Annotated in this window: 203 protein-coding genes, 10 tRNA genes, 2 rRNA genes and 5 pseudogenes (2 of these 220 cut by a window edge); 87 read left to right on the top strand and 133 right to left on the bottom strand. The window is 65.8% G+C overall.

Going from position 1 to position 228,940, the window contains the following annotated elements:
* The 5 genes from QY917_RS03205 to QY917_RS03185 form a co-directional block, all read left to right on the top strand.
* Positions 1–960 carry the 3' portion of a TRAP transporter substrate-binding protein gene (locus QY917_RS03205; RefSeq protein ID WP_015912994.1) on the top strand. Its footprint begins 18 nt before the window's first position, so 960 of the gene's 978 nt are visible here — the last part of the coding sequence; the start codon falls outside the window, past its left edge; the stop codon is at positions 958–960.
* Positions 961–997: 37 nt separating this feature from the next.
* Positions 998–1,507, top strand: a complete 510-nt coding sequence (locus QY917_RS03200) for a TRAP transporter small permease (RefSeq protein WP_123676479.1) — start codon at positions 998–1,000, stop codon at positions 1,505–1,507.
* A gap of 15 nt (positions 1,508–1,522) precedes the next feature.
* Positions 1,523–2,827, top strand: coding sequence for a TRAP transporter large permease (locus QY917_RS03195; protein WP_088887032.1), 1,305 nt, complete (start codon positions 1,523–1,525; stop codon positions 2,825–2,827).
* Between the two features lie 42 nt (positions 2,828–2,869).
* Positions 2,870–3,265, top strand: coding sequence for a fluoride efflux transporter CrcB (gene crcB / locus QY917_RS03190; protein WP_011805686.1), 396 nt, complete (start codon positions 2,870–2,872; stop codon positions 3,263–3,265).
* Positions 3,266–3,396: 131 nt separating this feature from the next.
* The gene (locus tag QY917_RS03185; protein WP_011805687.1) at positions 3,397–4,260 is read left to right on the top strand and encodes a TIGR00730 family Rossman fold protein; all 864 of its coding nucleotides are present in this window, start codon (positions 3,397–3,399) and stop codon (positions 4,258–4,260) included.
* A 54-nt stretch (positions 4,261–4,314) separates the two neighbouring features.
* On the opposite strand, the gene QY917_RS03180 is transcribed toward QY917_RS03185, so the two are convergent.
* From QY917_RS03180 to QY917_RS03155, 6 genes are all read right to left on the bottom strand, one after another.
* The gene (locus QY917_RS03180; protein WP_123676480.1) at positions 4,315–5,502 is read right to left on the bottom strand and encodes an MFS transporter; all 1,188 of its coding nucleotides are present in this window, start codon (positions 5,500–5,502) and stop codon (positions 4,315–4,317) included.
* Position 5,503: 1 nt separating this feature from the next.
* A complete protein-coding gene (gene rmuC, locus QY917_RS03175; protein ID WP_123676481.1) occupies positions 5,504–7,204 on the bottom strand; it encodes a DNA recombination protein RmuC in 1,701 nt (566 codons plus the stop codon).
* A 63-nt stretch (positions 7,205–7,267) separates the two neighbouring features.
* A complete protein-coding gene (locus tag QY917_RS03170) occupies positions 7,268–8,248 on the bottom strand; it encodes a D-glycerate dehydrogenase (protein WP_123676482.1) in 981 nt (326 codons plus the stop codon).
* Positions 8,249–8,327: 79 nt separating this feature from the next.
* Positions 8,328–9,743, bottom strand: coding sequence for a sodium:proton antiporter (locus tag QY917_RS03165; protein ID WP_123676483.1), 1,416 nt, complete (start codon positions 9,741–9,743; stop codon positions 8,328–8,330).
* A 64-nt stretch (positions 9,744–9,807) separates the two neighbouring features.
* Complete coding sequence (gene pncB, locus QY917_RS03160) at positions 9,808–11,004, bottom strand: nicotinate phosphoribosyltransferase (RefSeq protein WP_011805692.1); 1,197 nt, start codon at positions 11,002–11,004, stop codon at positions 9,808–9,810.
* 179 nt (positions 11,005–11,183) lie between these two features.
* Positions 11,184–11,678, bottom strand: a complete 495-nt coding sequence (locus QY917_RS03155) for a thioesterase family protein (RefSeq protein ID WP_123676484.1) — start codon at positions 11,676–11,678, stop codon at positions 11,184–11,186.
* Positions 11,679–11,943: 265 nt separating this feature from the next.
* On the opposite strand from QY917_RS03155, the gene QY917_RS03150 reads away from it, so the two are divergent.
* Positions 11,944–12,507 carry a phasin family protein gene (locus tag QY917_RS03150; protein WP_123676485.1) on the top strand — a complete coding sequence of 188 codons (564 nt, stop codon included), beginning with the start codon at positions 11,944–11,946 and terminating at the stop codon, positions 12,505–12,507.
* 234 nt (positions 12,508–12,741) lie between these two features.
* Here QY917_RS03150 and QY917_RS03145 read toward each other — a convergent pair whose 3' ends face one another.
* On the bottom strand, positions 12,742–14,145 hold the full coding sequence (locus QY917_RS03145) for an aspartate ammonia-lyase (RefSeq protein ID WP_088887038.1): 1,404 nt from the start codon (positions 14,143–14,145) through the stop codon (positions 12,742–12,744).
* A gap of 407 nt (positions 14,146–14,552) precedes the next feature.
* Between QY917_RS03145 and QY917_RS03140 the strand changes: the two genes are divergently transcribed.
* The 3 genes from QY917_RS03140 to QY917_RS03130 all read left to right on the top strand — a co-directional run bounded on the left by QY917_RS03140 (position 14,553) and on the right by QY917_RS03130 (position 17,134).
* Positions 14,553–15,344: a M23 family metallopeptidase gene (locus QY917_RS03140; protein WP_312035146.1), complete on the top strand. Its 792-nt coding sequence runs from the start codon at positions 14,553–14,555 to the stop codon at positions 15,342–15,344.
* The gene (locus tag QY917_RS03135) at positions 15,341–15,991 is read left to right on the top strand and encodes a pseudouridine synthase (protein ID WP_123676486.1); all 651 of its coding nucleotides are present in this window, start codon (positions 15,341–15,343) and stop codon (positions 15,989–15,991) included. The genes QY917_RS03140 and QY917_RS03135 overlap by 4 nt, the downstream gene beginning before the upstream one ends.
* A gap of 102 nt (positions 15,992–16,093) precedes the next feature.
* A complete protein-coding gene (locus QY917_RS03130; RefSeq protein ID WP_123676487.1) occupies positions 16,094–17,134 on the top strand; it encodes a tetratricopeptide repeat protein in 1,041 nt (346 codons plus the stop codon).
* Positions 17,135–17,195: 61 nt separating this feature from the next.
* On the opposite strand, the gene QY917_RS03125 is transcribed toward QY917_RS03130, so the two are convergent.
* Together QY917_RS03125 and rarD are read right to left on the bottom strand one after the other, a co-directional pair.
* Positions 17,196–17,870 (bottom strand): hypothetical protein, encoded by a 675-nt coding sequence (locus tag QY917_RS03125; protein ID WP_123676488.1) that lies wholly within the window; start codon positions 17,868–17,870, stop codon positions 17,196–17,198.
* 88 nt (positions 17,871–17,958) lie between these two features.
* Positions 17,959–18,861, bottom strand: coding sequence for an EamA family transporter RarD (gene rarD / locus QY917_RS03120; RefSeq protein ID WP_123676489.1), 903 nt, complete (start codon positions 18,859–18,861; stop codon positions 17,959–17,961).
* A 471-nt stretch (positions 18,862–19,332) separates the two neighbouring features.
* Between rarD and QY917_RS03115 the strand changes: the two genes are divergently transcribed.
* Positions 19,333–19,764 carry a thermonuclease family protein gene (locus QY917_RS03115; RefSeq protein ID WP_123676583.1) on the top strand — a complete coding sequence of 144 codons (432 nt, stop codon included), beginning with the start codon at positions 19,333–19,335 and terminating at the stop codon, positions 19,762–19,764.
* 59 nt (positions 19,765–19,823) lie between these two features.
* On the opposite strand, the gene QY917_RS03110 is transcribed toward QY917_RS03115, so the two are convergent.
* Entirely contained in the window at positions 19,824–20,771 is a 948-nt protein-coding gene (locus tag QY917_RS03110; RefSeq protein ID WP_047351103.1) for a DHH family phosphoesterase, read from the bottom strand.
* 144 nt (positions 20,772–20,915) lie between these two features.
* Here QY917_RS03110 and QY917_RS03105 point away from each other — a divergent pair, with 144 nt between their 5' ends.
* The 7 genes from QY917_RS03105 to QY917_RS03075 all read left to right on the top strand — a co-directional run bounded on the left by QY917_RS03105 (position 20,916) and on the right by QY917_RS03075 (position 26,148).
* Entirely contained in the window at positions 20,916–21,179 is a 264-nt protein-coding gene (locus QY917_RS03105; protein ID WP_231403416.1) for a hypothetical protein, read from the top strand.
* A gap of 111 nt (positions 21,180–21,290) precedes the next feature.
* Positions 21,291–21,578, top strand: coding sequence for a hypothetical protein (locus tag QY917_RS03100; RefSeq protein WP_011805703.1), 288 nt, complete (start codon positions 21,291–21,293; stop codon positions 21,576–21,578).
* Positions 21,579–21,622: 44 nt separating this feature from the next.
* A complete protein-coding gene (locus QY917_RS03095; protein WP_302078559.1) occupies positions 21,623–22,381 on the top strand; it encodes a pseudouridine synthase in 759 nt (252 codons plus the stop codon).
* A 224-nt stretch (positions 22,382–22,605) separates the two neighbouring features.
* Positions 22,606–23,175 carry an MgtC/SapB family protein gene (locus QY917_RS03090; protein WP_123676490.1) on the top strand — a complete coding sequence of 190 codons (570 nt, stop codon included), beginning with the start codon at positions 22,606–22,608 and terminating at the stop codon, positions 23,173–23,175.
* A 54-nt stretch (positions 23,176–23,229) separates the two neighbouring features.
* Complete coding sequence (locus QY917_RS03085; protein WP_011805706.1) at positions 23,230–23,439, top strand: hypothetical protein; 210 nt, start codon at positions 23,230–23,232, stop codon at positions 23,437–23,439.
* 158 nt (positions 23,440–23,597) lie between these two features.
* Positions 23,598–25,589: a hypothetical protein gene (locus tag QY917_RS03080; RefSeq protein ID WP_302078553.1), complete on the top strand. Its 1,992-nt coding sequence runs from the start codon at positions 23,598–23,600 to the stop codon at positions 25,587–25,589.
* Between the two features lie 85 nt (positions 25,590–25,674).
* The gene (locus tag QY917_RS03075; protein WP_123676491.1) at positions 25,675–26,148 is read left to right on the top strand and encodes an OsmC family protein; all 474 of its coding nucleotides are present in this window, start codon (positions 25,675–25,677) and stop codon (positions 26,146–26,148) included.
* A 43-nt stretch (positions 26,149–26,191) separates the two neighbouring features.
* On the opposite strand, the gene ylqF is transcribed toward QY917_RS03075, so the two are convergent.
* Positions 26,192–27,151 (bottom strand): ribosome biogenesis GTPase YlqF, encoded by a 960-nt coding sequence (ylqF, locus tag QY917_RS03070; protein ID WP_103737530.1) that lies wholly within the window; start codon positions 27,149–27,151, stop codon positions 26,192–26,194.
* Positions 27,152–27,206: 55 nt separating this feature from the next.
* On the opposite strand from ylqF, the gene QY917_RS03065 reads away from it, so the two are divergent.
* Together QY917_RS03065 and QY917_RS03060 are read left to right on the top strand one after the other, a co-directional pair.
* Positions 27,207–27,428 carry a hypothetical protein gene (locus QY917_RS03065; RefSeq protein ID WP_123676492.1) on the top strand — a complete coding sequence of 74 codons (222 nt, stop codon included), beginning with the start codon at positions 27,207–27,209 and terminating at the stop codon, positions 27,426–27,428.
* A 15-nt stretch (positions 27,429–27,443) separates the two neighbouring features.
* Entirely contained in the window at positions 27,444–27,653 is a 210-nt protein-coding gene (locus QY917_RS03060; protein ID WP_123676493.1) for an oxidoreductase-like domain-containing protein, read from the top strand.
* 72 nt (positions 27,654–27,725) lie between these two features.
* Here the strand turns inward: QY917_RS03060 and arsA are convergent, their stop codons facing one another.
* The gene (gene arsA, locus QY917_RS03055) at positions 27,726–29,486 is read right to left on the bottom strand and encodes an arsenical pump-driving ATPase (protein WP_123676494.1); all 1,761 of its coding nucleotides are present in this window, start codon (positions 29,484–29,486) and stop codon (positions 27,726–27,728) included.
* 113 nt (positions 29,487–29,599) lie between these two features.
* Between arsA and QY917_RS03050 the strand changes: the two genes are divergently transcribed.
* From QY917_RS03050 to QY917_RS03030, 5 genes are read left to right on the top strand one after another with little or no spacing between them, the layout of a single operon-like run.
* The gene (locus QY917_RS03050; RefSeq protein WP_015912969.1) at positions 29,600–29,923 is read left to right on the top strand and encodes a helix-turn-helix transcriptional regulator; all 324 of its coding nucleotides are present in this window, start codon (positions 29,600–29,602) and stop codon (positions 29,921–29,923) included.
* 22 nt (positions 29,924–29,945) lie between these two features.
* A complete protein-coding gene (locus QY917_RS03045; protein ID WP_123676495.1) occupies positions 29,946–30,431 on the top strand; it encodes an ArsI/CadI family heavy metal resistance metalloenzyme in 486 nt (161 codons plus the stop codon).
* A gap of 17 nt (positions 30,432–30,448) precedes the next feature.
* A complete protein-coding gene (locus QY917_RS03040) occupies positions 30,449–30,946 on the top strand; it encodes an arsenate reductase ArsC (RefSeq protein ID WP_015912967.1) in 498 nt (165 codons plus the stop codon).
* A gap of 1 nt (position 30,947) precedes the next feature.
* Positions 30,948–32,030 (top strand): ACR3 family arsenite efflux transporter, encoded by a 1,083-nt coding sequence (gene arsB / locus QY917_RS03035; protein WP_123676496.1) that lies wholly within the window; start codon positions 30,948–30,950, stop codon positions 32,028–32,030.
* A gap of 16 nt (positions 32,031–32,046) precedes the next feature.
* Entirely contained in the window at positions 32,047–33,213 is a 1,167-nt protein-coding gene (locus QY917_RS03030; RefSeq protein ID WP_123676586.1) for an MFS transporter, read from the top strand.
* 46 nt (positions 33,214–33,259) lie between these two features.
* Here the strand turns inward: QY917_RS03030 and QY917_RS03025 are convergent, their stop codons facing one another.
* Positions 33,260–34,177, bottom strand: coding sequence for a LysR family transcriptional regulator (locus tag QY917_RS03025; protein WP_123676497.1), 918 nt, complete (start codon positions 34,175–34,177; stop codon positions 33,260–33,262).
* A 213-nt stretch (positions 34,178–34,390) separates the two neighbouring features.
* Between QY917_RS03025 and QY917_RS03020 the strand changes: the two genes are divergently transcribed.
* Entirely contained in the window at positions 34,391–36,088 is a 1,698-nt protein-coding gene (locus QY917_RS03020; RefSeq protein ID WP_123676498.1) for a thiamine pyrophosphate-binding protein, read from the top strand.
* A 170-nt stretch (positions 36,089–36,258) separates the two neighbouring features.
* On the opposite strand, the gene gshA is transcribed toward QY917_RS03020, so the two are convergent.
* The 5 genes and pseudogenes from gshA to QY917_RS02995 all read right to left on the bottom strand — a co-directional run.
* A complete protein-coding gene (gene gshA / locus QY917_RS03015; RefSeq protein ID WP_123676499.1) occupies positions 36,259–37,791 on the bottom strand; it encodes a glutamate--cysteine ligase in 1,533 nt (510 codons plus the stop codon).
* Between the two features lie 172 nt (positions 37,792–37,963).
* Positions 37,964–38,875 (bottom strand): SDR family NAD(P)-dependent oxidoreductase, encoded by a 912-nt coding sequence (locus QY917_RS03010; protein ID WP_123676500.1) that lies wholly within the window; start codon positions 38,873–38,875, stop codon positions 37,964–37,966.
* A 205-nt stretch (positions 38,876–39,080) separates the two neighbouring features.
* Positions 39,081–41,597, bottom strand: coding sequence for a DNA ligase D (gene ligD / locus QY917_RS03005; RefSeq protein WP_123676501.1), 2,517 nt, complete (start codon positions 41,595–41,597; stop codon positions 39,081–39,083).
* Between the two features lie 24 nt (positions 41,598–41,621).
* On the bottom strand, positions 41,622–42,665 hold the full coding sequence (locus tag QY917_RS03000; protein WP_123676502.1) for a Ku protein: 1,044 nt from the start codon (positions 42,663–42,665) through the stop codon (positions 41,622–41,624).
* 706 nt (positions 42,666–43,371) lie between these two features.
* A pseudogene (locus QY917_RS02995) lies at positions 43,372–43,849 on the bottom strand (HipA domain-containing protein); the annotation flags it as partial.
* 553 nt (positions 43,850–44,402) lie between these two features.
* Between QY917_RS02995 and QY917_RS02990 the strand changes: the two are divergent.
* From QY917_RS02990 to QY917_RS02960, 7 genes and pseudogenes are all read left to right on the top strand, one after another.
* Positions 44,403–52,943, top strand: a complete 8,541-nt coding sequence (locus QY917_RS02990) for a glucoamylase family protein (protein WP_123676503.1) — start codon at positions 44,403–44,405, stop codon at positions 52,941–52,943.
* A 61-nt stretch (positions 52,944–53,004) separates the two neighbouring features.
* Positions 53,005–54,135, top strand: coding sequence for a sensor histidine kinase KdpD (locus QY917_RS02985; RefSeq protein ID WP_302079263.1), 1,131 nt, complete (start codon positions 53,005–53,007; stop codon positions 54,133–54,135).
* Positions 54,136–54,338: 203 nt separating this feature from the next.
* Positions 54,339–54,647 (top strand): annotated as a pseudogene (locus QY917_RS02980) (CopG family transcriptional regulator).
* Positions 54,648–54,847: 200 nt separating this feature from the next.
* Positions 54,848–55,123 (top strand): hypothetical protein, encoded by a 276-nt coding sequence (locus QY917_RS02975; protein ID WP_148061012.1) that lies wholly within the window; start codon positions 54,848–54,850, stop codon positions 55,121–55,123.
* A 155-nt stretch (positions 55,124–55,278) separates the two neighbouring features.
* The gene (nhaA, locus tag QY917_RS02970; RefSeq protein WP_123676504.1) at positions 55,279–56,631 is read left to right on the top strand and encodes a Na+/H+ antiporter NhaA; all 1,353 of its coding nucleotides are present in this window, start codon (positions 55,279–55,281) and stop codon (positions 56,629–56,631) included.
* Between the two features lie 191 nt (positions 56,632–56,822).
* Entirely contained in the window at positions 56,823–57,035 is a 213-nt protein-coding gene (locus QY917_RS02965) for a cold-shock protein (RefSeq protein WP_091571041.1), read from the top strand.
* A gap of 93 nt (positions 57,036–57,128) precedes the next feature.
* Positions 57,129–58,145 carry a serine protease gene (locus tag QY917_RS02960; RefSeq protein ID WP_091571039.1) on the top strand — a complete coding sequence of 339 codons (1,017 nt, stop codon included), beginning with the start codon at positions 57,129–57,131 and terminating at the stop codon, positions 58,143–58,145.
* A gap of 208 nt (positions 58,146–58,353) precedes the next feature.
* Here the strand turns inward: QY917_RS02960 and QY917_RS02955 are convergent.
* From QY917_RS02955 to QY917_RS02840, 24 genes and pseudogenes are all read right to left on the bottom strand, one after another.
* Positions 58,354–58,677 (bottom strand): annotated as a pseudogene (locus QY917_RS02955) (Arm DNA-binding domain-containing protein); the annotation flags it as partial.
* Between the two features lie 457 nt (positions 58,678–59,134).
* Positions 59,135–60,055 (bottom strand): nucleotidyl transferase AbiEii/AbiGii toxin family protein, encoded by a 921-nt coding sequence (locus QY917_RS02950; protein ID WP_054666124.1) that lies wholly within the window; start codon positions 60,053–60,055, stop codon positions 59,135–59,137.
* Positions 60,052–60,789, bottom strand: coding sequence for a type IV toxin-antitoxin system AbiEi family antitoxin (locus tag QY917_RS02945; RefSeq protein ID WP_054666126.1), 738 nt, complete (start codon positions 60,787–60,789; stop codon positions 60,052–60,054). The genes QY917_RS02950 and QY917_RS02945 overlap by 4 nt, the downstream gene beginning before the upstream one ends.
* Positions 60,790–60,916: 127 nt before the next feature.
* Positions 60,917–61,144, bottom strand: a complete 228-nt coding sequence (locus QY917_RS02940; protein WP_054666128.1) for a DUF2274 domain-containing protein — start codon at positions 61,142–61,144, stop codon at positions 60,917–60,919.
* Complete coding sequence (locus QY917_RS02935) at positions 61,141–62,406, bottom strand: TrbI/VirB10 family protein (RefSeq protein ID WP_054666130.1); 1,266 nt, start codon at positions 62,404–62,406, stop codon at positions 61,141–61,143. The genes QY917_RS02940 and QY917_RS02935 overlap by 4 nt, the downstream gene beginning before the upstream one ends.
* Before the next feature lie 2 nt (positions 62,407–62,408).
* Positions 62,409–63,413, bottom strand: coding sequence for a P-type conjugative transfer protein TrbG (gene trbG / locus QY917_RS02930; RefSeq protein WP_054666133.1), 1,005 nt, complete (start codon positions 63,411–63,413; stop codon positions 62,409–62,411).
* The gene (gene trbF, locus QY917_RS02925; RefSeq protein WP_054666135.1) at positions 63,410–64,114 is read right to left on the bottom strand and encodes a conjugal transfer protein TrbF; all 705 of its coding nucleotides are present in this window, start codon (positions 64,112–64,114) and stop codon (positions 63,410–63,412) included. Before trbF ends, trbG begins: the two co-directional genes overlap by 4 nt.
* Positions 64,115–64,131: 17 nt before the next feature.
* Positions 64,132–65,484 carry a P-type conjugative transfer protein TrbL gene (gene trbL / locus QY917_RS02920; RefSeq protein ID WP_054666138.1) on the bottom strand — a complete coding sequence of 451 codons (1,353 nt, stop codon included), beginning with the start codon at positions 65,482–65,484 and terminating at the stop codon, positions 64,132–64,134.
* Entirely contained in the window at positions 65,481–65,807 is a 327-nt protein-coding gene (locus QY917_RS02915; protein ID WP_054666141.1) for a hypothetical protein, read from the bottom strand. The genes trbL and QY917_RS02915 overlap by 4 nt, the downstream gene beginning before the upstream one ends.
* A gap of 11 nt (positions 65,808–65,818) precedes the next feature.
* Positions 65,819–66,574, bottom strand: a complete 756-nt coding sequence (trbJ, locus tag QY917_RS02910; protein ID WP_054666143.1) for a P-type conjugative transfer protein TrbJ — start codon at positions 66,572–66,574, stop codon at positions 65,819–65,821.
* Positions 66,571–69,036 (bottom strand): conjugal transfer protein TrbE, encoded by a 2,466-nt coding sequence (gene trbE, locus QY917_RS02905; protein ID WP_054666146.1) that lies wholly within the window; start codon positions 69,034–69,036, stop codon positions 66,571–66,573. The genes trbJ and trbE overlap by 4 nt, the downstream gene beginning before the upstream one ends.
* A gap of 15 nt (positions 69,037–69,051) precedes the next feature.
* Positions 69,052–69,324, bottom strand: a complete 273-nt coding sequence (locus tag QY917_RS02900) for a VirB3 family type IV secretion system protein (RefSeq protein ID WP_054666156.1) — start codon at positions 69,322–69,324, stop codon at positions 69,052–69,054.
* Entirely contained in the window at positions 69,321–69,713 is a 393-nt protein-coding gene (locus QY917_RS02895) for a TrbC/VirB2 family protein (RefSeq protein ID WP_054666159.1), read from the bottom strand. The genes QY917_RS02900 and QY917_RS02895 overlap by 4 nt, the downstream gene beginning before the upstream one ends.
* Positions 69,710–70,765: a P-type conjugative transfer ATPase TrbB gene (trbB, locus tag QY917_RS02890; protein WP_054666162.1), complete on the bottom strand. Its 1,056-nt coding sequence runs from the start codon at positions 70,763–70,765 to the stop codon at positions 69,710–69,712. The genes QY917_RS02895 and trbB overlap by 4 nt, the downstream gene beginning before the upstream one ends.
* Positions 70,762–71,226 carry a ribbon-helix-helix protein, CopG family gene (locus QY917_RS02885; protein ID WP_123676506.1) on the bottom strand — a complete coding sequence of 155 codons (465 nt, stop codon included), beginning with the start codon at positions 71,224–71,226 and terminating at the stop codon, positions 70,762–70,764. The genes trbB and QY917_RS02885 overlap by 4 nt, the downstream gene beginning before the upstream one ends.
* Complete coding sequence (locus QY917_RS02880) at positions 71,223–73,232, bottom strand: conjugal transfer protein TraG (protein WP_054666165.1); 2,010 nt, start codon at positions 73,230–73,232, stop codon at positions 71,223–71,225. Before QY917_RS02880 ends, QY917_RS02885 begins: the two co-directional genes overlap by 4 nt.
* Positions 73,233–73,474: 242 nt before the next feature.
* The gene (locus QY917_RS02875; RefSeq protein WP_054666167.1) at positions 73,475–73,702 is read right to left on the bottom strand and encodes an EexN family lipoprotein; all 228 of its coding nucleotides are present in this window, start codon (positions 73,700–73,702) and stop codon (positions 73,475–73,477) included.
* A gap of 13 nt (positions 73,703–73,715) precedes the next feature.
* Entirely contained in the window at positions 73,716–74,642 is a 927-nt protein-coding gene (locus QY917_RS02870) for a LysR substrate-binding domain-containing protein (RefSeq protein ID WP_054666170.1), read from the bottom strand.
* Positions 74,643–74,833: 191 nt separating this feature from the next.
* Complete coding sequence (locus QY917_RS02865) at positions 74,834–76,861, bottom strand: triacylglycerol lipase (protein ID WP_123676507.1); 2,028 nt, start codon at positions 76,859–76,861, stop codon at positions 74,834–74,836.
* Positions 76,862–76,934: 73 nt separating this feature from the next.
* Positions 76,935–77,864: pseudogene (locus tag QY917_RS02860) on the bottom strand (bifunctional enoyl-CoA hydratase/phosphate acetyltransferase); the annotation flags it as partial.
* 37 nt (positions 77,865–77,901) lie between these two features.
* A complete protein-coding gene (locus QY917_RS02855; RefSeq protein WP_082394023.1) occupies positions 77,902–78,465 on the bottom strand; it encodes a universal stress protein in 564 nt (187 codons plus the stop codon).
* 68 nt (positions 78,466–78,533) lie between these two features.
* Positions 78,534–79,280, bottom strand: coding sequence for an acetoacetyl-CoA reductase (gene phbB, locus QY917_RS02850; RefSeq protein ID WP_054666176.1), 747 nt, complete (start codon positions 79,278–79,280; stop codon positions 78,534–78,536).
* Between the two features lie 10 nt (positions 79,281–79,290).
* Complete coding sequence (locus QY917_RS02845) at positions 79,291–79,734, bottom strand: phasin family protein (RefSeq protein WP_054666179.1); 444 nt, start codon at positions 79,732–79,734, stop codon at positions 79,291–79,293.
* A gap of 108 nt (positions 79,735–79,842) precedes the next feature.
* Positions 79,843–81,600, bottom strand: a complete 1,758-nt coding sequence (locus QY917_RS02840; RefSeq protein WP_123676508.1) for an alpha/beta hydrolase — start codon at positions 81,598–81,600, stop codon at positions 79,843–79,845.
* A gap of 322 nt (positions 81,601–81,922) precedes the next feature.
* Between QY917_RS02840 and QY917_RS02835 the strand changes: the two genes are divergently transcribed.
* The 14 genes from QY917_RS02835 to QY917_RS02770 all read left to right on the top strand — a co-directional run bounded on the left by QY917_RS02835 (position 81,923) and on the right by QY917_RS02770 (position 97,643).
* The gene (locus QY917_RS02835) at positions 81,923–82,531 is read left to right on the top strand and encodes a TetR/AcrR family transcriptional regulator (protein ID WP_054666182.1); all 609 of its coding nucleotides are present in this window, start codon (positions 81,923–81,925) and stop codon (positions 82,529–82,531) included.
* A 68-nt stretch (positions 82,532–82,599) separates the two neighbouring features.
* The gene (locus tag QY917_RS02830) at positions 82,600–83,019 is read left to right on the top strand and encodes a hypothetical protein (RefSeq protein WP_054668692.1); all 420 of its coding nucleotides are present in this window, start codon (positions 82,600–82,602) and stop codon (positions 83,017–83,019) included.
* Between the two features lie 69 nt (positions 83,020–83,088).
* Positions 83,089–84,087 carry a secretion protein HlyD gene (gene hlyD, locus QY917_RS02825; protein WP_302078501.1) on the top strand — a complete coding sequence of 333 codons (999 nt, stop codon included), beginning with the start codon at positions 83,089–83,091 and terminating at the stop codon, positions 84,085–84,087.
* 1 nt (position 84,088) lies between these two features.
* Positions 84,089–85,864 carry an ATP-binding cassette domain-containing protein gene (locus QY917_RS02820; RefSeq protein ID WP_123676510.1) on the top strand — a complete coding sequence of 592 codons (1,776 nt, stop codon included), beginning with the start codon at positions 84,089–84,091 and terminating at the stop codon, positions 85,862–85,864.
* Positions 85,861–87,030 carry an ABC transporter permease gene (locus tag QY917_RS02815; RefSeq protein WP_123676511.1) on the top strand — a complete coding sequence of 390 codons (1,170 nt, stop codon included), beginning with the start codon at positions 85,861–85,863 and terminating at the stop codon, positions 87,028–87,030. The genes QY917_RS02820 and QY917_RS02815 overlap by 4 nt, the downstream gene beginning before the upstream one ends.
* A gap of 4 nt (positions 87,031–87,034) precedes the next feature.
* Positions 87,035–88,153 carry an ABC transporter permease gene (locus QY917_RS02810; protein ID WP_054666191.1) on the top strand — a complete coding sequence of 373 codons (1,119 nt, stop codon included), beginning with the start codon at positions 87,035–87,037 and terminating at the stop codon, positions 88,151–88,153.
* A complete protein-coding gene (locus QY917_RS02805; RefSeq protein ID WP_054666194.1) occupies positions 88,150–89,694 on the top strand; it encodes an efflux transporter outer membrane subunit in 1,545 nt (514 codons plus the stop codon). Before QY917_RS02810 ends, QY917_RS02805 begins: the two co-directional genes overlap by 4 nt.
* Before the next feature lie 20 nt (positions 89,695–89,714).
* Positions 89,715–89,915: a DUF2892 domain-containing protein gene (locus QY917_RS02800; RefSeq protein WP_015912930.1), complete on the top strand. Its 201-nt coding sequence runs from the start codon at positions 89,715–89,717 to the stop codon at positions 89,913–89,915.
* A 16-nt stretch (positions 89,916–89,931) separates the two neighbouring features.
* The gene (locus tag QY917_RS02795; RefSeq protein WP_123676512.1) at positions 89,932–91,344 is read left to right on the top strand and encodes an MBL fold metallo-hydrolase RNA specificity domain-containing protein; all 1,413 of its coding nucleotides are present in this window, start codon (positions 89,932–89,934) and stop codon (positions 91,342–91,344) included.
* Positions 91,341–92,207, top strand: a complete 867-nt coding sequence (locus QY917_RS02790; protein WP_015912928.1) for a TIGR00730 family Rossman fold protein — start codon at positions 91,341–91,343, stop codon at positions 92,205–92,207. Before QY917_RS02795 ends, QY917_RS02790 begins: the two co-directional genes overlap by 4 nt.
* Complete coding sequence (locus QY917_RS02785; protein WP_123676513.1) at positions 92,204–93,403, top strand: lipid A deacylase LpxR family protein; 1,200 nt, start codon at positions 92,204–92,206, stop codon at positions 93,401–93,403. Before QY917_RS02790 ends, QY917_RS02785 begins: the two co-directional genes overlap by 4 nt.
* A gap of 48 nt (positions 93,404–93,451) precedes the next feature.
* Complete coding sequence (locus tag QY917_RS02780; RefSeq protein WP_123676514.1) at positions 93,452–93,925, top strand: cytochrome c; 474 nt, start codon at positions 93,452–93,454, stop codon at positions 93,923–93,925.
* A 54-nt stretch (positions 93,926–93,979) separates the two neighbouring features.
* Complete coding sequence (locus tag QY917_RS02775) at positions 93,980–95,188, top strand: acetate/propionate family kinase (protein ID WP_123676515.1); 1,209 nt, start codon at positions 93,980–93,982, stop codon at positions 95,186–95,188.
* Between the two features lie 82 nt (positions 95,189–95,270).
* Positions 95,271–97,643, top strand: a complete 2,373-nt coding sequence (locus tag QY917_RS02770; RefSeq protein WP_123676516.1) for a xylulose 5-phosphate 3-epimerase — start codon at positions 95,271–95,273, stop codon at positions 97,641–97,643.
* 100 nt (positions 97,644–97,743) lie between these two features.
* On the opposite strand, the gene QY917_RS02765 is transcribed toward QY917_RS02770, so the two are convergent.
* The 9 genes from QY917_RS02765 to QY917_RS02725 all read right to left on the bottom strand — a co-directional run bounded on the left by QY917_RS02765 (position 97,744) and on the right by QY917_RS02725 (position 105,157).
* Positions 97,744–99,726: a relaxase/mobilization nuclease and DUF3363 domain-containing protein gene (locus tag QY917_RS02765; protein WP_054666206.1), complete on the bottom strand. Its 1,983-nt coding sequence runs from the start codon at positions 99,724–99,726 to the stop codon at positions 97,744–97,746.
* Positions 99,727–100,174: 448 nt separating this feature from the next.
* The gene (locus QY917_RS02760; RefSeq protein WP_054666207.1) at positions 100,175–100,771 is read right to left on the bottom strand and encodes a S26 family signal peptidase; all 597 of its coding nucleotides are present in this window, start codon (positions 100,769–100,771) and stop codon (positions 100,175–100,177) included.
* Positions 100,768–101,301: a DUF2840 domain-containing protein gene (locus QY917_RS02755; RefSeq protein ID WP_054666208.1), complete on the bottom strand. Its 534-nt coding sequence runs from the start codon at positions 101,299–101,301 to the stop codon at positions 100,768–100,770. Before QY917_RS02755 ends, QY917_RS02760 begins: the two co-directional genes overlap by 4 nt.
* On the bottom strand, positions 101,298–101,570 hold the full coding sequence (locus tag QY917_RS02750; protein ID WP_054668693.1) for a hypothetical protein: 273 nt from the start codon (positions 101,568–101,570) through the stop codon (positions 101,298–101,300). The genes QY917_RS02755 and QY917_RS02750 overlap by 4 nt, the downstream gene beginning before the upstream one ends.
* Positions 101,567–102,205, bottom strand: coding sequence for a ParA family partition ATPase (gene parA / locus QY917_RS02745; RefSeq protein ID WP_054666209.1), 639 nt, complete (start codon positions 102,203–102,205; stop codon positions 101,567–101,569). The genes QY917_RS02750 and parA overlap by 4 nt, the downstream gene beginning before the upstream one ends.
* Before the next feature lie 253 nt (positions 102,206–102,458).
* Positions 102,459–103,316, bottom strand: coding sequence for a replication initiator protein A (locus QY917_RS02740; RefSeq protein WP_123676518.1), 858 nt, complete (start codon positions 103,314–103,316; stop codon positions 102,459–102,461).
* A 26-nt stretch (positions 103,317–103,342) separates the two neighbouring features.
* On the bottom strand, positions 103,343–103,624 hold the full coding sequence (locus QY917_RS02735) for an AlpA family transcriptional regulator (protein ID WP_033953243.1): 282 nt from the start codon (positions 103,622–103,624) through the stop codon (positions 103,343–103,345).
* Positions 103,625–103,707: 83 nt separating this feature from the next.
* Positions 103,708–104,469 carry a DUF2285 domain-containing protein gene (locus QY917_RS02730; protein WP_123676519.1) on the bottom strand — a complete coding sequence of 254 codons (762 nt, stop codon included), beginning with the start codon at positions 104,467–104,469 and terminating at the stop codon, positions 103,708–103,710.
* A 361-nt stretch (positions 104,470–104,830) separates the two neighbouring features.
* A complete protein-coding gene (locus tag QY917_RS02725) occupies positions 104,831–105,157 on the bottom strand; it encodes a DUF2958 domain-containing protein (RefSeq protein WP_123676588.1) in 327 nt (108 codons plus the stop codon).
* A 254-nt stretch (positions 105,158–105,411) separates the two neighbouring features.
* Here QY917_RS02725 and QY917_RS02720 point away from each other — a divergent pair, with 254 nt between their 5' ends.
* Positions 105,412–105,702: a helix-turn-helix domain-containing protein gene (locus QY917_RS02720; protein ID WP_123676589.1), complete on the top strand. Its 291-nt coding sequence runs from the start codon at positions 105,412–105,414 to the stop codon at positions 105,700–105,702.
* Positions 105,703–105,748: 46 nt separating this feature from the next.
* Here QY917_RS02720 and QY917_RS02715 read toward each other — a convergent pair whose 3' ends face one another.
* Positions 105,749–106,063 carry a DUF736 domain-containing protein gene (locus tag QY917_RS02715; protein ID WP_054666217.1) on the bottom strand — a complete coding sequence of 105 codons (315 nt, stop codon included), beginning with the start codon at positions 106,061–106,063 and terminating at the stop codon, positions 105,749–105,751.
* An 822-nt stretch (positions 106,064–106,885) separates the two neighbouring features.
* Between QY917_RS02715 and QY917_RS02710 the strand changes: the two genes are divergently transcribed.
* Positions 106,886–107,320, top strand: coding sequence for a hypothetical protein (locus QY917_RS02710; protein ID WP_054666219.1), 435 nt, complete (start codon positions 106,886–106,888; stop codon positions 107,318–107,320).
* Positions 107,321–107,453: 133 nt separating this feature from the next.
* On the opposite strand, the pseudogene QY917_RS02705 reads toward QY917_RS02710, so the two are convergent.
* From QY917_RS02705 to QY917_RS02690, 4 genes and pseudogenes are all read right to left on the bottom strand, one after another.
* Positions 107,454–107,640: pseudogene (locus QY917_RS02705) on the bottom strand (hypothetical protein).
* Positions 107,641–107,702: 62 nt separating this feature from the next.
* Positions 107,703–109,769, bottom strand: coding sequence for a ParB/RepB/Spo0J family partition protein (locus QY917_RS02700; protein WP_054666222.1), 2,067 nt, complete (start codon positions 109,767–109,769; stop codon positions 107,703–107,705).
* 79 nt (positions 109,770–109,848) lie between these two features.
* Entirely contained in the window at positions 109,849–110,676 is an 828-nt protein-coding gene (locus QY917_RS02695) for a DUF932 domain-containing protein (RefSeq protein ID WP_054666224.1), read from the bottom strand.
* Positions 110,677–111,447: 771 nt separating this feature from the next.
* On the bottom strand, positions 111,448–111,840 hold the full coding sequence (locus QY917_RS02690; RefSeq protein WP_123676521.1) for an ATPase: 393 nt from the start codon (positions 111,838–111,840) through the stop codon (positions 111,448–111,450).
* A 262-nt stretch (positions 111,841–112,102) separates the two neighbouring features.
* Between QY917_RS02690 and QY917_RS02685 the strand changes: the two genes are divergently transcribed.
* A complete protein-coding gene (locus tag QY917_RS02685; protein WP_302078476.1) occupies positions 112,103–112,867 on the top strand; it encodes an abortive infection family protein in 765 nt (254 codons plus the stop codon).
* A 41-nt stretch (positions 112,868–112,908) separates the two neighbouring features.
* On the opposite strand, the gene radC is transcribed toward QY917_RS02685, so the two are convergent.
* Positions 112,909–113,418, bottom strand: a complete 510-nt coding sequence (gene radC / locus QY917_RS02680) for a DNA repair protein RadC (RefSeq protein WP_054666238.1) — start codon at positions 113,416–113,418, stop codon at positions 112,909–112,911.
* Positions 113,419–113,863: 445 nt separating this feature from the next.
* Between radC and QY917_RS02675 the strand changes: the two genes are divergently transcribed.
* A complete protein-coding gene (locus QY917_RS02675; RefSeq protein WP_082394032.1) occupies positions 113,864–114,241 on the top strand; it encodes an AlpA family transcriptional regulator in 378 nt (125 codons plus the stop codon).
* Between the two features lie 16 nt (positions 114,242–114,257).
* Here the strand turns inward: QY917_RS02675 and QY917_RS02670 are convergent, their stop codons facing one another.
* The 5 genes from QY917_RS02670 to guaB form a co-directional block, all read right to left on the bottom strand.
* Positions 114,258–114,782 carry an AlpA family transcriptional regulator gene (locus QY917_RS02670; RefSeq protein ID WP_054666242.1) on the bottom strand — a complete coding sequence of 175 codons (525 nt, stop codon included), beginning with the start codon at positions 114,780–114,782 and terminating at the stop codon, positions 114,258–114,260.
* 4 nt (positions 114,783–114,786) lie between these two features.
* A complete protein-coding gene (locus QY917_RS02665) occupies positions 114,787–115,062 on the bottom strand; it encodes a hypothetical protein (RefSeq protein WP_082394034.1) in 276 nt (91 codons plus the stop codon).
* 60 nt (positions 115,063–115,122) lie between these two features.
* Entirely contained in the window at positions 115,123–116,379 is a 1,257-nt protein-coding gene (locus QY917_RS02660; protein WP_054668696.1) for a tyrosine-type recombinase/integrase, read from the bottom strand.
* Between the two features lie 310 nt (positions 116,380–116,689).
* The gene (guaA, locus tag QY917_RS02655) at positions 116,690–118,306 is read right to left on the bottom strand and encodes a glutamine-hydrolyzing GMP synthase (protein WP_123676522.1); all 1,617 of its coding nucleotides are present in this window, start codon (positions 118,304–118,306) and stop codon (positions 116,690–116,692) included.
* Positions 118,307–118,383: 77 nt separating this feature from the next.
* The gene (gene guaB / locus QY917_RS02650) at positions 118,384–119,859 is read right to left on the bottom strand and encodes an IMP dehydrogenase (protein WP_123676523.1); all 1,476 of its coding nucleotides are present in this window, start codon (positions 119,857–119,859) and stop codon (positions 118,384–118,386) included.
* 105 nt (positions 119,860–119,964) lie between these two features.
* On the opposite strand from guaB, the gene QY917_RS02645 reads away from it, so the two are divergent.
* The gene (locus QY917_RS02645) at positions 119,965–120,462 is read left to right on the top strand and encodes a DUF4124 domain-containing protein (RefSeq protein ID WP_103738371.1); all 498 of its coding nucleotides are present in this window, start codon (positions 119,965–119,967) and stop codon (positions 120,460–120,462) included.
* An 84-nt stretch (positions 120,463–120,546) separates the two neighbouring features.
* On the opposite strand, the gene QY917_RS02640 is transcribed toward QY917_RS02645, so the two are convergent.
* The gene (locus QY917_RS02640) at positions 120,547–120,891 is read right to left on the bottom strand and encodes an RnfH family protein (RefSeq protein WP_123676524.1); all 345 of its coding nucleotides are present in this window, start codon (positions 120,889–120,891) and stop codon (positions 120,547–120,549) included.
* Positions 120,884–121,324, bottom strand: coding sequence for a type II toxin-antitoxin system RatA family toxin (locus QY917_RS02635; protein ID WP_011805746.1), 441 nt, complete (start codon positions 121,322–121,324; stop codon positions 120,884–120,886). The genes QY917_RS02640 and QY917_RS02635 overlap by 8 nt, the downstream gene beginning before the upstream one ends.
* Before the next feature lie 114 nt (positions 121,325–121,438).
* Between QY917_RS02635 and smpB the strand changes: the two genes are divergently transcribed.
* The 4 genes from smpB to QY917_RS02615 all read left to right on the top strand — a co-directional run bounded on the left by smpB (position 121,439) and on the right by QY917_RS02615 (position 123,778).
* A complete protein-coding gene (gene smpB / locus QY917_RS02630) occupies positions 121,439–121,912 on the top strand; it encodes an SsrA-binding protein SmpB (RefSeq protein ID WP_011805747.1) in 474 nt (157 codons plus the stop codon).
* A gap of 98 nt (positions 121,913–122,010) precedes the next feature.
* On the top strand, positions 122,011–122,376 hold the full coding sequence (locus QY917_RS02625) for a hypothetical protein (RefSeq protein ID WP_015912890.1): 366 nt from the start codon (positions 122,011–122,013) through the stop codon (positions 122,374–122,376).
* 16 nt (positions 122,377–122,392) lie between these two features.
* Positions 122,393–122,908 carry an RNA polymerase sigma factor gene (locus QY917_RS02620; protein ID WP_123676525.1) on the top strand — a complete coding sequence of 172 codons (516 nt, stop codon included), beginning with the start codon at positions 122,393–122,395 and terminating at the stop codon, positions 122,906–122,908.
* 30 nt (positions 122,909–122,938) lie between these two features.
* Positions 122,939–123,778 (top strand): anti-sigma factor, encoded by an 840-nt coding sequence (locus tag QY917_RS02615; RefSeq protein ID WP_123676526.1) that lies wholly within the window; start codon positions 122,939–122,941, stop codon positions 123,776–123,778.
* Here the strand turns inward: QY917_RS02615 and QY917_RS02610 are convergent.
* The 13 genes from QY917_RS02610 to rnr form a co-directional block, all read right to left on the bottom strand.
* Positions 123,729–124,820 carry an enoyl-CoA hydratase/isomerase family protein gene (locus QY917_RS02610; RefSeq protein WP_123676527.1) on the bottom strand — a complete coding sequence of 364 codons (1,092 nt, stop codon included), beginning with the start codon at positions 124,818–124,820 and terminating at the stop codon, positions 123,729–123,731. The two genes, QY917_RS02615 and QY917_RS02610, sit on opposite strands and share 50 nt — an antisense overlap.
* Complete coding sequence (locus QY917_RS02605; protein ID WP_088887079.1) at positions 124,817–125,701, bottom strand: DMT family transporter; 885 nt, start codon at positions 125,699–125,701, stop codon at positions 124,817–124,819. The genes QY917_RS02610 and QY917_RS02605 overlap by 4 nt, the downstream gene beginning before the upstream one ends.
* A gap of 208 nt (positions 125,702–125,909) precedes the next feature.
* Positions 125,910–127,739, bottom strand: a complete 1,830-nt coding sequence (gene typA / locus QY917_RS02600) for a translational GTPase TypA (protein ID WP_015912885.1) — start codon at positions 127,737–127,739, stop codon at positions 125,910–125,912.
* Entirely contained in the window at positions 127,736–128,737 is a 1,002-nt protein-coding gene (truB, locus tag QY917_RS02595; protein ID WP_123676528.1) for a tRNA pseudouridine(55) synthase TruB, read from the bottom strand. Before truB ends, typA begins: the two co-directional genes overlap by 4 nt.
* The gene (gene rbfA, locus QY917_RS02590) at positions 128,734–129,111 is read right to left on the bottom strand and encodes a 30S ribosome-binding factor RbfA (RefSeq protein ID WP_011805755.1); all 378 of its coding nucleotides are present in this window, start codon (positions 129,109–129,111) and stop codon (positions 128,734–128,736) included. Before rbfA ends, truB begins: the two co-directional genes overlap by 4 nt.
* Positions 129,112–129,123: 12 nt before the next feature.
* Positions 129,124–131,955, bottom strand: coding sequence for a translation initiation factor IF-2 (gene infB / locus QY917_RS02585; protein ID WP_123676529.1), 2,832 nt, complete (start codon positions 131,953–131,955; stop codon positions 129,124–129,126).
* Positions 131,956–131,979: 24 nt separating this feature from the next.
* The gene (gene nusA, locus QY917_RS02580) at positions 131,980–133,464 is read right to left on the bottom strand and encodes a transcription termination factor NusA (protein ID WP_015912881.1); all 1,485 of its coding nucleotides are present in this window, start codon (positions 133,462–133,464) and stop codon (positions 131,980–131,982) included.
* A 69-nt stretch (positions 133,465–133,533) separates the two neighbouring features.
* Positions 133,534–134,127, bottom strand: coding sequence for a ribosome maturation factor RimP (gene rimP, locus QY917_RS02575; RefSeq protein WP_123676530.1), 594 nt, complete (start codon positions 134,125–134,127; stop codon positions 133,534–133,536).
* Positions 134,128–134,316: 189 nt separating this feature from the next.
* Positions 134,317–134,706 carry a thioredoxin domain-containing protein gene (locus QY917_RS02570; protein ID WP_123676591.1) on the bottom strand — a complete coding sequence of 130 codons (390 nt, stop codon included), beginning with the start codon at positions 134,704–134,706 and terminating at the stop codon, positions 134,317–134,319.
* 10 nt (positions 134,707–134,716) lie between these two features.
* Positions 134,717–135,991 carry a cytochrome c gene (locus QY917_RS02565; RefSeq protein ID WP_123676531.1) on the bottom strand — a complete coding sequence of 425 codons (1,275 nt, stop codon included), beginning with the start codon at positions 135,989–135,991 and terminating at the stop codon, positions 134,717–134,719.
* On the bottom strand, positions 135,988–136,674 hold the full coding sequence (locus QY917_RS02560) for a cytochrome c4 (RefSeq protein WP_302078454.1): 687 nt from the start codon (positions 136,672–136,674) through the stop codon (positions 135,988–135,990). The genes QY917_RS02565 and QY917_RS02560 overlap by 4 nt, the downstream gene beginning before the upstream one ends.
* 43 nt (positions 136,675–136,717) lie before the next feature.
* Positions 136,718–137,473 (bottom strand): SDR family oxidoreductase, encoded by a 756-nt coding sequence (locus QY917_RS02555; RefSeq protein WP_123676532.1) that lies wholly within the window; start codon positions 137,471–137,473, stop codon positions 136,718–136,720.
* Between the two features lie 41 nt (positions 137,474–137,514).
* Positions 137,515–139,809, bottom strand: coding sequence for a ribonuclease R (gene rnr / locus QY917_RS02550; RefSeq protein ID WP_123676533.1), 2,295 nt, complete (start codon positions 139,807–139,809; stop codon positions 137,515–137,517).
* 19 nt (positions 139,810–139,828) lie between these two features.
* Here rnr and QY917_RS02545 point away from each other — a divergent pair.
* The 3 genes from QY917_RS02545 to QY917_RS02535 all read left to right on the top strand — a co-directional run bounded on the left by QY917_RS02545 (position 139,829) and on the right by QY917_RS02535 (position 140,668).
* A tRNA-Leu gene (locus QY917_RS02545) sits at positions 139,829–139,913 on the top strand.
* A 179-nt stretch (positions 139,914–140,092) separates the two neighbouring features.
* Positions 140,093–140,177 (top strand) — tRNA-Leu (locus tag QY917_RS02540).
* Between the two features lie 116 nt (positions 140,178–140,293).
* Complete coding sequence (locus QY917_RS02535) at positions 140,294–140,668, top strand: hypothetical protein (RefSeq protein ID WP_011805764.1); 375 nt, start codon at positions 140,294–140,296, stop codon at positions 140,666–140,668.
* A gap of 57 nt (positions 140,669–140,725) precedes the next feature.
* Here QY917_RS02535 and QY917_RS02530 read toward each other — a convergent pair whose 3' ends face one another.
* The 16 genes from QY917_RS02530 to rpsB form a co-directional block, all read right to left on the bottom strand.
* On the bottom strand, positions 140,726–141,508 hold the full coding sequence (locus QY917_RS02530) for an RNA methyltransferase (protein WP_123676534.1): 783 nt from the start codon (positions 141,506–141,508) through the stop codon (positions 140,726–140,728).
* A gap of 30 nt (positions 141,509–141,538) precedes the next feature.
* Positions 141,539–142,168 (bottom strand): ribonuclease HII, encoded by a 630-nt coding sequence (gene rnhB / locus QY917_RS02525; RefSeq protein WP_123676535.1) that lies wholly within the window; start codon positions 142,166–142,168, stop codon positions 141,539–141,541.
* The gene (gene lpxB / locus QY917_RS02520; RefSeq protein ID WP_123676536.1) at positions 142,143–143,300 is read right to left on the bottom strand and encodes a lipid-A-disaccharide synthase; all 1,158 of its coding nucleotides are present in this window, start codon (positions 143,298–143,300) and stop codon (positions 142,143–142,145) included. Before lpxB ends, rnhB begins: the two co-directional genes overlap by 26 nt.
* Before the next feature lie 15 nt (positions 143,301–143,315).
* Positions 143,316–144,107 carry an acyl-ACP--UDP-N-acetylglucosamine O-acyltransferase gene (gene lpxA / locus QY917_RS02515; RefSeq protein WP_011805768.1) on the bottom strand — a complete coding sequence of 264 codons (792 nt, stop codon included), beginning with the start codon at positions 144,105–144,107 and terminating at the stop codon, positions 143,316–143,318.
* A gap of 17 nt (positions 144,108–144,124) precedes the next feature.
* Positions 144,125–144,565 (bottom strand): 3-hydroxyacyl-ACP dehydratase FabZ, encoded by a 441-nt coding sequence (fabZ, locus tag QY917_RS02510; protein WP_011805769.1) that lies wholly within the window; start codon positions 144,563–144,565, stop codon positions 144,125–144,127.
* 15 nt (positions 144,566–144,580) lie between these two features.
* Complete coding sequence (gene lpxD, locus QY917_RS02505; RefSeq protein ID WP_123676537.1) at positions 144,581–145,561, bottom strand: UDP-3-O-(3-hydroxymyristoyl)glucosamine N-acyltransferase; 981 nt, start codon at positions 145,559–145,561, stop codon at positions 144,581–144,583.
* A 24-nt stretch (positions 145,562–145,585) separates the two neighbouring features.
* Entirely contained in the window at positions 145,586–146,107 is a 522-nt protein-coding gene (locus tag QY917_RS02500) for an OmpH family outer membrane protein (RefSeq protein WP_015912870.1), read from the bottom strand.
* Positions 146,107–148,404: an outer membrane protein assembly factor BamA gene (gene bamA, locus QY917_RS02495; protein WP_015912869.1), complete on the bottom strand. Its 2,298-nt coding sequence runs from the start codon at positions 148,402–148,404 to the stop codon at positions 146,107–146,109. The genes QY917_RS02500 and bamA overlap by 1 nt, the downstream gene beginning before the upstream one ends.
* A gap of 45 nt (positions 148,405–148,449) precedes the next feature.
* Complete coding sequence (gene rseP / locus QY917_RS02490) at positions 148,450–149,814, bottom strand: RIP metalloprotease RseP (protein ID WP_123676538.1); 1,365 nt, start codon at positions 149,812–149,814, stop codon at positions 148,450–148,452.
* A gap of 120 nt (positions 149,815–149,934) precedes the next feature.
* Positions 149,935–151,107: a 1-deoxy-D-xylulose-5-phosphate reductoisomerase gene (gene ispC, locus QY917_RS02485; RefSeq protein ID WP_015912867.1), complete on the bottom strand. Its 1,173-nt coding sequence runs from the start codon at positions 151,105–151,107 to the stop codon at positions 149,935–149,937.
* The gene (locus tag QY917_RS02480) at positions 151,104–151,958 is read right to left on the bottom strand and encodes a phosphatidate cytidylyltransferase (RefSeq protein WP_103738359.1); all 855 of its coding nucleotides are present in this window, start codon (positions 151,956–151,958) and stop codon (positions 151,104–151,106) included. Before QY917_RS02480 ends, ispC begins: the two co-directional genes overlap by 4 nt.
* A gap of 34 nt (positions 151,959–151,992) precedes the next feature.
* On the bottom strand, positions 151,993–152,727 hold the full coding sequence (gene uppS / locus QY917_RS02475; protein ID WP_015912865.1) for a polyprenyl diphosphate synthase: 735 nt from the start codon (positions 152,725–152,727) through the stop codon (positions 151,993–151,995).
* A gap of 28 nt (positions 152,728–152,755) precedes the next feature.
* Complete coding sequence (frr, locus tag QY917_RS02470; protein WP_011805777.1) at positions 152,756–153,316, bottom strand: ribosome recycling factor; 561 nt, start codon at positions 153,314–153,316, stop codon at positions 152,756–152,758.
* A gap of 48 nt (positions 153,317–153,364) precedes the next feature.
* A complete protein-coding gene (gene pyrH / locus QY917_RS02465; RefSeq protein WP_011805778.1) occupies positions 153,365–154,087 on the bottom strand; it encodes a UMP kinase in 723 nt (240 codons plus the stop codon).
* A 57-nt stretch (positions 154,088–154,144) separates the two neighbouring features.
* Positions 154,145–155,041: a translation elongation factor Ts gene (gene tsf, locus QY917_RS02460; protein ID WP_123676539.1), complete on the bottom strand. Its 897-nt coding sequence runs from the start codon at positions 155,039–155,041 to the stop codon at positions 154,145–154,147.
* 108 nt (positions 155,042–155,149) lie between these two features.
* Complete coding sequence (rpsB, locus tag QY917_RS02455) at positions 155,150–155,902, bottom strand: 30S ribosomal protein S2 (protein ID WP_015912864.1); 753 nt, start codon at positions 155,900–155,902, stop codon at positions 155,150–155,152.
* A gap of 200 nt (positions 155,903–156,102) precedes the next feature.
* On the opposite strand from rpsB, the gene QY917_RS02450 reads away from it, so the two are divergent.
* From QY917_RS02450 to QY917_RS02435, 4 genes are all read left to right on the top strand, one after another.
* Positions 156,103–157,446: an amidase gene (locus QY917_RS02450; protein ID WP_123676540.1), complete on the top strand. Its 1,344-nt coding sequence runs from the start codon at positions 156,103–156,105 to the stop codon at positions 157,444–157,446.
* Positions 157,447–157,500: 54 nt separating this feature from the next.
* A complete protein-coding gene (locus QY917_RS02445) occupies positions 157,501–158,748 on the top strand; it encodes an FAD-dependent oxidoreductase (protein ID WP_123676541.1) in 1,248 nt (415 codons plus the stop codon).
* A gap of 41 nt (positions 158,749–158,789) precedes the next feature.
* Positions 158,790–160,307, top strand: coding sequence for an NAD(P)H-hydrate dehydratase (locus QY917_RS02440; RefSeq protein ID WP_123676593.1), 1,518 nt, complete (start codon positions 158,790–158,792; stop codon positions 160,305–160,307).
* A 177-nt stretch (positions 160,308–160,484) separates the two neighbouring features.
* Positions 160,485–160,658: a hypothetical protein gene (locus QY917_RS02435; RefSeq protein WP_011805784.1), complete on the top strand. Its 174-nt coding sequence runs from the start codon at positions 160,485–160,487 to the stop codon at positions 160,656–160,658.
* A 67-nt stretch (positions 160,659–160,725) separates the two neighbouring features.
* Here the strand turns inward: QY917_RS02435 and QY917_RS02430 are convergent, their stop codons facing one another.
* The 4 genes from QY917_RS02430 to QY917_RS02415 form a co-directional block, all read right to left on the bottom strand.
* Positions 160,726–161,406 carry a hypothetical protein gene (locus QY917_RS02430; RefSeq protein WP_123676542.1) on the bottom strand — a complete coding sequence of 227 codons (681 nt, stop codon included), beginning with the start codon at positions 161,404–161,406 and terminating at the stop codon, positions 160,726–160,728.
* Positions 161,403–162,413 (bottom strand): MlaD family protein, encoded by a 1,011-nt coding sequence (locus QY917_RS02425; protein WP_123676543.1) that lies wholly within the window; start codon positions 162,411–162,413, stop codon positions 161,403–161,405. Before QY917_RS02425 ends, QY917_RS02430 begins: the two co-directional genes overlap by 4 nt.
* A 15-nt stretch (positions 162,414–162,428) precedes the next feature.
* The gene (locus tag QY917_RS02420) at positions 162,429–163,238 is read right to left on the bottom strand and encodes an ABC transporter permease (protein ID WP_123676544.1); all 810 of its coding nucleotides are present in this window, start codon (positions 163,236–163,238) and stop codon (positions 162,429–162,431) included.
* 109 nt (positions 163,239–163,347) lie between these two features.
* Positions 163,348–163,806, bottom strand: a complete 459-nt coding sequence (locus QY917_RS02415) for a MerR family transcriptional regulator (RefSeq protein WP_088887098.1) — start codon at positions 163,804–163,806, stop codon at positions 163,348–163,350.
* A gap of 40 nt (positions 163,807–163,846) precedes the next feature.
* Between QY917_RS02415 and QY917_RS02410 the strand changes: the two genes are divergently transcribed.
* From QY917_RS02410 to QY917_RS02350, 13 genes are all read left to right on the top strand, one after another.
* On the top strand, positions 163,847–165,868 hold the full coding sequence (locus tag QY917_RS02410; RefSeq protein WP_123676545.1) for a cation-translocating P-type ATPase: 2,022 nt from the start codon (positions 163,847–163,849) through the stop codon (positions 165,866–165,868).
* Positions 165,865–166,284, top strand: coding sequence for a DUF3703 domain-containing protein (locus tag QY917_RS02405; RefSeq protein ID WP_123676546.1), 420 nt, complete (start codon positions 165,865–165,867; stop codon positions 166,282–166,284). Before QY917_RS02410 ends, QY917_RS02405 begins: the two co-directional genes overlap by 4 nt.
* Before the next feature lie 147 nt (positions 166,285–166,431).
* The gene (locus QY917_RS02400; RefSeq protein ID WP_123676547.1) at positions 166,432–167,058 is read left to right on the top strand and encodes a YitT family protein; all 627 of its coding nucleotides are present in this window, start codon (positions 166,432–166,434) and stop codon (positions 167,056–167,058) included.
* A gap of 75 nt (positions 167,059–167,133) precedes the next feature.
* Positions 167,134–167,535 carry a hypothetical protein gene (locus tag QY917_RS02395; protein ID WP_123676548.1) on the top strand — a complete coding sequence of 134 codons (402 nt, stop codon included), beginning with the start codon at positions 167,134–167,136 and terminating at the stop codon, positions 167,533–167,535.
* A 103-nt stretch (positions 167,536–167,638) separates the two neighbouring features.
* Positions 167,639–167,986 (top strand): hypothetical protein, encoded by a 348-nt coding sequence (locus tag QY917_RS02390; protein WP_123676549.1) that lies wholly within the window; start codon positions 167,639–167,641, stop codon positions 167,984–167,986.
* On the top strand, positions 167,983–169,416 hold the full coding sequence (locus QY917_RS02385; protein ID WP_123676550.1) for a TolC family protein: 1,434 nt from the start codon (positions 167,983–167,985) through the stop codon (positions 169,414–169,416). The genes QY917_RS02390 and QY917_RS02385 overlap by 4 nt, the downstream gene beginning before the upstream one ends.
* Before the next feature lies 1 nt (position 169,417).
* Positions 169,418–170,806: a multicopper oxidase family protein gene (locus QY917_RS02380; protein ID WP_123676551.1), complete on the top strand. Its 1,389-nt coding sequence runs from the start codon at positions 169,418–169,420 to the stop codon at positions 170,804–170,806.
* A gap of 16 nt (positions 170,807–170,822) precedes the next feature.
* A complete protein-coding gene (locus QY917_RS02375) occupies positions 170,823–171,305 on the top strand; it encodes a plastocyanin/azurin family copper-binding protein (protein ID WP_123676552.1) in 483 nt (160 codons plus the stop codon).
* A 34-nt stretch (positions 171,306–171,339) separates the two neighbouring features.
* Entirely contained in the window at positions 171,340–171,834 is a 495-nt protein-coding gene (locus QY917_RS02370; RefSeq protein WP_123676553.1) for a DUF411 domain-containing protein, read from the top strand.
* A 23-nt stretch (positions 171,835–171,857) separates the two neighbouring features.
* Positions 171,858–172,241: a copper-binding protein gene (locus QY917_RS02365; RefSeq protein ID WP_041836328.1), complete on the top strand. Its 384-nt coding sequence runs from the start codon at positions 171,858–171,860 to the stop codon at positions 172,239–172,241.
* Between the two features lie 55 nt (positions 172,242–172,296).
* The gene (locus QY917_RS02360) at positions 172,297–174,507 is read left to right on the top strand and encodes a copper-translocating P-type ATPase (RefSeq protein WP_123676554.1); all 2,211 of its coding nucleotides are present in this window, start codon (positions 172,297–172,299) and stop codon (positions 174,505–174,507) included.
* Between the two features lie 55 nt (positions 174,508–174,562).
* Positions 174,563–175,576, top strand: a complete 1,014-nt coding sequence (locus QY917_RS02355) for a P1 family peptidase (RefSeq protein WP_123676555.1) — start codon at positions 174,563–174,565, stop codon at positions 175,574–175,576.
* 2 nt (positions 175,577–175,578) lie between these two features.
* Complete coding sequence (locus QY917_RS02350; protein WP_123676556.1) at positions 175,579–176,916, top strand: TAXI family TRAP transporter solute-binding subunit; 1,338 nt, start codon at positions 175,579–175,581, stop codon at positions 176,914–176,916.
* Positions 176,917–176,945: 29 nt separating this feature from the next.
* On the opposite strand, the gene QY917_RS02345 is transcribed toward QY917_RS02350, so the two are convergent.
* A complete protein-coding gene (locus tag QY917_RS02345; RefSeq protein ID WP_123676557.1) occupies positions 176,946–179,174 on the bottom strand; it encodes a DUF1631 family protein in 2,229 nt (742 codons plus the stop codon).
* Positions 179,175–179,231: 57 nt separating this feature from the next.
* A complete protein-coding gene (gene ettA, locus QY917_RS02340) occupies positions 179,232–180,893 on the bottom strand; it encodes an energy-dependent translational throttle protein EttA (RefSeq protein ID WP_015912846.1) in 1,662 nt (553 codons plus the stop codon).
* Positions 180,894–181,149: 256 nt separating this feature from the next.
* Between ettA and QY917_RS02335 the strand changes: the two genes are divergently transcribed.
* From QY917_RS02335 to QY917_RS02320, 4 genes are all read left to right on the top strand, one after another.
* Positions 181,150–182,883, top strand: coding sequence for a DEAD/DEAH box helicase (locus QY917_RS02335; RefSeq protein ID WP_123676558.1), 1,734 nt, complete (start codon positions 181,150–181,152; stop codon positions 182,881–182,883).
* A gap of 136 nt (positions 182,884–183,019) precedes the next feature.
* Positions 183,020–184,840 (top strand): M14 family zinc carboxypeptidase, encoded by a 1,821-nt coding sequence (locus QY917_RS02330; RefSeq protein WP_123676559.1) that lies wholly within the window; start codon positions 183,020–183,022, stop codon positions 184,838–184,840.
* A gap of 210 nt (positions 184,841–185,050) precedes the next feature.
* A tRNA-Arg gene (locus QY917_RS02325) sits at positions 185,051–185,127 on the top strand.
* Positions 185,128–185,274: 147 nt separating this feature from the next.
* The gene (locus QY917_RS02320; protein WP_084002075.1) at positions 185,275–185,577 is read left to right on the top strand and encodes a hypothetical protein; all 303 of its coding nucleotides are present in this window, start codon (positions 185,275–185,277) and stop codon (positions 185,575–185,577) included.
* Positions 185,578–186,139: 562 nt separating this feature from the next.
* Here QY917_RS02320 and QY917_RS02315 read toward each other — a convergent pair.
* The 18 genes from QY917_RS02315 to QY917_RS02230 all read right to left on the bottom strand — a co-directional run bounded on the left by QY917_RS02315 (position 186,140) and on the right by QY917_RS02230 (position 203,686).
* Positions 186,140–186,215 (bottom strand) — tRNA-His (locus tag QY917_RS02315).
* 49 nt (positions 186,216–186,264) lie between these two features.
* Positions 186,265–188,187: a SurA N-terminal domain-containing protein gene (locus QY917_RS02310; protein ID WP_123676560.1), complete on the bottom strand. Its 1,923-nt coding sequence runs from the start codon at positions 188,185–188,187 to the stop codon at positions 186,265–186,267.
* A 59-nt stretch (positions 188,188–188,246) separates the two neighbouring features.
* Positions 188,247–188,322: transfer RNA gene (locus tag QY917_RS02305), tRNA-Val, on the bottom strand.
* 14 nt (positions 188,323–188,336) lie between these two features.
* A complete protein-coding gene (locus QY917_RS02300) occupies positions 188,337–188,609 on the bottom strand; it encodes an HU family DNA-binding protein (protein WP_011805814.1) in 273 nt (90 codons plus the stop codon).
* 406 nt (positions 188,610–189,015) lie between these two features.
* A complete protein-coding gene (gene pgsA / locus QY917_RS02295) occupies positions 189,016–189,582 on the bottom strand; it encodes a CDP-diacylglycerol--glycerol-3-phosphate 3-phosphatidyltransferase (protein ID WP_015912838.1) in 567 nt (188 codons plus the stop codon).
* 48 nt (positions 189,583–189,630) lie between these two features.
* Entirely contained in the window at positions 189,631–191,604 is a 1,974-nt protein-coding gene (gene uvrC, locus QY917_RS02290; RefSeq protein ID WP_123676561.1) for an excinuclease ABC subunit UvrC, read from the bottom strand.
* 100 nt (positions 191,605–191,704) lie between these two features.
* Positions 191,705–192,325 (bottom strand): DUF6806 family protein, encoded by a 621-nt coding sequence (locus QY917_RS02285; protein ID WP_123676562.1) that lies wholly within the window; start codon positions 192,323–192,325, stop codon positions 191,705–191,707.
* A gap of 12 nt (positions 192,326–192,337) precedes the next feature.
* Positions 192,338–192,429, bottom strand: a tRNA-Leu gene (locus tag QY917_RS02280).
* A 133-nt stretch (positions 192,430–192,562) separates the two neighbouring features.
* Positions 192,563–192,638 (bottom strand) — tRNA-Gly (locus tag QY917_RS02275).
* Between the two features lie 114 nt (positions 192,639–192,752).
* Positions 192,753–192,826 (bottom strand) — tRNA-Cys (locus tag QY917_RS02270).
* A 53-nt stretch (positions 192,827–192,879) separates the two neighbouring features.
* Positions 192,880–192,955, bottom strand: a tRNA-Gly gene (locus QY917_RS02265).
* Positions 192,956–193,052: 97 nt separating this feature from the next.
* Entirely contained in the window at positions 193,053–195,473 is a 2,421-nt protein-coding gene (gene lon / locus QY917_RS02260; protein WP_123676563.1) for an endopeptidase La, read from the bottom strand.
* A gap of 139 nt (positions 195,474–195,612) precedes the next feature.
* Complete coding sequence (gene clpX, locus QY917_RS02255) at positions 195,613–196,878, bottom strand: ATP-dependent Clp protease ATP-binding subunit ClpX (protein WP_011804642.1); 1,266 nt, start codon at positions 196,876–196,878, stop codon at positions 195,613–195,615.
* 97 nt (positions 196,879–196,975) lie between these two features.
* Positions 196,976–197,584: an ATP-dependent Clp endopeptidase proteolytic subunit ClpP gene (gene clpP / locus QY917_RS02250; RefSeq protein ID WP_015912823.1), complete on the bottom strand. Its 609-nt coding sequence runs from the start codon at positions 197,582–197,584 to the stop codon at positions 196,976–196,978.
* Between the two features lie 122 nt (positions 197,585–197,706).
* Positions 197,707–199,017 carry a trigger factor gene (tig, locus tag QY917_RS02245; RefSeq protein ID WP_011804640.1) on the bottom strand — a complete coding sequence of 437 codons (1,311 nt, stop codon included), beginning with the start codon at positions 199,015–199,017 and terminating at the stop codon, positions 197,707–197,709.
* Between the two features lie 78 nt (positions 199,018–199,095).
* Positions 199,096–199,182: transfer RNA gene (locus QY917_RS02240), tRNA-Leu, on the bottom strand.
* 89 nt (positions 199,183–199,271) lie between these two features.
* Positions 199,272–202,421 carry an efflux RND transporter permease subunit gene (locus tag QY917_RS02235; protein WP_123676564.1) on the bottom strand — a complete coding sequence of 1,050 codons (3,150 nt, stop codon included), beginning with the start codon at positions 202,419–202,421 and terminating at the stop codon, positions 199,272–199,274.
* A gap of 11 nt (positions 202,422–202,432) precedes the next feature.
* Entirely contained in the window at positions 202,433–203,686 is a 1,254-nt protein-coding gene (locus tag QY917_RS02230) for an efflux RND transporter periplasmic adaptor subunit (RefSeq protein WP_123676565.1), read from the bottom strand.
* Positions 203,687–203,773: 87 nt separating this feature from the next.
* On the opposite strand from QY917_RS02230, the gene hpnC reads away from it, so the two are divergent.
* Positions 203,774–204,664 (top strand): squalene synthase HpnC, encoded by an 891-nt coding sequence (hpnC, locus tag QY917_RS02225; RefSeq protein WP_123676566.1) that lies wholly within the window; start codon positions 203,774–203,776, stop codon positions 204,662–204,664.
* A gap of 84 nt (positions 204,665–204,748) precedes the next feature.
* Here hpnC and QY917_RS02220 read toward each other — a convergent pair whose 3' ends face one another.
* A complete protein-coding gene (locus QY917_RS02220) occupies positions 204,749–205,915 on the bottom strand; it encodes a glycosyltransferase (RefSeq protein WP_123676567.1) in 1,167 nt (388 codons plus the stop codon).
* Between the two features lie 5 nt (positions 205,916–205,920).
* Positions 205,921–206,811 carry a UDP-2,3-diacylglucosamine diphosphatase gene (locus tag QY917_RS02215; RefSeq protein ID WP_011804635.1) on the bottom strand — a complete coding sequence of 297 codons (891 nt, stop codon included), beginning with the start codon at positions 206,809–206,811 and terminating at the stop codon, positions 205,921–205,923.
* Between the two features lie 147 nt (positions 206,812–206,958).
* Here QY917_RS02215 and hpnD point away from each other — a divergent pair, with 147 nt between their 5' ends.
* Together hpnD and hpnE are read left to right on the top strand one after the other, a co-directional pair.
* Positions 206,959–207,798, top strand: coding sequence for a presqualene diphosphate synthase HpnD (gene hpnD, locus QY917_RS02210; RefSeq protein ID WP_011804634.1), 840 nt, complete (start codon positions 206,959–206,961; stop codon positions 207,796–207,798).
* Complete coding sequence (hpnE, locus tag QY917_RS02205; protein ID WP_123676568.1) at positions 207,795–209,099, top strand: hydroxysqualene dehydroxylase HpnE; 1,305 nt, start codon at positions 207,795–207,797, stop codon at positions 209,097–209,099. Before hpnD ends, hpnE begins: the two co-directional genes overlap by 4 nt.
* 24 nt (positions 209,100–209,123) lie before the next feature.
* Here the strand turns inward: hpnE and QY917_RS02200 are convergent, their stop codons facing one another.
* Positions 209,124–210,413 carry a YihY family inner membrane protein gene (locus tag QY917_RS02200; protein ID WP_123676569.1) on the bottom strand — a complete coding sequence of 430 codons (1,290 nt, stop codon included), beginning with the start codon at positions 210,411–210,413 and terminating at the stop codon, positions 209,124–209,126.
* Between the two features lie 21 nt (positions 210,414–210,434).
* Between QY917_RS02200 and QY917_RS02195 the strand changes: the two genes are divergently transcribed.
* From QY917_RS02195 to xth, 5 genes are all read left to right on the top strand, one after another.
* Positions 210,435–210,851, top strand: a complete 417-nt coding sequence (locus QY917_RS02195; RefSeq protein ID WP_123676570.1) for a DUF2069 domain-containing protein — start codon at positions 210,435–210,437, stop codon at positions 210,849–210,851.
* 41 nt (positions 210,852–210,892) lie between these two features.
* A complete protein-coding gene (locus QY917_RS02190) occupies positions 210,893–212,317 on the top strand; it encodes an FAD-binding oxidoreductase (RefSeq protein ID WP_123676571.1) in 1,425 nt (474 codons plus the stop codon).
* A 52-nt stretch (positions 212,318–212,369) separates the two neighbouring features.
* On the top strand, positions 212,370–213,203 hold the full coding sequence (locus tag QY917_RS02185) for a thymidylate synthase (RefSeq protein ID WP_047351250.1): 834 nt from the start codon (positions 212,370–212,372) through the stop codon (positions 213,201–213,203).
* Positions 213,204–213,219: 16 nt separating this feature from the next.
* Positions 213,220–213,714: a dihydrofolate reductase gene (locus QY917_RS02180; protein ID WP_123676572.1), complete on the top strand. Its 495-nt coding sequence runs from the start codon at positions 213,220–213,222 to the stop codon at positions 213,712–213,714.
* Positions 213,715–213,785: 71 nt separating this feature from the next.
* Positions 213,786–214,562, top strand: a complete 777-nt coding sequence (gene xth / locus QY917_RS02175; protein WP_015912811.1) for an exodeoxyribonuclease III — start codon at positions 213,786–213,788, stop codon at positions 214,560–214,562.
* Positions 214,563–214,602: 40 nt separating this feature from the next.
* Here the strand turns inward: xth and QY917_RS02170 are convergent, their stop codons facing one another.
* The 13 genes from QY917_RS02170 to QY917_RS02110 all read right to left on the bottom strand — a co-directional run.
* A complete protein-coding gene (locus QY917_RS02170) occupies positions 214,603–215,556 on the bottom strand; it encodes a PA2169 family four-helix-bundle protein (protein WP_123676573.1) in 954 nt (317 codons plus the stop codon).
* Between the two features lie 181 nt (positions 215,557–215,737).
* Positions 215,738–217,273 carry a nitrogen regulation protein NR(I) gene (ntrC, locus tag QY917_RS02165; protein ID WP_123676574.1) on the bottom strand — a complete coding sequence of 512 codons (1,536 nt, stop codon included), beginning with the start codon at positions 217,271–217,273 and terminating at the stop codon, positions 215,738–215,740.
* Positions 217,274–217,324: 51 nt separating this feature from the next.
* A complete protein-coding gene (gene glnL / locus QY917_RS02160; protein WP_123676594.1) occupies positions 217,325–218,395 on the bottom strand; it encodes a nitrogen regulation protein NR(II) in 1,071 nt (356 codons plus the stop codon).
* 34 nt (positions 218,396–218,429) lie between these two features.
* A complete protein-coding gene (locus QY917_RS02155) occupies positions 218,430–218,933 on the bottom strand; it encodes a hypothetical protein (protein WP_015912808.1) in 504 nt (167 codons plus the stop codon).
* A 209-nt stretch (positions 218,934–219,142) separates the two neighbouring features.
* The gene (gene glnA, locus QY917_RS02150; protein ID WP_047351607.1) at positions 219,143–220,558 is read right to left on the bottom strand and encodes a type I glutamate--ammonia ligase; all 1,416 of its coding nucleotides are present in this window, start codon (positions 220,556–220,558) and stop codon (positions 219,143–219,145) included.
* A gap of 156 nt (positions 220,559–220,714) precedes the next feature.
* The gene (locus tag QY917_RS02145; protein ID WP_123676575.1) at positions 220,715–221,536 is read right to left on the bottom strand and encodes a molybdopterin-binding protein; all 822 of its coding nucleotides are present in this window, start codon (positions 221,534–221,536) and stop codon (positions 220,715–220,717) included.
* Positions 221,533–222,435, bottom strand: coding sequence for an EI24 domain-containing protein (locus QY917_RS02140; protein WP_123676576.1), 903 nt, complete (start codon positions 222,433–222,435; stop codon positions 221,533–221,535). Before QY917_RS02140 ends, QY917_RS02145 begins: the two co-directional genes overlap by 4 nt.
* Before the next feature lie 15 nt (positions 222,436–222,450).
* Positions 222,451–223,449, bottom strand: coding sequence for a sterol desaturase family protein (locus tag QY917_RS02135; protein ID WP_123676577.1), 999 nt, complete (start codon positions 223,447–223,449; stop codon positions 222,451–222,453).
* 50 nt (positions 223,450–223,499) lie between these two features.
* Positions 223,500–224,336, bottom strand: a complete 837-nt coding sequence (locus tag QY917_RS02130) for a polysaccharide deacetylase family protein (RefSeq protein WP_123676578.1) — start codon at positions 224,334–224,336, stop codon at positions 223,500–223,502.
* Positions 224,323–225,294, bottom strand: a complete 972-nt coding sequence (locus QY917_RS02125; RefSeq protein WP_287924549.1) for a beta-propeller fold lactonase family protein — start codon at positions 225,292–225,294, stop codon at positions 224,323–224,325. The genes QY917_RS02130 and QY917_RS02125 overlap by 14 nt, the downstream gene beginning before the upstream one ends.
* Positions 225,295–225,456: 162 nt before the next feature.
* Positions 225,457–226,194 (bottom strand): 16S rRNA pseudouridine(516) synthase, encoded by a 738-nt coding sequence (locus QY917_RS02120; protein WP_123676579.1) that lies wholly within the window; start codon positions 226,192–226,194, stop codon positions 225,457–225,459.
* A 74-nt stretch (positions 226,195–226,268) separates the two neighbouring features.
* Positions 226,269–226,381 (bottom strand): 5S ribosomal RNA (gene rrf, locus QY917_RS02115).
* Positions 226,382–226,501: 120 nt separating this feature from the next.
* A 23S ribosomal RNA gene (locus QY917_RS02110) occupies positions 226,502–228,940 on the bottom strand (it continues 437 nt past the right edge of the window).

Below are 228,940 nucleotides of genomic sequence, written 5' to 3'. Positions count from 1 at the left end.
GCCGCCGTTGCACTGGCTGCCCTCACCGGCCTGTGCGCCCCCGCCCTGCATGCCCAGACCAAGTGGGACCTGGCCGCCGCCTACCCGGCCACCAATTTCCACACGGAGAACCTGGCGCAGTTCATCAGCGACGTGGACAAGGGGTCAGGAGGCAAGCTCAAGATCACGCTGCATGCCAACGCCGCACTGTTCAAGGCGCCCGAGATCAAGCGCGCCGTGCAGGGCGCGCAGGCGCAGCTCGGCGAGATCCTGCTCGCCAACTTCCAGAACGAATGGCAGATCTTCGGCGTGGACGGCCTGCCCTTCCTGGCCGACAGCTACGACGCGTCGATGAAGCTGTACAAGGCGCAAAAGCCCTTCCTGGAGAAGAAGCTGGCCGAGCAAGGCATGGTGCTACTGTACGCCGTGGCCTGGCCGCCACAGGGCATCTACACCAAGAAGCCCGTGAACAACGCCGCCGACCTGAAGGGCATCAAGTGGCGCGCCTACAGCCCCGCCACCGCGCGCATCGCCGAGCTGGTGGGCGCGCAGCCGGTGACGGTGCAGGCCGCCGAGTTCTCGCAAGCGCTCGCCACCGGCGTGGTGGAGTCCACCATGACCTCGGGCGCGACGGGCGTGGACAGCAAGCTCTACGAGCACCTCAAGTATTACTACGACACCCAGGCCTGGCTGCCCAAGAACGCGCTCATCATGAACAAGAAGGCGTTCGATGCGCTGGACAAGCCCGTGCAGGAAGCCGTGCTCAAGGCCGCCGCCGACGCGGAGACCCGCGGCTGGGCCGCCAGCCGCCGCGTGAACGAGGACACGTTGGCCAAGCTCAAGGCCGAGGGCATGCAGGTAGTGCCGCCCAGCAGCCAGCTGAAGGCAGACATGGCCAAGGTGGGCGACACCATGCTCAAGGAATGGCTGGACAAGGCCGGACCCGACGGCAAGGCGCTGATCGACGCCTACCGCAAGTAACACCTCCCCGCCCAGAGCCTCCACGCGCCAGACCACGATGCGACGCCTGTTGAACTTCCTCTATGACGGCGCCGCCGCGCTGGCGGCGCTGTGCATGGTGGCGCTTCTGTGCGCCGTGCTGCTGTCCATCGTGAGCCGGCAGCTCAGCTTCCATGTACCGGGCATCGACGCCTATGCGGGCTATCTCATGGCGGCTGCGGGTTTTCTGGCGCTGGCGCATACCCTCAAGCGCGGCGAGCACATCCGCGTGACGCTGGTGCTGAGCGCCCTCAAGGGGCGCACGCACCAGGCGCTGGAGCTGTTCGCGCTGGCCCTGGGCACGCTGCTGGCCGTGCTGTTCGCGTACTACAGCGTGCGGCTGGCCTGGCAGTCGCATGCGTTCAACGACATCTCCACCAGCAGCGACGCCACGCCGCTGTGGCTGCCGCAGCTGTCCATGGGCGTAGGCGCGATGGTGATGGCGATAGCCTTCGTGGACGAGCTGGTGCTGCAGCTCCTGGGCCGGCGCGCGGGTGCCACGCCGGGCGAAGCCCTGCGCAACGAATGACCGGAAGACGCCTTCATGAGTGACCTTGCCATCACCGGCCTGTTGATCCTGTCGCTGTTCCTGATCCTGGGCAGCGGCGTGTGGATCGGGCTCACGCTCTCGGGCGTGGCCTGGATCGGCATGCAATTGTTTTCCTCGCGCCCCGCGGGCGACGCCATGGCGGTGACCATCTGGGGCTCCTCGTCGAGCTGGACGCTCACCGCCCTGCCCCTCTTCATCTGGATGGGCGAGATCCTGTTTCGCACGCGGCTGTCGCAAGACATGTTCAAGGGCCTGGCCCCGTGGGTGCAGGGCCTGCCCGGGCGGCTGCTGCACACCAACGTGGTGGGCTGCACCATCTTTGCCGCCGTGTCGGGGTCCAGCGCCGCCACCTGCGCCACCATCGGCAAGATGACGCTGCCCGAGCTCACGCGCCGCGGCTACCCCGAGAAGATGGTCATCGGCACGCTGGCCGGCGCCAGCACGCTGGGCCTGCTGATCCCGCCCTCGATCATTATGATCGTCTACGGCGTGACGGCCGAGGTATCGATCTCCAAGCTGTTCATTGCCGGCGTGCTGCCCGGGGTGCTGCTGGCCGCGCTGTTCTCGGGCTACATCATGTTCTGGGCATTGCGCCACCCCGACCAGGTCCCAGCGGCCGATCGGCAGATGGGCCTGCTGGACAAGCTGCGCGAATCGCGCGCGCTGATTCCCGTGGTGCTGCTCATCGCCGCGGTGCTGGGCTCCATCTACACGGGCATCGCCACCGCCACCGAAGCCGCGGCCGTGGGCGTGGTGGGCTCGCTGGTGCTGTCCGCGGCGCAGGGGTCGCTGAACTGGGCGAGCTTTCGCGACGCGCTCATGGGCGCCACGCGGCTGTACTGCATGATCGCGCTGATCCTCGCGGGCGCGGCCTTCCTCACGCTGGCCATGGGCTACATCGGCCTGCCACGGCACCTGGCGGAATGGATCTCTTCGCTGGGGCTGAGCCAGGCGCAACTGGTGGTGGCGCTGGCCGTGTTCTACATCGTGCTGGGCTGCTTCCTGGACGGCATCTCCATGGTGGTGCTCACCATGGGCGTGCTGATGCCCACGGTGAACGCAGCGGGCATCGACCCCATCTGGTTCGGCATCTTCGTCGTGCTGGTGGTGGAGATGGCGCAGATCACCCCACCCGTGGGCTTCAACCTGTTCGTGCTGCAGGGCATGACGGGCAAGCAGCTACCGTGGATCGCCCGCGTGGCCGCTCCCATGTTCCTGCTGATGTGCGCGGCCGTCACGCTGATCTATGTGTTTCCGGGCATCGTGACCTGGCTCCCGCAGCAAATGACGGCGCGCTGACGAGGCCGCCGCCGCTCGGCAGCGCCTCCCTACAATGCGCCGATGTTCCACGTTCTTGCCATCTGCGCCGGTGCCTGCGCCGGCGCGCTTGCGCGCTGGCGGCTGGGCCTGTGGCTCAACACGCAGGGCGCGCTGCTGCCCTGGGGCACGCTCGCGGCCAACCTCATCGGCGGCTACCTCATCGGCCTGTGCCTGGCGCTGTTCCAGGCACTGCCGCAGTTGGACCCGGTCTGGCGCGCGCTGCTCATCACGGGCTTTTTGGGGGCGCTGACCACCTTCTCCACCTTCTCGGCCGAAGTGGTCGGGCTGCTGCAGCAGCAGCGCCTGGCGCAGGCCCTGGGCCTGTGTGCGCTGCATGTGGCCGGCTCGCTGTGCATGACCTGGGCCGGGCTGCACAGCCTGCCCTGGCTGTGGGCGGGCGCGCGGCAAGGCGTTTGATCACTATTAATTTAATAGCTGTTAGCGCTTGATACATAAGCGCTACAGGCCATTTTCATTAAAATCCCCTCGCTACACTGCGCACCCCGGCGACTGCCCCACAGACAGCCGCCTCCACTGAAAAATCATCCATGCAAGCCAATACCGATCTTCAAGACAGCCGCCTGGCGCATGCCTGGGCCGAGCTGCACAACTACGCCGTTGCCGGCAATCCACTGCACGCCGACGCCTACCGCCTCGCCTTCGCCGACCCCGAGTTCATGCTGCGCCGCGAGACGCGCGGCATCCGTTTTCAACTGGAACTGCTGAAGCCCGACCTGGGCCAGACGGCGCAGGGCATCGAGCACACCGTCGTGGTGTACGGCAGCGCACGCTTCATCTCGCCCGAAGCGGCCGAGCAGCAACTGGCCGATGCACGCGCCAGCGGCGATACCGAGCGCATTGCGCGCGCCGAGCGTGCGGTGAAGAACGCCTATTACTACGACCAGGCCCGCCAGTTCGCGCGCCTGGTGGCCGAGTACAGCGAGAGCCGCCCGCCCGCCGAGCGCCTGTACATCTGCACCGGCGGCGGCCCGGGCATCATGGAGGCGGCCAACCGCGGCGCGCACGACGCAGGGGCGCTCAACGTGGGCCTCAACATCTCGTTGCCGCACGAGCAAAGCGGCAACCGCTTCATCTCGCCCTCGCTGTCGTTCAAGTTCCACTATTTCGCGCTGCGCAAAATGCATTTCATGATGCGCGCCAAGGCCCTGGTGCTGTTCCCTGGCGGCTTCGGCACGCTGGACGAACTGTTCGAGGTGCTCACGCTGGTGCAGACCGGCAAGGCCAAGCCCGTGCCCATCGTGCTGTTCGGCGTGGCCTTCTGGAAGAAGCTGATCAACTTCGAGGCGCTCGTGGAGCAAGGCACGATCTCGCCCGAGGACCTCCAGCTGTTCCACTACACCGACGACCCAGCCGAGGCCTGGAGCATCATCCGCACGTTCTACGAACTCTGACCGCGCACCAGCGGCGCGGCGCCCCGTGCGGACCGCCTTGACAGTCCAGGCCTGTCAGGGATGCGGCGGAGGGGCCGGCGCCTCGCCGCGCAACCGCCAGGCCACGCGCGCACCCAGCCCCACAGTGGCGCCCACGGCCCAGAACAGGCCACTCAGCCCTACCAGCGCGCTCGCGGTGCCAAACAGCAGCGGCATCACCACGCTGGAGCCGTTGATCGCCATCAGCCGCAGACCCAGCGCCTCGCCATGGCGGTGCGCGGGCGTGAGTTGGTGCAGCATGCTCATGATCATGGGCTGCACCGAGCCCAGCGCGAACCCCAGCAGCACCGAGCACGCTCCCAGCGTCACGGCCGTCGGCAGCAGCGGATAGACCGCGAACAGCAGTGCCGTCGCCACCATGGCGCCGGTGACCACGGTGGATTCGCGCAGCCGGTCGGCCACCAGCGGCATGAGCACGCGGATCACCGCGGCGGCAATCGCAAACGCGCCGAGGATGGAGCCGATCACCGAGGCCGACAGCCCCCGCTCATGCCCCAGCAGCGGCACCACGAAGGTGTGCACGTCCCAGCACGACGACAGCAGCCAGTTCACGATGAGCAGCCGCCGAAAGCCGGGCTCGGCCAGCAGGTCCCAGGCCCGCGCGCGCGTGCCGTCCTCCGCGGCCACCACTGGCGGCATCTCCTGCGTGCCGCGCACCCAGAACCAGGTGGCCAACGGCAATACCGCCATGAGCGCGAAGGCCGCGCGAAAGCCCGTGGTCGCGCCCGCCTGCGCACCCGCGTGATCGATCAGCAGCCCCGCGCAGAACGGGCCCAGGAAGTTGGACACCGCCGGCCCGATGGCCAGCCAGCTGAAGACCTGGCGCAGTTGCGTGCCGCCGTGCGCGGCGCGGCCCACGTGGCGTTGCAAGGCGATCGTGGCAGCCCCCGTGGCGCCACCGGTGAGCAGTGCCGCAGCGCACAGCACCGCAAACGTCGGCCACACCAGCGCCGCGCCGGCACCCAGGACGGCCGCGACGACCGCGTGGCGCACCGGGCGCTTGAGCCCATGGCGGTCGGCATAGCGCCCCGCGGGCAGCGCCAGGAACACCTGCGTGAGCGCGAACAGCGCCAGCAGCACGCCCACGGCCGCCGCGCTGTAACCCTCGCGCAGCGCCAGCAGCGGCGCGGCCATGCGCATGCCCGCCATGCTGGCGTGGATGCAGATCTGGCCGGCGATCAGCCGCGCGAGCGCCAGGTTCAAGTCACTCGCCTTCGTCTTCGATCAGCAGGTCCGGCAAGGGTGCACCCTCTGCATCGCCCTGCTCCGCCGCCGGCTCCGGCGCGGGCAGCTCCTGCACGCCGCGCAGCTTGCGCTGGATGGCACGTGTGCGCACATCCACCTGCTCGAACTTCTTGGCCGCCGCGTCGATGGACTTGCGCGTAGCCTCCACCACGTCGCCGAACTTGGCGAACTCAGTCTTCACCTGGCCCAGCACGCTCCACACCTCGGACGAGCGCTTCTCGATGGCCAGCGTCTTGAAGCCCATCTGCAAGCTGCTGAGCATGGCCGCCAGATTGGCAGGCCCGGTGATCATCACGCGGCAGTCGTTCTGCACCGCCTCGACCAGCCCGGGGCGGCGCATGACTTCGGCAAACAGCCCTTCGGTGGGCAGGTAGAGCACCGCGAAGTCGGTGGTGTACGGAGGCGCCACGTATTTGCTGAAGATCTTCTTGGCTTCCAGGCGGATGGAGGATTCGAAGGCGTTGCCCGCCGCTGCGATGGCCCCCTTGTCCGCCGTGTCCTGCGCGTCCAGCAGGCGCTGGTAGTGCTCCACGGGGTACTTGGAGTCGATGGGCAGCCACACGGGCTGCTCGTCGCTCTTGCCCGGCAGGCGGATGGCAAATTCCACGAGGTCGTCGCTGCCCGGCATGGTCTTGACGTTGCGGGCGAACTGCTCGGGCGTGAGCACGTTGTCGATGATCGCGCCCAGCTGCATTTCGCCCCAGGTGCCGCGCGTCTTCACGTTGGTCATCACGCGCTTCAGGTCTCCCACGCTGCCGGCCAGCGTCTGCATCTCGCCCAGGCCCTTGTGCACCTGCTCCAGCCGGTCGCTCACCAGCTTGAAGGACTCGCCCAGGCGCTGCTCCAGCGTGGCGTGCAGCTTTTCGTCCACGGTGCGGCGCATCTCCTCCAGCTTGGCGGCGTTATCGCCCTGGATGGCGGCCAGGCGCTCGTTGAGCGCGCCCCGCAGCGCCTCGGCATTGTTCTGGCTGCTGGCGACCAGGCCGGACAGTTGTTGCCCCATGGACTCCTGCAGGGCCGAGAACTGGCTGCGCAGCTGCTGCGTGGTGCCTTCCAGCTGGTCGCGCAGCGCGCCCGACATGGTGCCCAACTGGCCCTGGATGTCGCCCTTGAGCGAGTCCAGCGTGCCGCGCGTGGTGCCGCTCAGCGCCTCGAAGCGCTCCTGGATGCGCTGGCCGAAGAGCTGCGTGCTCTCGGCCATGGCGTCGCGCGACTTCAAGCTGTCGGCCGCCAGCGCCTGCGCCGTCTGGCTCAGCTCGGCACGAAAGGCGGCCAGCGCATCCGCCTGCTCCTTGCGGGCCACGGCGGCATCGGCGCGCGCCTGCGCCAGGTGCTGCTCCAGACGCGACTGCAGCGCGGCAAAGGACGCCTGCAGCTCGCCGCGGCTGGTGCGCGACTCCTGCGCCGCCAGCGCCAGCCGCTCGTCCAGCAGGGCCTGCGTGGTCTGGGTGAACCCGCGCAGTTGCTGGGCCATGGCATCCAGCGCTCCGTCATTCTTGGCCACGGCCAGCTGCGTGGCCTGCACCGCAGATTCCAGCGACTGCAGGCGCGCCAGCCATTCGGGCGGCAGGTCCACGCGCGGGCGGCGCAGTAGCAGCACCGCCAGCAACACCACGGTGAGCACCAGCAACGCCAGTGCGGCGGTCATTTCGAATGTCATTCTTGAACTATCAAAACAATAGCTGTTAGCGCTTGTCCATCAAGCGCCAGAGGCCAATTTCATTCACACCTTGGCGGGCGTGTTCACGGGAGTGAGGGCACCGCGCCCGTCGAAGAACGCCACCAGGTTGTCCGCCGCCAGTTGCGCCATGGCGAGCCGCGTGGGCACGGTGGCGCTGGCGATGTGCGGGGTGAGCACCACGTTGGGCACCTCCAGCAACGCGGGGTGCACCGCGGGCTCGCCTTCGAACACGTCCAGCCCCGCGGCAGCGATGCGGCGCTCCTTGAGCGCCTGGGCCAGCGCCGCGTCATCCACGATGCCGCCGCGCGCGATGTTGATCAGCGTGGCCATGGGCTTCATGCGCGCGATCTCGGCCGCGCCGATGGCATGGTGCGACTCGGGCGTGTAGGGCAGCACCAGCACGAGGTGGTCGGCCTGGGCCAGCAGCTCGTCCTTGCCCACGTAACGCGCCTTGCATTCGGCCTCCAGCGCGGGCGACAGGCGCGAGCGGTTGTGGTAGATCACGTTCATGCCAAAGCCATGCGCCCCACGCTTGGCAATGCCCTGCCCGATGCGGCCCATGCCCAGGATGCCCAGCGTGCTGCCATGCACCTCGCAGCCGGCGAACATGTCGTAGCTCCAGCGCGTCCACTGGCCGGCGCGCAGGTAATGCTCGCTCTCCGTGATGCGCCGCGCCGTGGCCATGAGCAGCGCAAAGCCGAAATCGGCCGTGGTCTCGGTCAACACGTCGGGCGTGTTGGTGCCCTGCACGCCGGCGGAGGTCATCGCGGGGATGTCGAAGTTGTTGTAGCCCACCGTCATGTTGGCCGCGATGCGCAGCTGCGGGCAGGCGGCCAGCAGCTCGGCGTTCACGGGCTGGGTGCCGGTGAGCAACGCGCCGTCCTTGCCCTGCAGCCGCTCGATGAGCTCGGCCTGCGTCCACAGGTTGTCGTCCTGGTTGGCATACACCTCGAAATGCTGCGTCAGGCGCTCAATGACCTCGGGGAAGATCTTGCGCGCGACGAGGATGTGGGGCTTGGACATGGGAAGTGCTCCTTTCGGTCAGGTGTCGGCAGCCTGAACGCGGGGCCGTGCCGAGGCACCCCGCGGTTCAGGCCCGGGCTCATTGCAACCAGATGAAGGTCATCACGACGAACAGCGGCACCAGGATGCCGCACGACCACAGCATGTAGCCGAAGAAGCTGGGCATCTTCACGCCGCGGTCCTCCGCAATCGCCTTGACCATGAGGTTGGGCGCGTTGCCGATGTAGGTGTTGGCGCCCATGAACACGGCCCCCGCCGAGATGGCGGCCAGCGTGGCGGCATGCGTGGTCATCAGCGTGGCCGCATCGCCGCCGGCCGTGTTGAAGAACACCAGGTAGGTGGGCGCGTTGTCCAGGAACGAGCTGAGCAGGCCGGTGGCCCAGAAATACATCGCCGGATCGGGCGAGCCGTCGGGCCGCGTGACGGCGGAGACGATGGCGCCGAAAGGCCCGTTCACGCCGGCCTTGAGCATGGCAATGACGGGAATGATGGTCAGGAAGATGCCCGCGAACAGCTTGGCCACCTCTTGCATCGGGCCCCAGCCGAACTGGTTGTCCGCATGCACTTGCCGCGGCGTCAGCGCCAGCGACGCCACGGTCACCGCGATCAGCCCCGCATCGCGCACCAGGCCGGGCAGGCCCAGCGGCGTGCCGGCTATCACCCATTCCACGGGCGACTTCCAAATGCCGCTGAGCAGCACCAGCCCCACCACGGCCAGCAGCAGCACGAAATTGATCTTGCCGTCAAAACCCAGCGCGGCCGGTGCCGAATCGGGGGTGGGATCGGTGCGGCTGACTTCACCCGCCTGGCGGTAGTACCAGCTGTCCATTACATAGAACAGCACCAGCAGCACGCCAATCAGGAACAGCGTTTCCGGAAACACGTGCCGCGCCGTCCAGAAGAAATCCACGCCCTTGAGGAAGCCCAGGAACAGCGGCGGATCGCCCAGCGGCGTGAGCGAGCCGCCGGCGTTGGAGACGATGAAGACGAAGAACACCACCACGTGCGCCACATGCTTGCGGTTGTCGTTGGCGCGGATCAGCGGACGGATCAGCAGCATGGACGCGCCCGTGGTGCCCATGAAGCTGGCCAGCACCGCGCCCACGGCGAGGAAGCCGGCATTCAGGGCCGGGCTGCCGTGCAGGTTGCCACGGATATAGATCCCCCCGGCCACGGTGAACAGCGCCGTGAGAAGGATCACGAAGGGCAGGTATTCCGCGACCAGCGCATGCGCGAAGCCCGCCGCCGCCACGCCGGGGCCAAAGACCACGGCAAACGGCACCAGAAACGCCAGCGCCCACGCGGCGGTGACCTTGCCGAAGTGGTGGTGCCAGAACAGCGGCGCCAGCAACGGCAGCAGCGCAATGCTCAACAGCACGCCGGCAAACGGGACACCCCACAGCACCGACAGCTGGCTGCCGTCGATCTCCGCCGCCCCCGCCAGCGCGGGTGCCAGGCACAGCAGCCCAAGGGCCAGGGTGCGGATGGGGTTCATGGACAGGTCTCCTCGGGTCGTTCTTGGGAAAGTTGAAATGCCGCCGGCGGCGCCAGGCGCGCGCTCACTGCGGCGAGGGAATCTCGAACACCTGGCGCAGGTAAGCCAGGTATTTCTCGTCGTTGCACATGTTCTTGCCGGGTGCGTCCGACAGCTTGGCCACGGGCTGGCCGTTGCAGCGCGTCATCTTGATCACGATCTGCAATGGCTCGTAGCCCAGATCGTTGGTCAGGTTGGTGCCGATGCCGAACGCCAACTGGCAGCGGCCGTTGAAGCGCTGGTACAGCTCGATGATGCGCGGCACGGTCAGCGCGTCGCTGAAGATCAGCGTCTTGGTCAATGGGTCCACGCGGTTGTCGCGGTAGTGCTGCAGCAGCCGCTCGCCCCATGCGAAGGGATCGCCGCTGTCGTGGCGCGCGCCATCGAAAAGCTTGCAGAAGTACAGGTCGAAGTCGCGCAGGAAGGCGCTCATGCCGTACACGTCGGACAGCGCGATCCCCAGGTCGCCGCGGTATTCCTTGGCCCACATCTCGAAGCCGAACACCTGGCTGTCGCGCAGCCGCGGGCCGAGGGACTGGCAGGCCTGCAGGTATTCGTGCGCCATGGTGCCCAGCGGCGTCACGCCCAGCTTCATTGCGTACAACACGTTGCTCGTGCCCGCAAACTGCCCCGGCGCGCCGCGCCGGTCGTCAGAGCCCAGGCGCACGCACAGCACGCGCAGCACCTCCTCGTGCCAGGCGCGTGAAAAGCGCCGGCGCGTGCCGTAGTCGGCAATCTTGAGGCTGTCCAGTCCCGGCTGCTGCAGCTGGCCGATCTTGGCTTCGAGCCGGCGGCGCCCCTCGGGAAAGTCGGGCACCTTCTGCGTGTTGCGGAAGTACACCTCGTTCACGATCGCCAGCACCGGGATCTCGAACAGGATGGTGTGCAGCCAGGGCCCGGTGATGGTGATGTCGATCTCGCCCGAGGGCAGCGCGCTCACGCGGATGTACTTCTCGTTGAGGCGAAACAGCCCCAGGAAGTCGACGAAATCGCTCTTGATGAAGCGCAGCGAGCGCAGGTAGGCCAGCTCCGCGTCCTGGAACTGCAGGCTGCACAACGCGCGGATCTCGTCGCGGATCTCGCTGACGAAGGGCGCCAGCTCCACACCCGGGTTGCGGCACTTGAAGCGGTACTCCACCTGCGCGCCCGGAAACTGGTGCAGCACCACCTGCATCATGGTGAACTTGTACAGGTCGGTGTCGAGCAGGCTGGTGATGATCATGGATGCGCGCGGGGCAGACTGTCCCGCTACTGGACATGGCGATGGGGATCCGCCGCGCCGCCACACACGCGTGGCCGGGCCGGCGAGGCCCTGATTCTGGCATCAACCCACCCGGGCCGCCGCGAACCGGCGCGCAGCCCCGGCAGCCCTCAGGGAAAGCCGGCGCGCCGCGCCCGCGATCAACGCGCCACGCACAAGGGCTGCAGTGCCTGGCGCAGCCGATCGGGCAGCGCACGCGGACGGCGGTCGTCCCGTCCCACGTACACATGCACGAAGTGGCCGCAAGCCGCACTCATGGCCTCGCCCTGGGCGAACAGGCCGACCTCGTAGCGCACGCTCGTGTCACCCAGCCGCGCCACACGGATGCCGGCGTCGATGGTTTGCGGGAACGCCAGCGACGCGAAATAGTTGCACTGCGTCTCGATGACCAGCCCGATGGTGTCGCCGTGATGGATGTCCAGCGCGCCCTGCTCGATCAGGTAGGCGTTCACCGCGGTGTCGAACCAGCTGTAGTACACGACGTTGTTCACATGGCCATAGACGTCGTTGTCCATCCAGCGTGTACCGATGGAGCGAAACACCGCGTAGGCCTCGCGCGGCTGCGGCTGCGGCCGGGGCTGCGGGGCCGTGCCCGCAGCGGCTGCCGCACCTGAGGGAGAGAGGGACGTGTTCATGAGGCGCTGATTCTGCCAGCGGCCAGCGGCGGCCTCCCCTTGTCCCCTGTCTTCGTAATAGGCAGCGCGCAGTCCACCGCCGGTCCAGATGTAACCAACAGAACTTTGGGAGTTGCCCCTAAAAATGCTGCATTGCAACAAAAACGCTTGCGCCTAACGACAGGATCCCTAAAATTCGGTTCATGCTGCACTGCAACATGACGCACAGGTCAGTCAGGGCAGATGTCTCAACCCGCCCATCCCGGGCATTCAATGGAGATATGACATGTCGCTGACCCCTGAGCAAATCCTCGCTTCCCACAAGGCCAACCTGGAGACCCTGTTCGGCCTGACGAACAAGGCCTTTGAAGGCGTGGAGAAGCTCGTCGAGTTGAACGTGACCGCCTCGCGCGCTGCCCTGGCCGAAGCCGCCAGCCACACCCAGGCCGTGCTGTCCGCCAAGGACGCACAAGAGCTGCTCGCACTGCAAGCCAGCCTGTTCCAGCCCCTGGCGGAAAAGGCCGTGGCTTACAGCCGCCATCTGTACGACATCGCTTCCGGCACGGGCGCCGAGTTCGGCAAGACCTTCGAAGCCCAGGCCGTAGAAGTGCAGCGCAACTTCACCAACCTGGTGGACAGCGCCGCCAAGAACGCCCCCGCTGGTTCCGAGACCACCGTCGCCGTCTTCAAGAGCGCTGTGTCTGCCGCCAACAACGCCTTCGAGTCGGTGCAAAAGGCCGTGAAGCAGGCCAGCGATGTGGCCGAAGCCAACTTCAACGCCGTGGCCAGCTCTGCCGCCACCGCTGCCAAGACGGCGACCGCCGCAACCGCGGCTCCCCGCAAGCGTTGAGTGAATCGCTGCCACGTCGCTGGCAAATTTCAGGGTTTACCCCTATAATTCACCCACTGGCCCGGCGATGGGAATGAACGTCGCAGGGCCCTCCAGTTGTCTCCTTGGATCCTCTCGAAACTCTGGTTTCTTGGATCCCTTCAAGCCCAGTCCCTGACTGGGCTTTTTTTTGGGCGGATGGCCGCCGCGGCCTACCGGCGCCTTCGGCGGCAGCCGAGGCCCCGGCAGCGCCCGTCAATCAGCGGCCTGGATGGCGCCCGCCTGCGTGAGGCGCTCGGCCACCAGCAGCTTGTGCATCTCGGCCTGGGTCATGATGCCCAGGTCCTCGGCCACCACGGCAATCGGCTTGCCCGTGGCAATGGCCGACTTGGCGATGGCGGCCGCCTTCTCGTAGCCGATCAGCGGGTTGAGCGCGGTCACCAGCGTCACCGACGCGGCGATGCGTTCCGTCAGCAGCCCCTGGTTGGCCACGATGCCCTCCACGCAGTTCACCTGCAGGGTGTGGCAGGCCCTGGCCAGGTGGTGCAGGCTCTTGTGCAGCGCCCAGCCCATCAGCGGCTCGAAGGCGTTGAGCTGCAGTTGGCCCGCTTCGGCGGCCATGGTGATGGCGGCGTCGTTGCCGATCACTTCGAAGCACACCTGGTTCATCACCTCGGGGATCACGGGGTTGACCTTGCCGGGCATGATGGACGAGCCCGCCTGGCGCGCGGGCAGCTGGATATCGCCCACGCCGGCTTGCGGGCCCGAGGACAGCAGGCGCAGGTCGTTGCTGATCTTGGAGAGCTTGGCGGCGATGCGCTTGAGCACGCCCGAGATGTCAACGAAGGCCCCCGTGTCCGACGTGGCGGCGATCAGGTTGGCCGCGGCCTTGACCGGCACGCCCGACAGCCGCGCCAGCTCAGGGATGACCACGTCCACGTAGCCGACGGGCGCGTTGATGCCGGTGCCGATGGCGGTGCCGCCCATGTTCACCTCGGTCATCAGGTAGGCGGACTCGCGCAGGCGGCGCTCATCGTCGGCAATCATGGCGGCGAAGGCGGCAAACTCCTGGCCCAGCGTCATGGGCACGGCATCTTGCAACTGGGTGCGGCCGATCTTCAGGATGCCCTTGAATTCCTCGGCCTTGGCCTCGAACGCGCCGCGCAGGGCCGACAGGGCCTTGAGCAGCGTCTCGATACCGAAATAGGTGGCGATCTTCAGCGCCGTGGGGTAGGCATCGTTGGTGCTTTGCGATGCGTTGACGTGATCGTTCGGGTGGATCGTGTCATAGCGGCCCTTGGGCAATCCCAGGTGCTCCAGGGCACGGTTGGCGATCACCTCATTGGCGTTCATGTTCGTGGAGGTGCCGGCACCGCCCTGGATCACGTCCACGACGAACTGGTCGTGCAACTGTCCGGCGATCAGGTCGTCGCAGGCTTGGGCAATGGCGTGGGCTTGGGTTGCGTTGATCGCGCCGAGCTGCAGATTGGCGTGGGCGGCGGCCTTCTTGACGAAGGCAAAGGCCCGGATCAACTCGGGCATGTGGGCCACGGTGTGGCCGGTGATGGGAAAGTTTTCTACGGCACGAGCGGTGTGGACGCCCCAATACGCGTCCGGGGGAATGGTCTTGATACCGATGAAGTCATGTTCTTGACGCATGGTCGATCTGCTTTCTAGCGAAATGGAGTAAATAAAAGGGGAACAAAGCCAGGCCCCAAGTGAAAACACCGCCTGAGGTGCAGGCGGTGCTTGGTGGGTGCAGCCGTGGAGCGCCCTGGAGCCGGGCGCGCACCTTGTGGGCGCAAGTGCCGGGCCAGACGTGGCAATGCCCCGGGCACCATGGCGCCCAGGGCATTGGGTGCGGATTATGGACCACTACCACGCGCGCGCATGAGAACCTTAGCTTTGCGCATAACCATGCCCACGCGGCGGGCAGGCGGCGGCCAGGAGCGCTCTACACTGCGGCCGTGCCATTTCCTTGCGACCCCACTTTTCCGCCCCTTTCCCCCTCAGGCGCACGGCGCCGCACGCTGCTGCAGGCGCTGGGCCTCGCCCTGGCGCCCGGCATGCCCGCGCTGGTCCGGGCGGGCACCGCCCAGCAATGGCCGCAGGCCCTGGCCGTGCCCGGGGGCGTGGCCCGGCTGTCGCTGGGCCCCGCGGCCGAGCGGCCGGTGGTGCACGCGGGCGACGTCCCGGTGCTGGTGCTGGGCGATGCGATCGAGTGGACGGCCATCGTCGGCATCCCGCTGGCCGCGCCTACGGGCGAGGCCGAGGTGACGGTACAGGCCACGCCGACCGCACCGGCGCGGCGCGTGGCTTACCGCGTGGCAGCCAAGCAGTACCGCGAGCAGCGCCTGACCGTGGCACCGCGCACGGTGGACCTGGCACCCGAAGACCTGGCCCGCCACGAGCGTGAGCGCGCGCACCAGCAGCACGTCATGGCTACCTTTTCAACGCCCTTGCCAGAGGAGCTGCAGATGCGCCAGCCCGTGCCGGGACGGCGCTCCAGCAGCTTCGGTCTGCGGCGCGTGTTCAACGGCCAGGCGCGCAATCCGCACAGCGGCATGGACATTGCCGCCGCCACGGGCACCCCTGTCGCCGCGCCGCTGGCGGGCCGGGTGATCGATGTGGGCGACTATTTCTTCAACGGCGGCACCGTGTGGCTGGACCATGGCGGCGGCCTGCTCAGCATGTACTGCCACCTCAGCCGCATGGACTGCCAGGTGGGTGACGTACTGCGCACGGGCGATGCGTTCTGCAGGGTAGGGGCCACCGGCCGCGTGACCGGCCCGCACCTGCACTGGGGCGTGATGCTCAACCGCACCATGGTAGACCCGGCCCTGTTCCTGCCCGCATGAGCACGCCCCCTGCCCCACGCCCGCGCCTGGCGCTGCGCCGCCCCGCGGCCGCGCCAGCACCCGTCCCCCAGCGCGCGGCGCGGCTGCTGCGCTTCAACAAGCCCTATGGCGTGCTGAGCCAATTCACGCCCGAGGGGCGCTGGCGCGGGCTCCAGGACTTCATCGACGTGCCCGGCGTCTATGTGGCGGGGCGGCTCGATGCCGACAGCGAGGGACTGCTGCTGCTCACCGACGACGGGGCGCTGCAGGCACGCATCAGCGATCCGCGCCACAAGATGGAGAAGACCTACTGGGTGCAGGTGGAGGGCATTCCTGACGAGGCCGCGCTGCAGGCCCTGCGCCAGGGCGTGCAGCTCGGCGACGGCCCCACCCTGCCCGCACGCGTGCGCCGGCTGGAGCCGCCGCCCGCCCTCTGGGAGCGCGATCCGCCCATCCGCGTGCGCCAGAACATTCCCGACTGCTGGATCGAACTCATCATCCGCGAAGGCCGCAACCGCCAGGTGCGCCGCATGACCGCCGCCGTGGGCCACCCCACGCTGCGGTTGGTGCGCGCGGCCATCGGCCCCTACGCCCTGGACGGGCTGGAGCCGGGCTGCTGGCAGCCCGCCAGCCCGCCCTCGCCAGTGCCGCACCACCGCAAAAAGTAGAGCTGCTGGCGCTTTCCTGCATTGGCTTTGCGCCGGATTTTTCACTTACGCTCAGCACCCTCCACCCAGCAGCGACAATCGCGGCGGGAGGAACTGAACACCATGACCACAAACCCTGGCGACGGCCTGTCCCTCGCCCCGCTCGACCCCGCGCCCACGCAACCCGCGCCTGCTGCGGCCTCATCGCACGTCGCACGCACCTGCCCACGCTGCCACTACACGCGCCAGGCCAGCGACACCGCCCCCGCCTGGCAATGCCCGCGCTGCGCGGTGGTCTACGACAAGGCCACGCCGCGCCCACGCGCACGCGCGGGCCACGATGAAGAGGACGATACCCAGCCCGTCCCGCTGGACCCGCGCCGCGCCCGGGCCAGCGCGGGTCTGCCCTGGGCCTGGATCGCCCTGGGCAGCGCCGTGCTGGCCGGGGCCGCGCTGCTGGGCTGGAAGTGGAACGGCGAGCGCCAGCGCAGCGCCCAGCAGGAGCAACGCGCCGCCAGCGACAGCCGCGCCGCCGATGTCAGCCAGGCCCGCGCCGTGCAGGACGGGCGGGCGCGCATCGATGCACTGGAGCACCAGTGGCGCATGGGCGAAGGCGCCCAGGCGCTGCCTGCCGTGCGCGCGCTGGCCGACGAGGGCGAGCCGCGGGCCATGGTGCTGCTGGGCTCCATGCTGCTGGGTGGCAGCAGCTACCGCAACGCCATCGGCCAGCCGCTGGACCCGGCCGAGGCGCTGCAATGGCTGGAGCGCGCCGCCCGCGCGGGCGATGCCACCGCCGCCGTGCGCCTGGGGGGTCTGTATGAGCGCGGTGAACATGTGCCGCGCCAGCCCTCACTGGCCGAGAACTGGTACCTGCGTGCCGCGCGCCAGGGCGACGGCGCGGGCCTGTACAGCCTGGGCATGCTCTACGCGCGGGGCGCCGATCCCGTAAGCCAACGCCCCGTCCCCGCGTGGATGCTGCTCACGCTGGCCGAACGCGCCTCGCGCGGCGCACCGGTGCGCGACGCGCTGCTGACCGAGCAGCACTACCCGTCCAGCGCCCGTGCAGGCCTGGTCCGCCTCAAGGACAAGCTGCACCCCAGCGACATTGCCGAGGCCGAGCGCCTGGCCGACGCCTGGAAGCCCGGCCAGCCGCTGGGCTTCTAGCGCGGCACGCGCCCGCCAGCGCCACGGGCGGCCTGCACGGTGTGCAGTGCGCCGCGCGGCGCTAGCGCTTGCGCCACCAGACGACCAGGGCGAGGAACACCACACCCGTGAGCAGCGGCACGGCGGACATGAGTAGCTCGACAAACGAGCTGCGCCGCATGCCGGACCACACCTCCACGCGCACGCCGTCCAGCCGCAGGTTGCTCGCGCCTGCGAACTCCAGCGCCGGCGCCACCTTGCGGTCCTCCTTGAAGCTCACCGGCCCGGCCGTGCCCGCCAGCTGCAGCACCTGGCCCGCGCGCGTGCCCGTCCCGAACGAAGCGCCCTGCACCATCGACAGGCGCGTGCCGTTGTCCGTGTCCCAGCCGGCCATCCAGCGCGTGAGGCCCTCGCCGTCGGACTGGGCCACGCCGGCCACGTGCACCACCAGCGTGTAGGGGTTGCCGCTGGCGGGCAGGTCCAGCGCGCGCGGCGCCTTCCAGGCCACCGTTTCGGAGAAAAAGCCCGCGGGCTTGCTGCCGGCCGTCTTGTCCTGGTGGCGCGCCAGTCGCGCCAGGTCTTCGGGCGTCAATTCGAACGACTCCACCAGGCGCTTGCCCCAGGCGGTGGACGCGTCGCGCGCGCCCGCGGGCGTGGCGGGCAGTGCCAGCAGGCCAGCGGTGGCCAGGGCGAAGCACACGCCCGCCGCAGAAAAGACGCGCAAACGCTGGCGCGGACAGGACACGGTGGCGTGCATGTGGGGGCTCCCTCGGGTGGCTGTGCGGTGCTGCGAATGGCACCGTTTGCATCGATTTTAATAGCTGCCAGCGCTTGATGGACGGGCGCTAGAGCGGTTTTTTGTCTTGAACCTGCACGGCTGGACGGCGCAGGCGCAGTGCGCCGTCCAGCACCAGCAGAGCCACGGCGGCGAAAATGGGGCCGTAGGTGGGCCACTGCGCCGCGCCGATGCTCTCGCCCAGCGCCAGCGCCACCAGCGCCAGCAGTACCGGCTCCACATAGCTCAAGAGACCAAACAACCCCAGCGGCAGCAGGCGGCTGGCGGCCATGTACAGCGCCAGCGCCACGGCGCTGAGCACGCCCAGGACGGGCACCATCGCCCACAGGTGCGCATGCTCCAGCACCAGCGGCAGGGACGACGGCACGCGCACCACGAACCACAGCGCCGCGGGCACCAGCAGCAGCATGTCCAGCCAATGGCCGCCCAGGTGGTCGGTGCCCAGGCGCCGGCGCATCACGAAATACGCGGTGTAGCCCAGTGCGACCAGCCAGGTCTCCCACGACATGCCGCCGGCGCGCAACACCTCGTGCAGCACTCCCGCGCCCGCCAGTGCCGTGGCCAGCCACTGCAGGTGCGACAGCCGCTCGCGGTACAGCACCCGCCCGGCCAGCACCATCACCAACGGCAGCAGGAAGTAGCCCAGCGACACCGGCAGCGCCCGCCCGTGCAGCGGCGCCCATAAAAACAGCCACAGCTGCACGCCCAGCATGGCGGCGCTGGCCAGCAGCCCCAGCGCCAGCAGCGGCTGCCGCCACGCGCGCGCAGCCAGCAGGCGCACACCCGGCCACTGCCCGCGCGCCAGCAGCAGCGCCGTGGTGAACGGCAGCGTGCACAGCACGCGCCAGCCGAAGATCTGCTCGCCATCCAGCGGCGCCAGCGCCGGTGCCAGGTAATACATGGCGCCGAACAGAACGGACGCGACGATGGACGCAACAAGACCTTGGATCACAACGGCAGCAGGTGGACAAGAAACGATGCGGGAAACCCGGCGACAACACGGCGTCGCCGCCGCGGGCAAGACACGACAGGCACGCATCCGGACGAGGACAGCAGGCAGGCGCCCGAACGAGGAAAGGGCAGGCCTTTGCCCGCGTGCGACCCGCGATTGTCGGCCATTGGCGCGCGCCCCGCCGCCGCACCACTTATGCCCACCGCCTGTGGGCGGCCCTGTGGACAACCGCCGGGACAACCCCGCGCAGGCCGCGCCGGCATTGGGCTGCAGCGCATCGCCCATTTTTTAGGCAATCGGCATGGGCAAGGCCGCGATGCCGCGCGGACCTGCAAGCGCGCATCCGACACGGTTATAGTGCGCGCCTTTGCGGCGTCACCGTGCGACAGCGGCGCGGCAGCAGTGGCCGCATGCCGACGCGCCACCGCCACCGCGCCGCGCTTTTATCCGCTCTTCACCACTGCCCCACCCGTGTCCGCTGCCGCCCTCCTCTGCCTTGTGATTGCCATCAGCGATGGCGACACGCTCACCGTGCGTTGCGGCACGCCGGGGGCCTGGCGCCCGCAGCGCGTGCGCGTGGTGGCGATCGACGCGCCCGAGAGCCGCCAGGCCTTCGGCCAGCGCGCGCGCCAGAACCTGGCGCGCCTGTGCTTTCGCCAGCAGGCCGCCCTGCGCACGCTGGGCCGCGACGACTACGGCCGCACGCTGGCGCATGTACGCTGCCAGGGGCAGGACGTGGGCACGGCCCAGGTGCGCGCCGGCCTGGCCTGGGTTTATGCATCGCAGGCCAAGCGCTACCCCCACCTGGTGGCGCTGCAGCGCCAGGCACGCGCCAGCCAGACTGGGCTGTGGTCGCAGCCACGCCCGCAGGCCCCCTGGGACTACCGGCGCCGGCACCGGTAGGCGACTATCATTTCAATAGCTGTTCGCGCTTTTCCATCAAGCGCTACGGGCCATTTTGGCTAGGAACTCGCACCCGTTTCGTCGGCCTGAAACACGCCGGACAGCAACTGCGCCAGCCGCTCGCCAGGCAGGCGAAAGCCGCAGGCCTGGGCATGGCCGCCGCCGCCCATGCTCACGGCCAGGGGCGAGCAGTCGTAGCCGCGCTGCGAGCGCAGGCCCACCTTGACCTGCCCGTCCTTGCCCACCACCCACATCAGCGCGAAGGTGCCGCTCTGGCGCGACAGCAACTCGCCCACCAGGCTGTGGAAGGCGCCGGGCGCATTCACCATCAGCCCGGCCTCGCCGTTGAACACCAGCGGCTGCGCACCGCCCGCCACGTCCTGCGCCAAATGGCGGAACTTCTCGTCCATGGCCTGCCCGCGCGCGACGAAGGCCGCCGTCTCGGCGGGCGTGAAGTCGGCGATCTGCTGCCAACGGGCGAAGTCGAACGGCTCCATGTCCAGCGCCGCCACGTAGCCCGCGGTGTCGGGGTACTGCCAGGCCCACAGGTCGCGGTCTTCCACGTGGCGCACCAAGGCGGGCAGTGGTGCGTCACGGTGGAAAAACTCCCACGCCAGGCGCGCGCCAGACTTGCCCATGTCGAAGTGCAGGCCCCCGCAGCGGCAGGCAAAGCCCTCCAACTGCTCGGCCGCGCTCTTGTGGTGGTCCAGCAGTACCAGCCGGGCGGCACGCGCGTCGATGGCGGCGAGCAGGTCGGGCGCAAACGCAAAGTCCAGCACGTACACGGCCCGCCCCTGCAGCGGCGGCAGGTCGTCCACGGTGGCCACCTGCCCGTGGGTCAGCCCCAGGCATTCGACCTGACCGCCATAAAAGCGCCAGGCGGCCAGCGCGGCGGCAAAACCGTCGGCGCAGCGGCCGTGGTACAGCACCAGCGGGTGCGGGTCGTCCCGCTGCGGCGCGGCCAGCAGCGACAGGGGCAGGAAGGTGGAGCGCGAAGACACAGTCATGGCGGGATTGTCGGTCAGCGCACGGCACCGAACTGCCTACTTGAGAACGGGGCCTTTGTTGTACCGGCCTCGCCCCAGGGGCCACAATAACCCCGTCCGCCGCACCGTTTGCGCGGCGCAGCACCGGGAGCCAGTCACATGCCCATGGAACTTCTCCGTCAACTTGCGCAGCGGGACCAGTTTCCCGCCCCCGTCGTCGGTGAGGCAGAGGTGGACAAGCTGCGTGTCCTGCGCGCCGCGGGCATGGTGCAGGCTGAACTGCCCGGCGAAGGCGAATCCGTACGCTCCGCACGCGTCATCACCATCACCGGGCTGGGCCGGGCCACCCTGCGCGCCCAGGCGGCCCGCGAATTCATCGCCCGGCGCGACCGACTCCCCGGCACGCCCCTCTCCACCGCCAAGGCGTAGCGCGCTCGCGTCGCCTGCGGGAGCTCCTGGCCGCTGCAGCCCCCGCCACTGTTATCATGGCTGTACAAACATCCAGTTAACACCCTATCACCACGCAACGGCCACATCACCATGGGACTTGACCAGATCGCCATCGCCCTGCTGGGTGCCACCGCCGCCTGGCTGTCGCAGGCGCGCAGAACGGCGCTGCGCCGCTGGGCCTGCATCTTCGGGCTGCTGGGGCAGCCGTTCTGGTTCTACGCCTCGTGGAAGGCCGAGCAGTGGGGCATCTTTGCCGTGTCCATCATCTACATGGGCGCGTGGCTGCGCGGCCTGTGGGTGTACTGGCTCACCTCGCAGCAGGACCCGCCCCATTCGGGCCTGAGCACCATCCAGCTCACCCCGGGGCGCAACCCCTGACGCCCGCGCACCCTCCGCTGCGCCTGCTGTGGCAGGACGCGCACATGGTGGCCGTTTTCAAGCCGGCGGGCTGGCTGGTGCACCGCACAGGTCTGGACGCAGGCGAAACGCGCTTCGTGATGCAGGCGCTGCGCGACCAGATCGGCCAGCACGTCTACCCCGTGCACCGGCTGGACAAGGGCACCTGCGGCGTGCTCGTCATGGCCCTGCTCCCCGCCGCCGCGCGGGCCCTGGCCGACGCCTTCGCCCGGCATGCCGTGCGCAAGCAGTACTTGGCGCTGGTACGCGGCTGGGCACCGGCGCAGGCCGAAGTGGACCACCCGCTGCGCCCCGACGACGCGCCGCCCGACGCCCCCACCCAGCCTGCCCACACGCGCCTCATGCGCCTGGCGCGGCTGGAGCTGCCCGAGTCCAGCGACCCCCGCTTTGCCACGACGCGCGCATCGCTGGTGCTGGCCGAGCCGACCACGGGGCGCCGCCACCAGATCCGCCGCCACCTCAAGCATCTGGCCCACCCCATCCTGGGTGACGCCACCCACGGCAAGGGGCCGCTCAACCGTTGGTGGGAACAGCGCCTCGGCCTGCACCGCCTGTGGCTGCATGCGTGGCAGCTCAGCCTGCCCCACCCCGCAGACGGCCGCCTGGTCACGCTGCACAGTGGATTGCAGTGGCCCGCTGCCAGAACATCCACCACCGCCACCGCACCCCCGCAGCCAAACGCGGACGCAGCGCCCGATTGGCAGCAACACATCTGGACCCTGCCCTGGCAGCAGGACATCGAAGACGCGCTACCAAAAGAGTAGCTTTTCGCGCTTACCTAGCAAGCGCTACCGGCCAATTTTTATCTAACGCCCTGCTGCTTTTCGGAGCATCCCGCCACCCGGCCGTGTCCTACCCACAGGAGCGGCGGCCGCCGCTGCCCACCCCTGTCTGCGCGCTTCACACTGGCGGCCATGCACCGTGCAGCGCCCCACGCTTTCCTCCCCGCTTTGCCCCTTTCTCGCCTGGTCTTCAGGCGTGGCACGCCATGACCGGCTGGTGGGCTGACGCCCTGGCCGTGGCCGCCCACGAGTTCTCGGACATTGGCGACCCCCAGCAAACCACGCGGGTGGTCTTGCGCATGGGTGTAGCCGCGCTGCTGGGCGGCCTGCTGGGGTGGGAGCGCGAGCAGGCCGGCAAGGCCGCAGGCATGCGCACCCACATGCTGGTGGCCATGGGCGCCGCGTTGTTCGTGCTCGTCGCGCAGCAGGCGGGCATTGCCCCGGCGGACAACAGCCGTGTGCTGCAAGGGGTGATCGCCGGTATCGGCTTCCTGGGCGCGGGCACCATCCTGAAGGGCGACGCGGAAAGTCAGGTCAAGGGCCTGACCACCGCGGCCGGCATCTGGCTCACGGCCGCCATCGGCGTGGCCGCGGGCCTGGGGCGTGAGAGCACGGCCATCCTGGCCACGCTGCTGGCAGTGGTGGTGCTGTGGGTGATTCCGCTGGTACAGCGCGCCGCCCCGACGGACCCAGGCCAGCCTCCGGCTCGACGCAAACGCCTGCGGCGCAAAACGCGCGCTGGTCTGACAACCGACACCCCGCAGGATGGCCTGTAATGCGGTAGGGGGCACCCGTCCCCCTTTTGACCGCAACGACCCAGGAGCACGCACATGCCCCAGCAAGCCACCATCCAAGGCCACGTCACCTACCGGGAAGGAGACGGCATGCCCATTGCCATTCCGGAAGGACCGGTGGAACTCACCTTTGCCACCGACAGCGTCACGCTGAGCTGGCGCGACGACAACAACACCGCAGGCCTCACCGCCCTGCCGCGTGACCAGTACGAGCTGTATGTCGCCGACGGCAAGATCGTGCTGTAGTCCCTCCCGCGTGCGGGCCCCGGTCGGCAAGGCCCCGCGCTGCCCGCCACAGTGGCAGAACCCAGGCCCAGCCATGGCCCGTGGGGGCCCACGGGCCGCACATTGATGGCGCAACGGTGTCGGCGCTACCATGCGCCACACAACCGTGCGCCTTTGCCATGTCCAGCCCCTCTTCATTCGTGCCTCCGCCTGCCAGCGCGGTCAAGCCGGCTTTGTCCGAAGAGCCCGGGCTGCCGGTGGACGACGGACTGTGCGCAGGCGATGCAATGGACGCCGCGCAACTGCGGCGGCTGCTCCAGGCCGCCCTGCCCGACAAGAGCCAGCACAAGGCAGCCGGCTGGTTCGGGCAGATGGACTTTCTGCTCACGCGCAGCCACGTGGATGAAGACCAGGACGCCTACCACGACGCCCTGTTCATCACTCTCTGGAAGCGCTGGGACTTCTGGCTCGCCCTGCCCCCGGCCGAGAGCGCACCTACCCACGCGCTGGCGCAGGCCTGGGCGCGGTTGCGCTCTGGCGTCCCGCCTCCACCCCCCGGCGCGGACGGCCTGGTGCGCCAATACCGCGCCTACGACAGCGCCGGCCAGCCCGGCGCATGGCAGCCGCTCCCCGCACAGGCAGGGGCGGGCGACGCGGCAGCCGGCGCGCTGGCCGCCTGCGGAGAGGGCTGGCGCGAGGTGCTGGCCTACTGGCGCCTGGCCGAGGGCCAGCGCCGCGCCGGCCGGCCGCTGCGCGAGCGGCTGCATGCCACGCTCACCCCCGCACGCATCGAGGCGCTGACGCTGCTGCCCGTATTCACCACCCGCTACAACACATGGAGCGACCCCGAGCGCAACGGCTGGTGGGAGGGCGACGTGTGGATCGGCGCGCGCCAGCCCGGCCAGCAGGGGGGCCATTCATGGGGCCGGGCGCTCAAGTTCAGCTGGCGCAACGGCAGCGAGCGCGCTGGCGACCCCGAGGACGACGCACATGCCTGCTACCAGATCGACCTGACGCCCAGCGATGCCCTGCCGGAGGGCACGGCCCACCCGAACGGCCTGCGCATCAGCTACAGCCAGCGCCAGAGCGATCCGCGCACGCCGCTGCCCAACCACGCCGTGCAGCACATGCAGCACCTGCTGGAGCTGTTCACCACGCTGGAGCAGCGCCTGCACGCCGCCCATGCACAAGAGCAACAGGCACTGCACTCCAGCGGCTTGTCCGGCGATGCCCCGCCCCTGCCCCGCCTGCCGCCCTTCGCGCCGCACGAGGCCGACGCCGAGGTGTTCGGGCCCGTCCTCATGGCGCTGTCGCACGACTGGCAGGCCCACGGCCGGGCCCACGCCGCCCGCGTGCGGGAGCACTGGCTGAAGCAGGCCGACGCCGCTGAGGCCGCGGCGGCCCTGGAGCACGGCACAGAACCCGCGGCGTCATCCGCTGCGGCGGCGGCCGCTGCGGCGACGGCCGCTGCGGTAGGCGATGCCGTACCCGCCCATGGTGTGGCGCTCGGCGCCGCGGCAGCCGGCACGGCCCCGGTGACCGTACCGCCCGCCCCTGTGCATTTCATGCCTGTGCAGCCCACCGACCCGCGCGGCCCCCAGGCTGGCGCTGTGCTGCAACTGGCACGCGCTGTACACGCGCTGGCCGACGGCGACCTGTCCGCACGCTTTCACCGGCGCTTTGCCTTCGCGCCCCATGTCTATGCCCACCACGCCGCACGCACCGGCCACGCCGTGGACGCCCTGCAGTGGCTGGAAGATGGCCGTCTGCTGGCCCGCACGGAGCCCGTGCATCCCACGCAAGCACCCGCGTGGTGGCGGGTCAGCGCCGATGCGTGGGCGCTGAGCCCCACGGTCGCTCCGCCAAACCTGCCTGCATCGTGCCCCGCCGCCACCGCCCATGGCCTGCGTGTGGAGGGCGACGCACAGGGCGATCTGCACGGCCTGGCCGAGGACGGCACGGCCCTCTGGCGCCACCACATCGGCGGCGCCATCCTGGCGATCGCTGCAGCGCCCGACGGCCACACCCTGGCCGTGGGCAGCGCCAGCGGTTACCTGGTACTGCTGCGCAAGGGCAGCGGCACCGACCCGGCCCTGCTCAGCACGTCGCGCTATGCGGAGCTGCGGCGCTTCATCTTCTGGGCGGATGCATCCAACCCGCTGGCCTGGTAGGGGCAGCGCGTGCATTGCTTCAATATCCATAGCTGCTCGCGCTTGACAGGTGGGCGCTAGAGGCATTTTTCATTCAAACACCACCATGGCCACTTACCACGCCGAAATCACCTGGACGCGCGACGCCACGCCGCAGGACTTCCTCAAGAACCGCTACAGCCGCCGCCACCTGCTGCGCTTTGACGGTGGCGCGCAGTTGGCCGGCTCCTCGTCGCCCCACGTCGTGCCGCTGCCCTGGTCCGACGCGGCCGCCGTGGACCCGGAGGAAGCCTTCGTCGCCGCACTGTCGAGCTGCCACATGCTGTGGTTCCTCTCCATCGCCGCGCGGCAGGGTTTTTGCGTGGACGACTACCGCGATGCAGCCGAGGGCGTGATGGCCCGCAACGCCCAGGGCCGCATGGCCATGACCGTGGTCACGCTGCGCCCGGCGGTGCGCTTTGGCGGCGACCCGCAGCCCACGCACGAACAGCTGCACGCCCTGCACCATGAGGCGCATGAACAGTGCTTCATCGCCAACTCGGTCACCACCGAGGTGCGCTGCGAGCCGCTGCTGGCCTAGGGCCTGTGAACTGCGCAGATCCTGCGAGCGGACCTGGCCCTGATCAGTCCTCGTCCCGCGGGGCGTTGCGCGTGCGGCGCTCGTTGCGGCGCAGCTGCTCGGCCTTGCGCGCGGCGCGTTCCTTTTCCTGCACCTCGGCGGCGGCCAGCCAGGCCTCGAACTCGGCCGGCGTCTCCAGCGTCACACGGCCCAGCGCTGCGCTGCGCAGGTCGGTGAGCACGATCTCGGCGGCCTTTTGCAGGTTGAGGCGCCCGCCGCTCATCACCGCGCCGCGCTTCCTGGCAATCAGCTCCAGCAGCTCATCATCGTGCTTGGCGGCGATGGCCGCCGCGTCCAGCCCCAGCTTGTAGCGCGCATCCAGCAGCGGTGCGTAGTGCTGCTTGAGGTAGGCCAACAGTTCCAGCGCCACTTCTTCCTCGTCGTACGCATTGCGGCCCACGGCGCCGCTGGCGGCGAGCTTGTAGCCGCTTTCGGGCACGGTGATGCGCGGCCACAGCATGCCGGGCGTGTCCCACAGGTAAAAGTCATCGTCCAGCACGATGCGCTGCTCCTGCTTGGTCACGCCGGCCTCGTCGCCCGTCTTGGCTTCGCGCTTGGCGGACAGGGTGTTGATCAGCGTGGACTTGCCCACGTTGGGAATGCCGCAGATCAGTACCCGCATCGGCTTGGAGAGGCCGCGCCGGTTGGGCGCAAGCTGCCGGCACGCGTCGATGAGCCGGCGCGCGGGCGCGGCGTCGGACGCATCCAGCGCAATCGCGCTCGTGCCGGGCCGCGCGTTGTACCAGGCCAGCCACGCCGGCGTGCGCGCCGGGTCGGCCACGTCCTGCTTGTTGAGCACCTTCAGCGCGGGCTTATGGCCCGTCAGCTCGGCCAGCAGCGGATTGCTGCTGGAGCCCGGCAAGCGCGCGTCCAGCAGCTCGATCACCACATCGATGTCCTTGATGCGCTCGCCGATCGCCTTGCGCGTCAGGTGCATGTGACCGGGAAACCACTGGATGGCCATGGACTGTGTACTTTCACGAATGGGGCTTGCGAAGCCGCCAAGGATAATCGCCGCCATGCCCTCTTTCTCCCAGCGCAAACAAGATTCCGAGCTGCTGCTCAAGGGCGCGGTGTGCGCGCTCATTGGCGTGATCATCCTGCTGGCCCCCTACATTGCCCGCTCGCCCGACGTGCGCGAGATGATGACCCAGGGCCACGTCGTGGGGTGGTTCGCGCTGGTGCTGGGCTGCGCCTTCCTGGCGCGCTACGGCCTGATCCGTTGGCGCGGGCGCCGGTAAGGCCCCGTCACCTTGATGCTGCAAGCCACCCGCCAGCGCTTCGCCGCCCTGCAGGCGCAGGCCGCCCACGCCGGCGTAGCGCTGCGCCCACCGCCGCCTGAGCCCACCACCTGCTGCGGCCGCGGGTGCAACGGGTGCGTGTGGGAGGGCTTTTATGCGGCGGCGCAGTGGTGGTGCGAAGATGCGCAGGGCGCGCTGGCGCAGCCCGGCGGGGGCTCCTCCTGACGCTGCACCGGGGCTGAATGTGTGCAGCGGCCCGCGAGGCTCTTGCATGCCAGGAAGGGCCGCCTCTTCAGGTCAAGGCTCCAGCAGATCCCCCAGCGCCTTTGCGCCCACGGGCGGGGTCGCCGCCCAGGGAATCAGATAGAACCGGCCTTGTGCCAATGCTTGAACCCGCTCCATCTGCCGCCTCTCGCTGTTCAACCGGGCCTGAAGAAGGGGATCGCGGGTGTTGCTGGCCAACAGTGACTTGTTGACCACCCAGGCGAAGGTGCCGATCCGGGCCCGCTGCAGGTCCTCCTTCAGCGCGGCGGCCTGCGACACCGGGGTGGCCTCGGGCAACGTCACCAGAATGATCTTGGTGTAGTCAGGGTCCTGCAGTCGCATCAGGGGCGTGGTGATGCGCCCCGACGCCTTGCCTTCAAACTCCCGCACCATCTGGCGGTGGTAGGCACCCGTGGCATCCATGAGCAGCAGCGAGTGGCCCGTGGGCGCGGTGTCGAGCACCACGAACGCACTGCGGGCCTGAGACACCACATGCGAGAACGCATGGAAGACCGCCACTTCCTCCGTGCACGGAGAACGCAGATCTTCCATCAACAGGTCCTTCTCCGCCGGGGTCATGCCGGCCGACTTGGCGGCAACGACCTTGTCCACGTATTTCTGGGTCTCTGCTTTGGGGTCAATGCGCCCGACGGTCAGGCCCGGGATCTCGCCGTCGAGCGTCACCGCCAGGTGGGCGGCGGGGTCCGTGGTGCTCAGGTGCACGGACTTGCCGAGCTTGACCAGTCCCAGGGCGATCGCCGCGGCAATGGTAGTCTTGCCGACGCCACCCTTGCCCATCACCATGATCAATCCACGCTCGCCCCGCGCCAGCTCCGCCACCAGCGCAGACAGTTTCTGGTGCGCGAAGTCGGGTGCTTCCAGGGCGGCCACAGGCACCTCGGTCGGTGATGGCGACAGCAGCGCCCGCAGCGCCTGCAGCCCCACGGAATCGACGGGCCGCATGGGAATCACGTCGGCCGCCAGACGTTTCAGCGCCTGCGGCATCTCCCGCATGGCCTCCTGTCCCAGAGCCTCGATGGCCAGGGCGACGGCATCGCGAGGGTCTTGCGCCTTGAAAACCGCGTTGATCACCAGGCGCTGGTGGGAAAGGCCCAACTCACGCAGTTCGTCTGAAGACCTGGCGGCCTCGTTGAGCGCTCCCGCCTCAGGCCGCGCCACCAGAACAATGGTGGTGAGCGAAGCGTCGTTCAGGGATGCCAGCGCCCGGTTGAAAAGCTGCTCCTGCATCTTCAACCCCGAATGCGGCCCCAGGCAGGATGCTCCGCGGTCATTGCCCTTGAGGAACCCGCTCCATGCCTTGGGCAGGCTGAGAAGCCTCAAGGTATGGCCCGTGGGGGCGGTATCGAATACGACATGGTCGAAATCCCGCCCTCCTTCCGACAGAAGTTGAGAGAACTCATCGAAGGTGGCGATCTCGGTGGTGCAGGCACCCGAGAGTTGCTCGCGCACGAGGTCCACCTCCTCAGCCGTAGCCTGCGTGCCCATTTGTTCAATGACACGGGCACGGTAGTTCTGCGACGCGGCTTCCGGATCGATGTTCAGGACCATCAGGCCCGGAACCCCTGGCACAGGAACCGGATGGTTGCGCAGCGCAATGCCGAGCATTTCATCAAGGTTCGACGCCGCGTCGGTACTGACCAATAGAACCTTCTTGCCCGCGTCTGCCAAGGCGATGGAAACCGCTGTGGATACCGAGGTCTTGCCGACACCACCCTTGCCGGTGAAGAACAGGTACCTGGTGGGCGCGTCCAGAAGGGAGAAGTGAGATGGCATAAGCGTTCGTGGTCAATGCACCGAATGGGCGGGGATAAGGGATTGCCTCAGGCATGCGCAATGTTGCACCGAAGAAATTTACAATAATTCCAATATCGTTGTATAGTTGTTTTATGCAAGAAATCGATGTCATCCGCTCCCTCGCAGCGTTGGCCCAAGAAGTACGCCTGAGGGTGTTTCGCGCACTGGTCGTGGCTGGCGCAGAGGGACTCACGCCAGGCTCGTTGTGCGAGCAACTGGCGGTAGCACCCAACACCTTGTCCTTTCACCTCAAGGAGCTCGTGCACTCCGGCCTCGTCAGCCAGGAGCGTCAGGGGCGCAACCTGATCTACCGGGCCTCCTTCGACACGATGGACGATCTGCTCGGCTACCTCACGGAAAACTGCTGCCAGGGCGCGTCCTGCCTGGCGGAGACGGCAAAGAGCTGCGACTGCTGACCCACTTTTGAAGGAGAACCCCATGAAGCGATTCCATGTCCACCTGCATGTGGAAGACCTGGCCCAGAGCATCCGTTTTTACTCCCAGCTCTTCGCGGCTGAGCCCGCTCGCGTGGAGGCCGATTACGCGAAGTGGATGCTCGACGATCCGCGGGTCAACTTCGCGATCTCCAAGCGGGGCACCTCCCCAGGCCTGGATCACCTGGGCTTTCAGGTGGACGACGCGGCCGAACTGTCAGAACTGAAGGCCAGGGCCGCATCGGCCGACATGGCCCTGCTCGACGAAGGCGCCACCACCTGCTGCTATGCGCGCAGCGAGAAGCACTGGATTACCGACCCGCAGGGCATCGCGTGGGAGCACTTTCACACGCTCGGCGACATTCCCGTGTTCAACGAGTCCAGCCCAACGGCTGCCGCCGGCGCGTGCTGCGCGCCAAAGGCGCCTGCGGCCACGGCATCCAAGGCGCCCTGCTGCGGGCCCGCCACTTCCTCATCCACCTGCTGCTGATGCGCTGAAGGTCCTTCATGACGACGCCCTTGAACGTTCTTTTTCTCTGCACGCACAACTCCGCGCGCAGCATCCTGGCCGAGGCCTTGCTCAATGCCATGGCAGGCGGGCGCTTCAAGGCCTGGTCTGCCGGCAGCAGCCCGCGCGACAACCAGCAGCCGCATCCCCTGGGTCTGCAGGTCCTGCAAAAAGCAGGCGTCTCCACCGAGGGGTTGCGCAGCAAGAGCTGGGATGAGTTTGCCGCCCCAGGCGCGCCCACGATGGACCTGATCATCACCGTGTGCGACAACGCCGCGGGAGAGGTCTGCCCGATCTGGCCGGGGCACCCCGCAACGGCGCACTGGGGCTTCGCCGATCCTTCCGAAGGCGACGCGCCTGACTCAGAAAAGCTGGAAGCCTTCCGCCAGACGCTGCACCTGATCAAGCGCCGCCTGGACCTGCTGATCAACCTGCCCGCCGACAAGCTGGAGAAAGCGGTATTGCAGACCAGCGCCCGCGAACTCGCAGGGAAATGACATGAGTGCCCAGTGCGAAACCACCGCCCAACGCGCGGCAGGCGCTCCCATGAGCGTGTTCGAGCGCTATCTCACCGTGTGGGTGCTGCTGTGCATCGTGGTGGGCATCGGGCTGGGCCAGGCGTTTCCCGGTGCAGCGCGGACCATTGGGTCGTGGGAAGTGGCCCGCGTGAACCTGCCGGTGGGGCTGCTCATCTGGGTGATGATCATCCCGATGCTGCTCAAGGTGGACTTCTCCGCCATGGGCGAGGTGCGGCACCACGTGCGCGGCATCGGGGTCACGCTGTTCGTGAACTGGCTGGTCAAGCCATTCTCCATGGCCTTCCTGGGGTGGCTGTTCATCCGCCAGTGGTTTGCCCCCTACCTGCCTGCGGACCAACTGGACAGCTACATCGCCGGCCTGATCCTGCTGGCCGCCGCCCCCTGCACGGCCATGGTGTTCGTATGGAGCCGCCTGACCGGCGGCGATCCCCTGTTCACGCTGTCCCAGGTCGCGTTGAACGACAGCATCATGATCGTGGCGTTCGCGCCGCTGGTGGCCTTCCTGCTCGGCCTGTCGGCCATCACGGTGCCATGGGACACCCTGCTCACCTCGGTGGTGCTGTACATCGTCATTCCGGTGGTGCTGGCCCAGTGGTGGCGGCGCGCCTTGCTGGCACGGGGGCAGGCCGCGTTCGATGCGGCACTCCAGCGCATGGGGCCATGGTCCATTGCGGCGCTGCTGCTCACGCTGGTGCTGCTGTTCGCCTTCCAGGGCGAGGCCATCCTGCGCCAGCCCCTGGTCATCGCACTGCTGGCCGTGCCCATCCTGATCCAGGTGTTCTTCAACTCGGCGCTGGCCTACTGGCTCAACCGCGCGGCGGGTGAAAAGCACGCGGTCGCCTGCCCGTCCGCCCTGATTGGCGCATCCAACTTCTTTGAGCTGGCCGTGGCCACCGCCATCAGCCTGTTTGGCTTCGAGTCGGGCGCGGCACTGGCCACGGTGGTGGGCGTGCTCATCGAAGTGCCGGTGATGCTGCTGGTCGTCAAAGTCGTGAATTCATCCAAGGGCTGGTACGACGCGGGTGCAAAGCGTGCAGCGTAGAACCACCACCACGCTGATGCTGGGCGTAGCCCAGACACTGGCGTGGGCGTCGTCGTACTACCTGCCGGCCGTGGTGGCCGCGCCGATGGGGCGAGACGTCGGCATGTCCTCGTCGGCGGTGTTTGGGGCGTTCTCGATGGCGCTGCTGTTTGCCGCAGCAACCGGCCCCTGGGCGGGGCGCGCCATTGACCGGGCTGGTGGGCGGCCGGTACTGGTCGTCAGCAACCTGGTGTTTGCCGCAGGGCTCGCGGCGCTCAGCCTGGCCTCACAGCCCGCCCATGTCTTTGCTGCCTGGGCCCTGATGGGCTTGGCCATGGGCAGCGGCCTCTACGAAGCCGCGTTCGCCACCGTGGTCCGCCTGCATGGCCAGGACGCCCGGCGGGCGATCACCGGCATCACCTTGCTGGCAGGCTTTGCAAGCACGATCGGCTGGCCATTGACGGCCTCCCTGGAGTCGGCGTTCGGCTGGCGGCAGGCCTGCCTGACATGGGCGGCGCTGCATCTGCTCATCGGCCTGCCGCTGAACGCGATGCTGCCCACGGCCGCGCCGGCCGCTTCGGCCGATGCGCAGGCCGCTGCGGCAGGGAGTCCTCATCCACAGGCAGCGGCAAGCCTGGCACCGGCCCGGCGGCGTGCGGCCGTGCTCATGGCCTGCGTGTTTGCCATTGCGTGGTTCAACAGCACCGCGATGGCGGCGCATCTGCCGCAGGTCCTGCAGGCTTCGGGCGTGGCCTTGGCTGGCGCGATCGGCATTGCGGCGCTGGTGGGGCCAGCCCAGGTCGCGGGGCGATTGGTCGAATTCACCGTGCTCAAGCGGTCGCATCCGCTGTTGTCAGCGCGGCTGGCCACGCTGGCGCATCCGCTGGGCGTCGTACTGCTGATGCTGCTGGGCAGCCACGCGGCGCCCGCGTTCGCCGTACTGCACGGGCTCGGCAACGGCATCCTGACCATTGCCATCGGCACCCTGCCGCTGCTGATCTTCGGCGCACAAGGCTATGGGCAGCGGCAGGGGTTCCTGATGGTGCCCGCGCGCATCGTGCAGGCCGGGGCGCCATTCCTGTTCGGGTTGGCCGTGGAGCGCTGGGGCGGCGCGGCGCTCTGGCTCTCCGCCACACTGGCGGTCCTGGCGTTTTTGGCACTGGCCGCCCTGGCCGCAGGCATGAAACGGTCCGGCGACGCTTGACCGCTATTGCCAGGGAAGGTGTCCGCCCGCAATGCGCACCATGCGCTCATCCACCAACGCGGCCCGGCTCCCGCTGGCCCGCCACCTCCTGCAGCCACGCCCTGAAGGCCTTCACCCCCGCCGACTCTGCCCGCGCCAGCGGCACCACGAGGTAGTACGCATCGCTGCTGGTCAGCACGCCACCGGGCAGCTCCACCAGCGCGCCGCTCGCCAATTCCTCCTCCATCAGAAACCGCGGCAGCAGGGCCACGCCCAGGCCGGAGATGGCGGCCTGGGCGATCATGGCGAACTGCTCGAAGCGCGGGCCGCGCAGGGCCTGGGGCGCGGGCACGCCCTCCTGCTCGAACCAGTCGGCCCACAGCATGGGGCGCGTGGTCTGGTGCAGCAGGGTCAGGCCGGCCACGTCGGCAGGGGTCTCGATGCGGTGGCGGGTGCGCAGCGCGGGGCTGCACACCGGCACCACTTCTTCGTGCATCAGGTAGTCGCACACGGCGCCGGCCCAGTGGGGCGCACCGTAGTGGATAGCGGCATCGAACGGCTCCTGTGCGAAGTCAAAAGGCTCGCCACGGGCAGAAAGATTCACTGTCAGCTCCGGGTGCAGCGCGGCGAACGCAGGCAGGCGCGGCACCAGCCAGCGCGCGCCCAACGTGGGCAGCACCGCCAGGTGCAGGAGTCCGCCGCCATCGGCCAGGGCCATGGCCTTCTGCGTGGCGGCACCGAGCTGCTGCAGCACGGCGCGTACGTCGGCGGCGTACAGGCGCCCCGCATCCGTCAACACCACGCGCTGGCGCACCCGGGTGAACAGGGCCTGACCGAGCTGTGCCTCCAGTTGGCGCACCTGGCGCGAGACGGCGCTTTGCGTGAGGTGCAGCTCCTCCGCCGCACGTGAGATGCTGGCGTGGCGCGCGGCGGCCTCGAAGGCGAGCAGGTCGGCCACGGGCGGCAGGAAAAGTTTGCGAAACATGGCGTTAATTCATGCAGCCAAAGAATGAACCCGACCAAGGCTTGTGGTAACGCATAAGGCGCCAGCGCTTGATCCATAAGCGCTGGCGGCAGGCAGGGCTGGGACGGGATATTGCCACTTGATGCGATTCAAGCAACAAGTCGTTCCGCTTTTTTGCTATGCAAGCGCGCATGGCTGGGCGATATTTGCAGCTTCGCCTTCTCTTGGACCTCCATGCCGCACACCGCTACCTCCACCGCCGCATCCCGCACGGGCGGGCAGATCCTCGTCCAGCAGCTCATCGTGCACGGCGTGCAGCAGCTCTTTTGCGTGCCGGGCGAGAGCTACCTGGCCGTACTGGACGCCCTGCACGACGCCAACATCGCCGTCACCGTGTGCCGCCAGGAGGGCGGCGCGGCCATGATGGCCGAGGCGCAGGGCAAGCTGACCGGCCGCCCGGGCATCTGTTTTGTGACGCGCGGGCCGGGGGTCACCAACGCATCGGCGGGCATCCACATCGCGCACCAGGATTCGACGCCGTTGATCGTCTTCGTAGGCCAGGTGGCGCGCGGTGCGCTGGGGCGCGAGGCGTTCCAGGAGCTGGACTACGGCGCCGTGTTCGGCACCATGGCCAAGTGGGTGGTGCAGATCGACGATGCGCGGCGCGTGCCGGAGCTGGTCTCGCGCGCATTCCACGTCGCCACCTCGGGCCGCCCCGGCCCCGTGGTGGTGGCCCTGCCCGAGGACATGCTGACCGATGCCGTGCAGGTGGCCGATGCCCTGCCCTACACCGTGCCCGAGACCTACCCCGGCGCGCCCGCACTGCAGGCACTGGCGGCGCGGCTGCAGGCGGCCGAGCGGCCGGTGGTCATCGTGGGTGGCAGCCGCTGGTCCGACCAGGCGGTGCGCGACATGCAGGCCTTTGCCAGCGCCTGGCGGCTGCCGGTGTATTGCTCGTTCCGCCGGCAGATGCTATTCCCGGCCAACCACGCCAGCTACGCGGGCGACCTGGGCCTGGGCGTCAACCCCCAGCTGCTGGCGCGCATCCGCGCGAGCGACCTGGTGCTGGTGCTGGGCGGGCGGCTGTCGGAGATCCCCTCGCAGGGCTACGAGCTGTTCGACATTCCCGTGCCGGCGCAGCCGCTGGTGCATGTGCATGCCGACGCCGACGAACTTGGCAAACTCTACCGCCCGGTGCAGGCCATCCACGCCACGCCGCAGGCCATGGCCGCCGCACTGGCCAGCCTGCGCCCCGCGGCCGAGCCGCGCTGGACCGCGCACACCGAGGCTGCGCGCGCCGAGTATCTTGCCTGGAGCGACCCGGCGCCCATCCGCATCCCCGGCAAGCTGCAGATGGGCGAGGTGATGCAGCACCTGCGCGAAGCGCTGCCCGCCGACACCATCTTCTGCAACGGTGCGGGCAACTTCGCCACCTGGGTGCACCGCTTCTGGCCGTTCACCACCTATGCGAGCCAACTGGCCCCCACCAGCGGCTCGATGGGCTACGGCCTGCCGGCCGGCGTGGGCGCCAAGCGCCTGTGGCGCGAGCGCGAGGTGGTGGTGTTTGCGGGCGACGGCGACTTTCTGATGCATGGCCAGGAGTTCGCCACCGCCGTGCAGTACGGCCTGCCGCTGATAGTGGTGCTGTTGGACAACGCCATGTACGGCACCATCCGCATGCACCAGGAGCGCGAGTACCCCGGGCGCATCAGCGCCACACAGCTCAAGAACCCCGATTTCAAGGCCTATGCCCAGGCCTTCGGCGGGCACGGCGAGCGCGTGGAGCGCACCGAAGACTTCGCCCCGGCACTGGCACGCGCACGGGCGAGCGGGCTGCCGAGCGTGCTGCACTGCCTGATCGATCCGCAGGCGATCACACCCACGGGAACGCTGGATGGCATCCGGTCGGCGGCGATGGCGCGCAAGGGGTGATCTGAAGGGCTAAATGGGGCTTTGCGCTTGTGGGGCAAGCGCGGACAGCTATCGTTTTTGAGTTTTTGCTGCCGAATGCTTGGGTGCCGACCGGGTTATGCGCCCCCGCGCAGCAACATCAAAAAAGAATTGCTGGCGGCCCTTACACCATAAGCGCCACCCTCAAAAAACTACCCCAACTGCTCGACCGCCATGAACCGCTCGCGCCACGCCTCGAACGGCAGGTCATCTGCCACTTCAATGGCCCGCTGCTCCTCCAGCGACCGCTCGGCCAGCGCCTGGTAGCGCGCCTGCTGCGACTCGCTCCAGGGCTGCCCCATCAGGATGTCCCGCGCCGACTGGGAATGCGCAAGTGCGAAGGCGGTGAAGTCGTTGTCATGCTGCTGTTGCAGCTCGGCCAGCACACGCGCGGACGGTGTGGAGTGCGGGGCCGCCAGTGTCTCCTGGGCCGCCATCAGCGCGTGCGCATAAGCCTCGCCGCCGTGGGCGGCATCCAGCGTGGCGGCGATGGGCGCGCATTCGGCCAGCACCTCGGCGGCCCAATCGGTCAGCAGCACACGCTGGCCGCGGCGCATGAGCTGCAGGCCGGCCTCGCGCCCGCGCTCGGCCGCCAGGTGCTGGTTGTTCTTGAGTTCGGCGATCTCGGCCGGCGTGTCGGGCGGGCTGTCCGACAGCAGGCAGTGCAGCAGGAATACGTCCAGCAGGCGCATGGTGTCGGCGGTGATGCCCACGGGCACGAACGGGTCCAGGTCCATCAGGCGCACCTCGACATACTCCACGCCGCGCTCGCGCAGCGCGTGCAGCGGGCGCTCGCCGCTGTGGACGGTGCGCTTGGGCCGGATGGTGCCGTAGAACTCGTTCTCGATCTGCAGCAGGCTGGTGCCCATCTGGTTGTAGTCGCCGCCGGGGTTGCGCACGCCAATCGCCTCGTAGGCCGGATAAGGCCGCGTGAGCGCCTCGTGCAGCGAATCGGCATAGCCCTGCAAGCCGTTGTAGCTGACGGCCAGCGTAGCCTGGGCGTCGCTCTGGTAGCCCAGGCGCCCCATGCGCAGCGAAGTGGCATGCGGCAGGTACAGCGCGCGCTTGCCGTCGCCCAGCGGCTGCAGGCTGTGTTGTCGCCCTTCGACGAAGCACGGGCACAGCGCAGGCGATGCGCCAAACAGGTACAGAAGCACGAACGCGTGCCGGCGGAAGTTGCGGATCAGCGCAAAGTACTCGTCGCTGCCCACGCCGGGCAGCGACCAGTTGTAATGAATGCCCGAGATGGTCTGCATGCGCCGGCCGTAGCGGTGGCCCAGGCCCATGCGGTACACGCTCTTGGCACGCCCCGGGTTGGACGAGCCGTAGCGCGCCAACGGAATGGTCTCGTCCGTAGGCAACATGCAGGGCATGCTGGACACCCAGAGCATCTCGCCGCCCGGCTGCTGCTGCAGCACGCGGTGCACGAACTGGTGGATCTCGGTCAGTTCATCCTGGCATTCCTGCACCGTGCGGTGGGCACCGGTGATGAGCTCGATCTGCGATTCGCTGTAGTCCGTGGTGATGCAGGGGTGCGTGAGGGCCGAGCCCAGCGCCACCGGATGGGGTGTGAGCGCCAGGGCGCCCGTGGGCAGCACGCGCAGCCCCTCCTTCTCGATGCCGCGGCGCATGCCTGCCAACCGGTCGGCGGACAGGGCTGCGATTCGCTGTGGGAGTGTGCTCATGGTGGTGGTTGTTCCATCTTTTTTGAGGTGGGGCCGGAACTTAGCACGCCGCGCTGCGGCCTGCCCGCGCCCACGTCAAGCGCCGGCCTGACACCGGGGAACTGCCGCCGGCCTCTGCACGGTCGCTCTTGGTACGGTAGCAGCGGGGCAGCACCGCCCCGGACAGGCCGTGTCAGCGGTGCGCAGCCAGGGCCTGCGCCACCTCGTTCGTCCCCTGTGCGGCGCCGCTTTGCGGTACCTGCTCACCCGCTCCGCGGGCCGTCACCTCGGCCAGGCGCGCGGCCAATTGCTCCGGCACATCGGCACCTTGTCCCAGGTGGATGCCCTGGGTGAGCGTAATGTGCGCGGCCTCGAATGTGCCCGCGCCTGCACACAGAATGGTGCGCGTGGGCGCGCTCTCATGCGCCAACACCAGCATGGCGGGTACCACCGCCTCGGGCTGGAGGGCAGCCAGCACGTCCTCGGGCATCAAGCCCTCGGTCATGCGGGTGGCGGCCGTGGGTGCCAAGGCGTTCACATGGATACCGTACTTGGCCCCTTCGATCGCCAGCGTCTGCATCAACCCCACCTGCGCCAGCTTGGCCGCGCCGTAGTTGGCCTGGCCGAAGTTGCCGTACAGGCCCGTGGAGGACGTCGTCATCACGATGCGCCCATAGTTCTGCGCCTGCATGTGCGGCCACACCGCCTTGCAGCAATGGGCCGCGCCCATGAGGTGGACCTGGACCACGAGGGCAAAGTCCGCCATGTCCATCTTGGCAAACGACTTGTCGCGCAGGATGCCGGCGTTGTTCACCAGGATGTCCACGCGACCCCATGCGTCCATGGCCTGCTGCACCATGGCCTGCACGGCCGCGAAATCGGTCACCGACGCACCGTTGGCCAGCGCCTCGCCGCCTGCGGCGCGGATCTCGTCCACCACGGCCTGCGCGGCGGACACCGAGCCGCCGCTGCCGTCCACGGCACCGCCCAGATCATTGACCAGCACCTTGGCGCCACGCGCTGCCAGCGCCAAAGCATGCTGACGGCCCAGGCCGCCACCCGCACCCGTCACGATGGCCACACGGCCGTGGAAATCAAGGAACATGTTGAAGTCTTTGAACGAAGGATTGCCACCAGACACGCAGGCCCGCGGCCATCGGTGGCCGGACACACGCGCAGCGAAAAGAAATCGCCCCGGCCGATGACCGGGGCGATTCAAAGGATACAGGAAGCAACCAGGTTCAATCAGCGGCCGCCTAGACCGCTTGTATGCCTTCGCCCCACCATGATTGCATGCAGGGCCACCAGGGCTATAGGTGGCGTTTTTCCCCAAGCGCCTTGATCGCCGGCCCGATGGACACGGCAGCCTCGTCATAGCCCGACCAGGGGCCATTGCCCGTCTTCAAGCGCCGGCCCACGGTCTGCACCGTCCAGTGGGCGCCACCCGTGAGCGCGTCCAGTTCCTGCCAGGCGACGGGCACGGACACGCCCATGCCCGGCCGCGCGCGCGCCGTCCACGCACAGGCCGTGGTGGCGCCAAAGCCATTGCGCAGGTAGTCCACAAAGATCTTTCCCACGCGGTTGCGGGGCCCGCTCTTGGCCACGAAACGCTGCGGCAGGGTGCGCGCCAGATGCTGCACCACGGCTTGGCTGAAGTCTTTCACGGCATCCCAGCCGTGCAGTCGCTTGATGGGCACCACCACATGCAGCCCCTTGCCGCCGCTGGTCTTAAGGAACGATGGCAGGCCCAGCTCGGTGAGCATCAAGCGCACGAGCGCTGCGCCCTCTTGCACGTGCGCCCACCGCACACCCTCGCCCGGATCCAAGTCGAAGGTGATGCGGTTGGGCCGCTCGATCCGGTCCTTGCGAGCATTCCAGGTGTGAAACTCCACGGTGTTCATTTGCGCGGCCGACAGCAGGCCCTGCGCCGTGGCCACTTCCAGCAGCGGCGGGTGGCCAGGATCCAGGTCGGGTGACAGCGCACTCACCCCGTCCAATGCCCCCGTGTCCAGGTGCTTTTGAAAGAAGAGCTCGCCCTCCAGACCTTGCGGCGCCCGCAGCAGGGACACCGGCCGCCCCTGCAGGTGGGGCAACATGAGGGGCGCTACCGTGGCGTAGTACCGCACCAGATCAAGCTTGGTGAACCCGGTGGAGGGATCCACCACGCGCGCCGGGCTTGTCACCTGCAGCCCCCCCACGCGCGCGGCGCGGCTGGGCGCAGCCCCCTGCAGGTGCGCAGGCTCCTCGTGGACGATGGCGGCGGCGGGCTTGTCGTCGCGCAACCCGCGGAACACGGCGTGGCGCACCTTGCCCTCTTTCGTCCATTCGGCGAAGGAAACCTCCGCCACCAGCGTGGGCCTCACCCAATGCACCTTGCGGGGGATGGAGCGCGGCTGGGCAAACGGGCTGTCCTGGGTGCGCAAAGCGCCCAGCCGCCGGGCCAGGTCCGCGAGGACGCGCTCGCTGAAACCCGTACCCACGTTGCCGGCATAGCGCAGGGCACCGCCCTCGTCATGCACGCCCAGCAGCAGTGAACCGATCCCTGTGCGTGAGCCCTGCGGGTCCGTGTATCCGCCGATGACGAACTCTTGCCGATGGCTGCACTTGAGCTTGATCCAGTCCGTGCTGCGGCGCGAGGCATACACGCTGTCCTTGCGCTTGCCGATCACCCCTTCAAATCCCAGCCGGCAGGCCGAGGCCACCAGGTCCGCCGGCCGTGCTTCGAAATCTTCGCTGAACCGAACACGGTCTGAGGAGGCTGGCTGCAGCACGCTGCGCAGCAGCGCACGCCGTTCAGCGAGGGGCAGTTGCCTCAGATCGCGCCCGTGCGCAAAAGGCAAGTCGAAGGCGTAAAAGACCAGCGCGTCGGTCGATCGCCCGTCAAACGCGTTCTGCAGCGCCTGGAAGTCGGGGACACCCTGGGCGTCCAGCACCAGCACCTCGCCGTCGATCCATGCAGAGGACAGCGGCAAGGCGGCCAGCGCTTGCGCCAGGGCGGGCATCCTCGAGGTCCAGTCGTTGCCGTTACGGGTGTACAGCCGTGCCTTGCCGCGCTGAACCCGCGCCAGCATGCGATAGCCGTCGAACTTGAGCTCCCACAGCCACTGCGAAAGGTCGGCCGGCGGTCCGTCCACCAGCGTGGCGAGTTGCGGGGATAGCTGGTCAGGCAGCGGTGCCGTGGGCGCGGATGTCCACGGCACCGCCGCTGCCGTGGGAGGCTGAATCTGCGCGGGCCCGGCCCTCTGAGCGAATGCGCGCGCTGGTGGCGCAACCGGCGGCTGGTCTGCCACGCTGTCGGGCATTTCGTCCACCACGTTGAACTCCTCGGCCGCACGCTCCAGCCCGTCGCGCTCCTTGATCAGCAGCCAGGGGGGCTGCTTATCGTCGTCCCGGCCATGCATACGCACCAGGGTCCAGTGACCATGCAATTTGTGACCGTGGATCTCGAACTTGAGCTTCCCCTTGCGGTAGTCTTCGCGCGGATTGCCCTGCGGCACCCAATAGCCGCGGTCCCAGATGATGACCCGCCCCGCGCCGTATTGGCGCGGCGGGATCTGCCCTTCGAATTGGTTGTAGGAAATCGGGTGGTCTTCCACCTGCACGGCCATGCGTTTGTCCGCCGGGTCGTAACTGGGGCCCTTGGGTACGGCCCAGCTCTTCATGGTGCCGTCCAGCTCCAGGCGCAGGTCGTAGTGCAGGCGGCTGGCCCAGTGCTTCTGGATCACGTACTGCAGCGCCTGCGACTGCGCTCCGCCGTCCGCGGGCTCTGGCGTCACGGCAAAGTTGCGCTTTTGCTTGTACGCCGCCAGCGGGTCTTTGCGGGGCATGGTCCGTCGCCTTGTCCGGCACCGCTATCCGTGTGCGCGGCGAGGTTTCTTGGCCGCAGCGGGCTTGGCAGGCGCCGCCTTGGCCGCAGTCTTGCGGGCCGGTGACTTTTTGGCGGCGGTCGATTTGGCCGCTGCCTTACCCGACGGTGCAAGGCGGGTCACGGAGGCGGGTTTGTCCTTGCGCGGCGGGGTGGCCGAGGCGCCCTCCAGGCTGCGCTTGAGCAACGCGGTGAGGTCCAGCACCTCCGCCCCCGCAGCCACCGCCGGTCCTTCATCCGGCTGAGCGACATGGGCAATCTCTCCGGCTGAGGCCTTGGCCTCGACCAGCCTGTGTATCTCCTCAGAGAAAGAATTGCGGAAGCGGTCCGCGTTCCAGTCCTGTGTCATGTCCTCAATGAGCTGCATGGCCATGGCCAACTCCGCGTCCTTGATACCCGCGGCTTTCGCATCCAGCGGCGGCAGGGCCAGTTGCTCGAACGAGCGGATCTCCCCCCCCCAGCGTAGCAGGTTGAGGATCAGCGCTCGGCCGCACGGAATGAGCACGGCCAGGTGCTGCTTGGACTGGATCACCACTTTGGCCACGCCCACGCGGTTGCTCTGGCGCAGGGCCTCGCGCAGCAGTGCGTACACCTTTTCGCCACGCTTGAGGGGTGCCGTGTAATAGGGACGCTCCAGGTAGACAAAGGGGATCTCGTCGGCGTCAAGAAACGCCTCGATCTCGATCGTCTGCGTGACCTTGGGAAAGGCGGCCGCGATTTCCTCGGGCGTCAGAATGACGTAGCGGCCTTCTTCATACTCCACACCCTTGACGATATCGGCCGTGGCGATTTCCTTGCCCGTGATTTTGTTCACACGCTTGTACCCCACTGGCTCCATCGACCGGCGGTCCAGCCAGTCAAAGTCGATGCCCGAGCTGACGGTCGCCGAGTACAAGCCCACGGGAATATGGACGAGGCCAAAGCTGATCGCCCCCTTCCAGAGGGTGCGTGTCGAGGTGGGGGCCTTGCCCTGCCCCTGCTTCGCGCCAGATGGGAGGGCGTCGCTCGCGGTGGGTTGCTTAGATCGCATGTGCAAACGCTATCCATGGCGCAGGGGCGCAGATGTAGGACAGCGGTTGCTTCTATCGTGATGGAATCTCCAGTCATCCTGGGGCCTCGGACTATGTGCGGAGCCTTCTTGCCGTCGGCCTGATGTGCGGACGCTGCCGCCCCCTCGCCGCGCCCCCGGTGCATCGCCCTGCACCGACAACTGCGCTGCCCGCACGCGGACCAGCGGCTCGCGCTGCTTGTTCAGGCAGCCTGGCAGGCACCAGCACGCACTAAGCCACACGTTCATAGGCAGCCCCGTGTGCGCCCCGTTCGGCGCAATCCACGCCCCTCTTCCCCAATGCAATCCATATTCACACAAAAAGGCTGCAACCCATACCTAGCAAGCGCCAGCAGCTCCTATCTTTATAGCAAAAAAACGCCCGGCGTTCAGACCAGACGTTGTGCGGAAGTTGACGGGGGTTACAGGAGCAGCACCTACTGCCTCCTAGACGCCCGTAAGCGTCACTCCCACTCCGTCATCAACAGGTCTCGTAAGGCCGCGTGGTTAAAGGGATTTGCGATGATCGTCGTAAGTTTTACCGTCGGCATTTACCGTCAAAAAAGCTCGTTTAATGGCGCGGGTTACGGAGCGATTTGCGCGGCGTCGACACTTCCGGCCTTATCGTCGATCGGGTTGCGTCTTCGCCCGCTCGAACTCGCCCTGAAACACCCGGCTCTTCGCTTCCTTACGGCGGCATCTCACCGAGTGTTCTGGCCGCCCGCTCAAGCCCGTCCAGGGATGGCATCACGGACACGCGGTGAGACGTCCTGTGGCTATTCGGCTTGCACTTCGGCGATTGCCGATAGCGTACGAGCCAGAAGTTCTTCAATGATCGGCTCAGCGGTCGATGCATAGTCAACTTTCTGCGCCGTGCTGTTGAAGTGCCTGCGCTGGACACCTTGCATCTCGTAGTGCCGGCTCTTGCCGATCAAGGCCATTGCCAGCTTGATTTCATACGGTGACCACTGGCTGCGACCTTTATCCAACACTGGGTAGACCGACATCACGTCATACAGCGGGGTCAACTGGAAACGACCGCGTGGCAGGAGCTGAATGCTGAAGTTCTTGGCATGGCCGTGGGGCGCTCGCAGTAACCAGAGCAGCACTTGCGCCGCCATCAGCGTTTTCATGTCGGCCTCGGCGTTCACCGATTGCCGCAGCGTGCCAGCGTGCCGCCTACCGATCAGGCTGAGTGGGATCTTGAACGACCTCTCCCGCCCTGAGGCAATCTACGCAACTCCCGCCGAGGAGGACGGCAAGCTTGGTTCAAGCGAGGAAAGGGCCTTGAAATGTAGTCGCATGCCACCATCTGTAGTTGTTACCGAATGGGCGGCCCCTTCGCTTCCCGCTGATTGACGCCAGCGTCCTGCAGAACCCTTCCCTTCCTGACGCACACGCCAGCCATTACATCCAGTGGTTGAGCATTTCGCCCGCAATAGCGGGCTGACATTCAAGAGCAGGAGCACTCCATGGCAGGAAAAGAGCGAAAGCGCGGCAACCGGGAACTAAAAAAACCTAAAAAGAAACCGGCGCCGGCAGCCCCGGCCTCCCCGGTACTGGCCAGGGCCGCAGCGACACCTGTGCAGACTTCCAAGAAGTCTTGACAGGCGCACTGGTTCACATCGCCCAGCCGCTTCCACAAGGGCCATCTTGCCCATCTTCTGCTCGGCGGGGTGATCGGGGCCTCCCGTGCCCGTGGCGCCCTGAAAGGCGCCCATGCATCCAGTTATTCATTTAGCGTTCCGGCGCGCTATCCCAGGTCCTTGGGCCGATACCGCACCTCTGCGTGAGGAACTATTCGGCATCGAGCGCCTGGAACAGCACGCGCGCAGCCTCGCCGCGGCCCAGCGGGTCAGCGCCAGCCCGCCCCGGGTGCCTTCGCTGCACAGCCGGCTGCGCTGCAACGCCGCCGAGCTGCTGCTGGCCTACCGTGCGGGTGCTGCGGAAGTGGCTGCGGGCCGCCGCGTGGTTCCGGCCGCCGAGTGGCTGCTGGACAACTACCACGTGGTCGAGGCGCAAGTGCGCGAGATCCGCACCGACCTGCCACCGGGCTACTACCACCAGTTGCCCAAGCTGGCAGACGGTCCGCTGGCGGGCTATCCACGCGTCTTCGGACTCGCCTGGGCCTTCGTCGCCCATACCGACAGCCACTTCGACCCCGCCATCCTACGCCGCTTCATCGCGGCCTATCAGGAAGTCCAGCCGCTGGACATCAGCGAACTCTGGGCCGTAGCGATCACTCTGCGCATCGTACTGATAGAGAACCTGCGCCGGCTGGCCGACCAGATCACGGCTGGACGCGCCGCGCGCGCCGACGCGCAACGCCTCGCCGACCGTCTGCTCGAGCCAGGCGGCGCGTATGCAGCGCTGGACCGGGACATTGCAACGCGGGCGAGCGGCCCGATATCCGAACTGTTCGCCGCGCAGCTCGCCAAGCGCTTGCGCGACCAGGATCCGCGCACCACGCCGGCTCTGCAATGGCTGGACGAGCGGCTGCGCAACCAGGGTACGGATGCGGACCAGGCCATCCTGCATGCACAACAGCGCCAGGGCGCCTCCAACGTCTCGGTACGCAACGTCATCACCAGCATGCGCCTGATGTCGGACATCGACTGGGCTGATCTGTTCGAGAGCAACAGTCTCGTTGATGCGCGCCTGCGGGCCGTCAGCGCCTTCGCAGAGATGGATTTTCCGACACGCAACCGCTACCGCGCTGCGATCGAGCAACTGGCACGAGGTTCACCCCTGTCCGAACTCGCGATTGCTGAGCGGGCGTTGGCACTGGCGGCTTCGCAAATGACGTCCGAGCTTCGCGTCCATGACGCCAGCATGACAGATCCCGGCCATTACCTGATCGCCGAGGGGCGCGGCGAATTGGAGCAGGCCATTGGATTCAGGCCGCCGCTGGCCATGCGCATCGACCGCTTCAACATCCGCCTCGGGCTTGGCGGCTACGTAGCCGCCATCCTCGCGTTGGCAGCGATGCTGCTGGGCCTGGCGTTCTGGGCCGTCTTCGCCACAGGTGCCTCGGCGGCAGCTCCCGCCGGGCTGCTGGCGGCGCTTGCGCTGGCCGCATTCCTGCCCGCCACCGAGGTGGCTACAGCCTTCGTCCAGCGAGCAATCGCCGCGCGCGCTGGCCCCGTGGGACTCCCTGCCCTGGCGTTGGTCGACGGGGTTCCTGCGAACCTGCGCACACTGGTCGTCGTGCCCACGCTGCTGTCCAGCGAGGCGGAGCTGCGCAGCCACATCGAGAGCCTTGAGGTCCACCATCTGGCCGGCGCAAGTGGCGACCTGTCTTTTGCCCTGCTGTCGGACGGCCTCGATGCGGACACGGAGGTGCAGGACGGAGACGCCCACCTGATCGGCATCGCGCAGAAGGCCATCGCCATCTTGAACCAACGGCACGGCCCGGCCCCGGGCGGCAAACGCTTCTACCTGTTGCACCGACGGCGCCAGTTCAACGCCAGCGAGAGCTGCTGGATGGGCTGGGAGCGCAAGCGCGGCAAGCTACACGAACTCAACCGGCTGCTGCGCGGCGCCACCGACACCAGCTTCATGCCACTCGATGGCGGCGCGCAGCCCGACATCCTGGCCGGCGTGCGCTATGTCATCACGCTGGATGCCGACACCCGGCTGCCGCGCGACGCGGCGCTGCGCCTGATAGGCAAGATGGCCCACCCCTTGAACCGCGTCCGTTGGAACGATGCCGAACAGCGCGTGGTGGGCGGCCACGCCATCCTGCAGCCACGCGTAACGCCGGCGCTGCCGTTGGGCCGCGATGGCTCGCTCTACCAGCGGCTGTCGTCCGGCGCGGGCGGCATGGACCCCTACGCATCCGCAGTGTCCGACGTCTACCAGGACCTGTTCGGCGAAGGCTCCTACACCGGCAAGGGCATCTACGACGTCGATGCCTTCGAGGCCGCGCTAGCCGGGCGCATTCCCGAGAACACAATGCTCAGTCACGACCTGTTCGAGGGCGTGTTCGCGCGCGCGGGCCTCGCGTCGGACGTCGAGGTGGTCGAGGAATTCCCGGCCCGTTACGACGTCGCCGCACGACGCCAACACCGCTGGACGCGCGGCGACTGGCAGCTCCTGCCCTGGGTTCTCGGGCGGCGCCACGCGGGCGCGGCCGTGCCGCCGGTGGGCCGCTGGAAGATGATCGACAACCTGCGGCGGTCCTTGCTGGCGCCCACGAGCCTGCTGGCCTTCGCGCTGTGCGCCTGGCTGCCCTGGCCTCAATCACTGCAGGCCATGGGGCTGCTGGTGCTGGCGCTGGCCGTGCCAGCCTTCCTGCCCAGCCTGGCGGGGCTGGGGCCGCCGCGCGCAGGCATCGGGCTGGGCAGCCACCTGCGCCTGCTGGCCAGCGATCTTCGGATGGCCGCGCTGCAGGCGGCCTGGACGCTGACCCTGCTGCCTGACCAGGCCTGGCGCGCTCTGGACGCCATCACGCGCACGCTGATCAGGCTGTACGCGACCCATCGACACCTGCTGGAATGGACCACCGCCGCCCAGTCCGCCGGTCGCCCGCGGCCCGGCGTAGCGGGCTTCTATGGGCAAATGGCCGGCGGCGTGCTGCTGGCCGTGGCATTGGCCGTGGGCGTTGGCGTGTTCTCGTCCGCTGCATGGCCCATGGCATTGGGTCTGCTGGTGCTCTGGCTCGCGGCGCCGGCCCTGGCTTGGCGCGCCAGCCGCCGCCCGCCGCTCGTGCCATCCGGCGCGCCCCAACTCGCCGATGCCCTGGCCCTGCGGCGCACGGCACGGCGCACCTGGCGCTTCTTCGAGACCTTCGTGACGCCGGCCGAGCACATGCTGCCGCCGGACAACTTCCAGGAAGACCCGAAGCCGGTGGTCGCGCACCGCACCTCCCCCACCAACGTCGGCCTGTACCTGCTGTCGGCGGTGGCGGCCCGTGACTTCGGATGGGCTGGAGCACTGCAGACCTGCGAGCGCCTGGAAGCGACTTTCGCCACCCTGCAGACGCTGGAGCGGTTCCGAGGCCATTTCTACAACTGGTACGACACGCGCACGACCCGGGTGCTGGCACCGGCCTATGTGTCGTCGGTGGACAGCGGCAACCTGGCGGGCCACCTGATCGCGCTGGCCAACGCCTGCGAGGAATGGATGGGTGCGCCGCTACCGGCCGACTGGACGGAGGGCGCCAGCGATGCACTCGCGCTGGCCCGCGAGTCGGCGTCTGCCAAACCCGCGGCCCAGGGGCCGCAGGGCCAGCGGCTGCGGGCCATCCTCGATGACATCGACGCCGGGCTACAGAGTCCTGCCGGCCTGTTGCTGCCGGTACTCCAGCGTTTGGCCAACAAGGCAGCAGAAGAAGCGCGTGGGCTGGTTTCGGCAGTGCATGCGGAGGGCGACGACCTTCTATTCTGGATCGATACGCTGCGCGGGCGGATCAAGCAGCAGGCGCGCGACGCCGCGTCACTCGCCGCCGCGGCGCATAGCCTCGATGCCCGCTGGCAAGCCCTGGCGCAACAGGCCCGCACGCTGGCGCTCGACATGGACTTCGCCTTCCTGCTGGACCCCGAGCGCAAGCTGCTGTCCATCGGTTATGCCGCGGTGGAGAACGTACTCGACGCCAACTGCTACGACCTGCTGGCGTCCGAAGCGCGGCTGGCAAGCCTGTTCGCGATCGCCAAGGGCGAGGTGCCCACGCGCCACTGGTTTCGCCTGGGCCGTAGCGCCATCCCCGTGGGCCACGGATCGGCCCTGGTGTCCTGGTCCGGGTCGATGTTCGAGTACCTGATGCCCTCGCTGGTGATGCGTGCGCCGGCCGGCAGCCTGCTGGAGCAGACCAACCGCCTGATCGTGCAGCGCCAGGTGGCCTACGGCCGGCAGATTGGCGTGCCATGGGGCATCTCCGAATCGGCCTACAACGCCCGCGACCTGGAATTCACCTACCAGTACTCCAACTTCGGCGTGCCGGGCCTGGGCCTCAAGCGCGGCCTGGCCGAGGACCTGGTGATCGCGCCCTACGCCACAGGTCTAGCCAGCATGGTCGATGCACCGCTCGCGCAGCGAAACTTCGAGCGCCTGCAGGCGCTGGGCGCGCTTGGGCGCCATGGCTTCTACGAGGCACTGGACTTCACGCGCGCCCGGCTGCCCAGCGGATCACAGGTCGCCATCGTGCGCAACTTCATGGCGCACCACCAGGGCATGACGCTGGTCGCCATCGCCAACACGCTGCAGGGCGCGCGCATGCGAGAACGCTTCCATCGTGAGCCGATGATCCAGGCCTGCGAACTGCTGCTGCAGGAGCGCATGCCGCGCCTCGTCGCCGTGGCGCACGCGCGCGCCGAGGAAGTGCCATCCGGCGCGTCCGAGCCGCATGGCGACCTGAACGCGGTGCGGCGCATAAGCATGTCGACCATGGCCGCACCCGCCACGCACCTGCTGTCCAACGGGCGCTACGCCGTCATGCTGACCGCGGCGGGCACGGGCTACAGCCGCTGGCGCGACCTGGCCGTGACCCGCTGGCGCGAAGACGCGACCCGCGACGACTGGGGCGCCTACGTCTACCTGCGAGACACGGACAGCGGCCGGGTCTGGTCCGCCGCGGCACAGCCCCTGGGCGTGGCGACCGACAGCCATGAAGTGGTCTTCGCCGAGGATCACGCCGCCTTCACGCGGCACGACGGCAGCCTGACGACCACGATGGAGGTGGTGGTGTCGGCCGAAGCCGACGGCGAAGTGCGCCGTGTCACGGTCGTCAACACCGGCCGCAAGGCGCGTGAGGTCGAACTCACCTCCTACGCCGAGGTGGTGCTGGCGCCGCCCGCGGCCGACGATGCCCATCCGGCCTTCGCCAAGATGTTCGTGCAGACCGAATACCTGCCCGAGTTCGGCGCCCTGATCGCCACGCGCCGCCCGCGCACGCCGGACGAGCCACCGGTTTGGGCCGCGCATTTCGCGGTCGTCGAAGGCATCGCCACAGGCCCAGCGCAGTACGAATCCGACCGGGCGTGCTTCCTGGGTCGGGGCCGCACGGCCGCCACGGCGCAGGCCATGGGAGACGGCGCCGCGCTGTCCGGCACGGCCGGCACGGTGCTGGACCCAGTCTTCTCGGTGCGCCACCGCGTGCGCATCGCCCCGGGCCAGATGGCGCGGCTGGCCTTCTGGACGCTGGTGGCTCCCACGCGCGAGGCGCTGCTCGACCTGGTCGACCAGCATCACGACCGCAGTGCCTTCGAGCGCGCACGCACGCTGGCCTGGACCCAGGCCCAGGTGCAGTTGCGGCACATCGGCATCGAGGCCGACGAAGCCGCGGATTTTCAGCGGCTGGCCGCGCCCATCCTATATGCCGACGCACGCTTTCGCGCGCCGGCCGAAGCGATCACACGAGGCGCCGGCCCGCAGTCTGGCCTGTGGCGGCACGCGGTCTCGGGCGACTTGCCGATCGTGCTGCTGCGCATCGACGAAATCGAGGACATCGCCCAGGTGCGCCAACTGCTGCGCGCGCACGAGTACTGGCGTATGAAGGGACTGAGCGTCGACCTGGTGATCGTCAACGAGCGCGCCTCGTCCTATGTGCAGGACCTGCAGACAGCCATCGAGACCGCCGTGCGCCGCAGCCAGTCACGCCCCCGCCTCGACGGTGAGGCGATGGCCCGGGGTGTGGTCCATACGCTGCGCGCAGACTTGATGGACGCGTCGGCCCGCGGCCTGCTACAGTCAGCAGCCCGCGTGGTGCTGCTGGCGCGTCGGGGCGACATCGCCCGGCAAATTGCGCGACTGCCCGAGGCGACGCTCACCGCGAGCTCTGCGCTCAAATCGGCCGCGCAGCTGCCATCCTCCGCCCTGCCTAGGCAGGCGCAGGGCCCGAACACAGCGCGGCTGGAGTTCTTCAACGGACTCGGCGGCTTCGACCTCGACGGCCGCGAATACGTGACCGTCCTCGCCGATGGCCAGACCACACCCGCACCCTGGATCAACGTCATCGCCAACCCGGGCTTCGGCTTCCAGGTCTCGGCCGACGGCAGCGCCAGCACCTGGGCCGGCAACAGCCGGGAGAACCAACTCACCCCATGGTCCAACGATCCGGTGACCGATCCCACCGGCGAGGCCTTCTTCGTGCGCGACGAGGCGAGCGGCCAGCTCTGGAGCCCTACGGCGCAGCCGATCCGCGACGGCGGCATCTATGTTGCGCGCCACGGCCATGGCTACAGTCGCTTCACGCACGAGGCGCATGGTATCGCGCTGGAACTACTGCAATTCGTACCGCTGGAAGACCCTGTCAAGGTGTCGCGCCTCACCTTGCGCAACCGCGGCGCACAGACGCGGCGCCTGTCAGTCACGGCCTATGCAGAATGGGTGCTGGGCGCCTCGCGGGCCGCCTGCGCGCCTTTCATCCTGACCGAGGCCGATGCGGCCAGTGGCGTGCTGCTGGCGCGCAACCCCTGGAGCACAGCCTTCCCGGGCCGCGTTGCCTTTGCCGACCTCGCGGGCCGGCAGAGCGCCTGGACCGCCGACCGCACGGAATTCCTGGGCTGTTACGGCAGCCTGGCGGCACCGGCGGCATTGCGGAGCCTGGCAACCCTGTCCGGCGCGGTGGGCCCAGGCCTGGACCCCTGCGCTGCGCTGCAGTGCAGCCTGGTGCTGCGTCCCGGCGAATCAGTGGACGTGATCGCCCTGCTCGGGCAATGCGGCAACGCGCAGGAGAGCGTGGCGCTGGCGGCGCGCTGGCGAGAGGCCAACCTGGACGCCGAACTGCGGCGGGTGCGAGACCATTGGGATGCCCTGCTGGGCGCCGTGCAGGTGCGCACGCCCGACCGCGCGATGGACATCCTGCTCAATGGCTGGCTGCTCTACCAGACACTGGTCTGCCGCATCTGGGCCCGCTCGGCCTTCTACCAGGCCAGCGGCGCCTACGGCTTTCGCGATCAGCTCCAAGACGGTATGGCGCTGGCCTTCGCGCGGCCCGAAGAGACGCGCCGACACCTGCTGCGCGCCGCGGGCCGCCAGTTCGTGGAGGGCGACGTGCAGCACTGGTGGCTGCCGCATTCGGGCCAAGGCGTGCGCACACGCATTTCGGACGATCGCGTCTGGCTAGCCTTCGCCGCGGCCAGCTACGTCGCCGTCTCGGGCGATGCGGCAGTGCTGGACGAATCCATCGCCTTCCTGGAAGGCCCCGTGCTGCAGGACGGCGAGCATGACGCCTTCTTCCAGCCCATGCAGGCCTGCGCCTCGGCGACGCTGTTTGAGCACTGCGCGCGCGCATTGGACCAGAGCATCGCGCTCACTGGCAAATTGGGTCTGCCGCTGATAGGGACCGGCGATTGGAACGACGGCATGAACCGCGTAGGCCAGGATGGCCGGGGGCAGAGCGTGTGGCTGGGTTGGCTGCTGGTGCGCACGCTGGCCCTCTTCAACCCGCTGGTGGAGGCGCGCGACCCCGCCCGTGCTGCACGCTGGCGCGCCCATGCCCAGGCTGTGACTGCCGCGCTGGAGCGCGAGGCCTGGGACGGTGCCTGGTACCGGCGCGCCACCTTCGACGACGGCACTTGGCTGGGCACCCGCGACAACGAGGAATGCCGCATCGATTCAATCGCCCAATCCTGGGCCGTACTGTCTGGTGCGGCCGATCCGGACCGCGCCCAGGCCGCGATGGAATCACTGCGCGCACACCTGCTGGTGCCGGATCCTGGGCTGGCGCTGCTCTTCACCCCGCCCTTCGACCGCCCTCCCCGCGACCCCGGCTACATCGTGGGCTACCCACCAGGCCTGCGCGAAAACGGCGGCCAGTACAGCCACGCGGCCATGTGGGCCATTCTGGCGCTCACGCAATTGCGCGCCGACCCGCAGGCGGGCACGCACGCCCACGCGCTGTTCAAGCTGGTCAACCCCATCAACCATGCACGCACACCGCAAGATGCGGCGCGCTACCGCGTGGAGCCGTACGTGGTGGCGGCCGACGTGTATTCGGTGCCGCCGCACGAAGGCCGGGGCGGCTGGACCTGGTACACCGGCGCCGCCGGCTGGATGCACCGAGCTGGCATGGAAGGGATCCTGGGCATTCGCCGCGAAGGTGAAGTACTCGTCATTGATCCATGCATCCCAGCCGAATGGCCCGGTTTCGAGGCCGAGGTCGTCCTCGGCGCGACGCGCTACACCATCCAGGTCGAATCGCCGGGGATGCACTGCGCTGGTATCTCGTCGGCGGTCCTGGACGGTGTGGCGCTGGCCTTCGGCGGCGCCGTACACGTACCGGTCACCCCAGGCGACCATCTATTGGTGATCACACTGTGAAGAACGCCTTTCCGATCCAGCCGTTGGGCCATTTGTCCCCTGCAAGGAGTATTGTGTGCAGATGATGCATGAGTTCCTATCTGCGAACCGTGGCACGCTGATCGCGCGCTGCCGGGACAAGGTCGCCCTGCGATCGCCTGGGGTGGTCAAAGAAGAGCTCGCGCATGGGGTTACCGTGTTCCTGGATCAGTTGATCCAGACCCTGATGGCGGAGCGCACCGACGATCCGCAGCGCAGCCTCCAAGTCTCCGGGGTCGCAGGAGGCGTCAGCGCTGTCTCGGAAATCGGCGATTCCGCCACCCGCCACGGGCGGGAACTTATGGGACACGGCTTCACGGTCGAGGAAGTGGTACACGACTACGGCGACCTATGCCAAGCCATCTCCGACATGGCGTTCGAGACCGGAACGCCGATCGGCGTGGACGAATTCAGGACCCTGAACCGCTGCCTGGACAATGCCATCGCCAGCGCCGTCACCGAATACACCCATCAGCGCGAGATCGAGGCGACCGACCGGCACACCCAGGCGCTCAACGAGCGTCTGGGCATTTTCGCGCACGAATTACGCAACATGCTGTTTGCCGCCAAGCTGGCGCAACGGGCGATCAAGGCAGGAGACGTGGGAGCCAATGGCGCAACAGCTGGCGTGCTCGACCGCGCGCTGGCAGGAATGAGCAAGCTGATCGATCGGTCGCTGGCTGAGGTGCGCATTACCGCCGGCATGCCCGCGCAGCGGCAACGGTTTTCCCTGGCCGAGTTCATCGCGGAAATCAAGCTCTCCGCCACGATGGAGGCGCAGAGCCGGGGTTGCCTGTTCAGCGCCCCGGCCGTGGACCCGTCGCTGGCTCTGGACGCCGACCGGGACCTGATGCTCGCAGCCGTGGGCAACCTGTTGCAGAACGCGTTCAAGTTTTCGCGCGCTGACGGCGGCGTGGCCAGCCTGCAGGCCAGCGCCAAGGACGAGCACATCCTAATCGACGTGCAGGACAACGGCCCCGGCCTGTCGGATGCGGCGATGCAGGCGCTGTTCCAGCCGTTCACCCAGGCGGGAGACGACCGCAGCGGCATGGGCCTGGGCCTGACTATTTCTCGCCGAAGTGTGGAACTGAACGGCGGCACCCTCAATGTGCGACGCGCACCTGATGGCGGTTGCGTGTTCACCATCGCCATGCCCGGTCACACCTTGCGCTGAACATCGGACTCCGACCATCCATTGCGCAACCGGCCTCATCGAAAGGTCGACAGACCGCGGATCGGCCTGCGGTGGCGCGAATCCGTCCGTCGCGATAGTCAACCAGAGAACGCCATTTATGCTTCAAAAGGATTTCAAATGGATGCTATGAACGAGAGTTCCCACGCTCTGAACTGAAACAGTAAGGTGGCGAGACCGAAAAGATGACCGGAAAGTGGGCATGGTAGATATTGGTCACGTCGACCTGTTGGTGCAGGAAGGCTTCTACACAAACCGCTCGGATCTTGTCCGCACGGCCGTGCGCAATCAGTTGGCCCTGCACGCCAATGTCGTGAAGCAGGCGGTGGCGCAGCGCACTCTCACCGTGGGCTTGTAGCACGTAGGACGAGAGGATCTTGAACGCGCGGTGGCTACCGGTCAGCGCCTGCAGGTTCAGGTGGTCGGGCTCGCGCGCATCGCGGACAACGTCACTCCGGAGTTGGCATGCGCTGCCATCGGTGATCGTGCTGTGAGCCTTCCAGGCCGGTCCCGCCGTGCGGCGTGCCCTGGCCGAACGCATTCGCTGATCTCTGTCGACAAAATCTTTTCACTTTGAGAGAGTACCCATGAAGAACCCCTTCCATGCACGTGCTCCCACTATGACGCCGCCGCGATCACAGCCATCATCGTTTTTCATGGCGACCGGGACCATACGGTCCAGCACAGCAACGGAGTGCAGATCGTCGAACATGCGCGCCAGGCGCACGGAACGCCGGCCAGCAGCACACAAACCGGCGAAGCGGGGGGCGGGCGGAAATACAGCCGCACGGTCCATACCTGCGGTCAAGGCTATGCATGCATCGAGTCATGGACGCTCCATGGGGCAGGACACGCATGGTCCGGGGGCGATGCGAGCGGCACCTACACCGATGCCACAGGCCCCGATGCCTCGGCGGAAATGGTGCGGTTCTTCCTCGACCTGCCGGCCACGGCGACGAGGCCGTACTGAGGCTGCTGCACCGGGACCGCACTCTACCCAAGGCCCGCGATGGAGCGCTCCCGACACCGACCGCGCGAGTCAATAGCTCCGATAAAAGCCCGTGCGCGCATGGATGGATGACATGAGGCCATCACGCACACGACCCCATGCCACCAGGGAAACCCATGAATGACCCACGGCCCCACTCCACCGCACCCGTCCAGCTCCCCCGGGCATTGATCGACCGGATCGCTCCACCCTTTATCCGATTCCTGCACATCGAGGCGGCCGGTGGTGCCGTCCTGCTGACGTTCACCATCGCCGCCCTCCTCCTGTCCAACTCTCCATGGGCAGATGCTTTCTTTGGCATCTGGGAAACACGCATCGAACTGCGGCTCGGAGAGTTCGAATTCGGTCGTTCGCTGAAAAGCTGGATCAACGACGGGCTGATGACGTTGTTCTTCTTCCTGGTGGCACTCGAACTCAAGCGCGAAGCCGTCCTGGGCGAGATGCGCAACCCGCGCATGGCAGCCTTGTCCATCGCTGCGGCATTGGGCGGCATGGTCGCGCCCGCATCCGTCTATCTGGCACTGCAGTGGGCGCAACCCGGCCAGCATGGCTGGGGCATTGTGATGGCCACCGACACCGCGTTCGTCATTGCCTGTCTGGCATTGCTCGGCAAGCGCATTCCGCACAGTCTGCGGGTGTTCATGTTGTTCCTGGCGATCGTCGATGACATCGGCGCCATCCTGGTGGTCGCTGTCGGATACAGCCAACACATGGACTGGCGCATGCTCGCCCTGGCCGGGTTGTGCATCGGCATCCTGCGCGGTTTGGCCGCCGCCGGCATTCGAAGCATCCCGATCTATGTCATCGCGGGCTGCGCCACTTGGCTGGCCATCGATGCGTCGGGACTTCACGCCACGGTCACCGGTGTAATCCTTGGGCTGATGACGCCTGCGAGGCGCTGGGTAAGCGACAGCCGGCTCTACGCGATCCTGGGGCAGGTCATCGCCCATCCAACGGGCAACCAAGGCAGCGCCCACACAAGTGATCGGGGAACCCTGCAGGTGGCGGAGATTGCCGCGCGCGAGTCGCTCTCGCCGGTCGAGCGCCTGGAGATGGCACTGCACCCGTGGGTCAGCTTTTGCATCATGCCGATCTTCGCTCTCGCCAATGCAGGATTGGCACTCTCGTGGACGAGCGCGGCCCAGCCTGTCGCCGCGGCGGTGTTCCTGGGCTTTGCTATCGGCAAGCCAACAGGCATTCTTCTTTTCAGTTGGCTGGCTCTGCGTTCCGGCCTGGCGATTCGTCCTCCGGATCTGAACTGGGGCAGCATGGCGGGTGGCAGCTTTCTGGCAGGCATCGGCTTCACGATGGCGCTGTTCATTGCCAATCTTGCCCTGGTCGGCCCGTTGATGGACAGCGCGAAGATCGGCATCTTCCTGGCCTCGCTGTTCTCAGCGGTCGTTGGCCTGGCGCTGTTAGTGTGGTTGCCACGGCCACAGACTCTCGACGCCAAGGAAAATATAGGTTAGAGAAACCGGCACGCAAGGCGCAATGCGCGTACTATGGGTTCGTTGATATGTGCAAGGCATTCATTGCATCGGTCTTTTTCCGCTTCTCCCGGGTTCCTCCCGCGGCTGTGTCGAATCTCCTTTGATGATTTTCTTGGCGTCTCTTCGCCGGATGCGTTTTTGCGACCCGGCAACCTCGAAAGGAAATCGATATGACGACACAAACCGGAACTGTGAAATGGTTCAACGAAGGCAAGGGCTTCGGCTTCATCGCCCCCGACAGCGGGGGCAAGGATCTCTTTGCCCACTTCCGTGAAATCCAAGCCGGCGGCTTCAAGACCCTGACTGAGAACCAGCACGTGCAGTTCGAAGTCACCGAGGGAGCCAAGGGCCCCCAAGCCTCCAACATTCGTGCCGTGAGTTGAAGGCATTGGGCCTGATGGTCCAATCACTTCTCCACACCTACCTGCGAAGCGCGGTTCATCCGCGCTTTCTCATTTCTGAAAGGCATCATTGCCATGAAAAATCTGCAGGAGGCCACCGAGCGCATCTGCGAACTCAAGGGCAGCCTGATCGCATTGGACGCATTGCTTCCTTCTCTGCTGGAAGCATTACCGCCCGCTACCCATAACACTCTGGTGCGTTCGTTCGAAGCACATGCCGAAGCAGCTCGAACGGTCATTCTGAACACCCCCATTTCAGACCATGTGCTGGCCGCCTTTGAACGGGACATTGCCAGAACGCGCGCGGTGCTCGCCGGGATCGTGCAGCCACAGGGAAACGCCAATCCACGCCAGGCCGTCGAGGCCATTCTGCTGACCACGACCCATATCCACACTTACGCTGGAACGCGATTGTTGACCGGTGCAAGCGGCTTCTTCTTCCGCCGCGATGATCGATTGTTCCTTGTGACGAATCGGCATGTCTTTTGCGACGAGCCAAGCGAGCATTTTCCCGACCGCGTCGAGATCGAATTGCATACCGATGCGAGCAACCTGACCCAGTACGCGACCTTCTCGATACCCCTCTATGGAAACGGCCTCGCGCTGTGGCGACAGGCCGCCGACACGGGCGGCCCGGTGGACATCGCCACCATCGAGATCCAGACCAGCCGCCTGCCCGAGCACGCGGTGCTGCATGCCTTCGACCAGTCGCACCTTGACCCTAAAAATGAGGACGTGGCGATTGGAGACAATTTGATGATCGTTGGTTTTCCGCTGGGGTTCCACGACACGATCCATCACCTCGCCGTAGCGCGCAGCGCATCGATCGCCTCGGCGTACGGCGTGCGCTTCCAGCAACAGGGCTACTTCCTGACCGATGCCCGCACACACCGTGGGAGCAGCGGTGCGCCTGTCGTTCGACGCAGGAGCAAAGACCAAGAACGCAGGTCCTCTCTGCCGACTTGGCAGTTGCTCGGCGTGCATTCCACGCGCATGGACATGCGCACCCGCGACCTGATCAAAGATGAGTGGCTTGGACTCAATTGCGCTTGGTACGCAGATGTTCTGATGGTGCTGACCCAAAACAAATAGCGATCAGTCACCTTAACTGAAAGCGCGGGCCATAACGCACGCGCACTGTGCGTTCAGCTTCTGCCGAACAGCAGTTGGGCCTATACGCGAGCGAACTCGATTGCTTAGCTAAACCACGACAAAGCTCGCCCTGCTACTCTGTAGCCCTCCGGGCCCACTCGATCATCAACAAGCCGCCCAAACCCGCGTGGTTAAAGGGATTGGCATCCGCCATCCAACTGAGGGCCACGTCGCCAAAATTCTTAGCTGCAGTCAGCCGGCGCTTCTCGCGCTGCTTCTCCAGCGCAGGAGAGCGGCCTGCCATGACGGCCTTCTTGGCGTCGAGCAGCTTTTCACGGGCCAGCGCCAGCGAAATGCCCAGAGCGCAATACCGGCCGATGGTCAGGGTCTCGCGGCGCCCGTGGAGACAGTAATCGTAGCGGAAGGTGATGGTGCCAGCCGGCGATACCGTCACGTACATCCCGTCCCGGTTAGAAATCTTATAAGTCAAGGACTTAGGCTTCAAATTGCGCAGTGCTGTGTCGGTCAACATCGAGGTTTTTACACCTGTGAGTGACGGCTTTTACCGTCAGGGGCCAGGAGACCCGTCGACGCCCGGAAAACCGCATGAAACAAGCTTTCCAGAGGGGTGTTTTACCGTCAAAGACCGATTTGGTCTCGATAGTAAACGGGAGGGTCTTAATCGAACCTTCGATTCTTACCGCCAGTTCTACCGACAACCGTTTTTGCTGGCCGGCGATAGCTTCCGATAGCTGGCGCAACGTATTTTCTTTAAAATCAACACGTTACAGCAGTTTTTCGATAACTGGCGATAGTCCTCGAAGGACTCGATTTCACTCCCACTCGATCATCAACAGCTCACGCAAGTCCGCGTGGTTAAAGGGATTTGCTTTGATCGACATAGGCCGTTACCGTCGCTTTTACCGTCAGAAAAACAGGTCCTTTGCTGGCGCGGGTTTACGCGGCATCGGCTCATCATCAATCAGCGCTTAGGATACCGCAGCCAGTCGCGTAGCGAGCAAGTCGGCCTGCTCGGCAAACTTCTTCGCATCGGTCTTCTGCAACTGCGCCAGGTTGCGCAGCTTCCAGCGGATGCCAGGCAGATGTTCGAGGTGTGCGATGCCCAGCAGCGACCACTCCGGCGTGCCAGCGGCCAGCGACAGCAGGAAGCGCCGCTCGTCGTCGTCCAAGCCCTGCTGGATTTCGCGCACCATGCGCTCGCGGGCAGCAAGCAGCGCATCGAGCGGCACGGGCTCGGCCGTCATGCCTTGGAAGTTGTGCTCATAGTCATGCCGGATGTCCCGCAGGGGCGTGAATAGCACTTCATGGATCGGCCGATTGCTGCTGGCCAGGTAGACCACGAAGGCACGCCGGATGCCGGGCGTGATGCCCTCATGCGCAAAGAGCTGCATCACGTCGAACAGGTCACGTGGGTGCTGCCGATCCAGTGCCGCCACCAGCTTGCCGCCGTACACGTCCTCCAGCGACGCCACCGGGATCTCCAGATCAGCCAGCAAAGTGTCGCGGGCAATCGGCGTCAGCGAAGCGCGGCGCACCGGTTGCACCGTGCCGCGCATGACGAAGTTGACTTCGACCTTGACCTGAATCGAGCCGCGACGCACCAGCAACTTCGTCTCCCCTGCTGCTGCCGCTGGTGCGTGCGTCTGGAATCCCCGCTTCTTTAACCGCTCGGCGGCCTGCCGAACGGCCTCGTTGATACGCGCCAACGCCTCGTCACGCGGCAGCGTGTGATCGGGAAAGACCAGATCGAGATCGACCGACAGACGCGGCATGTCGCGCACAAACAGATTGATCGCCGTGCCGCCCTTCAGCGCAAAGGTGTCATCCGCGAACACCAGCGGCGCTACCTGCGTCAGCAGGCGCGCGGTATCGAGATAGGTCTGGTTCATGGCTTGAGCACCAGCAGGCCGTCGGACGACCGGGACACCCAGGGCCGGTCGCTACCCGTCGGAAGCGTGGCCGGATCGAGCTTGGCCGCCCAAGGCAGTGACGCCTCGCGGCCGAGTTGCAGGCACAGCCGCACGGTCTTGACGCTTGTGCAGTGCTGCAACAGTTCGCGCAGCACATCGGCGCGTAGGCCGTAGGCGCTCTCGACGAGTTCGCGGGCTTCCTGCAAGGGCTGGCGCACGCCAACCTCGCTCAACAGTTCCAGCAATGCGCGCTCCGGCGCCGACACCTGCGGCGCCCCGCTGCGCTTCTCGAACGGGCCGACGTGCAGCAAGGCGTCCGGCTGCTCATCGAACAGCCGCTTGCGGTGGTACTCGGCCGGGAAGCGTTCGGTGAACCATTGCGGCAAGCGCGCTGCCTTCCAGCCATACAGGTGCAGCACCGGCTGCTGCGACACGTACTGCCGCACACCGTACCAGTCCAGCGCCGACTTGCCGCCGACGTGCAACCCCTCGAATTGGCGCTGCAACAGCAGCAGGCTGGGATGGAGCGCCGGGACGTCGTTCGGACGGCAGAACACTCCCCGCGCCAGGCGCGTGAGCCACCCTGCCCGGACGTAGTGAACGGCCAGGTCGGCAGAGATGCCCAACGCCGCCAAGTCCTCAGAGGTCAGCGGCGTTCCCGGTGCCAGCCGGGTGTAGAGCGCGTTTAGCTTGCTTGAATTAGTCGTAGCCATGCTACGGTTTTTACAACTTTTCCAAGCGATAGTCAATTTAATATGGCGTACCCAGTCGTAGTTTGAATACGATGATGGCAACATATCCAAAATCTCATCCATTCGGCGCAGCGGCGCGGAAAGACGGTTACTTGTCGTCTCCCCTGCCCCGCTTGAATCCCCGATCCGCCGCCATGAACGCCTCCAGCATGTGCGGGATCAGCGTCATGGCATCGACCGTCTCACCATACGCCTGCGCGTGCAGCGCAGCGTAGCGGTCAAGGTCGGCCTTCAGGCTGGCCGGGCAGGCGAAGGTCAGCTTGATGCTCTCGGTCTTGGGCAGCGGCCCGAGCCGCAGCTTCTTGGTCATGCTCATTGCATCGCCCCCCGCTGGAAGAACATCGGCTGGTAAGGCCGCAACACCAAATCGCGGTTGACGATGATCCGCACCGGCAGGCCCGGCCGCTCGGTCAGCGTCGGCTGGATGTTCATGTTGCGCCGGGTCATCTCCTGGCCGACTTGATTGATGCTGTCCTGCGTGCTGTCGCGCCCAGCGATCACGATGCGGTTGCCATCCTGCCGGTTCTCCGGCGCGGCCAGCTCGGCACCCACGCCCAGCAGCGTGGTCAGCGCCGCACCCGCAAAGATGCGCCCCCAATGCCAATCGACGCCATCCTCCAGGCCGGAATAGCCGGCCGGATCGGTGCCAGCCAGGTTGTCGAGCTTCAGCGAAGACGTGTCCGGCAGGATGACCCGGTTCCACACCACCTGCACGCGGCTCTGCCCATAACTGACCTGGCTGTTGTAGCGCCCAAGGATGCGCGATCCCTGCGGGATCAGCAGGAACTTGCCCGTGGCCGTGTCATAGACCGGCTCCGTCACCGTGGCGATCACGTCGCCCGGAAGATCGGACTTGATGCCCGTCACCAGCGCCCCGGCGATCACCGTTCCGGCCATCACCTGGTACGGCGAGGACGGCATTTGCAGATTGCCGGAATTGCGGGTTTCCGTAGAACCGTCCTTCAGGAAGGCCTCTTTCTGGTCTTGCCGGTTCTGCACAGCGGTGGGGTCGGCGGGCTGGGCCGCCGTCGAGGCCGGGCCAGCCGCCAGCGGATCGAATCCCGCCAAGCCCGATGTCGGGCCGGTCGCAGCGACTTGCGCCGTGGCTGGCGCAGCGGCCTTGCCCTGGTTGCCGGAGCGAAAGAACACCGACGAAGCCGCCGCCGCATCGGCCTCCTTGCGCAGCGCGTCGGCCGGGTCGTGGCCCGGTGGCGCATAGGTGGGCGTCACCGGTTGCTGCGAATGCACGATGGCCGGCCCCAGGTCGCCCGGCAGCGGCGGCCCCAACTCGGGCACCTTCGGCGGCAGCTTCGAGTAGTCGGCCGGCAGGCCATCCAGCCCTTCGGACTTCGAGACGCGATCCACGTTGTACAGCTCGGTCTGCTCGCTTGCGCGCCGGTGCGGCTGCAACGACCAGATCGTGGCCCCGAGCACGGCGACCGACAGGCCGCCCGTGAGGATGGCCAAGGTGCGCCGATTCAGGCGCGTGACCGGGCGCGGTTGTGCGCGCAGCACCACCGCCTCGGGCGCGACCTTGCCCGCCTGCGGTGCAAGATCAGGGGAATCGTCCTGGCTCATGGTCAGTTCCTCCGCGTGCCACCCGAGACACCATCTGTGCGCTCGATCCGCACCACGTCGCCCTTGTCACCGCCCAGGCGCAGCTCGGCCGCGCCGAACAGGCGATCCACGATGTAGTACGGCGGGCGAAAGCGGTAGTTCACCAACTGCCCGTCACCCTGGGCACCGATCACGAACAGCGGCGGCAGCTCGCCCTGGGCGATGCCCGGCGGAAACTGGATGTAGACCTTCTCGCCATCGTCGAAAGCGCGCAGCGGCTTCCACGGCGGGTTGCTGCCACTGACCGCATAGCGGAAGCGGATCTTCTCCAGCGATAGCCCGGCATCGACCGGTGCGGCGGCGCTGGCCGCCTGTGCCTGGCGCTGCAAAGCCAGCATCTTGTCCTTGGGATATTCCCAGGAGGCCGACGCCATCCACGTCTTCTCGGTCGATGTCAGCTCCAGCAGGTAGGTACGCCGACTCGTGGTGATGACTAAATTGGTCTTGAGGCCCGAACGGATGGGCTTGACCATCACATTGACGCGCAGCGCATCACCGCTGCCGCTCGATGTATCCCCGACGATCCAGCGCACGGTGTCGCCGGCGGCCACCGTCACCAGTTCCTCGCTCGGCTGGAGAGCGATCACGGTCACGCGGCCCACGGCCGCATAGACCTGGTACAGCGCACCATCGGTGAAAGGCCACACCTGAATCGCGTTGACGTAGCCTTCGCGCGTGGGCGCAATGCGCGCTTCGGCATTGGCGCGGGACACGCGCACGGTTTCATCGGCAGGTTCCGCGGCGGGCTTGGCATCCGGGATGGGTTTCATCTGCGTCGGCATCGGCAGCACCTGCGGCACGGCCACCACTTCCACCGGCTTCGGCGCCTCGGGCAGCGGCTGGGCTTGCACCGGCTCATCAAGCGAGATGGACGGCGGCGGCTTGCCCTGCGTGGCGCAGCCCGAGAACAGTACGGTCGAAGCCAACAGCATCACCAGCAAGGCGGATTTACGGAAAAGTGCATTCATGGCTTGGCTCCTTCGTTCGCTTCCAGTTCGCGGCTCCACGACAGGCCGTTGACGTAGATACCCAAGGGGTTCTTGCGCAGGCGCTGCTCGGTGCGCGGAGCTTGCAGCACCGTGGAAATCACCGCGTTCCAGCGTTCGGTGCGATCCAATGCGCCGTTGACGAAGCGCGTCTCCGTCCAGCGCACGTTGAACGACGTGTCGCTGGCGCGAGTCACGCTGCTGATCTGCACCGTCACCGATTCCTTGCCGATGCGCGCGAACGGATCGTTCACACGGGCGTACTCGTTGAGCACCACGGCGCCTTTGTCGGTCGTGTAGTCGTAGGCATCGAGCCAGTTCTGTCGCACCACGATGGGGTCAATGGACAGCGAGCGCACCAGGCCGATGAAGCGGCCGAGGTGATAGGCAATCTGCGCATCGCTGGGCCGGTACGGCGTGGCGGCTTCGCCGACGGCGCGCACTTGGCCCGCGTTGTCCACCTCGATGACGTAGGGCGTGACGATGGACTGCGCCGAGCGCCACACCAGGCCGCCCGCCATCAGCACCGCCAGCGTGAGACAGCCGAAGGCCATGAAACGCCAGTTCTTCGCCTGCACGCGGGCCGAGCCGATGCGCTCGTCCCAGACCTGCGCGGCGGATTGGTATGGGGTGGCAGGTTGCGGCGTGTCGGCGTAGCGCACCTGTGGTCGTTTGAATCGCATGGGGTTCTCCTTGAAGATCAGGAATCGGAATCGCGCAGGCTCGGGCCTTGGCTAGAGCTGCCGCCGTCGCCACCGCGCAGCGTGTGGGCGGCGGTCGTCGCTGCATGGGTGAGCTGCTGCCTGCGATGCAGGCGCTTGGCCCAGGCGGGTTGCGCGGTGGATGGGGTTGGCTCGTTCGCAGTCTGTGCGGCACTGGCTCCCGACGCCGATCCGGCGTCGCCCGGCCGGAAGGCGGCGGCGACACGCTCCTTCATCGAGCGCGCCCCATCGGCCACCTTCTGCCCGGCCGCCTGCGCGCCGGTCTTGGCGACATTGCCCACGCCGGCGGCAGCGCCCTTGAGGCCTCCGCCGGCGGATGCAGAGCCAGCCTGGAACGCCGACCGTGCGCTACTGGCCGTCGAAGCGGCGGCACGCGCTCCGCTGCCGGCCAGCTTGGCGGCTGCGGGCGCCATACGCGCACCGGCAGCGACTGCGCCGCCGACACCCGTGGCCGCAGCGCCCACCGCAACGGCCGCGCCGGCTGCACCCAGCGCGGCACCGGCCATCGCGCCCGCGCCGAGCTGCGGCCCACCGGACACCAGCCCGGTTGCAATGCCCGGCCCGAAGATGCCCAAGGCCAGCAGCGTCAGCGAGGCCAGCATCACGACCACGGAGTGGTCGATGGATGGCTCGGCCGGCTGTACCTGAAACTCGGCGAACAGTCCCGAGCCGATGCCCACGATCACCGCCAGCACCAGCACCTTGATGCCCGAAGACACCACGTTACCCAGCACCTTCTCCGCGAGGAATGCGGTCTTGTTCCAGAGTGCGAACGGCACCAGCACGAAGCCCGCGAGCGTGGTCAGCTTGAACTCGATCAGCGTGATGAAAAGCTGGATCGCCAGCACGAAGAAGCACAGGAGGACGATCAGCCACGCCAGGAACATCACGACGATGGGCGTGATGTTCACGAACACCTCGGGAAAGCCCGCCATGTCGCCGATCTGCTTCAGGATCGGTGCCCCGGCGTCGATGCCGACCTTCGCCAGTCGGCCCGGTTGCAGGAAGCTCTCCATGCTCAGGGTCGAGCCGCTGGCCGTCAGGCCGAGGCCCGCGAATGAGCGGAACACGATGCCGGCCAGCCAGTTGAAGTTGCCGATGATGTAGGCGAAGGCACCGACGTACAGCACCTTGCGTATCAGCTTGGCGATCACGTCCTCGCCTTGGCCGGTGGCATGGCCCATCGCCCAGAACAGCCCGGCAAGCGTCATGTCGATGACGATCAGCGTGGCGGTCAGAAACGCCACCTCGCCGTGCAGCAGGCCGAAGCCCGAGTCGATGTAGCGCGAGAAGGTATCGAGGAAGCGGTCGATGACCGTCACGTCGTTCATGGCGAGCCCTCCTGCTCAGGCAGAGCGATTGCCCCACTGCCATCGGCGGGTTCATCGAAGCTGGGCGGGATCGGCGGCAGGTCGGCCAGCGTCTGGTACTCGCCCGGCCCAGCGTGGCCGGAGAGAAAGCGCCGCAGGTCGGCCTGCGCCACCTGCGTGCAAAACGCGCCGTCGTGCTCGCCCACGCGGCACTGCGCGCGCAACGCACGCAGCCGGGACGCATCGGCGGCCAGCGCATCCACCGACAGCCGCTGCGGCTGGTCACAGCCGGCCAGCACAAGCGCATGAACGGCGAAAGCAAACACGACGGGCGTGCGTTGCATGGCAGCCTCCGTCAGCGGTTGTAGAAGTTCACGGATTGCGGCGTGTATGGCGTGCCTTCGCCCAGGAAGCGGCGCGTCACCTCGCGCCCGCGCTCCGTGGCCGCCGCCTGCCGCGCCAGCTCCAGCGAGGCCGCGCGGTCTTGCGTGATCTGCAGCCGTTGCGTCTGGATCGACTGCTTGGCCTGCAAAGCCAACAACTGGTTCATGGCCTGCATCGCTTGCAGCGCACCCTCGGCCGACTGGCTCTTGCCCACGAGATCGGCCAGCACGCTTTCGTCATCGCTCAGGTTCTGCGACGCCTGGGCCTGCATCTGCATGGTGGTTTGCAGTCCGTTGAGCGTGTTCTTCCAACGCTCCTGCGCGTCGAGATACATCTGGTTGCCACTCACTGTAGCGGCGTACTTCTCGGGATACAGACGTGCGAACTCGCGGTCGATGCTCGTCACGTCATAGGCCAGGCCCTTGGCCTGTGCGATGAGGCGCTGGGTGGTTGCCAGGTTCGCGCGCAACTGGCCCACCACGCTGGACGGCAGGCTGGCCAGGTTGCGTGCCTGATTGATGAGCATCTGCGCTTCGTTCTGGAGCTGGCGGATCTGGTTGTTGATCTGCTCCAGCGTGCGAACCGCCGTGAGCGTGTTCTGCACCAGATTGGTCGGGTCGAGCACGATGTCGCCGACGCCGAACAGCGCGTGCGCAGGCTGCGCGACGCCGAAGGCGAGCACGCAGGCGGCGGTCAGCGCGGCGAGCTTGGGGACATAGGTTTTCATGGCTGGTTCTCCTGTGGATGGCTGGGGATGAGGGCGGCACACGGCGCAGGGCCGGGGAAATCGCGCAGCAGATCGGCCGCCCAATCAAGGCTGCGGTGGCGCAGCCATGCGGCTGCGAACGGAGTGGATGCGGATGAAGCGGCAGCGAGCACCGCGTCGATGTCGCGCTGGTCTTGCGGCGTGGAGGCACCCGCGAAGGCCAGCGTCGCGGCGCCCAGGTCGAGGTCGAACAGGCGGTTGCCGAGGCGGGATTGGTAGTAGTAGTCGCGCTTCGGCTGCGCGGTGGCGACGATCTCGATCTGCCGCCTGCTGAGGCCGAAACCCTCGTAGATCGTGCGAATCTGCGGCTCGGTGGCCTGCGGGTTCGGCAGGAAGATGCGGCTTGCGCAACTCTCGATGATCGCGGGCGCGATGCTCGAATCCTTGATGTCGGCGAGGCTCTGCGTGGCGAAGATCACCGAGACGTTCTTCTTGCGCAACGTCTTGAGCCACTGGCGGATGCGCGCGGCAAACACCGGGTCATCGAGGAACAGCCACGCTTCATCGAGGATCAGCAGCGTGGGCGCCCCGTCGAAGCGTTCATCGAAACGCGCAAAGAGGTAATGCAGCACGGCCATGACGGCGGCCTTGCTGTGCATCAGCTCCTCCATCTCGAAGCACCGCACGTCGGCCATGCCCAGCCGGTCATGATCGGCGTCCAGCAGCTTGCCGTGGGCACCGCCGAGCACATACGGCGACAGCGCCTGCCGCAGCGCGTTCGATTGCAGCAGCACGGAAAGCCCTGTCATCGTGCGCTGCTCCAACGGCGCACCGGCGAGGCTTCCCAGCGCCGACCAGATGGCCGCCTTTTCGTCGGGGCCGACCGCCACGCCCTCATGCAGCAAGCGGCCTTCGATCCATTCTGCCGCCCAGGTGCGGTAGCCTTCGCGGTCGATGCGTGCCAAGGGCTGGAAGGCGATTTCGCCATCCGTCCCGAGGTCGTAGTGCTCGCCACCCAGGCCCAGGATGGTGGCGCGCATGGAACGGCCCATGTCGAATGCGACGATGCGCGAACCGCGATAGCGGCGGAACTGCATTGCCAGCGTGGCGAGCAATACCGACTTGCCCATGCCGGTCGGCCCCGCGACCAGCGTGTGGCCCACGTCGCCGATGTGCGTCACAAGCCGGAACGGCGTGGCGCCGTCGGTGCGTGTCACGATCAGCGGGGGGCCGTCGAGGTGTTCGTTCTTCTCCGGTCCGGCCCATACCGCCGATACCGGCATCATGTGCGCCAGGTTCAGCGTTGAAACGATGGGCTGGCGCACGTTGGCGTAGGCGTTGCCCGGAATGGACGACAGCCACGCATCCACGGCGTTGAGCGTTTCCGGGATGGTGACGAAACCCCGACCCTGGATGACGCGCTCCACCATGCGCAGCTTCTCGTCGGCCACCGCAGGATCGGCGTCGAGCACCGCTACCGTGGCGGTGAGGTAGCCAAAGGCGACTTGATCGCTGCCCAGCTCCTGCAAGGCGGCATCGGCATCGGCGGCCTTGTTGCTGGCGTCGGTATCGACCAGCGGCGATTCCTGCTGGAAGATGGTTTCGCGCAGCAGCGCGATAACGTTCTTGCGCTTGGCGAACCACTGGCGGCGCAGGCGGGCGAGTTCTCTTTCCGCCTCGGCTTTGTCCAGGCACAGAAAGCGCGTACTCCAGCGATAGGCAAAGCCCAGGCGGTTGAGGTCGTCCAAAATCCCCGGCCAGGTTGAGGTCGGAAAGCCCCGCACCGACACCACGCGCAGGTGTTGCTCGCCCAGCATGGGCGCCAGGCCACCGACCAGTGCGGAGTCGGTCAGCAGCGCGTCGATGTGGAACGGCACTTCGGGCACGCCCACGCGATAGCGCCGCGTTGAGATGGTCGCGTGCAGGTAGGTCAGCGTCTGCCCGTCGTCGAGCCAGTCAATTTCCGGCATCACGCCGTCGAGCAGGTCAAAGACGCGATCCGTTTCCGCGACGAACGCTTGCAGCCGCTCGCGCCAGTCCACGCCATTCGTCGGCGTGTTCTCGTAGAGCATCTTGGCTGCACGGGCGCGGGATTCTTCCGGCGGCAGGTAAAGCAGCGTCAGGTGATAGCCGCTCTCAAAGTGATTGCCAGATTCCTCGAAGGTCGCGCGGCGTTCCTCGTCCACCAGCCAGGACAGCGGCTCGGGAAACTCCGAGTGTGGATAGTCGGCAGCGGGACGGCGCTCGGCTTCAATGAACAGCGCCCAGCCCGAACCCATGCGGCGCAGCGCGTTGTTCAAGCGTGCCGACGTAGCGATCAACTCACCCTGCGTCGCGCTGTCGAGGTCAGGCCCGCGAAACCGGGCCGTGCGCTGGAAACTGCCATCCTTGTTCAAGACGACGCCCAGTGCGACCAGCCCGGCCCAGGGCAGCCAGTCGGCAAGCAAGGCTGGGCGCTGGCGATATTCGGCGAGGTTCAGCATCGCGGCGTCCTCCCCTCACACGTCCAGCAGCGGGCGGTACTTGATGTGCCGGGCAAAGACCTGCATGAACTGCGGATCAACGCGCGCACCCCACACCGCCAGCGAATGGCCGACGATCCAGAGCACAACACCCGGAATCCACAGTTGCAGGCCCAGGCCGACGGCAGCGGCCAGCGTGCCGTTGGCAATCGCCACGGTGCGCGGCGCACCGCCCAGCAGGATCGGCTCGGTCAGCGAGCGATGCAGCGGCACCTCGAAGCCGTCCGCGAAGGTGTCCAGGGCACTCATACGACCGCCCCGCCGGAGAAGCTGAAGAACGACAGGAAGAAGCTCGACGCGGCGAACGCGATGGACAGGCCGAACACGATCTGGATCAGCTTGCGAAAGCCGCCCGAGGTATCGCCGAAGGCCAGCGCCAGGCCCGTGGCGATGATGATGATGACCGCGACGATGCGCGCCACCGGACCCTGGATGGATTCGAGGATGGATTGCAGCGGGCCTTCCCACGGCATCGAGGAACCGGCGGCCTGCGCCGTTCCGGCCAGGAACAGCAGCAGCGCGGCCAGCAGCAGCCCTTGCCCCGCAGGGCGTGCCAGGCTGCGCAGCCGTGCCAGGCCGGTCAGATGAGAAAGCGGATTTACGGAAATACGGAAAGCAGGAACGTGCATCTGCGTCATGGCAGTTCTCCAAGGTGGTTGAGGGACGGGGAAGAAAAGTCGGACTGCGATGGCAGCTCGGGAAACGGCATATCCATCGCGTCCGCCAGTTGGTAGCCCACGCCGTCAAAGCCGACGACGCGGGCAATGCTTTCGACGTGGCGATTGCGGCCACGGCCAGCGATGTGGATCACCACATTGACCGCCTCGGCGATCAGCGCACGGGGCGGATTCACCGCCACTTCGAGAATCAGTTGCTCCAGGCGCAGCAGCGCACCCAGCGCGGAGCCGGCATGGATCGTGGCGATGCCGCCGGGATGACCTGTGCCCCACACCTTGATGAGATCCAACGCCTCGGCGCCGCGCACTTCGCCAACGACGACGCGATCCGGGCGCAGGCGCATCGAGGAACGCACCAGCTCGGTCATCGACACCACGCCTGCGCGGGTGCGCAGCGGAACGTGGTCGCGCGCCGCGCATTGCAGCTCCACCGTGTCTTCGAGCACCAGCACGCGGTCGCCCGTGGCGGCGATCTCGGCCAGCAGCGCATTGGCGAGCGTGGTCTTGCCGCTGCTGGTGGCCCCGGCGATCAGGATGTTCTGGCGCTCGCGCACGGCGCGAACGAGAAAGCCCGCCTGGGCGCTGGTCATCATCCCGTCGATGACGTACCGCTCCAGCGGGATCACGCCGATGGCGCGCTTGCGCAACGCGAAGGCAGGCCCCGGCGCGGCGGGCGGCAAGATGCCCTCGAAGCGCTCGCCGGTTTCGGGCAGCTCGGCCGACAGCAGCGGCTGGCCGCGATGCACTTCCGCGCCGACGTGGGCTGCCACCAGCCGGATGATGCGTTCACCGTCCGCTTCGGACATCTCCACGCCCATCGGCGCACGGCCTGATGAAAGCCGATCCACCCATAGCGTCCGGTCGGGATTCAGCATGACTTCAACCACGTCCGGGTCTTCGAGCGCGGCGGCGATCAGCGGCCCCATCGCCGTGCGCAGCATCTGGATACGGCGATCCATCGAAGTCGCAGCGGACGAACGTGGTTCGGGCGGGATTTTCGGCACCGCGCTCATGACGCGCGCTCCTGCGCTTGCGTGGCCGCCGCCGCGTCCTCCATTCGCATCGGGTCGGGATGCAGTTCCTCCACCACGTCGCGCACCAGGCTGCGGCCCCGCAGCAGGTGGCGGCCAAGCTGCTCGGTGAACTGCTCGAAGCGCGCTTTGCCCTGCGCGCGTGCCGCGTCTTGGTGCGCCTCGGGAACCGGCGTGCTCACGGTCAGGTAGTAGCGGATGAACAGAGCCAGCGTCTCGATGGCGATGTTCTGGTCGCGCTCCATGCGCTCGGCCTGGCGCGACAGACGATCCAGCCGCTTGGCAATCGCCGCTTCGCGCTGGTCGGCCGCATCGGGCGACAGCCACGATGCGAGCGCCGCCGCGACGATGGACGACTTGGACACGCCTTTCTTGGCGGCCAGCTCGTCCAGGCGCTTGGCGTGCTCGTTCTGGATGAACAGATTGAGGCGGTATTGGCTCATAGGTCGATTCCGTCGTTGGGGTTCAGCGATGCCAGCCGGGCCGTGCGCTGCATGGCCGGATCGAGCTGGCGAGGAAGTGGAAGCGGAAGGTCGTCGTCGTCATCGAGCAGCCCAAGGTCGGCCACGGGCGCGGCCAGCCCGGGGTCGTAGGCGACGGCCTCAGTTAGCTCGGGCTGACGGCGTGGGCCGCCGTCGTCGGCCGAACCCAAGTTCTCCAGGCCATCGGCAGATGCCGTGGCAGACGCTGCGGGCACCGACGGAATCGCCAGCCCGCTCCAGTCGTCGGGCCGAGACGGCGGCGTGTCTGCGTACAGCCCGTCCGCCAGCGTGGGCGGGGGCAGCACGCGCCGCTTGAAATTGGCGTCCGCGTAATAGCGCAGCTTTTTGGCCTTGATCGGCGCCACACTGGAGACCATCACCACCGCTTCATCGGGTGGCAGTTGCATGACTTCGCCCGGCGTCAGCAGCGGACGGGCCGTTTCCTGGCGCGACACCATGAGGTGCCCCAGCCACGGCGCCAGCCGGTGGCCGGCGTAGTTGCGCTGCGCGCGCAGTTCGGTCGCGGTGCCCAGCGTCTCGGAAATCCGTTTGGCGGTACGTTCGTCGTTCGTGGCGAACGTCACGCGCACATGGCAGTTGTCGAGGATCGAATGGTTCTGCCCATACGCCTTGTCGATCTGGTTGAGCGACTGCGCGATGAGGAAACTGCGGATGCCGTAGCCGGCCATGAAGGCCAGCGCCGTCTCGAAGAAATCGAGCCGCCCGAGTGCCGGAAACTCGTCGAGCATCAGCAACAGCTTGTGGCGACGCTCGATGCCGTCGGAGCCATCGAGTGATTCCGTGAGCCGCCGCCCGATCTGGTTGAGGATCAGGCGAATGAGCGGCTTCGTCCGCGAAATGTCCGAAGGCGGAACCACCAGATACAACGACACCGGATGCTCGGCGGCGATCAGGTCGGCGATGCGCCAGTCACAGCGCGATGTGACTTCGGCCACCGTGGGATCGCGGTACAGGCCGAGGAACGACATGGCGGTGCTCAACACGCCGGAACGCTCGTTCTCCGACTTGTTGAGCACTTCGCGCGCAGCCGAGGCCACGACCGGATGCGTCCCATCGCCGAGATGCGGCGTGGTCATCATCCGATGCAAGGTCAGCTCGAATGGGCTGGCTGGATCGGAGAGGAAGTTGGCGACGCCGCGCAGCGTCTTGTCCTCGCCCGCGTAGAGCACATGCAGGATGGCGCCGACCAGCAGCGCGTGCGAGGTTTTTTCCCAATGGTTGCGCTTCTCCAGCGCGCCTTCGGGATCGACCAGGATGTCCGCGATGTTCTGCACGTCGCGCACTTCGTGCGCGCCGCGCCGCACCTCCAGCAGCGGGTTGTAGGCCGCCGACTGCGCATCGGTCGGGTTGAACAGCAGGCAATGCGAGAAGCGCGAGCGCCAGCCTGCGGTGATGCTCCAGTTCTCGCCCTTGATGTCGTGGATGACGGCCGATGCTAGCCAGCTCAACAAAGTGGGCACCACCAGGCCCACGCCCTTGCCCGAGCGCGTAGGCGCGAAGGTCAGGACGTGTTCCGGACCTTCATGCCGCAGGTACTGGCGGTCGTGCTGGCCGAGGAACACGCCGGCCGGCTGCGTGAGGCCCGCCTTGCGAATGTCCTGCGCGTTAGCCCAGCGCGCAGAGCCGTAGGTGGTGACGAGGCGCGCTTGGCGCGAACGCCAGACCGACATGGCGATGGCAACGCCCACGGCGGCCATACCGCTGGCGCCCGCAATGGTGCCGCCAGTGTCGAAGACCTCCGGCGCATAGGCGCCGAAGAAGAACCACCACTCAAACAGCTTCCACGGGTGGTAGATCGACGTGCCAAGGAAGTCGAACCAGGGCGAGCCAAGGCGTACTTGATAGCCAAGGGCCGCTGCTGTCCATTGTGTGGCGCCCCACACGCCGGCGATCACGGTGCCGAATACGACGGCGATCTGACCGAACAGCACGTTCGTCCCTTGCATGACCTGGCCTCCGATTTCTCCTGCGCTGATTCCTTATGGAAATCGCGGCACAGGAACGTGCCGCAGGCGTCAGGATCGGTGCCGGGTCAGTGCCGGTCAAAGGCCGTTATGGCGGGGATTGAGGCTGAAAGAGCCAGATTTCGCGCGGAAGCGAAAGCAATAGAAACACCACAGACGCGAGCGCGTTACGGCGTGGTGAGGTATCAGCGAGAACTTCGTGCTGTGAAACGGCGGCAAGGAAGTTACTTGGATTTTTTCTCAGGCCGATCACCGAAGAAACGCCGGTTGGCGGCTTCCGCCGCACGCAAGCAGAGTTCGTCGCCGACCTTCGAGCGATCTTCCTTGCATTGGCGCTGAATCTCCTTGATGCGGTCGGGATTGGCGACGAGCGTGTCCACGGATTCCGAAGGTTGAGAGGGGCCACATGCAGTCAAGGTGGCGGCCAGCATCAGCAACATCACGTTGTTCACGGTTCCAATCCTTTCATCGGGTGGATCGGGGATTCCCGATACTGCTCAGAGGTTCTGCTGAATCAATGGAGGCTACCCGGTCGATGAATCGGGCCAACATCTCTGGAGCCTCCGTATCCCGACACAGTAGATAGGTCGTCAGCATTGGCGGTTTACCCGCCAACGGCCGAGCCACTACACCAAGCTCACGGCTGGACGCAACGTGTGCCGCTCCGGCCAAGCCCAAGGCCAGCCCGGCGGAAACCAAGGTCATCATGAGGTCAAAAGAGGCAACGTGCTGAACTATGAGCGGCTCCCGTTCGTACTTGCGCAAGATTCGATCGACCTGACGTGCATGCCCTTCGCAAATCGACGGGTCGCCCAGCACCAGCGGGTAGTGCAGAACCTCCTCCAGCGGAATCTGCTTGAAGGCCAGAACGGGATGGCGAGCTGGCACCGCCACCATCAACTCATCCTCCCAAGCAGGTGTGACCACGATGCCATCACCTACGTCTTCGGCCATCGAAAATCCTGCGTCGTATAGCTCATCGTGCAGACCCTTGATTTGCTGGGCCATCGAAACTTCAAATAACCGAACCTCGACCTCGGGGTCTTCTTCGCGGCACTGCGCAAGTAGCGCCGGCAAGCGGGATGGCGTGATGCCATCGGACAAGGCAATGCGCAATTGCCCGTGATAGCCATTGGAGGCAGACCTGACGCTATCGCGTGCTTGCTCCAGCGCAGCGAAGATGCGCGGTACGTGCTCCAACAGTAATCGACCCGCACGGGTCAATTGCGTGCTGCGGGTAGTACGAACGAACAGGCGCGCACCAAGGTCTTCCTCCAGCTCCTTGATGGTGCGAGATAGCGGCGATTGGTCGATGTGTAACCGTTCAGCAGCCCGAGCAAAATGAAGCTCTTCCGCGACTGCGGTAAAGCATCGAAGGTGGCGTAACTCCACTTCTGCCCTTCCTAGCGTTTCAGATCGTCCACGTCCCGTGGGATGCAGCCGGATGCTCCACGCATGTGAGAACACCAAGAACGCTGTCCTTCCAAACCGAAAATGCCCAAGGTGCGATGCAAGTGATTCAGCCAAGACTGCATAGTAAGTGATATATTACTTACTATGCTTCGGAAAATCAATGACTAAATTCACCGTTGGACTGGGCAGCTCCCTCCCCGGACGGAAGACGAATCAGCGGCTGTCAACCGATGCTTGGAAATATCTTCGCGCAGGATTCGCCGGATTTCGACGATGGATGCGGCGGTTTCCTGCACGCTGTGTCCGGACACGATGATTTTTTCCGACTCGGCGCCATCCAGATGCGCGCTTCGATAGGGAACCAAACCATCGTCCGATTCAGCGAGAGGACCGTTAGCCTGCCGCCTCGCAACGATCGAGTGATAAGCCACCTGATCCGAGATTGGAAGCTCGCTCGTAGCTTTGACGAAGGGGTCGTTTTCGTCGAGTTGGTCAATGCTGTTGGGGATGTTCTGCAAGATCGTGGCGTGTGCCGTGGTCTCCGCGCGCGCCGGGAAGGCGTCGCCGAGGGTTGACAGCAGCGTCAATGGCAAGCGGATCAATCCGGCAACCCAACGCCCAAGTCCTTGTCCGGCAACCACGGTTCCACGGTGCGGTGTGGCAACGAATACCACGCGATCAACACCTGGAAATGGCCGAAAGCGCAAAAGAGGGTCAAGTTGAGAGCGGGTGCTCCCAAGACGATCCAGATCGATCCTGGGGTCCGATGCGGCCCACTTCCACAGTTGCTGGTCAGCCGTGGAGACCATCAGCCGCGCCAGCATTCCTCCCATGCTGTGACCAATCAACACCAGCCCGTGGGAAGCCAAGGTTTCCTCATCAGGGTCGAAGTGATGCAAAGCGGCCGCCAGAACTTGGCGGATTGCTGCATGACTGGCTGGTACAGGCATATTCGTGGGGTAATAGACCTCCCACACTTGGAATTCGCATCGCAGCTCTTCATCGGCCAGAAGCTCATTGGCAACGTTGACCCATGCTTCGGGGCTGCTCGCCAATCCATGCATCATCACGATGATGCGCCGCCGCGGGTCGAACGGCTGCATCAGATACAGATGCGGGTGATCGATGCCACGCTCACGCCCAAACAACCCTCGCACGGATTGCTGGTTGAACCCCGAACGCGCCAACCACAAGCCGTAGCCAGCCGTAAAGTTACCAGCCAGCGGAACGCGTTGGCCGTGGAGTTGCAAATAGTCCTGGACCAGGGGGTCATACACACCGACGATGAGTTCATGCGAGGCAAGCAGCTCATCGACGGTGAGTGCATCAAAGCGAAGCACTACCGTCACGTTGGGCGTTGGCATTTCGCTCCAGGCGGGAAATGTCCTCGGGCGCTCGTTGCCGGCGGGAGACCCGTCTGAGTCGTTCAGTGATATTGGCTCTGCATCCGTTACGGCCACCAATTCGGCACCCAAGCCATCCCTGCGATAGATGCCGCGCAGGCCTTGGAATGCCAGAACGTTCGCAGGCAGCAACTCGCGTGGCGTGGTCGCATCATTGGGCAGCCGGGCGTTCAAGTCGACTCGCAAAACCCAGTCACCCAAGCGGAATACCGCTTTGGCTCCGCCAGCATGCGCACGAAGTGCTTGGTGCTGTAGGCCAAACAATTGCGTGACCGTTTTTTGCACCGCGTAGTTGTACCAATCGCGCACCTGCGTCTGCCGCTCCTCAAACGCGCGCTCGCCGGGCGAGCGCCCAGTGAAAAAGAGATACGCGTAAGCGTGCCGAGCTGTCTCGATCCAAGCGGAAGTAGAAGCGGTGCGACTGTTTGGGACTGTTGTCGAGATCGACATGGCATGCTGCAGCCATAGTTCAGCCAGTGCCGACAACCTGGTTTCTCCATCCAAGTCCTTCATCATGGTCAACGCCTCGATACAAGTGAGCGAGGCGTTCGCTGCGCAGGCCCGTTCATCGAGCCCGGTAACGCGAATCGTCTGCACGGTCAGGGCGCTGAGTTTGCCTTTGCCGAGGAGATCGCCGCGTCGTAGGGCGACGTATTCATCCGGCGTCATCGCGCGTACAGCGACAGAAGGTTTGAATTCACTGACAACCGCGCAACCACCGAGCGCAAACGCGGCAGCGATCACGATCAACCATCGCCAGAAAAATGCAAGGATCACGTGGATTACGTGGATCATGACCGGGAGCTGCGTACCAGCATCGCAGAATCAACACCTGAAGCGAGCGCGACATTACCCGTGAAATTGCATTTCATACGCGGTTCTCTTTGCCCTGAACAAGAGCACGCTGACGATGCGCCAAGATCAGCGCAATGGCGCATGAGGCTATTCGCGTGCGGCGCGAGTCCGCGCGACTGGTGAGCACAATCGGCACACGCGCGCCCATCACGATCCCCGCACTGTCGGCTTGGCCCATGTATTCCAGTTGCTTGGTCAGCATGTTGCCGCTTTCCAGGTCGGGAACGACCAAGATGTCAGCTTGCCCGGCCACGTTCGACTTGATGCCCTTGACGCGCGCGGCATCGGGAGAGACGGCGTTATCAAAGGCCAGCGGCCCGTCGAGCACACCTCCGGCAATCTGGCCGCGATCGGCCATCTTGCACAGTGCCGCTGCGTCCAGGGTCGAAAGCATGCGCGGGTTGACGGTCTCGACCGCCGCCAGGATCGCTACCTTGGGCTCGGCAATGCCGATGGCGTGCGCCAAGTCGATGGCGTTGCGCACGATGTCGGCCTTGATTTCGAGCGTTGGAGCGATGTTGATGGCGGCGTCGGTGATGATGAAGGGCCGTGGGTAGCTGGCCGTCTGCATGATGTAGCAGTGCGTCAATCGGCGCTCGGTGCGCAGGCAGGCTTCGGGCGCCAGGATGGCACCCAGGTACTCGTCGCTGTGCAAGCTGCCTTTCATCAGTGCCTGCACCTCGCCCTTGCCAGCCAGCCGGGCGGCGATGGCCGCTGCAGCGTGGCTGTGCGGCACATCGACGACCTCGCTGTCTCCCAGTTCCAACCCCGTGTCGGCCGCAACGGCACGCAGCTTGCCGAGCGGCGCCACCAATACTGGCGTGATGACGCCGGCATCGCGCGCGTCCAAGGCACCGCCCAAGCTGAGCGCGTCACAAGGGTGCACCACCGCAGTGCGAACCGGGGCCAAGGTTTTGACATGGGCGATAAGACGCTCGACACCACTTGGAGGATCGGCGCGAACGCCCTCAGGGGCTTGTTCATTCATGTGGTTTTTTTAGCTTGTTTGCGCGAGTTGGATGCCGGCGTTGCGTACCGGCGTTGTCGCTGGCCTCGACTGGCGTCCGTGCGGCTGAGCGTGTCTGGTCACCATCTCGGCTCGACTGGCGCACCAGCATTACCGGAACTGGTGCGATGCGCGCCACTTGCTCTGCATCGCTGCCCAGCAGCAGCCGGTTCATGCCGCGACGCCCATGGGTGCCCAGGATGACCAAGTCGCAATCGCTCACCTCGGCCTGCTGTGCGATCTGTTCCGACACGCGTGCGGTGCCGCTTTCAAGCAGCACCGTCTCTGTGGCAATTCCGTTCCGACGAAGCCGACTCGCAGCTTCATCCAGCAACGCCTGGCCGGCTTCGAGGAAGCGTGGGCGGACATCCTTGATGTAGACCTCGGGACGCTCGAAGCCCGTACTATGCCGGGTTGGTTCGACGACATGCAGCAAGATCACGGTGGCGCCGCTCAGGCGTGCCAGTTCTGCCGCATGATCGAGGGCCAGGAAGGATGTGGAACTACCGTCCAGCGGCACCAGAAATCGGGAATACATGGAACTCCTCCAGGAGTTGGTGACTGCCGCGTCGGAAACCGCCCGCGAGGGCCGCGGGTTCTCCCAACTCATGACATGTGCTGGCCACCGTTCATCGCCACGTTGCTGCCCGTCATGAAGGCGGCAGCCTCACTGGCGATGAAGGCCACCAGCGCCGCGATCTCGTCCGGATGACCGAGGCGGCCGACTGGAATCGCATCGATGATCTTCTGGCGCACATCCTCACGCACCGCCATCACCATCTCGGTGGCCAGGTAGCCCGGCGAGACGGTGTTGACCGTCACGCCCTTGCGCGCCACCTCCTGCGCCAGCGCCTTGGTGAAGCCGTGCACGCCGGCCTTGGCCGCCGAGTAATTGGTCTGGCCGAACTGGCCCTTGCTGCCGTTGATCGACGAGATATTGATGATGCGTCCCCAGCCAAGCTCCACCATCGGGTCGATGAACGGCTTGGTGACGTTGAACATGGAGTCCAGGTTGGTGCGCAGCACGGCGTCCCAGCCGGATTTGTCCATCTTGCGCAAGGTCGCGTCACGGGTGATGCCGGCGTTGTTCACCAGGATGTCAACGTGGTAGCCGTCCGCCTGAATCTGACGCGCCAAAGCCTGGGTCGATTCCCAGTCGCCGACATCGACGCCGTAGGCCACGAACCGGTAGCCTTTGGTGTCCTGCGCGTCGAGCCAGGCAGCGACCTTATCGTTGCCGGGCGTGTGCGTGATGATGACGCGGTGGCCCGCGTCGTCCAGGGCGCGGGCAATGGCCGCGCCAAGACCGCGATTGCCGCCAGTGACCAGGGCGGTTCGTCCGGAACTGCTCATGTGCACCTCCTTACTTTTTGGCCTTGCCCTGAGGCGCGGCGCCTGGCGCGCTCCAGGGCTGCGTCCATTGCTGACAAAACTGCGCGAAAGAGGCTGTGCCACCGCTGGCGCCGAATACTTCGGAGACGGATGCCTGCCAGGTCGTCAGCGCCTCGCGCAGGCCATCAGCGAATGCCGCCTGGCTCTTGGCAGCAGCCTGGCCGACCGCCTGTGTATCGCCCATACGGCCCTGACACAATCGCCAGAACACCTCGGATGGCAAGGTGGCAAGCGCCTGCCAGTCCGCCGCCTGTTGGAGGTTCTGGATGCGCGAGGTGGTCTCCAGCACGCCGCCAGCACTGAGCTGTTGCATGGCTTCGAACCAGTGGTGGCCGCTTTCTTGCAGCAAGCGAGTGATCTGAAGCTGCAACTCGGCATTGGCCTTGTAGAGTTGGATGGGCAGTTCGTTGTTCATTTCAATTCTCCACGGTGGTGATGTGCCCCTCTGGGGCGGGTGTGGGCCATGCCTGCGCAACGACCCGATGAAAGTTGAGTGATGTGTTCGTGGACGCGTTTTGCCATGTCATCGCATGGCCACATAGGTTCCCGGCGCATCGCCAAGCGGTGGTTGCGTCCCGCCCATGGCAGGCGGAGCGACGCGCCCGGCCGAGCGCCCGGCCAACCATTGCTGCCATGCCGGCCACCAGGAGCCTTCGTTCAGCGGGGTCTCGGCACGCCACAATTGCGGATCGATATAGCGATCGCCAGCGGCACGGGTCGCAATCTGGAAGCTGCGCCGGGGGTGCCCTGGCTCGCTGACGACGCCGGCGTTGTGCCCGCCGCTGGTCAGCACGAAGGTCAGCTCCGCATCACTGAGCAGATGCATCTTGTACACGGATGGCCAGGGAGCGACGTGATCGCGCACCGTGCCGACGATGAACATGGGCACCTCGATGTCGGCCAGCGCCACGGGTCTCCCGCCGACGCGGTAGCGCCCCTCGGCCAGGTCGTTGTCCAGATACAAGCGCCGCAGGTACTCGCTGTGCATGCGGTACGGCATGCGGGTCACGTCGGCATTCCAGGCCATCAGGTCATTGAAGGTCTGGCGCTCACCCAACAGGTATTCACGCACCCGTCGCGACCAGATCAGGTCGCGCGAGTTGAGCATCTGGAACGCGCCGGCCATCTGCCTGCCGTCGAGATAGCCCTTGTCCCACATACCGGCTTCAAGCCAGGCCAGTTGACTGTCGTCGATGAAGAGCGCGATCTCGCCCGATTCGCGGAAATCGATCTCCGACGCCAACAGCGTCAGGCTTTGCAGCCGCTCGTCGCCATCGCGCGCCATCGCGGCGGCGGCGATCGTGAGCAAGGTGCCGCCCAGGCAATAGCCCACTGCTTGCACTTTGCGCTCGGGCACGATGGCCGTGACCGCATCCAACGCGTCCATGACCCCCAGCCAGCGGTAATCCTCCAGACCGAGGTCGCGATCGGCCGCCGTCGGGTTCTTCCATGAAAGGATGAACACCGTGTGCCCCTGATCGACCAGGTACTTCACCATCGAGTTGTGCGGCGACAGGTCGAGGATGTAGTACTTCATGATCCAGGACGGCACGATCAGTACCGGCTCCGCATGCACATCCGGCGTCGTGGGTGAGTACTGAATCAACTCGATCAGGTGGTTTCGAAACACCACCTTGCCTGGAGTGATCGCCACGTCCTTGCCCACCTCGAACCCTTCGACCCCTGCTGGCGCATCGTCGAGCGCGAGGCGTCGCGCATCGTCAAGGAAGTTCACGGCGCCGCGCCACAGGTTTGCGCCACCGCTTTGCGTGATGGCGTGCAGCACCTCGGGGTTGGTCCAGATGAAATTCGAAGGCGACCACATGTCCAGCCACTGCCGCCCAGCGAACGTGACCATGTTCTCGTGATGGCGCGACACGCCACGCACGCCCGTGGTGGCGTTGTGCCACCACTGCTGCTGGAGCAAAAAACCCTGGTGAATCACGTTGAAGGGCCACTGCTGCCAAGCCGGGGCGGCAAAGCGCCGATCCTGCTCCAGGGGCTCGATGCAGGTCGGGCAATCGTGCGCGCTGGCAACACGCAAGGCATAGCGCGCAAGGCGTTGCTGTTTGTGCAAGCCCTTTTCGATCAAGCTGCGTTGCTTGCCTGGCGAAAGGCTCAGGTGCAGCGCCCAGTCGTACCAAGCCAGCAGGCCGGCCGCCGGTGACAACCCCCCCGTGCTGCGCGCCCGCCAAGCATTCGCAAGCGTATCCAGGGCGTCAGGGCGACAGGCTTCGGGCTGCGTCAGATCGGCCCTGCCATGTATTGCGACGTTGCTCATTTCCAGCCTTTCATTTAGCGAGTAACATATTACTATCTTATCGCTCGCAGGAAAAGTTGCAAGCCTTCCGCAGGGGCGCAAAGTTTTTTCAGCCTTCACAAACGCAATCACTGCCGCAGCTGAAGCTCCAGGCCCAACGATCACGCATCTTCCGATCTGCCTGATATGGGATCCAGCTTCTTGAGTTGCATCAAGTTGACCGATCCGCTCTCCGTATGAAAGGCCCGCAGTTCTGTCTCATCCGACAAGTTTCCGATCTTGCGTCATGGTCATTTTACGTGTTACGATAGTAATAGATCACTTACTACATGGAGTCTGAATCGTGAGCCAACGCCCCCAGTACCTGTCCGCCGAAGATCGGCGCGCGGCCACAGTGCAAGCCGTGGTTGATCTGGCAGCCGAGCAAAACCCGGCCGAGATCACGACCACGGCGATTGCCGACCGAATGGGCTTGACGCAGGGCGCGTTGTTTCGTCACTTCCCCAACAAGGAAGCCATCGTGGAAGCCACGATGTCCTGGGTCGGCGAACGCCTTCTGGTCAGCGTGGACAAGGCGGCCGAAGGCGCCGCATCTCCTGGCGCGGCGCTCGAAGCCATGTTCATGACGCACATCGACTTCGTGTCCAAGCACCCGGGCGTGCCACGCATGCTGTTCGGAGAGTTGCAGCGCTCTGGCGAGACGCTCGCCAAGCGCATGGTGCAAACCCTGATCCGCCAGTACGAGCAGCGCCTGCGCCGCCTGATGGAAGCGGGCAAGGCGCAGGGCGAGCTGGATGCGGATCTGGACGTGGATGCCGCCGCCGTGCTGTTCATCGGCACGATCCAGGGGCTGGTCATGCAGTCCCTGCTGGCCGGCAAGGTCAGTCGGATTCGTCGCGATGCGCCCGCCGTGTTCGCCATCTATCGCCGTGGCATCGAAAGCGGCACATGAAGCACCCGTCCAGTCCTCAAACGGCACGACGATCCAGCAAACCCTCCGAAGAACCGGGAGCAATGAACATGACAGCACACAACGGGCGCGGCATCTGGATGCGTGTGATCGCCCTGATTGCCATCGGTTTTGGCCTGATGACCATCCGGGAAGGCGGCGCCGTCCTGTTTTATGACGGTGCAGGGCGTGACGCGGCCGGAAGCTATGTGCCCTTCGTGCTTTGGTTCAACTTTCTGGCCGGGTTCGCCTACGTCATCGCTGGCGTCGGGTTGTGGATGCGTCGGCGCTGGGCCACATGGCTGGCCATGGCCATCGCAGTTGCGACGGCACTCGTATTCCTGGCCTTCGGAGTGCATGTGGCGCTCGGCGGCGCCTGGGAGCGGCGCACGGTCATTGCCATGACGCTGCGCACGCTGGTGTGGGTCGGCATCGCGGCCATTGCTTGGCGTCGATCAACGGCGAATGCACCGGCCACGCGCGAGCAGTGAGCATCTTTTTTTAGTGGAAACCCATCCATGACAACTCCGAACCTCTCTACAAAAAAAACCCGTTGGGTCGTGATCATTGTTGCCCTGCTCGTTCTTGGCGGTGCACTGGCGTTCTGGTTCACGCGCGGCCATGACAATCAAGATGCATTGCGCCTCTACGGCAACGTCGACATCCGCGAGGTTCAATTGGCTTTCCGCCAGCCCGGGCGCGTCACGCAGATGGCTTTTGACGAGGGTGATTCCGTCACTGCCGGCGCGCGCCTGGCCACGCTCGACGCGCAGCCATATCAAGACGCCCTTGCAGCCGCACAAGCCCAGGTACAGGTGGCGCAGGCGGAGCTGACCAAGCTGCGCCGCGGCCTGCGACCTCAGGAAATCACCCAGGCACGCGAGGCGCTTAAGAAAGCGCAGGCGCTCGCCCTCGATGCCGAGCGCAACTTTCAGCGCCAGAGCAGCCTGTTGGCGTCGGGTGCAAGCAGCCAGCGCACGGTCGATGCTGCCCGCACCGCAAGAGATCAGTCGGTTGCGGGCGTCGAATCAGCCAAGGCCGCCCTGTCGCAAGCATCCGAAGGCTTTCGCAAGGAAGACATTGCCGCAGCAGAGGCTCGCCTTGCAGCGGCGCAGGCAGCCGCAGCGCAAGCCACTACATCTCTGGCGGACACTGAACTCATGGCACCCAGCGATGGAACCATCATCGCGCGGGTGCGTGAACCCGGCAGCATGGTGGCCAGCCAGAGTGCGGTCTACAGCCTGAGCCTGGACAAGCCCGTGTACGTGCGCGCCTACGTGGGCGAGCGGGATCTGGGCCGCATCGCACCGGGCACGGCGGTGCACGTCAAGAGCGATTCCGGGGAAAAGATCTATCGCGGCCAGATCGGTTTCATCTCGCCGCGCGCCGAATTCACGCCCAAGACAGTGGAGACGACGGACTTGCGCACGGATCTGGTGTATCGCCTGCGCATCGTCATTGACGAGGCCGACAGCGACGCCGCCTTGCGTCAGGGTATGCCGGTGACGATCGCGGTCGATGCCAAACCAGCCTCCAGCACGCGCGTGGGAGAACGTTGAGATGCAGGCAAACGCAGCCATGACTGCCACGCCGACGAGCGCGAGCGCCGATGTCGCCGCCGTCGTTATCGAAGGCGTGGACAAGCATTTCGGCAAGGTGCAGGCCCTGCGGAACTTGAGCGCGCACATCCACTATGGGCGGCTGACGGGTCTGGTCGGCCCGGACGGAGCCGGCAAGACGACGCTGATGCGGATTCTGACCGGCCTGCTGGTGCCCAATGCCGGCCGCGTCACCCTGGCCGGCTATGACGTGGTCAAGGACAACGACGCCATTCACGTGGCCAGCGGCTACATGCCACAGCGCTTCGGCCTGTACGAAGACCTGTCGGTGATGGAGAACATGCGCCTGTATGCGCAGCTGCGCGGCATGGATGCGGATCGCAATGCCGATCTATTTGCCGAGTTGCTGGACTTCACGCGGCTGGGACCTTTTACGAAGCGCTTGGCCGGCAAGCTCTCCGGCGGCATGAAGCAGAAGCTTGGCCTGGCCTGTGCGCTCATGGCGCGGCCCAAGGTGCTGCTGCTGGACGAGCCCGGCGTGGGCGTTGACCCGGTCAGCCGCCAGGATTTGTGGCGCATGGTGCAGGCACTGACCGATGAGGGCATGGCCGTGGTCTGGTCTACCGCCTATCTGGACGAGGCCGAGCGCTGCGAGAGCGTGCTGTTGCTGAACCAGGGGCAGCTCTTGTTCGATGGCCCGCCGCAAGCACTGACCGCGCAGCTCGAAGGCCGCAGCTTCCGCCTGGAAAACGTCGGCGCCGAGCGCCGGGCGGTTCTGACCGAGGCACTCGATCTGGAGAGCGTGAGCGATGGCGTGATCCAGGGCGCCGGCGTGCGCGTGGTACTGCGCGAGGGTGCGCAGGCAAGCCAAATCCAGTCGCTGGCTGATCGTGCCCAAGTGCAGCTGGCCCGGGTGCCCGCGCGCTTCGAAGACGCCTTCATCGATCTCCTCGGTGGCGGCCCCGGCGGCACTTCGACACTGGCCGAACGCCTGTCACCGGTCGAACTGGGCTCGGACATTGCCGTCTCCTGCCGCAATCTCACCAAGCGCTTCGGCGAGTTCACCGCCACCGACCAGGTCAGCTTCGAGGTGCGCAAAGGCGAAATCTTCGGTCTGCTCGGCCCCAATGGCGCCGGCAAGTCCACCACCTTCAAGATGCTGTGCGGCCTGTTGAAACCCACTGCGGGCGAGGCGCACGTGGTGGGGCACGATCTGCGCCGCGCCACCGGCGCGGCCAAGAGCCGGCTCGGCTACATGGCGCAGAAATTCTCGCTCTACGGCCTGCTGTCGGTGCAGCAGAACCTGGAGTTCTCGGCCGGCGTCTACGGGTTGGAGGGCAACACCCGGCGCGAGCGCATCGGGGAAATGATCGAAACCTTCGATCTGGGCGACTGGTTGTCCGCCACGCCAGATTCCCTGCCGCTGGGGCACAAACAGCGCCTGGCGCTGGCCTGCTCGCTCATGCATCGGCCTCCCGTGTTGTTCCTGGATGAGCCTACTTCGGGCGTGGATCCGATCACCCGGCGCGAATTCTGGACCCACATCAACGGCCTGGCGCGCAAGGGCGTGACCATCATGGTCACCACCCACTTCATGGACGAGGCCGAATACTGCGACCGCGTCGCCATGCTCTCTCGCGCGCGCCTGATCGCGCTCGACACGCCCGATGCGCTCAAGCGTGCCGCCGCGAATGCCGAACATCCCGACCCGACCATGGAGGACGCCTTCATTCACCTGGTGGAGTCTGCCGACCGTGAGATGGAGGTTGCCGCATGAACGTCGTTGAGAAACACAAGGACGGCGCTGGCCCGATGCAGGGCGACTTGCGCCGTTTTGACCTGCGGCGCCTGGTGGCCTTGGTCACCAAGGAAAGTTATCAGGCGTTGCGTGACCCATCCACTTTGTTGATCGCCTTCGTGCTGCCGGTGGTGTTGCTGCTGCTGTTTGCCTATGCAGTGTCGCTGGATGCGAAGGATGTTCGTGTCGGTGTCGTGCTGGAGTCGCCCGGTGCGGCAGCGCAGGAACTGGCGGCGGCGTTTTCCGGGACGCGCTTCCTCGATGTGCACTTCGCCCATGATCGCCGCGAAGTGGCCGAGCAGCTCGTCTCCGGTGCGCTGCGCGGCTACGTCGTCATTCCGCAGGATTTCGAACAACGCTTGGCCCAGCGCGGCAGCGAGCCGCTGGTGCAGATCGTCACCGATGGCTCCTACCCCAACACCGCCAACTATGTCGAAAACTACGCTCGCGGCGTGGTGCAGACGTGGCGCGCCGGGCTGGATGTCGCAGCACCCGCGCAGTCCGTCGTGCTGGAGCCGCGCTACTGGTTCAACCCCGAGCTGGAAAGCCGGCGCGCGCTGATTCCGGGCGCGATTGCCATCGTCATGACCATCATCGGCACCATGTTGACCGCGCTGGTGGTGGCGCGCGAATGGGAGCGCGGCACCATGGAGGCGGTGCTCTCCACGCCGGCCTCGGTGGCGGAGATATTGATCGGCAAGCTGCTGCCGTACTTCGTGCTCGGCATGCTGTCCACACTGGGCGCGGCCGCACTGGCCGTGTTCGTGTTCGGCGTCCCGATGCGTGGCTCGCTGGCGGCGTTGCTGCTTTTGTCCGCCGTGTTCATGGTGCCGGCGCTGGGCCAGGGTCTGCTGATCTCGTCCCTGGCGCGTAACCAGTTCCTGGCGGCGCAGATTGCGCTGTTCACGGGCTTTCTGCCGGCTTTCATGCTGTCGGGCTTTTTGTACGAGATCGATGCCATGCCGGCGCCGATCCGCGCCATCACCCGAGCGGTTCCGGCGCGCTACTTCGTCGACTCGCTCAAAACCGTGTTTCTCGCCGGCGACATCTGGGCCGTATTCCTGCCCAATCTGGCAGCCATGGCGGCGATCGGGGCTGTGTTCTTCATCATCGCCAAGCGCGCCACGCGCAAGAACCTGGAGTGAAGCCATGTTGACCTCCGCCTTCTCGTTCACCCGCCTGCGCGCCCAATTCATCAAGGAAGTGCTGAGCGTGCTGCGCGACCCGCGCAGCCGCATGGTGGTGTTCGTGCCGCCCATCCTGCAATTGCTGGTATTCGCCTTTGCCGCGACGCTGGAAGTGCGCAACGTCGACATCGCCGTCTACAACCAGGACGCCGGACGCTGGTCGCACGAACTGGTGCAGCGCCTGGACAGCGCCCGCTTCGTCACCCACGTCCGGCATGTGGACAGCCAGCGGCAGTTGCACGAGATGATCGACCGGGGCGAGGTCATCGCCGCACTCGCCATTCCGGTGGACTTCTCGCGCACCATCGCCGCCGGTGGCAGTGGCAAGGCACAGGTGGTGGTCGATGGCCGCCGCAGCAACTCGGGCCAGATCACCGTGGCCTACCTGTCCACCATTGCCGCCGACGTCGGCGCCGAGGTTGTGCCCGACGCGCAGGCACCGACGCCGGTGGTCGTGCGCCACTGGTTCAACCCGAACCTGGTCTACCGCTGGTTCATCGTGCCCGGCTTGACCGGCATCCTGGCACTGTTCAGCGCGCTGCTCATCACCTCGCTGTCGATCGCGCGCGAGCGCGAGCTTGGAACCTTCGACCAGCTGCTGGTGTCGCCCACCTCCACGCCGGAAATCATTATTTCCAAGTCGTTGCCGGCACTGGCGATCGGCACGCTACTCGGCCTGTTCATGATCAGCGCAGGCGTGTTCCTGTTCGGCATTCCGTTCACCGGCTCGTTCGCACTGCTGCTCGCCAGCCTGGTGCTGTTCATCCTGTCGGTGGTCGGCATCGGCCTGATGATTTCCGCAGTCAGCATGACGCAGCAGCAGGCCATCCTGGGTGCGTTCGCCATCGGCGTGCCGGCGGTGCTGATGTCAGGCTTTGCGACGCCGGTGGAAAACATGCCCCTCGTCCTGCAATGGATGGCCCAGGCCATTCCACTGACCCACTTCCTCATCATCGTCGAAGGCAGCTTCCTCAAGGCCATGCCGCCCGGCGACATTCTCGCCAGCCTCTGGCCGTTGGCGGTCATCGCCCTCGCCACGCTGACGATGGCCACCGTATTCGTCCGAGGACGCCTGCAATGAAAACCAAAACCCGCCACCTCTCCTCGCGCACGCCAGCCGCACAGCCGACGTCCAGGCGCTTGCGCCCGCTCGCGCTGGCCCTGTCCTGCGCGCTGCTGACCGCCTGTGCGACCGTGGGCCCCGACTACCGCGAGCCGCCTCCGGTGGACATCGGCAACGGCTGGACCTTGCCTCTGGCGAGCGAATCGCAGTCCGCAGACCTGGCCCGTTGGTGGTCTGCACTCGACGATCCCATCCTTGACCGTCTGATGGGCGCGGCGCTGGCACAGAACCTGGATCTGCGCCAAGCCGCGGCACGCATCGACGAGGCGCGCGCCCTACGCGACCGTGTGGCGGGAGATCGGCTTCCCACCGTTAGCGCAGGAGCCAGCGTCAATCGGCGTCGTCAAAGCGAAAACGGCCCCTTGCCCGTGGGCTCGATTCCCGGCCTTGACGCCACCCAGACCATTTACGACGCAGGTTTCGATGCGGCCTGGGAGGCCGATCTATTCGGCGCCAAGCGCCGCGCCCTGGAAGGCGCCAGCGCCCGCCTGCAAGCCACCGAAGTCGAAGCACAGGGTGTGCGCATGCGCGTCGCGGCCGAGGTTGCGCGCACCTGGTTCACTGCCGTTGGCGCTGGATACGAGCTGCATGCGCAACAAGCCACGCTGGACACGCTGCAGCAGACCTTGGAGTTGGTGCGCCTGCGGCATGCATTGGGCGACGCATCCGCCGCCGATGTAGAGGCGGCCTACGCGCAGTGGACCGCCGTCAACGCGCTGCTGCCGGACATCCAGGCACGCCAGCGCGCCGCGGTGCTTGGCCTGGGTGTGCTGCTAGGCTCCCCGCCCGAGCGTGAACTGGCATTGCTCGACGGCCCATTGGCACCGTGCACGCTGCGTGCCTTGCCGGTGGGCGAGCGTGCCGACCTGCTGCGCCGACGCCCTGACGTGCTGGCTGCGGAACGGCGACTGGCAGCAAGTTCCGCTGACATCGGCGTGGCCACGGCCGAGCTCTTCCCCAAGCTCTCCATCGGTGTTGGAGGCGGGTTTCAGGCGCTCAGCACGGGCGATTGGTTCGATGCATCCAGCTCACGTTTTTCCATCCTGCCGCTGATTTCCTGGCGCCTGTTCGACGGCGGCCGCGTGCGCGCTGAAATCCGGGCACGTGAGGCAGCCGAGCAGCAGGCTGCGCTGGCCTATGAGCAGGCGGTGCTGGCGGCGCTGGGCGACGCCGAGCGTGCGCTTGGCGACTATCACGGCGGGCTGGACACATTGGAGCGCCGCGCCATGGCCTTGGACGCGGCACGAACCAGCTACGGCTACGCCAAGGCCCGCTACGCCGCGGGCGATGTTGCACTGGTGGAACTGCTGGCCGCCCAGCGCAGCTTGCACGACGCCGAGACCGCGGCCGCCCGCGCGCATACCAGCGCCGCGGTGCAGTTGGTGGCGCTGTACAAGGCGCTTGGTGGTGGCTGGGATGCACCTGCAATGACATCGCAAACCACGAATCCAGCCCTGAAGCCGATCGCAACTGTGCTCGCAGCACCCTCAGTTCCTTGATTCAACGAAAGGAGATCACCATGCAAATCAACGTAGGAAATCTCGACCGCATCGCGCGCGTCGTCATCGGCCTGATCCTGCTCAGCTTGCCGTTGTGGCTGGATTCACCGTGGCGCTGGCTGGGGCTCATTGGAATCATGCCGTTGATCACCGGCCTGGCGGGTCGCTGCCTAGGTTACCGCCTGCTCGGCGTGAGCACCTGCCCGATGCAAAAGAAATAACCCGAGTGAGCATCCTATGAAACTGAACTTTCTGGGCGCTGCGCGTGAAGTCACCGGATCGTGCTTCCTGGTGGAGGCGCTCAACCTGCGCTTCCTGGTGGATTGCGGCATGGTTCAGGGCGGGCGCACGGCGGCGGCGCGCAATCGCGAGCCGTTCACGTTCGATCCGGCGTTGATCGACTTCGTGCTCCTGACCCATGCCCATATCGACCATAGCGGACTGTTGCCCAAACTCACGCGCGCTGGGTTCAAAGGAGCCATCTACGCCACTCCCGCTACGGTTGATCTGCTGGGCGTGATGCTGCCCGATAGCGCACACATCCAGGAGAGCGATGCAAAACGCAGTGCCAAAAGATCCCGTGGAGAGGATGCGCTGCCGCCGCTGTACACGCTGCAGGATGCGCGCGAATGCCTGCAACAAGTACGAGGCATCGAATACGACCGGGAGTTCGCGCCCCGTGTCGGGGTGCGCGCACGCTTTCGCGATGCCGGACACATCCTCGGATCGGCCATTATCGAAGTCTGGGTCACCGAGTATGGCTACCCGACGAAACTGGTATTCAGTGGCGACCTTGGCCAGCCGGGACGCCCGATATTGCGCGACCCGACACCCATCGAGGACGCCGACATCCTCGTCATCGAGTCCACCTATGGCAACCGCCAGCACAAGGACCTCTCGGCCACCGAAGAGGAGATGATCGGCATCGTCGAGAAAACCCTGTTCGAGCGCGGTGGCAACGTCATCGTGCCGGCCTTCGCGGTCGGTCGAACCCAGGAAGTCCTCTACCACCTGCACCGTCTCACCAGCGAGGGGCGACTGCGGCAACCGAAGGTATTCGTTGATTCGCCTATGGCCACGGAAGCCACGCGCATCACACGCGAGCACCTTGAGCTGTTCGATGAGCAGGCAAAGCGCCTGGCAGGATGGCACGCGCGCGGCGAAAACCTGCCGTATCTGCATTTCACGGAAAGTGCCGAAGAGTCCATGGCGCTGAACCAGATTCGTTCGGGCGCCATCATCATTTCCGCCAGCGGCATGTGCGATGCGGGGCGCATCCGGCACCACCTGCGCCACAATTTGCCGCGCAAGGAATGCAGTGTCCTGTTCTCCGGCTTCCAGGCGCAGGGAACACTTGGCCGTCAACTGGTCGATGGCGCTCAACGCGTGCGCATCTTCGGCGACGACATTCCGGTGCGCGCGGCGATCCACAGTGTCGATGGGCTCTCGGCGCACGCCGACCAACCGGCCCTGATGGCCTGGGCCCGCGGCTTCAAGCAAGCCCCGGAGCAAACCTTCGTGGTGCATGGGGAGCCGTCCGCTGCGCAGAATTTTGCGGAACTCCTGCAACAGCAGCTTGGCTGGCAGGTCTCGGTGCCTGAACATGGCCAGGTGGTGCCCTGGCCGGATTTTCTGGCGATCGAGCGATGACCCCATCCGCTGATCCTGACGAGCGCCTGCGCGCCATCCTCGATTCACCCACGTACCGTCTTGCGTACGAAGACATCGATTTGCTTGGCCAGGAAGAGCTTCGGCCATTGCGCCTGCAGCTTGAGCTGCTCAAGCCCGAGCGCATCCTGCACGAACAAGGCGTCCATTCGACGGTGGTGGTCTTCGGCAGTGCACGCGTCAGCGACGCCGAGACGGCCACCGCCCGCCTTGACGCGCTGGAGCAGCAGGCGCGCACCACGCCGCAGAATTCCAAGCTGACACAAGAGCTCTCCCGAGCCCGCCGCCGCGTGGAACAGGCGCGCTACTACGAAGAGGCACAGCGCTTCGCCCACCTGATTTCCAAGCGCTTCCAGCAACAGGAGCGGTGCGATTTCGTCGTCATCACCGGTGGCGGGCCAGGCATCATGGAGGCAGCCAATCGCGGTGCTTTCGATGCCGGGGCTCGCTCGATCGGGCTCAACATCACGTTGCCGCACGAACAAACCCCGAACTCCTACATGTGTCCGGAGCTGGCGTTCCGGTTCCACTATTTCGCGCTGCGCAAGATGCATTTCCTGATGCATGCGCGTGGTCTGGTGACCTTTCCGGGCGGCTTCGGCACGCTCGATGAATTATTCGAAGTGTTGACTTTGATCCAAACCGGCAAGATGCAGCGGATTCCGGTGGTTCTGGTCGGTCGCACCTTCTGGCATCGGGCCGTTGATTTCGACCTTCTGCTCGACGAAGGCTACGTATCACCATCCGATCTCGACTTGTTTACCTGCGTGGACAAAGCCGAAGAAATCATTGGCGCCCTGGAACGCTTTTACATCGATAGGGCAACAGACGGCACGCCATCATGATGCGCATCGGCAGCCGTCACGCGTGCCTGCCCAAGGCCAATGCGCGGCGGCCGGTGCGCAGTGTCACGCTGATGGTTGCCTGCGCGGTGCTCGGTCCGGTTGCCGCCCATGGCACGGAACTCACACCCTCAGCTGATTCTTCCCGCTGCCTGCCAGAGCAGTCCCTGCACTGGAGAGGAGGCACCCTGCGCCTGGAGAACGATTTGTTCACCGGTACCGACCGCAACTACACCAATGGCGTGGCGTTGAGCGTGGTTTCGCGCGATCTGCAAGGCGCGCTCCGCCCGGAATGTCTGCCCCAACCGATTGCCTGGTATACCCGCTTCATCGGCTGGGCTGATCCCGAGTTCTGGCGGGACTCTGGAGCCCGGTCGGCATCGCAAAACATCGTCGTGCGCTTCGGCCAGTCCATGTACACGCCCGAGGACAAGACGCGCACCGATCTGATTTCCGACGATCGCCCGTACGCCGGCCTGCTGTACCTGGGCTTGGCATGGAATCGCCGCGTCCAACCACAGGCCGCCAGCTACGAAATGCTTGACGTGCGCGAACTGACCCTGGGCGTGATTGGCCCTTGGTCGTTGGCGGAGCAATCACAGGATCTGGTGCATCGGGTGCGGGGCATCGATCGCTTTCGCGGCTGGGACAACCAGTTGCGCAACGAACCCGCGTTCCAGATGGCCATGGAGCGCAAGTTCAAGTCGTACACGGAGGGTGCCGTCCGGCCGGGATGGAGCGGCGACGTGATCGGCAGCTATGCCCTGCGGATCGGAAACATTGAAACCGCAGCCAGTACCGGCGTGGAATTGCGTGCGGGCTGGAACATTCCGAACGATTTCGGCAGCTATCCGATTCGACCCGGCGCTGAGAACCGCCCGCCCTCGGGCGTTTCCGACCTGCGCAGGACCGAGCCGCAATCGGCGCGCGCGCCCAAACCCGGAGCGCATGCATTCCTGAACCTGGAGGCCAAAGCCGTTGCCTGGGACTTCTCGCTCGACGGGAATCTGTTTCGGCACAGCCACCACGTCAGTCGACGACCCTGGGTCGCTCAGGCAGCCATTGGCATCAGCAGCCAATGGATTGTTGCCGGGCATGGCGTGCGGCTTGCCGTGATGCGCGTCTGGAGAACCCGCGAGTTCGACCAGCAGATCGGCCATCACGCCTTCGGATCGATTGCGCTGAGCATGGAATTTTGAAAGCCCGAAGTCATGCGCTCGTCTGCGAAGCATTCACCAACAACCTCAATGGAGAACCTCGTGAGTCACCTCTTGAACCATCGACAGCTTTTGACGATCGCCTTATCAGTAGCCTTGGCTACCGCCGCCACGGGGCTTGGTGCGCAGTCCGCCGAGGCCGCAAAGCCGATGGCGCTTCGCAGCGTCATGGAGAAGCTTGGCCGTGACATGCAAGCCGTCACCGGCGCGATTTCCAAGGAGGAATGGACGTTGGTCGCCGAGTTGGCGCCAAAAATTGCCAAGCATGCCGAACCGCCCCTGGGCGAAAAGATGCGCATTCTTGGCTGGCTTGGCACGGATGCCGGGAAGTTTCGGGGTTTCGATGGACAGGTCCATGACGCTGCGAGCTCCATGGGGGATGCCGCCAAACGCGGTGACGGCCCGGCCGTGATCGCGGCATTCTCCAAGACGCAACAAAGCTGCCTCGCTTGCCACCAAAGCTTCCGACAATCGTTCATGAAGCAATTTTATGAGAGTCGCTGACACGCATTTGTCCCAGACCGGTTTGTATGGGACATCACGATTGGGAGCGTCACGATGAGCAACTCACAGCCGAGCCTCATCCTGGTACTCAATTGCGGCTCCTCAAGCATCAAGTTCGCCTTGTTCGATGCACAGGCGCGCCCGTTGCCGCGCAAGCCGTTCTGGCACGGCAAGGTGCAAGGGATTACTGGGCTTGTGCCTGAATACAGCGACAGTGGCACTGCACAGCAGCGCATCCATCTGGATCACGAACACCCTCACACCGCCGCTCTGGCGTTGATTCAAGCGCGCATCGTGGCCCGACTCGATGGCCGCCGCATTGTGGCCATCGCGCATCGTGTCGTTCATGGCGGCAGCAGGTACTTCGAGCCAACCCTGGTGACCGCTGGCACCATCGCGGAGCTGCGGGCCTTGATTCCTTTGGCGCCGCTGCACCAACCCTTTCCTCTGAAGGCCATGAGTTTGCTGTTCGAGCAGTGGCCCGGAATTGTTCAGGTAGCGTGCTTCGATACAGCCTTTCACCGCACGGTGCCAAAGGTGGAGCAGATCCTGCCGCTGCCGTACTCGGCCTGGGAACGCGGTCTGCGCCGTTACGGCTTCCACGGCCTTTCGTACGACTACATGAGCCACGTTCTCCCCGAGCGCCACGGCGATCTGGCACGCGGCCGCACCCTCGTCGCGCATCTCGGCAGCGGGGCCAGCCTGTGCGCGATGCAGAACCTGCAAAGCGTCGCCACCACGATGGGCTTTTCCGCACTCGACGGCCTGATGATGGGCACCCGCACAGGTTCGCTCGATCCGGGCGCCTTACTCTACCTGATGGAAATCGAAGAGCTCTCGCTGGAAGAAGTGGGCCGCACGCTTTACAACCAGTCCGGCCTGCTCGGTGTTTCCGGAATTTCGGCCGAACCGCGCGTCGTGGTGATGCACGAGGCTGATCCTGGCGAAGCCGGCGAACGAGCCCGCATCGCGTTAGCGCTCTACGTGCGCCGCATCGTGCGCGAGATTGGCGCGCTGGTCGCAGTCCTTGGCGGCCTGGATCTGTTCGTGTTCACTGCCGGCGTCGGTGAGCACAACGCCTTCGTGCGCGAGCGCGTCTGCCGCGACCTGGCCTTTCTCGACATCAAACTGGATACGGATGCCAACGCCATTGATGCCCCAGTCATCTCCACCACCGACAGCCGGGTACTGGTCACGGTGGAGCCTACCAACGAGGAATGGGTCGCAGCACGCTATACGCAGGAATTGATGAGCGCCGCGTGATGTCCCAGCCAGGCAAAGCTCGCTCGGCTCAACGAGCTCTGTAGCCACATTGGGTTCGTCGGCACCAAAGAAGGAAAATCACATGACCACCGCTTCCACCCTCCGCCAGCGCTGGCTGACCGGCCACGGCCCCATCGTCCATCGCGACGAGACCGCCGCACGTGTCGAGGCGCTGGTGGCTCGCTTGATCGCTGACGGCCGCGTTGCAGACGAAGCAACGGCCTACAGCCTGCTTGCCGCCGCCGACCGCCTGGGCTGCGTGGCCATGAACGTGGTCGCGCACATGACCTATGCGCGCCGCATCGATCTTTCCGGCGCGGTGCTGTCAGCCGAGGACTTCAAGCCAACGCCCGAAGGCCACACTGGCGGCTCACTGAACATGGTGCAGGCCTTCGTCGGCTACCTGCTCGCCAACGCACTCACCGGCAGCACGCGCGGCTGGATCATGGGCCAGGGCCACTGCGTCGCTGCCATAGAAGCCGTCAATGCGCTGACCGGCGACGTCTCGCCCGCGCAGCGGGGACGCTACGACCACAGCGCGGAAGGCCTGTCGCGCCTGTGTGCCGATTTCTATTCGTATGCCATCGATGCGCAGGGCCTCCCGGCTGTGCCGCTGGGCAGCCATGCCGGCCCCAACACCGTCGGCGCCGTGTCCGAAGGCGGCTATCTCGGCTTTGCCGAACTGCAGTACATCCACATGCCGCTGCCTGGCGAATCGCTGGTCGCCTTCCTCAGCGATGGCGCCTTCGAGGAGCAGCGCGGCCCGGACTGGGCGCCGCGCTGGTGGCGCGCGCAGGACAGCGGCTTCGCTGTGCCGGTGATGATCCTCAACGGCCGGCGCATCGAGCAGCGCACCCAGATCATGCAGGAAGGCGGTGCGCAATGGCTGGCCGAAGACGTGCGCCACAATGGTTTTGACCCGGTGATCGTCGATGGCCACGACCCGGCCGCGATCGCCTGGGCGATCATCGAAGCCGAGGATACGCTGCGCGTCCTCGCCGCCGATCCGGATCGCCGCTATCCGGCGCCTTTGCCCTACGTGATCGCCGAGACCGAGAAGGGCTTCGGCTTTCCGGGCGCAGGCAGCAACGCCGCGCACAATCTGCCACTGGGCGGCAATCCTCATATCGATGTCGCCATGCGTGAGCTGTTCAACGAAAGCGCGGCTGCGCTGTTCGTTGCACCGGCCGAACTCGCCGCCGCGCTCGCCGCCTTCGCGACCCACGCTGCCCAGCAACGTCCGCTGGAAAGCGCGCATCCGATGGCGCACCGCCACCCCGCTGCGCCCAGGCTGCCCGAACCGCGCTGGGAGATGCCAGGCAGCGAAGGCAGTGCGATGACGGCGCTAGACCAGTGGTTCGTTGAATTCGCCAAAGCCAATCCCGAGCTGCGCATGCGCATCGGCAACCCTGACGAATTAGCCAGTAACAAGATGGGCGGCACGCTGGCGCTGCTGAAGCATCGCGTCAACGAGCCCGAACCCGGCGTGCCCGAGGACCTGCACGGCGCCATCATCACCGCGCTCAACGAAGAAGCCGTGGCCGCCGCCGCGCTCGGCAACAAGGGTGGACTGAACCTGATCGTCAGCTACGAAGCTTTCGCGGTGAAGATGCTCGGCCTGATGCGGCAGGAAATCATCTTCTCCCGCCACCAGCGTCAGGTCGGCCAGACAGCGGGCTGGCTGTCAGTGCCGCTCATCGTCACCTCGCACACCTGGGAAAACGCCAAGAACGAACAGTCGCATCAAGACCCGACCATCGGCGAAGCCCTGCTGGGCGAGATGTCGGACACCTCGCGCGTACTGTTCCCGGTGGATGGCAACACCGCCGCCGCTGCGCTGCGCGACGTCTATGCCGGACGCGGCCAACTGGCCTGCCTGATCGTCTCCAAGCGCGACGTGGAAAACCGCTTCGACGCCGAATCGGCGCAACGCCTGATCCGTGACGGTGCCGCCCATCTGATCGGCGACCCTGCCAAGGCTGAGGTGCAGCTCATCGCGCTGGGCGCCTACCAGCTCGACGAGGCCATCAAGGCGCAGCAGCACCTTGCCGAGCTAGACAGGTGCGCCTGCGTCACCGTCATCCTGGAACCCGGCCGCCTGCGCATCCCGCGCGACGCCATGGAAGCCGAATTCGTCGATGACGACGCCACTGTCAACGCACTGTTCCCGCCGGGCCTGCCGCGCGTGATCCTCACTCACACCCGCCCCGAACCCATGCTCGGCATCCTGCGCCGCATCGACAGCGGCCCCGCCAGGACGCACGCCCTCGGCTACATCAGCCGCGGCGGTACCTTCGATGTTGCCGGCATGCTGTTCGCCAACCGCTGCACCTGGGCGCATGCGGTGGATGCCGCAGCGACCGTGGCCGGCTGGAATCGTGAAGCACTGCTCGACCATGCGCAGCGCGCAGCTCTTGATGGCACCGGCAAACCAGGTGATTTACTGAGCCCGTGAGTCAGGCGCGCGAGCCCTGTGCCGACCACGAAGTGTGCCGACAGCACTGCCTGACGATATGCCACGGAGACGTCGTGATGAACTTTCTCTTGAGGTGGTTTCAGCCGATCGACATCCCACGTCCCCGCACCACATCCCACGACACAACGCCGCCGCGCATAGTCGCCGCGATCTGCTGCCCCAGTCGCTGCTCTATCACCGGCTTCCACGGCACCAGGCTGAACCCCAGGCCGTCATCAAGCATGGCGTAGCGCCCACTGGCGAGCATCACGCTGCGCCGATAGATGCCGGCCACGCGCTGCGCATCGGCTACCGGGCGATGCTCCAGACCAGTTTCGACGGCAATGTCCTTGGCGGCCTGCGCCAGTTCCCGGTTGCGTAACGTGCCCAGCAGGTTGCGCGCCAAGATCACGCGCTGCCCGCGCCGCTCGGCCAAACCCTGTTCGGCCAGGAAATCGGCGCGCTGCTGCATCGCCTGCTTGGCTTCGCCGCCAAAGCCCAGATCGCCCAGGCCCGAACCACCACCGATCAACTGCTGGTCGAGCCAGGTGGCCCCGATCACGCGCGCCTGTCGCTCGATGGGCAGGTGCGATTTCAGCTCCACTGCCACGCCGCCCAGGCGCTGCGCGTCGTACTGGCGACCACGCTCGGGCAGGTCGTCCGGCACCTTCCATAGCCCTTCGGCCACGCGCTCCACGACGCCGGCGCGGCGCAGGGCTTCCAGCCGTCGAACGTGGGCGGCTACAACCTCTTGCGGATCGCGGCCAGGAACGGCCTGACCTTGCACCACGGCAAGGTGATGATCGGTGCGGTACAGGCCACCGCTTGCCAGCGCAGCGATGTTGCGGTCGGCCGCGCGCACGTCGGCCGATCCCTTCACCTCCACCACGGCGCCGGCCGGATAGTTCGCCAGTTCGTCGCGGGCGTTGAGCGCGACATAGTGGGCCTTGCCGTCCACCCCGTCGATGACCAGATAGCCCCGGTCGCGCAGCTCGTCGGCCAGGCCCTTGGCGGCCACGCGCCCGAGGATGGCTCGGCCATCGTCCCCAGGCTCGAACACCTCCAACTCGCGCGTCTCGCCGCGCATGGCCCGCTGCATGGTGCGGATGATGTCGCCGCGCTCGCCCAGGGCGCGCAGGGTCTTTTCCGCGTCGGCATGGACGGCCCAGGTGCCGGGCTGCATCTCGTCGGCCAGGCCCAGGCGCTGCAAGCGTTGCAGGCGGCCGATCAGCAGCAGGCGCTGGCGTTGCAGCCGGGGTTCGTTGAACCGTTCGATCTGCACCCGACCATCCTCGCCGGCCTCGCGCTGCAACGTGCGGTCGAGGCTAGTCCACCGCTCTTGCTCCACCTCGCGCTGCAAGGTCTGCTGGATCTCCAGTTCGGTGCGCGGCCCCAGCCATTCGGTTGCCAGTTCGGCGGCGCGATGGCGGAAGCCATCGGCGATGTAGTCGCCAGCGATGATGAGGTCTTTGCCGGTGTCGTCGCGTCCGCGCACGACGATGTGCGTATGCGGGTTGTCGGTGTTCCAGTGGTTGACGGCCACCCAATCGAGGCGCGTGCCTAGGTCGGCTTCCATCCGGCCCATGAGGTGCCGCGTATAGGTACGCAGGTCTTCCAGCTCGGCGCCATCCTCGGGCGAGAGGATGAAGCGGAAATGGTGCCGGTCGTCAGCGCAGCGTTCCCTGAAGGCGTCGAGGTCGGCGGCATCGGTCTGCGGCCCGTAGGCTTGGCCCGGCTCGCCATCGCGGCCCACGCCGTCGCGCTCGATGTAGCGCAGGTGCTTGGCGAGCGACTGCGGACTGGCCCGCTGCTGGTTGACCAGCAGCGTCTTGATGGTCACGCGCCGCGACATGGGCGTGAGCTTCGCGCCCGCGAAGCGCGCCGCCGTGTGGCCGCGCCCCAGGCGCGAGCCGGGCCGCTGGCCGGTGCCGGCGCCCTTGCCACTGCCACCAGGACGGCGCACCGTGGACTTGCCGCCGCTGGCCTTGCCCGCCTGCTTGAGCACCTCGGAGACGAAGCCCTGGCCCCGGTTCTTCGGTGCACTGGGGCGGACGCGGAAATCATCGTCGCGGCGTTTGGTCATGGCTGCGCTCCCTGCAAGCTATGGCGTGTCCGGGCGTGCGAAGCACGCGGACATGCTTGCATCGGCGCGGGCCTCGCGCCCCAAGCGGCACGGCGGCGAAACCGCTCCGTGCCGCGCCACCCCCACGTGCAGACTGGCTTTGCGGGCCGACAGGTGCCGCCCCCTTTTGTCTTGCCTTCCGCCTTTGCCCTTCGCTGTCGTTCCGGGTGTCGGCGGCCCGGCGGCGCTGTGCTGCTTGCAGCCAGCCCGTCGGCGAACGCGCCAATGGCCGCAGGCCGGGCGTGTTCAAGGCAAGACGCCTGCACGTTGGACGGCTGCGCCGGATGTTGCGCGAAGCGCGGCGCGGATGCGCTCGCGCTGCACGCGCGACGACACGGCGGCAGCAACCGGGACGACATGCCTGATGGCACGATGAGAGGCACGGCAACGTGCAGCAAATCGGCGGCCATCATGGGCGTGTCTCCAGCCAAACCGGATGCGCGACGCCGATCACGGCGGATGCGCTGACCGGCCCGAAATAGCGGCTGTCGAACGACGCCGGATTGGTGACACTCAACAGGAACAGTTCGCCCTCGGCCAGTGGCCGGCAATGCGGCCAGGATGGCAGCGGTCGGCCCAGCCGATCGGCAGGCAGCGCGGCGGCCGCAGGCACGCCGTCGATGCGTACCTGACCGGCGACGATGCAGACGTGTTGCGGCGCGACCGCGCCCACACGTTTGAGCAGCGGGATGTGCGATGGCAGGTAGCCGCGCTGCGCGGCGAGCGCGGCAGCGTCGGCAGGCAATCTGGTCAGGACGATGCTGCCCACGGACAAGGAACGTGGCAGCAAGGCGGCCCGATGGTCAAGCGGCTGCACGCGATACCAGCCGACCGGCACGCTGTCGGACGGGTTGTAGATCAGGCGCGGCAGCGGCTGCACGAACGCCGCCCAGGCCAGCGCAGCAAGGCCGACGGCGGCGAAGCCCGCCAGCACGATGCGAGCGCGCCAACGTGCGCGGGGCGAGCGAGGACGCGATGCGGTGCCGTCAGTGGAAACGGCGGTCATGGCAGTTCTTTCCCGATCAGCCATGCGGCGTGCCGCTCGGCGGTGTATTCGGGCAGCGGCAGGCGCGCAGCGAGTCGGTTGGCAAGCGTGCGCCAGTACGCGGGCGAGACGGCGACGGGCGCGATGCCCAGCGCCTCGATGGCGTCGATGCGTGCCAACACGCCGCGCACATGGTTTTCGCCCTCGGCGTGCAGCAGCAGGCGCGCGCCCGGCTGCACGCCAGGGATGCGCTGCGCCGCATCCAGCGGCGTGCAAGCCTGCATGACCATGAGCTGCCAGCGCACGGTGCCGTAGTCGTTGGCCTGCCAGCGGATACGGCACAACATGGCGCCCGGCAGGAACACCGCGCAGCGCCGCCAGCGGTCGAGCTGGTGCGTGCGCGCGGGTTCACCGAAGCGCAGGTAGATCTTGAAGCGCAGTTCGATGTAGGCCAGTGCCACGCGCGTCAGCGGCGCGCTGGCAGGCCGGCCGGAAGGTGCTGCGAGCGCAGCCGTGGCCGCGCCAGCGGCAGGCGAAGCGGATGCGGTCATGGGGTGTTCTCCCTGCGGTGTTCTGGAAACTCCCGCTCCAGCAGGCCGCGCAGCAGGTCGGCCACGGTCACGCCTTGCGTGAAAGCCGAAACCTTGATGTGCGCCCGCATCGCGGGCGTGATGTCGAGGGTCAGGCGGGCCGTGTAGAGGTCGCCTTTGTTCAGCGCATCGGCGTCGCCTTGGCGAATCCACGCCTCGGCCTGTGGATTCGCGGGCGGACGCGCGCCAATACCGACGCGCTTGGTGCGTGGTGCTGGCTTCGCTGTCATGCCGGCCACCGCAGCAGTTCGTCCACCAGCGCGGTGATTTCGCGCGCGGCAGCGCTATCCGGCGCCGTCTCGCGGGCGAGCCGGCCGGCGGCCACGCTGTCGGCGAATACGATGCGCTGACGAACCTCGGCGCGCAGCGCAGGCAGCGGCTGCTCGGCGAGCGCGCCGCGTGCCTCGCGTCCGATCACGGTGGTGCTGACGCGCCGATTGATGACGAAGGCTGCGGCGAGCAGCGGCCGAAACACCTGCGCCTCGCGGATCAGTGCCACCATCTCGGCGCTAGCCCACAGGTCGTAGGGGCTGGGCTGCACGGGAATCAGCACGCGCTCTGCCGCCAGCAGTGCGGAGCGCGCCAGCGCCGCGATGCGCGGCGGGCCGTCGATGACGACGTGATCGGCCCGCCTGGCGAGTTCTGGTGCTTCCTGATGCAGCGTTTCGCGTGCCAGTCCCACGGCGCTGAACAGCCGTGGCAAGCCTTGCTGGCTTCTGCGCTGCGTCCAGTCCAGCGATGAGCCTTGCGGGTCAGCATCCAGCAGAACGACGTGCTGGCCGCGCATCGCCAGCTCGCCAGCGATGTGGGTGGCGAGCGTGGTCTTGCCGACGCCGCCTTTCTGGTTGAGCAGAGCGACAATCATGGCGCGGCCCTCCGTGTTGGAAAGCCGGGCTTTTGCTGCTGCGCTTGTGGCCGCGTGGTGGTTATCCACCGCAGCGGCGTTTCCCTACTAAAAGTTAGAGAAATTAAGTTAGGGAAGTTAGAGGGCGCGCAAACCCAATGCTGGCGCGGGTTTTCGGCCGATCGGCACGCCTGATAGCACGATAGTCCCACGCCTGATAGCACGATACCCGGCACGCCTGATAGCACGACACCATTCACAGGCTCTCCCGGAGTTATCCCCGTGCCGTCTGCGGCACGGGCCGGAAGGTCAGCAATTCCGTTCCGTCGTCCGGCATCCGCTCGATTCCCAACACGTAGCCGGGCAGCGACTGCCGCGCGACGAGCGCGCGCAGGTCGCAGGCGAAGTCGTAAGGCTTCGCGGTGCTGCCCGATTTCTGGTGTAGGTAGCGAAAGTCGAACTGCCAGCCGTATGCCTGCTTGCCGCCGTGCTTGCGCACCAGCCGGTATAGCCACCGCTCGATGCCGCCGGTCAGCCGAAAGTACAGAGGGTCGATCGTCAGCACCAGGGCGGCGTCGAGCACGCCGGCATAGAACCAGTCCGGCAGGATCAGCTCGATACCCAACGGCGTGCCGCTTTGATCGGCCAGCTCCTTCCATTCGTTGATCCACGAGAAGCGGTGTAGGCGTCGCCCGGTCGTCTCGCGGATGGACGTGGCCACGGTGGTCGATTGCAGGCGATCCAGCGCGGCCTTCAGGCGCTGGTAGTCGCGCAGCGACTTGCCGCGCCCGATGAAGCGCAGGATCTCGTAGGGCGTGGCGCGCATCAGCCGCGACGGGCGCAGGCCTGCGTCCTTCGCTTCCACGATCTGCGAGGCCGCCCATATCAGCACGTCTGCATCCCAAATCGTGGCGATGCCGTGCTCCTGCGTGCCCTCTACGCGGATCGTCACGTTGCCCGCACGGAAGTCGATGGGCTTGACCCGCTTCGACTTGCCGAGCGAGAAGAACGGATAGGCCATCAAGTCCTGGCTGTCGCGCGGCGCCATGTCGCCGGGCAAGGCGCGGAACAGGTCGAGCTGTTCGCGCTCCTGCAACGGCCGCTGCCGCATGGGTAGCGCGGTGCTGGACATGGCGATGGTCTGCCGCGCGCCGCCGATCAGTGCGCACGGCTATCGGCCGAATGGTGCTCGGCGTATTCGGGATCGGAAGTCGTCTCGAAACTGCGGTCGGCGGCCCAGGCATCGAGGTCGGCCACCGCGTACATGACGCGGCGGCCGAACTTGCGAAAGCGTGGGCCGCCGCCGATCACGCGCTGCTTTTCCAGCGTGCGCGGCGACAGCCGCAGGTACTCCGCGGCTTCGTCGTTGGTGAGATAGCGTTGCGGCTGCGCGGCAGCGGTCGAGACAGCGGCGGCAGGCCGCAAGGGAGCAGGACGCATGATGTGAACCTCCATCGGTTGAAAACGCCCGGCCACACAGCGCAACCGGATGGAGGCAGTCTCAGAAAACGCGGCCCTTTTGCTCAGGGTCGTTTTACATCGTCATCAAAACGACCCTTCTCAAGCGGCGGGAGTTGTGCTAGGCGGCGATAGCCGCCGCGCATCAACGCATCGCCACGCCGCGTCAGGCGGCGCACCTTCGAGCGCAGGCCGCCGTCGCTGTACCAGTCAGCCACGGCGTCGGCACCGAACAGACCTTCACCCACCTCGCGCAAGGACGCACCCGCGAGGATCGCGTCGAGCGCCTGCAGGGTGTGCAACTCCAACAGCGCGGTAGGTGTTGGCCGAGGCTTGGCATTGGTGAAACCCGCGTCAAGTGCATGACCATGCGCAGGCGCGGCAACGCCGCCGCGATGGGCATGGGCGACAGCCATGCCATCTTCAAGGCCGGGTGCCAGCGCGAAGCGCAAGCAACGGCCCGGACTGCGTGCGATCAGTGCCAGCCCCTTGCCGTCATGCAGCAGTTGCTTGTGACCGGGAATGCGCCAGAACGCGAATGTCGCCGCATCGGGCGGTGGGTCAGCATCGGGGTAGAGCTGCACGACGGCTGCGTGGCCGGGCAACCAGGCCGGATGCGCGTCGCGCGCATCCAGGCCGGGGTCTTCCAGCAGGCGCAAGCCCCAGCGACGCGCCATGTCTGGCCGACGACGACGGTGCAGCCAGTCGAGCCGATAGTCAGGGTGGCGGCGCAGGTACTCCCAAGCTAGCGCGAGCGCATCCAGGCCCAGGACGTAGAGGTAGGCGGCAGTGGGATACCAATGCGCGGCGTGATGAGGATCGACCATGACGCGGGCTCCCGTTCAACGGCAGGAACATCGCTACGGGCGTTCAACACGTGGCTATCGCAGGCGGTCAGTTGCCATCAGAATCAAGGCGAGCTGTAACATTGGGTGTCAAGACCGATAGGCTCCGGTGCATTGCGAGATCCGTCCGAATGCGACGGCCACGCAAGCTCACAACGCCACGCGGCAGAGATCACCGTGCCGCAAGCCGCATGAAAGATCGTGACTGTTTCAGTCACAGATATTCTGGTTTGATCCAGAGTTTGGATTCAGACCTGACAGGTCTTGAGCGAGACCGAAATAGTCTCAATGCGCCCGGCTTGATCGTGGCGCGATCGGTTCAATCGACGATGGAACCGTTCTCCTACGCCAACCGCAGATATTCCGACAGCGGGCGCGCCGCCTGGAAATATCGATCCCGCATCACGGGCAGTTTGTTCGGCCCGACGATGGAAGCGAGGACGGAGAGTTTCACCGTCCCCAGCTCGGGCATGCTGATTCCCAAGTCGATCAGACCGTAGGCCGTATCGCCGTCTGCGGGATCGAGCGAGGTCAACAGCCAGGTGGCGTGCGCGTCAAGAGTGAACAGCCGCACGACCGGCAACGGGTCGTGCGCTTCGCCGGCGGCAGCAAGCCGCCCATTCACCAGCAGCGCGGCGCGCTGCTCATCGGTGACGAGGAGAGCCTTCATTGCGGTGCTCCTGTTCCAACGCGGTATGTCGGTTTTGCGCTTCCCCGCGAAGCCGTGGATGTGTATTCCATCCAAACTGTGGAAGCACGAAAACGCAAAAACGGCATTGTAGAAATCTGCAAAGACACGGTGGCGGCTTTCCGGTTCTGGCGGAATCCGCCAAAGCGGATTTCCGTAAAAGCACGAATCCAAGTCAGCGGCATGAGTTAAAGATAACGTGGTTTTAATTGTGCTGCGACTTGACGCTTCTGTCCATGCAGAAGCGATCCATCCAGCGCGGCCGTCCGGCGGGCGCCACCACGTTCGATGCCGAGTTGGCGCAAGCCTTCGGCGCGGCGGTGCACGCACTGCGGACGGAGCGTGGGATCGCGCAGGAATCGCTGGCGCATCTGGCGGGCGTCGAGCGTTCGCACATGGGCAAGGTCGAGCGCGGCGAGCACATGCCCACGCTGGCGATCATCTTCAAGATCGCCAGCGCGCTCGAATGCAGTACGGCGGTGCTAATGACCGCGACGGAAGGCCAGCTCGCAGCCTCCGGGTCGTAGAACCGCGAGGGTGCGCCCCGCCGCAATGGGTGGGGCGCTGCGGCGGTCACGCCGCCTGGGGCTTGCTGCGCGACCAGATCAGGTCGTGCGTGCCGTCCTCGCCTTCGATCAGGCGGGCATAGACCGTTGCCGGGAACGAAGGATCGTCGAGGGTCACGGACAGGTACTCCCGGCCGGCCTCGCTGGTCTTCTTCCACGCCGCGCCGATGTCGTGGCTGGCGGCCTGAACGCGGAAGTCCGGGGCTTTCTCGCTGTCCCCCTTGTCGTTGGGAACCAGCTTGACCTTGACGTTGAGCGTCAGGGTGCGCAGCGTGCCGGTGAAGCCGTCTTTGTCTGCGGTGAAGGTGCCGATGTTGGCCATGATGTTTTCTCCTTTCGGTTGAACAAGGTTCGCGCCCATCGCGTCCTTGTTGTGATCCGGCCGGCGGGGGACGGGCGGGCTGCACCGCTTGCGGTCGAAACGCAGTGGAGAACCGGAAGGCGAAAAGAATTTGGCCCGCGAGGAATGCGCGCAGCGCAGGGAAAATTGTTTTCGCCGCACGGTTGCAGCCATGAAGCCCGAGGCACAGCCGTGCCACCGCCAGGATTCACAACGAGACAAGGACGCCTTGGGCCGAACCGCTCCGAAAGGAGATGTGGCCGGCTCGGCATCCCCGTATGAAGGTTTCTCCGGCTCGCCCGCTGACGCGGGCCAGGTCAACCACCCGACGACAGGCGAGAACGCCTCCGCCACACCTTGCGGTGCCGGTCTTGAGGCGTGGCGTGGAAGCTCCATAGCGATGCCGGGCGGGTTGTCCGTGAACCGTCCTTCGTGACGTGATGGGCGAGAACCGCCAGCGTTGAGGACGGCACGCATCTGCACAACCTGCCGCAGCAGGCTCCAGCGTGTTCGCCATCGCCCCGTCCATTGCGGCGGGGCGCTGGCCGGGCCGATCCGGCGCAGCCGGTTCGGCAGTGCCGAGGGGCGCCAAGCTGCGCGCGGCGGGGATAGCCCGCAGGGTTTTCCCCTGGAGGCAAGCGAAGCGCGCAGCGCCGCAGGCGCGAAGGCGTGAGGGATTGAAGCCGAATGGCCGTGACAGCGAAGTCGGCACGGGGTGCAGCCCGAAAGCCCGGCGGCGCCGTGCGCCGACACGCCCTACCATGACGAGTACGAACAGCGAAGTCCATACCCAAGGAAGCACCGATGAAAGAAAAGCGCATCCATGAGTTCTTCAAGCGATACCAGGACTTCTTCCGCCAAGGATTGAAGAACGAAGCGGACATGGAGCAAGTCGCCTCGTCCTACGCCACTGCCTTCATCGCGGCCTCACCGGCCGGGGTCATGACGGGCCAGAACGACGGGCAACTGAAACAGGTCATGCGCCAAGGATTCGAGCGTTACCGCCAGCTCGGCACGAAGGACATGACGCTGCGCGGCGTTCGCATCAACCCCATCGACGAACATCACTGCGTCGCGCACGTCGCCTGGACGGCGACCTATGACCGGGGCGAGGCCCCGGGCGTGTCCATCGACTTCGACGTCCACTACCTCGTGTTGCAGCTTGACGACGAACCCAAGATATTCGGCTGGGTGTCAGGTGATGAACAGGCGCTGCTGAGGCAGCACGGCATCGTCTGATGCCGCCGCCGGGAAGGCGGCGGCGTTCTGATTCGGCTGTTGGCCTTGAACACCGGGCGCGGCCACTGCCGCGCCCGGATTTGCGTTTTACCGCGCCCAGGACGGAACGGCCTGGGCGCGGTGCTGATCACGGTTATTCCTTCGTCTCGATGAACCACCACACGGCACGCAGCAAGGCGCGGCCCGTGATGGGATGAATGTCGGTGAGATTGGCGCGGGCCGACCAGCCCGAGGGCGGGCGGTAGCCGCGCACGTCGCCTTCGCCGTGCCAGCGGCGGGCGCGTACCGTGCCGGGGGCGGCTGGTGGTGGTGCGGGTCATGGGGGCTTTTCCTTCCAGCAAAGCGCCCCGATCGAGGCCGGGGCGCTTGCCTTCGGCACGGGTCAAGCGGCCAGCGCCTCGGCGGGTTCATCCGTCATTGCCACGGTATCTTCCGGGGCGTCCTGCTCCGGGTCTGCCTCCTGCGCGGCATCCTGCAGGCCTGCGGCCTTGAAGATGGCGGGCATCCAGCCCGTACCATCGGCCAGCCACTCGGCTTCGCTGGCAATGTCGGCCTTCTTCAGCTTCGCCAGCCGGGTGACGGATTCCGGTGCAAACGCGCCCACGGCATCCAGAATCACGGCCTTGGAAACATGCTTGAAGTAGCCTTCTGCGGTCGGCTTCCACCATGCGGCCATGTCGAGGCCCACGGCCTGCGCCAGTTCCGCGCCAGGCTGGTGCAGCGTGGCGCGAGGCGTCACCACGTTCACCGTGGAAGCCACGCACACGGCCAGCAGCCGCACCAGCTCGTCTTGCGACTTCGCCAGCAGCGCGGCGAACAGTTCGGCGCTGTCCTCCGGCAAGGCAACACCTGCCACCTGTTGCAGTTCGCGCAGCGCCACGGCGGCGGGCGATTCCGGCCAGTCCGGGGCCAAGCCTTCCAGCCGATCTTGCACTTTCAGGCTCACGCCCAGCGGCAAGTCGTGGCCGTAGTGGCTTTCCTGCAAGACGGTCTGCACCATGCCATGCACCAGCGCGGCCAGCGCAACATGCGGATGCCGGGCGACTTCGATTTGCAGCGCCGCCGTGCGGTGGGCGCTCAAGCGCTGCGCCAGCCGGTCGGACAGACTCGCGGCCTTGGGCGCGTCGTCGGCGTCCTCGCCTTCGTCGTTGGTGGCTTCGCCTTCCACGCTGCCGAAACCGCGCCGCAGCTTGTCCAGCGTGCGCAGTGCCTTGGCCTCGGCTTCGCGCAGCAGGCCGCGGTGAATGACGGCCTCGCCGCTGCGGTCGATGGTGACGATGGCACCGGCCACGTCGCGCACTTCGGGCGCGTAGCCCTGCAAGGCATCCTCCGCGTCTTGCAGTTCCCCGGCCACCTGCTCGCGCCGCTGTTCCAGCTTCTCGGCCTCGGCCTCGTCCTCGCTGCTTTCACCTTGGCAAGCTTCTTCCAGTTCGGCGTCGATCTTTTCGAGGCGGGTTTCCAGCGAGGCGATGCGGCGGGCCTCGCGGGTGGTCGGCTCGCGGCGGTGGCGCGGGGCGTTTTGGAACGCCTGCCGTTCCTCGTAGGCCAGATGCGGCACGGCCTCCACCCATGCCCAGCCTTCGGCGCGCACGTCCTCAGCCAGTGTTGCCAGCTTGTCGCGCACCAGCGTTTCCAGCACTGCGGTATCGGTGAGGTAGGTTCCGGCATCGCCTTCCGCGAACAGGTCGCGGCGGATGCCGCCGCCTGCCTGCTGGTAGGTGTCCAGCCCGACGAAGCGCACCAGCGCGTGCGTGGCGTCGATTTCGCGCTCGGTCAGGCGCTCGCGCAAGTGCGAGGGATGGCGCTGCCACTGCGGTGCATCGTAGAACGCGGCTTCCTGCGCCGCGTGGTCGTCGGTGATGGCAAGGGCCATCAACTGGTCAAGGCTCACGGCATCGGCGCGATAGTCGGCCATCAGGCGCGGGGAGACATTCGCCAGCTTCAAGCGGCGCTGCACCACCAGCGGCGTGACACTGAAATCCGCTGCAATGTCCTCGATGGGACGGCCTTCGGCCACCAGTGCCGCAAAGGCTTCAAACTGGTCTGCGGGGTGCATGGCTTCGCGCTGTACGTTCTCGGTGAGGCTGGCCGTCCGGGCCGTGCCATCGGCCACCTGCAGGCAAGGCACCTCCCATTCCTTGCTGATGCGGTGCTTCTTCGCCAGCAGCTTGAGCGCTGCAAGGCGGCGGCCACCGGCGACCACCTCGTAATGCTCGCCATCGGCGGATGCAATCACGATCAGGTTTTGCAGCAGGCCCACGCGCTGGATGCTCGCGGCCAGTTCGGGGATGGACATGCGCGGGGTCTTGCGCACGTTGCGGCCGGTGGGGCGCAGCACCAGCCGCGACAGCGGAACCAGAATCAGGTTCTTGGTCGGGTCGGCGGCTTCCAGCGGGACAGCGGCGGTGGTATTGACGGCGCGGGCTTCGGTTTGGGTCATGGCGTTCATGGTGATAACTCCTATCGGTTCAGGGATGCAGCAGCGAGAAAGACGGCAAGGGCTGCTGCCTGCCCCTGCCGTGGGGGAATCAGGCTTTCAACTGGCGCAGGCCATCGGCCAGCAGCCACAGGGCGCGGTTCAGGCGTACATCGGAATCAATGCCCTGCACGGGGCGGGTGCGCTGGCGGCGTCCGTTGGCGCTGCGGCCATGCAATCCGCCCTTGGTCAAGTTCTCCTGTGCGCGGTTGAACACGCTCCACAGGTCGGGGCGGCGGTCGTCAAACCGGCGCGGCATCAGGATTTGCGACTCGGTGACGGGCGCGGACTTATTCGGGTCGTCGTACTTGAGGGCCAATGCGGCACGGGCGAATACTTCGGCCTCGCCATCGTCGAGCGTGACGGCCCGCATTGCTTCGCGGTTTTCCTTCACGCGCTCGAAGCCGCTCAGCACTTGATAAGCGCCTTCGATGACGTGCCCGGCCACATCGCCTTTGTGGGGTACGCGCACGTCCGCCACGGTGTCGCCGCAGACAAGGCCATTGCTGCACACGAAGCGGAACATGCCGGCCAGCATCTGATAGCTGCTCGTGCCATCGTGCGAGTTCAGCAGCACGATTTCATTGGCTTCCGCGCCGTTGATCTGGCTGGCATGGCGCAGGCGCAGCATGTGTTTCGTATGCTCGCGCTTGCCTTCATCGCGCACGCGGGTCTGCGTCGCCATGAAGGGTTGAAACCCCTCCTTGCGAAGCTCGGTCAGCACGGCGGCGGTGGGGATGTAGCTGTACCGCTCGGAACGGCTTTCGTGCGGTGCGTCCGCGAAGATGGACGGAGCCACCCTGCGAATCTGGTCATCGGACAGCGGGTAGTCGCTGCGCAGTGCCGGGGAGTGGGAAGCGAAACGGGATGCGAGTTGCATGGTCTTTCTCCTGACGAAAAGGGTTTGCTGTTCAAACCGCACACCGGATTCCTAGATTCGGAGCCCAGCCTTTCGGCTGTTCGGTGCGGTCGGCACGAGGAACCCGGTTGGCCCTGTTGCCACCGTCTTTCCTGAGTTCATCGCCCGCGACGGTCAGGAGCGCGCGGACGAGGACCGTCAAGGAGGCAAGCGCAGGGTTGGTGCGGCCCGCAGGCGCAGCCGAGGACACGGCCCTGCGCGCCTTGACGGCACACGGCCGCGGGCTACAGTCGCGGACAAGGTGATGAAGTCAGGGGAGACGGCTGGACAAGGCAACGGCCGCCTCTATGTGCCGACCGCACGGCAAGCGAAGCGCGCAGGCCCGGATCTGGAAGCCGGGCCGGAGGCGTCAGCCGAGCAGCGCGAGGGAACGATGGAAGCCCGAATGGGGCGAGACGCCGCAGGCGGCTCGATGCGCAGCACGACAGCGCGACCGGCCATGTTTCTAGGCCAGGGACGCCCGGACTTCAAGGCTCGATGCACAAGCTCATGCGCCAGTCATCGGGAAACAGGTTCGACAGCGACTGCCGTGGTCTGGCCGAGCCGGCGCAGCCGGTTCGGCAGTCCTTGAGGGGCGCCAAGCATTGCGCGGCGGGGATAGCCCGCAGGGCTTTCCCCTGGAGGCAAGCGAAGCGCGCAGCGCACTAGGCGCGAAAGCATCGGTACCGGGCGCAGCAGAAAAAAAGTGCGCCGCTCCCGCAGAGACGACGCACCCGAGGCAGCGCGGCGCGATCAGTTCGCCGCCGGCGCAGTCATCAACTGCAACTGGTCGATCACGCCAGGCTCAACAAACACGCAAGCCTGCTCGGCCGCGATCGGCACGTTGAACACCTGCGCAAACACCGTGCGCCGCAGATGAGCCAATCGGCCCGTCCGGTACGCCTGCTCGGGCTTCATGTGCCCACCGGCCTGCAAGTCGCTGCGCTGTGGATCGCATTCGACCAGCGCGACAAAACCATCGTCGGCCAGCTTCTGATGATCGGGGCACAGGCCCCAGCCGGTCGCCGTGTGGCGCTCCATGCTCGCGCGCAGGCGCTTGTCCAGCAGGATGGCGCCGGTATCGAACGCCGTGCCGCAAACAAGGCAAACATGCTGTTCGAGGGAAACGTGTGATTTGTCGTTCATGACTGTTCTCCAGTTGCGCGGGCGGAATTGCCCGGAACCGTCGCAGTCACGGCGCAGCGCAGCAGTCAGGGGTCGGAGACGGCCACGGGCCGCAAGCGTGCTGGCACGCGCCGCCCTTGAAGGCGAGAACGCCGTGATACGGTGAAGGGACACAGCAAGACCGCCTCCCCTCACACCATCCACGCACTGGCTTTTCGGCAAGCGGAGCGCGTAGGCCAGAAGCTGCTAGCAGTAAACTGAGCAGCACTCGGACAGGAGCCGAATGGAGGGTGATCTAAAGATGGCTAATGAGCTTTCGATACAGGCGGAAGCCTTGCAAAATCTATTGATCTCTCAAGCCACTGGCGGGAGCGAAGATGATGCGGAGTTCGTTCGCCTGAGGCAGGCTCTGCTTTCCAATACAGCCTTGGATTCACTGGTTCCCCAGTTTCTCCGAACCTGCCGCAGCCTTGCCCAGTTTTGGCAGTTCATCAAGTACAAGTACAAGACTTACGCCGAACGCCGAAACTATCTGTGGAGCGAATTTCGTCCGATATTGGATGCCCTGGAGCGTGGCGGACTGGCACCTTCTGATTCCTCAGTAACCACGGCCTTGGAGAAGTTCGATGCCGCCCACGTGCAAGCAGCATGGTCGAAGGCATTGGATCGACGATCATCCGACCCAGAAGGTGCAATCACCTCGGCGCGGACACTGATCGAATCAGTATGCAAACACATCTTGGACGAGGCCAAGGTCAGCTATGACGATACGGCCGACCTTCCCAAGCTATACAAGCAGACAGCAGAAATACTCAAGCTGGCACCTTCTCAGCATACAGAGCAAATCTTCAAACAGATCCTCGGTGGCTGCACGTCGGTGGTTGAAGGTCTTGGCTCTCTTCGCAACAGGTTGAGCGATGCTCATGGCAAAGGGCGGATCGGCATCAAGCCTGCACCCCGTCATGCTGAATTGGCCGTCAATCTTTCCGGCACACTGGCGAATTACCTCTTGGCGACGTGGGAAGCACGCAACGAGGCTGCGACCTAATATCCTCGGACGCAGCAAAAAGGGGGCCGAAGCCCCCTCGGTCAAACCAGGCCGCGTTCGGCAAATGACGTGATGCTGCTGCCCGCCACGATGATGTGATCCAACGTGCGAACATCCACCAGCGCCAACGCCTCCTTGAGCCGCTGGGTCAGTACCTCGTCGGCTCTGCTCGGCTCTGGATTGCCGCTCGGATGGTTGTGCGAAACGATGACCGCCGCCGCATTGAGCCGCAGCGCCTGCTTGACCAGCTCGCGCGGATACACCGATGCGCTGTCGATGGTGCCGTGGAACATCTCGGCGTATTCGATCAGGCGATGCTGTGTATCGAGGAAAAGCACGGCGAACACCTCATGCTCGAAGCCAGCCAGCTTGGCGCGCAGGTACTCCTTGACCGCCGCCGGCGAACTGAACGACGCACCGCGCTGCATCTTGTGCTCGATGGCCTGGCGCGCGGCCTCCAGAATCTGGTCGGCCGTCGCCAGCAGGTAGCGGCCTTGTGCATCGCGCACCATCAGCGAGGCATTGAACGAGGAAAAGGACAGTTGCGACATGATCGTGCTCCGGTTGCTCGGGCGGAATTGCCCGGAACCGTGGCCAGCACGGCGCAGCGCAAGCAGTCAGGGGGCGCAGACGGCCGCCAGGACGCAAGCGCGCAAAAGCGCGTGCCGCCCTTGACGGCGAGAACGCCGTGATACGGTGAAGGGAACAGCAAGACCGCCCACACCCGCCCACTGCACACAGTCGGCTTTTGGGGCAAGCGGAGCGCGCAGGCCCGGATCAACAAGCCGGGCCGGAGGCGTCAGCCGAGCGAAGCGAGGGAACGATGGAAGCCCGAAGGGGCGAGACGCCGCAGGCGACTTGATGCGCAAGCACGACAGCGCGACGGCGGCACGCCGGGACGCAACATCGAAATACCACATCGAACCCGCTCCACTACGCCACAGCAAGTTGTCCCGATAGGTATTGAACTTCACCATGTCTCCATGCAGCAGAACCATGGAGTCCGAGGTGGAACAGCTATCGCAAGCCCCCAATACCGCCGGCACCGATGTCGGCCTCCCCTTGCCAGGCACGGATGCCTACGAGGCTTTGCCGCAATTTCCAAAGCGCAGTGTCCTTCCCTTCCGTCGCACCATTCGCCGGCAGGAACTGCGGCAGATCGTTCCCCTCGCCGAAACGACGATCTACGAAATGGAGCGTCGCGGTGAGTTCCCACGTCGCTTCAACCTGACGCCACGCTGCGTCGTATGGGACTTGGCAGAAGTGGAAGCCTGGGTCGAAGAACGAAAGCAGGCTCCGCGCGCCGGCGTGTCGAAACCGGATGTCCACCTACGAAAAACCCGCCCTGTCCGGGCGGGTTCGAGCAAGGCATAAGGCCAAGCAGCGGCACTCATCCAATCAAAGCCTCCAGTGCCTTCGATGCCGAGCGCGGCAATCGCCGCCCCTCCTTCGCCACGTTGACCTGCAAGGCCACCCGCGCCACCTCAAACACGTCCTTGGCCAGCGAGTAGCTGCCTTTGGCCTGCAACCACGCCAATACGTCTGCCAAATGCCAGATCGACGCGCTGCCCTCATGCACCGGCGCCGGAAAGCTGCCCGGATGCGCCAGCATCAGCTTGCGCATGTTCTGCCGCGACACGCCCACAATGTCGGCCACGTCAGTCAGACCCACCAGATCCGGCGCTACTTCGATCAATCGCGCGGTCGGCGCGGCGCAGCGCACATCGGCCAGCGCGCTACGCACGGCCTCGTCCGCATCCGCAGCCTCGCGGGTGAACTCCAGCGCCAATCGACCCGGCTGCCCGATGCCGACCAAGGCATCGTCGCAGCCGGCTTCGCCCAGGCGCTCCACCAGTGCATCGGCGTCGCGGTCATCGTCCGTGAGCTGGTATTTCAGAGTGAAGGTGTATTCCATCGCGCTACTCCTTGGCACCATCATCAGCGTCGCGCTGCGACCGGTGCGTGGTGCAGTTGTCCACGACGCGCCGCAAGGCGCGCGCGTGGTTGCCGGGATTTTTCGGCGTGCTCCATACGCTGGTGATGCAGAACTCGCCGCAGCGACATTCTTCATCGTTGTAAGGGCAATACATCCGCCCCCAAGCGTGGCTGCCGCCGACTTCGACGCGCCAGCCCTGCCCTTCGGCGTGCCTGAGAGCTTCCTCAACATCTTTCTTCGGATGAGGGGAACGAGCCATCAATAATCTTCAGTATGGGGATGAATGGCTTAGTTGTCAAGTGACAACCAAGCCACTGTTTCAGGCTATCGCGCTCAACGCCGGCACCACTACGTTCGCCGGTAACAGCTTCGGCACGTAGGTCTGCCCACCGCCCCAGGCATCGACTAGGTTGGCCCACTCTTGCAGCATGTGGCGCCGCTGCTCGGCGTACTCGGCCTTGTTGTAAACCGAGCGCGAGGAACGCCCGTCCTCGTGCGCCAGGCACTTCTCGATCCAGTCGCGGTTGAAGCCGATTTCGTTCAACAGCGTCGAGCCGGTGCGGCGCAGGTCATGGACGGTGAAGGGTTGCAGCGGCAGCCCCTTGGTCTTTGCCGCCTCCACCACGAGCCCCGTGACGCGATTCAAAGTGGCGTTGGACATGCACCGCTCTGCGTCATAGCGAGACGGAAAAACGAACCTTGATCCCGCCGCGCAGGCGTGCAACGTCACGAAGATGTCGAGCGTCTGGCGCGATAGATAGACCACGTGCGGGTTGCGCCCCTTCATCCGCTGCTTAGGAATCGTCCAGGTCTTGCTCTCGAAATCGACCTCATCCCAGGTGGCGTGGATCAGTTCGCTCTTGCGTACCAACGTCAGCAGGATCAAGCGCAGCGCCAGCTTGATGGTCGGATAGGTCGCCACCGATTCCATCTGCTGCATGAACAACCGAATCTCCAGCGGCGACAAGGCGCGATCTTTCGGCACAAAGGTGGCGATCGAGGCCGCGCCCACGCTGTCGGCGGGGTTGTCCACCTTCTCACCGTGGGCGATGGCGTAGATGTAGACCTGCTTCACGATGTCCCGAATCTGTACCGCCGTGGCCGGCGCCCCACGCTCCTTGACCTTGTTGCACAAGGCCCGCAGGTCTTCGGCCTGGATTTCGGTCAGCAGGCGATTCTGGAAGACCGGCAGGATGTCCCGGTCGATGATGTGCTTGCGCATGGCGCGGGTGCTGTCAGCCAGCCTTGCGTTGGCCAGCCACGTCTCCATCGCCGCGCCGAAGGTCTTGATGGCGACCATCCGGCGTTTCTCACGCTGCTTTTCCAGCGCGGGCGAGACACCCTTGAGAACGGCTTTGCGCGCGTCCAGCAGCAGTTCGCGCGCCATTGCCAGCGAGATGCCACCAGGGCCATAGCGTCCGAGGGTCAGCGTCTCGCGGCGGCCGTGGAGCCGGTAGTCGTAGCGGAACGTGATCGTTCCGCCAGGCGATACCGTCACATACATCCCGTCTCGGTCAGAAGCCTTATAAATCTTGGACTTAGGTTTGAAATTGCGTAGTGCAGCGTCGGTCAGCATCGAGGTTTCCTCCGGCATGTGACGGATTTACCGTCAGGTTTTACCGTCAGGGACCTGGAGACCTGCTGATGCCCGGAAAGCCCCATGAAACAAGCTTTCCCGAGAAGGCTTTTACCGTCAAAGACGGTAAAAGTCTGAATAGTGAACGAGAGTGTCTTAATCCAGCCTCGATTTTTACCGTCAGCTCTACCGTCAACTTTTTCTGCTGGCCGGCGATAGCCACCGATAGCTGTCGTGACGTATTTCTTTCTAAATCAACACGTTACATCAGTTCTTCGATAGCTGGCGATAGTCCCTGAAGGACCTGATTTCACTCCCACTCGATGGTGGCAGGCGGCTTGCTCGACACGTCGTAGGTCACGCGGTTGATGCCGCGCACCTCATTGATGATGCGGCTGGAGACCTTCTTCAACAGCGCGTAGGGCAACTCCGCCCAGTCGGCTGTCATGAAGTCGCTGGTCTGCACCGCGCGCAGTGCCACCACATAGTCGTAGGTGCGGCCATCGCCCATCACGCCCACGCTCTTGACCGGCAGGAACACGGTGAAGGCCTGGCTGGTGAGGTCGTACCAGGTCTTGCCCGTGGCTTCGTCGGTGAATTTGCGCAGCTCTTCGATGAAGATGGCATCGGCGCGGCGCAGCAGGTCGGCGTATTCCTTCTTCACCTCGCCCAGAATGCGCACGCCCAGGCCCGGGCCGGGGAACGGATGGCGGTAGACCATTTCGCGCGGCAGTCCCAGGGCCACGCCGAGCTCGCGCACCTCGTCCTTGAACAGGTCGCGCAGCGGCTCCAGCAGTTTAAGGCCGAGTTGCTCGGGCAGCCCGCCCACGTTGTGGTGGCTCTTGATGGTGACAGCCTTCTTGCTCTTGGCACCGCCGGACTCGATCACGTCGGGGTAGATGGTGCCTTGCGCCAGGAAGGTCGCGCCCTTGTGGCCCTGGCCGCTGGCCTTGAGCTTTTCGGCTTCGGCCTTGAACACGTCCACGAACAATCGGCCGATGATCTTGCGCTTTTGCTCGGGCTCCGACACACCGGCCAGCTCACCCAGGAACAGGTCCGAGGCATCCACGCGCACCACCTTCGCGTGCAGCTTGCCTGCGAACATGTCCATGACCATATCGCCTTCGTTGAGGCGCAGCAGGCCGTGGTCCACGAACACGCAAGTGAGCTGGTCGCCAATCGCACGGTGGATCAGGGCAGCAGCCACCGACGAATCCACGCCGCCAGACAGGCCCAGGATCACTTCCTCGTCGCCCACCTGCTCGCGGATCTTCTGCACGGCTTCCTCGATGTGGTCGCGCATGATCCAGTCCGCCTGAGCGCCACAGATCTCGCGCACGAAGCGGTTGAGCAGCGCTGCGCCCTGCACCGTGTGCGTGACCTCGGGGTGGAATTGCACGGCGTAGAAGCGCCGCGTTTCGTCCGCCATGCCGGCGATGGGGCAACTGCCGGTGGAGCACATCAGCTTGAAACCGGGAGGCAGCTCGGTGACCTTGTCGCCGTGGCTCATCCACACCTTCAGCATGCCGTGGCCCTCGGGCGTGGAGAAATCCTCGATGCCCTTGAGCAGCGCGGTATGGCCATGGGCGCGGACTTCGGCATAGCCGAACTCGCGGCTGTGCGAGCCCTCGACCTTGCCGCCCAGTTGCGCGGCCATGGTCTGCATGCCGTAGCAGATGCCCAGCACGGGCACGCCCAACTCGAACACGGCGTCAGGGGCGCGGTCGTCCACTTCGTAAACGCTGGCGTGGCTGCCCGACAGGATCACACCCTTGAGCTTGCCGTCTGCGGCGAACTGGCGCACCCAGTCGCTGCTCACGTCGCAGGGGTGGACCTCGCAGTAGACATGCGTCTCGCGCACGCGGCGCGCGATGAGTTGGGTGACCTGGGAGCCGAAGTCAAGGATGAGGATCTTGTCGTGTTGCATGGAGAGCGACAGGGTCGGTAAAAGACAAAAGGCCCGAACACCTGGAGACGGGTTCGGGCCTGCGGAATGGCGAAGACTCAGTCCGCCCGGTAGTTGGGGGCTTCCTTGGTGATCTGCACGTCGTGCACGTGCGACTCGCGGATGCCAGCCGCCGTGATCTCCACGAATTCGGCCTTGTTGTTCATCTCTTCGATGGTTGCGCAACCACAGTAGCCCATGGCCGCACGCACGCCGCCGGCCATCTGGAACACGATGGACACCATGGAGCCCTTGTAGGGCACGCGGCCTTCGATGCCCTCGGGCACCAGCTTGTCAGCGTTGGGATTGCCCGTGGTGGCTTCCTGGAAGTAGCGGTCGGCCGAGCCCTGCTGCATGGCGCCGATCGAGCCCATACCACGGTAGCTTTTGTAGGAGCGGCCCTGGTACAGGATGACTTCGCCGGGCGCTTCTTCGGTGCCAGCAAACATGCCGCCCATCATGATGGTCGACGCGCCCGCGGCCAGCGCCTTGGCAATATCCCCCGAGAAGCGGATGCCGCCGTCGGCGATCAGCGGCACACCTGTGCCCTGAAGCGCGGTGGCGACGCTGTCGATGGCCATGATCTGGGGTACACCCACGCCAGCCACGATGCGTGTGGTGCAGATGGAGCCGGGACCGATGCCGACCTTGACCGCATCGGCGCCTGCCTCGGCCAGGGCCAGCGCGGCAGCGCCTGTGGCGATGTTGCCGCCGATCACGTCCACCTGCGGGTAGTTCTGTTTGACCCAGCGCACGCGGTCGATCACACCTTTGCTGTGGCCGTGGGCTGTATCCACCACGATGGCATCCACACCGGCCTTGACCAGCAACGCCACGCGCTCTTCGGTGCCCGCACCGACGCCCACGGCAGCGGCCACGCGCAGGCGGCCTGCCGCATCGCGCGCGGCGTTGGGGAACGTGGTCTGCTTGTTGATGTCCTTGACCGTGATGAGGCCCTTGAGCTCAAAGGCGTCGTTCACCACCAGCAGGCGCTCCAGCTTATGGCGGTTGAGCAGTGCCTTGGCCTGCGCTGGGGTGGTGCCGTCTTTTTCGTTGACGGTGATCAGCTTCTCGCGCGGCGTCATGATCTCACGCACCTTGACGTCGTAGCGCGTCTCGAAGCGCACGTCGCGGCTGGTGACGATGCCCACCACCTTGCCACCATCACAGACCGGGAAGCCCGAGATGCCCAGGTTCTCGGACAGTTCCAGCACCTGCAGCACCGTGTGTTCGGGCGTGATGACCACGGGATCGTGCACCACGCCGGATTCATACCGCTTGACCTTTGACACCTCGGCCGCCTGCTGCTCGGCCGTCATGTTCTTGTGGATGACGCCAATCCCCCCTTCTTGCGCGATGGCGATGGCCAGACGCGCTTCGGTCACGGTGTCCATGGCGGCGGACACGAGCGGGAGGTTCAGGGTGATGTTGCGCGTGAAGCGCGTGACGAGGGAGGTGTCCTTGGGCAGGACCTGGGAGTACGCCGGCACCAACAACACATCGTCGAAGGTGAGCGCTTTTCCAAGAAGGCGCATGTGAAAGCTCCAAAAAAAGGATTGTACCCGCCGCGCGACAAATCGCACACGTCCCGCGTGAACGCCCCTTGGTGGGTGCAGCCACTCACCGCTACACTCGCCCGCATGAAACCGCACAAGCTTCTTCTGCTGGCGCTGGGCTGCTCCTGGGCCATGGGCGCAACGGCACAATGGCAATGGGTGGACAAGGATGGGCGCAAGGTGTTCAGCGACCGCCCGCCGCCACAGGACATTCCTGACAAGAGCATCCTCAAGCAACCGCAGCGCGCCCTGCCGCGTACCGCGATGGCAGCGCCCGCTTCGCCAGCGTCGGCCCCCGCATCCGAAGCCGCAGCGCCTGCCAGCGGCAAGGACAAGCAGCTGGAGGAGAACAAGGCCAAGGCTGACGCCGCCGAAGCCGCCAAGAAGAAAGCGGAGGAAGACCGCGTGGCCAAGGCCCGTGCCGATAACTGCGCGCGCGCCAAACGCGCAAAGGAGCAGTTGGCGCCCGGCCAGTTGGTGAGCAATGTCAATGCCAAGGGGGAGCGGGGTTTCATGGACGACGCAACCCGCGCAGCAGAATTACGCCGAGCGGAAGCGACCATCGCTTCCGACTGCAAGTAGCAGCTACCCCATAAACGCGCCACCGGCCGCCCTTCTGCATGGATGAGGCGGCCGTTTTGTTTCAGCGCATGCTGGGAAGCACTCTCAATAACCGGACTTGGCCCCCGGCCGGCGTTTGGCGAACAATCCCGCCGCACGAGCGCCCTGGCGCGCAAAGCGCTGGCGGCGCGCCAGCTTCGGGTCAACCCGCAAGGGGCGGCAGCCTTCCACGCGGTCACCATCGTGCAGCAGGTCGTCCAGTCTGCCTTCCCTGCCCCAAATGCCCCAGGCAAGCCCCTCAGCCTGCGCATCCAGTCCGCAGGCGCTCAGAGCATCGGCCACCGTAGCACCGGCCGGAAGCAGTAGCACCCACTCGTGCACATCGCCCGGTTGCCGCGAGATGGCCACCGCGATGCGCAGCCGCCCCGGCGGGGGCAAGGTTTCAGCCATAAACCTGCTCGGCCCGTTTGATGAAGGCATCGATGAACGTGGCGGCGATGCGGTCAAACACGGGGCCGACCAACGCCGCCAATGCCCGGTTGTCAAAGCCGTAGCTCAGCTGGAGTTCGACCTTGCATGCGCGCTGCGTACCGTCCCCCACAGGATGAAAGTGCCAGTCGCCGTCGAGCTGTGAAAAGGGGCCCTCCACCAGTTCCATCTTGACTCGGCGCCCGGGCTCATGCGTATTGCGCGTGACAAACGACTTGCGTATGCCGCCCAACGCAATGCCCACTTCCGCCTTCATGCCGTTTGCATGGGTTTCCAGGACGGTGGCGTGGTCGCACCACGGCAGGAACTGCGGATACTTGGCCACGTCCGTCACGAGGGCGAACATTTCTTCGGGGCTGTACCAGATGAGGACGGACTTGTTGACAGTTTTCATGCAGGCGAAGGCTGGATGGGCCTGGTGGCACAGCCGGCCTAGAATCGATGGTGCGAGACGACAACAATTGTAGGGAGACCCTTGATCTCCCGGTTTGCGCCGCATCTATTCACCATGGCCAAGAAACCTGACACATCGTCCCGCATCGCCGACAACAAGAAGGCGGCATACAACTATTTCTTTGAAGAGCGCTACGAGGCTGGGCTGGTGCTGCACGGCTGGGAGGTCAAGGCACTGCGCGAGGGCAAGGTGCAGCTTACCGACGGCTACGTGATCATCAAAGATGGTGAGCTGTTTCTCATCGGCTGCCAGATCAACCCGCTCAAGACCGCGTCCACGCACGTCAGCCCCGACGCGGCGCGCATCAAGAAGCTGCTGATGCACAAGGACGAGATCCGGCGCCTGATCGGCAAGGTCGAGCAAAAAGGCTACACCCTGGTGCCGCTGAATCTCCACTGGAAAGACGGCCGCGCCAAGTGCGAGATTGCCTTGGCCAAGGGCAAGGCCGAGCACGACAAGCGCGACACCATCAAGGAGCGCGAAGGCAAGCGCGAGGTGGAACGCGTCATGAAGAGCCGCCACCGCTGATCTTTTTTTGGCGGAGGGTGGAATAAACGCAGCGCCCCCGGTGTTCATGCCAGCGTCCGGCCACAATTCCTCTGGCCGGCACCCTTCCGGAGAACACCATGACCAAGCTCAGTTCCCTGCTCGCCGCGCTGGCACTCGCCGGCTGTTATTCCCTCGCGCCCGCGCAAGTCAGCACCCAGGACGGCGTGCTCGTCGGCCCGAACGGCATGACGCTCTACACCTTCGACAAGGACGTAGCGGGCGATGGCCAGTCGGCCTGCAACGGCGCCTGCGCCACCAACTGGCCACCCCTGACCGCCACCAGCGCCCCCGCGGGTGAAGGCTACAGTCTGATCCAGCGCGCCGACGGCAGCAAGCAGGTGGCCTACAAGGGCAAGCCGCTGTACTACTGGATCAAGGACGGCAAGCCCGGCGACAAGACGGGGGACGGCGTGAACAACCTGTGGCGCACCGCCAAGCCATGAGCCCCACAATGCGTCCATGAACCGCGTCCAGATCGTGGAGCAACTGCCGGGGTTGCGCCGCTATGCGCGCGCGCTCACCGGCGACGCATGGGCAGCCGACGATCTGGTGCAGGACACGCTGGAGCGCGCCTGCCGCAAGTGGCTGTTGTGGCGCGGCGGCAGCAATCTGCGCGCCTGGCTTTTCACGCTGATGCACAACCTGTACCTCAACCAGCGCCGCGGCCTGGTGCCCGTGCAGGCGCTGGATGTGGATGCCCTGGCGGCCATCGCGGACGCGCCTGACGCCTCCCACGAAACAGCCATGGACCTGGACCGCTGCCTGCAACGCCTGCCCGCCGATCAACGGGCCGTGCTGCTCCTGGTGACACTGGAAGACATGGCCTATGCCGACGTGGCGCGTGTGCTGGGTATACCGGAAGGCACGGTGATGTCGCGGTTGTCCCGCGCTCGCGCACGCATGCGCGAATTGATGGAGCCCTCAGTCCACGCCCAGCCGTCATCCACCCCGACTGCCTTGCGCCGCATGAAATGAAGCGCCCTTTCCGCCCGTAGTGAGCCCGCCATGAAGACCGACCCTTTCAGCCCTTCGGACGAGACGCATCTGCATGCTTTGGCGGACGACCGGCTGCCGCGCGCCCAGGCAGAGTCGCTGCACTCCCGCATGGACTCCTCGCAGAGGCAGCGTGCCGAAGCGTGGGCGCAACAGCGTGCGCAGCTGCAGACCCTGCACGCTGACTGGTTGCGGCAGCCTGTGCCCAATGTGCTGGTACAGGCGGCAGAGCGCCTGCAAGACGCACACGACACGCAACAGCACTGGGCCCGTTGGGGCGGCTTTGCCGCGGGCTGGGTGCTGGCGTTCGGGCTAGGCTGGAGCCTGCATGCGACGGACGGCAAACAAACCACACTGGCCACGGCCCCCCCGCAACGGTTCGTGCAGCAGGCGGCCGTGGCGCACGCGGTCTACCAACCCGAACAGCGCCATCCTGTGGAAGTGGCGGCCGCGCAGCAGGACCACCTGGTGCAGTGGCTGTCCAAGCGGCTGGCGCGCCCGCTCACCGTGCCGCGGCTGCAGGCCGAGGGGTTCGAATTGATGGGCGGGCGCCTGCTGCCCGGCGGCAGCGGGGCGCGCGCGCAATTCATGTACCAGAACGCCGCGGGCGCGCGAATCACGCTGTACCTGGGCGCACTCGACGGCCTACAGGCTGCGGCGGCACCGACCACCGCGTTCCAGTTCCACGACGAAGGGACCGTGTCCAGTTTCTACTGGGTGGACCAGGGTTTTGGCTACGCCCTCAGCGGCGAACTGCCGCGGCCCACGCTGCAGGCGCTGGCCACGGCGGTGTACCAGCAGATCAGCGCAGCGCCGCCAGCGGGTGCGCGTGCGCCGGCCAAGGGCTCTTGAAGAACGATTGCACCAGCGCGGGCTCCACATCCTCCACGCGCGCGGGGCTCCAGCGCGGGCTGTGGTCCTTGTCCACCGCCAGGGCGCGAATGCCCTCCACCGTCTCGCTCTGGCCGGGACGCAGGTAGAAGCAGTGCCGAACCATGTCGCGCTCCATGCGCAAGTCGTCGGCCAGGCCCATGCTGCGCGCACGGCGGACCTGCTCCAGCACGACATGCAGCATCAGTGGAGAGCGCTTGCGCAACGTGGCAGCCGTGGCGCGTGCCCACTCGTCGTCAGACTGCTCCAGCGCAGCCACGATGGCCGCCGCATCATCCAACGCAAAGTAGTGATCAATTTGGCCTCTAGCGCTTACAGCGCAAGCGCCAGCAGCTACAAATTTTGATGCAACCCACTGCTGAACGGCAGCGCCGTCGGCAAACGTCTGCAACGCCAGACCGTCCCACACCGCCGCTTGCTGGTCCGCTGGCAGGAAGCCGTCCGCCAGGCCGAAGTCAATGGCATCGGCTGCGCCGATGGCGTCGCCCGTCAGTGCCAGCCACTCGCCCACGCGGCCAGGGCAGCGCGAGAGGAAGTAGCCGCCGCCCACATCGGGGAACAGGCCGATCGCCGTCTCCGGCATGGCCATCTTGGTGCGCTCGGTCACGATGCGCAGCGTGCCGCCCTGGCTGATGCCCATGCCGCCCCCCATGACGATGCCGTCCATGAAGGCGATGTAGGGCTTGCCGAAGGTGTGGATCAGATGGTTGAGGGCGTATTCCTCGGTGAAGAAGTCCTCCAGTTGCGGATTGCCCGTGCTGCCCGCGGCGTGCAAGAAGCGGATGTCGCCGCCCGCGCAGAAGGCGCCGAAGGGCCCTTCGCGGCCGTTGCCGCGGATCGCCACGGCCAGTACCTTGTCGTCATGCTGCCAGGCCAGCAGCGCCGCCATCAGGTCGCGCACCATGCCCAGCGACAAGGCATTCAGCGCCTTCGGGCGGTTCAGCGTGATGCAGCCCACCTGGCCGCGCACCTCGGTCACGACTTCCGCCGTCATCTCCGTCATTGTTGTTCCTTCCATCCAAGCAGTTCATTGAAAACGAGCGCGCCGATCACCAGCGCGCCTCCCATCAGCACGGCCGGGGCTGGGCGCTCTCCAGCGCCCACCCAGGCCAGCAGAATGCCAAAGATCACTTCCAGCAGGCCCAGCAGCGCAATCTCAGGCGCCTTGAGCACGCGCGCGCAGTACACCACCAGCACGCAGGGGATCGCCAATTGGACCAGACCCAGCAGGGCCAGAAGGGACAAATCACGCGCCGTGGCCTGGAACGGCCACGCAAGCGGCAGCGTGGCCAGGGCGGACAGCGCCGCCCCCAGCAGCACGGCGGGCACCAGGTCCACCGCATGGCCCTGGCGCTGCGAGTGCTGAACCACCACCCAGTTCACGGCCGCCGCCACCGGCACGCACAAGGCAACAAGCACGCCCACCACGGAAAGGCCGGAGATGCCCGAGCCATACATCCACCCGATGCCTGCGCCCGCCAATGCAATTGCGCACCAGGTGCGCGGCGCGATGTGGTGGCCAATGAAGGCGCGCGCCAGCAATGCCGTGAGCAGCGGTCCGATGGCCATGGTGACCAATACGCTGGCCACTGGGATGAGCAATATGGCGATCATGAAGGCCGTGAACATCACGCTCCAGCACACGCCAGAGATCCACACCGCCCGCCCCCCGCGCCGCAGATTGGCCAGCAACGCCCTGCCCTGCAGCACCGGCAGGATCACGCACAGCGACAGCAGCATGAAGAAGCTGCGCCAGAAGGTCACTTCAAAGCTGCGCGCCTGGTCCAGATGGCGCGTGACGACGCCCGCAATGGACCACATGAAGGTGACGGCCACCATCAGCCAGACCGCCCGCGCGTGGCCGGGCAAGGCATTCGCGGTCATCGCTGTCTCCTCCCTGTGGATTTCTTGTGTCGTCGGCATGTGCTACCCACGCATGCCGTGAGGCCCGCATGTTAGCGGCTGGCGCCATACCGCGCTGCCTCAGATGCGCGAAGGGCGAACCCTCCTTGCGGATGGGCTCACCCTTCGTCGGCTCGCAGCGCCTTGGCTGCCGCAGCCAAGCCGGTTCAGGCAGAACAGGCCTTGCCGATCACGCGCCTTCGCGGCTGGCGCGCTTGCGCTCGTGCTCCTTGAGGTGGCGCTTGCGCAGGCGAATGCTCTTGGGCGTGATCTCCACCAGTTCATCGTCCTCGATGAACTCCACGCCGTACTCCAGCGTGAGGTCGATCGGGGGCGTGATCTTGATCGCGTCTTCCTTGCCGCTCACGCGGAAGTTGGTGAGCTGCTTGGTACGCGTGGCGTTCACCACCAGGTCGTTGTCGCGGTTGTGCACGCCGACGATCATGCCTTCGTACACCGGGTCGCCTGCCTTCACGAACATGCGGCCACGGTCGTCGAGCTTGCCCAGGGCGTAGGTAAAAATTTCACCATCGTCCATGGAAATCAGCACGCCGTTCTTGCGGCCACCAATGTCGCCCTTATGCGGCTCATAGCTGTCGAAGATGTTGCTGATGAGGCCCGAGCCGCGCGTCAGGTTCAGGAATTCGTTGGTGAAACCGATCAGGCCACGGGCCGGGATGCGGTACTCCAGGCGCACGCGGCCACGGCCGTCGGGCTCCATGTTCACCAGTTCACCCTTGCGCTCGCCGAGGGCCTGCATCACACCGCCTTGGTGGCCTTCCTCGATATCAGCAGTCACCAGTTCGATAGGCTCGCAGCGCTCGCCGTCGATGTCGCGGTACACCACGCGCGGCTTGGAGACGGCCAGCTCGTAGCCTTCACGGCGCATTTCTTCCAGCAGGATGGTCAGGTGCAGTTCGCCGCGGCCGGACACCTCGAAGATGCCGTCCTCGTCGGTTTCCTTGACGCGCAGGGCCACGTTGGAACGCAGCTCCTTCTGCAGGCGGTCCCAGATCTGGCGGCTGGTCACGAATTTGCCTTCACGGCCCGCCAGCGGCGAGGTGTTCACGCAGAAGTTCATCGTCAGCGTGGGCTCGTCGATCTTCAGCATGGGCAGCGGCTGGGGGTTGGCGGGGTCGGTGAGGGTCTCGCCGATACCCACGTTCTCGATGCCGTTGATGAGCACGATCTCGCTGGGGCCGGCTTCGGTCACCTGCACGCGGTCCAGGCCCTGGAACTGGTGGATCTGGTTCACGCGGCCCTTGTAGCTGGCGCCGTCCGGCCCGGCCATGACTAGCACATCCTGCCCGGCCTTGAGCGTGCCCTGGGTGATACGGCCCACGCCGATACGTCCGACGAACGTGGAATAGTCCAGCGCCGAAACCTGCATCTGCAGCGGCGCCGTGGCGTCGCCCTTCACGGACGGCACATGCTTGAGGATGGTCTCGAACAGCGCCGACATGTCGGGGCCCCACTGCTCACCGGGGTTGCCCTGCTCCAGCGCGCTCCAACCGTTGATGCCCGAGGCATAGACCACGGGAAAGTCCAATTGCTCGTCGGTGGCGCCCAGCTTGTCGAACAGGTCGAAAGCGGCGTTCACCACGTAGTCGGGGCGCGCGCCGGGCTTGTCCACCTTGTTGACCACCACGATGGGCTTGAGGCCCAGCGCCAACGCCTTCTTGGTCACGAAGCGCGTCTGGGGCATGGGGCCTTCCTGCGCGTCGATCAGTAGCACCACGCCGTCCACCATCGACAGGGCACGCTCCACCTCGCCGCCGAAGTCCGCGTGGCCGGGCGTGTCCAGGATGTTGATGTGCGTGCCGTTCCAGCTCACGGCGCAGTTCTTCGCCAGGATGGTGATGCCGCGCTCGCGCTCGATGGCGTTGCTGTCCATCACGGTGTCCACGACCTTCTCGTGCTCGGCGAAGGTGCCGGACTGGCGCAGCAGTTGGTCCACCATCGTGGTCTTGCCATGGTCGACGTGGGCGATGATGGCGATGTTGCGGATTTGTTTGCTCATAGCGTAGTTGCTTCCAATGTGCCGCGTTCAGCCCGCGGCGAGCTCTCCAGAATCTGTTGAATTTCAAGGGGGCTGAGCAGCCGGTCTGGAATCAGCTCTCCTCCCCGCACATGCCCGACCCCCAGCAGCACGCGCGGGCGCGCCCCGAACACGGCCACGGCGGGCGCGTCGGGCCAGGGGCCGCGCCGGCGCATGCCCGAGAGGAAACGCCCGGCATTGTCATCGTCCAGCGTGACAGCCGTGTGCTGCGCCAGCAAGGTCTCCACTGGGAGCACGCAGGCCATGCGCGCATCCTCGTCCATGGCCTGCAGCGCCTCCAGTGTCACGCAACGCTCCACGCCGATACCGCCCGTGTCGATACGGCGCAGGAACGTGAGATGCGCGCCGCAGCCCAGCGCCTGGCCGATGTCTTCGCCCAAGGTGCGGATGTAGGTACCTTTGCTGCAGGTCACTACTATTTTAATAGCTGGTTGCGCTTGCTCCGTATGCGTTAGCGCCAGTTTCAATGCATGGATCGTGACATCACGCGCCTCGCGCTCCACGGCAATGCCGGCACGCGCGTACTCGTACAGCGCCTTGCCGTCTTTCTTGAGCGCGCTGTGCATGGGTGGCACCTGGCGGATGGGGCCAGTGAACTGCGCCTGTACCGCCGCCAGCCGCTCGGGTGTGAGCATGGCCGGATCGACCGCGCACTGCGCCAGCACCTGACCCTCGGCGTCACCGGTGCTTGTGGTGGTACCCAACAGTGCGACAGCTTCATAGGTCTTGGGCGCTTCCAGCTGCAACTGGCTGAACTTGGTGGCGGCACCAAAGCACAGCGGCAGCACACCACTGGCCAGCGGGTCCAGCGTGCCCGTGTGGCCAGCCTTCTCGGCGCGCAGCAGCCACTTCACCTTCTGCAAGGCGTCATTGCTGGACAGGCCCAGGGGTTTGTCGAGCAGCAGCACTCCGTGCACCGGGCGCCGCTGCACCCGGATGCGGGGAGCGCGTTCGGTCATGCTGCGTCGTCGTCTTTGGAACGAGAGGCCACCGCGCGCGCGATCAGCGCATTCATGTCGGCCGCCTTCTCGGTGGTGCGGTCGTACACGAAGTGCAGCGTGGGCACGGTGTGGATGTGCAGGCGCTTGAACAGGCCGTTGCGTAGAAAGCCCGCCGCCTGGTTCAAGGCCTCCTCGGAGGCCTCACCATCACCGATGAGCACACTGAAGAACACCTTGGCGTGCGCATAGTCCGGCGTCACCTCGACCCCTTGCAGCGTCACCATGCCGATCCGCGGATCCTTGAGATCGCGGATCAGCTCGGTGAGGTCGCGCTGGATCTGATCCGCGACCTTGAAGCCGCGGTTGGGGGACGAGGATTTCTTGGCAGCCATGTCGTGCGGACCTTACAGCGTGCGTGCGATTTCCTTGATCTCGAAGAACTCCAGCTGATCACCTTCCTTGATGTCGTTGTAGTTCTTGAGCTTGATACCGCACTCGAAGCCTTCCTTGACTTCCTTGACGTCGTCCTTCATGCGGCGCACCGATTCCACATCGCCCGTGTAGATGACGATGTTGTCGCGCAGCAGGCGGAACTTGCAGTTGCGCGTGACCTGGCCCGACGTGATGTACGAACCCGCCACGGTACCGATCTTGGAGGCCACGAACACGGTACGGATCTCGGCCGTGCCGATGGCTTCCTCGCGCTGTTCGGGCGCCAGCATGCCGGACATCGCTGCCTTCACTTCATCCACGGCGTCGTAGATGATGTTGTAGTAGCGGATGTCCACGTCGTTGCCTTCGGCCGTCTTGCGGGCCTGCGCATCGGCGCGCACGTTGAAGCCAATGACGATGGCCTTGGAGGCGATCGCCAGATTGACGTCCGACTCGCTGATGCCGCCCACGCCGGAATACACGATCTGCACGCGGATCTCTTCGGTGGAGAGCTTGAGCAGCGAAGCCGCCAGCGCCTCCTGGGAGCCCTGCACGTCCGCCTTGATGATCAGCGGCAGGGTCTGCACCTCGCCCGCCCCCATCTCGGCAAACATGTTCTCCAGCTTGGCCGCCTGTTGCTTGGCCAGCTTGGTGTTGCGGAACTTGCCAGCGCGGTACGTCGCGATCTCGCGGGCGCGGCGTTCGTCCTGCAGCACCATGAAGTCGTCGCCCGCCTGGGGCACTTCGTTCAGGCCTTGGATCTCCACCGGGATCGACGGGCCGGCTTCCTTGGTCTGCTTGCCGTCTTCGTCCAGCATGGCGCGCACGCGGCCGAAGGTCTGGCCTGCCAGCACCACATCGCCCACCTTGAGCGTACCGGACTGCACCAGCACGGTGGCCACGGACCCGCGGCCCTTGTCCAACTGGGCCTCGATGACGATACCCTTGGCAGCCGCATCGACGGGAGCCTTGAGTTCCAGCACCTCGGCCTGGAGCAGCACCTGCTCCAGCAGAGCATCGATGCCCATGCCCGTCTTGGACGACACGGCCACGAACGGCGAATCGCCGCCGTATTCCTCAGGCACCACCTGCTCGCCCACCAGTTCCTGCTTGACGCGCTCGATGTTGGCCTCGGGCTTGTCTGCCTTGGTAAGCGCCACCACGATGGGAACACCAGCCGCCTTCGCGTGCTTGATGGCTTCCTTGGTCTGGGGCATCACGCCGTCGTCTGCCGCACACACCAGAATCACGATGTCGGTGGCCTGGGCGCCGCGCGCACGCATGGCCGTGAAGGCCTCGTGGCCCGGCGTGTCCAGGAACGTGACGATGCCGCGTGGCGTCTCCACATGGTAGGCGCCGATGTGCTGGGTAATGCCGCCAGCTTCGCCAGAGGCTACCTTGCTGCGCCGGATGTAGTCCAGCAGCGAGGTCTTGCCGTGGTCCACGTGGCCCATCACCGTCACCACGGGGGCGCGGGACAGTTGTTCGGCATCTTGGCTGGACACTTCCTCGGCGGTGAAGGCTTCCGGATCATCCAGAGCGGCCACCTTCGCGGTGTGGCCCATTTCCTCCACCACGATCATGGCGGTGTCCTGGTCCAGCGGCTGGTTGATGGTGACCATCTGGCCCATCTTCATGAGCGACTTGATCACTTCGGAAGCCTTGATGGCCATCTTGTGCGCCAACTCGGCCACCGTGATGGTCTCGGGCACATAGACCTCGAGCACGCGGAACTCTGTGGCTGCCTGCTGCTGGCGCTGGTCGTCGCGGTCATTGCCGCGGCGGCCGCGGGGGCCGCCACGCCAGTTGTTGCGCCCCACGCCGCCACTGCTGTCGCCGCGGGTCTTGATTTCCTTCTTCTTGGTCGTGTCGTTGGCCCAGCTGGACGACAGCTTGGCCGACTTGACCTCCTTGCCCGCCCCGCCTGGCGCCGATGGCGCAGCGGTGCGCGCGCCCGTGCCGGAACCGGTGGCGGGTTTGTGCAGCGTACCCTTCTTGGCGTCCCCGGAAGCTCCCGCCTTGGCGGCAGGCTTGGGTTCCTCGGGTTTCTTCGCCACGAGCACCTTCTTGGGGGCAGCCATCATTGCGCGAATGGCCTCGGCCTCGGCAAGCGCCTTGCGGCGGCGCTCGTCCAGGTCGGCCGCACGTGCGGTTTCTTCCGCCGCGCGTGCCTTGGATTCTTCATCGGCCTTTGCCCGGGCATCGGCCTGCGCCTTCGCACGTTCTTCGGCCTCCACGGCAGCTTCGCGCTGCGCCTCGGCACGCTCCGCAGACTCCTGCGCCTTTTTTTCCGCCTGCTGGGCGGCATAGGCGGCAGCGCGTTCTTCGGCTTCGCGCTCGCGGCGCTCGCGCTCTTCACGCTCGCGGCGTGTCAAGGCCAACTCTTCCTCCTGGCGGCGAATCAGCTCTGCCTGACGGCGCGCCTCTTCCTCGCGGCGCACGAGCTCGAGATCCTCCGCCGAAGGAGCAGATTCAGCCGCATCGGAAGGCGCGTCGACACTGTCGTCACGCTTGATGAAAGTACGCTTCTTACGCACTTCGACCTGGATCGTGCGTGCCTTGCCAGAAGCGTCGGCCTGCTTGATCTCGCTGGTGGACTTCTTGACCAGGGTGATCTTTTTGCGGTCCCCCCCCGCAGTGCCATGACTGGCCTGCAGGTGGGCCAGCAGCTTTTGCTTGTCGGCTTCGTTTAGAACGTCCGACGGCGACGCCTTGACCACACCGGCGGACTTCAGCTGGTCCAGCAAGGTTTCAGGCGATTTCTTGAGCTCTGCAGCGAACTCAGCAACAGTGTTACTCGACATATTGTGTTCGAACCTCCCTGACCCTTACTCTTGCCCCGTGAACCAGTGCTCGCGCGCCTTCATGATCAAGGCGGTCGCATCTTCGGCAGACTGGCCGGTCAGCTCGGTCAGTTCGTCAATGGCCAAATCGGCCAGGTCGTCACGCGTATGCACGCCACCTTCCGCCAACTTGGCGATCAGTTCGGGCGTCAGACCTTCGAGGTCACGCAGGTCTTGCGATACGCTTTCCACGCTTTCTTCACGAACGATTTCCATGGTGAGCAGCGCATCCTTGGCGCGTGCGCGCAGCTCGTTCACCGTGTCCTCGTCGAAGCTCTCGATCTCCAGCATTTCCTGCAGCGGCACATAGGCCACTTCCTCGAGGCTGGCAAAGCCCTCCTCGATCAGGATGTTGGCGATCTCCTCATCCACATCCAGCTTCTCCATGAACAGGCGACGTGCGGCATCGGTTTCATTGGCCTGCTTCTGCGCGGATTCGGCCGCATCCATGATGTTGATCTTCCAGCCCGTGAGGTCGGACGCCAGGCGCACGTTCTGGCCGCCGCGCCCGATGGCGATGGCGAGGTTTTCCTCGTCCACCACGACGTCCATGGCGTGCTTCTCTTCGTCGACCACGATGGAAGTCACGTTGGCCGGAGCAAGCGCGCCGATCACGAACTGCGCAGGGTCGTCGGACCACAGCACGATGTCCACGCGCTCTCCTGCCAGTTCGTTGGTCACGGCGTTCACACGCGTTCCGCGCACGCCCACGCAGGTGCCGATGGGGTCCACGCGCTTGTCATGGCTGAGCACAGCGATCTTCGCGCGGCTGCCGGGGTCACGGGCACAGCTTTTGATCTCCAGCAGGCCCTGTTCGATCTCGGGCACCTCGTTGCGGAACAACTCGATCATGAACTCCGGCGCGGAGCGCGAGAGGATGATGGGCGCTCCGCGCAGCGTGAGGTCCACCTCCATGATCATGGCGCGCACACGGTCCCCATTGCGCAGGTTTTCCTTCGGGATCATCTCGCCGCGACGCAGGCGCCCTTCCACCCGGCCGCTCTCGACGATGATGTCGCCCTTGTCCATGCGTTTCACCGTGCCGGTGAAAATTTTCTCGCCGCGTGACATGAAATCGTTGAGCAGCATCTCGCGTTCGGCATCGCGGATCTTTTGCAGGATTACCTGCTTGGCCGCCATGGCCCCGATGCGGCCGATCGGTACCGACTCGACGGCTTCCTCGATGTACTCCCCCACCTCGATATCGGCCACCCGTTCGCGGGCATCCATCAGCAGCTCTTCGGCGTCGGGGTTCTGCAATCCGGCATCGTCGGGCACCACCAGCCAACGACGGAAAGTCTCGTATTCGCCGCTGTCGCGATCAATCGACACGCGGATGTCCACTTCACCCTGGTAGAGCTTCTTCGTGGCCTGTGCCAGAGCAGACTCCACAGCGCCCAGGACCACATCGCGCTCCACGTTCTTTTCGCGCGAAATGGCTTCTACCAACATCAACAACTCGCGATTCATGCGACGGCTCTCCTGTTTCTCAATTCCTGACGAACTGCCCGTTCAGAGGACAGTCCGGTTATGCAACCTTCAGCCCGGCTCCCCAGGCTTGGTCCCTCGTCCTTTGAAATCCACGATCGGCGCAAGCCGCGCCTCGCGCAACTCATCCAAAGTGAAACCAAGGGCCTGCAAAGGCGCTGGCACGCGCTTCTTGCTGATGCGCTGCCCCGGCTTCACGGGCGGCTCATCGCTCCAGACAATCTGCCAACCGCCCGAATCGGCATGCTCGAGCGTTCCCCGGAATTTCTTGCGGTTGGCATGCACTTGCCCTCCCGCCGCAGCGCCCATGGGCTGTTTGAGGGTGATGTCGATCACCTCGCCCTCGAAACGCTTGAAGTCCGCCTCGTTGCGCAACAAGCGGTCGATCCCAGGAGATGAGACTTCCAACCGCGTGTAGTCCACCCCCTCCACCTCCAGCGCGAACTGCAACTGACGGGTGACCTTTTCACAATCCTCTACGGTAATGAATTGCTCGGCGCCTACGGCAGCGGACACCTCATCCGTGGGCGGCACCCAAACCAGGTCAATGGTAATGCGCAGCAACCCTCCGGCGGAGCGCTCAATCTCCACCAGGTCATAGCCCAGCCCGGCCACGGTTTGTTCAACGATTTGCTGCAATGCCACGTGCGTGCGCTCTATCCAATTCCAAATGAAGGCCCCGCCGGGGCCGGCAAGGCTGCAAAAACCAAAATCAAACGCCCAAAAAAAAAGGGCGGTAAGTACCCGCCCGTTTTGGTCGTGAAGCCAGTATTGTAGCCAATATGCGAGGCACCTGCAAAGATCAAAGGCACGTATCTTGCATTCGGGCGGGAATCAACCCTGGCGGCTTGACCGTATTCTCTCAAAAAGGTCCTGCGCTGCGCTGTCCATCGTGGCTACTTGGGAAGCCTGCTGCAAGCTTTGAAGCATGCGCCCCAACACTGTGGCCTGAGGCAATAGGGGTCCCAGAAACCGTGCAGCCCTGCCATCGGCAATCAAGACAGTAGGAAAAGTCTCTACATCCAGGTCGCCGACCACTTCTTCCTCATCCTCCACATCCACCCATTCAAAGCGCATTTGCGGCCAAGCGCGCGCAGTTTGGTCGAAGGCTTGACGGTATTCACGGCATACACCGCACCATTGTGCGCACAGACACACAACCCACCACTGCGGCGTTGCGCTGGCATGTGAAGCAACATCCGGCAAAAAGGCTTCGGAGCCCATGAGAAGTTCCTTAAGAATCACGCCCCTCACGGGCCCGATGGACATCGATCGTATCGACCCTGGAAGCCGCATTACCCCAGGCGTTGCGAATATATGAAAGCACATCCGCCACTTCTGCGTCACTCAAACGCTGCAGGAATGGCGGCATGCCATGGGGTTGCGGATTACCGCCGGTGGCTGGCAGATACCCGCCCCGCAGCACCATATGCACCAGATTGACAGGATTTTCCAGCATCACCGCCCGGTTGCCTGCCAGCGGAGGAAAGGCCTCAGGATCGCCCTGGCCCTCGCCTCCATGGCACTGCACGCATTGACGCTCGTACGTGGCCCGCCCACGCTGCATCGACGCAGGTGAAGGGGGCCGCCGAGGCGCGGCGACCTTGTCCGTTGGCGGCAGCGCTTGCAGATAGTCCGCCATCGCTTGCAGATCGGCATCGCTCAAATACTGAAGGCTGTGGTAGACCACCTCCGCCATGGGGCCGGATACCGCGGCCCGGGGTGAGCGCCCCGCCCCCAGGAGCATGACCACATCCTGCCTGGGCCATTCCGCCACACCTCCTTCATTCGAGGTGTTGAGCGCTGGGGCGTACCAGCCTGCCGCCATCCCCCCGCTCAAACGCCCGTCTGTAGATACCGCCCCCATCGCGTTGCGCGGCGAATGGCATGCAGCACAGTGCCCGAGCCCCTGCACGAGATAGGCGCCTCGATTCCATTCCGCAGAGCGGGACGGTACGGGCTCGAATACACCAGGCCGAAAATACAACGCTCGCCACACTGCCAATGCCGCTTGGGTATTGAACGGGAAGCGCACGCGCGACGGCACGCCGGGTTGCACCACTGGCGGCAAGCTTTGCAAGAAGGCAAAGATGGCATCCGAGTCTTCATGGGTGATGCGCGTATAGCTGGGATAAGGAAAGGCCGGCGAAAGCAGCCTGCCATCGCGCGAACGGCCATTGTGCAGGGCACGCCAGAATTCTGATGCAGACCACGCTCCGATACCCGTTTCCCGGTCGGGTGTCAGGTTGGGGGCGTAAATCACGCCAAAAGGCGTCTCTATCCCACGGCCCCCTGCGAATGCCACGCCTCCCTGCCGGGTGTGGCAGGCGAGGCAGTTACCAGCACGTGCCAAGTACCGGCCTCTGGCAATGTCGAGAGAGGCCGTGGTGGTCACGCGTTCGGCGTGCGGCAGCGGAGCCTCATCCAGCCGGTTCAATACCCAGATCCCTCCCGCAACCAGCGCCACGGAAAGCCCCGCCGTCGCAAGCCTTTTGCGCCAAGTACTCATTGCACCTGCTCCGCGCCAGCCTGCAACGCCGGAGAACCAATGCCGCCACAGGGTATTGGCAGCGGCGCCTTGAATGCCGGCGCCGGTGTGAACCTTAAGGGAACAGGACGGGAGGACAGCCACGCCGCGATGGAACTTACATCGTCAGCGGTCAGTTTGCTGGCGATGCGCGCCATGCAATCTGGCGCATGGGCGCGCCGCAGACCGGTCTGCCAGGCCCCCAACTGGGCGCTCACATAATCGCGAGACAGCCCCAGCAACCCTGGAATGAAAGGCGCGACGCCCGCCAGAGCATCGCCATGGCACTGCACGCAGGCCGGCAATTGGCGGCTCGCATCCCCCCACCGCACAAGCGTCTCTCCCTGCGCCAGTGTGGCTGCTGATACAGCTGCAGCTACCGGTGGCGCATAGGACAGGTCCAGTCTTGCGAAGTAGTCCGCCATCTCCCGGAGATAGTCGTCCGTCAGATGCTGCAGCAAGTACGCCATCTGCGGATAGCTGCGCCGGCCATCACGGAAATTGAGCAGTTGGTTGTGCAGATATCCCGCCGGTTTTCCCGCGATGCGAGGGAAATAACCGTCAGGAGTGGCACGCCCCTGCTTGCCATGGCACGCGGTGCAGGCCTGCACACGCGGCGCCATATCCACGGCCGGCGCGGCGGCCACCGAGGCAGCGAGCAGCATGCACAGCGCCCCTGCCGCGTGCAGCAAGGGGCGTAAGAATTTCTCAGCCACGCCCGACAAAAGGCATTTTGGTCGCCATGACGGTATGGAACAACACATTAGCCTCCAGCGGAAGATTGGCCATGTAAAGCACGGACTGCCCCACGATGTCCACGTCCATCAGAGGTTCCGCCGCAATCTGGCCATTGGCCTGTTGCACGCCCTGCGTCATGCGCTGGGCCAGCTCGGTCTGGGCGTTCCCGACATCGATTTGTCCCACCGCAATATCGTACTTGCGCCCATCGAGAGCCGCTGTCTTTGTCAGGCCCATCACCGCATGCTTGGTGGCGGTGTAGGCAATGGAGTTGGGCCGCGGGGCGTGCGCTGAAATCGAGCCGTTATTGATGATGCGCCCGCCCCGTGGCGACTGCGTCTTCATGACCCGAAAAGCGTTCTGCATGCAAAAGAACATGCCATTGAGGTTGACGTCGACCACCTGCCGCCACTGCTCCACCGCCAGATCCTCCAGCGGCACGGCGGGAGCACTCACGCCCGCGTTGTTAAACAACAGATCCACGCGCCCGAAATGAAGCACAGCCCGGTCAAACAGCGTGCGCACCGCAGCGGGGTCGGACACATCGGTGGGGACGGCGAGCGCACGCACCCCACCCTCTGATTCGCCCACGACCTCCTGCAATAGCGACTCACGCCGCCCAGCGAGAACAACGCTCCATCCATCGCGCAGCAGCGCCAAAGCCGCCGCCTTGCCAATCCCTGACCCAGCCCCCGTAACGATGGCCACCTTCGATGCTTTAACCATATGCGACGCTTGTCTCCTGTCCTTCTTACCCATCAATCTACTCAACCGCGGGATTTGCGGCCCTTAGAAGGGTTCTTGCCACCTGCCGCTTTTTTGCCGACCAAGGCCTGCTTATGCGGGCGCCGCCGGCTCCCCTCCTCTCTGCTTTCCCGGGCCGTGGGCACCGAGGCGGATCTACCATCCAAGGCCGCTGCCGAGGAACCGCGTTTCGCGCCATCCCTGGACTTGGGGCCTTTGGTGGAGAAACCGTCGCCGGCTTCATGCACCAGCCGGAAGTCGATCTTGCGGCCATCGAGGTCGACGCGGCTGACCTGAACACGCACGCGTGCACCAATCGCATAGCGGATACCCGTGCGCTCCCCCCGCAGTTCTTGCCGCGCCTCATCGAACTTGAAGTACTCCCCACCCAGTTCCGTGATGTGTACCAGCCCTTCCACATAGAGGGCATCAAGCGTCACGAAGATGCCGAAGCTCGTCACCGCGCTGACGACACCGCTGTACTCCTCACCCAGATGCTCACGCATGTACTGGCACTTGAGCCATGCTTCCACGTCACGACTGGCCTCGTCCGCACGGCGTTCGTTCGCACTGCAGTGCAGTCCCGCGGCCTCCCACGCCTGCGTCTCCCGGACGCTGATAACGCCACCCGTCTTGGAAGGGCGTGCAGAGGATTCTCCGCCCTTGGAAGCCAGACGCTTGGCCAGCTTGAACTGAGCCTCCCCCGGCGTCGGCAGCGCGGGCAGCACATATTTGGTGCCGCTCAAGATGGACTTGATCACGCGATGCACCAGCAGATCCGGGTAGCGGCGAATAGGACTGGTGAAGTGTGTATAGGCTTCGAATGCCAAACCGAAGTGACCGCTGTTGACAGGCGTGTAGATCGCCTGCTGCATCGAACGCAGCAGCATGGTGTGGATCTGCTGCGCATCCACCCGGTCCTTGGTGGCCTCGGCAATCGCCTGGAATTCTGCCGGCCGCGGGTCGTCCCCGATCGACATGCCAACACCCATGGCTTTGAGATATGCACGCAGGATCTCTTGCTTCTCCGGCGTAGGCCCCTCATGAACGCGATACAGCCCCGCCCGGCCGGCATGACCGATGAAATCGGCGCTGCAGACGTTGGCAGCGAGCATCGCCTCCTCAATCAGGCGGTGCGCCTCGGTGCGTACACGCGGGACGATTTTCTCGATACGGCCATTGTCATCACAGACGATTTGCGTCTCGGTCGTCTCGAAGTCCACGGCGCCGCGCGCCTGCCGCGCGGCTAGCAATGCGCGGTAGACCTCGTAGAGGTTGAGCAGGTTGCCCACGCGCTCTTGATGCTTCAGCGCTTCCGGGCCGCGCGTATTGGCCAGCACCGCAGCCACCTCGGTATAGGTAAGCCGCGCGTGGCTGAGCATGACCGCAGGATAGAACTGATAGGCGTGAATTTCACCCTTGGCGGTAACCATCATGTCGCACACCATGCACAGGCGCTCGACATGGGGGTTCAGCGAGCACAGCCCGTTGGAGAGTTTCTCCGGCAGCATGGGGATAACGCGCCGCGGGAAATAAACGCTGGTCGCCCGGTCATAGGCGTCAATATCGATGGCGTTGCCTGTCTCCACATAGTGGCTCACGTCCGCGATGGCCACGAGCAGGCGCCACCCCTTGGCGCGCCCGATCTTGGCGGGTTCGCAATACACCGCGTCGTCGAAGTCGCGCGCGTCTTCACCATCGATGGTGACCAGGGGGACATCTGTCAGATCCACGCGTCGACGCTTGTCCTGAGCGCGCACCTTGTCCGGCAGCGCCTTCGCCTGGTCAAGGCACGCTTCGGAGAATTCATGCGGAACCCCGTATTTGCGCACGGCAATTTCCACCTCCATCCCAGGGTCATCTACCTCCCCCAGCACTTCGACCACCCGCCCCACGGGTTGTCCAAACAAAGCCGGCGGCTCGGTCAGTTCCACCACCACGACCTGTCCCGTCGCAGCAGCCCCCGTAGCACCCTTGGGAATCAGCACGTCCTGGCCGTACCGTTTGTCCTCAGGGGCGACCAGCCAGACACCGCTCTCCTGAAGAAGGCGCCCGATGATGGGTTGGGGCGGGCGCTCCAGAATCTCGACCACGCGGCCTTCAGGCCGGCCGCGCCGGTCCTGGCGCGCGATGCGCACGCGCACCCGGTCCTTGTGCAATACCGCCCGCATCTCATTGGCAGGAAGGTAGATGTCAGGCTGGCCGTCATCGCGCAGGACGAAGCCATGCCCGTCGCGGTGTCCCTGGACGGTGCCTTCGATCTCGTCCAGTGAAACTTTGGCGACGGATGATTCAGAGTGATTTTTTTTGCTATACAATCTATGACTTTCCTGAAATGCCCAGGTGGCGGAATTGGTAGACGCACTAGTTTCAGGTACTAGCGAGTAACATCGTGGAGGTTCGAGTCCTCTCCTGGGCACCAAGTTTAACGAGAACCCGCCAGGGTTCTGACAGCAAAGGCCGCTTCATTTGAAGTGGCCTTTTTTGTTACCCGCGTCTCAACAATGTGGCGTGTTGGAGCAGCGCGAGGGACACATAAAATTTTTGGAAATGCCGTTCAAGCGAACAAAAAGGCTCCTATAATCTGAGCTTCCCTGAAATGCCCAGGTGGCGGAATTGGTAGACGCACTAGTTTCAGGTACTAGCGAGTAACATCGTGGAGGTTCGAGTCCTCTCCTGGGCACCAAAGACAAGCAAAAGCCGCTGATTTTTCAGCGGCTTTTTTGTTTGTAAAGCCCCTGCGGCCCGAGATTCACTGCTGGCGCAGCGAGCCCACACAATAAACATTACCGGAGGAGAATCATGAAGCGACCCACTTTCGCCCTGCTGGGACTGATGCTCACACTGAGCGCCCCACATGCCCTGGCCCAAGATGCCGTGATCGGCCGGTATGGCCATCATGTGTATGTGATGGTGCCGACCGACAAGGCAGGCAACCGCGCCTATGTGCAGCGCGCCGCGGCCAATGCCTGCGAAGGCAAGAGCCTGTGCCATGCCTCCGTGTGGGCCGAGAGCCTGGACCGCCCCGAAGGCGCGCCGCCCCATCCACGCTACGAAGAGAACAAGCTGGCGGCATTTCAACGCAACCGCAACGCCGGCGTGGAAGCAAGCCACTCGATCAATTGCCGGCTGTTCGCGCGCGACATCAATGTGCCTTGTCTCGCGGGCACTGAGTAGGCTCTCCCACCGATTCGCCCTACCGCCGGCGGACGCGCGGCCAGGGCCGTGAACGCCTCAGCCAGCCGAGTCGCGCGCCGCAGCGCTGGCATGGAGGCAGATGGCCGCGGCGGCCCCCACGTTGAGCGACTCCTCACCCCCAGGCTGCGCAATGCGGATGTGGCGCCGCGCACGCTGCTGCAGGGCGGGCGAAACGCCCTGCCCTTCGTGGCCCATGATCCAGCCACACGGCCAGGGCAAGGCTGCGCGATGGAGGAAGTCGCCCTCGTGCGAGCTGGTTGCCAGCAACGGGACCTCTAGCCGGTCGATGTCTGCGGGCGCCAACCCCTCGACCAGCCGCAGGGCGAAATGGGCGCCCATGCCCGCGCGCAGCACCTTGCCACTCCAGAGCGCAGCGGTGCCTTTCAGCGCCGCCACTTGCGTGAACCCGAATGCCGATGCGCTGCGCAGGATGGAGCCCACGTTACCCGCATCCTGCAGGCGGTCGAGCACGACCGTCGGCATCCTGCCGTCCAACCCCTCCGCTTCAGGCAGCGGCAACACAAAACCCATGGGCGCCGGAGATTCCAGAGCGCTGATGTCACTCCAGAGTACATCAGCGATCACTACATTTTTCGTAGCTGCTCGCGCATATTCAGCGGGCGCTTGGGGCCAAAATGACTCCGAAAACACCGCTACCGCTGGCTTTTGTCCACGCGCCAGCGCAGCGCTGCACAGATGATCTCCCTCCAGCCACACACGGCCCTGCTTGCGGTATGCGGAACTGTCCTGCGACAGGCGGCGCAACTCCTTGAGCAGTGCGTTGTCGCGCGATTGGATGAAAGCAGGCGTGGCGTGCATAGGAAACGCAAAGGGGGATAGCGATCTGACTCAGGCGGCGACGGGCGCCTGCAAGGCGCGCGCCACCGGCGCGAACGAGCGCCGGTGCTGGGGACAGGCCCCATGCACTTCCAGCGCGGCCAGGTGCTCTGCCGTACCGTAGCCCTTATGGCCGGCAAAGCCATACACCGGGTATTGCTGGTGCAATTGCGCGCACCAGCGGTCGCGCGTGACCTTGGCAAGGATCGAGGCGGCTGAGATCGACGCGACCAGCGCATCGCCCTTGACGATGGCCTCCGCCGGAACGTCCAGCGGTGGCAAGCGATTGCCATCCACCAACACCCGCACCGGCTTCAGCCGCAGCCCCAGCACCGCACGGCGCATGGCCAGCATCGTGGCTTGCAGGATGTTGTGTTGATCGATCTCCTCCACCGATGCTTCCGCAATGCTGCAACACAGCGCCTTGGCGCGGATCTCGTCGTAAAGCTTCTCGCGCCGTGCGGCCGTAAGCACCTTGGAGTCGGCCAAGCCGGCGATGGGCTGCAGGTCGTCCAGGATCACCGCAGCCGCCACCACGGGGCCGGCCAACGGCCCACGCCCGGCCTCATCCACGCCGGCGACGAGGCCGGGCGGATGCCAGTCCAGGGCGGCCTGTTCAAGCAAGGAGGTTCTGAATCGCATGGGCAGCCAGTCGCGGGGTATCGCGCTGCAGATCGTCGTGCAATGCCGTGAAGCGCTGTTCCAGCCGTTGGATACGGGCCGGATCCTGCAACCGCGCGTCCAGCCAGTCCTGGACCGCGGTGGCCAGTGCGTCGGGCGTGGCGGCGTCCTGCAACAGCTCGGGCACCACGAACTCCCTGCACAGGATGTTGGGCAAGCCCACCCAGGGCTGCAACTGCTTGCGGCGCATGAGGCGCCAACTGATCGGATGCATGTGGTAGGAGATGACCATCGGCCGCTTGAACAGCGCGGCCTCCAGCGTGGCAGTGCCACTGGCAATCAGCGTCACGTCGCAGGCCGCGAGCACCAGGTGCGATTGGCCCGTGACGATGGTCAGCGCATCCAGCACCCCGCATTCGCGCGCGATCTGCTCGATACGAGCCCTCAGGGCCGGCACCGCGGGTACTATTATTTTTATAGCTGGTCGCGCTTTTTTGATAAGCGCTGCAGCCTGAAAGAACGGCTTGGCAATGTAGGCCACCTCTGCCGAGCGACTGCCCGGCAGGATGGCCAGCACTTCATCGTGTACCGTCAGGCCCAGCTGTGCGCGCGCAGCCGCCTTGTCGGGCACCCGGGGGATGACACTGGCCAATGGGTGGCCGACATAGGTGGCGGCGATGCCCTGGCGCGCGAGCAGTTCCGGTTCAAACGGAAAGATGCACAGGACATGGTCCGCGCTGGCACGAATCTTCTCGACCCGATCGGCGCGCCACGCCCAGATCGAAGGGCAGACGAAGTGCACCGTCTTTATGCCGGCGGCACGCAGGTCCGCCTCCAACCCCAGGTTGAAATCGGGCGCATCCACGCCGATGAAGACGTCGGGCTTGTCCGCCAGCAATCTGGCACGCAGCTGCCGGCGGATCCGCAGAATGCCCAGCAGGCGCCGCACCAGCTCGACGCTGTAGCCGTGCACGGCCAGCCGTTCGCTGGGCCACCAGGCCTGAAAGCCCCGCTCCTGCATGCGCGGCCCGCCGATGCCCATACTGGCCACGGCGGGCCACCGCGCACGCAGGCCGTCCAGCAGCAGGCCGGCCAGCAGGTCGCCAGAGGTTTCGCCAGCCACCATTGCGACGCGGGGAGACTCAGCCACCATGGCGCCAGCGGCGTCTCAGCGCGCGATACCGCGCTGAGACGCGATCACGAAATCACGCAGCAGGGCGATATCGCCTTCCGCCTCGGGATGCGAATGCGGCACGTCGGCCATGGCCGACAGCGCGGCCTCCAGCGTGAGGCCCTGGCGGTACAGCAGGCGGTAGGCCTGCTTGATGCCCGCCATGCGCTGCGCGGAAAAACCCCGTCGGCGCAGCCCTTCCAGGTTCAGCCCGCGCACGGCCAGCGGATTGCCGTCCACCATCATGAAGGGCGGAACATCTTGCGAGATGCGGCTGGCAAAGCCCGCCATGACGTGGGCGCCGATGCGTGAAAACTGGTGCACGCCGGTCAAGCCGCCGATGATGGCCTGGTCACCCACCTGCACATGTCCGGCCAGCGTGGCGTTGTTGGCCAGGATAGTCTGGTTGCCCACCACGCAGTCGTGCGCGATGTGCACATAGGCCATGATCCAGTTGTCGTCCCCGATGGTGGTGACGCCCCGGTCCTGCACGGTGCCGACGTTGAAGGTGCAGAACTCGCGGATCGTGTTGCGGTGGCCGATCTCCAAACGCGTGGGCTCGCCCGCGTATTTTTTGTCCTGCGGAGCTGCTCCCAGCGAACTGAACTGGAAGATGCGGTTGTCTTCACCAATGCGCGTATGGCCCTCGATCACGCAGTGCGCGCCAATCGACGTGCGCGCGCCGATTTGCACGTGGGGGCCGATAACCGCATACGGCCCCACCGTAACAGTAGGGTCCAACTGCGCGGCCGCATCAACGAGGGCCGTGGAATGGATGTTGGGCGCCAAGCGAAATCCTCGGCCCGTCAGGCCACCGTGCGCATGGTGCACATGATCTCGGCCTCGCACGCGACGCTGTCGCCCACGCGCGCGACGCCCTTGAACTTGTAGATGCCGCCCTTGATGCGATCCAGTTCCACGTCAAGGATGAGCTGATCGCCTGGCTCCACGGGGCGCTTGAAGCGCGCACCATCGATACCGACGAAGTAAAAGACCTTGTCGTCGCCCGGCGCCTCACCCATCATGTCGAACGACAGCAAGCCCGCCGCCTGCGCGAGTGCTTCGAGAATCAACACCCCGGGCATCACCGGGCGTGCGGGGAAGTGCCCCGTGAAAAACGGCTCGTTAATGGTCACGTTCTTGATGGCCAGGATGCGCTTGCCGCGTTCGAGCTCATTCACCCGATCCACCAGCAGGAACGGATAGCGGTGGGGCAGGAGTTTGAGAATTTGGTGGATATCCATCATTTTTCTGTGAGCGGCCTAGCCGTCTTTTCGTGTTTGTTCGAGAGCCTTGATGCGTTCACGCAGCCGGTACAGCTGCCGCAGCGTGGCCGCGTTCTTTTCCCACTTCGCATTGTCGTCCATGGGAAACACCCCGGTGTACTGCCCCGGTTGCGTGATCGAGTGCGTCACCACCGTGTTGGTGGAGATGTGCACATTGTCCGCCAACTGCAAGTGCCCCACGATGGACGCGGCCCCTGCAATCGTGCAGTGCGCGCCGATGCGGGTGCTGCCCGCCACCGCGGAACAGCCCGCCATGGCGGTGTGGCGGCCGATGTGCACGTTGTGAGCGATCTGGATCAGGTTGTCGAGCTTGACGCCGTCTTCGATGACCGTGTCGTCGAGCGCTCCGCGGTCAATGCAGGTGTTCGCACCGATCTCCACATCGTTGCCGATGCGCACCGCGCCCAGTTGCTCGATCTTGATCCATTCGCCGCGCTGCTGCGCAAAGCCGAAGCCGTCGGCCCCGATGACCACGCCAGGGTGCAGGATGCAGCGCTCGCCAACCGTGCAACGCTCGCCGACCGTCACCCGAGACTTGAGCACCGTGTGCGCTCCAATCACTGCGCCGCGCTCGACCACGCACAGGGGACCGATCGAGGCTGTCGAGGCCACCTGGGCTTGCGGATCGACTACGGCGCTGGGGTGGATGCCCGCAGGCGCACCTTGGCCATGCGCACGCACCCACAGCTGCGTCACGTGTGCAAAGTATGTGTAGGGCTGCTCCACAACGATGCACGCGCCGCGCTCCAAGGCTGCATTGCGCATCGCGGGGGCCACAATGACACAGGCCGCCTGGGAGGCGGCCAGTTGTGACTGGTAGCGCGGATTGCTCAGGAAGGACAGGTCACCCGGGCCGGAGGATTCCAGCGGGGCTATGCGGAGGATTTCGGTATCCCTCTCCCCTCCTTCCAGGCTGCCCCCAAGTGCATCGACGATCTGCCCGAGTCGCAAGCTCACGCGCTACTGTCCCGTGCCGGTGCTTTACTTGCCGCCGTTGGCAGCGTTCATCGCCTTGATCACCTTGTCGGTGATGTCGTGCTTGGGATTGATGTAGACGGCCTCCTGCAGGATCACGTCGTACTTCTCCTGCTCGGCCACCTGCTTGACGACGCGGTTCGCGCGCTCGAGCACCTGGCCCAGTTCCTCGTTCTTGCGCGCGCCCAGGTCCTCCTGGAATTCGCGGCGCTTGCGCTGGAATTCGCGGTCCTGGTCCACCAACTGGCGTTGCCGTGCGGTGCGCTGGCTCTCGGCCATCGTGGGCGCCTCACGCTCGAACTTCTCGGTGGCGGACTTGAGCGAATTGCCCATGTCCACCAGTTCTTTCTCCCGGCGGGAGAACTCCTGCTCCAGCTTGGCCTGCGCCGCCTTGGCGGTGTTGGCTTCGCGGAAGATGCGGTCGGTATTCACAAAGCCGGCCCTGAACTCCTGTGCCTGTGCAGGCACGGCGGCAGCCAGGGAGCCCAACAGGACGACCAGGGGAATGTGGCGGGAAAGGGATTTCATTAGAAAGACGTTCCGATCTGGAATTGCAGTTTCTGGATTTTATCGCCGGCGAACTTGCGCACCGGTTGCGCGATGGCGATACGTAGCGGGCCCAGCGGGGAAATCCAGCTCAGGCCCAGACCAGCCGAGACGCGCATGTCGCCCAGCTCCCAGCTCTCATCCTCGCCGTACACGTTGCCCGCGTCCACGAAAGTGAACCAGCGCAGCGTGCGGTCGTTGCCGGCGCCGGGGAACGGCGCGATGAGCTCGGCATTCAGCGTGATCTTCTTGGGGCCGCCCAGCGACGCACCGGTCACGTCCCGCGGACCCAGTGTGCCCTGGTCGAAGCCGCGCACCGAGCCCAGGCCGCCGGAGTAGAAATTCTTGAACACCGGGAAGGGACGGCCATTCATGCCCTTGCCTAAGCCCAACTCACCGTTGAAGGCGATGGTGAACTGCTTGTTCAAGGGAATGTACTGCTGGTATTGGTAGTTGGCTCGCACATAGCGCGCATCGCCGGCCACGGACCATTCGGAGTTCAGGCGCTGGTACCGCCCGGAGTTCGGTGCCAACGCACTGTCACGGTCATCGCGCGACCAGCCAATGGTGAGCGGCACTGATAGGCTGGTTTCACCAAACTGCTGCGCATAGGCGAGGTAGGCGGCGGGGATATTGGTACCGGCCTTGATGCGCGTCTGCTCCACTCCCCCCCCGAAGAACACGGTGTCGGTCTCGCTGAAGGGTACGCCCAAGCGCACACTGGTGCCCGCGGTGACCAGCTCATAGTTGCCGCCCTGGTCTTCGTAGGGCTTGGCCGTGCGGTAGTACACGTCGAAGGTACGGGAGATGCCATCCTGCGTGAAGTACGGATCGGTGGTGGAGAACACCAGCGTGCGACGGTACTTGCTGGTATTGACGTCCACGCCAAGGTAGTTGCCTGAACCGAAGACGTTCTCTTGCTTGATAGCAAACGACACCGAGACCTTCTCGGCGCTGGAAAAGCCCGCCCCCAGTTGCAGCGATCCCGTAGGCTTCTCGGCCACGTTCACCACCAGGTCCACCTGGTCGGGCGCGCCCGGCACCTCCTGGGTTTCCACATTCACCTCAGTGAAATAGCCCAGGCGGTCCACGCGGTCGCGCGACAGCTTGATCTTGTCGCCGTCGTACCAGGAGGCTTCAAACTGGCGGAATTCGCGGCGGATGACTTCGTCGCGGGTGCGGTTGTTGCCGCTCACGTTGATCCGGCGCACATAGGCGCGGCGCGAGGGCTCTGCACGCAGCACCAGGGCCACGCGGTTGTTCTCGCGGTCGATCTCGGGCACGGCCTCCACACGCGCGAAGGCGAAGCCGAAGTTCCCGAAGTGGTCAGTGAAAGCCTTGGTGGTTTCGGCCACCTTGTCGGCGTTGTAGGGCTCGCCAGGGCGGATGGTGATGAGCGACTTGAACTCGTCATCGCGGTCCAGGTAGTTGCCTTCCAACTTCACTCCTGAAACCACATAGCTCTGGCCTTCGTTCACGTTGACGGTGATCGAGATGTCCTGCTTGTCGGGCGAGATTGCCACCTGCGTGGACTCGATGCGGAACTCCAGGAAGCCGCGCGCCAGATAGTACGAGCGCAGCGTCTCCAGGTCTGCATTGAGCTTGGCGCGCGAATAGCGGTTGGATTTGGTGTACCAGCTCATCCAGCCGCCCGTGTCCTGGTCGAACAGCCCCTTGAGCGTGGATTCGCTGAAGGCCTTGTTGCCGACGATGCGGATTTCCTTGATCTTGGCGGGCTCGCCCTCGGTGACGGTGAAGGTGAGGTTGACGCGGTTGCGCTCGATCGGCGTGACGGTGGTCACCACCTCCGCGCCGTACAGGCTGCGGTTGATGTACTGGCGCTTGAGTTCCTGCTCGGCGCGGTCGGCCAAGGCCTTGTCGAAGGGGCGCCCCTCGGTCAAACCCACGTCGCGCATGGCCTTCTTGAGGGTGTCCTTGTCGAACTCCTTGGTGCCAGCGAAATCCACGTCGGCGATGGTCGGGCGCTCTTCCACCACCACCACCAGCACGTTGCCGGAAGCCTCCAGGCGCACGTCCTTGAACAGGCCAAGGGCAAACAGCGCGCGGATGGCTGCTGCACCCTTGTCGTCGTTGTACTCGTCACCCACGCGCAGCGGCAACGACGCGAAGATGGTGCCCGGCTCCACACGTTGCAGGCCTTCCACACGGATGTCCTGCACCTTGAACGGCGCCAGCGCCCATGCGGCTTGGGAGGCAAAAACCATGGCTGCGAGGGCGGATGCCGTACGCACGCCCAGGCGATTGATATGTTTTCTCATGGATGAAGCTGGAGCCGACAGTGCAGCGCAACGGCGGCGAAAAGGTTAGCCAAAAAGCCGGGTGAGGTCGTTGAACAGGGCGATGGACATCATGAGGAGAAGCACCGCGACGCCTGTGCGCTGCAGCCGCTCCATCCAGGCTTCGGACACGCCCCGTCCCGTCACCCCCTCCCAAAGATAATACATCAGGTGCCCACCATCCAATACGGGCAGCGGAAGCAGGTTCAGCACTCCCAGGCTCACGCTGATGAGTGCGAGGAAGCTGAGGTACTGGGTCAGCCCCATGCTGGCGGAACGGCCTGCGTAATCGGCGATGGTCAGCGGCCCGCTGAGGTTCTTGAGCGAAGCCTCACCGATCACCATGCGGCCCATCATGCGCAGCGTGAGGACCGACACCTCCCATGTGCGCACCGTGCCTTTCCAGAGCCCTTCCAAGGGGCCGTAATGCACGTTCACCATCTCGGGCGGCGCGCCCACATAGGCGCCGACGCGTCCCACGGCGCCGCCCGCCTCCTGCGCCACTTCGGGCGTGACTTCCAAGTCGCGCGGCTGACCGTCGCGCTCGATGCGCCAGACCTGCGTGAGCGGCCGGCCTGCCTGCACGGACGCGCGTATCAGCTCGCGCAGTTGCACGCCATCCACCACCGCCGCATTGCCCAGGCGCAGAACCACATCGCCAGCGCGCAGCCCCGCACGCGCAGCCGCGCCGCCTGGCACGACCTCGCCCAACACGGGACGCGTCCAGGGCGCGGTGATGCCGATGCGGCGATACAGCTGCACATCGGCCTCGCGCACGTCCAGCTGATCTATGCGCAACAGCACCTCGCGCGGCGTCGAGCCGCGCTCAGGCTGCAGCAGCAGCCGCACGTTCTGCCCGTCCAGCGCGCCGCGCGTGAGCGTCCAGCGCAGGTCTTCGAACGAGCGCACGGGCTCGAAATCGCCCTCGCCCAGCCCGGCGGACACCACCAGTTCGCCGCCGCGCAGGCCCGCCTGCTCGGCCACCGAGCCCGCTACAGGGCTGGCCAGGTAGGCCTTGGGCTCGTCCACGCCGCTCCAGTTGACGGCAGCATACAACAACACCGCCAGGAGCAGATTGGCCAGCGGCCCCGCGGCAACGATGGCGGCGCGCGAACGCAGGGGCTGGGTATTGAAGGCCAGGTGGCGTTCATGCGGCTCGACGGGCGCCTCGCGCTCGTCCAGCATGCGCACGTACCCTCCCAGCGGAAAGGCGCCGATGACGAATTCCGTGGGTGAACCCTTGGGCTGCCAACGCAGCAAAGGCTTGCCAAAGCCGACCGAGAAGCGGAGGACCTTGACACCGCAGGCCACCGCCACGCGGTAATGGCCGTACTCGTGCACGGCGATCAGTACGCCCAACGCGACGATGAAGGCAACGACAGTCAACAGCATGCCTGGGGTTTCCTACAAAAATCAGAGCGCCTTGCGCTTATCCAGCAATGGTTTGAATATAAAATGCACCTGCAACCCTTGTGTGACAAGCGCAAAACGCTCACCTTTTAAGAGCATCTCTCACAGGCGCGCCATCAGTTCCGCGGACCGCGCGCGCGTGCGCGCATCCAGCGCCAGCAGTGCATCCAGCGAGTCCGGGTTGGACGGTTCGACGGCTTCCAAAGTTGCAAGGTTGAGCGCATGGATCTGGTCGAAACGTATGCGCTGCTCCAGGAAAGCCGCCACTGCCACCTCGTTGGCGGCATTGAGCACGGCCGTGGTGCCGGGCGCCGCGCGCAACGCCTGCCAGGACAGGTGCAGCCCGGGAAAGCGCGTGGCATCCGCTTCTTCGAAGGTCAGCGCTGCCAGTTGCGTGAAATCCAGGGGTGCCGCGCCGCTTTCCACCCGCTCGGGCCAGGCCAGGCCACAGGCGATGGGCACGCGCATATCGGGCGTGCCCAACTGGGCAATGATGGACGCGTCCACGAACTGCACCATGGAGTGGATGATCTGCTGCGGGTGGATGACCACCTTGATCTGCTCGGGCGCCAGGTTGAACAGCCAGCGCGCCTCGATCACCTCCAGCGCCTTGTTCATCATCGTGGCCGAGTCGATGGAAATCTTGCGGCCCATCGAGAAGTTGGGATGCGCGCAGGCCTGCGCCGGCGTCACGTCGCGCAGCGTGGCCGGGTCGCGCGTGCGAAACGGCCCGCCCGACGCGGTGAGCAGCACGTGGTCCACGCGCCGCGGCCAGGTGGCGGGGTCTTCGGGCAGGCTCTGGAAGATGGCGGAATGCTCGCTGTCGATGGGCAGCAGCGTGGCGCCGCCTTCGCGCACCGCGGCCATGAACACCTCGCCCCCGACGACCAGCGCCTCCTTGTTGGCCAGCAGCAGGCGCTTGCCCGCACGCGCGGCCGCCAGGCACGGCGCCAGGCCCGCCGCGCCCACGATGGCCGCCATGACCGCGTCCACCTCTTCGTGGGAGGCAATGGCTTGCAGCGCATCGGGTGTTTGCAGCACCTCGGTGGGCAAGCCGCTCTGCTGCAGTTTGTCTGCCAGCTGGCGCGCATGCGCACTGCTGGCCATCACCGCATAGCGCGGACGGAACTGCGCGCACTGCGCCAGCATCAGGTCCACCTGGGTGGCCGCGCTCAGCGCAAAGACTTCGTAGCGATCGGGGTGGCGTGCCACCACGTCGAGGGTGCTGGTGCCGATGGATCCCGTGGAACCCAGCACCGTGAGACGTTGTTTCATGCGGATGCGAAATGAGAAAGCATCATGGCCAGGGGTAGCGTAGGCAGCAGCGCATCGATGCGGTCCAGTACGCCGCCGTGGCCGGGCAGCAGGCCGCTGCTGTCCTTGACACCGGCGCTGCGCTTGATGAGCGACTCCACCAGGTCGCCTACCACGCTCATGGCGGCCATGAACAATGCGCCAACGACCAGCAGCCATACGCCCTGGGCTGCCAGGCGTGAGTACAAGCTGGGCACGCTGGCCTGCCAGGCCCCATCGGCCGCGGTCCAGGCCGCGGCCAGCACCAGCACACCCAGCATGCCACCCCACACCCCTTCCCAGCTCTTGCCGGGGCTGATAGAGGGAGCCAGCTTGTTGCGCGTGAAGCGCAGGCCAAAAGCGCGGCCGGCAAAGTAGGCAAAGATGTCGGCCGCCCACACCAGGGTCAGAACCGACAGAAGGAAATTGACCCCCACCACGCGCGCCTGGGCCACGGCCAGCCAGGCCATCCACAGCGCCAGCACGCCGCCGGCCACGCGCAGCCCGCGCGGCAGCTGCGGCCAGCCGGCCACGCCCACGCGCAGCAAGGCGGCCCCGCCCAACACCCAGGCAGCGCCGCCCACCAGCCACAGCCAGGGCAGCGGCTGGTGCAGCCAGCCCGCGGCCCACCCGAGGCCGCACAACACTACACACGCCGCCCCCAGGCCGATGCTGGCGCCGCCGCCGAGGCCGTTGAGCCGACCCCATTCCCACGCCGCCGCAGCCATCATGACCAGCGTCACCACGGCAAAGGGCACGAACGAGGGATAGAACAATGCCGGCAGCAGAATGGCCAGCAGGACCAGCGCGGTGATGACACGTTGCTTGAGCATCCAGGCCCCCTTCAGCGATGTGCGGTGGACGGAATCAGGCACGCAGCGAACCGGGCTGCTGCGCTTGTACCTGGTCGGAGGTTTGGCCAAAGCGGCGCTCGCGCGCCGCGAAGTCCGCGATGGCTTCATCCAGTGCGGCCTCGTCGAAATCGGGCCACAGGCGGTCACTGAAATACAGTTCGGTATAGGCGGCCTGCCACAGCAGGAAGTTGCTGATGCGCCGCTCGCCACCGGTTCGGATCAGCAGATCCGGATCGGGCACATGGGCCATGCCCATGGCGGCATGCAGGCTGGCCTCGGTGATGGGCTCGCCCCGCGCTGCAAGCGCAGCTGCGGCCTGCGTGATGTCCCAGCGGCCGCCGTAGTTGAAGCAGACATTGAGCACCAGGCGCTGGTTGCTTGCGGTGGCCGCCTCGGCACGCTGGAGCCCTTCGCGCACCTGCGCCGAAATGCCCGATTTTTCCCCCACGAAGTGCACCTGCACGCCATCCCGGGCCAGTTGCGGCACCTCACGTGTCAGCGCCTTGGCAAGCAGATCCATGAGACCGGACACCTCGTCCGCCGGACGGTTCCAGTTCTCGGAGGAAAACGCGAACACGGTAAGCACGCCCACGCCGCGTTGGACGCAAGCATGCACGCAGCGCCGCAGCGATTCCACGCCCTGCCGATGCCCCGCCAGGCGCGGCAGGAAGCGGCGCGTCGCCCAGCGGCCGTTGCCATCCATGACGATGGCAATGTGGTGGGGAATGGCTCCCTGCACGGTGGGCATGAATCCAGGATCGATCCGCAAAACCGGATCAGATCGCCATGATTTCCTGCTCCTTGGCCGCCACCAAGGCATCGATCTCTGCAATGTGCTTGTCGGTGGTTTTCTGCACATCGGCCTCGGCGCGCTTTTGGTCGTCCTCGGAGGCGAGCTTGTCCTTGACCAGTTTCTTGACGCCTTCATTGGCATCGCGGCGCAGGTTGCGGATGGCCACCTTGGCGCCCTCGCCTTCGCTGCGCGCCAGCTTGGTCATCTCCTTGCGGCGCTCTTCACTCATCGGCGGCATGGGCACGCGGATCAGGTCGCCCATGGAGGCCGGGTTCAGCCCCAGATCGCTTTCACGGATCGCCTTCTCGATCTTGGCACCCATGTTCTTTTCCCAGGGCTGCACACTGATGGTGCGCGCGTCGAGCAAGGCCACGTTGGCCACCTGGGACAACGGCACCATGGATCCGTAGTACTCGACATGGATCGTGTCGAGCAGCTGCGGGTTGGCGCGGCCGGTGCGGATCTTGGCCAGGTTGTTCTTGAAGGCGGCGATGGACTGGTCCATCTTCGCCTCGGTCGTCTTCTTGATGTCGGCAATCGTCATGTGTGGTTCCTCTGCAAGCGGGCAATCAGGCCAGGCGCGGCAAAGCCATCAAGCGTACACCAACGTGCCTTCGTCTTCGCCCATCACCACGCGCTTCAGCGCGCCATGTTTCACGATGGAGAACACGCGGATCGGCAGCTTCTGGTCGCGGCACAGGGCAAAGGCCGTCGCATCCAGGATGCCCAGGTTGCGGCTCATGGCCTCGTCGAACGTGAGCTTGGCATAGCGCGTGGCCGACGGGTCCTTCATCGGATCGGCCGTGTACACGCCGTCGACCTTGGTCGCCTTGAGCACCACCTCGGCGCCGATCTCGGCGCCGCGCAACGCGGCGGCCGTGTCGGTGGTGAAGAAGGGGTTGCCGGTTCCGGCGGCGAACACCACCACTTTGCCCTCTTCGAGGTACTGCAGTGCCTTGGGACGCACGTAGGGCTCAACCACCTGCTCGATGCCGATGGCGGACATCACGCGGGCCGTCAGCCCCTGCTTGTCCATGGCGTCCGCCAGGGCCAGCGCGTTCATCACGGTGGCCAGCATGCCCATGTAGTCGGCCGTGGCGCGGTCCATGCCCACGGACCCACCCGCCACACCGCGGAAGATGTTGCCCCCGCCGATCACCACCGCCACTTGCACGCCCAGGCGAGTGACCTCGGCGATCTCCTCGACCATGCGCACGATCGTGGCACGGTTGATGCCGAATGCGTCATCGCCCATGAGCGCCTCACCAGACAACTTGAGCAGGATGCGCTTGTGGGCTGGCGTGGCGAGGGTCATGGGCAATTCTCCGTAAGGCTGGACTGGGGGGATGAAGGGCGTGGGCGGCAGGCGCTATCAGGCGCCCGACTTGGCGGCAGCGACTTGCGCAGCCACCTCGGCGGCGAAATCGTCCACCTTCTTCTCGATGCCCTCGCCCACCACGTACAGGGTGAAGCCCTTCACCGTGGTGTTGGCGGCCTTGAGCATCTGGGCCACGGTCTGCTTGCCATCGGCGGCCTTCACGAAGACCTGGTCGGCCAGCGAGACTTCCTTGAGGTACTTCTGCACCGAGCCTTCGACCATCTTGGCGGCGATATCGGCCGGCTTGCCGGACTCGGCGGCCTTGCCCTCGGCCACGGCACGCTCCTTGGCGATCAGGTCGGCAGGCACGTCGGCGCTGGTCAGCGCCACGGGCTTCATGGCGGCCACATGCATGGCCACGTCCTTGGCGGCCACGGCATCGCCGTCGAACTCCACCACCACGCCGATGCGCGAGCCGTGCAGGTAGGCGGCCAGGTTGGAGCCGCTGAAACGCTTGAAACGACGGAAAGACATGTTCTCGCCGATCTTGCCGATCAGGCCCTTGCGCACATCTTCCAGGGTGGGGCCGAAGCCGTCCTGCTCATAGGCCAATTGGCCCAGGGCTTCGATGTCGACGGGGTTGTGTTCCGCGACCAGCTTGGCGGCGGCGTTGGCCATGGCGATGAAGCTGTCGTTCTTGGACACGAAGTCGGTTTCGCTGTTCACTTCGATCAGCGCACCCACGTTGCCGTTGATGAACGATGCCACCACGCCTTCGGCCGTCACGCGGGAAGCGGCCTTGCCGGCCTTGGTACCCAGCTTGACGCGCAGCAGCTCTTCGGCCTTGGCCATGTCGCCGTCGGCCTCGGTCAGGGCCTTCTTGCATTCCATCATGGGGGCATCGGTCTTGCCACGCAGTTCGGCAACCATGCTTGCGGTAATTGCAGCCATCGTGTTTCTCCAGTTCTTGAGTTCAGTTCGTTACAGGATCAGAAGCTAAAAAAAAGGGGGCTCACCAGGGGCCCCGCTTTTTTTGCGACGCATCGCGCGGCCCTTGACTTAGGCGGCGTTCTCGTCCACTTCCACGAATTCGTCGGAGCCTTCGGCAGCCACAGCCTTGGCCACTTCCGTCACAGCGTTGGCACGGCCGTCAAGGATAGCGTCGGCGATGCCGCGAGCGTACAGGGCCACAGCCTTGGCCGAGTCGTCGTTACCGGGGATCACGTAGTCAATGCCCTCGGGCGAGTGGTTGGAGTCCACCACGCCGATCAGCGGGATGCCCAGCTTCTTGGCTTCGGACACGGCGATCTTGTGGTAGCCCACGTCGATCACGAAGATGGCATCGGGCAGCGCAGCCATGTCCTGAATGCCCCCGATGTCCTTCTCGAGCTTTTCCAGCTCGCGCGAGAACATCAGCTGCTCCTTCTTGCTCATGGACTCCAGGCCGGCTTCCTGCTGTGCCTTCATGTCCTTCAGGCGCTTGATGGAGGTCTTGACGGTCTTGAAGTTGGTCAGCATGCCGCCCAGCCAGCGCTGGTCGACATAGGGCACGCCAGCGCGCTGGGCCTGCTCGGCCACCAGTTCGCGGGCCTGGCGCTTGGTGCCGACCATCAGGATCGTGCCGCGGTTGGCAGCCAACTGCTTGGCGAACTTCTGCGCCTCCTGGAACATCGGCAGCGACTTTTCCAGGTTGATGATGTGAATCTTGTTGCGATGGCCGAAGATGAAGGGGGCCATCTTGGGGTTCCAGAAGCGCGTTTGGTGGCCAAAGTGGACACCGGCTTCCAGCATTTCACGCATGGTGACGGACATGAGGTTTCTCCGAAGGTTGGGTCTAAAATCCAGCCTCAATACTTGCCCACTGAATTGCTCTTGCGTGGAACTTGCAGTCCCACGAGAGGGCAGAGGGCAACACCTTGAGAGGGCTGGTTTGCGATTAAGTTCTGCATGGTGCCTGGCAGCACGGCGGCGGCGCAGCTCTCAGCAAAACCCAAAGATTCTAGCATATCCCCATGTTGGCTGACCTCGTCTCCACCCGCAGCCACGTAGCTGCCGGGCACAGCAGCGCACGCGATGAAATCGAGCGCTGCATCGCCGCCGCCGAAGGGCCCACCTGCGCCCATGTGTTCCGCCAGACCAGCTACGACCAGGCCCGCGCAGCAGCCGCCGTGCCCGGCGTGGAGCGTCTGCCGCTGGCGGGCCTTGCCGTCTCGGTCAAGGACCTGTTCGACATCCAGGGCATGACCACCGCCGCAGGCTCCACCGTGTTGCGGGATGCGCCACCCGCGCCGGCCGACAGCCCGGCCGTGGCGCGCCTGCGCCGCGCGGGCGCAGCGTTCATCGGCCGCACGCACATGGTGGAGTTCGCCTTCTCCGGCGTGGGTGTGAATCCGCACTTCGGCACGCCCGCCGCATTTGACGCCCGCCACGGCGCGCTGCCCGGCCCGGCGCGGGTGTGCGGGGGCTCGTCGTCGGGCGCCGGGGTGTCGGTGGCCACGGGCGCGGCCTTCATTGGCCTGGGCTCCGATACGGGCGGCTCGATCCGTATCCCGGCCGCGCTGAACGGCATCGTGGGTTTCAAAAACACCGCGCGCCTCGTGCCCACCGAAGGCGCTGTCCCCTTGTCCACCACGCTGGACACGGCCTGCGCACTCACCCGCACGGTGCGCGATGCCGTCGTGGCGCACGAGATCCTGGCGGCACGGCGCGTCACGCGCAGCCCCGCACCGCTGTCGGTCTGGCGGCTGGCCGTACCCGCCACACTGTTCCTGGACGGACTGGACGCCACCGTGGCCCGCGCCTTCGAGCGCACGCTGTCCCGCCTGCGCGCGGCCGGCGCGCAGATCACCGAGATTGCCCTGGCAGAAACCGCCCAGTTGGCCGATGTGAACGCCACCGGCGGGTTTTCCGCCGCCGAAAGCTACGCCTGGCACCGCGCGCTGCTGGCACGGCACGGCAACGCCTACGACCCGCGCGTGAAGAGCCGCATCGAGCGCGGCGCCAGCATGTCCGCGGCCGACTACATCGATCTGCTGCACGCGCGGCGCGCCTGGATCGCGCGCATGCAGACCGCCATGGCAGGCTTCGACGCCCTGCTCTCGCCCACCGTCCCCATCGTGGCGCCCCCCATCGCATCGGTCGCGCCGGGCAGCGAGCGCGACGCGGAGTTCTTTCGCGTCAACGGATTGCTGCTGCGCAACACCAGTGTGGTCAACATGCTGGACGGCTGCGCACTGTCCCTGCCCTGCCACGAAGCGGGCGAACTGCCCGTGGGCCTGATGGTGTGGCACGGCGCACTGCGCGACGACCCGGTGCTGAACATCGGCCTGCTGATCGAACAAGAACTACAAAAATAATAGCTGCTAGCGCTTGTCCTACGGGCGCTAGAGGCATATTCCGCTTCAATTCTCATGCACATCATCATCGTGGGCGCCGGCATCGTCGGCGCGGCCACTGCTTATGAACTGGCCGCGGACGGCCATCAGGTCACCGTGGTCGAGCAGCGCGGCGCCGCGGCAGAGGAGGCGAGCTTCGGCAGCTCCGGCCTGCTGGCGCCCTCGCTACTCATGCCGTGGGCGGCGCCGGGCCTGGGCGGGCCGCTCGGCCGCTGGCCTTGGAGCCGCGATGCCACGCTGCGCCTGGTACGCGGCGCCGGCATGGCAGGCCGGCGCTGGCGCTGGCGCTGGTCCCAGGCGGGTCGCCGGCCCGAGACGGCGGCGCGGCTGGCCGCGCTGGAAGGGCTGGGCCGCTACAGCCTGGCACGCACGCGCGAACTCATCCACCAATTGGACGTGGACCTGGAAACCAGCCGCGGCACTCTGGTGCTGCTGCGCCGCCCCGAAGATGTGGAGCGCCTGCAGCCCGCGCTGAAGGTGCTGCGCGACGCGGGCGTGGGCCTGCGCGATGTGGATGCCGACACCGCGCGGCTCATCGAGCCCGGCCTGTCCACCGACGTGCCGCTGGCGGGCGCCGTGCATGTACCGGATGGCGAATCCGGCAACTGCCGGCTGTTTGCGCAGATCCTGCGCCACGCGGCGCAGGAGCGCGGCGCACAGTTCGTGTTCGGCGCGCATGTCCGCGCTCTCAGCGCATCGCCGCCCGGCGTCCACGTCGTAGGCGAAGCCGCCCCGCGTCAGGCCGACGCCGTGGTGCTGTGCGCCGGCGTGGCCAGCGCCGCGCTGCTGCGCCCGCTGGGGCGCCACCTGCCCCTGGAGGCCGTACATGGCTACACCGTCAGCGCGCCGGTGCGCGAGGACAGCCATGCACCCCAGGGCTCGGTGACCGATCCGCTGCACCGCATCACCATCACCCGCCAGGGTCAGCGCGTGCGTGTGTCCGGCGGCGCCGAGATCGGGCACGGCAACGGCAGCCACCACGCGCCCACGCTGCAGACGCTCTACCTCGCGCTGTCGGGCTGGTTCCCGGGCGGCGCACTCACCTCGTCCCCGCAGGTGCAGGTCTGGCGGGGCGCGCGCCCCACGCTGACCGATGGCGCCCCCGCCATTGGCGCGAGCGGTGTGTCCGGCCTGTGGATCAACACCGGCCACGGCGCTTGCGGCTGGGCCCAGGCCTGTGGCAGTGCCCGCGCCCTGGCGGACCTGATCGCCCAGCGCACCCCCGCGATTGACCTGCAGCCCTTTGCGCCGCAGCGCTTCTAGCGCGCTTCGCACGGCCCCCGCCCGGCGCCACAATGCCGGGCATGCAGCGCATCGCACCTGACCGGCCCCATCCCCTGTTCGACACCGCGGCCACGCGCCGCCTGGAGGCCAGCGCCGCCGCTGCCCTCGCGCCGCACACGCTGATGCAGCGCGCCGGCCAGGCCACGGCCCGGTTGGCGCTCGCGCTGGCTCCGCATGCGCGCACCTTCTGGTTCGCCTGCGGCGGCGGCAACAACGGCGGCGATGGGCTGGAGGCCGCCCTGCTGCTGCACCGCGGCGGCCACCCGGTCGTGGTGACCTGGCTGGGAACGCCCGAGACGGCGCCTGCCGACGCGCGCCAGTCCTGGCAGCGCGCACAAGAGGCAGGCGTGCCGTTCGCGGCTGAGCCGCCCTCCCTCGGTCCGCAGGACCTGTGCGTGGATGCGCTGCTGGGCATCGGCCTGAGCGCCGATCCGCGCCCCCGCAGGCCCGACGCGCGGCTGCTGCAATGGCTGGCCCGCATGCACGCCTGCGCGGCACCCACGCTGTGCGTGGACCTACCCTCCGGCCTGGTAGCGGAATCAGGCCAGTACATCCCGGGGCTGGCGCCGGCCCATCCAGGTGCCACGGCGGCGCGCCACACGCTGAGCCTGCTCACGCTCAAGCCAGGCCTGTTCACCGGCCAGGGCCGCGACGCAGCGGGCAGCGTGTGGTTTGATGACCTGGGCGTGTCAGCATCAACCGAAACCCCTTGCGCCTGGCTCGCCGGCCCCCCCGCCCCGGCAGTGCGCGCCCATGCCAGCCACAAGGGCTGCTACGGCGACGTGGCCGTCATCGGCGGCGAAGGCCTGCAGGCGCGCGGCATGGGCATGACGGGTGCGGCTCTTTTAGCCGCCAGCGCGGCGTTGCACGCCGGCGCGGGCCGCGTGATGGTGGCGCTGCTGGACGCCGGCGCACTCCCCGCCCTGCCGCAGCAGCCTGAACTGATGCTGCGCCGTTGTGACGCGCTGGCGCTGGACCACGCCACCGTGGTCTGCGGCTGTGGCGGCGGCGCGGCCGTGGCGGCCGTGCTGCCAGACGTCCTGCAGCAATCGGCACGCCTGGTGCTGGACGCAGACGCGCTGAACGCCGTGGCCGCCGACCCCCATCTGCAGCATCTGCTGCGCGAGCGTGGCCGGCAGGGCCGCCCCACCGTGCTGACTCCGCACCCCCTGGAGGCCGCGCGGCTGCTGGCCGGCACCACGGCCGCCGTGCAGGCCGACCGCCTGGCCGCGGCGCGCACGCTGGCCGATCAGTACGGCTGCACCGTGCTGCTCAAGGGCTCGGGCAGCGTGATTGCCGCACCGGGGCACACGCCCCTCATCAACCCCACGGGCAATGCGCGTCTGGCCACGGGCGGCACCGGTGACGTGCTGGCCGGTCTGGTGGGGGCGCGCTTGGCCGCGGAGCCTGCACAGGCCGGTGCGGCATTTGCGGCGGCGGGCAACGCCTGCTGGGAGCACGGCGCTGCCGCCGACCGCTGGCCCGCCGGGAGATCCCTCACCGCAGGAGCGCTCGCACACTCCCTGAACGCAGGCTGACCACGCAGCGCGCCGCGCGGCCCAGCCGCCGGAGGGATTGCATCCAACGGTAACGGTGGTTTCCAAGCTGCGCATATCTATCTTGTCTTACAGACGGTATGTGGACTGAAGCGCTTTAATCGCTCCATGTCTTGGTATGCATGCATACCGTGTGTCCCACCCACCTGAGGTACTGCCATGAAACGCCATTTCCGCCCCGGATCGCGCGCCTACGCGGCCTTTGTGGTCACCGTGGTCCTGGCCTTCGCGGCCAGCGTCATGACCCTGGTGCCCCACCAGACGACCCAGGTGGCCGACTCGCAGGTGCACAGCCAGCTGGAGCAACTCGTTCCCGCTGGCGTCTTCGACTGAGCTCCCTCTCACTCCTCCCCTCCAGCCGCCTTCGGGCGGCTTTTTTGCGGGCCGCCCGGGCCGGGCTTCAGCGCACGGTGCTGGCGGGTGCGCCGCCGCTTTCCACCACAGCGACGCGCCGCCGCAGCGCGGCCTCCAACGCGGTATCGCCCGCCGCACCCGCCCGCTCGGCGCGCAGCAGCAGCCAGGCCATCAACGGGCGGCGCCAGCCCTGCGCCGAGGCGGTGTCGGTGGCCACCACCATGACTTCCGGCGTAGCGCGCCCGGCGCGCACGGCCGCACCCGCTGCCACCAGGCGCGCCAAGGGGTCGGCAATGCCGGCAATGGACTGGGGGCTGGCTGCTGCGGCGCGTTGTGCCTCGGGCAGCAGCGCCGCCTGCGCGGGCGTGGCGCGGCCTGCCAGGTAGTCGGCATAGGCCTGCTCCGGCGGCGCCGCATCGGCGCGCAGCGGCTCGAAAGCCGTGCAGGGCTGCAGTTGCAGGCTGGCCACCTGCGCGGCGCAGCGCATCAGCTCCACGCGCGCCAGCAACTCGGGCCGGCCGGTGCGTGCCACCTCGGCGCGTGCGCGGGTCCATTCCTGGTCGGCCACGCGGGTGTTGCCGGACAGGTAGGCCTCGGTCGCCCGCTCGGCCGCGCCGTGGGCATTCATCTGCCAGTCGGGCACCGGCGCCTTGCCGGCGCAGGCCGACAGCACCACGGCCAGCGCGGGAGCCAAGCCCCGGCACAAGAGAAGCTGCAGGGAGGTCATGGCAGTTTTAGCTCCGTTTCGCGGGCAAAGGGCCACTTGCGGTTGATCTCGTTCACCAGCGCATCCACCTTGCGCAGGCTGCCTTCCACTTCGGCGCGCAATGCGCCCAGGTCGGTCGTGGCCTCGCGCGCATTGGCGCCCACGGCCTGGGCCTCGGCCAGCACGGCGTCCACCTTGGTGAGGCTCTGGCGCGCGTCGGCCAGCAAACCGTTGAGCTGCACCACGGCGGCCCGCACCTCGGGCACCAGCCCGGGGTCGCTCCCCGCACCGAAGACCTGCCTGTCCGCCTTGGCGGCCATGCCGTCGATGCGCGCGAGCAACTGGTTGGTGCGCTCCAGCGTGGTGAGGATCTTCTTCGCGTCCGCCTCGTTGCCCATGAGCACGCCCAGGGCGCCGCCAGGCGCGTTGAGCCGCTCGGTGAGCGTGCGCACCTGGGCCATGGCGCCGCCCAGGGCGGACTCTGCGCCGGTCATGGCGTTCAGGTTGTCCAGCAGCTGGCGTGCCGATGACATGAGCTGCGGAATCTCCGCCGTGGCGTCGCCGCGCAGCACGGGGCGCTCGGCGCCGTCCTCCAGCGGCGGGTCGGCCAGCATGCCGCTGTAGGCCTTGATGGTGGTGCCGCCCACCAGCCCGCTGACCAGGGTGAACACGCTGGAGGTGCGCAGCCAGTGCGCGTCGCGCTGGGCCACGTCGATGAGGATGCGCACGTTGCCGGTCTCGGCCAGTTCGATGCGCCGCACCCGGCCGATGGGAAAGCCCGAGAACGTCATGTCCATGCCCACGACCACGCCCTCGGAATCTTCGGCCGTGAGCACCAGCCGCTGCGTGGGCTCGAACGCGCCGCGCGCGTACAGCAGGTACAGGCCGGCACCCAGCACGAGCACCAGCGTGAACAGCAGCAGCGCCGCGGCCTTGCGCTCCAGATGGGCCACGGGCCGCAGCAGCTCGACCGGCACGTTCGCCGGCGGTTCGGACAGCGGGGGTTGGGGACGTTGCGGATCGGTCATCGCGTGGCCATGAAATCAGTAGTAATTGCCCATCAGCGAGATCACCTCGATGAGCAGCAGCACGGCGAACATGCGCGCCAGCCCGCCCAGCTCCGAGTCGGGCTGCTGGGCCTGGCGTGCGTCGCCGCTTTCGTAGAGCCCCGAAGCCATGGGAATCAGCGCCACGGCCAGGCTGAAGAACACGGTCTTGAGCACGAACACCAGCGTGATCTGCGGCGCGAACACATGGCCGAACATGCGCGTGTACACCGGCAGCCCCGCCGTGTTGAGCCCATACACGCCCAGGTAGGCCATGACCAGCGCCACTACGCACGACAGCGCCGCCAGCGTGATGCTGGCATACACGCCGGCCACCACGCGCGGCAGCAGCTCCATGCGCACGGGGTCGGCGCCGCGTTGGCGCAGAGCCTGAAGGTGGCCCGACTGGCGCATCAGCGCCAGCTGCGTGCCGTTGGGGATGGTGGCGCGCATCGCCACGAACAGCGCGGCGGTCAGCGGGATCAGCTCCAGCACCAGTACGCGGATCACCATCTCCAGCGCATAGCGCGACAGGCCGTAGCTGAGCGCCGTGACGACCACGATGCGCGTAATGACCAGACTGATGAGCGCCGCCAGCACCGTGAAGCCCAGCAGGATGGGCGCGGTGTCCTGGTACATGTGGCGCGCCAGCCGCCAGCGCGTGGCGCGGCCGTAGCTGGACGGCGAGAGCATCAGCACCATGACCACGGCGCCCAGGTAGATGATGCGCCACCACGCCACGGCCCAACGCCGCGCCTGGGCCCACAGGCGCCGGGGCACGATGAAAGGGTGCAGGCTGGCGTTCATGCGCGGATCATAGGTGAAGGCTGCATTCGATAAGTAACAAATTAGCCGCTAGCGCTTATGCAGCAAGCGCTAGCAGCTATTAACACCATAGCAACCTGTGCCATGGGCCTCATACATGCCTGCGGGCCGCCGGCCCTGCGGGCGGCACGGGATCGGCATCGGCGCGTGCGTGCAACGCCTCGATCACGTGGCACTGCCTTCCCGTGCCGTCGCAACGGCTGCGCAGCGACAGCAGTTCCTGCTCCAGCGTCGCCAGCTCGGCCATGCGCGTGCGCACGTGCGCCAGGTGCTCGTCCAGCGTGACGCAGGCGGCATGGCCGTCGGTGGTACTGCAGGCGTCCAATGCCAGCAGGCCGCGCACCTCCTGCAGCGACATGTCCATGGCGCGGCACAGCCGCACGAAGCGCATGCGGTGGACCTCCTCGTCGCTGTAGAGGCGGTAGCGGTTGTCCGCGCGGGTCTGCGCGGGCAGCAGGCCTTCCTTTTCGTAATAGCGGATGTTGGCCGGTGGCACGCCCGAGAGCCGGGCGGCATCACCGATACGGTGGCGGGGGCTTTGTCGCAGCATGGCTTGACCTTCGAGTGGCTTCAAGGTTTCCAATCATGGCATGAGCCAAAGCCATTCCTCCCATTCCGCGTCCCATTCCCATGGCCCGGGCGCGGCAAACCTGCCTCCTTTGCCTGCATCCGCATGCAGCGGTTGCGCCTGCAGCACATCGGCGGGCGACGGCCACGACCACGGCACCCTGCCCGGTTGGCCGCGCATCGCCGCGGCGCTGGCCCTGGCCACGGGCGCCGAGGCGGCGCACTGGATGCAGCAGGACTACGCCGGCATGGCCCTGGCCGTGGTGGCGATTGCACTGTCGGGCCTGGGCGTGTACCGGGTGGGCCTCAAAGACCTTGCGCGCCTGCGCCTGGGCATCCACGCGCTCATGGCCGTGGCGGTGACGGGCGCCTTCCTCATCGGCCAGTGGCCCGAGGCAGCGATGGTCATGGCGCTGTACGTGGCGGCCGAGCGCATCGAGGACGGCGCCATGGACCGCGCGCGCCATGCCATACGCCAGCTGCTGCAACTGGCGCCCGCCACGGCCGACGTGCTGCAGCCGAATGGCAGCACCCTGAGCCTGCCCGTGGACCAGGTGCCGCTGGGTGCCACCGTGCGCATCGCCCCGGGCGCGCATGTGCCGCTGGACGGCACCGTCACCCACGGCAGCAGCAGCGTGAACCAGGCCCCCATCACCGGCGAGAGCCAACTGGCCGACAAGGCCGCCGGCGACCCGCTGTACGCGGGCAGCGTGAACCAGCAGGGCGAGCTGCTGATGCAGGTGAACACCCCGCCCGGCGACACGCTGATTGCGCGCATCGTGCGCACGGTGGAGCAGGCGCAGGCCAGCAAGGCCCCCATCCAGCGCTTCGTGGACCGCTTTGCCGCCATCTACACGCCCGTCGTGTTCGCACTGGCCGTGCTGCTGGCGCTGCTGGCCCCCCCGCTGATGGGCTGGACCTGGACGCAGTCCACCTACCAGGCGCTGGCGCTGCTGGTCATCGCCTGCCCCTGCGCGCTGGTCATCTCCACGCCGGTCACGGTGGTCAGCGCGCTCACGGCCGCCGCGCGGCGCGGCATCCTCATCAAGGGCGGCAGCGCGCTGGAGGCCGCGCGCGGCCTGCGCGTGGTGGCGCTGGACAAGACCGGCACGCTGACCACCGGCAGCCCTGCCCTGGTGCAGTGGCGTGCCCTGAACGGCGCCGATGCCGACGCCGTGGCAGATGTGGCCTGGCAGCTGGCCAGCCGGTCTGAGCACCCCGTCTCGCGCGCCATCGCCGCCGGCCTGCCCGCGGCCCCCCACAACGGCGTGCAGAACCTGCAGGCCCTGCCCGGTCGCGGCGTGCAGGCCGAGGTGGGCGGCCAGCGCTGGTGGCTGGGCAACCTGCGCCTGATGCGCGAACAAGGCCTGGCCGACGCTGCGCTCGAAGACGCCCTGGCCCAACAGGAGCGGCAGGGCCGCACCGTCACCTTGCTGGCTGACGCGCAGGCCGTGCGCGCGCTGTTCGCCGTGGCCGACCCGCTGCGCGGCCACGCGCGCCAGGCCATCGCCGAACTGCGCGCGCTGGGCGTGCACCCGGTGGTGTTGAGCGGCGACAACCCGGCCACCGCACAGGCCATCGCGGCCGAGGCGGGCATTACCGACGCGCAGGACGCGCTCGGCGGCCTGCTGCCGCAGGACAAGCTGGACACCCTGGCCGCGCTGCAGCGCACGCGCGGCCCCACCGCCATGGCGGGCGACGGCATCAACGATGCCCCCGCGCTGGCCCAGGCCGACGTGGGCTTCGCCATGGGCGGCGCACACAGCACCGGCATGGCCATGGAGACGGCCGACGTGGTACTCATGAACGACGACCTGCGCCGCATTCCCGACACCGTGCGGCTGGCGCGCCGCGCACACGCCGTGCTGTGGCAGAACATCACCCTGGCGCTGGGCATCAAGGCCGCGTTCTTCACCCTGGCGCTGCTGGGCATGGCCAGCATGTGGATGGCCGTGGCAGCCGACATGGGCGTGAGCCTGCTGGTGGTGGCCAACGGGCTGCGCCTGCGCCGCGGTGCCTCTATCGCGGCGAAGGAGGCCGCATGACCATGACCCAATCACCACAAAGCCGCCAGCGCGCCGCCTACGACTACCTGCTGCAGCGCTGGCGCACCAGCGTGGATGCGCCCACCGAACAGCGTTGGCGCTACCTGGAGGCCGCCCATGTGGTGGGCCAGAACCGCCTGGGCCTGCACTGGCGCGCGCACTGGCAGATGCTGCGCTTTGCGCGCCAGTTGGGCGACGCGCCGGAGGCTCGGGGCCAATGGGCGCGGCTGGGCCTCACGCTGGTGGGCCACCTGGTGCGCCGGCTGCCGCAGGGCAACATCGGCCGTGCCAGCGTGCCCGCACTGCGGCCCATGGTGCCCAGCGTGGCCGTGCGCGCATGCATCACCGAAGCCATGCAGGCCACCCAGCCCCCCGGCACGCCGGGTGCCCCAGAGATGAGTCAAATCGACCTCTAACGCCCGACTGACAATCGAACACAGCTCATCTTTTAGGAGCATCACACTGCCCAGACACGGGAATTTGACCCAGCGCAAGACACAGCGACCGATGCCGTGGTGCAATCGCGCCCCCGCCGGTCACCACGGCGACTGCCGATCCCGCCCATGTCCACCACCACCGCCAACGCCGCTCCCGCCATGGTCCCGCACACCCGCACCGAAGACGCCGTGGCGATTGGCGTGGGCGTGACGCTGATCTCCGTGGGCGTGGCCTTCCTCGCCAGCGCCGGGCTGCTCACCGGCGGCATGGCGGGGCTGGCCTTCGTGCTGCACTACGCCACGGGCATCGGCTTCGGCAAGCTGTTCTTCGTGCTCAACCTGCCGTTCTACTGGTTGGCGCTGCGCAAGCTGGGCCTGGCCTTCACGCTCAAGACCTTCGCGGCCGTGGCGCTGCTGTCGGTGCTGTCGGAGCTGCAGTCGCAGTTCCTGCAGATCAGCGAACTGCAGCCGCTGTATGCGGCCATCACCGGCGGGCTGATCATGGGTATGGGCTTTTTGGTGCTGTTCCGCCACCGCTGCAGCCTGGGGGGCGTGGGCATCATGGCGCTGTACCTGCAGGACCGCTTCGGCTGGCGCGCCGGCAAGGTGCAGATGGCCGTGGACTGCTGCATCGTGCTGGCGGCGCTGGTCACAGTGGAGCCGCTGCGCGTGCTGTGGTCGGTCATCGGCGCGGTGGCGCTCAACCTGGTGCTGGCCATGAACCACCGGCCAGGGCGCTACATGGCGGTCTGACGGCACGCGGCCGGGCCATCGCCCGGCGCTCGCTCTGGCGGGAACTTCCTGCACCGCGCCGGTATCATTCGCTGCATGCGCCACGCCGTTGCCATGATCCTGGGTCTGCTGCTGGTCCTGCGGGGCCTGCTGGGCGACGCCATGGCCATGGGCGTTGCACCGGCCACGCCCGCGCAGCCCACCATCGCGGCAGCCGCTACCCACCACGCTATGGCAAGCGACACGCACGACCACGGTGGTCATGACGGCGACCATGCCAGCGCATCAGCACAGCCGCACTGCTGCGATACCGGCGGGGCGGTCCACGCGGAACACCCCGCCGGCTGTTCGGCCTGCGGCGCCTGCCATTCGGCCTTCTACGCGCCGGTCTGGGCGCCCGCCTTCCATGGACGGCACGACAGCACGTTGCAACCGCACCATGGCACCCCCTTTGCCAGCGCCACGGCTGCGCAAGCCATCAAGCCACCCATCTCCTGAGCACTGACGCCCGAAGTGCGTCCGCAATCGGCTGCATGTCCCCCGACGGGGCCGCAGCCGAGCGTCGCGGACGCGGTTTTGTCATGTTTGACGGGAGACTCCCATGCGCTTCGCGCACCCCACCAGCCCTGCGGCCATGATGGCCCTGGCGGCCCTGGCCGGCATCGCACCGCCGACCTGGGCGCAGGTTGACAATGCTCCTGCCGCCCCATCGCAGACCGCCACCGCCGACTCGGCACAGGCCCCCAGTCTGCCCTTGCACCACCAGCCCCTGCTCCCCAGCGGCGACGTGGCCGAGGCCGACATCGGCTGGAAGGCCGCCAACACCGCCGTGGGCGCCTTTCCCGGTGGCCACTCCGACATCGTGCGCTGGGAAGCCGAGCAGGCACGCGCCGCGCCGCCCAGCCCTGGCATGCCCACCCCGAAACACCACCACGGAGGCCAGCCATGAGGCGCCCTCCGCTCGCCCTGGCTGCGCTGGCCGCCGCACTGGTGTTGGCCGGCTGCGCCAGCGTCGCCCCCGATGGGCTGCGCGGCGACGTGCAAAGCCATGTCCAGCCCCGCCTGCCCGACGGCGCGCAACTGCCCGCGCCCGATGCGCAAAGCCGCAGCGACGCGCAGGCCCAGATCACCGAATGGCTGCGCCTTCCCGTGGATGCGGACACCGCCGTGCGCGTGGCGCTCTTAAACAGCCCCGCGCTGCAGGCCCGCCTGGCCAATCTGGCCGCGCAGGATGCGCAGCGCGCACAGGCGCTGACCCTGTTCAACCCCACGCTGACGCTGGGGCGATTCACCAGCGGGCATGAGCGCGAGATCGAGCGCCAGCTCGGCTTCAGCCTGGTCAACGTGATCACCCTGCCCTGGCGCACGCGTTGGCAAGGCTGGCAGATGGAGCAGGCCACGCTGGCCGCCGCACAGGACGTGCTGCGCCTGGCCGCGGACACACGCCGCGCCTGGCTGCGCGCCGTGGCCGCCCGGCAGGTGCTGGCCGCGCGCGAACGCATGCACGAGGCGGCCGAGGCCGGCGGCGAGCTGGCGCGGCGCATGGCGCGCGTGGGCAACTTCAGCCGGCTGCAGCAGGCACGCGAAATCGCCATCACACAGGACGCGGCAGCACAGCTGGCCCGCGCGCGGCTGAATGCCGCGCTGGAGCGCGAGCAACTGGCGCGGCTGATGGGGCTGTGGGGCGCGCAGGCCGACTTCACGCTGCCCGATGCGCTACCCGCCTTGCCCGCGGCGGATGCACTGCGCGGCGGCGACGACGCCGAAGCCACGGCCCTGCGCGAGCGGCTGGACCTGCGCGCACTGCGCCGCGACCTGGACACCACCGCCGACCGCAGCGGCTGGGCCGGGGTTGGATCCGTGTTCGGCGACATCGGCCTGAGCTACAGCCGCAACACAGCCACCGAGCGCGCCTCCGGCCACCGCGAGACCACACGCGGCTGGGAGGTAGAGCTGCCTCTGCCGCTGTTCGACTGGGGCGCAGCCGCCACGGGCCGCGCGCGGGCCGAGCTGCAGCACAGCGCCGCGCAACTGCAGGATGCCGCCATCCGCGCACGCAGCGAGGCACGCAGCCACTGGCTGCGCTACCGCACCGCCTGGGACCTGGCGCACCAGCAGCAGGCCGAGGCGCTGCCGCTGGCGCGCTTCATGCAAGACGAGGCCGTGCTGCGCTACAACGGCATGTTCATCAGCGTGTGGGAGCTGCTGGCCGAGGCGCGCCGCGCCAGCCAGGCCGTGGCCGCCGCCACCGAGGCGCAGCGCGACTTCTGGCTCGCCCAGACCGACCTGCAACTGGCTCTCACGGGCACATCGCCCGGCGCGCCGACCGGCCTGCCGTCCGCTCCCACCACCTCCAACGCCCCTTCGGAAGGCCACTGACATGCAGCGCCGCCACTTCTTCTCCGGCGCCGCCACGGCCGTGGTCGCCGCCTCCGCCGCATCGGTGAGCCGCGTGGCCTTGGCCGCGCTGCCCGAGGCGCCCTCGCAATCCTCTGCCGACACGGCCGCGCCGCTAACCCCGTCCAGCGGCCGGCCCTACCAGCCCGTGGTCACGCTCAACGGCTGGACGCTGCCATGGCGCATGAACGCCGGCGTCAAGGAATTCCACCTGGTGGCCGAGCCGGTAGTGCGCGAGGTGGCGCCCGGCTTCATGGTCAACATGTGGGGCTACAACGGCCAGAGCCCGGGCCCGACCATCGAGGTGGTGGAAGGCGACCGCGTGCGCATCTTCGTCACCAACCGCCTGCCCGAGCACACCAGCGTGCACTGGCACGGCCAGCGCTTGCCGAGCGGCATGGACGGCGTGGCCGGGCTTACCCAGCCGCACATCCCCGCGGGCAAGACCTTCGTGTACGAGTTCACGGCGCGCCGCCCCGGCACCTTCATGTACCACCCGCATGCGGACGAAATGGTGCAGCTGGCCATGGGCATGATGGGCCTGTGGATCACGCACCCGAAGGCGCGCCACCCCCTGATCGCGGAGGTGCAACGTGACTACGCCTTTCTGCTCAGCGCCTACGACGTGGAGCCGGGCAGCCTCACGCCCAAGGTCAACACCATGACCGACTTCAACATCTGGACCTTCAACAGCCGGGTGTTCCCCGCCATCGACCCGCTGGTGGCACGACAGGGCGACCGCGTGCGCATCCGCGTGGGCAACCTGACCATGACCAACCACCCCATCCACATCCATGGGCATGAGTTCGAGATCACGGGCACCGACGGCGGGCCGACCCCGAAGGCCGCGCGCTGGCCCGAGGTGACCACCGACGTGGCCGTGGGCCAGATGCGGCAGCTGGAGTTCATCGCCGACGAGCCCGGCGACTGGGCGCTGCACTGCCACAAGAGCCACCACACCATGGGCGCCATGGGCCACGGCGTGCCCACCATGATCGGCGTGGACCATCGCGGCCTGGTCGGGAAGATCCAGAAGATCATTCCCGACTACATGGTCATGGGCGAGCGCGGCATGGCCGACATGGGTGCGATGGAAATGCCGCTGCCCGACAACACCTATCCCATGATGACCGGCACCGGCCCCTTCGGCCCGCTGGAGATGGGCGGCATGTTCACGACCTTGAAGGTCCGCCAGGGCCTGGCCGCCCAGGACTGGCGCGACCCGGGCTGGTACCAGCACCCGGCGGGCACGGTGGCGCACGAATGGGCCGGTGCGCCCTTGGACGCCACAGCCCCGCGCCAGATCCCGCCCGGCCGGGCCCCCGGCGCCCCCAGCGTGCGCAAGCCGGGTGCCAGCCACGAACACCATTGAACTCTCGGAGAAACCCATGAAATCTATCAAATTCATAGCTGCTTGCGCTTTACTGGCGGGCGCTTCAGCCAGTTTTAGCCATGAGAACATGCACAACAGCCACCCTACCGTCGCCCCGCAGCAGCAAGAATGGGGGATTGCGGGAGAGGCCAAGGGCGCAAAGCGCACCATCACCTTGCGCATGACGGACGACATGCGCTTTACCCCGTCGCACTTCACCGTCAAACAGGGCGAGACCGTGCGCCTGCGCGTGGAGAACCAGGGCCAGGTCATGCATGAGGTGGTGCTGGGCACACAGGGCACGTTGGACCAGCATGCGGCCATGATGCGCCAGTACCCCGACATGGAGCACGCCGAACCCCACATGGCCCACGTGGCCCCGCGCGCCAAGGAAGACCTGGTCTGGCACTTCAACCGGCCCGGCCGCTTCGACTTCGCCTGCCTGATCCCCGGCCACTACGAAGCAGGCATGCGCGGCACCTTCACCGTCACGCCCTGAACAACACCACCACCCGCATCATCAGGAGTCCACCATGCGAATCACGCAACCCACCCGCCGCCAATGCATCACGGCCCTCGCCGCCGGCTTGGCCGGCGCTGCCCTGCCCGCCCTGGCCCGTGCCGCCGCCCCGCAGACTGCCGTGGAGGTCTGGAAAGACCCCAACTGCGGCTGCTGCAAGGATTGGGTGACCCACATGCAAGCCAACGGCTTCACGGTCACCGTGCACGAAACGGGCAACGCCGCCGTACGCGCCAAGCTCGGCCTGCCCACGCGCCTGGGCTCATGCCACACCGCGCTGGTGGGCGGCTACCTGCTCGAAGGCCATGTGCCCGCTGCCGACGTGCGCAAGCTGCTCAAGGACAAACCCAAGGCCCTGGGCCTCACCGTCCCGGGCATGCCGGTGGGCAGCCCCGGCATGGACGGGCCCGAGTACAACGGCCGCAAGGACCCGTACGACGTGCTGCTGGTCACCAAGAACCTGATGAACAGCGACGTCTCCACGCGCGTATTCACCAGCTACCGTTGATGCACACCATGAAAGGCCACGCCATGCCATCCCACACCCTGCCAGCGCGCGCGCCGCGCATCGCCCTCGCACCCGTGGCCGCTCTGGCACTGCTGGGCCTGCCCGGCAGCTGGGCACATGCCCAGGGCTCGGACCACGACGCCCATCACACCGAAACGCCCGCCGCGTCCGGCGACAGCACGCAGGATCTCAGCGAGGGTGAAGTCACGCGTTGGGATGCACGCAGCGGCAAGATCACGCTGCGCCACGGCGAGCTCAAGAACCTTGCCATGCCGCCCATGACCATGGTGTTCACGTTGCGGGACCCGGCACAGGCGGCCACCTTCAAGCCCGGCGACAAGGTGCGCTTTCGGGCCGAACGGGTGAAGGGCGTATTCGTCGTCACCCATATCGAACCATTGCGCTGACGCCCCACGGACCGGGCGGCAGTTGCCCGGCCCCTTGCCGCACCAAGGAGCCCTCATGCATTCCCACAGCACGCCGCCCGCAGCTGCCCCACACGGGCAGCACCTACACCACAGCCCCCACGTGCCCCGGCCATCGGCCGCTCCACCCGCCCCACCAACCGCCGACACGGTCTATACCTGCCCCATGCACCCGGAGGTGCGACAGAGCGGCCCCGGCCACTGCCCCAAGTGCGGCATGGCGCTGGAGCCGGTACTGCCCAGCCTGGACGCAGCCGATGACAACCCCGAACTGCGCGACTTCTCGCGCCGCTTCTGGTGGACGCTGCCGCTCACCATGGTCGTCACCACGCTGGCCATGGCCGGGCACCGGCTGGGTTGGGTCGGCATGGCCACGCAAAGCGGGGTAGAGCTGGTGCTGACGCTGCCCATCGTGCTGTGGGCCGGCGCACCGTTCTTCGTGCGCGGTTGGCAATCCGTGGTGCAGCGCAGCCCCAACATGTGGACTCTGATCAGTCTGGGCACGGGCGCGGCCTTCCTCTACAGCGTGGTGGCCACCGTGGCGCCGGGCGTGTTCCCGGCCTCGTTCCAGTCCATGGGCCGCGTGGGCGTGTACTTCGAGGCGGCCGCGGTCATCATTTCGCTGACGTTGCTGGGCCAGATGCTGGAGCTCAAGGCGCGATCACAGACCTCGGCCGCCATCCAGTCGCTACTGGGCCTGGCGCCCAAGACTGCGCGCCGCATCGCCGCCGACGGCAGCGAGGAGGACGTGCCGCTAGCCCACGTGCATGAGGGCGACCTGCTGCGCGTGCGTCCCGGCGAGAAGGTGCCGGTGGACGGCGTGGTCGTCGAAGGCAGCAGCGCCGTGGACGAGTCCATGCTCACGGGCGAGCCGCTGCCAGTGAGCAAGCGCACGGGCGACAAGCTGATCGGCGCCACGCTCAACACCAGCGGGGCGCTGGTCATGCGCTCCGAACTCGTGGGTGCGGCCACGATGCTGTCGCAGATCGTGCAACTGGTGGCGCAGGCCCAGCGGTCGCGCGCGCCCATGCAGCGCATGGCCGACCGCGTTGCGGGCTGGTTCGTATTGGCCGTGGTCGGCGTGTCTGTGCTCACGCTGCTGGGCTGGGGCCTGTTCGGGCCCGAGCCCAGGTGGGTCTACGGCCTGATCAACGCTGTGGCGGTTCTCATCATCGCCTGCCCCTGCGCGCTGGGCCTGGCTACGCCGATGTCCATCATGGTGGCCACGGGGCGCGGCGCCACGCAGGGCGTGCTGTTCCGCGATGCGGCCGCCATCGAGCATATGTGCCGCGTGGACACGTTGATCGTGGACAAGACCGGCACCCTGACCGAGGGCCGGCCGCGCTTTGAGCGCACCGTGGCCGCGCCCGGCTGGGGCGAGGCAGAGGTGCTGCGCCTGGCCGCCAGCCTGGACCAGGGCAGCGAGCATCCGCTAGCGGCGGCCATCGTCGCCGCGGCACGCCAGCAGGGGCTGGCGCTGGACGCGGCCGAACAGTTCGACTCGGCCTCGGGCATCGGCGTGCGCGGCCGGATCGCGGGCCGCACCTTGGCGCTGGGTAACACGGTGCTGATGCAGCAGTCCAGCGTGAATACGGGACCGCTGGCGCAGGCCGCCGAGGCACTGCGCGGCGAAGGCGCCAGTGTGATGTTCCTGGCCGTGGATGGGCAACTGGCGGGCCTGCTGGCTGTCTCCGACCCCATCAAGGCCAGCACGCCCGACGCGCTGGCCGCCCTGCATGCGGCCGGCCTGCGCATCATCATGGCCACCGGCGACGGGCTGACCACGGCAGGTGCCGTGGGACGGCGCTTGGGCATCGACGAGGTGCACGGCGAGGTATTGCCCGCCGATAAGCTGGCCCTGGTCGAACGCCTGCAGGCCGAGGGACGCACCGTGGCCATGGCCGGCGACGGCATCAACGACGCGCCGGCACTGGCGCGCGCCGACGTGGGCATCGCCATGGGAACCGGGACGGACGTGGCCATGAACAGCGCCCAGCTCACCCTGGTCAAGGGCGACCTGCGCGGCATCGCCACGGCGCGCGCACTGTCGCAGGCCACGGTGGCCAACATGCGCCAAAACCTGGGCTTTGCCTTCGTCTACAACGCGCTGGGCGTGCCGCTGGCCGCCGGCCTGCTCTACCCGTTCACGGGCTGGCTGCTGTCGCCGATGATCGCGGCGCTGGCCATGAGCCTGAGCTCGGCCTCGGTGATCACGAATGCCCTGCGGCTGCGCCGCGCACGGCTTTGAGAGCACCCCGCAAGACGCGGGGACAGGTGCTGGCGCGGCACCATAATCGGCGCCCATGCAAGCTTGCTCCCTGCACAGCGCCTGCGGCGCCATCACCGACGTTGCCGGCATCGAGGTCGGCCACTTCACCGACCCACGCCGCCCCACCGGCTGCAGCGTGGTGATTGCGCGCGAGGGTGCCGTGGCAGGCGTGGATGTGCGCGGCGCCGCCCCCGGCACGCGCGAGACCGACCTGCTGGCCCCGGGCAACCTGGTGGAGCAGGTGCACGCCATCATGCTGGCGGGTGGCAGCGCCTGGGGGCTGGAGGCCGCCACGGGGGCCGTGCGCTGGCTGGAGGAGCACGGCGTAGGGCTGGACGTGGGCGTGGGCCGCCTGCCACTGGTGCCAGCGGCCGTGCTGTTCGACCTGCACGTGGGCGACATGAAGGTGCGTCCCGATGCGACGGCCGGCTATGCGGCCTGCGCCGCCGCCACATGCGAGCCGCCAGCCGAGGGCAACGTAGGCGCCGGCGCTGGCGCCGTGGTGGGCAAGATGTTCGGCCTGCAGCACGCCATGAAGGGCGGCGTAGGCACAGCCTCGGTCACCGTCGCGGGCGTCACGGTGGGTGCGCTCATTGCCTGCAACGCCGTGGGCGACGTGGTCGACCCGGACACCGGGCGCCCATTGGCGGGCGCCCGCGCTGCCGACGGGCTGACGCTGCGCGATACACGGCACGCGCTGCTGCGCGGCGAGCGCCCTCATCCCCTGCTGGCCGGCAGCAACACCACGATCGGCGTGATCGCCACCGACACGCGGCTGACCAAGGTTCAGGCTCAGCGACTGGCCGTCGCCGGCCATGACGGCCTGGCCCGCAGCATCAACCCCGTGCACACCATGAGCGACGGAGACACGCTGTTCACGCTGGCGACGGGTCACGTGCCGCACCACCCCGGCATGATGGTGTTGGCCACGATGGCGGCCGAGGCGGTGGCCCGCGCCACCGTGCGCGCCGTGCTCGCCGCGCGCACCCTGCGCACGGCCGAGGGCCTGGCACTTCTGTGCCATGCCGATCTGGCTGTCGGGAGCTAACCATGGGACAGATGTCACGCCGCCTGCGCACGGCGCTGCTGTCGCTGCGCGACCTGTTGGTGTCTGCCGGCCCGCTGGCGCTACTGGGCGCGGGCCTGGTGCTCCTGGCCTATTGGTGGCTCAACCCCACGCCGCCGCGCACGGTGACGCTGGCCACCGGCCCCGCGCAGAGCGCCTACGAGGCCTTCGGCCAGCGCTATCGCGACGCACTGGCGGCAAGCGGGATCAACGTGGTCTTGCTGCCCAGCGATGGCTCGTCATCCAACCTGCAGCTGCTGCGCGATGGCCACGCCGACCTCGCCTTCGTGCAAGGTGGCACGGGTGAGTTGCGTCCCGAGGACAGTGATGAGCTGGTCTCGCTGGGCAGCCTCTTCGTGGAGCCCATTTGGCTGTTCTACCGCGGCGATGTGGCGCGCCGCATCCACCGATCGGCCCGGTTGGAGGGGCTGCATCAGCTGCGCGGGCTGCGCGTGAACGTCGGCTCGCCCGGCAGCGGCGTACCAACGCTCATGGAGCGCCTGCTGGACGCCAACCACATTCCGCTGGATGCCCTGACGCTCACGCGTCTGGAGCAGACGCCCGCCACGGTGGCGTTCCTGGCGGGGCGGCTGGACGCCCTGGTGTTCGCCTCCGCCCCCGAGTCATTGATGGTGCAGATGCTGCTGCAAACGCCCGGCGTGCAGCTCATGCACTTCCCGCAGAACGAGGCCTACAGCCGCCGTTTTCCGTTCCTCACGCCGGTAGTGCTGCCACGCGGCGTGGTGGACCTGGCGGCCAACGTACCTCCGCGCGACGTACGGCTGGTGGCATCCACCACATCCCTGCTGGCGCGTGAAGGCACCCACCCCGCCCTGCTGCAATTATTTGCCCAGAGCGCGCAGGGCATCCATGGCAATGCGGGCTGGTTCAACCGTGCGCGCGAATTCCCCAGCACCCGGCACGCGGAACTGCCCATTGCCAAGGAGGGCGAGCGCGCCATCAACGAGCCGGCGCCGCTGATGCAGCGCTATCTGCCATTCTGGATCGCCAACCTCGTCGAGCGCATGTGGCTGGTACTTGGTATCTTGATTGCGGTCATGCTGCCGCTGTCGCGCGTGGTGCCGCCGCTGTACCAGTTCCGCGTGCGCTCGCGCGTGTTCCGCTGGTATGGGCATCTGCGCGACATCGAAGACGACATGGAACGAGGAGAGGCCACCCCCGACGCGCTGCGCGAACGGCTGGACCGCATGGAGGCGCAGGTGGAAAAAGTGAGCGTGCCACTGTCCTATGCCGACGAGCTCTACGCCCTGCGCAACCACATCCAACTGGTGCGCCGGCGCCTGCCACGCGCGGCAGGCTGAACGGCAGTCCGCGCGACCGGCGGAGCGCCCTAGCGCAGCTTGGCAGGCTTGGTGCGCACGGCGCGCAAAGCGCGGTCCACCACCGGCTGGTCGGAAATCAGGCGGAATGCCCCGTCAGAGGACAGTTTGTCGATCATGCGCCGCGTCATGGACTGCGTGCTCGCGTCGGCTCCGGTGAACAAAAACAGCGTGTTGTGCGGGCTGCACCAGGTGAGCTGGGTTCGTACCGCACGCTGGTTGGTGATGATTTCCACCCACTGGCCGATGCGCAATGCGGGCTGAGCCACTGCTCCGGCCATCGACGGGTCCGCCGCGGCGGCCGTATCGGAAGACAGCACATCGTCAGCGCGCGTTTCAGGGCTGACCTCTTCCGCCGGCGTGTCGCCGAAGACGCTCGCCGCTGCGTAGTTCAGCGCTTCACCCTGAAGCTGCGCCAAGCGCTGCGTCACTTCGGCAATACGCTCGATCGGGTGGTCAATGCTCTCCAGCCCACGCACCAACACCGGCACCATGTCGGCAATGGCCTGGCCCAGGCGCTCCGGGTCCGAGCGCAACTGCTCGGGCTGCGCGCAGCACAGCAGCAGCGGCACCAACGCCAGGTAGCCTCCGGGGTCTCCGCCGGTTTCCTGGGGCTGGCTGCTTTGCGCCTGCGCCACCACGTCCGCCCACGGGCCGGTCACGAAGGCCAGCAGGTCGGCCGGCACCTTGTCCGCATCGGGCAGGCGGCGGAAGTCGGCGGCAATCTTCTCGGCCAGCAATTCCCGCTGCTCCCGCTGGAGCAGTTCGCGCTGCTGCGCTTCATGGCGTTCAAGCTGGCGACGCTCCTGCGCGGTCCAGGCCTTTTCCAGCGCCTTGAGCACTTGGGCGAACGGTGCGGCATCCCGGACCTCGATGGAAGCCAGGTGGCCTACGGCTTCGTTCACCAGCCGCATGAAGCGGCTGAAGGCGGGCCCATCCTCGGCGTTGAACGCCAGGCTGCGCTGGGTCAACTCGTCCAGCAGGCGCCGGGCGGGGTGCTGCTCATCCGTGAAGAACCGCGTGTCGTGCTGCACCAACTCCTTCAGCGCGGGCTCCAGGCTTTGCACGGCACGCTGCATGGGGGGCAGCAGCCGCGAATCCTGCGCAATGTTGTCCATCATGCGGCTCACGACCTCATGCGCCGTCCGCGTGGGGGATGCCGCCACCGGCGCATGTGCAGAGGTGCCGTTCCAGCCCGTCACCGGGACCGCAGCCCCCCCCGACAGACGGCCCACGATGCGTTCCAGCTGCGCAATGTCTTCCATTGCTTCCACCGCGGCCGGCGTGACGTACGCGTTGGCCGGAGTAGCTGCCGTATAGCCGCCGCGTGCATCGTAGGCGAAAGGGTCACCACCACCGGCCAGCATCTGGCGCAGGATACCCACCGTCAGCAGCGCTTCTTCGGCCTGCGGCGCCAAGGCCACGTTGCCCGAGGCGCCTCCCCAGCCTGCCCCGTAACCTTGGCCATAGGCGCTCGCGGCACCATATTCGCTGGCCGGCGCACCATAGGCCGAGGGCGGCGCGTAGCCCACGCCCATCTGGGAACTGTGGGCATATCCACCACCATGCCCGCTGCGCACACCCGGGGCTCCCGCCACCGCATAGCCCACGGGCTCGACGCCATGCTCGCGCAGGCTCTGGGCGGCGCGCTTATAGGCGCTTACCAGTTGCATGCCCAGCAGTTCGCGCATCTGGCTCATCCACAGCTGCCGCACTTCCCCACTTACACCGGTATCGCTCACCACTTGCTGCAGCGCGCGGATGTAATTCTCAGGGCGAAAAGGGTTGCTCTCGGGTTGCACGCTGTGCAGGCCCTGCGCCGAACTGACGAGCGTGTTGAGTTCCGCCAGCGTTGCCTCTGTCGCCAGAGCGGCGATCTGCTGCGCCCGCGACAGCTCCACCTGGACCAGCACGTCGGCATCGTCCATGAGGGCGAGCTCGCCCAGGTCCATTCCGCCGGGCTGCCCGGCCCTCGTCTTCGCGGCCGAGGGGCCTTCGGCAAAAATCTCCAGCAAGGCCATGGGGTAGGCCTTGGGCAACGAAGCCTCGTGCTGCTTGAGTAAGCGCAAGGCATCGCTGATCTGGGTACGCTTGTGAAGGTCGCGGGTGGAGGACTCCTGCGCCGTGAGCGCTTCGCGCGTACCAGTCACCAGCGCCTCCATCAGGGCCTCGCTGTCCCTGACGGCGTTGACAACGCAGGCGCGAAAAACCGTACGGGCGCGGGACGCGGAAAGGGACATGGTGGGGACGGACGAAGAATGGGCGGCGGTCCGCCCGATGCTACTACCTGTAAGTGCTTATTTGAGGGCCTTGTAGCGCATACGCTTCGGTTTCGCACCCTCTTCACCCAATCGTTTTTTCTTATCAGCTTCGTATTCTTGGTAATTACCGTCAAAGAATACCCATTGGCTGTCGCCCTCGGCGGCCAGGATGTGCGTCGCGATACGGTCGAGGAACCAACGATCGTGGCTGATGACCAGCACGGTGCCAGCGTATTCCAGCAACGCGTCTTCCAGCGCACGCAGGGTTTCCACGTCCAGGTCGTTGGACGGTTCGTCCAGCAGCAGCACGTTGCCGCCCTGGATCAGCGTCTTGGCCAGGTGCAGGCGGCCGCGCTCGCCCCCGGACAGGTTGCCCACCTTCTTCTGCTGGTCCTGGCCGTTGAAGTTGAAGCGCCCGGCATAGGCGCGCGACGCCATTTGGAACTTGCCCACATTGATGATGTCCAGCCCGCCGGAGATGTCCTCCCACACGGTCTTGTCATCGGCCAGTGCGTCGCGGTGCTGATCGACAAACGCCATCTTCACGGTCTGGCCGATTTCCACGGTACCGGAATCAGGTTGCTCCTTGCCCGCGATCAGCTTGAACAGGGTCGACTTGCCGGCACCGTTCGGGCCGATGATGCCGACGATGGCGCCGGCAGGGATGTTCATGCTCAGGTTGTCGATCAGCAGGCGGTCACCAAAGGCCTTGGAGACATTCTTGAATTCGATGACCTTAGAGCCCAGGCGATCCGCTACAGGAATGAAGATCTCCTGCGTTTCGTTGCGGCGCTGGTATTCGTAATCGCTCAGCTCTTCGAAGCGGGCAATACGCGCCTTGGACTTCGCCTGGCGGCCCTTGGCGTTCTGGCGCACCCACTCCAGTTCCTTCTTCAAAGCCTTGGCGCGAGCCTCCTCGCCTTTTTGCTCGGCTTCCAGACGGTTGCCCTTCTGGATCAGCCAGTCAGAGTAGTTGCCCTTGTAGGGGATGCCGTGGCCTCGGTCCAGTTCCAGAATCCACTCAGCGGCGTTGTCCAGGAAGTAGCGGTCGTGGGTGATCGCCACCACGGTACCGCTGAAGCGGTGCAGGAATTGCTCCAGCCAGTCCACGGATTCGGCGTCCAAGTGGTTGGTGGGTTCGTCCAGCAGCAGCATGTCGGGCTTGGACAGCAGCAGCTTGCACAGGGCCACGCGACGCTTTTCGCCACCCGATAGCTTGCCGATCACCGCATCCCACGCCGGCAGACGCAGCGCGTCGGCCGCAATTTCCAACTGGTGTTCGGAATCGGTACCGGCCGCGGCGATGATGGCCTCCAATTCACCCTGCTCTTTGGCCAGCGCGTCAAAGTCGGCATTCTCTTCCGCGTAGGCAGCGTATACCTCTTCCAGGCGGGCTTTGGCGTTGTTCACCTCGGCCATGGCTTCTTCCACGGCCTGGCGCACGGTGTGCTCGGGATTGAGTTGGGGCTCCTGGGGCAGGTAGCCGATCGACAGCCCGGGCATGGGCAGTGCCTCGCCTTCGAATTCCTTGTCCACGCCCGCCATGATCTTGAGCAGAGAGGACTTGCCGGAGCCGTTCAGGCCCAGCACGCCGATCTTGGCGCCCGGAAAGAAGCTAAGGGAAATGTCCTTCAAGATCTGCCGCTTGGGCGGCACGGTCTTGGTGACGTGGTTCATCGAGAAAACGTATTGGGCCATGGATTTATTCAGGAAACGGGCAGAAGAAGGCGCCAAAATTTTTTGCGCACAAACGCGGATTATCGGCGCATGCGACAATAGACCCCGTCTTGGGCTCCAGTTGCCCACGGCATCAGCCTAGACAAGCTGGGGACGAAGGAAGAATTTTCCGGGCTCCCACCCTTGCAATCATCTGCCTAACAAACTGGCTCGGCGGCCCGTAAAGTCGCCTGCGACAGGCCGATACCCAGCGCCCCGGATGGGCGCATCCAATTACATGACATTTGAAGAACTGAAGCTGGCGCCGGCCATTTTGCGGGCCGTGCAAGAACAAGGCTACGACAACCCGACCCCTATCCAGGCCCAGGCCATCCCGGCCGTCCTCGCTGGACACGACCTCCTCGCCGGCGCACAGACCGGCACTGGCAAGACCGCCGCGTTCACGCTGCCCATGCTGCACCGCCTGGCCGAAGGCCAAGCCCCACGCAGCCAGTTTGGCGGCAAGGGTGTGCGCGCCCTGGTGCTCACGCCCACGCGGGAGCTGGCAGCGCAGGTCGAAGAATCCGTGCGCGGCTACGGCAAATACCTGGATCTGAACTCCACCGTGATCTTCGGCGGCGTCGGTATGAACCCGCAGATCGAACGCATCAAGCGCGGCGTGGACGTGCTGGTGGCCACCCCTGGCCGCCTGCTGGACCTGCAGCAGCAAGGCTTCATGGACCTGTCCACCGTCGAGATCCTGGTGCTGGACGAAGCCGACCGCATGCTCGACATGGGCTTCATCCACGACGTGAAGAAGGTGCTGGCGCTGCTGCCCCAGTCCAAGCAAAGCCTGCTGTTCTCGGCCACGTTCAGCGACGACATCCGTGAACTGGCCAACTCACTGCTCAAGAACCCGCAGAGCATCCAGGTCACCCCGCGCAACACCACGGTGCAACGCATCAGCCAGGTGATCCACCCCGTGGGGCGTGGCAAGAAGAAGCAGGTGCTGCTGCACATCATCCAGGAACACGACTGGAGCCAGGTGCTGGTGTTCACGCGCACCAAGTTCGGCGCCAACAACGTGGCCGAGTACCTGACCAAGAACGGCGTTTCGGCCATGGCGCTGCATGGCAACAAGAGCCAGAGCGCCCGCACCCAGGCGTTGGAGGGCTTCAAGACGGGCCAGATCCGCGCCCTGGTGGCTACCGACATCGCGGCACGCGGCATCGACATCGACGACCTGCCGCACGTCGTGAACTACGAAATCCCCAACGTGCCCGAGGACTACGTGCACCGCATCGGCCGCACGGGCCGCGCCGGCCGCGAGGGCCATGCCGTGAGCCTCGTCTGCATGGACGAGGAAGGTTTCATGATGGAGATCGAGCGCTTCACCAAGCAAGAAATCCCTGTGCAGGTGATCGACGGCTTTGGCCCGGACGAGGGAGAGAAGGCCGAGCCCATCGCCATGGGTCGCCAGACCATCTGGGGCGGCGCGGGCAAGCCGCCCAGCCGCGAAGTCATGCAGGCAGCGGCCAAGGCGGCACGCCAGGAGATGATGGAGCGCATCCGCACCAACAAGGCGGCCACTGGCGGCCAGCGCGGTTCGCGCCAAGGCGGTGGCCAGGGCGAAGGCCAGCAGCGCGCCGGGGGCCAGAACGGCAGCGGGGGCCGCGGCGGCAACGTAGGCAATGCAGGCCGTCCTGCCGGTCCACGTGATCAGCAACGTCCGCAGAACACGGCCGGTGGCCGCCGCCGCGGCGGTCCCGCTGGTGCAGGCAATAGCGGCGGTAATGGCGGAAATCGCCGTTTCGACGACAGCCAGCCTCGCAGCGAGAACGCTCACCTGGGCACGCAGCTCGGCAACATTGGCATCGGCCCACGCCATGGCAGCGGCCGTGCCAGCCAGCCGGACCCCATGCGCACCAGCGTGGACAGCATGGCGGACCGCGGGCGTCGGGGCGGCTTCGGCCGTGGCAACGGCGGCGGCGGTGGTGGCCGCGGCCCACGCGGCGGCGGCTTCGGCCGCTGAGACCTTCACGACAACAGAAAGCCCGGCACAGCCGGGCTTTTTTCCATGGCCCCTGAGCCGACCACCCCGCCGCACGCGCAGGACATCAAAGCTGCCGGGTAACATCCGCCCCAGCACCACTTCCGCCACGCCCACCATGACGCCGAAGAATCTGCTCTCCCACACTTACGCGCTGCCAATCGCCGCAATCGCTGCACGGCACCGCGCTACCGCGCTGCTGGGCGCATTCCTGCTGTCCGCCTGCTCCAGCACGCCCCTGCCTCCGTGGCCCGCGCAGTCCTCCCCCCCCGCGCCCACTGGTCCGCAAACGTCCCGCGCCGTACCGCCGCCGCTGGGAACAGTGCAGCGTGGCGAAGTCGTGCCCAGCCCGGTCACGGTAACGCCCGTCGCTCCGGCCACCGAGCCGGCCTCCACCGCGCTCCCCTACAGCGCGGCTGTCGCGGCACGCTTTCCCGCGCCTTCCGTGCGGTACGAAACGCCGGGGCTCGCCGAGGGGCGCCAGGCTTTCACCACCAACGCCGAACTCACCCAATGGCTGCGTAATCTGGCCACGGCGCAGCGCGGCACGACCCGTGTGCAAATGCTCGACCTGGGGGTATCGCAGCGCGGCACACCCTTGCACGGCCTGGTGCTGACCCGCGCGGCTGGCACCGACGTGGCCGCGCTGGACGCCAGCCGCCGCCCCACGGTGCTGCTGCTTGGGCAGCAACATGGCGACGAACCCGCCGGCAGCGAGGCATTGCTCGTACTGGCGCGCGAACTGGCACAGGGTCTGCTGGAGCCCATGCTGGAGCGCATCAACGTGATCGTCGTTCCCCGCGCGAATCCCGACGGAGCCGAGGCCGGCACGCGAGCCACGTCCAACGGCATCGACATGAACCGGGACCACCTGCTTTTGCAGACTCCGGAGGCCCAGGCACTCGCCAAACTGGTGCGCAACTATCGCCCGATCGCCATTTTCGATGCGCATGAATACACCGTCACCGGACGGTTCCTCGAGAAATTCCATGCCATCCAACGCTACGACGTGCTGCTGCAGCACGCAACGACGGCCAACCTGCCGGAATTCATGACCAAGGCAGCTCTGGAATGGTTCCACCACCCCATGATCAGGGCCCTGGAAGCGGAAGGCCTGAGCCAGGAGTGGTACTACACCACCTCGACCCGCGCCGAAGACCTTCGCCTGTCCATGGGAGGGACGCAACCCGATACCGGCCGCAACGTGAATGGTCTGAAGAACGCCGTCAGCATGCTCGTGGAAACGCGCGGCGTGGGCATTGGCCGCACCCACATCCAGCGGCGCGTGCACTCGCAGGTGACGGCCCTCACCAGTGCACTGCGCAGCACCGTGGACCGCGCCGCCGACTTGGAGCAGGTGCGCTCCTATGAAGCGCGGGACATTGCCTCCCAGGCATGCCGCGGCGAGATCGTGGTGGAAGCCACGCAAACCCCCGGCCAGCGCGACCTGGTCATGCTGGACCCCCAGACCGGCGCAGACCGGACCCTGCGCGTGGATTGGAATTCCTCGCTGCAACTCAAGCCGGTCAAAAAACGCCACCGCCCCTGCGGCTATTGGTTGGCAAGCGGCGCAACGGATGCAGTGGAGCGCCTGAAGCTGCTGGGCATCCAGGTGATGCACGTCGCCGAGGCGGGCTCCGTACTGGCGGACATCTATGAGGAAACCAGCCGGGAGAGCTCCGAGCGGGAGGACGTGCGCGGAGCCATCCCTGGCGCCCGCCCGATCATCCGCGCCACCGTGACCCCCATGCGCAGCGCCATCGACGTGCCGGGAGGCAGCTATTACGTGTCTCTCAACCAGCCCTTGGCCAATCTGGCCGTGGCAGCGCTGGAGCCCGATACGCAGAACAGCTATTTCGCCAACCATGTCATCGGCCAGCTCGGCGATGTGGCACGGGTCATGGCACCTCCATCGCTGGTGTTTGAGGAGATGGACTGAAGAGCACGCCAGACTGCGACCACTCTTTAAATGATAGCTGCTTGCGCTTGCTGGATAAGCGCTAAAGGCATATTTGGCATCATACACAGCACCCGCACGGCGTCTTCTATTTCATGGGCTGCAGAGGCTGGTGCGGAAGCGCTCCGGGCGCCTGTATGATCCTGCACTCCGAGCGCGCACATCACCGCGCGCACCGCATACCTGCATCATCTGCCCGTAGCTCAACCGGATAGAGCAATTGCCTTCTAAGCAATAGGTCGGGGGTTCGAGTCCCTCCGGGCAGGCCACCTCACTTCGGCTGTGCCTCGGCATCCTGCGAAGACATCTTTCTGCGGCCGAGGTGCCACTGTCGGGCGGAAATGCGGGACGCCGTCCGACACTCTACAGCGCGTTGCGCGCTCTATGGTCTTGCTACCCCCTCACAGGAGAAGACCATGCTCAAGCGCCTCTTTGATCCCGCTGCCATGTATGCCCACCGTCTCGAGACCAGCCTGAATGAGGCGCGAATGGCGGCATTCGAACACGAAAACGCTGCCGAACACCATACTGCACTGGCACGGATGTACCGGCAGCGCATTGCACGGCTGGAAGCCGAGCTGGCTCCCGCAACTGCGGGCATACCTTCGCGGTTGATCCTCGACCCGGCGGGGCCCATTCCACGTGTGACCCCGCTCAAGAAGCCTCGGGAGCCGCACCAACGCATGCCAGCTTATCTGCCTCAAGGGGCGGGAGGATAGTGTGCGGTGCGACTGTGCAGAGCAACCTTTGGTACCCCGCCCCCTTCCCAGGACTCACGCCATGACGCCCCAGGACCCGACAGAACACCCGCTGCACACTGTGCCAGACGACTTACCGCGCCCGCCCGGTGATTTGCCACCGGCCCCACCACCGGTCTCGCCACCGCGGCAGCCCAACGAGGAAATACCAGCCAACTTGCCGGGTTAAACCACCTGCAGGCTCCACTAGCTTGGTTCTTGCATAGGGTCACCGGGTAGTTCGATGGGCGGCGTATTGTCGGGCGGATCAATGGGAATAGGTCGCGGCGGCACCTCGCCGGGATTCGGCGGGACGGGCGGGACCGGTTGAGGGGCGGGGGTTGCTGGCATGGGGCATCCTTTGTGCTGTTTGTAGTGCCTTTGCACTTGGCACTCCCGTCGGACAAAACCGTATGCAGGCGAACGGCTTCCGGCACGATCAGTCTGCTGTTCGGGAGTGCCTCTTCAGTCAGGCCACCGGTCACACCAACCTTGTTGAATGCAAAAGGCCCCCGCAGCTTGCGCTGCGGGGGCCTTTGTTATTTGGGGTGGCTGATGGGACTCGAACCCACGACGACAGGAATCACAATCCTGGACTCTACCAACTGAGCTACAGCCACCGTAGCCTTGAATTATAGCCTGATAAATCTACCCTCTGAGGTAACCGGCTTAGTTTTGTAGCTCTGCCTGGGCCACCGGTCGGGGGGCCTTGATCTGGACCTTGAAACGCTGCTTGAGCAAATCGTAATACGCTAGCGCCTCAGCAGACGCCCACGATTGCAAGTATTGCTCTCGCTCCATACGCGCACGAGCGTCGTCCACCCCGTCCCGGGGAACGACGCGGTTGATTTTCACCACGGCATAGCCCTGCGCACCAAGGTCCACACCTGTCCAGGCCGGGAGTTGGTCCACATTGGCACGCAAGGCGGCATCCACCACGGAACGAGGCTGATCCTGCAGCCGGTCCCGCGACACCGTCAACGCAGCAGTCAACCCGGAGGCTGCATCCGGCGCAGCCTTCCAAGCGGTCAGTTTGGCTTGGCCTTCCTGCCGCGCAAGTTCAGCGGACTTCTCGGCGATATAGATCGCGCGCACCTGGTCGCGCGCCTTGTCAAGCGGCAGCGTCATGGCGGGCTGGTATGCCGTAACGCGGCCGGCTGCCAGCACACTTGTACCGATCTCGATAGCCTCGGTATTGCGCTTGTTCTGCAGCGAGTCCGACTGGAACAGCGCCTCCAGGAAGCGTGCGTTGGCAAGCGGCCCCGCGCCGCCGGCAGCCGGAGTACGGGTAACCCCGTCGGCCGTCTGAATCTTGAGCTTGAGCTTGTCGGCGACGGGTTGCAGGCTGTCCGCCTGTTCATACACACCATTGGCAAACGCCTCGGCCACTTCTGCGAACTTGCGTTGAGCCTGCTGCTGCTTGAGTTCTGCCTCGAGCGAGGGGCGCAGCTCCTCGAAACTGGGCTGGCGCGGAGTCTTGATATCGGAAAGCAGGATGATGTGGAAGCCGAAGTCGGTTTCCACTACGTCGCTGATCTCCCCCTTCTTCATGGAAAAAACGGCGTCTTCAAAGGGTTTGACCATGGCTCCCCGGCCAAAAAAACCGAGGTCACCGCCGGACGGTGCTGAGCCCGGGTCCTGCGACTCCTTTTTGGCAATCTCCGCGAAGCTGCCCGGCGCCTTGCGTACCTGCGCGAGCAGTTCCTCCGCCTTGGCCTTGGCCTGGGTGCGCGCATCCGCAGGGGCGTCCTTGCTGGCGTTGATCAGTATGTGACTTGCGCGGCGCTCCTCCTTGCCCGCGAGGCGATTCAGGTTTTCCTTGTAATAGGTGCGCAGGTCATCTTCGCTGAGCGTGACCCCCGCTTTCACGGCATCAAGGTCAAGCACCACATACTCCACTGACGCTTGTTCAGCCTGCTGGAATTTCGCAGGATGGGCGGTGTAATAGGCCTCCAGGTCGGCATCCGTCACCACGACCTTGGACACAAACGCCGAAGCATTGAAACGGGCGATCTGGATTTCACGGCGCTGAAATAGTGCATCCAGTGCCAAACGTGCTTCCGTCGGGCCGCTGAACGCCGAACCCATGACACCGCCCATGACCTGGTTGACCGACAAGTCCTGGCGGATGCGTGCTTCAAGCCCCTCAGGGGTTAGTCCCTGCGCACCAGCCAGGGCGCGATAGGCTTCGGCATCCAGCGTGCCGTCAGCTCGTTTCAACGCCGCTATCTGCGGAATGCTCTGCAGCTCGCGTGCTAACCGCGCATCGCTGGTCAGCATGTGCATGTCCTGCGCCGCGACTTGCAGCACGCGGTCACGCACCAGCCGCTCCAACGTGGCATAGCGTGCCTGCGGTGAATCCAGCAGCTTGGCATCGATACCTGGCGACTGAGCGCGGATTCGATCGCTCTCCATACGGTGAGCGTTGTCCCAGTCGGCTTGGGTGATGTCCTTGCCATCGACCCGCGCTACCACCGGGCTTCCTCCGCTGAAATAGTTGCTGTCGATACCCACGAGGATGAACGACGGGATGATCAGCAAGAACAACAAGAACATGACGATCTTGGAGTGCTTGCGGATGGATTCGAACATGGTCAATCTTTCAACAGCTGCAAAAGAAAAGGCGAACTTGCGTTCGCCTTTGAATGGGGTGGTGGGTGCTAACGGGGTCGAACCGCTGACCTACGCCTTGTAAGGGCGCCGCTCTACCAACTGAGCTAAGCACCCCCCATATTTCACAATCAGTTCAAAGCATCTTTCAGTGCTTTGCCTGGACGGAACTTTGGAACTTTAGCAGCCTTGATTTTAATCGTAGCGCCCGTGCGGGGATTACGACCAGTGCGCGCAGCGCGCTTGCCGACGGCGAATGTGCCGAAACCGACGAGCGACACCGTGCCGCCCTTCTTGAGAGTCTTCTTAACCGCTTCGATCGTGGACTCCAGTGCGCGCGCAGCTGCAGCCTTGGAGATATCAGCGTTGTTGGCGATGTGCTCAATCAATTCGGTTTTATTCACAAGAAGCCTCTCGGGAAAAGAGTGGATGAATGTCTTTATGCAAATCTGGCCTCCGCGCCCCCTGCAACGGAAGCGGTCCGAAAGGCAGAGGCGGAGGGAACTGAAGCAGCGTCAGAAATTGCTGTGTCAGATTAAAGCCATCGCACTGTAGGGTGTCAATAAGACGTACCGCGTGGGCGACAGCATGGGAGCGAATTCTAGTCGTATTTGATCCCCGTCCCGGATTCGAGCACCGCTTTTGTTTCGACCTTGCGCGCTAGGCGCATTCCGTATTGACAAGCACTTTCTCCCTGCGGTGCCGAGTTGCCGCCACCAGCCTTCTCCATGTGGGCGCGGATTGCATTGCTATGTCATATATAGCAATGAACCCCTTTGGCACAAGGCTTTCCCAGCAGTAGCAAGAAACTTAACGGACTCTCGCACGAATTTCTGGCAGTGCTTTTTGCAGGTAATAAACCATGGACCACACCGTCAGCACTGCGGCGACCCAGATCAGCCAGGTACCCCACACACCCGTGTCAATGACGCCAAACAACTGCCCGTCATACAACAGGAAAGGAATGGCAATCATCTGCACCGTGGTCTTGAGCTTGCCGATCATGTGCACGGCCACACTCTTGCTCGCCCCGATCTGCGCCATCCATTCCCGCAAGGCACTGATAGCGATTTCGCGGCCGATGATGATGAGTGCCACGAACACATCGGCACGTTGCATATGCACGAGTACCAATAGCGACGCACATACCAAGAACTTGTCAGCCACGGGATCCAGAAACGCCCCGAACGCGGAGGTCTGGTTGAGCTTGCGTGCAAGAAACCCATCGAGCCAATCGGTGGCCGCAAAAACGATGAACATCACCGTGGCGATGAGGTTGCGCATCGCAGGGTCCAGCGGCGCATAGAACACTCCCACGATCAAGGGTATCGCGACAATGCGCGTCCAAGTCATGATGGTGGGAATAGTGAAAAACATGGGTGCCAATTGTGGCACGCGCGGCAATGCCCTGGGCCGTCAACCGGGTCAGCGCAGCGCGCGATAGATCTCTTCAGCCAAGTCGTGAGATATGCCCTCGACCATGGCGAGGTCGTCCACGCTGGCATCTGCCACGCCGCGCACGCCCCCAAAGCGCTGAAGCAGCCTTGCCCGTTTTTTAGGCCCCACACCGGGTATATCTTCCAATCGGCTGCCGCCTACGCGTACTTTTGCACGAGCGGCGCGCATTCCGGTGATAGCGAAGCGGTGGGCCTCGTCACGGATCTGCGCCACGAGCATCAGCGCAGCCGAGTCTCGCCCCAGATAGACTTTGTCGCGTCCATCCGCAAAGACCAGTTCTTCCAGCCCCACCTTGCGGCCCTCCCCCTTTTCGACACCAACGATGCGTGAGATATCCAGGCCCAGTTCCTGGAACACATCGCGCGCCATGCTTACTTGCCCCTTGCCACCGTCCACCAGCACCAGGTCCGGCAAGCGCGGGGCATTTGTCACCTCCGCTCCCCCTGCCTCACGCTGTGCTTCGGCAACCTTGCTGTAGCGACGCATGAGTACCTGACGCATAGCTGCATAGTCATCGCCCGGGGTAATGCCCTCGATTTTGAAACGGCGGTACTCGCCACTTTGCATTTTGTGGTGATGAAAAACCACGCAAGAAGCCTGGGTCGCCTCCCCTGCAGTGTGCGAAATGTCGAAACACTCGATGGTGAGGTCATCCAAGCTCTCTGCCTCCAGATCCAGCGCTTCCGCCAGGGCACGCGTGCGCGCCCGCTGGGAACCCTCCTCCGCCAGCAACCGTGCCAACTGGATCTGTGCGTTCTGCTCCGCCATTTCCAGCCAGATTCGCCGTTGTTCACGCGGCTGGTGGACGACTGTCGCTCGCACCCCCGTCTGCTGTGCCAGCACCCAAAGCAATGCGGGGTCGACTAGCTCGCTCGTAATCAGTGTCGGTGGCAAGGGTACCCCAAGGTAGTGCTGCGCAATGAACGCAGCAAGGATCTGCGCCGGCACCGACTGCTCGAGTCCGCTAGCCTCCTCTACCATTAGGTTATCCGGGGCATCCTCGCGCGTTTCCAGTTGGAAGACACCTGTCGCTTCCTCTACGTGAACCGGAAAGTAAGGCCTGTCGCCAAGGTGCCGGCCACCGCGCACCATCGCCAGGTTGACGCAGGCACGGCCGCCAGCCACTTTAACGGCGAGTATGTCCACGTCCTTGTCCGATGCCGTCTCCACCGCTTGTTGGTGCAACACACGTGCGAGTGCCGTGATCTGGTTGCGGACCTCGGCCGCCTGTTCAAACTCCAGCTTCTCGGCGTACGCGAGCATGCGTTCTTCCAGCGTTTGAAGCAGTTCCTGGGTTTCACCCAGCAGCATCGACTCCGCACTGCGGACATCTGCGGCATAGGCCGTTGGGGAAATCAAACCCACACACGGAGCGGAGCAGCGTTTGATCTGGTACAGCAAGCAGGGACGCGTGCGATTCGCAAACACCGTGTCTTCACAAGTACGCAACCGAAAAACCTTCTGCAGTAGCTGAATGCTTTCTTTGACGGCCCATGCGCCAGGGTAAGGACCGAAGTATCGGTGACGTTTATCCACTGCCCCGCGGTAATACGCCATGCGCGGGTAGCACTGACCCGGAGCATCCCCCGTACCGTCCTTTGCCGAGACACCGGTGATCTTGAGATAAGGGTAGCTCTTGTCGTCCCGAAAAAGAATGTTGTACTTCGGGCCCAGGGACTTGATGAGATTATTTTCCAGCAGAAGCGCTTCGGCCTCGGAGCGCACCACCGTCGTTTCCAGCCGCGCAATTCTGCCCACCATATGGCCAATGCGCGTGCCTCCGTGCTGCTTGCTGAAGTAGCTGCTGACCCGCTTTTTCAGGTTGCGCGCCTTGCCGACATATAGCAAGACATTCTGTGCATCGAAGTAGCGGTACACCCCGGGCAAAGGTGGCAGCGCCGCCACCTGTGCCAGAAGCTCATCCGAATAGGTTGTGGTCATGACGCTATTGTGGGCACGCGTCGAAAGCCTCTTCTATACCGTGCGAGGGGAGCACTGCAACTCACGCCATGGTGCTCGACACAGAGATTTGTCGAGCACGTTAGTGAAGGTGACGCGGCCGGCGTCCGCCGCCATGCCCGCTGCCACCCGGACCTCGTGGCGGTTTACCAATTTCAAGCGAACTCACCAGCGCATCAAAACGTTGAGAGAAGAGCTTGTCAATCTCTGAGACAACGCCACCGAGCTCCGAGCCGTCGAAGTGCCGCTCCATCAGATTGACCACATCTTGCACAAGAAGGTCACGTTGTACTTGCATGATGGCGGCGGGAGTGGGCCCCACAAACAGCATCACGAAATCATCACGCGCCTCTTCCTCCTCGGGTGCCTCATCCTCATCGAACTCGGCATCGTAGAACGTTACCTCGATGGCTGCGCCCTGCTCGGCCAATTCATTAAGACTCATGCACATTTCATCCAGAGACTGGCGGAAGTCTTCGTCGCCACGCACCGTCCAGCACATCTGCAGGATGTGTTCCTTGGCATCGAACTGTATGCCCGGCTCCTCCTCATAGGCGCTCGAAGCCCCATCCGCGAGAGAACGCGCTCCAGCGTACTTCCACAATGGCTTGAGAGCTTCCTGTAGCTGACTGAAGTCCACATCAGCACGCAATTGCACTTGACCATGGACGTGGATTTCAAAGGGAGCGTTGTAATGTGACATAGCGAATCCAGATGGTGCCCCGAGCCGGGGTCGAACCGGCACGCCCCTTCTCAGGAAGCGGCGGATTTTAAGTCCGCAGTGTCTACCAATTTCACCATCGGGGCGCCGGTCGGTATGCAAGCCATGAAGACAGAGTAGCGGGGCCGGCATTGTTGCGCAACACCACAGACGAACCGACTTCTTGCGCCAGCACTTCGACCAATAAAAAAGGGAAGCCGTAGCTTCCCTTTCAAATTTTGGAGCGGGAAATCGGTCTCGAACCGACGACCTCAACCTTGGCAAGGTTGCGCTCTACCAACTGAGCTATTCCCGCATTTTCCGCCACCAACTGGCACCGGAAAGACTCTGATTGTAGCATCAATTTTCCACCATTAGGCTTCCAATTGACCCTTTGAAGAAGCTTGCGCCTCCTCTACATACCACCATCTGGAGGCGCGGCCCGGAGTCGAACCGGGCTAAACGGATTTGCAATCCGGTGCATAACCGCTTTGCTACCGCGCCAGGTCTTGCGCCTTGATGAAAAGCGGAAGCATTGCCTCCTCTTTTCCTGGATATGGAGCGGGAAATCGGTCTCGAACCGACGACCTCAACCTTGGCAAGGTTGCGCTCTACCAACTGAGCTATTCCCGCATTTACCTAAGCCTCACACTGTAGCATGTTTAGCGTCGATAAGTGAAATTATAGAGTACTTTTCGCGTGCTCCAAGAATAGTGCAAAGTTTTTTCCATCAATGTTTCACGGAGCCCCGTGACACATCGGCGGATGCAGGCACCGCCACGGTTTGGGCGCCGTCGTCGTCTGCCAATGCAACAGGCTTGCGCTCGAGTGCTATCTCCAGCACCTTGTCGATCCACTTCACGGCGATGATCTCCAGACCACTCTTGACGTTGTCTGGAATTTCCTGGAGGTCTTTTACGTTTTCTTCAGGAATCAACACCGTCTTGATCCCTCCCCGCAAAGCCGCCAAAAGTTTCTCCTTGAGCCCACCAATTGCTGTGACCTCTCCGCGCAATGTGATCTCCCCCGTCATCGCAACATCTGCGCGGACCGGTATTCCGGTCAGCGCAGAAACGATCGCCGTCGTCATCGCAATGCCGGCGCTAGGACCATCTTTAGGGGTCGCACCATCGGGCACGTGGATATGAAGATCTCGCTTCTCGAACGCCTCATCGCGAATACCAAGTAAGCGCGCACGGCTACGTACTACTGTGCGGGCCGCTTCGACCGACTCCTTCATGACATCGCCCAGCGATCCTGTGCGAAGGATGTTGCCTTTGCCGGGCATGGTCGCGACCTCGATCGTGAGCAGATCCCCGCCGACTTCGGTCCATGCCAGGCCAACCACTTGTCCCACTTGGTTCTGCTGTTCCGCGCGACCGTAGGTGTACTTGCGCACTCCCAAGTATTCAGGCAAGTTGTCCGCCGACACCTCCACGGGAGCAGTCAGCTTCTTGAGCTGGATTGCCTTGACCACTTTTCGGCAGATTTTGGAGAGTTCGCGCTCTAGGGAACGGACGCCCGCTTCACGCGTGTAGTAGCGCACGATGTCTCGTACGGCGGATTCCGTGACCTGCAACTCGGCATCTTTCACGCCGTTGTTTTGCATCTGCTTGGGGAGCAAATATTTGATGGCAATGTTGGTTTTTTCGTCCTCGGTATATCCGGAAAGACGTATCACCTCCATGCGATCAAGTAGCGCCGGCGGGATGTTCATCGAGTTCGAAGTCGCGACAAACATGACATCGGAAAGGTCGAAGTCGACCTCCACATAGTGGTCGCCGAACTTGTGGTTCTGCTCAGGATCGAGGACTTCCAATAACGCGCTCGAGGGGTCACCTCGAAAGTCCATGCCTAGTTTGTCAATTTCATCGAGCAGGAACAACGGATTGCGCGCCCCCACCTTGCCCAGGCTCTGCAACACCTTGCCTGGCATCGCCCCAATGTAGGTACGACGGTGGCCCCTGATCTCTGCTTCGTCACGCATCCCCCCCAGCGCCATACGCACGTACTTGCGCCCCGTTGCCTTTGCAATGGACTGCCCGAGCGAAGTCTTGCCCACACCCGGTGGGCCGACCAAGCACAGGATGGGCGCCTTCACCTTGTCCACCCGCTGCTGCACGGCGAGATATTCCAGGATTCGGTCTTTCACCTTTTCCAGGCCATAGTGGTCCTCGTTTAACACAGCCTCTGCATGGGCAAGATCGTGCTTGACCTTGGACTTCTTGCTCCAGGGCAGTCCCGTGAGCACATCAATGTAGTTGCGAACCACAGTGGCTTCGGCAGACATAGGAGACATGAGCTTGAGCTTTTTCAGCTCACCTTCCGCCTTCTTGCGCGCTTCGACCGGCATGCGCGCGGCCTTGATCTTTTTCTCGATCTCCTCGAGATCCGCGCCTTCTTCGCCTTCGCCCAGTTCCTTCTGGATCGCCTTGACCTGTTCGTTGAGATAGAAGTCCCGCTGGTTTTTCTCCATCTGGCGCTTCACGCGACCGCGAATGCGCTTATCCACATTGAGGATATCCACTTCGCGGTCCAACTGCTCGAACAGATTCTCCAGACGCTGCTTGACGCCTGCCAAGTCGAGAACAACCTGCTTGTTCTCCAGCTTGAGCGGCAAGTGCGCGGCAATGGTGTCAGCCAGCCGCCCCGGATCGTCGATGGCCGAAATGGAAGTCAGAATCTCAGGGGGAATCTTCTTGTTCAGTTTGACGTACTGATCAAACTGCTGCATTACCGCCCGGCGCAGCGCTTCAATTTCACTCGAAGAGGCCTCCTCGGCGGATGCCTGCATGGGCTCAACCGTCGCCGTGAAGTGAACGTCCGATTCATGCACCATGCGAACGTGGGCGCGCTGCTGCCCCTCCACCAGCACCTTCACCGTGCCATCGGGAAGCTTCAGCATCTGCAGGATGGTGGATATGCAACCGACTTCGAACATATCCGAAACCTGCGGTTCATCCTTGGCGGCTGCTTTTTGCGCAACCAGCATGATTCGTCGATCGGCATCCATGGCGGCTTCCAGCGCCTTGATGCTCTTGGGACGCCCCACAAACAGGGGAATCACCATGTGAGGAAAGACCACCACATCGCGCAAAGGCAACAGTGGTAGATCCAGGGGCTTATCGGGCAGGGGTGTGTGTCCGGACATGGGGCAATCCTCTAGTAGTTCCATGGAATATGGTCCATGGACCACATTTTTCAACCCGGCAGCATCTGCACCCAGGTGTTAGCAACATGGCTCGCCGGGCGCATCACTAACGCGCGCGACTCCCGGCGACACACGGCTTTCAGGCGGTCTTGGCGGCCTCGCGATAAACCAGCAAAGGGGCCTTGTTCTCTTCGATGGTGGCCTCGTCCACCACCACCTTTTCCACGTTGGAGACGTTGGGCAAGTCAAACATGGTGCCAATCAACGCTTGCTCAAGAATGGAGCGCAAGCCGCGGGCACCCGTCTTGCGTGCGATGGCTTTTCGCGCGATGGACTTCAACGCAGCGGGACGAATTTCCAGCTCAACGCCTTCCATCGCCAGCAACTTGCTGTACTGCTTGACCAAGGCGTTTTTGGGCTCGGTGAGGATTTGCACCAGCGCGTCCTCGCTCAGTTCGGCCAGGGCTGTGACCACGGGCATGCGACCCACCAACTCTGGAATCAGGCCGAATTTGATGAGGTCCTCAGGCTCGATATCCTGAAACACCTCGGTCAAAGAACGCTGCTTCTTGCTACGCACTGCCGCGCCAAAGCCAATACCGGAAGCTTCAGTACGGTTCTCAATGACCTTTTCCAGCCCAGCAAACGCACCACCACAAATGAACAGAATGTTGGTGGTATCGATCTGCAGAAAATCCTGATTGGGATGCTTGCGTCCACCTTGTGGAGGCACGCTCGCCATGGTCCCCTCGATGAGCTTGAGCAGCGCTTGCTGCACACCTTCACCTGAGACATCCCGCGTAATACTGGGGTTGTCGGATTTGCGCGAAATTTTGTCGATTTCGTCGATGTAAACAATGCCCCGCTGGGCACGTTCCACATCGTAGTTGCAGCTTTGCAGGAGTTTCTGGACGATGTTCTCCACGTCCTCTCCAACATAGCCGGCTTCCGTCAGCGTGGTGGCGTCAGCCATCACGAAAGGCACATCGAGCTGCCGCGCCAAGGTCTGCGCCAGCAACGTCTTGCCCGACCCCGTAGGGCCGATCAACAGGATGTTGCTCTTGGACAGCTCTACCTCGTCCTTACCGGCCTTGTCCTTGTGGCGCAGGCGCTTGTAGTGGTTGTACACGGCGACGGCCAGCGTACGTTTGGCCTTTTCCTGGCCAATGACGTAATGATCGAGGTTGGTCTTGATTTCCGCAGGCGTAGGCAGATCTCCACGGCCTTCGCGTCCGGCATCGCCGGTGGGCAGCTCATCACGGATGATCTCGTTGCACAGGTCAATGCACTCGTCGCAGATAAAGACCGACGGACCGGCGATCAGCTTCTTTACTTCGTGCTGGCTTTTACCGCAGAAAGAGCAGTAAAGGGTTTTTTCGCTGGAGGAGCCTTTTTTCTCGGCCATGGGGGCAATGCCTTATGACTGGGGATGTTGTCAAGATGATAACGAAATAAAAACGGCGTTTCCCGCAGGGGGAAACGCCGCGCGCGCCGGCCCAAACTCAGGGGCGCTTGGCAATGACCTGGTCCACGATGCCGTAATCCTTGGCTTCGTCCGCGGTCATGAAATAGTCCCGCTCGGTATCCGCCTTCACCTTCTCGATGGGCTGTCCCGTGCGCTCCGCCAGGATGCGGTTCATCTGATCCTTGGTACGCAGAATGTCGCGGGCGTGGATCTCGATATCCGTCGCCTGTCCGCGGGCACCGCCCAGCACTTGGTGGATCATGATTTTGGAGTTGGGCAGCGAATAGCGCTTGCCCTTGGCGCCTGCAGCCAGCAGGAAAGCCCCCATGCTCGCCGCAAAGCCGCAGCACAGCGTGGACACATCCGGCTTGATGAACTGCATGGTGTCATAGATGGCCATGCCCGCCGTCACGCTGCCCCCTGGGGAGTTGATGTAGAACGAAATATCCTTGTCCGGGTTCTCGCTCTCAAGGAACAGCAGCTGCGCAACGACCAGGTTGGCAGTCTGGTCATTGACCTCACCCACCAGGAAGATCACGCGCTCCTTCAACAGGCGCGAATAAATGTCGTAGGACCGCTCGCCGCGGCCGGACTGCTCAATGACCATGGGGATCATGCCCAGGGCTTGCGTTTCCAATGCGCTCATACGTTTCTCCAGTCAGGCGGATACTGTACCCAGAAATGAATTGGGGCTTGTGCCGCAAAGCACAAGCCCCGCCGGGTTTCGTCCTCACCCCTGGGTCAAAGCCCGGGGCAAGGGCCAGCTACTCAGGCCTGGCCCATCAGTTCATCGAAGGACACGGCCTTGTCGTTCACCTTGGCCTGGCCCAGCACGAAGTCGGTCACATTGTTCTCGATGACCACGGCTTCCACCTCAGCCAGGCGATTGCGGTCGCTGAAGTACCAGCGCACCACGTCCTCAGGCTTCTCGTAGCTGGCAGCCAGCTCGTCCACGTGGGCCTTCAGCTGCTCCGGCTTGGCCTGCAGGTTATTGGCACGCACGAGTTCGGCGACCACCAGGCCCAGGCGCACGCGGCGCTCGGCCTGAGGGCGGAACACGTCCTCGGGGATTTCTGCCTTGTCGGCGTCCTTGATGCCGCGCTGCTTGAGGTCGGCGCGTGCAGCCTCCAGCAGGCGGGCAATTTCAGCCTGCACGCTGGCGTTGGGCAGATCCAGTTCCGCTTTGGACACCAGAGCGTCCATCACGGCTTGCTTGTTGCGGGCCAGCAGGCGGAATTTGACTTCGCGCTCCAGGTTCTTCTTGATGTCGGCGCGCAAGCCTTCCACCGTGCCGTCGGCAATGCCGAGCGACTTGGCCAGTTGCTCATTCACTTCGGGCAGGTGGGCCGCTTCGATCTTCTTGACCGTGACCATGAAGTCGGCCGTCTTGCCAGCCACGTCCTTGCCGTGGTAGTCCTCGGGGAAGGCCAGGGGGAAGGTCTTGCTCTCGCCCGACTTCATGCCGCGCACTGCGTCTTCGAATTCCTTGAGCATCTGGCCTTCGCCCACTAGGAACTGGAAGTCCTCGGCCTTGCCGCCCTGGAAGGGCTCGCCGTCGATCTTGCCCTCGAAATCCACCGTCACGCGATCGCCGTCTTCAGCAGCAGCGGCCAGGGCACGCTGCGCGAAGGTACGGCGCTGCTTGCGCAGGATGTCCACGGTCTTGTCGATGGCGCTGTCGGTCACTTCGGCGGAGAGCTTCTCGACTTCCGCGGTGGACAGATCGCCGATCTTGACCTCGGGGAACACCTCGAACACGGCGTCGAAAGTCACTTCGCCTTCAGGCGCGCCGTCCTTCTCCGTGATGCGCGGCTGGCCTGCCACGCGCAGGTTGGCTTCATTGGCGGCCTGTGCAAACGCCTCGCCCACCTTGTCGTTCAGCACTTCGTATTGCACCGAATAGCCGTAACGCTGAGCCACTACGCTCATAGGGACCTTGCCGGGACGGAAACCATCCATCTTCACCGTACGGGCCAGGCGCTTGAGGCGCGCGTCCACTTCGGTCTGGATCGTGGTCAGGGGCAAGCTCAGCGTGATCTTGCGCTCAAGCTTTTCAAGGGTTTCAACAGTTACGGCCATGGTTGTTCCTAGTGTCTGGATGTGGACCGTGCCGACTTGCAGTGCAAGCCTGCACCACGTTCCGCCAAAGTCTCACGTTGGTGCGCGGGGGGGGACTCGAACCCCCACACCATTGCTGGCGTCAGGACCTAAACCTGGTGCGTCTACCAATTTCGCCACCCGCGCAGTTCTGAAAGCCACCCGGATGGCAGGCACAGCAGGCCACCCCGGTGAAATAGGTCAAACGGCAGATTTTACCCTGTTGCGGCCCGCCTTTAAATGGAATCGTTTATCGGCGCTCCGGGATCGGGCCGCCGCACACGAAACCACGCGGCGTACATCGCGGGCAGTGCCAGCAGCGTGAGCACCGTGGCTACGACCAGTCCACCCATGATGGCCACGGCCATAGGCCCCCAGAACACGCTGCGCGACAGCGGGATCATGGCGAGCACCGCCGCCGCCGCCGTCAGCACGATGGGCCGCAGGCGCCACACGGCCGCCGCCACGATCGCGTCCCACGCCGGCACGCCGGCCGCACGGTTGAGCTCGATCTGGTCGATCAGGATCACCGAATTGCGCTGGATCATGCCCATGAGAGCGATAACCCCCAACAGCGCCACAAAGCCGAAGGGCCGGTTCAGTAGCAGCAGCGCCGCCGCCACTCCCGCAATCCCCAACGGGCCGGTGAGGAACACCAGCACGGAGCGGCTGAAGCTGTGCAGCTGCAGCATCAGCAGCGTGAACACGATGAACAGCATGACGGGCACGCCCGCCACGATGGAGGCCGAGCCCTTGCTGCTCTCTTCCACCGCACCCGCGACCTCGATGCGCACGCCGTTCTCACCGGCCGCCTGCCAGCGGGCCTCCAGCGCGCGCAGCTCGGGCAGCAGTTGCGCCGTGACGGTGGCGCCCTGCAGCCCCTCCACCAGGTCGCCCTGCACGGTGATGGCGTAGTTGCGGTTCCAACGCCACATCACCCCCGGCTCCCAGGTAAACACGGGCCTGGCGATCTGCGTGAGCGGAATGGAGCGGCCCGAAGCCGTGGGCAGGTAGGCGTTGCCGATGTCGGAGATCGCCTCGCGCTCGTCCTGCGCCTGGCGCAGCACGATCTCAATGAGCTTGTCGCCCTCGCGGTACTGCCCCACCGTGGAGCCGCTGAACATGATGCGCGAAGCCTGGGCGATGGACTGGCTGGTCACTCCCAGCGCGCGCGCCTTGTCCTGGTCCACCTCCAGGCGAACCACCTTGACCGACTCGTTCCAGTTGTCGTTCACGCCGATCAGGTTGGCGTTGCCGCGCATCAGCGCCTTCACCTCGTCGGCGCGCTCGCGCAGCACGGCCGGGTCGCTGCCCACCACGCGGAACTGCACCGGGTAGGGCACGGGCGGGCCGTTGGGCAGCAGCTTCACGCGGCCGCGTGCCTCGGGGACCTCCTCGGCCAACAACCGGGGCAGGCGCAGGCGCAGCGACTCGCGCTCGGGCAGGCTCTTGGCCAGCACGATGAACTGCGATACGTTGGGCTGGGGGAACACCTGGTCCAGCGGCAGGTAAAAACGCGGGGTGCCCGAACCCACCCACGCGGCCACGCTGGCCACGCCTTCCTGCTCCATCAGCCGCTGCTCTACACGGCGCACCACGGCTTCGTTGGCTGCGAAGGAGGTGCCCTCGGGGAACCACAGGTCCACCATGATTTCCGGCCGGCTGGAGTCGGGAAAGAACTGCTGCTGCACGCGCCCCATGCCCACCAGCCCCAGCGCAAAGATGCCAATGGTGGCACCGATGGTGATCCACCGGTGCGCCACGCACCAGTCCACCGTGTGCCGGAAGCGGTGGTAGAACGGCGTGTCGAACACCTCGGGCGGCGGCGCGTCGGGCGCATGCGGCTTCACCTTCAGCAGCAGCGTGCCCAGGTAGGGCACGAAATAGACCGACACGATCCACGACAGCACCAGCGAAATCACTGTCACCGCGAAGATCGCGAAGGTGTATTCGCCCGTGACCGATTTGGCGATGCCGATGGGCAAGAAACCCGCGGCCGTGATGAGCGTGCCGGTGAGCATGGGCTTGGCCGTCACGTCATACGCAAACGTGGCCGCGCGCACCTTGTCGTAGCCCTCCTCCATCTTGCGCACCATCATCTCCACGGCAATGATGGCGTCGTCCACCAGCAGCCCCAGCGCGATGATGAGCGACCCCAGCGACACCTTGTGCAGCCCTATTCCCAAATAGTGCATGGCCAGGAAGGTCACGGCCAGCACCAGCGGGATGGTGATCGCCACCACCAGCCCCGGCCGGTAGTCCACGTGCCAGCCAAAGCGGCCACCCTTGTGCAGCCCCAGCGAGATGAAGCTCACGGCCAGCACGATCACCACGGCTTCGATCAGCACCTTGATGAACTCGCCCACCGAATCGGCCACGGCCGCCGGCTGATCCTGCACCTGGTGCAATTGCACGCCGGCCGGCAGCCGCGCCTGGATGTCGGCCGCTGCAGCGCGCAGCGCCTTGCCCAGCCGGATGATGTCGCCACCCTTGGCCATGGAGATGCCCAGGCCGATGACCTCGTGCCCCTGGAAGCGCACCTTCACCCCCGGCGGATCGACATAGCCCCTTCGCACCTCGGCGATGTCGCCCAGGCGCAGCTGGGCTCCAGAGCCGCCGCGGATCGGCATGTCACGCAGCTGCTCCACGCTGGTGAACTGCCCGCCCACGCGCACCTGCACCACGTCCTGCGGCGACTGGATCGCGCCCGCGCTCTCCACCGCATTCTGCGCACCCAGCTGCTGCAACACCGCGTTGAAGTCCAGCCCCAGCTGCGCCAGACGCTTTTGCGAGACCTCGACCCAGACGCGCTCGTCCTGCACACCGAACTGCTCGACCTTGGCCACGTCCCTCACGCGCAGCAACTGCTGGCGCACGTCGTCGGCGAAGTCCTTCAGCTCGGCATAGCTGAAGCCCTCACCCTGCAGGGCGTAGATCACGCCGTACACGTCGCCGAACTCGTCGTTGAAGAACGGCCCCTGGATATTGCCCGGCAGCTGGTAGCGCATGTCACCCACCTTCTTGCGCACCTGGTACCAGATGTTGGCCACCTCCGCCGGCTTGGACGAGTCCTTGAGCTCGAAGATGATCTGCGACTCGCCCGGCTTGCTGTAGCTGCGGATCTTGTCGGCGTAGGGCACCTCCTGCAGGGTGCGCTCGATCTTGTCCGTCACCTGCTCGGCCACCTGCTGCGCCGTGGCGCCGGGCCAGTAGGTGCGCACCACCATGGCGCGGAAGGTGAAGGGCGGGTCTTCGTCCTGCCCCAGCTGAAAGTACGCGGCGATGCCCAGCACCATCAGCACCACCATCAGGTAGCGCGTGAGCGCGGCATGTTCCAGCGCCCAGCGCGACAGGTTAAAGCCCTGCTTGGGCTGCGTCTGCTGCATGGGGCGGCTCCTCAGCGAGCGGCAGCGGAGGCCGCTGGCGCTTCATTATTAATAGCTGGTAGCGCTTGTCCTTCGGGCGTTGGAGCCGTTTTTGGCTTGTAAACCGTCACCACCTGTCCCGGGGCCAGCACATGCACGCCCGTGGCCACCACCTGCATGCCGGGGGTGAGGCCGGCGGCGATCACGGCCTCGTTGCCGTCGGCCGTGGCGATCTGCACCGGCTGCAGGCGCACGGTGCCGTTGGCACTGCCGTCCTTGGCCTCATAGACCCACACCACCGTCTGGCCGCCCTCCTGGCGCAGGGCGCTGGTGGGCAGCTTGATCGCCTGCACACCGCCCCGCGCCAGCACCTGCGGCGCCACATACACGGTGGCGCCCAGCGGCGGCACGTCCGCGCCCTCCACCGCCACTTTCACGAGGAAGGTGCGCGTCACCGGATCGGCGCTGGCCGCCACCTCGCGCACCCGGCCCTGCAGCAGCGCGTCGCCCGACCAGGCGCGCACCTGCACGGCCTGCCCTGCGCGCAACTGGCCCACCTTGTCCTCCGGCACCGAGAACACCGCGTCGCGCGGGCCGTCGCGAGCAATGCGCACCACCGGCGTGCCCGCAGACACCACCTGGCCGGGCTCGGCGTCAACCGACGTCACCACCCCCGGCGCATCCGCCACCAGGCGCGTGTACTCGGTCTGGTTGCCCTGGGAAGCGAGCTGCGCGCGCGCCTGGTCCAGCGAAGCCTGCGCGGCCTTCAGCTGAGCTTGGCGGCGGTCCAGCTCCGCCCCGCTGATGAAGTTCTGCGCGCGCAGCTTGGAAAAGCGCTCCAAATCCGCCGCGGCCAAATCACGCTGCGTGGTGGCGGACGCCACCTGGGCGCGCGCGGCCTGCGCAGCCAGCTCATAGTCGCGCGGATCCAGTTGCGCCAACACCTGGCCGGCCTGCACGCGCTGGCCCAGCTCGGCCTGGCGCTGCACGATCTTGCCGGCCACGCGAAAACCCAGGCGCGATTCCACGCGCGCGCGCACCTCGCCCGCGTATTCCAGGTGCATCTGCAGGGGCGCCACGCCGACGGTGAGCAGTTTCACCGCGCGCACCGGCTCTGGCGCCGGCTCGCGGCGCGAACATCCCGCCAGCACCAAGGCAGCCACGGCCAGCACCAGTGCAGCACCCGCCACGCCGCCACGCGGCGGCCACAAAAAAACCCCGCGGCGGGGTTGCAATGAAGACGGGCCCGGCAGGCCCGCGGCGCGCTGTGCGACAGGGTGGGTCATGGAAACATCCGGTATGCCAAATTACTGACTGACTGGTTAGTAATCTATGAGAGGCCGGTCGCTCTTGTCAAGCACGACAATGGCCGCGTGAAGCATCCCGAGTCCCCCGCCCCCCTGCGCGATCCGCGCACCGCGCCCGCCGAGGCGCCGCCGGTCACGCACTACGAGAACTTTCCCGTGGCTTCGCTGCTGTGCCCGCCACGGCTGCGTCCGCCGATCGCCGCGATCTACGCGTTTGCGCGCACGGCCGACGACATTGCCGACGAGGGCACGGCCTGCGCCGCCGAGCGTCTGGCCGACCTGCGTGCCTACCGCGCCGAGCTTCAATCCGTGGCGGCCGGGCACCCCCCCCAGACGCGCTGGGCCGCCGTGTTTGGGCCGCTGCAGGCGGTGTTGCGCAGCCACCAGCTGCCCGTGCCGCTGCTGGACGACCTGCTGGACGCCTTCATGCAGGACGTCACCCTGACCGAGGCCGGCGCCACCTACGCCGACCGCGCCGCGCTGCTGGACTACTGCCGCCGCTCGGCCAATCCCGTGGGGCGCCTGTTGCTGCACCTGTACGGCGTGCACGGGCAGGACGCACTGCGCGAGAGCGACGCCATCTGCAGCGCGCTGCAGCTCATCAACTTCTGGCAGGACCTGAGCGTGGACCTGCCCCGCGGGCGCCATTACCTCACCGATGCCGACTGCGCCGCCCATGGCGTGGCGCGCGCGGACCTCGCGGCGCAGCGCCGCTCCGCCGCCAGCGACCGGCTGGTGCTGGACTGCGCGGACTGGGCCCGCGCTCTCATGCTCGAAGGCAGCCCCCTGGTACATCGGCTGCCCGGCCGTGTGGGGTGGGAGCTGCGCCTGGTCGTGCAGGGCGGTCTGCGCATTCTGGACAAGGTGCAGGCGCTGGATGGCGCCAGCCTGCTCGCGCGACCGCGGCTGGGCACGCTCGACTGGCCCCGCATGCTGGCGCGCGCCGCGCGCATGTAAGGGCCGCCCCACCCGCTGCAGCAGCGCGAGCGCGCGGGGGTCAATGGCCCCCCATCACCGCATCGCGCGGCGCGCGTGCAACCCTCAGGCCACCCAGCGCCCGGCCCATTCGGCGCGGGCCTGCGCATGGCGCAGGATCTGCGCCAGCGCCTGCGGCACTTCGGCCGCCGCACGGTTGTGCATGCGCCGCGTCGCAGCCTGGTAGCGCGGCAGGTCGGCCAGCAGGGCCTGCACGCCCGACGCGATGGACCGGAAGCTCGGCAACACCAGTCCCAGGCCCTGCTCACCCACCCATTCCGTGCAGTAACGCTCCTGCGGCATGGTCCACGCATTGCGCGTGACGAGGGGCGGCAGCCCCATGTGCACCGCCTCGCTCAGGCTACCGCTGCCCGGCTTGCCGATGAAGAAGTCCGCCAGCTGCATGACGCGCGCCATCTCGCGCGTGTATTCGAGCACTACGGTAGGCGCGTTGCGGCGCAGTGCGCGCAGAGCCTGCGCCAGGGCCGCGTTGCGCCCGCAGGCCAGGATCAGCGGGGTGTCCGTCAAGCGGCGGGCTATCGTCACCATCTCTCTGGAACCCTCGGAGCCGAACAGCACCAGCCCCACGGGACGCTCGTCCAGCCCCAGCCGCGCCCGCTCGGCGGCACGATCCTGGTCCACCGGCGCATGGAACTGCGCACTCAGCACCATGCCCGAGGTCTCCCAGATGCGGTGGGGCGGAAAGCCCGCAGCGCGCGCCTGGTCCACGGCATAAGGCGAGCCACAGACCACGATCTGCTGGGTTTGCGGCTCCATCCAGAAGCTGGGCGGGCAGTCGGCCAGATCGGTCATCACCGTGACGTAGGGCACGCCTGGCAGGGCCTGCTCCAGCGCGTCGGCCATGGCGCGGTTGAAGTTGGGCACCAGCGACACCACCATCGCCGGCCGGCGTGCCGCCCAGTGCCGGCGCAGCGACTGCATGAGCCGCTGGTGGTTCCAGCGGATCATGCCCTGCAGCAGGCGCAACTCGTGCGTCAGCCCCAGCGTCCAGCCCCGGGCCAGGCGCTTGTTGTAGACGTCTTCCGGTTCCATGCCCGTCCACTGGCGAAAACGCGCGTTCGGGTCCAGCACCTCGAAGAGATTGGTGCGGCACACCTGCCACGGCAGGCCGGCGCGGGCGATGGCCGCTTCCAGCGCCAGCGCGGAGGTGCGGTGTCCGCCCCCGGCATTGAAATAGATCAACTCGACCAACGGGGCAGCTTCAGGCGCCATGGACTTCAATCGGTAGTGACAGGAATGGGTTGCGGTAGTTCTGCGCCGCTCTTGCGCTGCACGGGCATGTGCTGCGCCCAGTGCAGGATCTCCAGGCGCCCATCGGCGTGCTCGGCCAGCGCGCTGAGGCTTTCCACCCAGTCGCCATCGTTGGCATACAGGATGCCGTCGATGTCTCGCAGCTCCGCATGGTGGATGTGCCCGCACACCACGCCGTGCAGGCCGCGCTTGCGCGCTTCGCGCGCCACCGCGTTCTCGAAGTCGCCCACGTAGCTCACGGCGCGCTTGACCTTGAGCTTGAGATATTTGGACAGCGACCAGTACGGCAGCCCCAGGCGCGCGCGCAGGGTGTTCAGGTGCCGGTTGAGCTTGAGCGTGAATTCGTAGAGCGAGTCGCCCACATGGGCCAGCCACTTGGCGCACTGGATCACACCGTCGAACAGGTCGCCATGGATCACCCACAGCGCGCGGCCGTCAGCCGTCTCGTGCACCCAGTCCTCGGCGACGGCAACACCGCCGAAGTTGAGCTGCACATAACGGCGCGCAAACTCGTCATGGTTGCCGGGGATGAAGATCACGCGCGTGCCCTTGCGGGCCTTGCGCAACAGCTTCTGCACCACGTCGTTGTGCGCCTGCGGCCAGTACCACTGGCGGCGCAGTTGCCAGCCGTCGATGATGTCGCCCACCAGAAACAGCGTCTCGCACTCGGTGTGCTTGAGAAAGTCCAGCAGCGCCTGCGCCTGGCAGCCGGGCGTGCCCAGGTGCAGATCGGAGATCCAGAGCGTGCGGTAGCGCAGCGGGGGGCGCGCCGGGTCGCATGCATCATCTGCCGGGTCGTCCGGGGGCCGGGCCGCGGAGGATTTCCAGGCGTTCAGGAAGGCATCGTCGCGCATCATGAACAGGCATGGTGGGCCGGCGCCACGACAGCGGCATGACATTTCCACGTCTGCCCAGTGACGTTGCGGCGGCGCAGCGCTCAGGCCCTGCGCCGCGCATGTTTCCCCCGCGAGCCCCGCCCAGGGCCATGGGAGAATCACGCCCCCATGAGTCCTGAACAGTACGTCCAGCAAAAGGCCGCCGCCTCCGGCAGCAGCTTCTACTACGCTTTCCTCTTCCTGCCGCGCGAGCGGCGTACGGCCATCACGGCCTTCTACGCCTTTTGCCGCGAGGTGGACGACGTGGTGGACGAAGTCTCCGAAGCCAGCGTGGCCCAGGCCAAGCTGGCCTGGTGGCAGGGCGAGGTGGCCAAGGCCTTTGCCGGGCAACCCAGCCACCCGGTGATGCAGGCGCTGATGCCGCATGCGGCCGCCTACGGCATCGAACAGCGCCACCTGCTGGCCGTGATCGAGGGCTGCCAGATGGACCTGGAGCAGACGCGCTACCTGGACTTCGCGGGCCTGGCGCGCTACTGCCACCTGGTGGCAGGCGTGGTGGGCGAGGTGGCGGCGCGCATCTTCGGCCAGCAAGATGAGCGCACCACGCAGTACGCGCACAAGCTGGGCCTGGCGTTCCAACTCACCAACATCATTCGCGACGTGGGCGAGGACGCCATGCGCGGGCGCATCTACCTGCCCATTTCCGAGCTGCAGCAGTTCGATGTGAAGGCGCACGAGATCACCAAGCGCGAGTACTCCGAGCGCTTCACCACGCTGATGCGCTTTCAGGCCGAGCGCGCGCACCTCTTCTACGACCAGGCGCTGGCGCTGCTGCCCGACGTGGATCGGCGCGCGCAGAAGCCCGGCCTGATGATGGCCAGCATCTACCGCACGCTGCTGCGCGAGATCGAGGCCGACAACTTCCAGGTACTGCACCAGCGCACCAGCCTCACCCCGCTGCGCAAGTTCTGGCTGGCCTGGAAGGTGCAGGCGCTGGGGATGATGTGAAGGTTGCCATCGTCGGCGCCGGCTGGGCCGGTATGGCCGCGGCCGTGCATGCGGCCCAGGCGGGCCACGCGGTCAGCGTGTTCGAGGCCAGCCGCACCCTGGGCGGGCGCGCGCGCGCCGTGGCCGGCCAGCGCGCGGACGGCTCGTCCCTGGTGCTGGACAACGGCCAGCACATCCTCATCGGCGCCTATGCCGAATGCCTGCGCCTGATGCGCGCCGTGGGCGTCACGCCCGACTCCGCCCTGCTGCGCCTGCCGCTGGCCCTGGTGTTCCCGGATGGCAGCGGCCTGGCCCTGCCCGATGCCCCGCCGCCCTGGGATGCGCTGGCGGGCATCGCCCGCGCACGCGGCTGGAGCCTGCGCGAGCGTGCGGCCCTGCTGGCGCGCGCCGCACGCTGGCGGCTGGCGGGGTTCCGGTGCGCACCGGGCACCAGCGTGGCGGACTTGTGCGCAGGCCTGCCGCAGCGGCTGGTGGACGAGTTCATAGCGCCGCTGTGCGTGTCGGCGTTGAACACGTCCGTGCAAGATTCCTGCGGCCAGGTGTTCCTGCGTGTGCTGCACGACAGCCTGTTCGCCGGCCGGGGCGGCTCCCACCTGCTGCTGCCGCGCACCGACCTGGGCGCGCTGTTCCCCGAGCCCGCGGCGCAGTGGCTGCAGCAGCGCGGCCACGCGGTGCACCGCGGCCAACGCGTGCAGGCACTCGCACGCGACGAGGCCGGCTGGCGCGTGGACGGCTGCGCGTTCGACGCCGTGCTGTTGGCCACCAGCAGCACCGAGTCCGCCCGCCTGGTGGCCGAAGCCGCCGTGCCCGCAGCCGAGCGCCCCGCCCTGCGGACCTGGGCCGCCGGTGCGCAGGCACTGCGCTTTGGCGCCATCGCCACCGTGTATGCCGAACTGCCAGGAGCGCGCCCCCCGCTGCTGCCCCGCCCCATGCTGGCGCTGCGCGCGCGCGCGCAGCGGCCCGCGCAGTTCGTCTTCGACCGCGCGCTGCTGGGCGGCCCGGCCGGGCTGTTGGCGTTCGTGGTCAGCGCCTTCGAGGGCGAGCGCACCGCGCTGGAGCGCGACGTGCTGGCCCAGGCGGCCGAGGACCTGGCCCTGCCCGGCCTGCGCGCGGTGCAGACGGTGGTGGAAAAGCGTGCCACCTTTGCCTGCACGCCCGCCCTGGCGCGCCCGCCGCGCGTGATTGCGCCCGGCCTGCAGGCCTGCGGCGACTACGTGGCAGGGCCCTACCCCGCCACGTTGGAGGGCGCGGTACTGCACGGCGCGGCGGCCGCGCAGGATTTAGGCCATATCAGCCTCTAGCGCTTACCCATCAAGCGCTAACAGCTATCGTTTAAGGAGCGTCTCAGGTGGCCGCTGCGCGGATTCGCGCGGCAGCACGTCGGCCAGCGTGAGCACCTCCAGCCCCGTGTGCGCCCACAGGCGCTCCAGCGGCGGGGTGCGCGCCAGCAGCAGGCGCTGCACCAGCGGCTCCATGTGCGTGGTGGCCGGCTCGGCCAGCAGCACGTAGCGTGCGTCGGCTGCGTCGGACCCATCGGCGGCCGTCTCGTCCACCCGCACCACCCAATCCAGCGCCGCCAGCACCGGCAGCACGGACCCCACCTGCAGCACATCCACGCGCAGCCGCTGGGCCAGCTCCAGCACGCTCAGCCCATGGGGCGGTTGCTGGCGCGCGCGGTGCAGCTGCTGCAGCACCTCCACGGCCAGCAAGAATGCCCAGCCCTCGCCCGTGGCGCAGCGCGCCACGCCGGCGAGCAGGCTCGGCAAATAGGCGGCCACCACCGCACCCAGCAGCACGATGACCCAGGCCACGTACACCCACAGCAGCAAGATGGGCAGCGTGGCGAACGTGCCGTACAGCACCGAATAGGTGGGTACCGACGCCAGGTACAGCGACAGCACTTTCTTGGCCAGCTCGATGCCCACGGCGACGAACACCCCGCCCGCCCAGGCGTGGCGCCAGTGCACCTGGGTGTTGGGCACATAGCGGTACAGCGCCGCCATGCCGGCGGCCAGCACGAAGAACTCGATCGCATCGAACAGCAGGCGTGCTCCGCCCGGCAGCGTGTCGCCGATACCGCGCGACGCGGCGCTGGCGACCGAGGTGGTCAGCGCCAGGCTGGCCGCCAGCACCAGCGGACCGAGCGTGAGCGCGGCCCAGTAGATCAGCACACGCTGGCCCAGCGGGCGCAGGCGCTGCACGCGCCAGATGTTGTTGAGCGTGCGGTCGATGGTGAGGATCAGCGCCAGCGCGGTCACCATGAGGATCGACAAGCCCGCCGCGCCCAGGCCATGCGCCTTGGCGGCGAACTGTGTGAGGTAGCCCAGCACCGGGCGCGAGATGCTGTCGGGCACCAGGCTGTCCACCAGCCAGCGCTGCAGCACGAGCTGCATCTCGGCAAACATGGGGAACACGGTGAACATGGCCAGCGCCACCGTCACGAACGGCACCAGCGACAGCAGCGTGGTGAAGGTGAGGCTGCTGGCCGTCAGCCCCAGGCGGTCCTCGCGAAAGCGCTCGCGCAGCGTCTGCGCGGTGGTGCGCCAGGGGAAGTGGGAAAGCTCCACCAGCCACTCCTCGGCACGCACTGCAATGGACTGTAGGGACAACGACATGACCGATATGATGCCAGCCCCATGCATCGCGAAACCCTGCCCCCCGCCCCCGCCCTGCACATCGCCACCGACGTGGCGGCCACGCGCTGGCTGGCCGTGGGCAGCCTGGCGGCGCTGATCGTGCTGTGCCTGGCCTGGGAGCTGTGGCTGGCGCCGGTGCGCCCGGGCGGCTCGTGGCTGGCGATCAAGGCCCTGCCGCTGGCGGTGCCGCTGGCCGGGTTGCTCAAGCGGCGCATGTACACCTACCGCTGGGTCAGCCTGCTGGTGTGGCTGTATTTCACCGAAGGGGTGGTGCGCGCCTGGAGCGACCCGGCGCCCGGCAACTGGCTGGCGGGTCTGGAGATCGTGTTGTGCCTGCTGCTGTTCACCGCCTGCGCGCTGCATGTGCGGCTGCGCCAGCGTGCCGCCAAGGCGGCACGCGCCGCCGCGCCTGCCTGAGCGTACTGAGCCTTTGCCTGACATCGACTGGATTGACCGCCATGACCACTGCCCTGCTCGACACCCTGCGCCGGATCGTCGGCGCCGCCCATGTACTGACCGAGGGCGACCTTGCTGCCTATGAACAGGACTGGCGCAAGCGCTCCCATGGCAAGTCCCTGGCCGTGGTGCGCCCGGGCTCCACGGCCGAGGTGGCAGCGGTGGTGCGCGCCTGTGCCGATGCCGGCGTGGCGATCGTGCCGCAGGGCGGCAACACCGGCCTGTCGGTGGGCAGCACGCCCGACGGCAGCGGCACACAGGTGGTGCTGAGCCTCACGCGCATGAATGCGGTGCGCGCCATCGACCGCGACAACCTCACCATGACGGTGGAGGCCGGCTGCATATTGCAGGCCCTGCAGGAGACGGCCGAGAAAGCCGATCTGCTGTTCCCGCTGTCGCTTGCCGCCGAAGGCAGTTGCACCATCGGCGGCAACCTGTCCACCAATGCCGGCGGCACGCAGGTGGTGCGCTACGGCAACACGCGCGAGCTGTGCCTGGGCCTGGAGGTGGTCACGCCCCAGGGCGAGGTGTGGAACGGCCTCTCCGGCCTGCGCAAGGACAACACCGGCTACGACCTGCGCGACCTGTACATCGGCAGCGAAGGCACGCTGGGCATCATCACCGCGGCCACCATGAAGCTCTTCCCCCAGCCCGCCGCGCAGCTCACCGCCTGGGCCGCCGTGCCGTCGATGGGGGCGGCCGTGCGCCTGCTGGGCCTGTCGCATCAGCACCTGGGGGCCGGGCTCACGGGTTTCGAGGTGATGGGGCAGTTTGCACTGTCGCTGGTCATCAAGCACATGCCGCAGCTGCGCGTGCCGTTCGCCGGGCTGGACGGCGCGCCACCCTACTACGTGCTGCTGGAAAACAGCGACAGCGAATCCGAAGAACATGCGCGCCAGCGCTTCGAGGCGCTGCTGGAACTGGCCTTCGAGGACGGCTGCGTGCTGGACGCCGTGGTCGCCGAGAGCCTGTCGCAAGCGCATGAGCTGTGGCATATCCGCGAGAGCATTCCGCTGGCCCAGGCCGAAGAAGGCCTGAACATCAAGCACGACATCTCGATCGCCGCGTCGCGCATCCCCGCGTTCGTGGAGCACACCGATGCGCTGCTGCAGCGCGAGATTCCCGGCGTGCGCCTGGTCAACTTCGGCCACCTGGGCGACGGCAATCTGCACTACAACGTACAGGCGCCGGCGGGCGGCGATGCGCGGGAGTTCCTGCGTACGCAGGAGGACCGCGTCAACGCCCTGGTGTACGACGCGGTGGCGCAGTTCGACGGCTCGTTCTCGGCCGAGCACGGCGTGGGCGTGCTCAAGGCCGACAAGCTGGCGCAGTACAAGTCGCCCGTGGCCCTGGGGCTGATGCGCGCCATCAAGCAGGCCCTGGACCCGCAGGGCCTCATGAACCCGGGCTGCATTCTTCAAAAATGAGAGCTGTTGGCGCTTGTCTAGCAAGCGCTGGAGCCACTTTTCATTCAAGACCATGACCCCACGCCCCATCCGCCACCAATACGAAGACCTGATGCGCCACGTGTTCGAGCACGGCACGGCCAAGGGCGACCGCACGGGCACGGGCACCAGGAGCGTGTTCGGCCACCAGATGCGCTTTGACCTGGCCGAAGGCTTTCCCCTGGTGACCACCAAGAAGGTGCACCTCAAGTCCATCATCCTGGAGCTGCTGTGGTTCCTGCGCGGCGACAGCAACGTGCGCTGGCTGCAGGAGCGCGGCTGCACCATCTGGGACGAGTGGGCGCGCGACGACGGCAGCCTGGGCCCCGTGTACGGCGTGCAGTGGCGCAGCTGGCCCACGCCGGACGGCGGCCACATCGACCAGATCCAGCAGGTGATCGACACGCTCAAGACCCACCCCGACAGCCGCCGCATCATCGTGAGCGCCTGGAACGTGGCCGAGCTGGACCAGATGGCGCTCATGCCCTGCCACGCGTTCTTCCAGTTCTACGTGGCGCCATCGCAGGTGGCTGGTGAGCCGGGCAAACTGAGCTGCCAGCTCTACCAGCGCAGCGCAGACATCTTCCTGGGCGTGCCGTTCAACATCGCGTCATACGCGCTGCTCACGCACATGGTGGCGCAGCAGTGCGACCTGCAGGTGGGCGACTTCATCTGGACCGGCGGCGACTGCCATATCTACAGCAACCATTTCGAGCAGGTGCAGACCCAACTGGCGCGCCAGCCCTACGCCTACCCGACGCTGCAGATCAAGCGCCGGCCCGCATCCATCTTTGATTACGCCTACGAAGACTTCGAAGTGGTGGGCTACGAACATCACCCCGCCATCAAGGCGCCGGTGGCGGTCTGAGGCGGGACGAACAGCCATGCAAGTGAACTTGATCTACGCGCGCGCCGCCAACGGCGTGATCGGCAAGGACGGCACCATGCCCTGGCACCTGCCCGAAGACCTGGCGCATTTCAAGGCGCTCACGCAGGGCCATCCGGTGATCATGGGCCGCAAGACCTGGGACTCGCTGCCCCCGCGCTTTCGGCCGCTGCCGGGCCGCGCCAACATCGTGGTGACGCGCCAGGCCGACTGGCAGGAAAGCGGCGCCCAGCGCGCATCTAGCCTGCCTGAGGCACTCGCCTTGGCCCAGCAGTCCGGCAGCACCACGGCATGGGTCATCGGCGGCGCGCAGATCTATGCCCAGGCCCTGCCCCTGGCCACGCGCGTCGAGGTCACCGAGATCGCACGGGACTACGAGGGCGATGCCTACGCGCCGGCCCTGGGACCGGAATGGGTGGAAACGGCCCGCAGCAGCCATGTGGGCGCGGGCGGCCTGCCCTACGCCTTCGTGACCTTCGAGCGCCGCGGCTGACGCCCGCGCACTTCTCACTATATTTTTGATAGCTGCTTGCGCTTACTGCAAAAGCGCTGGAGGCCAAAAACATGCAAATCGCCACCTGGAACATCAATTCCCTCTCCGTGCGCCTGCCGCAGGTGTTGGCCTGGCTGGAGGCCAACCCCGTGGACGCCATTGGCCTGCAAGAGCTCAAGCTGGTGGACGAGAAATTCCCGCACGACGCCTTCGAAGCAGCGGGCTACCACGCGGTGTGCTTCGGCCAGAAGACCTATAACGGCGTGGCCATCCTTAGCCGCACGCCGCTGCGCGACGTGGTGCGCAATATCCCGGGCCATGGCGACGAGCAGGCCCGCGTCATCGCCGCTACGCTGGATACGCCTGAAGGCCCGCTGCGCCTCGTGAACTGCTACTTTGTGAATGGCCAGGCGCCGGGGACCGAGAAGTTCAGCTACAAGCTGCTGTGGCTGGAGGCGCTACGCGACTGGCTGCGCACCGAGCTGGCCGCGCATCCACGGCTGGTGCTGGTGGGCGACTTCAATGTGGCCCCCGAGGACCGCGACTCCTTCGATCCCGTGGGCTTGAAGGACACCATCCACCACACGGTAGAGGAGCGCCAGCACTTCCAGGACCTGCTGGGGCTCGGCCTGACCGACGCCTTCCGCCTGTTCGATCAGCCCGAGAAGAGCTATTCGTGGTGGGACTACCGCATGCTGGGGTTTCAGAAGAACCGCGGGCTGCGCATCGACCACATCCTGGTCAGCACTGCGCTGCGGCCCTCCGTGACGGCCTGCCGCATCGACCGCGCGCCGCGCAAAAATCCGCAGCCCAGCGACCACGCGCCGGTCGTGGTGTCGCTGGGCTGAGGTGGCCAACGCGGGCGACAGGCGCCCGCGCTGAAGGCCATCAGGACGCGGCCTGGTAACGGCTGCGCAGCGCGCGCACTTCGTTGTGGTTGCGCTTCACGCCCTGGGCCTGGCGCTCGACCAAGGTGCGCACGGCGGGTGGCAGTGCGTTCTCCAGCGCCTTGTTATAGCGGGCCACGGCCACGTCCTCGCCGCGCTCGCACTCTTCCAGCACGGCCTTGTCGTCATAGGTACTCAGCGCCGCCTTCACCGACACCCAACCGCGGTGCAGCGCGCCGGCCATGGTGCCGCCGCTGGAGGGCTCGCCGCCGTGGCTGCGGATCGCGCTCTCCAGCTCCGTGGCGGCGGTTGCGCATTCCTGGGCGCGGCGCTCCAGCAAGCTCTTGAGTTCGGGCGATTCCGCACGCTCGGCCGAGGTGCGAAACCCGTACTCGCCGTCGCGGCTGCATTCCAGCAAATCGTCCAGCACGTCCACTACGTCCTCGTTGTCCATCAGCGTGGCGCCTGCCGCGGTGCCCGACGCGGTCACCGTGGGGTTACGGCGCACGCGATCCCACGCGGCGCGCGCGGCGGGCTGGGCCTGCGCCCATTCCAGCGAGCTTTGGGCCCGGGCGCGGCCCCAGTCGCGCGACAGTTCGGGCTCCACCGTTTCAAAATCACCGGGGTAGCGGCTGGCGGCGCTCCAGCCCATCTCATAGGCGGGGCGGTATTCTTCGTAGGCCCGGCCGGTCACGTAGTACGGTTCGCGCTGGTAGGTTTCACGCCAGTAGGCGTCCTCGGCCGTAGGGTTGACCGCCTCGGCCGCCGCCTTGCCGGCCAGACCGCCGACAACGGCTCCCGCCACACCGCCCACGGCAGCACCGATGGGGCCGCCGATAGCGCCCGTGGCGGCGCCCGCAACGGCTCCGCCCGCGGCGCCTACGCCCGTGCCGATGGGGTGGGCCCCCGGTTCGTTGGTCAGGGGGTCACGATTGGCATCCTTGAAATCCGACATGTATCGACTCCGGTTGGTTGAACAATGAATTCATTGTTGAAGCCCCCCGGGCACCATCGGGTCGGTGACGGCAGCCCCTGCCTGTAGGACTCACGCGCACGCTGTGCATGCGCGCCACAAGGTCTTATGCTATCGAATTAATAGCTACTAGCGCTTGTCCTTAAAGCGCCAGCGCCTTGTTTCACTCATCATCGTGCGCATCCAGGCCCAGTTCCTGGATCTTGCGCGTGATGGTGTTGCGGCCGATCCCCAGGCGCTGCGCTGCTTCCATGCGCCGCCCGTGCGTGGCCTGCAGCGCCGTGCGGATCAGGCGCGACTCGAAACGCCGCGTGAGCACGTCCCACACGTCGGCCTGGCCGCTGCGCAGCAGCTGCTGGGCCTCGCTCACCAGCGCGGGCTCCCAGCCCATGCCATCCAGGGCCGCAGCCTGGTCGGTGCGCGTGCCCGCCGGCGCAGGCGGCAGCGCGGGGGCCGGCACGCTCGTCGCGCCAGCGGCGACCTCGTCCGTCACGCCCTGCAACGGCGCGGCGGGATGCGGCGTGGCCTCCAGCACCTCGGGCGGCAGGTCCTGCGCCGAGATGACCTGCGCGGGCGCCATCACCGTCAGCCAGTGGCAGATGTTCTCCAGCTGGCGCACGTTGCCGGGGAAGGCAAAGCGTGTGAGCAGGGCCAGCGCCGCGTCGGAGATGCGCTTGGGCTCCACGCCCAGTTGCCTTGCGCTGCGCTGCAGGAAGTAGCGTGTGAGCATGGCCACGTCTTCGCTGCGCTCGCGCAGCGCCGGCAGGCGCAGGCGGATCACGTTGAGGCGGTGGAACAGGTCCTCGCGGAAGGCGCCGTCCTTCACGCGCTGCTCCAGGTTCTGGTGCGTAGCGGCGATCACCCGCACATTGGCCTTCACGGCGGCATGGCCGCCCACGCGGTAGAACTGCCCGTCCGACAGCACGCGCAGCAGGCGCGTCTGCAGGTCGAAGGGCATGTCGCCGATTTCGTCGAGGAACAGCGTGCCGCCCTCGGCCTGCTCGAAGCGCCCGCGCCGCTGCGTCTGCGCGCCCGTGAAGGCGCCGCGCTCATGGCCGAAGAGCTCGCTCTCCAGCAGGTCCTTCGGGATGGCCGCAGTGTTGATGGCCACGAAGGGCCCACCCGCCACGGGCGAGTGCTTGTGCAGCGCGCGTGCCACGAGTTCCTTGCCCGAGCCGGATTCGCCCGTGATCAGCACCGTGACCACGCTCTGGCTCAGCCGGCCGATGGCGCGGAACACGTCCTGCATGGCGGGTGCCTGGCCCAGCATCTCGGGCATGGCGGTGAGCTGCTGCTCGGCGACTTCCTCGCGCTGGCTCTCCTCCACGGCGCGGCGGATCAGCTCCACCGCCTTGGGCAGGTCGAACGGCTTGGGCAGGTATTCGAAGGCGCCGCCCTGGAAGGCGGACACGGCGCTGTCCAGGTCGGAATACGCCGTCATCACGATGACCGGCAGACCGGGTTGCAGGCCGCGCACCTTCTCCAGCAGTTGCAGGCCGGAGCCGCCCGGCATGCGGATATCGCTCACCAGGACCTGCGGTCCCTGGTGGGTGGGGTCGCCCGCGGCCACATCGGCCAGCGCGTCGAGTACATCGCGCGCCTGCGTGAAGCTGCGCGTGGGCAGGTTTTCGCGCGCCAGGGCCTTTTCGAGGACGAAGCGGATCGAAGGGTCGTCGTCTACTATCCAGATCGGCTTCATGTGTTCCAGCTCCCTTTACCTTTACCCGTTGGGGTCGTGCGTGTCAGGGACTCAAGGCAGTGGCATGAGGATGCGGAAGTCGGTGCGGCCCGGCTGGCTCTCGCACTCAATGAGCCCATGGTGTCGCTGCACAAAGGTTTGCGCCAGCGTCAAGCCCAGTCCCGATCCCCCGTCCCGCCCCGTCACCAGCGGATAGAAGATCCGCTCCTTGATGGCTTCGGGCACGCCCGGTCCGTTGTCGATGACATGCAATTCCAATGCCAGCCGGTAGCGTTGGCGCCCGAACGTGACCTGCCGCGCCACGCGCGTGCGCAGCGTGATGACCGCGTCGCCCGCGGCAATGCGCTCGTGCAACGCCTGCGCCGCGTTCTGCACGATGTTCAGCACGGCCTGAATGAGCTGCGCGCGGTCGCCGCGAAACTCAGGGATGGAGGTGTCATAGTCGCGCAGCACGGCCAGGCCCTGCGGATGCTCAACCAGTACCAGGGAGCGCACGCGCTCGCAGACTTCGTGGATATTCACATCGCCGACGAGGTGCGGGTGACGGTGCGGCGCCAGCAGCCGGTCCACCAGGCTTTGCAGGCGGTCGGCCTCGTGGATGATGACCTGGGTGTACTCGGTCAGGTCGCGGCTTTCCAGCTCCATCTCCAGCAGCTGCGCCGCCCCTCGGATGCCGCCCAGCGGGTTCTTGATCTCGTGCGCCAGATTGCGGATCAGCTCCTTGTTGGCCTGCGCCTGCTCGCGCAGCCGCTCCTCGCGGTCCTGGCGCGCCTGTGCCTCCAGGGGCCACAGCTCCACGATCACGTCGCCGCTGTGCTCCACCACCGCCACGCTGGCGTGCACTGGCAAAGGCTCCTGCGGCGAGCGGCGCAGCACGGCTTCGAAGCGCAGCGCCGCGAAGTCGCGCCCGCGCGCTCCGGCCAGCGCCGTCTGCAGGATGGTCGGATCGGTGAACAGGCCGGCGAAGTCCACGCCTTCCAGCGTGCGGCGCGACAGGCCCAGGGCGTTTTCCAGCGCTGCGTTGACGAAGAGGGCCGCCCCGCCGGGGTGCAGCACGGCGATCAGCGTGGAGACGAGGTCCAGCGCCTGGTAGCGGTCCGTTGGGGTGGGCTCTTGGATGATCGCGCCTTTGTGCCGCACGCAGGGACCGCGGCGCTTACTTGTTCAGGCGCGAGAGTTCGCGCTTGATGCCGGCCACATCGGCCTCGGCCCGGGCCACGCTGGCCTTGAGCTCGGCCGTGCGCTCGATGTAGCCCTGCGGGTTGCGCAGTTCCAGCGCCGTGCGCTGGGGCGAGCCGTCGTTGTACTCCTTGCGCAACTCGGCCAGGCGGGTTTCCGCCTTGCTCAGCTCAGACTCCAGGATGGCGCGCGCATCGGCGTCGCGCGCACGTTGGTCGGCCGCGCCCACGCGCGGAGCGTTCGCGGGCGAACTGCTGGCGCTGGCACCGGAAGCGCCAGCGCTGCCGCCCGAGGAGGCCGCCGCCGGGCGCGAACCCTGCAGCACCGTCACATTGCCACCTTCCACGAGCTTGCAGCCGCGCTCCTTGGCCTGCGTGGCGTTGTTGGTGTATTCGTTGCCGCAGCGGTAAATGCGGTCCTGCGCCCAAGCGGGCTGCAGCACGGCGGCGATAACGGTCAGGGCGAACAAAGTGCTTTTCATCGAATTCCTCACATGGCATGCGTCGGGCATGCGCGGTGCCGGTGAGTATCCCCCAATCATTCCAACCCGCCAATTGCGACGGCCCAACGCTGCGGTTTTGGTGCGACGGGCTGCCGTGTGCCCCGTTAGCCAACGCGCGCAGCCCGTCCATAGAAAAAGGCGGCCGGAGCCGCCTTGTTGACAACAGCCGGGGGCCTAAGCCCCTGCCATCACAGCGAGTAGTACATGTCGTACTCGACGGGATGCACGGCCATGCGGAAGCGCGTGACTTCCTGCATCTTCAGCTCGATGTAGGCGTCGAGCATGGAGTCGGTGAACACGCCGCCCTTGGTCAGGAACGCGCGGTCCTTGTCCAGCGCTTCCAGCGCCTGGTCCAGGCTGTGGCACACGGTGGGCACCAGCTTGTCTTCCTCGGGCGGCAGGTGGTACAGGTCCTTGGTAGCGGCTTCGCCCGGGTGGATCTTGTTTTCCACGCCGTCCAGACCCGCCATCAGCAGGGCCGCAAAGCCCAGGTAGGGGTTCATCAGCGGATCGGGGAAGCGCGCTTCCACGCGGCGGCCCTTCGGGTTGGCCACGAACGGGATGCGGATGGAGGCCGAGCGGTTCTTGGCCGAGTAAGCCAGCTTCACCGGCGCCTCGAAGTGCGGCACCAGACGCTTGTAGCTGTTGGTGCCCGGGTTCGTGATGGCGTTCAGTGCGCGAGCGTGCTTGATGATGCCGCCGATGTAGTACAGCGCGAAGTCCGACAGACCCGCATAGCCGTCGCCGGCGAACAGGTTCTTGCCGTCCTTCCAGACCGACTGGTGCACGTGCATGCCCGAGCCGTTGTCGCCGTGGTAGGGCTTGGGCATGAAGGTGGCGGTCTTGCCGTAGGCGTTGGCCACGTTGTGGATCACGTACTTCTGCAGCATGGTCCAGTCGGCACGCTCCACCAGCGTGCTGAACCGGGTGCCGATCTCGTTCTGGCCGGCACCGGCCACTTCGTGGTGGAACACCTCGACCGGAATGCCCAGGGATTCAAGGATCAGGGACATCTCTGCGCGCATGTCCTGTGTGCTGTCGACCGGGGGCACGGGGAAATAGCCGCCCTTGGTGGTGGGACGGTGGCCACGGTTGCCGCCTTCGAGCTTGGCGCCGGTATTCCAGGGGGCTTCGTACTCTTCGATCTCGTAGAAGGTGTGGTTGGGATCGGTGCTCCAGCGCACGCCGTCGAAGATGAAGAACTCGGGCTCCGGGCCGAAATAGGCCGTGTCGCCCATGCCGGAGGCCTTCAGGTACGCCTCGGCGCGCTTGGCGATGGAGCGCGGGTCGCGGTCGTAGGCCTTGCCGTCGGCCGGCTCCACCACGTCACACGCCATGATCATGGTGGTTTCTTCGAAGAACGGGTCGATGTTGGCGGTGTTCGGATCGGGCATGAGCAGCATGTCCGACGCCTCGATACCCTTCCAGCCGGCGACCGACGAGCCGTCGAACGCATGGCCCGAGGCGAACTTGTCTTCGTCGAAGTGCGAGATCGGCACGGTGACGTGCTGTTCCTTGCCGCGGGTATCCGTGAAGCGGAAGTCCACGAACTTGACTTCGTTTTCCTTCACCATCTTCATCACGTCTGCAACGGTCTTGGCCATCAGGGTTCTCCAGGGATAGAAGTGCTCATCAACAATGATGCGCACAGAAAAGCAGTTTGCGTGCCAGCGAATGGGGACACCCGTACGGGGCAAGCCGGGCGCAGAGCCCTGCGGCGGCGCACCAATCGCGTGCAGGATTTTAAGTGGCCCACCTTCTTACCATTTGCGCACCATTTCAGGGCCTATGGATGCACCTGTTTGGTGCAAACCTTCCTGCAGCGCCTGCCACGCGGCAGGCACCAAGGCAGCGGCCCCCTTGACGCCCAATTCCACATGGCGCCCGTGCACCGGATGGTCCACGCTCGGCAGGCTGAACACCTTGATCCCCGGATGTCCGGCCTCGATCCGCTCCATGAGCGGGGTCAGCGCGGCTTCCATCGCGCCGTAAAGCACGACGGAGCGCTCCATCTGCGGCTGCTGGTTGAACCACGGGGCACAGTAATGCTGGAGTGCCCAGTCCACCATAGGCCAAGCCATGACCGGGAACCCCGGCACGAAATGCACCATGCCGCCCCCAGGGCCGTCACACGAGAAGCCGGGGATCTTGTTGTAAGGGTTGGGAATGATGCGCGCGCCCTCAGGAAAAACGCCCATGTTCAGCCGATGCAGATTGTCGGCGCGGTCGGGGTCGAACGCCTCGCCCTGCTCCCGTGCCACATCCTGCATGCGCTCGGTGATTAGGCGCTTGGCCTCGGGGTGCAGGACCAGCGGGCGTTGCAATGCGGCCGCCGCGCACTGGCGCGTGTGGTCGTCGGGAGTGGCACCAATGCCGCCGCAACTGAACACGATGTCCGACGAGGCAAAGGCCCGCTGCAGCGCCGCCGTGATGCGCGGACGGTCGTCGCCTACGTAGTCCGCATAGGACAGCGCAAGCCCGCGTGCCGCAAGCAGTTCGATGACCTTAGCGAGGTGCTTGTCCGCCCGCTTGCCCGAGAGGATTTCATCGCCAACGATGATGAGGCCGAAAGCCGGTGTCATGGGTTGTCCTGCAGCTGAGACGAGGATGGCAAAGAAGGCGCTGGCGTTGCGGGCGCGGCGGTTGCAGGCGTATCGCCCGGCGGGCGTTCGCCTCGCTGCTCGCGCAGCTGTTGCAGCGCGGTCAGACAGAAATGCGTGAACCACAGCGATGAGAAGGCGAACACCAGCGTGTAGATCCAGATGGCGATCGGCACCAGGACGAGGAACGCCGCTGCGAACACCACGCCCGACGCCCAGACAATGCCGGGCGCGGCACCTAGAAATCCGCTCAGCACTCCAATGCTCAGCAGGCTGAGCTGATGGCGCTTGAAAATCTCCTGCCGCTCCGGCTTGCTCGCGTGTTCGGCCAGTGCGTCAAAGGCCATGACCCGGTAGGTGAGCCATCCCCAGATGAGCGGAGGCAGGATCAACACCAGCGGCGGGACCAGCCACAGCGGCATGGACAGCACCAGCGCAATGAGCGCCGCGATGGTCGACCCCAGAGACCACAGCACGCTGGCGAGGAATGAACCGCCCCGCTTGCGCTGCAGTTGGGCAAAACGCCGCTGCGCCACCAGAGTCACGATGGCAGGGGCCATCAACACCGCCACCGCGAGCACGCAGACAATGACGATCAGTGGCGTGGCTCCCATAAGCACCAGCAGCGGCGCCAGCGCCACGGGCAGGTTATCCACGCCAAAGTTGTGCAGCCACCCCCACAGCAGGCCCAGCCAGGTGGAGCTTTCCAGCGCCGTCTGCGTCCAGGTCACGGCAGTTGTCCAGAACAGATAGCCACCGCCCAGCGCCACCACCGTGATCAGCACCAACGGCAGCAGCGACAGCGCAATGACGCGCGGCATCAGGCAATAGCCCACTGCGCGCCAGAAGGAATCGATGAAAAGCCCCATGCGCGCGAGCATAGCGCGATCGGCTCTCTACGCCCGCCCCACCAGCCGCAGCAGGCCGCGCCACTGCTGCGCCCAGAGCCCCCGCCCGTAATCACGCACGCGGCCGTCCGCGTCCGCCTCCACCTGGTCGCGCACGCCCGTGGGCTCGTAGCGATGCTCGAAGTTGGCCGTACCGAACAGCATGTCCCACCACGGCAACAACACGCCGAAGTTGTTGCCGCCCGGCACTGCCGCATGCGGGTGCTGATGGGTTCCTTGCCCAGGTGCAGCTTCAGGGCCCAGGCCCATGGCGTGGTGCATGCGGTGGAAACGCGGGCTGACCCACAGGCGCTCACCCACCTGGCCGAACCACAGGCGCAGGTTGGCGTGGTGCAGGTTCTCGCTGAGCTGCGTGAGGGCCACGATGGCGACAAACTGCCCCGGCGCCACACCAATGCACTGCGCGACGAACACGATGATGGCATCGCGCAGCAGATCGTCCAGCAGATGGTTGCGGTTGTCGCTCCACATCGTCATCTGCCGCTGCGAATGGTGGAGCGCATGCAGCCTCCACCACCATTCAAAGCGGTGCTGGCCGCGGTGGATCCCATAGTCCACGAAGTCGAACACCAGCAGGTACAGCAGCAGGCTCACAACGGGCAAGTCGGAGACACCCGGCCAGAGCGCATCCAGCTGCAGGGTCTTCCAGCCATGGGCGCGCAGGGCGCCAAACAGTGCATTCCACAGAGGCTCCGTGGTGAAGAACAGTGCCAGGCGAAAAAGACCCAGGCGATGGATCAGCGTGTAAAGCATGTCCACGTGCACGGCACCACGGTCGCGCAACGGTTCCACCGGGCGCCAGCGCTCCAAAGGCCCGATCACTGTGACCATCACCCCCAGTTGCAGCAGTCCCACCAGCAGCCATCCGGTGGCGGCATAACCGTCCTCCAGCACATTGGCCTGGCCCAGCATGAAGAGCGCGGGCTGTACCAGCGTCTCGAACAGCCATTGCTGCGCGGTATCGAATAAATAGGTCAGCCCTGACATGAGTCACCGTGGCGTTGCGTGGGTGCGCGGCAGCATAGCCGGGCGTTGTGTCATTTTCTCTGCGCTTGTGCTCCGTACACAGGATGCTCGCGCAGCGTGCGAAAGCACAGGCCCCGCGCCTTCAGGCCTTTGACGAGAGGTTCCAGCACAGCGGGTGCCCATGGATCCTTGCGTGACCAGATGCCCAGATGCGCCAGCAGGATGTCGCCGTCACGAACGGTGCGCAACGCACGCTCCAGCAGGGCCGTATTGCTGTAGTGGTCACTGGGCAGCTCGTCCCCGAGGAACCCCGCAGCACTCCATCCCACATGCGTATAACCGCAGGATTTGGCAGCCTCCAGCAGGCGCTGAGAGGTCTTGCCGCCCGGCGCGCGGAATAGCGGGAGCGGCTCCCGGCCCGTCAGGACACGCAACCGGCTCGCAGCGCCATCGATCTGTGCGCAGTATTGCGCCCCCGTCATCGTCAGGTCCTGACCTGCCTGAGGACCGGCCGATGGTCTGACCTTGAACCGCGGCTGCAGCGGCGTCCCCTGGTCGGCACGCCAGTACACATGGTGCAGCGTGTGCGATGCGAACTCGTGCCCTTCTGCAGCGCGCGCGCGCCACCAGGGCGCCCAGTAGCCATCCAGGCTGCTGCCGCCCGTCTGAGTCGGTTCATCTGCGGCAAAGAAGGTCGCCTTGACCTGCTGGCGCTGAAGCACCTCGGCCACCAGATGCGCAACGCCCATGTGGCCAGTGTCAAAAGTCAGGTACACAGCGCCTTTGCAGTCATTTTGGCCTGTAGCGCTTGCTGGATAAGCGCCAACAGCTATCAAAATTGAAGTGCAACAAATATGCCACCTCCGCCGTGCTCCGGGGGAGCGGCCGCGTGGCTCAGCGCTTGGCATGTCGGAGTGTCCAAACGCCGTGGGGAGACTTGCCCACTTGAACGGCCCGTGCCACCTTGCGCTCCACCGTGTCGATCACGAGCATCTTGCGCGCCCAGCGGGCGCTGACGTAGAGCCAGCGGCCATCCGCCGAGACATCCATGCAGTCCGGCCCGCCGGGCGCCGGATAGCCATCCACCACGCGCAGCGCCTGCATGTCGATCTTGCTGATGGTATTGGCCACTCGGTTGCTCACGAACAAATGGCGGCCGTCGCCCGCAGCGCGAAAGGCATGGGCGCCATCTCCCGTCTTGATGCGTTGCACGCTGCGCGGCTGCTCACCGGCAATATCGAAGACCTCCACGCTATCGCTGCCGGTAAGGCCGACAAAAAGATGCTTGCCGTCCGGGCTGCCGTACACATCCGCCGGCATGGCACCTGTCTTCGTACGCCACTTGATCTTTTGCGTCGATATATCGATGGCCACCAGCTCATCGCTATCCTGCATGGTCGAATACACCGTGCGGCTGCCGGCATCAATCCACAGGTGGCTTGGCGTCTTGCCAGTGGACACGCGCTGCACGAGCGTGAGCTCCTTGCCGTCCCAACGGTAGAAGTCCACATGGTTGAGGCGGTTGGCGGCCGTGACCAGCCATTTCATGTCGGGTGAAAACCGCAAGTGGTAAGGATCCACGATCCCCCGCACCGTACGCTGCACTTGCGCAGTGGCCGGGTCCACGAAGGTCAGGCTATCGCCGAGCGCGTTGGCAACAATCAGCGATTTCTCGTCAGGCGTGAGGTACAGGTGGTGCGGCTCCTTGCCAGTGGCAATACGGCCGATTTCGGTCCAGGTCGCGGGGTCGATGACGCTGATGTCCGCCTGCAGCGAATTGAGAACGAACACCGGTGGCTCACTCGCACCAGCGGATGTTCCCCACACCAGCCAAGCAGCCCACCACGCGCATGCCACGCGCCTCATCATCTGATTGACCACCCTGCTCCCCTTCCTATTGGGCACCCGCCTGCGAACATTCGGACATCACTCACAGAAGTGACTTGCAGACAACGGACGCGATGTGCGCGACGTTGACGCAACCGCCTATTGGATCGCGACGGGCGCAGACCACTTGTCTGTCTTTCGCTACCGCAGCAGGGCGAGCTCCTCTTCGCCGAGCCAACGCCACTCCCCCGGCTGCATATCCGCCGGCAATGCCAAACGGCCGATGTGCGACCGATGCAAGGCTTCCACCCGATTGCCTACCGCGGCAATCATGCGCTTCACTTGGTGGTACTTCCCTTCCGTCAGGGTCAGGTCAAGCACATGCGCGTCGACTAGCGCGCAGGCAGCCGCCCGCACAGGGCGTGGGTCATCATCGAGCACCACACCTGCCAGCAAGCGGTCGACCTGTTCCTTGGTCAACGGATGCTTGACAGTCACACGGTACACCTTTGGCACATGCTTTTTGGGCGAACTCATGCGGTGGATGAATTGCCCATCGTCACTGAGTAACAGCAAACCGGTGGTGTCCTGGTCCAAGCGCCCCACGGCCTGCACACCATCTACAGAACCCTTGCTGGGCCTCTGCCTAAGAGGAGCGGGCAACAACGTGTAGATGCTGGGATAGGCCGATGGCTTCTGCGAACACTCGGTTCCTGCAGGCTTATGGAGCATGACATAGGCCTTGGGTTGGTATGGCCAATCCACTCCTTGAACGCGCAACACCAAACCTTCGACATCAATATCCTGCGTCGCGTCTTGGCTGATCGTGGGCTCTCGGGTGCCTGTCGCATGAATGGCAACTCTGCCCTGCTGAATCAAGCCGGCGCAAATGCGGCGCGTGCCGAATCCTTGCGAATAGAGAATGTCCTGAAGCTGCATGAAATACGACGTTATCGCTACAAAGCAAAACGCCCTCCCACTGTTTTAGTGGGAGGGCGGTTTGGGCTGTAAGAGCCTGACGATGACCTACTTTCACACGGGAACCCGCACTATCATCGGCGCGAAGTCGTTTCACTGTCCTGTTCGGGATGGGAAGGAGTGGGACCAACTTGCTATGGTCATCAGGCATAAAGGGTTGCTGAGCAGTGAGGACTGCACAGCGAATTCATAGAGTCTGTGAATCAGCGTGGATTTGATTGCGTACTTGGCATAACAGTCTTGAGCTGCGATTGGCAGTCAAAGTTATAGGGTCAAGCCGCACGGGCAATTAGTACTGGTTAGCTTAATGCATTGCTGCACTTCCACACCCAGCCTATCAACGTCGTGGTCTACAACGACCCTTCAGGGGGCTCAAGGCCCCGGCAGATCTCATCTTGAAACGAGTTTCCCGCTTAGATGCTTTCAGCGGTTATCTCTTCCACACTTAGCTACTCGGCAATGCCACTGGCGTGACAACCGATACACCAGAGGTGTGTCCACTCCGGTCCTCTCGTACTAGGAGCAGGCTTCCTCAAATCTGCAGCGCCCACGGAAGATAGGGACCAAACTGTCTCACGACGTTTTAAACCCAGCTCACGTACCTCTTTAAATGGCGAACAGCCATACCCTTGGGACCGACTACAGCCCCAGGATGAGATGAGCCGACATCGAGGTGCCAAACACCGCCGTCGATATGAACTCTTGGGCGGTATCAGCCTGTTATCCCCAGAGTACCTTTTATCCGTTGAGCGATGGCCCTTCCATACAGAACCACCGGATCACTATGTCCTGCTTTCGCATCTGCTCGACTTGTCAGTCTCGCAGTTAAGCACGCTTATGCCATTGCACTATCGTCACGATGTCCGACCGTAACTAGCGTACCTTCGAACTCCTCCGTTACGCTTTGGGAGGAGACCGCCCCAGTCAAACTGCCTACCATGCACTGTCCCCGATCCAGCTAATGGACCTAGGTTAGAACCTCAAACGCACCAGGGTGGTATTTCAACGTTGGCTCCATGAGATCTAGCGACCTCACTTCAAAGCCTCCCACCTATCCTACACAGATCCGTTCAAAGTCCAATACAAAGCTACAGTAAAGGTTCATGGGGTCTTTCCGTCTTTCCGCGGGGAGATTGCATCATCACAAACATTTCAACTTCGCTGAGTCTCAGGAGGAGACAGTGTGGCCATCGTTACGCCATTCGTGCAGGTCGGAACTTACCCGACAAGGAATTTCGCTACCTTAGGACCGTTATAGTTACGGCCGCCGTTTACTGGGACTTCAATCAAGAGCTTGCACCCCATCATTTAATCTTCCAGCACCGGGCAGGCGTCACACCCTATACGTCCACTTTCGTGTTTGCAGAGTGCTGTGTTTTTATTAAACAGTCGCAGCCACCGATTTTTTGCAACCGCTTTGGGCTCCCTTTGTACAAGTTCACCTACTTGCGGCATACCTTCTCCCGAAGTTACGGTATCAATTTGCCGAGTTCCTTCTCCTGAGTTCTCTCAAGCGCCTTAGAATACTCATCTCGCGCACCAGTGTCGGTTTGCGGTACGGTCGTCAATAGCTGAAGCTTAGTGGCTTTTCCTGGAAGCAGGGTATCACTCACTTCGTCTGCAAGCAGACTCGTTATCACCCCTCATCTAAGCCCGGCGGATTTGCCTACCAGGCACGACTACAGGCTTGAACCAACATATCCAACAGTTGGCTGAGCTAACCTTCTCCGTCCCCACATCGCACTATTGATCGGTACAGGAATATTGACCTGTTTCCCATCAGCTACGCATCTCTGCCTCGCCTTAGGGGCCGACTCACCCTACGCCGATGAACGTTGCGTAGGAAACCTTGCGCTTACGGCGAGCGGGCTTTTCACCCGCTTTAACGCTACTCATGTCAGCATTCGCACTTCTGATACCTCCAGCATCCGTTACCAGACACCTTCACAGGCTTACAGAACGCTCTCCTACCACGTGCAATAAATTGCACATCCGCAGCTTCGGTAACTGGCTTAGCCCCGTTACATCTTCCGCGCAGGACGACTCGATCAGTGAGCTATTACGCTTTCTTTAAATGATGGCTGCTTCTAAGCCAACATCCTGACTGTTTTAGCCTTCCCACTTCGTTTCCCACTTAGCCAATTTTAGGGACCTTAGCTGGCGGTCTGGGTTGTTTCCCTCTTGAGTCCGGACGTTAGCACCCGGTGCTCTGTCTCCCAAGCTGTACTCTGCAGTATTCGGAGTTTGCCTTGGTTTGGTAAGTCGCCATGACCCCCTAGCCAAAACAGTGCTCTACCCCCGCAGGTAATACTTGAGGCACTACCTAAATAGTTTTCGGAGAGAACCAGCTATTTCCAAGTTTGTTTAGCCTTTCACCCCTATCCACAGCTCATCCGCTAGTTTTGCAACACTAGTCGGTTCGGACCTCCAGTACCTGTTACGGCACCTTCATCCTGGCCATGGATAGATCACTTGGTTTCGGGTCTACACCCAGCGACTGAACGCCCTGTTCGGACTCGATTTCTCTACGCCTCCCCTATTCGGTTAAGCTCGCCACTGAATGTAAGTCGCTGACCCATTATACAAAAGGTACGCCGTCACCCCTAAGGGCTCCGACTTTTTGTAAGCATGCGGTTTCAGGATCTATTTCACTCCCCTCCCGGGGTTCTTTTCGCCTTTCCCTCACGGTACTGGTTCACTATCGGTC

It is taken from the genome of Diaphorobacter sp. C33 (genome assembly GCF_030503915.1).
GTDB lineage: Bacteria > Pseudomonadota > Gammaproteobacteria > Burkholderiales > Burkholderiaceae_C > Diaphorobacter > Diaphorobacter nitroreducens.
The sequence above is the reverse complement of the archived record's forward strand: the minus strand, read 5'-3'. Positions and strand labels throughout refer to the sequence as shown.

Excerpts from the sequence above, each read along its gene's own strand:
- QY917_RS03200 (WP_123676479.1), top strand. The coding sequence starts at position 998 with ATGCGACGCCTGTTGAACTTCCTCTATGACGGCGCCGCCGCGCTGGCG.
- QY917_RS03195 (WP_088887032.1), top strand. The coding sequence starts at position 1,523 with ATGAGTGACCTTGCCATCACCGGCCTGTTGATCCTGTCGCTGTTCCTG.
- crcB (WP_011805686.1), top strand. The coding sequence starts at position 2,870 with ATGTTCCACGTTCTTGCCATCTGCGCCGGTGCCTGCGCCGGCGCGCTT.
- QY917_RS03185 (WP_011805687.1), top strand. The coding sequence starts at position 3,397 with ATGCAAGCCAATACCGATCTTCAAGACAGCCGCCTGGCGCATGCCTGG.
- rmuC (WP_123676481.1), bottom strand. The coding sequence starts at position 7,204 with ATGACATTCGAAATGACCGCCGCACTGGCGTTGCTGGTGCTCACCGTG.
- QY917_RS03170 (WP_123676482.1), bottom strand. The coding sequence starts at position 8,248 with ATGTCCAAGCCCCACATCCTCGTCGCGCGCAAGATCTTCCCCGAGGTC.
- QY917_RS03165 (WP_123676483.1), bottom strand. The coding sequence starts at position 9,743 with ATGAACCCCATCCGCACCCTGGCCCTTGGGCTGCTGTGCCTGGCACCC.
- pncB (WP_011805692.1), bottom strand. The coding sequence starts at position 11,004 with ATGATCATCACCAGCCTGCTCGACACCGACCTGTACAAGTTCACCATG.
- QY917_RS03155 (WP_123676484.1), bottom strand. The coding sequence starts at position 11,678 with ATGAACACGTCCCTCTCTCCCTCAGGTGCGGCAGCCGCTGCGGGCACG.
- QY917_RS03150 (WP_123676485.1), top strand. The coding sequence starts at position 11,944 with ATGTCGCTGACCCCTGAGCAAATCCTCGCTTCCCACAAGGCCAACCTG.
- QY917_RS03145 (WP_088887038.1), bottom strand. The coding sequence starts at position 14,145 with ATGCGTCAAGAACATGACTTCATCGGTATCAAGACCATTCCCCCGGAC.
- QY917_RS03140 (WP_312035146.1), top strand. The coding sequence starts at position 14,553 with ATGCCCGCGCTGGTCCGGGCGGGCACCGCCCAGCAATGGCCGCAGGCC.
- QY917_RS03135 (WP_123676486.1), top strand. The coding sequence starts at position 15,341 with ATGAGCACGCCCCCTGCCCCACGCCCGCGCCTGGCGCTGCGCCGCCCC.
- QY917_RS03130 (WP_123676487.1), top strand. The coding sequence starts at position 16,094 with ATGACCACAAACCCTGGCGACGGCCTGTCCCTCGCCCCGCTCGACCCC.
- QY917_RS03125 (WP_123676488.1), bottom strand. The coding sequence starts at position 17,870 with ATGCACGCCACCGTGTCCTGTCCGCGCCAGCGTTTGCGCGTCTTTTCT.
- QY917_RS03110 (WP_047351103.1), bottom strand. The coding sequence starts at position 20,771 with ATGACTGTGTCTTCGCGCTCCACCTTCCTGCCCCTGTCGCTGCTGGCC.
- QY917_RS03105 (WP_231403416.1), top strand. The coding sequence starts at position 20,916 with ATGGAACTTCTCCGTCAACTTGCGCAGCGGGACCAGTTTCCCGCCCCC.
- QY917_RS03100 (WP_011805703.1), top strand. The coding sequence starts at position 21,291 with ATGGGACTTGACCAGATCGCCATCGCCCTGCTGGGTGCCACCGCCGCC.
- QY917_RS03095 (WP_302078559.1), top strand. The coding sequence starts at position 21,623 with ATGGTGGCCGTTTTCAAGCCGGCGGGCTGGCTGGTGCACCGCACAGGT.
- QY917_RS03090 (WP_123676490.1), top strand. The coding sequence starts at position 22,606 with ATGACCGGCTGGTGGGCTGACGCCCTGGCCGTGGCCGCCCACGAGTTC.
- QY917_RS03085 (WP_011805706.1), top strand. The coding sequence starts at position 23,230 with ATGCCCCAGCAAGCCACCATCCAAGGCCACGTCACCTACCGGGAAGGA.
- QY917_RS03080 (WP_302078553.1), top strand. The coding sequence starts at position 23,598 with ATGTCCAGCCCCTCTTCATTCGTGCCTCCGCCTGCCAGCGCGGTCAAG.
- QY917_RS03075 (WP_123676491.1), top strand. The coding sequence starts at position 25,675 with ATGGCCACTTACCACGCCGAAATCACCTGGACGCGCGACGCCACGCCG.
- ylqF (WP_103737530.1), bottom strand. The coding sequence starts at position 27,151 with ATGGCCATCCAGTGGTTTCCCGGTCACATGCACCTGACGCGCAAGGCG.
- QY917_RS03065 (WP_123676492.1), top strand. The coding sequence starts at position 27,207 with ATGCCCTCTTTCTCCCAGCGCAAACAAGATTCCGAGCTGCTGCTCAAG.
- QY917_RS03060 (WP_123676493.1), top strand. The coding sequence starts at position 27,444 with ATGCTGCAAGCCACCCGCCAGCGCTTCGCCGCCCTGCAGGCGCAGGCC.
- arsA (WP_123676494.1), bottom strand. The coding sequence starts at position 29,486 with ATGCCATCTCACTTCTCCCTTCTGGACGCGCCCACCAGGTACCTGTTC.
- QY917_RS03050 (WP_015912969.1), top strand. The coding sequence starts at position 29,600 with ATGCAAGAAATCGATGTCATCCGCTCCCTCGCAGCGTTGGCCCAAGAA.
- QY917_RS03045 (WP_123676495.1), top strand. The coding sequence starts at position 29,946 with ATGAAGCGATTCCATGTCCACCTGCATGTGGAAGACCTGGCCCAGAGC.
- QY917_RS03040 (WP_015912967.1), top strand. The coding sequence starts at position 30,449 with ATGACGACGCCCTTGAACGTTCTTTTTCTCTGCACGCACAACTCCGCG.
- arsB (WP_123676496.1), top strand. The coding sequence starts at position 30,948 with ATGAGTGCCCAGTGCGAAACCACCGCCCAACGCGCGGCAGGCGCTCCC.
- QY917_RS03030 (WP_123676586.1), top strand. The coding sequence starts at position 32,047 with ATGCTGGGCGTAGCCCAGACACTGGCGTGGGCGTCGTCGTACTACCTG.
- QY917_RS03025 (WP_123676497.1), bottom strand. The coding sequence starts at position 34,177 with ATGTTTCGCAAACTTTTCCTGCCGCCCGTGGCCGACCTGCTCGCCTTC.
- QY917_RS03020 (WP_123676498.1), top strand. The coding sequence starts at position 34,391 with ATGCCGCACACCGCTACCTCCACCGCCGCATCCCGCACGGGCGGGCAG.
- gshA (WP_123676499.1), bottom strand. The coding sequence starts at position 37,791 with ATGAGCACACTCCCACAGCGAATCGCAGCCCTGTCCGCCGACCGGTTG.
- QY917_RS03010 (WP_123676500.1), bottom strand. The coding sequence starts at position 38,875 with ATGTTCCTTGATTTCCACGGCCGTGTGGCCATCGTGACGGGTGCGGGT.
- ligD (WP_123676501.1), bottom strand. The coding sequence starts at position 41,597 with ATGCCCCGCAAAGACCCGCTGGCGGCGTACAAGCAAAAGCGCAACTTT.
- QY917_RS03000 (WP_123676502.1), bottom strand. The coding sequence starts at position 42,665 with ATGCGATCTAAGCAACCCACCGCGAGCGACGCCCTCCCATCTGGCGCG.
- QY917_RS02990 (WP_123676503.1), top strand. The coding sequence starts at position 44,403 with ATGCATCCAGTTATTCATTTAGCGTTCCGGCGCGCTATCCCAGGTCCT.
- QY917_RS02985 (WP_302079263.1), top strand. The coding sequence starts at position 53,005 with ATGATGCATGAGTTCCTATCTGCGAACCGTGGCACGCTGATCGCGCGC.
- nhaA (WP_123676504.1), top strand. The coding sequence starts at position 55,279 with ATGAATGACCCACGGCCCCACTCCACCGCACCCGTCCAGCTCCCCCGG.
- QY917_RS02965 (WP_091571041.1), top strand. The coding sequence starts at position 56,823 with ATGACGACACAAACCGGAACTGTGAAATGGTTCAACGAAGGCAAGGGC.
- QY917_RS02960 (WP_091571039.1), top strand. The coding sequence starts at position 57,129 with ATGAAAAATCTGCAGGAGGCCACCGAGCGCATCTGCGAACTCAAGGGC.
- QY917_RS02950 (WP_054666124.1), bottom strand. The coding sequence starts at position 60,055 with ATGAACCAGACCTATCTCGATACCGCGCGCCTGCTGACGCAGGTAGCG.
- QY917_RS02945 (WP_054666126.1), bottom strand. The coding sequence starts at position 60,789 with ATGGCTACGACTAATTCAAGCAAGCTAAACGCGCTCTACACCCGGCTG.
- QY917_RS02940 (WP_054666128.1), bottom strand. The coding sequence starts at position 61,144 with ATGAGCATGACCAAGAAGCTGCGGCTCGGGCCGCTGCCCAAGACCGAG.
- QY917_RS02935 (WP_054666130.1), bottom strand. The coding sequence starts at position 62,406 with ATGAGCCAGGACGATTCCCCTGATCTTGCACCGCAGGCGGGCAAGGTC.
- trbG (WP_054666133.1), bottom strand. The coding sequence starts at position 63,413 with ATGAATGCACTTTTCCGTAAATCCGCCTTGCTGGTGATGCTGTTGGCT.
- trbF (WP_054666135.1), bottom strand. The coding sequence starts at position 64,114 with ATGCGATTCAAACGACCACAGGTGCGCTACGCCGACACGCCGCAACCT.
- trbL (WP_054666138.1), bottom strand. The coding sequence starts at position 65,484 with ATGAACGACGTGACGGTCATCGACCGCTTCCTCGATACCTTCTCGCGC.
- QY917_RS02915 (WP_054666141.1), bottom strand. The coding sequence starts at position 65,807 with ATGCAACGCACGCCCGTCGTGTTTGCTTTCGCCGTTCATGCGCTTGTG.
- trbJ (WP_054666143.1), bottom strand. The coding sequence starts at position 66,574 with ATGAAAACCTATGTCCCCAAGCTCGCCGCGCTGACCGCCGCCTGCGTG.
- trbE (WP_054666146.1), bottom strand. The coding sequence starts at position 69,036 with ATGCTGAACCTCGCCGAATATCGCCAGCGCCCAGCCTTGCTTGCCGAC.
- QY917_RS02900 (WP_054666156.1), bottom strand. The coding sequence starts at position 69,324 with ATGAGTGCCCTGGACACCTTCGCGGACGGCTTCGAGGTGCCGCTGCAT.
- QY917_RS02895 (WP_054666159.1), bottom strand. The coding sequence starts at position 69,713 with ATGACGCAGATGCACGTTCCTGCTTTCCGTATTTCCGTAAATCCGCTT.
- trbB (WP_054666162.1), bottom strand. The coding sequence starts at position 70,765 with ATGAGCGCGGTGCCGAAAATCCCGCCCGAACCACGTTCGTCCGCTGCG.
- QY917_RS02885 (WP_123676506.1), bottom strand. The coding sequence starts at position 71,226 with ATGAGCCAATACCGCCTCAATCTGTTCATCCAGAACGAGCACGCCAAG.
- QY917_RS02880 (WP_054666165.1), bottom strand. The coding sequence starts at position 73,232 with ATGCAAGGGACGAACGTGCTGTTCGGTCAGATCGCCGTCGTATTCGGC.
- QY917_RS02865 (WP_123676507.1), bottom strand. The coding sequence starts at position 76,861 with ATGATCCACGTAATCCACGTGATCCTTGCATTTTTCTGGCGATGGTTG.
- QY917_RS02855 (WP_082394023.1), bottom strand. The coding sequence starts at position 78,465 with ATGTATTCCCGATTTCTGGTGCCGCTGGACGGTAGTTCCACATCCTTC.
- phbB (WP_054666176.1), bottom strand. The coding sequence starts at position 79,280 with ATGAGCAGTTCCGGACGAACCGCCCTGGTCACTGGCGGCAATCGCGGT.
- QY917_RS02845 (WP_054666179.1), bottom strand. The coding sequence starts at position 79,734 with ATGAACAACGAACTGCCCATCCAACTCTACAAGGCCAATGCCGAGTTG.
- QY917_RS02840 (WP_123676508.1), bottom strand. The coding sequence starts at position 81,600 with ATGAGCAACGTCGCAATACATGGCAGGGCCGATCTGACGCAGCCCGAA.
- QY917_RS02830 (WP_054668692.1), top strand. The coding sequence starts at position 82,600 with ATGACAGCACACAACGGGCGCGGCATCTGGATGCGTGTGATCGCCCTG.
- QY917_RS02820 (WP_123676510.1), top strand. The coding sequence starts at position 84,089 with ATGCAGGCAAACGCAGCCATGACTGCCACGCCGACGAGCGCGAGCGCC.
- QY917_RS02815 (WP_123676511.1), top strand. The coding sequence starts at position 85,861 with ATGAACGTCGTTGAGAAACACAAGGACGGCGCTGGCCCGATGCAGGGC.
- QY917_RS02810 (WP_054666191.1), top strand. The coding sequence starts at position 87,035 with ATGTTGACCTCCGCCTTCTCGTTCACCCGCCTGCGCGCCCAATTCATC.
- QY917_RS02805 (WP_054666194.1), top strand. The coding sequence starts at position 88,150 with ATGAAAACCAAAACCCGCCACCTCTCCTCGCGCACGCCAGCCGCACAG.
- QY917_RS02800 (WP_015912930.1), top strand. The coding sequence starts at position 89,715 with ATGCAAATCAACGTAGGAAATCTCGACCGCATCGCGCGCGTCGTCATC.
- QY917_RS02795 (WP_123676512.1), top strand. The coding sequence starts at position 89,932 with ATGAAACTGAACTTTCTGGGCGCTGCGCGTGAAGTCACCGGATCGTGC.
- QY917_RS02790 (WP_015912928.1), top strand. The coding sequence starts at position 91,341 with ATGACCCCATCCGCTGATCCTGACGAGCGCCTGCGCGCCATCCTCGAT.
- QY917_RS02785 (WP_123676513.1), top strand. The coding sequence starts at position 92,204 with ATGATGCGCATCGGCAGCCGTCACGCGTGCCTGCCCAAGGCCAATGCG.
- QY917_RS02780 (WP_123676514.1), top strand. The coding sequence starts at position 93,452 with ATGGAGAACCTCGTGAGTCACCTCTTGAACCATCGACAGCTTTTGACG.
- QY917_RS02775 (WP_123676515.1), top strand. The coding sequence starts at position 93,980 with ATGAGCAACTCACAGCCGAGCCTCATCCTGGTACTCAATTGCGGCTCC.
- QY917_RS02770 (WP_123676516.1), top strand. The coding sequence starts at position 95,271 with ATGACCACCGCTTCCACCCTCCGCCAGCGCTGGCTGACCGGCCACGGC.
- QY917_RS02765 (WP_054666206.1), bottom strand. The coding sequence starts at position 99,726 with ATGACCAAACGCCGCGACGATGATTTCCGCGTCCGCCCCAGTGCACCG.
- QY917_RS02760 (WP_054666207.1), bottom strand. The coding sequence starts at position 100,771 with ATGACCGCCGTTTCCACTGACGGCACCGCATCGCGTCCTCGCTCGCCC.
- QY917_RS02755 (WP_054666208.1), bottom strand. The coding sequence starts at position 101,301 with ATGACCGCATCCGCTTCGCCTGCCGCTGGCGCGGCCACGGCTGCGCTC.
- QY917_RS02750 (WP_054668693.1), bottom strand. The coding sequence starts at position 101,570 with ATGACAGCGAAGCCAGCACCACGCACCAAGCGCGTCGGTATTGGCGCG.
- parA (WP_054666209.1), bottom strand. The coding sequence starts at position 102,205 with ATGATTGTCGCTCTGCTCAACCAGAAAGGCGGCGTCGGCAAGACCACG.
- QY917_RS02740 (WP_123676518.1), bottom strand. The coding sequence starts at position 103,316 with ATGTCCAGCACCGCGCTACCCATGCGGCAGCGGCCGTTGCAGGAGCGC.
- QY917_RS02735 (WP_033953243.1), bottom strand. The coding sequence starts at position 103,624 with ATGCGTCCTGCTCCCTTGCGGCCTGCCGCCGCTGTCTCGACCGCTGCC.
- QY917_RS02730 (WP_123676519.1), bottom strand. The coding sequence starts at position 104,469 with ATGGTCGATCCTCATCACGCCGCGCATTGGTATCCCACTGCCGCCTAC.
- QY917_RS02725 (WP_123676588.1), bottom strand. The coding sequence starts at position 105,157 with ATGAAGGCTCTCCTCGTCACCGATGAGCAGCGCGCCGCGCTGCTGGTG.
- QY917_RS02720 (WP_123676589.1), top strand. The coding sequence starts at position 105,412 with ATGCAGAAGCGATCCATCCAGCGCGGCCGTCCGGCGGGCGCCACCACG.
- QY917_RS02715 (WP_054666217.1), bottom strand. The coding sequence starts at position 106,063 with ATGGCCAACATCGGCACCTTCACCGCAGACAAAGACGGCTTCACCGGC.
- QY917_RS02710 (WP_054666219.1), top strand. The coding sequence starts at position 106,886 with ATGAAAGAAAAGCGCATCCATGAGTTCTTCAAGCGATACCAGGACTTC.
- QY917_RS02700 (WP_054666222.1), bottom strand. The coding sequence starts at position 109,769 with ATGAACGCCATGACCCAAACCGAAGCCCGCGCCGTCAATACCACCGCC.
- QY917_RS02695 (WP_054666224.1), bottom strand. The coding sequence starts at position 110,676 with ATGCAACTCGCATCCCGTTTCGCTTCCCACTCCCCGGCACTGCGCAGC.
- QY917_RS02690 (WP_123676521.1), bottom strand. The coding sequence starts at position 111,840 with ATGAACGACAAATCACACGTTTCCCTCGAACAGCATGTTTGCCTTGTT.
- QY917_RS02685 (WP_302078476.1), top strand. The coding sequence starts at position 112,103 with ATGGAGGGTGATCTAAAGATGGCTAATGAGCTTTCGATACAGGCGGAA.
- radC (WP_054666238.1), bottom strand. The coding sequence starts at position 113,418 with ATGTCGCAACTGTCCTTTTCCTCGTTCAATGCCTCGCTGATGGTGCGC.
- QY917_RS02675 (WP_082394032.1), top strand. The coding sequence starts at position 113,864 with ATGGAGTCCGAGGTGGAACAGCTATCGCAAGCCCCCAATACCGCCGGC.
- QY917_RS02670 (WP_054666242.1), bottom strand. The coding sequence starts at position 114,782 with ATGGAATACACCTTCACTCTGAAATACCAGCTCACGGACGATGACCGC.
- QY917_RS02665 (WP_082394034.1), bottom strand. The coding sequence starts at position 115,062 with ATGGCTCGTTCCCCTCATCCGAAGAAAGATGTTGAGGAAGCTCTCAGG.
- QY917_RS02660 (WP_054668696.1), bottom strand. The coding sequence starts at position 116,379 with ATGCTGACCGACGCTGCACTACGCAATTTCAAACCTAAGTCCAAGATT.
- guaA (WP_123676522.1), bottom strand. The coding sequence starts at position 118,306 with ATGCAACACGACAAGATCCTCATCCTTGACTTCGGCTCCCAGGTCACC.
- guaB (WP_123676523.1), bottom strand. The coding sequence starts at position 119,859 with ATGCGCCTTCTTGGAAAAGCGCTCACCTTCGACGATGTGTTGTTGGTG.
- QY917_RS02645 (WP_103738371.1), top strand. The coding sequence starts at position 119,965 with ATGAAACCGCACAAGCTTCTTCTGCTGGCGCTGGGCTGCTCCTGGGCC.
- QY917_RS02640 (WP_123676524.1), bottom strand. The coding sequence starts at position 120,891 with ATGGCTGAAACCTTGCCCCCGCCGGGGCGGCTGCGCATCGCGGTGGCC.
- QY917_RS02635 (WP_011805746.1), bottom strand. The coding sequence starts at position 121,324 with ATGAAAACTGTCAACAAGTCCGTCCTCATCTGGTACAGCCCCGAAGAA.
- smpB (WP_011805747.1), top strand. The coding sequence starts at position 121,439 with ATGGCCAAGAAACCTGACACATCGTCCCGCATCGCCGACAACAAGAAG.
- QY917_RS02625 (WP_015912890.1), top strand. The coding sequence starts at position 122,011 with ATGACCAAGCTCAGTTCCCTGCTCGCCGCGCTGGCACTCGCCGGCTGT.
- QY917_RS02620 (WP_123676525.1), top strand. The coding sequence starts at position 122,393 with ATGAACCGCGTCCAGATCGTGGAGCAACTGCCGGGGTTGCGCCGCTAT.
- QY917_RS02615 (WP_123676526.1), top strand. The coding sequence starts at position 122,939 with ATGAAGACCGACCCTTTCAGCCCTTCGGACGAGACGCATCTGCATGCT.
- QY917_RS02610 (WP_123676527.1), bottom strand. The coding sequence starts at position 124,820 with ATGACGGAGATGACGGCGGAAGTCGTGACCGAGGTGCGCGGCCAGGTG.
- QY917_RS02605 (WP_088887079.1), bottom strand. The coding sequence starts at position 125,701 with ATGACCGCGAATGCCTTGCCCGGCCACGCGCGGGCGGTCTGGCTGATG.
- typA (WP_015912885.1), bottom strand. The coding sequence starts at position 127,739 with ATGAGCAAACAAATCCGCAACATCGCCATCATCGCCCACGTCGACCAT.
- truB (WP_123676528.1), bottom strand. The coding sequence starts at position 128,737 with ATGACCGAACGCGCTCCCCGCATCCGGGTGCAGCGGCGCCCGGTGCAC.
- rbfA (WP_011805755.1), bottom strand. The coding sequence starts at position 129,111 with ATGGCTGCCAAGAAATCCTCGTCCCCCAACCGCGGCTTCAAGGTCGCG.
- infB (WP_123676529.1), bottom strand. The coding sequence starts at position 131,955 with ATGTCGAGTAACACTGTTGCTGAGTTCGCTGCAGAGCTCAAGAAATCG.
- nusA (WP_015912881.1), bottom strand. The coding sequence starts at position 133,464 with ATGAATCGCGAGTTGTTGATGTTGGTAGAAGCCATTTCGCGCGAAAAG.
- QY917_RS02570 (WP_123676591.1), bottom strand. The coding sequence starts at position 134,706 with ATGGGCTCCGAAGCCTTTTTGCCGGATGTTGCTTCACATGCCAGCGCA.
- QY917_RS02565 (WP_123676531.1), bottom strand. The coding sequence starts at position 135,991 with ATGAGTACTTGGCGCAAAAGGCTTGCGACGGCGGGGCTTTCCGTGGCG.
- QY917_RS02560 (WP_302078454.1), bottom strand. The coding sequence starts at position 136,674 with ATGCTGCTCGCTGCCTCGGTGGCCGCCGCGCCGGCCGTGGATATGGCG.
- QY917_RS02555 (WP_123676532.1), bottom strand. The coding sequence starts at position 137,473 with ATGGTTAAAGCATCGAAGGTGGCCATCGTTACGGGGGCTGGGTCAGGG.
- QY917_RS02535 (WP_011805764.1), top strand. The coding sequence starts at position 140,294 with ATGAAGCGACCCACTTTCGCCCTGCTGGGACTGATGCTCACACTGAGC.
- QY917_RS02530 (WP_123676534.1), bottom strand. The coding sequence starts at position 141,508 with ATGCACGCCACGCCTGCTTTCATCCAATCGCGCGACAACGCACTGCTC.
- rnhB (WP_123676535.1), bottom strand. The coding sequence starts at position 142,168 with ATGCGATTCAGAACCTCCTTGCTTGAACAGGCCGCCCTGGACTGGCAT.
- lpxB (WP_123676536.1), bottom strand. The coding sequence starts at position 143,300 with ATGGTGGCTGAGTCTCCCCGCGTCGCAATGGTGGCTGGCGAAACCTCT.
- fabZ (WP_011805769.1), bottom strand. The coding sequence starts at position 144,565 with ATGATGGATATCCACCAAATTCTCAAACTCCTGCCCCACCGCTATCCG.
- QY917_RS02500 (WP_015912870.1), bottom strand. The coding sequence starts at position 146,107 with ATGAAATCCCTTTCCCGCCACATTCCCCTGGTCGTCCTGTTGGGCTCC.
- bamA (WP_015912869.1), bottom strand. The coding sequence starts at position 148,404 with ATGAGAAAACATATCAATCGCCTGGGCGTGCGTACGGCATCCGCCCTC.
- rseP (WP_123676538.1), bottom strand. The coding sequence starts at position 149,814 with ATGCTGTTGACTGTCGTTGCCTTCATCGTCGCGTTGGGCGTACTGATC.
- ispC (WP_015912867.1), bottom strand. The coding sequence starts at position 151,107 with ATGAAACAACGTCTCACGGTGCTGGGTTCCACGGGATCCATCGGCACC.
- QY917_RS02480 (WP_103738359.1), bottom strand. The coding sequence starts at position 151,958 with ATGCTCAAGCAACGTGTCATCACCGCGCTGGTCCTGCTGGCCATTCTG.
- uppS (WP_015912865.1), bottom strand. The coding sequence starts at position 152,727 with ATGCCCACCGTGCAGGGAGCCATTCCCCACCACATTGCCATCGTCATG.
- frr (WP_011805777.1), bottom strand. The coding sequence starts at position 153,316 with ATGACGATTGCCGACATCAAGAAGACGACCGAGGCGAAGATGGACCAG.
- pyrH (WP_011805778.1), bottom strand. The coding sequence starts at position 154,087 with ATGACCCTCGCCACGCCAGCCCACAAGCGCATCCTGCTCAAGTTGTCT.
- tsf (WP_123676539.1), bottom strand. The coding sequence starts at position 155,041 with ATGGCTGCAATTACCGCAAGCATGGTTGCCGAACTGCGTGGCAAGACC.
- rpsB (WP_015912864.1), bottom strand. The coding sequence starts at position 155,902 with ATGTCCGTCACCATGCGTGAAATGCTGGAAGCCGGTGTCCACTTTGGC.
- QY917_RS02450 (WP_123676540.1), top strand. The coding sequence starts at position 156,103 with ATGTTGGCTGACCTCGTCTCCACCCGCAGCCACGTAGCTGCCGGGCAC.
- QY917_RS02445 (WP_123676541.1), top strand. The coding sequence starts at position 157,501 with ATGCACATCATCATCGTGGGCGCCGGCATCGTCGGCGCGGCCACTGCT.
- QY917_RS02440 (WP_123676593.1), top strand. The coding sequence starts at position 158,790 with ATGCAGCGCATCGCACCTGACCGGCCCCATCCCCTGTTCGACACCGCG.
- QY917_RS02435 (WP_011805784.1), top strand. The coding sequence starts at position 160,485 with ATGAAACGCCATTTCCGCCCCGGATCGCGCGCCTACGCGGCCTTTGTG.
- QY917_RS02430 (WP_123676542.1), bottom strand. The coding sequence starts at position 161,406 with ATGACCTCCCTGCAGCTTCTCTTGTGCCGGGGCTTGGCTCCCGCGCTG.
- QY917_RS02425 (WP_123676543.1), bottom strand. The coding sequence starts at position 162,413 with ATGACCGATCCGCAACGTCCCCAACCCCCGCTGTCCGAACCGCCGGCG.
- QY917_RS02420 (WP_123676544.1), bottom strand. The coding sequence starts at position 163,238 with ATGAACGCCAGCCTGCACCCTTTCATCGTGCCCCGGCGCCTGTGGGCC.
- QY917_RS02415 (WP_088887098.1), bottom strand. The coding sequence starts at position 163,806 with ATGCTGCGACAAAGCCCCCGCCACCGTATCGGTGATGCCGCCCGGCTC.
- QY917_RS02410 (WP_123676545.1), top strand. The coding sequence starts at position 163,847 with ATGAGCCAAAGCCATTCCTCCCATTCCGCGTCCCATTCCCATGGCCCG.
- QY917_RS02405 (WP_123676546.1), top strand. The coding sequence starts at position 165,865 with ATGACCATGACCCAATCACCACAAAGCCGCCAGCGCGCCGCCTACGAC.
- QY917_RS02400 (WP_123676547.1), top strand. The coding sequence starts at position 166,432 with ATGTCCACCACCACCGCCAACGCCGCTCCCGCCATGGTCCCGCACACC.
- QY917_RS02395 (WP_123676548.1), top strand. The coding sequence starts at position 167,134 with ATGCGCCACGCCGTTGCCATGATCCTGGGTCTGCTGCTGGTCCTGCGG.
- QY917_RS02390 (WP_123676549.1), top strand. The coding sequence starts at position 167,639 with ATGCGCTTCGCGCACCCCACCAGCCCTGCGGCCATGATGGCCCTGGCG.
- QY917_RS02385 (WP_123676550.1), top strand. The coding sequence starts at position 167,983 with ATGAGGCGCCCTCCGCTCGCCCTGGCTGCGCTGGCCGCCGCACTGGTG.
- QY917_RS02380 (WP_123676551.1), top strand. The coding sequence starts at position 169,418 with ATGCAGCGCCGCCACTTCTTCTCCGGCGCCGCCACGGCCGTGGTCGCC.
- QY917_RS02375 (WP_123676552.1), top strand. The coding sequence starts at position 170,823 with ATGAAATCTATCAAATTCATAGCTGCTTGCGCTTTACTGGCGGGCGCT.
- QY917_RS02370 (WP_123676553.1), top strand. The coding sequence starts at position 171,340 with ATGCGAATCACGCAACCCACCCGCCGCCAATGCATCACGGCCCTCGCC.
- QY917_RS02365 (WP_041836328.1), top strand. The coding sequence starts at position 171,858 with ATGCCATCCCACACCCTGCCAGCGCGCGCGCCGCGCATCGCCCTCGCA.
- QY917_RS02360 (WP_123676554.1), top strand. The coding sequence starts at position 172,297 with ATGCATTCCCACAGCACGCCGCCCGCAGCTGCCCCACACGGGCAGCAC.
- QY917_RS02355 (WP_123676555.1), top strand. The coding sequence starts at position 174,563 with ATGCAAGCTTGCTCCCTGCACAGCGCCTGCGGCGCCATCACCGACGTT.
- QY917_RS02350 (WP_123676556.1), top strand. The coding sequence starts at position 175,579 with ATGGGACAGATGTCACGCCGCCTGCGCACGGCGCTGCTGTCGCTGCGC.
- QY917_RS02345 (WP_123676557.1), bottom strand. The coding sequence starts at position 179,174 with ATGTCCCTTTCCGCGTCCCGCGCCCGTACGGTTTTTCGCGCCTGCGTT.
- ettA (WP_015912846.1), bottom strand. The coding sequence starts at position 180,893 with ATGGCCCAATACGTTTTCTCGATGAACCACGTCACCAAGACCGTGCCG.
- QY917_RS02335 (WP_123676558.1), top strand. The coding sequence starts at position 181,150 with ATGACATTTGAAGAACTGAAGCTGGCGCCGGCCATTTTGCGGGCCGTG.
- QY917_RS02330 (WP_123676559.1), top strand. The coding sequence starts at position 183,020 with ATGACGCCGAAGAATCTGCTCTCCCACACTTACGCGCTGCCAATCGCC.
- QY917_RS02320 (WP_084002075.1), top strand. The coding sequence starts at position 185,275 with ATGCTCAAGCGCCTCTTTGATCCCGCTGCCATGTATGCCCACCGTCTC.
- QY917_RS02310 (WP_123676560.1), bottom strand. The coding sequence starts at position 188,187 with ATGTTCGAATCCATCCGCAAGCACTCCAAGATCGTCATGTTCTTGTTG.
- pgsA (WP_015912838.1), bottom strand. The coding sequence starts at position 189,582 with ATGTTTTTCACTATTCCCACCATCATGACTTGGACGCGCATTGTCGCG.
- uvrC (WP_123676561.1), bottom strand. The coding sequence starts at position 191,604 with ATGACCACAACCTATTCGGATGAGCTTCTGGCACAGGTGGCGGCGCTG.
- QY917_RS02285 (WP_123676562.1), bottom strand. The coding sequence starts at position 192,325 with ATGTCACATTACAACGCTCCCTTTGAAATCCACGTCCATGGTCAAGTG.
- lon (WP_123676563.1), bottom strand. The coding sequence starts at position 195,473 with ATGTCCGGACACACACCCCTGCCCGATAAGCCCCTGGATCTACCACTG.
- clpX (WP_011804642.1), bottom strand. The coding sequence starts at position 196,878 with ATGGCCGAGAAAAAAGGCTCCTCCAGCGAAAAAACCCTTTACTGCTCT.
- clpP (WP_015912823.1), bottom strand. The coding sequence starts at position 197,584 with ATGAGCGCATTGGAAACGCAAGCCCTGGGCATGATCCCCATGGTCATT.
- tig (WP_011804640.1), bottom strand. The coding sequence starts at position 199,017 with ATGGCCGTAACTGTTGAAACCCTTGAAAAGCTTGAGCGCAAGATCACG.
- QY917_RS02235 (WP_123676564.1), bottom strand. The coding sequence starts at position 202,421 with ATGCAGCAGACGCAGCCCAAGCAGGGCTTTAACCTGTCGCGCTGGGCG.
- QY917_RS02230 (WP_123676565.1), bottom strand. The coding sequence starts at position 203,686 with ATGACCCACCCTGTCGCACAGCGCGCCGCGGGCCTGCCGGGCCCGTCT.
- QY917_RS02220 (WP_123676567.1), bottom strand. The coding sequence starts at position 205,915 with ATGGCGCCTGAAGCTGCCCCGTTGGTCGAGTTGATCTATTTCAATGCC.
- QY917_RS02215 (WP_011804635.1), bottom strand. The coding sequence starts at position 206,811 with ATGATGCGCGACGATGCCTTCCTGAACGCCTGGAAATCCTCCGCGGCC.
- hpnD (WP_011804634.1), top strand. The coding sequence starts at position 206,959 with ATGAGTCCTGAACAGTACGTCCAGCAAAAGGCCGCCGCCTCCGGCAGC.
- QY917_RS02200 (WP_123676569.1), bottom strand. The coding sequence starts at position 210,413 with ATGTCGTTGTCCCTACAGTCCATTGCAGTGCGTGCCGAGGAGTGGCTG.
- QY917_RS02195 (WP_123676570.1), top strand. The coding sequence starts at position 210,435 with ATGCATCGCGAAACCCTGCCCCCCGCCCCCGCCCTGCACATCGCCACC.
- QY917_RS02190 (WP_123676571.1), top strand. The coding sequence starts at position 210,893 with ATGACCACTGCCCTGCTCGACACCCTGCGCCGGATCGTCGGCGCCGCC.
- QY917_RS02185 (WP_047351250.1), top strand. The coding sequence starts at position 212,370 with ATGACCCCACGCCCCATCCGCCACCAATACGAAGACCTGATGCGCCAC.
- QY917_RS02180 (WP_123676572.1), top strand. The coding sequence starts at position 213,220 with ATGCAAGTGAACTTGATCTACGCGCGCGCCGCCAACGGCGTGATCGGC.
- xth (WP_015912811.1), top strand. The coding sequence starts at position 213,786 with ATGCAAATCGCCACCTGGAACATCAATTCCCTCTCCGTGCGCCTGCCG.
- QY917_RS02170 (WP_123676573.1), bottom strand. The coding sequence starts at position 215,556 with ATGTCGGATTTCAAGGATGCCAATCGTGACCCCCTGACCAACGAACCG.
- ntrC (WP_123676574.1), bottom strand. The coding sequence starts at position 217,273 with ATGAAGCCGATCTGGATAGTAGACGACGACCCTTCGATCCGCTTCGTC.
- QY917_RS02155 (WP_015912808.1), bottom strand. The coding sequence starts at position 218,933 with ATGAAAAGCACTTTGTTCGCCCTGACCGTTATCGCCGCCGTGCTGCAG.
- glnA (WP_047351607.1), bottom strand. The coding sequence starts at position 220,558 with ATGGCCAAGACCGTTGCAGACGTGATGAAGATGGTGAAGGAAAACGAA.
- QY917_RS02145 (WP_123676575.1), bottom strand. The coding sequence starts at position 221,536 with ATGACACCGGCTTTCGGCCTCATCATCGTTGGCGATGAAATCCTCTCG.
- QY917_RS02140 (WP_123676576.1), bottom strand. The coding sequence starts at position 222,435 with ATGCTCGCGCGCATGGGGCTTTTCATCGATTCCTTCTGGCGCGCAGTG.
- QY917_RS02135 (WP_123676577.1), bottom strand. The coding sequence starts at position 223,449 with ATGTCAGGGCTGACCTATTTATTCGATACCGCGCAGCAATGGCTGTTC.
- QY917_RS02130 (WP_123676578.1), bottom strand. The coding sequence starts at position 224,336 with ATGCCAAGCGCTGAGCCACGCGGCCGCTCCCCCGGAGCACGGCGGAGG.
- QY917_RS02125 (WP_287924549.1), bottom strand. The coding sequence starts at position 225,294 with ATGAGGCGCGTGGCATGCGCGTGGTGGGCTGCTTGGCTGGTGTGGGGA.
- QY917_RS02120 (WP_123676579.1), bottom strand. The coding sequence starts at position 226,194 with ATGCAGCTTCAGGACATTCTCTATTCGCAAGGATTCGGCACGCGCCGC.